The sequence below is a fragment of the Agrobacterium sp. 10MFCol1.1 genome, assembly GCF_000381165.1.
Classification (GTDB): Bacteria; Pseudomonadota; Alphaproteobacteria; order Rhizobiales; family Rhizobiaceae; genus Agrobacterium; species Agrobacterium tumefaciens.
In genome coordinates, this window is sequence record NZ_KB906073.1 from 459,634 (window position 1) to 690,319 (window position 230,686).

The 230,686-nt window shown below is 58.8% G+C and carries 215 protein-coding genes, 3 tRNA genes, 1 other RNA gene and 2 pseudogenes (2 of these 221 running past the window's edge); 79 read left to right on the forward strand and 142 right to left on the reverse strand.

Going from position 1 to position 230,686, the window contains the following annotated elements:
- Positions 1-382, reverse strand: partial view of a D-xylose ABC transporter substrate-binding protein gene (gene xylF, locus F617_RS0106835; protein ID WP_003511300.1) — the beginning only. The gene continues 659 nt to the left of window position 1, outside the view; only the first 382 of its 1,041 coding nucleotides appear in the window; the start codon lies at positions 380-382; the stop codon falls past the left edge of the window.
- A 242-nt stretch (positions 383-624) separates the two neighbouring features.
- Here xylF and F617_RS0106840 point away from each other — a divergent pair, with 242 nt between their 5' ends.
- The gene (locus tag F617_RS0106840; RefSeq protein WP_019564851.1) at positions 625-1,857 is read left to right on the forward strand and encodes an ROK family transcriptional regulator; all 1,233 of its coding nucleotides are present in this window, start codon (positions 625-627) and stop codon (positions 1,855-1,857) included.
- A gap of 19 nt (positions 1,858-1,876) precedes the next feature.
- Here the strand turns inward: F617_RS0106840 and F617_RS0106845 are convergent, their stop codons facing one another.
- The 7 genes from F617_RS0106845 to F617_RS0106875 form a co-directional block, all read right to left on the reverse strand.
- On the reverse strand, positions 1,877-3,421 hold the full coding sequence (locus F617_RS0106845; RefSeq protein ID WP_019564852.1) for a glycerol-3-phosphate dehydrogenase: 1,545 nt from the start codon (positions 3,419-3,421) through the stop codon (positions 1,877-1,879).
- A 189-nt stretch (positions 3,422-3,610) separates the two neighbouring features.
- The gene (gene mce / locus F617_RS0106850; protein WP_003511303.1) at positions 3,611-4,027 is read right to left on the reverse strand and encodes a methylmalonyl-CoA epimerase; all 417 of its coding nucleotides are present in this window, start codon (positions 4,025-4,027) and stop codon (positions 3,611-3,613) included.
- A 13-nt stretch (positions 4,028-4,040) separates the two neighbouring features.
- Positions 4,041-6,182, reverse strand: coding sequence for a methylmalonyl-CoA mutase (gene scpA / locus F617_RS0106855; RefSeq protein ID WP_019564853.1), 2,142 nt, complete (start codon positions 6,180-6,182; stop codon positions 4,041-4,043).
- Between the two features lie 118 nt (positions 6,183-6,300).
- On the reverse strand, positions 6,301-8,304 hold the full coding sequence (locus F617_RS0106860) for an acetyl/propionyl/methylcrotonyl-CoA carboxylase subunit alpha (RefSeq protein ID WP_019564854.1): 2,004 nt from the start codon (positions 8,302-8,304) through the stop codon (positions 6,301-6,303).
- A 48-nt stretch (positions 8,305-8,352) separates the two neighbouring features.
- Positions 8,353-8,730, reverse strand: coding sequence for a hypothetical protein (locus F617_RS0106865; protein WP_013761770.1), 378 nt, complete (start codon positions 8,728-8,730; stop codon positions 8,353-8,355).
- A 125-nt stretch (positions 8,731-8,855) separates the two neighbouring features.
- Positions 8,856-9,752: a glutathione-dependent disulfide-bond oxidoreductase gene (gene yghU, locus F617_RS0106870; protein ID WP_003511310.1), complete on the reverse strand. Its 897-nt coding sequence runs from the start codon at positions 9,750-9,752 to the stop codon at positions 8,856-8,858.
- A gap of 100 nt (positions 9,753-9,852) precedes the next feature.
- Complete coding sequence (locus F617_RS0106875) at positions 9,853-11,385, reverse strand: acyl-CoA carboxylase subunit beta (RefSeq protein ID WP_013761771.1); 1,533 nt, start codon at positions 11,383-11,385, stop codon at positions 9,853-9,855.
- 117 nt (positions 11,386-11,502) lie between these two features.
- Between F617_RS0106875 and F617_RS0106880 the strand changes: the two genes are divergently transcribed.
- Complete coding sequence (locus F617_RS0106880) at positions 11,503-12,921, forward strand: short-chain fatty acyl-CoA regulator family protein (protein ID WP_026330711.1); 1,419 nt, start codon at positions 11,503-11,505, stop codon at positions 12,919-12,921.
- Positions 12,922-12,936: 15 nt separating this feature from the next.
- On the opposite strand, the gene F617_RS0106885 is transcribed toward F617_RS0106880, so the two are convergent.
- Positions 12,937-13,584, reverse strand: coding sequence for a DNA-3-methyladenine glycosylase (locus tag F617_RS0106885; protein ID WP_013761773.1), 648 nt, complete (start codon positions 13,582-13,584; stop codon positions 12,937-12,939).
- Between the two features lie 72 nt (positions 13,585-13,656).
- Here F617_RS0106885 and gluQRS point away from each other — a divergent pair, with 72 nt between their 5' ends.
- Positions 13,657-14,541 carry a tRNA glutamyl-Q(34) synthetase GluQRS gene (gene gluQRS / locus F617_RS0106890; RefSeq protein WP_026330712.1) on the forward strand — a complete coding sequence of 295 codons (885 nt, stop codon included), beginning with the start codon at positions 13,657-13,659 and terminating at the stop codon, positions 14,539-14,541.
- Here gluQRS and F617_RS0106895 read toward each other — a convergent pair.
- Positions 14,509-15,426, reverse strand: a complete 918-nt coding sequence (locus F617_RS0106895; RefSeq protein ID WP_013761775.1) for a YihY/virulence factor BrkB family protein — start codon at positions 15,424-15,426, stop codon at positions 14,509-14,511. The genes gluQRS and F617_RS0106895 overlap by 33 nt on opposite strands.
- Positions 15,427-15,608: 182 nt before the next feature.
- Between F617_RS0106895 and F617_RS0106900 the strand changes: the two genes are divergently transcribed.
- The 7 genes from F617_RS0106900 (at position 15,609) to F617_RS0106935 (ending at position 20,942) form a co-directional block, all read left to right on the forward strand.
- Positions 15,609-16,442: an SDR family oxidoreductase gene (locus F617_RS0106900; RefSeq protein WP_019564858.1), complete on the forward strand. Its 834-nt coding sequence runs from the start codon at positions 15,609-15,611 to the stop codon at positions 16,440-16,442.
- A 17-nt stretch (positions 16,443-16,459) separates the two neighbouring features.
- On the forward strand, positions 16,460-16,657 hold the full coding sequence (locus F617_RS0106905; protein ID WP_003497428.1) for a twin transmembrane helix small protein: 198 nt from the start codon (positions 16,460-16,462) through the stop codon (positions 16,655-16,657).
- A 1-nt stretch (position 16,658) separates the two neighbouring features.
- Entirely contained in the window at positions 16,659-17,252 is a 594-nt protein-coding gene (locus F617_RS0106910; RefSeq protein WP_019564859.1) for a cob(I)yrinic acid a,c-diamide adenosyltransferase, read from the forward strand.
- 32 nt (positions 17,253-17,284) lie between these two features.
- Entirely contained in the window at positions 17,285-18,058 is a 774-nt protein-coding gene (locus F617_RS0106915; RefSeq protein ID WP_019564860.1) for a rhomboid family intramembrane serine protease, read from the forward strand.
- A gap of 183 nt (positions 18,059-18,241) precedes the next feature.
- The gene (locus F617_RS0106925) at positions 18,242-18,988 is read left to right on the forward strand and encodes an electron transfer flavoprotein subunit beta/FixA family protein (protein ID WP_013761780.1); all 747 of its coding nucleotides are present in this window, start codon (positions 18,242-18,244) and stop codon (positions 18,986-18,988) included.
- Positions 18,989-19,013: 25 nt separating this feature from the next.
- On the forward strand, positions 19,014-19,943 hold the full coding sequence (locus F617_RS0106930; RefSeq protein WP_003511321.1) for an electron transfer flavoprotein subunit alpha/FixB family protein: 930 nt from the start codon (positions 19,014-19,016) through the stop codon (positions 19,941-19,943).
- 117 nt (positions 19,944-20,060) lie between these two features.
- Positions 20,061-20,942: a 3-hydroxybutyryl-CoA dehydrogenase gene (locus F617_RS0106935; protein WP_019564861.1), complete on the forward strand. Its 882-nt coding sequence runs from the start codon at positions 20,061-20,063 to the stop codon at positions 20,940-20,942.
- Positions 20,943-21,009: 67 nt separating this feature from the next.
- On the opposite strand, the gene F617_RS0106940 is transcribed toward F617_RS0106935, so the two are convergent.
- On the reverse strand, positions 21,010-21,678 hold the full coding sequence (locus F617_RS0106940; protein WP_019564862.1) for a TlpA disulfide reductase family protein: 669 nt from the start codon (positions 21,676-21,678) through the stop codon (positions 21,010-21,012).
- 24 nt (positions 21,679-21,702) lie between these two features.
- Between F617_RS0106940 and argH the strand changes: the two genes are divergently transcribed.
- The 4 genes from argH to F617_RS0106965 all read left to right on the forward strand — a co-directional run bounded on the left by argH (position 21,703) and on the right by F617_RS0106965 (position 27,656).
- Positions 21,703-23,103: an argininosuccinate lyase gene (gene argH, locus F617_RS0106945; RefSeq protein WP_019564863.1), complete on the forward strand. Its 1,401-nt coding sequence runs from the start codon at positions 21,703-21,705 to the stop codon at positions 23,101-23,103.
- A gap of 195 nt (positions 23,104-23,298) precedes the next feature.
- Positions 23,299-23,502, forward strand: a complete 204-nt coding sequence (locus F617_RS28655) for a lipoprotein (protein WP_019564864.1) — start codon at positions 23,299-23,301, stop codon at positions 23,500-23,502.
- Positions 23,503-23,515: 13 nt separating this feature from the next.
- The gene (lysA, locus tag F617_RS0106960) at positions 23,516-24,784 is read left to right on the forward strand and encodes a diaminopimelate decarboxylase (protein WP_019564865.1); all 1,269 of its coding nucleotides are present in this window, start codon (positions 23,516-23,518) and stop codon (positions 24,782-24,784) included.
- Positions 24,785-24,962: 178 nt separating this feature from the next.
- Positions 24,963-27,656 carry a TIGR02302 family protein gene (locus F617_RS0106965; protein WP_019564866.1) on the forward strand — a complete coding sequence of 898 codons (2,694 nt, stop codon included), beginning with the start codon at positions 24,963-24,965 and terminating at the stop codon, positions 27,654-27,656.
- A 193-nt stretch (positions 27,657-27,849) separates the two neighbouring features.
- On the opposite strand, the gene F617_RS0106970 is transcribed toward F617_RS0106965, so the two are convergent.
- The 3 genes from F617_RS0106970 to F617_RS0106980 form a co-directional block, all read right to left on the reverse strand.
- Positions 27,850-28,209: a response regulator gene (locus F617_RS0106970; RefSeq protein ID WP_003511329.1), complete on the reverse strand. Its 360-nt coding sequence runs from the start codon at positions 28,207-28,209 to the stop codon at positions 27,850-27,852.
- Positions 28,210-28,351: 142 nt separating this feature from the next.
- A complete protein-coding gene (gene hpt / locus F617_RS0106975; RefSeq protein WP_003511330.1) occupies positions 28,352-28,894 on the reverse strand; it encodes a hypoxanthine phosphoribosyltransferase in 543 nt (180 codons plus the stop codon).
- Positions 28,895-28,964: 70 nt separating this feature from the next.
- Complete coding sequence (locus F617_RS0106980; RefSeq protein WP_019564867.1) at positions 28,965-29,633, reverse strand: hypothetical protein; 669 nt, start codon at positions 29,631-29,633, stop codon at positions 28,965-28,967.
- A gap of 200 nt (positions 29,634-29,833) precedes the next feature.
- On the opposite strand from F617_RS0106980, the gene ftsE reads away from it, so the two are divergent.
- From ftsE to F617_RS0107000, 4 genes are all read left to right on the forward strand, one after another.
- Positions 29,834-30,493: a cell division ATP-binding protein FtsE gene (gene ftsE / locus F617_RS0106985; RefSeq protein ID WP_003511334.1), complete on the forward strand. Its 660-nt coding sequence runs from the start codon at positions 29,834-29,836 to the stop codon at positions 30,491-30,493.
- Positions 30,486-31,493: an ABC transporter permease gene (locus F617_RS0106990; RefSeq protein ID WP_019564868.1), complete on the forward strand. Its 1,008-nt coding sequence runs from the start codon at positions 30,486-30,488 to the stop codon at positions 31,491-31,493. The genes ftsE and F617_RS0106990 overlap by 8 nt, the downstream gene beginning before the upstream one ends.
- 113 nt (positions 31,494-31,606) lie before the next feature.
- Entirely contained in the window at positions 31,607-32,344 is a 738-nt protein-coding gene (locus tag F617_RS0106995; RefSeq protein ID WP_019564869.1) for a YdcF family protein, read from the forward strand.
- Positions 32,345-32,467: 123 nt separating this feature from the next.
- The gene (locus F617_RS0107000) at positions 32,468-33,265 is read left to right on the forward strand and encodes a 1-acyl-sn-glycerol-3-phosphate acyltransferase (protein ID WP_019564870.1); all 798 of its coding nucleotides are present in this window, start codon (positions 32,468-32,470) and stop codon (positions 33,263-33,265) included.
- Here F617_RS0107000 and F617_RS0107005 read toward each other — a convergent pair.
- Complete coding sequence (locus F617_RS0107005) at positions 33,262-33,789, reverse strand: gamma-glutamylcyclotransferase (RefSeq protein WP_013761788.1); 528 nt, start codon at positions 33,787-33,789, stop codon at positions 33,262-33,264. The genes F617_RS0107000 and F617_RS0107005 overlap by 4 nt on opposite strands.
- 49 nt (positions 33,790-33,838) lie before the next feature.
- Here F617_RS0107005 and F617_RS0107010 point away from each other — a divergent pair, with 49 nt between their 5' ends.
- Entirely contained in the window at positions 33,839-34,840 is a 1,002-nt protein-coding gene (locus F617_RS0107010; RefSeq protein ID WP_019564872.1) for a DUF2125 domain-containing protein, read from the forward strand.
- Here F617_RS0107010 and F617_RS26910 read toward each other — a convergent pair.
- From F617_RS26910 to F617_RS0107030, 4 genes and pseudogenes are all read right to left on the reverse strand, one after another.
- Positions 34,837-35,255 (reverse strand): annotated as a pseudogene (locus F617_RS26910) (GNAT family N-acetyltransferase). The gene F617_RS0107010 and the pseudogene F617_RS26910 overlap by 4 nt on opposite strands.
- Before the next feature lie 9 nt (positions 35,256-35,264).
- A complete protein-coding gene (locus tag F617_RS0107020; protein ID WP_019564873.1) occupies positions 35,265-36,194 on the reverse strand; it encodes a prephenate/arogenate dehydrogenase family protein in 930 nt (309 codons plus the stop codon).
- On the reverse strand, positions 36,194-37,300 hold the full coding sequence (hisC, locus tag F617_RS0107025) for a histidinol-phosphate transaminase (protein ID WP_019564874.1): 1,107 nt from the start codon (positions 37,298-37,300) through the stop codon (positions 36,194-36,196). The genes F617_RS0107020 and hisC overlap by 1 nt, the downstream gene beginning before the upstream one ends.
- An 84-nt stretch (positions 37,301-37,384) precedes the next feature.
- Positions 37,385-38,146, reverse strand: coding sequence for a class I SAM-dependent methyltransferase (locus F617_RS0107030; RefSeq protein WP_003511344.1), 762 nt, complete (start codon positions 38,144-38,146; stop codon positions 37,385-37,387).
- Between the two features lie 107 nt (positions 38,147-38,253).
- On the opposite strand from F617_RS0107030, the gene gloB reads away from it, so the two are divergent.
- Positions 38,254-39,024 (forward strand): hydroxyacylglutathione hydrolase, encoded by a 771-nt coding sequence (gene gloB / locus F617_RS0107035; protein ID WP_019564875.1) that lies wholly within the window; start codon positions 38,254-38,256, stop codon positions 39,022-39,024.
- Positions 39,024-39,464, forward strand: coding sequence for a cupin domain-containing protein (locus tag F617_RS0107040; protein WP_013761794.1), 441 nt, complete (start codon positions 39,024-39,026; stop codon positions 39,462-39,464). The genes gloB and F617_RS0107040 overlap by 1 nt, the downstream gene beginning before the upstream one ends.
- 5 nt (positions 39,465-39,469) lie before the next feature.
- Here F617_RS0107040 and F617_RS0107045 read toward each other — a convergent pair whose 3' ends face one another.
- Complete coding sequence (locus F617_RS0107045) at positions 39,470-40,243, reverse strand: DUF3108 domain-containing protein (protein WP_013761795.1); 774 nt, start codon at positions 40,241-40,243, stop codon at positions 39,470-39,472.
- 251 nt (positions 40,244-40,494) lie between these two features.
- Between F617_RS0107045 and rpmB the strand changes: the two genes are divergently transcribed.
- The 3 genes from rpmB to F617_RS0107060 all read left to right on the forward strand — a co-directional run bounded on the left by rpmB (position 40,495) and on the right by F617_RS0107060 (position 41,983).
- On the forward strand, positions 40,495-40,785 hold the full coding sequence (rpmB, locus tag F617_RS0107050; RefSeq protein WP_003509888.1) for a 50S ribosomal protein L28: 291 nt from the start codon (positions 40,495-40,497) through the stop codon (positions 40,783-40,785).
- A gap of 111 nt (positions 40,786-40,896) precedes the next feature.
- The gene (locus F617_RS0107055) at positions 40,897-41,535 is read left to right on the forward strand and encodes a queuosine precursor transporter (protein ID WP_003511348.1); all 639 of its coding nucleotides are present in this window, start codon (positions 40,897-40,899) and stop codon (positions 41,533-41,535) included.
- A 115-nt stretch (positions 41,536-41,650) separates the two neighbouring features.
- Positions 41,651-41,983, forward strand: coding sequence for a pentapeptide repeat-containing protein (locus F617_RS0107060; protein ID WP_019564877.1), 333 nt, complete (start codon positions 41,651-41,653; stop codon positions 41,981-41,983).
- Between the two features lie 4 nt (positions 41,984-41,987).
- Here the strand turns inward: F617_RS0107060 and F617_RS0107065 are convergent, their stop codons facing one another.
- The 4 genes from F617_RS0107065 to F617_RS0107080 form a co-directional block, all read right to left on the reverse strand.
- Entirely contained in the window at positions 41,988-42,965 is a 978-nt protein-coding gene (locus F617_RS0107065) for an esterase-like activity of phytase family protein (protein WP_034501981.1), read from the reverse strand.
- Between the two features lie 37 nt (positions 42,966-43,002).
- Complete coding sequence (cobT, locus tag F617_RS0107070) at positions 43,003-44,904, reverse strand: cobaltochelatase subunit CobT (protein ID WP_013761798.1); 1,902 nt, start codon at positions 44,902-44,904, stop codon at positions 43,003-43,005.
- Between the two features lie 107 nt (positions 44,905-45,011).
- On the reverse strand, positions 45,012-46,001 hold the full coding sequence (cobS, locus tag F617_RS0107075) for a cobaltochelatase subunit CobS (RefSeq protein WP_003511352.1): 990 nt from the start codon (positions 45,999-46,001) through the stop codon (positions 45,012-45,014).
- 68 nt (positions 46,002-46,069) lie between these two features.
- Positions 46,070-46,708: a J domain-containing protein gene (locus tag F617_RS0107080; RefSeq protein WP_013761799.1), complete on the reverse strand. Its 639-nt coding sequence runs from the start codon at positions 46,706-46,708 to the stop codon at positions 46,070-46,072.
- A gap of 115 nt (positions 46,709-46,823) precedes the next feature.
- Between F617_RS0107080 and F617_RS0107085 the strand changes: the two genes are divergently transcribed.
- The gene (locus F617_RS0107085) at positions 46,824-47,105 is read left to right on the forward strand and encodes a BolA family transcriptional regulator (RefSeq protein WP_019564879.1); all 282 of its coding nucleotides are present in this window, start codon (positions 46,824-46,826) and stop codon (positions 47,103-47,105) included.
- Between the two features lie 19 nt (positions 47,106-47,124).
- Here F617_RS0107085 and aroB read toward each other — a convergent pair whose 3' ends face one another.
- Together aroB and F617_RS0107095 are read right to left on the reverse strand one after the other, a co-directional pair.
- Positions 47,125-48,258 (reverse strand): 3-dehydroquinate synthase, encoded by a 1,134-nt coding sequence (gene aroB / locus F617_RS0107090; protein ID WP_019564880.1) that lies wholly within the window; start codon positions 48,256-48,258, stop codon positions 47,125-47,127.
- A 5-nt stretch (positions 48,259-48,263) separates the two neighbouring features.
- Entirely contained in the window at positions 48,264-48,845 is a 582-nt protein-coding gene (locus F617_RS0107095; protein WP_003511357.1) for a shikimate kinase, read from the reverse strand.
- A 188-nt stretch (positions 48,846-49,033) separates the two neighbouring features.
- Between F617_RS0107095 and F617_RS0107100 the strand changes: the two genes are divergently transcribed.
- The 5 genes from F617_RS0107100 to F617_RS0107120 all read left to right on the forward strand — a co-directional run bounded on the left by F617_RS0107100 (position 49,034) and on the right by F617_RS0107120 (position 53,038).
- Positions 49,034-49,207, forward strand: coding sequence for a hypothetical protein (locus F617_RS0107100; protein ID WP_003511358.1), 174 nt, complete (start codon positions 49,034-49,036; stop codon positions 49,205-49,207).
- A gap of 11 nt (positions 49,208-49,218) precedes the next feature.
- Positions 49,219-50,199 carry a site-specific tyrosine recombinase XerD gene (xerD, locus tag F617_RS0107105; protein WP_019564881.1) on the forward strand — a complete coding sequence of 327 codons (981 nt, stop codon included), beginning with the start codon at positions 49,219-49,221 and terminating at the stop codon, positions 50,197-50,199.
- 63 nt (positions 50,200-50,262) lie between these two features.
- A complete protein-coding gene (locus F617_RS0107110; RefSeq protein ID WP_003511360.1) occupies positions 50,263-51,216 on the forward strand; it encodes an acetyl-CoA carboxylase carboxyltransferase subunit alpha in 954 nt (317 codons plus the stop codon).
- A gap of 290 nt (positions 51,217-51,506) precedes the next feature.
- Positions 51,507-52,805, forward strand: a complete 1,299-nt coding sequence (locus tag F617_RS0107115; RefSeq protein ID WP_019564882.1) for a murein L,D-transpeptidase family protein — start codon at positions 51,507-51,509, stop codon at positions 52,803-52,805.
- Positions 52,802-53,038 carry a sulfurtransferase TusA family protein gene (locus tag F617_RS0107120; RefSeq protein ID WP_019564883.1) on the forward strand — a complete coding sequence of 79 codons (237 nt, stop codon included), beginning with the start codon at positions 52,802-52,804 and terminating at the stop codon, positions 53,036-53,038. Before F617_RS0107115 ends, F617_RS0107120 begins: the two co-directional genes overlap by 4 nt.
- Before the next feature lie 107 nt (positions 53,039-53,145).
- Here F617_RS0107120 and F617_RS0107125 read toward each other — a convergent pair whose 3' ends face one another.
- Both F617_RS0107125 and F617_RS0107130 read right to left on the reverse strand, forming a co-directional pair.
- Positions 53,146-54,285: a GTP-binding protein gene (locus F617_RS0107125; protein ID WP_019564884.1), complete on the reverse strand. Its 1,140-nt coding sequence runs from the start codon at positions 54,283-54,285 to the stop codon at positions 53,146-53,148.
- Between the two features lie 208 nt (positions 54,286-54,493).
- Positions 54,494-55,552, reverse strand: a complete 1,059-nt coding sequence (locus F617_RS0107130) for a D-alanyl-D-alanine carboxypeptidase family protein (RefSeq protein ID WP_046205618.1) — start codon at positions 55,550-55,552, stop codon at positions 54,494-54,496.
- A 224-nt stretch (positions 55,553-55,776) separates the two neighbouring features.
- Between F617_RS0107130 and F617_RS0107135 the strand changes: the two genes are divergently transcribed.
- Complete coding sequence (locus tag F617_RS0107135) at positions 55,777-56,940, forward strand: M20 aminoacylase family protein (protein WP_019564885.1); 1,164 nt, start codon at positions 55,777-55,779, stop codon at positions 56,938-56,940.
- Positions 56,941-58,647: 1,707 nt separating this feature from the next.
- Here the strand turns inward: F617_RS0107135 and F617_RS26915 are convergent.
- On the reverse strand, positions 58,648-59,109 hold the full coding sequence (locus F617_RS26915) for a hypothetical protein (RefSeq protein WP_019564887.1): 462 nt from the start codon (positions 59,107-59,109) through the stop codon (positions 58,648-58,650).
- A gap of 541 nt (positions 59,110-59,650) precedes the next feature.
- On the opposite strand from F617_RS26915, the gene F617_RS0107150 reads away from it, so the two are divergent.
- Positions 59,651-59,959 (forward strand): hypothetical protein, encoded by a 309-nt coding sequence (locus F617_RS0107150; RefSeq protein WP_019564888.1) that lies wholly within the window; start codon positions 59,651-59,653, stop codon positions 59,957-59,959.
- A gap of 528 nt (positions 59,960-60,487) precedes the next feature.
- Entirely contained in the window at positions 60,488-60,907 is a 420-nt protein-coding gene (locus tag F617_RS27710; RefSeq protein WP_112402198.1) for an HlyD family secretion protein, read from the forward strand.
- A gap of 157 nt (positions 60,908-61,064) precedes the next feature.
- On the opposite strand, the gene pbpC is transcribed toward F617_RS27710, so the two are convergent.
- The 6 genes from pbpC to F617_RS0107185 all read right to left on the reverse strand — a co-directional run bounded on the left by pbpC (position 61,065) and on the right by F617_RS0107185 (position 71,178).
- Positions 61,065-63,143 (reverse strand): penicillin-binding protein 1C, encoded by a 2,079-nt coding sequence (gene pbpC / locus F617_RS0107160; RefSeq protein WP_019564890.1) that lies wholly within the window; start codon positions 63,141-63,143, stop codon positions 61,065-61,067.
- Positions 63,140-68,584: an alpha-2-macroglobulin family protein gene (locus F617_RS0107165; RefSeq protein WP_019564891.1), complete on the reverse strand. Its 5,445-nt coding sequence runs from the start codon at positions 68,582-68,584 to the stop codon at positions 63,140-63,142. The genes pbpC and F617_RS0107165 overlap by 4 nt, the downstream gene beginning before the upstream one ends.
- Positions 68,585-68,706: 122 nt before the next feature.
- The gene (locus F617_RS0107170) at positions 68,707-68,895 is read right to left on the reverse strand and encodes a Trm112 family protein (RefSeq protein WP_003511371.1); all 189 of its coding nucleotides are present in this window, start codon (positions 68,893-68,895) and stop codon (positions 68,707-68,709) included.
- Positions 68,896-68,905: 10 nt separating this feature from the next.
- Positions 68,906-69,577: an LON peptidase substrate-binding domain-containing protein gene (locus F617_RS0107175; RefSeq protein ID WP_003511372.1), complete on the reverse strand. Its 672-nt coding sequence runs from the start codon at positions 69,575-69,577 to the stop codon at positions 68,906-68,908.
- A 68-nt stretch (positions 69,578-69,645) separates the two neighbouring features.
- Complete coding sequence (gene trxA / locus F617_RS0107180) at positions 69,646-70,614, reverse strand: thioredoxin (RefSeq protein ID WP_019564893.1); 969 nt, start codon at positions 70,612-70,614, stop codon at positions 69,646-69,648.
- Between the two features lie 54 nt (positions 70,615-70,668).
- A complete protein-coding gene (locus F617_RS0107185) occupies positions 70,669-71,178 on the reverse strand; it encodes a prolyl-tRNA synthetase associated domain-containing protein (RefSeq protein WP_019564894.1) in 510 nt (169 codons plus the stop codon).
- Between the two features lie 256 nt (positions 71,179-71,434).
- Here F617_RS0107185 and F617_RS0107190 point away from each other — a divergent pair.
- Positions 71,435-71,509 (forward strand) — tRNA-Gly (locus tag F617_RS0107190).
- Positions 71,510-72,301: 792 nt separating this feature from the next.
- Here the strand turns inward: F617_RS0107190 and F617_RS0107195 are convergent.
- From F617_RS0107195 to ruvC, 24 genes are all read right to left on the reverse strand, one after another.
- Positions 72,302-72,378 (reverse strand) — tRNA-Met (locus F617_RS0107195).
- A gap of 135 nt (positions 72,379-72,513) precedes the next feature.
- Positions 72,514-73,710 (reverse strand): tRNA 2-thiouridine(34) synthase MnmA, encoded by a 1,197-nt coding sequence (mnmA, locus tag F617_RS0107200; RefSeq protein ID WP_019564895.1) that lies wholly within the window; start codon positions 73,708-73,710, stop codon positions 72,514-72,516.
- Positions 73,711-73,915: 205 nt separating this feature from the next.
- Positions 73,916-75,106: an OpgC family protein gene (locus F617_RS0107205; protein WP_019564896.1), complete on the reverse strand. Its 1,191-nt coding sequence runs from the start codon at positions 75,104-75,106 to the stop codon at positions 73,916-73,918.
- A gap of 489 nt (positions 75,107-75,595) precedes the next feature.
- Positions 75,596-76,678, reverse strand: a complete 1,083-nt coding sequence (locus F617_RS28300) for a Tim44 domain-containing protein (RefSeq protein WP_003511377.1) — start codon at positions 76,676-76,678, stop codon at positions 75,596-75,598.
- A 225-nt stretch (positions 76,679-76,903) separates the two neighbouring features.
- Entirely contained in the window at positions 76,904-78,499 is a 1,596-nt protein-coding gene (serA, locus tag F617_RS0107215; RefSeq protein WP_003511378.1) for a phosphoglycerate dehydrogenase, read from the reverse strand.
- Between the two features lie 83 nt (positions 78,500-78,582).
- A complete protein-coding gene (locus F617_RS0107220) occupies positions 78,583-79,761 on the reverse strand; it encodes a phosphoserine transaminase (protein ID WP_003511379.1) in 1,179 nt (392 codons plus the stop codon).
- A gap of 216 nt (positions 79,762-79,977) precedes the next feature.
- Positions 79,978-80,823 carry an outer membrane protein gene (locus F617_RS0107225; protein WP_003511380.1) on the reverse strand — a complete coding sequence of 282 codons (846 nt, stop codon included), beginning with the start codon at positions 80,821-80,823 and terminating at the stop codon, positions 79,978-79,980.
- Positions 80,824-81,011: 188 nt separating this feature from the next.
- On the reverse strand, positions 81,012-82,364 hold the full coding sequence (gene glmM, locus F617_RS0107230) for a phosphoglucosamine mutase (RefSeq protein WP_003511381.1): 1,353 nt from the start codon (positions 82,362-82,364) through the stop codon (positions 81,012-81,014).
- A gap of 188 nt (positions 82,365-82,552) precedes the next feature.
- The gene (gene ftsH / locus F617_RS0107235) at positions 82,553-84,517 is read right to left on the reverse strand and encodes an ATP-dependent zinc metalloprotease FtsH (RefSeq protein WP_013761814.1); all 1,965 of its coding nucleotides are present in this window, start codon (positions 84,515-84,517) and stop codon (positions 82,553-82,555) included.
- A 154-nt stretch (positions 84,518-84,671) separates the two neighbouring features.
- Positions 84,672-86,009, reverse strand: coding sequence for a tRNA lysidine(34) synthetase TilS (gene tilS / locus F617_RS0107240; RefSeq protein ID WP_019564897.1), 1,338 nt, complete (start codon positions 86,007-86,009; stop codon positions 84,672-84,674).
- 30 nt (positions 86,010-86,039) lie between these two features.
- Positions 86,040-87,032 (reverse strand): tol-pal system protein YbgF, encoded by a 993-nt coding sequence (gene ybgF, locus F617_RS0107245; RefSeq protein ID WP_019564898.1) that lies wholly within the window; start codon positions 87,030-87,032, stop codon positions 86,040-86,042.
- 158 nt (positions 87,033-87,190) lie between these two features.
- Positions 87,191-87,724, reverse strand: coding sequence for a peptidoglycan-associated lipoprotein Pal (gene pal, locus F617_RS0107250; protein WP_003511386.1), 534 nt, complete (start codon positions 87,722-87,724; stop codon positions 87,191-87,193).
- Positions 87,725-87,934: 210 nt separating this feature from the next.
- Entirely contained in the window at positions 87,935-89,242 is a 1,308-nt protein-coding gene (tolB, locus tag F617_RS0107255) for a Tol-Pal system beta propeller repeat protein TolB (protein WP_003511387.1), read from the reverse strand.
- 20 nt (positions 89,243-89,262) lie between these two features.
- Positions 89,263-90,432, reverse strand: a complete 1,170-nt coding sequence (locus F617_RS0107260) for a hypothetical protein (protein WP_013761817.1) — start codon at positions 90,430-90,432, stop codon at positions 89,263-89,265.
- Between the two features lie 8 nt (positions 90,433-90,440).
- Positions 90,441-90,899, reverse strand: a complete 459-nt coding sequence (gene tolR / locus F617_RS0107265; RefSeq protein WP_019564899.1) for a protein TolR — start codon at positions 90,897-90,899, stop codon at positions 90,441-90,443.
- Between the two features lie 46 nt (positions 90,900-90,945).
- The gene (gene tolQ, locus F617_RS0107270) at positions 90,946-91,665 is read right to left on the reverse strand and encodes a protein TolQ (protein ID WP_003511390.1); all 720 of its coding nucleotides are present in this window, start codon (positions 91,663-91,665) and stop codon (positions 90,946-90,948) included.
- A 261-nt stretch (positions 91,666-91,926) separates the two neighbouring features.
- Positions 91,927-92,367 carry a tol-pal system-associated acyl-CoA thioesterase gene (gene ybgC / locus F617_RS0107275; RefSeq protein ID WP_003511391.1) on the reverse strand — a complete coding sequence of 147 codons (441 nt, stop codon included), beginning with the start codon at positions 92,365-92,367 and terminating at the stop codon, positions 91,927-91,929.
- Positions 92,364-92,900 (reverse strand): NUDIX hydrolase, encoded by a 537-nt coding sequence (locus F617_RS0107280; RefSeq protein ID WP_019564900.1) that lies wholly within the window; start codon positions 92,898-92,900, stop codon positions 92,364-92,366. Before F617_RS0107280 ends, ybgC begins: the two co-directional genes overlap by 4 nt.
- Complete coding sequence (locus F617_RS0107285; RefSeq protein WP_019564901.1) at positions 92,897-93,424, reverse strand: NUDIX hydrolase; 528 nt, start codon at positions 93,422-93,424, stop codon at positions 92,897-92,899. The genes F617_RS0107280 and F617_RS0107285 overlap by 4 nt, the downstream gene beginning before the upstream one ends.
- Positions 93,424-94,002: a DinB family protein gene (locus tag F617_RS0107290; protein ID WP_019564902.1), complete on the reverse strand. Its 579-nt coding sequence runs from the start codon at positions 94,000-94,002 to the stop codon at positions 93,424-93,426. Before F617_RS0107290 ends, F617_RS0107285 begins: the two co-directional genes overlap by 1 nt.
- Positions 94,003-94,039: 37 nt before the next feature.
- Complete coding sequence (locus F617_RS0107295; RefSeq protein WP_075807662.1) at positions 94,040-94,258, reverse strand: DUF2945 domain-containing protein; 219 nt, start codon at positions 94,256-94,258, stop codon at positions 94,040-94,042.
- Between the two features lie 52 nt (positions 94,259-94,310).
- Positions 94,311-95,351, reverse strand: coding sequence for a Holliday junction branch migration DNA helicase RuvB (gene ruvB, locus F617_RS0107300; protein WP_003511396.1), 1,041 nt, complete (start codon positions 95,349-95,351; stop codon positions 94,311-94,313).
- Between the two features lie 126 nt (positions 95,352-95,477).
- Positions 95,478-96,095 (reverse strand): Holliday junction branch migration protein RuvA, encoded by a 618-nt coding sequence (gene ruvA / locus F617_RS0107305; RefSeq protein WP_003511397.1) that lies wholly within the window; start codon positions 96,093-96,095, stop codon positions 95,478-95,480.
- Positions 96,096-96,126: 31 nt separating this feature from the next.
- A complete protein-coding gene (gene ruvC / locus F617_RS0107310) occupies positions 96,127-96,639 on the reverse strand; it encodes a crossover junction endodeoxyribonuclease RuvC (RefSeq protein ID WP_003511398.1) in 513 nt (170 codons plus the stop codon).
- A gap of 248 nt (positions 96,640-96,887) precedes the next feature.
- Between ruvC and F617_RS0107315 the strand changes: the two genes are divergently transcribed.
- Positions 96,888-99,197: a methyl-accepting chemotaxis protein gene (locus tag F617_RS0107315; RefSeq protein ID WP_019564903.1), complete on the forward strand. Its 2,310-nt coding sequence runs from the start codon at positions 96,888-96,890 to the stop codon at positions 99,195-99,197.
- Positions 99,198-99,329: 132 nt separating this feature from the next.
- The gene (locus tag F617_RS0107320) at positions 99,330-100,331 is read left to right on the forward strand and encodes an LLM class flavin-dependent oxidoreductase (RefSeq protein ID WP_019564904.1); all 1,002 of its coding nucleotides are present in this window, start codon (positions 99,330-99,332) and stop codon (positions 100,329-100,331) included.
- Positions 100,332-100,383: 52 nt separating this feature from the next.
- Here the strand turns inward: F617_RS0107320 and F617_RS0107325 are convergent, their stop codons facing one another.
- Positions 100,384-101,130, reverse strand: coding sequence for a YebC/PmpR family DNA-binding transcriptional regulator (locus F617_RS0107325; protein ID WP_003497595.1), 747 nt, complete (start codon positions 101,128-101,130; stop codon positions 100,384-100,386).
- Positions 101,131-101,330: 200 nt separating this feature from the next.
- Between F617_RS0107325 and F617_RS0107330 the strand changes: the two genes are divergently transcribed.
- Entirely contained in the window at positions 101,331-101,834 is a 504-nt protein-coding gene (locus F617_RS0107330) for a pyridoxamine 5'-phosphate oxidase family protein (RefSeq protein ID WP_003511401.1), read from the forward strand.
- A gap of 38 nt (positions 101,835-101,872) precedes the next feature.
- Here the strand turns inward: F617_RS0107330 and F617_RS0107335 are convergent, their stop codons facing one another.
- The 7 genes from F617_RS0107335 to F617_RS0107360 form a co-directional block, all read right to left on the reverse strand.
- Positions 101,873-102,715: an MBL fold metallo-hydrolase gene (locus F617_RS0107335; RefSeq protein WP_013761825.1), complete on the reverse strand. Its 843-nt coding sequence runs from the start codon at positions 102,713-102,715 to the stop codon at positions 101,873-101,875.
- A gap of 127 nt (positions 102,716-102,842) precedes the next feature.
- Positions 102,843-103,667, reverse strand: a complete 825-nt coding sequence (locus tag F617_RS0107340; protein WP_003511403.1) for a TIGR00282 family metallophosphoesterase — start codon at positions 103,665-103,667, stop codon at positions 102,843-102,845.
- Between the two features lie 105 nt (positions 103,668-103,772).
- Complete coding sequence (locus F617_RS0107345) at positions 103,773-104,354, reverse strand: 5-formyltetrahydrofolate cyclo-ligase (RefSeq protein WP_003511404.1); 582 nt, start codon at positions 104,352-104,354, stop codon at positions 103,773-103,775.
- On the reverse strand, positions 104,354-105,616 hold the full coding sequence (locus F617_RS0107350) for a hemolysin family protein (RefSeq protein WP_003511405.1): 1,263 nt from the start codon (positions 105,614-105,616) through the stop codon (positions 104,354-104,356). Before F617_RS0107350 ends, F617_RS0107345 begins: the two co-directional genes overlap by 1 nt.
- A gap of 234 nt (positions 105,617-105,850) precedes the next feature.
- Positions 105,851-106,009: non-coding RNA, 6S RNA (gene ssrS / locus F617_RS27725), on the reverse strand.
- A gap of 78 nt (positions 106,010-106,087) precedes the next feature.
- Positions 106,088-106,465, reverse strand: a complete 378-nt coding sequence (locus F617_RS0107355; protein WP_003511406.1) for a cell division protein ZapA — start codon at positions 106,463-106,465, stop codon at positions 106,088-106,090.
- 11 nt (positions 106,466-106,476) lie between these two features.
- Positions 106,477-106,749: a DUF4164 domain-containing protein gene (locus tag F617_RS0107360; RefSeq protein ID WP_003511407.1), complete on the reverse strand. Its 273-nt coding sequence runs from the start codon at positions 106,747-106,749 to the stop codon at positions 106,477-106,479.
- A 324-nt stretch (positions 106,750-107,073) separates the two neighbouring features.
- On the opposite strand from F617_RS0107360, the gene tkt reads away from it, so the two are divergent.
- A complete protein-coding gene (gene tkt / locus F617_RS0107365; RefSeq protein WP_019564906.1) occupies positions 107,074-109,056 on the forward strand; it encodes a transketolase in 1,983 nt (660 codons plus the stop codon).
- Positions 109,057-109,118: 62 nt separating this feature from the next.
- Positions 109,119-110,129: a type I glyceraldehyde-3-phosphate dehydrogenase gene (gene gap, locus F617_RS0107370; RefSeq protein ID WP_013761830.1), complete on the forward strand. Its 1,011-nt coding sequence runs from the start codon at positions 109,119-109,121 to the stop codon at positions 110,127-110,129.
- Positions 110,130-110,326: 197 nt separating this feature from the next.
- Here gap and F617_RS0107375 read toward each other — a convergent pair whose 3' ends face one another.
- The gene (locus F617_RS0107375) at positions 110,327-110,593 is read right to left on the reverse strand and encodes a hypothetical protein (RefSeq protein WP_019564907.1); all 267 of its coding nucleotides are present in this window, start codon (positions 110,591-110,593) and stop codon (positions 110,327-110,329) included.
- Positions 110,594-110,979: 386 nt separating this feature from the next.
- Here F617_RS0107375 and F617_RS0107385 point away from each other — a divergent pair, with 386 nt between their 5' ends.
- From F617_RS0107385 to F617_RS0107395, 3 genes are all read left to right on the forward strand, one after another.
- Positions 110,980-112,845 (forward strand): potassium/proton antiporter, encoded by a 1,866-nt coding sequence (locus tag F617_RS0107385; RefSeq protein WP_026330715.1) that lies wholly within the window; start codon positions 110,980-110,982, stop codon positions 112,843-112,845.
- A 68-nt stretch (positions 112,846-112,913) separates the two neighbouring features.
- On the forward strand, positions 112,914-114,116 hold the full coding sequence (gene pgk / locus F617_RS0107390; protein WP_019564910.1) for a phosphoglycerate kinase: 1,203 nt from the start codon (positions 112,914-112,916) through the stop codon (positions 114,114-114,116).
- A 190-nt stretch (positions 114,117-114,306) separates the two neighbouring features.
- Positions 114,307-115,332, forward strand: a complete 1,026-nt coding sequence (locus tag F617_RS0107395) for a class I fructose-bisphosphate aldolase (RefSeq protein ID WP_003511414.1) — start codon at positions 114,307-114,309, stop codon at positions 115,330-115,332.
- Positions 115,333-115,390: 58 nt separating this feature from the next.
- Here F617_RS0107395 and F617_RS28660 read toward each other — a convergent pair whose 3' ends face one another.
- On the reverse strand, positions 115,391-115,546 hold the full coding sequence (locus tag F617_RS28660; protein WP_013761835.1) for a hypothetical protein: 156 nt from the start codon (positions 115,544-115,546) through the stop codon (positions 115,391-115,393).
- 136 nt (positions 115,547-115,682) lie between these two features.
- Between F617_RS28660 and F617_RS0107405 the strand changes: the two genes are divergently transcribed.
- The 3 genes from F617_RS0107405 to F617_RS0107415 all read left to right on the forward strand — a co-directional run bounded on the left by F617_RS0107405 (position 115,683) and on the right by F617_RS0107415 (position 118,081).
- The gene (locus tag F617_RS0107405) at positions 115,683-116,972 is read left to right on the forward strand and encodes an MFS transporter (RefSeq protein ID WP_003511417.1); all 1,290 of its coding nucleotides are present in this window, start codon (positions 115,683-115,685) and stop codon (positions 116,970-116,972) included.
- Positions 116,969-117,160: a DUF1192 domain-containing protein gene (locus tag F617_RS0107410; RefSeq protein WP_003511418.1), complete on the forward strand. Its 192-nt coding sequence runs from the start codon at positions 116,969-116,971 to the stop codon at positions 117,158-117,160. Before F617_RS0107405 ends, F617_RS0107410 begins: the two co-directional genes overlap by 4 nt.
- 405 nt (positions 117,161-117,565) lie before the next feature.
- On the forward strand, positions 117,566-118,081 hold the full coding sequence (locus tag F617_RS0107415; protein WP_003511419.1) for a DUF1465 family protein: 516 nt from the start codon (positions 117,566-117,568) through the stop codon (positions 118,079-118,081).
- Positions 118,082-118,233: 152 nt separating this feature from the next.
- Here F617_RS0107415 and rpmE read toward each other — a convergent pair whose 3' ends face one another.
- Positions 118,234-118,455, reverse strand: a complete 222-nt coding sequence (rpmE, locus tag F617_RS0107420) for a 50S ribosomal protein L31 (protein ID WP_003506183.1) — start codon at positions 118,453-118,455, stop codon at positions 118,234-118,236.
- A 261-nt stretch (positions 118,456-118,716) separates the two neighbouring features.
- On the opposite strand from rpmE, the gene F617_RS0107425 reads away from it, so the two are divergent.
- Entirely contained in the window at positions 118,717-120,516 is a 1,800-nt protein-coding gene (locus F617_RS0107425) for an ABC transporter transmembrane domain-containing protein (RefSeq protein ID WP_019564911.1), read from the forward strand.
- A gap of 11 nt (positions 120,517-120,527) precedes the next feature.
- Here F617_RS0107425 and F617_RS0107430 read toward each other — a convergent pair whose 3' ends face one another.
- From F617_RS0107430 to F617_RS0107455, 6 genes are all read right to left on the reverse strand, one after another.
- Entirely contained in the window at positions 120,528-122,174 is a 1,647-nt protein-coding gene (locus F617_RS0107430; protein ID WP_019564912.1) for an FAD-binding dehydrogenase, read from the reverse strand.
- A gap of 89 nt (positions 122,175-122,263) precedes the next feature.
- The gene (locus F617_RS0107435; protein WP_003511422.1) at positions 122,264-123,295 is read right to left on the reverse strand and encodes a peptidoglycan -binding protein; all 1,032 of its coding nucleotides are present in this window, start codon (positions 123,293-123,295) and stop codon (positions 122,264-122,266) included.
- A 2-nt stretch (positions 123,296-123,297) separates the two neighbouring features.
- Positions 123,298-124,317, reverse strand: a complete 1,020-nt coding sequence (locus F617_RS0107440; RefSeq protein ID WP_013761839.1) for a hypothetical protein — start codon at positions 124,315-124,317, stop codon at positions 123,298-123,300.
- 200 nt (positions 124,318-124,517) lie between these two features.
- The gene (locus F617_RS0107445; protein ID WP_003511424.1) at positions 124,518-125,318 is read right to left on the reverse strand and encodes an inositol monophosphatase family protein; all 801 of its coding nucleotides are present in this window, start codon (positions 125,316-125,318) and stop codon (positions 124,518-124,520) included.
- 164 nt (positions 125,319-125,482) lie between these two features.
- Positions 125,483-126,583: a tetratricopeptide repeat protein gene (locus tag F617_RS0107450; RefSeq protein ID WP_019564913.1), complete on the reverse strand. Its 1,101-nt coding sequence runs from the start codon at positions 126,581-126,583 to the stop codon at positions 125,483-125,485.
- Between the two features lie 8 nt (positions 126,584-126,591).
- A complete protein-coding gene (locus F617_RS0107455) occupies positions 126,592-127,245 on the reverse strand; it encodes a thiamine phosphate synthase (protein WP_003511427.1) in 654 nt (217 codons plus the stop codon).
- Between the two features lie 103 nt (positions 127,246-127,348).
- On the opposite strand from F617_RS0107455, the gene F617_RS0107465 reads away from it, so the two are divergent.
- The gene (locus tag F617_RS0107465; RefSeq protein WP_003511429.1) at positions 127,349-128,113 is read left to right on the forward strand and encodes a sulfite exporter TauE/SafE family protein; all 765 of its coding nucleotides are present in this window, start codon (positions 127,349-127,351) and stop codon (positions 128,111-128,113) included.
- Between the two features lie 100 nt (positions 128,114-128,213).
- Here the strand turns inward: F617_RS0107465 and F617_RS26920 are convergent, their stop codons facing one another.
- Entirely contained in the window at positions 128,214-128,390 is a 177-nt protein-coding gene (locus F617_RS26920) for a YdcH family protein (protein WP_003511430.1), read from the reverse strand.
- A gap of 236 nt (positions 128,391-128,626) precedes the next feature.
- On the opposite strand from F617_RS26920, the gene F617_RS0107475 reads away from it, so the two are divergent.
- The 5 genes from F617_RS0107475 to F617_RS0107495 all read left to right on the forward strand — a co-directional run bounded on the left by F617_RS0107475 (position 128,627) and on the right by F617_RS0107495 (position 131,538).
- Positions 128,627-128,830 (forward strand): YdcH family protein, encoded by a 204-nt coding sequence (locus F617_RS0107475; protein ID WP_003511431.1) that lies wholly within the window; start codon positions 128,627-128,629, stop codon positions 128,828-128,830.
- Positions 128,831-128,984: 154 nt separating this feature from the next.
- The gene (gene purE / locus F617_RS0107480) at positions 128,985-129,452 is read left to right on the forward strand and encodes a 5-(carboxyamino)imidazole ribonucleotide mutase (protein ID WP_034501985.1); all 468 of its coding nucleotides are present in this window, start codon (positions 128,985-128,987) and stop codon (positions 129,450-129,452) included.
- An 11-nt stretch (positions 129,453-129,463) separates the two neighbouring features.
- Complete coding sequence (locus tag F617_RS0107485) at positions 129,464-130,552, forward strand: 5-(carboxyamino)imidazole ribonucleotide synthase (RefSeq protein ID WP_019564914.1); 1,089 nt, start codon at positions 129,464-129,466, stop codon at positions 130,550-130,552.
- Positions 130,553-130,691: 139 nt separating this feature from the next.
- A complete protein-coding gene (gene ykgO / locus F617_RS0107490; RefSeq protein WP_003497670.1) occupies positions 130,692-130,817 on the forward strand; it encodes a type B 50S ribosomal protein L36 in 126 nt (41 codons plus the stop codon).
- Positions 130,818-130,917: 100 nt separating this feature from the next.
- On the forward strand, positions 130,918-131,538 hold the full coding sequence (locus tag F617_RS0107495; RefSeq protein ID WP_019564915.1) for a tetratricopeptide repeat protein: 621 nt from the start codon (positions 130,918-130,920) through the stop codon (positions 131,536-131,538).
- A gap of 69 nt (positions 131,539-131,607) precedes the next feature.
- Here F617_RS0107495 and F617_RS0107500 read toward each other — a convergent pair whose 3' ends face one another.
- The 3 genes from F617_RS0107500 to F617_RS0107510 all read right to left on the reverse strand — a co-directional run bounded on the left by F617_RS0107500 (position 131,608) and on the right by F617_RS0107510 (position 133,126).
- Positions 131,608-131,865: a DUF2312 domain-containing protein gene (locus F617_RS0107500; protein WP_006314683.1), complete on the reverse strand. Its 258-nt coding sequence runs from the start codon at positions 131,863-131,865 to the stop codon at positions 131,608-131,610.
- A 151-nt stretch (positions 131,866-132,016) separates the two neighbouring features.
- On the reverse strand, positions 132,017-132,322 hold the full coding sequence (locus F617_RS0107505) for a DUF1244 domain-containing protein (protein WP_019564916.1): 306 nt from the start codon (positions 132,320-132,322) through the stop codon (positions 132,017-132,019).
- Positions 132,323-132,337: 15 nt separating this feature from the next.
- Complete coding sequence (locus F617_RS0107510; protein ID WP_003511438.1) at positions 132,338-133,126, reverse strand: N-formylglutamate amidohydrolase; 789 nt, start codon at positions 133,124-133,126, stop codon at positions 132,338-132,340.
- A 273-nt stretch (positions 133,127-133,399) separates the two neighbouring features.
- Here F617_RS0107510 and F617_RS0107515 point away from each other — a divergent pair, with 273 nt between their 5' ends.
- On the forward strand, positions 133,400-133,804 hold the full coding sequence (locus F617_RS0107515; RefSeq protein WP_370647635.1) for a DUF1036 domain-containing protein: 405 nt from the start codon (positions 133,400-133,402) through the stop codon (positions 133,802-133,804).
- Complete coding sequence (gene pyk, locus F617_RS0107520) at positions 133,804-135,243, forward strand: pyruvate kinase (RefSeq protein WP_003511440.1); 1,440 nt, start codon at positions 133,804-133,806, stop codon at positions 135,241-135,243. The genes F617_RS0107515 and pyk overlap by 1 nt, the downstream gene beginning before the upstream one ends.
- An 85-nt stretch (positions 135,244-135,328) precedes the next feature.
- Here pyk and F617_RS0107525 read toward each other — a convergent pair whose 3' ends face one another.
- Together F617_RS0107525 and F617_RS0107530 are read right to left on the reverse strand one after the other, a co-directional pair.
- On the reverse strand, positions 135,329-137,236 hold the full coding sequence (locus tag F617_RS0107525) for a DUF882 domain-containing protein (RefSeq protein WP_019564917.1): 1,908 nt from the start codon (positions 137,234-137,236) through the stop codon (positions 135,329-135,331).
- A 176-nt stretch (positions 137,237-137,412) separates the two neighbouring features.
- On the reverse strand, positions 137,413-138,957 hold the full coding sequence (locus F617_RS0107530; protein ID WP_003511442.1) for a sigma-54 dependent transcriptional regulator: 1,545 nt from the start codon (positions 138,955-138,957) through the stop codon (positions 137,413-137,415).
- Between the two features lie 169 nt (positions 138,958-139,126).
- Here F617_RS0107530 and F617_RS0107535 point away from each other — a divergent pair, with 169 nt between their 5' ends.
- Positions 139,127-140,977 (forward strand): M3 family oligoendopeptidase, encoded by a 1,851-nt coding sequence (locus F617_RS0107535; protein ID WP_019564918.1) that lies wholly within the window; start codon positions 139,127-139,129, stop codon positions 140,975-140,977.
- Between the two features lie 42 nt (positions 140,978-141,019).
- A complete protein-coding gene (locus F617_RS0107540; RefSeq protein WP_019564919.1) occupies positions 141,020-141,655 on the forward strand; it encodes an aminotransferase class IV family protein in 636 nt (211 codons plus the stop codon).
- Here F617_RS0107540 and F617_RS0107545 read toward each other — a convergent pair.
- Positions 141,652-142,560: a GGDEF domain-containing protein gene (locus tag F617_RS0107545; RefSeq protein ID WP_003511446.1), complete on the reverse strand. Its 909-nt coding sequence runs from the start codon at positions 142,558-142,560 to the stop codon at positions 141,652-141,654. The genes F617_RS0107540 and F617_RS0107545 overlap by 4 nt on opposite strands.
- A gap of 323 nt (positions 142,561-142,883) precedes the next feature.
- Here F617_RS0107545 and F617_RS0107550 point away from each other — a divergent pair, with 323 nt between their 5' ends.
- From F617_RS0107550 to F617_RS0107575, 6 genes are all read left to right on the forward strand, one after another.
- Positions 142,884-144,329: a homospermidine synthase gene (locus F617_RS0107550; RefSeq protein WP_019564920.1), complete on the forward strand. Its 1,446-nt coding sequence runs from the start codon at positions 142,884-142,886 to the stop codon at positions 144,327-144,329.
- A gap of 148 nt (positions 144,330-144,477) precedes the next feature.
- On the forward strand, positions 144,478-144,852 hold the full coding sequence (omp10, locus tag F617_RS0107555; RefSeq protein WP_003511448.1) for an outer membrane lipoprotein Omp10: 375 nt from the start codon (positions 144,478-144,480) through the stop codon (positions 144,850-144,852).
- 217 nt (positions 144,853-145,069) lie between these two features.
- Entirely contained in the window at positions 145,070-147,001 is a 1,932-nt protein-coding gene (locus F617_RS0107560; RefSeq protein WP_019564921.1) for a 5'-nucleotidase C-terminal domain-containing protein, read from the forward strand.
- Between the two features lie 355 nt (positions 147,002-147,356).
- Entirely contained in the window at positions 147,357-148,391 is a 1,035-nt protein-coding gene (hemH, locus tag F617_RS0107565) for a ferrochelatase (protein ID WP_019564922.1), read from the forward strand.
- A gap of 60 nt (positions 148,392-148,451) precedes the next feature.
- Complete coding sequence (locus tag F617_RS0107570) at positions 148,452-149,501, forward strand: SPFH domain-containing protein (RefSeq protein ID WP_019564923.1); 1,050 nt, start codon at positions 148,452-148,454, stop codon at positions 149,499-149,501.
- A gap of 2 nt (positions 149,502-149,503) precedes the next feature.
- Complete coding sequence (locus F617_RS0107575) at positions 149,504-149,971, forward strand: NfeD family protein (protein ID WP_003511454.1); 468 nt, start codon at positions 149,504-149,506, stop codon at positions 149,969-149,971.
- Positions 149,972-149,974: 3 nt separating this feature from the next.
- Here the strand turns inward: F617_RS0107575 and F617_RS0107580 are convergent, their stop codons facing one another.
- On the reverse strand, positions 149,975-150,970 hold the full coding sequence (locus F617_RS0107580; RefSeq protein WP_013761856.1) for an SIS domain-containing protein: 996 nt from the start codon (positions 150,968-150,970) through the stop codon (positions 149,975-149,977).
- A gap of 60 nt (positions 150,971-151,030) precedes the next feature.
- Complete coding sequence (locus tag F617_RS0107585; RefSeq protein WP_019564924.1) at positions 151,031-151,396, reverse strand: PAS domain-containing protein; 366 nt, start codon at positions 151,394-151,396, stop codon at positions 151,031-151,033.
- A 404-nt stretch (positions 151,397-151,800) separates the two neighbouring features.
- Between F617_RS0107585 and uppP the strand changes: the two genes are divergently transcribed.
- Positions 151,801-153,279, forward strand: a complete 1,479-nt coding sequence (gene uppP / locus F617_RS0107590) for a polysaccharide biosynthesis protein UppP (RefSeq protein WP_019564925.1) — start codon at positions 151,801-151,803, stop codon at positions 153,277-153,279.
- Between the two features lie 59 nt (positions 153,280-153,338).
- Here the strand turns inward: uppP and galU are convergent, their stop codons facing one another.
- Positions 153,339-154,226, reverse strand: a complete 888-nt coding sequence (galU, locus tag F617_RS0107595; RefSeq protein WP_003511458.1) for a UTP--glucose-1-phosphate uridylyltransferase GalU — start codon at positions 154,224-154,226, stop codon at positions 153,339-153,341.
- Positions 154,227-154,421: 195 nt separating this feature from the next.
- Between galU and F617_RS0107600 the strand changes: the two genes are divergently transcribed.
- The 4 genes from F617_RS0107600 (at position 154,422) to F617_RS0107615 (ending at position 159,178) form a co-directional block, all read left to right on the forward strand.
- Positions 154,422-155,645, forward strand: a complete 1,224-nt coding sequence (locus F617_RS0107600) for a lytic murein transglycosylase (RefSeq protein WP_003511460.1) — start codon at positions 154,422-154,424, stop codon at positions 155,643-155,645.
- A 64-nt stretch (positions 155,646-155,709) separates the two neighbouring features.
- Entirely contained in the window at positions 155,710-156,945 is a 1,236-nt protein-coding gene (locus tag F617_RS0107605) for an SGNH family hydrolase (protein WP_026330718.1), read from the forward strand.
- A gap of 206 nt (positions 156,946-157,151) precedes the next feature.
- Positions 157,152-157,826: a response regulator transcription factor gene (locus F617_RS0107610; protein ID WP_019564927.1), complete on the forward strand. Its 675-nt coding sequence runs from the start codon at positions 157,152-157,154 to the stop codon at positions 157,824-157,826.
- Positions 157,823-159,178 (forward strand): HAMP domain-containing sensor histidine kinase, encoded by a 1,356-nt coding sequence (locus F617_RS0107615; protein WP_019564928.1) that lies wholly within the window; start codon positions 157,823-157,825, stop codon positions 159,176-159,178. Before F617_RS0107610 ends, F617_RS0107615 begins: the two co-directional genes overlap by 4 nt.
- Before the next feature lie 181 nt (positions 159,179-159,359).
- Here the strand turns inward: F617_RS0107615 and F617_RS0107620 are convergent, their stop codons facing one another.
- From F617_RS0107620 to gltB, 3 genes are read right to left on the reverse strand one after another with little or no spacing between them, the layout of a single operon-like run.
- Positions 159,360-160,814: a glutamate synthase subunit beta gene (locus F617_RS0107620; RefSeq protein WP_003511464.1), complete on the reverse strand. Its 1,455-nt coding sequence runs from the start codon at positions 160,812-160,814 to the stop codon at positions 159,360-159,362.
- 15 nt (positions 160,815-160,829) lie between these two features.
- On the reverse strand, positions 160,830-160,988 hold the full coding sequence (locus tag F617_RS28305) for a hypothetical protein (protein WP_155846257.1): 159 nt from the start codon (positions 160,986-160,988) through the stop codon (positions 160,830-160,832).
- Between the two features lie 8 nt (positions 160,989-160,996).
- Positions 160,997-165,742, reverse strand: a complete 4,746-nt coding sequence (gene gltB, locus F617_RS0107630) for a glutamate synthase large subunit (protein WP_003511466.1) — start codon at positions 165,740-165,742, stop codon at positions 160,997-160,999.
- 371 nt (positions 165,743-166,113) lie between these two features.
- Here gltB and F617_RS0107635 point away from each other — a divergent pair, with 371 nt between their 5' ends.
- Entirely contained in the window at positions 166,114-167,166 is a 1,053-nt protein-coding gene (locus tag F617_RS0107635) for a low specificity L-threonine aldolase (protein WP_019564929.1), read from the forward strand.
- 36 nt (positions 167,167-167,202) lie between these two features.
- Here F617_RS0107635 and F617_RS0107640 read toward each other — a convergent pair whose 3' ends face one another.
- The 10 genes from F617_RS0107640 to F617_RS0107680 form a co-directional block, all read right to left on the reverse strand.
- Entirely contained in the window at positions 167,203-167,892 is a 690-nt protein-coding gene (locus F617_RS0107640; RefSeq protein ID WP_003511468.1) for a response regulator transcription factor, read from the reverse strand.
- 18 nt (positions 167,893-167,910) lie between these two features.
- Positions 167,911-170,613: a sensor histidine kinase KdpD gene (locus F617_RS0107645; RefSeq protein ID WP_019564930.1), complete on the reverse strand. Its 2,703-nt coding sequence runs from the start codon at positions 170,611-170,613 to the stop codon at positions 167,911-167,913.
- A gap of 54 nt (positions 170,614-170,667) precedes the next feature.
- Positions 170,668-171,234: a potassium-transporting ATPase subunit KdpC gene (kdpC, locus tag F617_RS0107650; RefSeq protein ID WP_025595364.1), complete on the reverse strand. Its 567-nt coding sequence runs from the start codon at positions 171,232-171,234 to the stop codon at positions 170,668-170,670.
- A gap of 11 nt (positions 171,235-171,245) precedes the next feature.
- Entirely contained in the window at positions 171,246-173,330 is a 2,085-nt protein-coding gene (gene kdpB / locus F617_RS0107655; protein WP_019564932.1) for a potassium-transporting ATPase subunit KdpB, read from the reverse strand.
- A gap of 44 nt (positions 173,331-173,374) precedes the next feature.
- The gene (locus F617_RS28665) at positions 173,375-173,539 is read right to left on the reverse strand and encodes a hypothetical protein (RefSeq protein ID WP_162995269.1); all 165 of its coding nucleotides are present in this window, start codon (positions 173,537-173,539) and stop codon (positions 173,375-173,377) included.
- Positions 173,540-173,548: 9 nt separating this feature from the next.
- Positions 173,549-175,252: a potassium-transporting ATPase subunit KdpA gene (kdpA, locus tag F617_RS0107660; protein WP_003511472.1), complete on the reverse strand. Its 1,704-nt coding sequence runs from the start codon at positions 175,250-175,252 to the stop codon at positions 173,549-173,551.
- Positions 175,253-175,285: 33 nt separating this feature from the next.
- Positions 175,286-175,375: a K(+)-transporting ATPase subunit F gene (gene kdpF / locus F617_RS26925; protein WP_003511473.1), complete on the reverse strand. Its 90-nt coding sequence runs from the start codon at positions 175,373-175,375 to the stop codon at positions 175,286-175,288.
- 12 nt (positions 175,376-175,387) lie between these two features.
- Entirely contained in the window at positions 175,388-175,525 is a 138-nt protein-coding gene (locus tag F617_RS28310; RefSeq protein ID WP_003497749.1) for a hypothetical protein, read from the reverse strand.
- Positions 175,526-175,691: 166 nt separating this feature from the next.
- Positions 175,692-176,645 (reverse strand): asparaginase, encoded by a 954-nt coding sequence (locus F617_RS0107675; protein ID WP_019564933.1) that lies wholly within the window; start codon positions 176,643-176,645, stop codon positions 175,692-175,694.
- Positions 176,642-178,099 carry an amino acid permease gene (locus F617_RS0107680; RefSeq protein WP_019564934.1) on the reverse strand — a complete coding sequence of 486 codons (1,458 nt, stop codon included), beginning with the start codon at positions 178,097-178,099 and terminating at the stop codon, positions 176,642-176,644. The genes F617_RS0107675 and F617_RS0107680 overlap by 4 nt, the downstream gene beginning before the upstream one ends.
- A 289-nt stretch (positions 178,100-178,388) precedes the next feature.
- Here F617_RS0107680 and F617_RS0107685 point away from each other — a divergent pair, with 289 nt between their 5' ends.
- Positions 178,389-179,801, forward strand: a complete 1,413-nt coding sequence (locus F617_RS0107685; RefSeq protein WP_019564935.1) for an aspartate ammonia-lyase — start codon at positions 178,389-178,391, stop codon at positions 179,799-179,801.
- On the opposite strand, the gene F617_RS0107690 is transcribed toward F617_RS0107685, so the two are convergent.
- The 4 genes from F617_RS0107690 to F617_RS0107705 form a co-directional block, all read right to left on the reverse strand.
- Positions 179,770-180,486 (reverse strand): FadR/GntR family transcriptional regulator, encoded by a 717-nt coding sequence (locus F617_RS0107690; RefSeq protein WP_019564936.1) that lies wholly within the window; start codon positions 180,484-180,486, stop codon positions 179,770-179,772. The two genes, F617_RS0107685 and F617_RS0107690, sit on opposite strands and share 32 nt — an antisense overlap.
- Positions 180,487-180,703: 217 nt before the next feature.
- Positions 180,704-183,775 (reverse strand): efflux RND transporter permease subunit, encoded by a 3,072-nt coding sequence (locus tag F617_RS0107695; protein ID WP_019564937.1) that lies wholly within the window; start codon positions 183,773-183,775, stop codon positions 180,704-180,706.
- Positions 183,772-184,857: an efflux RND transporter periplasmic adaptor subunit gene (locus F617_RS0107700; RefSeq protein ID WP_019564938.1), complete on the reverse strand. Its 1,086-nt coding sequence runs from the start codon at positions 184,855-184,857 to the stop codon at positions 183,772-183,774. Before F617_RS0107700 ends, F617_RS0107695 begins: the two co-directional genes overlap by 4 nt.
- Positions 184,857-185,933, reverse strand: a complete 1,077-nt coding sequence (locus F617_RS0107705) for an efflux RND transporter periplasmic adaptor subunit (RefSeq protein ID WP_025595357.1) — start codon at positions 185,931-185,933, stop codon at positions 184,857-184,859. Before F617_RS0107705 ends, F617_RS0107700 begins: the two co-directional genes overlap by 1 nt.
- Before the next feature lie 306 nt (positions 185,934-186,239).
- Here F617_RS0107705 and F617_RS0107710 point away from each other — a divergent pair, with 306 nt between their 5' ends.
- Together F617_RS0107710 and F617_RS0107715 are read left to right on the forward strand one after the other, a co-directional pair.
- Entirely contained in the window at positions 186,240-186,854 is a 615-nt protein-coding gene (locus tag F617_RS0107710; protein WP_019564940.1) for a TetR/AcrR family transcriptional regulator, read from the forward strand.
- Positions 186,855-187,424: 570 nt separating this feature from the next.
- Positions 187,425-188,456, forward strand: coding sequence for a fatty acid desaturase (locus F617_RS0107715; RefSeq protein ID WP_026330720.1), 1,032 nt, complete (start codon positions 187,425-187,427; stop codon positions 188,454-188,456).
- A 47-nt stretch (positions 188,457-188,503) separates the two neighbouring features.
- On the opposite strand, the gene F617_RS0107720 is transcribed toward F617_RS0107715, so the two are convergent.
- From F617_RS0107720 to F617_RS0107730, 3 genes are read right to left on the reverse strand one after another with little or no spacing between them, the layout of a single operon-like run.
- A complete protein-coding gene (locus F617_RS0107720; protein ID WP_019564943.1) occupies positions 188,504-189,079 on the reverse strand; it encodes a DUF4865 family protein in 576 nt (191 codons plus the stop codon).
- Complete coding sequence (locus F617_RS0107725; RefSeq protein WP_019564944.1) at positions 189,076-189,510, reverse strand: cupin domain-containing protein; 435 nt, start codon at positions 189,508-189,510, stop codon at positions 189,076-189,078. The genes F617_RS0107720 and F617_RS0107725 overlap by 4 nt, the downstream gene beginning before the upstream one ends.
- The gene (locus F617_RS0107730; RefSeq protein WP_019564945.1) at positions 189,507-189,908 is read right to left on the reverse strand and encodes a tautomerase family protein; all 402 of its coding nucleotides are present in this window, start codon (positions 189,906-189,908) and stop codon (positions 189,507-189,509) included. Before F617_RS0107730 ends, F617_RS0107725 begins: the two co-directional genes overlap by 4 nt.
- A gap of 107 nt (positions 189,909-190,015) precedes the next feature.
- On the opposite strand from F617_RS0107730, the gene F617_RS0107735 reads away from it, so the two are divergent.
- The 3 genes from F617_RS0107735 to F617_RS0107745 all read left to right on the forward strand — a co-directional run bounded on the left by F617_RS0107735 (position 190,016) and on the right by F617_RS0107745 (position 192,150).
- A complete protein-coding gene (locus tag F617_RS0107735; RefSeq protein WP_019564946.1) occupies positions 190,016-190,918 on the forward strand; it encodes a LysR substrate-binding domain-containing protein in 903 nt (300 codons plus the stop codon).
- A gap of 147 nt (positions 190,919-191,065) precedes the next feature.
- Entirely contained in the window at positions 191,066-191,521 is a 456-nt protein-coding gene (locus F617_RS0107740) for an Lrp/AsnC family transcriptional regulator (protein WP_013761886.1), read from the forward strand.
- Positions 191,521-192,150, forward strand: a complete 630-nt coding sequence (locus tag F617_RS0107745; protein WP_003511488.1) for a LysE family translocator — start codon at positions 191,521-191,523, stop codon at positions 192,148-192,150. The genes F617_RS0107740 and F617_RS0107745 overlap by 1 nt, the downstream gene beginning before the upstream one ends.
- Before the next feature lie 38 nt (positions 192,151-192,188).
- Here F617_RS0107745 and F617_RS28815 read toward each other — a convergent pair.
- The 29 genes and pseudogenes from F617_RS28815 to F617_RS0107895 form a co-directional block, all read right to left on the reverse strand.
- Positions 192,189-192,323, reverse strand: a pseudogene (locus F617_RS28815) (aldehyde dehydrogenase family protein); the annotation flags it as partial.
- Positions 192,324-192,359: 36 nt separating this feature from the next.
- Positions 192,360-193,442 carry an ABC transporter ATP-binding protein gene (locus tag F617_RS0107755; RefSeq protein ID WP_019564948.1) on the reverse strand — a complete coding sequence of 361 codons (1,083 nt, stop codon included), beginning with the start codon at positions 193,440-193,442 and terminating at the stop codon, positions 192,360-192,362.
- Entirely contained in the window at positions 193,439-194,239 is an 801-nt protein-coding gene (locus tag F617_RS0107760; RefSeq protein ID WP_013761889.1) for an ABC transporter permease, read from the reverse strand. Before F617_RS0107760 ends, F617_RS0107755 begins: the two co-directional genes overlap by 4 nt.
- A 1-nt stretch (position 194,240) precedes the next feature.
- On the reverse strand, positions 194,241-195,068 hold the full coding sequence (locus tag F617_RS0107765; RefSeq protein WP_371179234.1) for an ABC transporter permease: 828 nt from the start codon (positions 195,066-195,068) through the stop codon (positions 194,241-194,243).
- 109 nt (positions 195,069-195,177) lie between these two features.
- A complete protein-coding gene (locus F617_RS0107770; RefSeq protein WP_026330721.1) occupies positions 195,178-196,188 on the reverse strand; it encodes an ABC transporter substrate-binding protein in 1,011 nt (336 codons plus the stop codon).
- Between the two features lie 56 nt (positions 196,189-196,244).
- Complete coding sequence (locus tag F617_RS0107775) at positions 196,245-196,559, reverse strand: NIPSNAP family protein (protein ID WP_019564951.1); 315 nt, start codon at positions 196,557-196,559, stop codon at positions 196,245-196,247.
- Between the two features lie 4 nt (positions 196,560-196,563).
- Entirely contained in the window at positions 196,564-198,030 is a 1,467-nt protein-coding gene (locus F617_RS0107780) for an aldehyde dehydrogenase (RefSeq protein WP_026330722.1), read from the reverse strand.
- A gap of 4 nt (positions 198,031-198,034) precedes the next feature.
- Positions 198,035-199,075, reverse strand: a complete 1,041-nt coding sequence (locus F617_RS0107785; RefSeq protein ID WP_019564953.1) for an LLM class flavin-dependent oxidoreductase — start codon at positions 199,073-199,075, stop codon at positions 198,035-198,037.
- Complete coding sequence (locus F617_RS0107790) at positions 199,072-200,010, reverse strand: flavin reductase family protein (RefSeq protein ID WP_019564954.1); 939 nt, start codon at positions 200,008-200,010, stop codon at positions 199,072-199,074. The genes F617_RS0107785 and F617_RS0107790 overlap by 4 nt, the downstream gene beginning before the upstream one ends.
- Positions 200,007-200,852: an alpha/beta fold hydrolase gene (locus F617_RS0107795; protein ID WP_019564955.1), complete on the reverse strand. Its 846-nt coding sequence runs from the start codon at positions 200,850-200,852 to the stop codon at positions 200,007-200,009. The genes F617_RS0107790 and F617_RS0107795 overlap by 4 nt, the downstream gene beginning before the upstream one ends.
- Before the next feature lie 11 nt (positions 200,853-200,863).
- Positions 200,864-201,466, reverse strand: coding sequence for an amino acid synthesis family protein (locus tag F617_RS0107800; protein WP_003511499.1), 603 nt, complete (start codon positions 201,464-201,466; stop codon positions 200,864-200,866).
- A 118-nt stretch (positions 201,467-201,584) separates the two neighbouring features.
- The gene (locus F617_RS0107805) at positions 201,585-202,763 is read right to left on the reverse strand and encodes an iron-containing alcohol dehydrogenase (protein ID WP_019564956.1); all 1,179 of its coding nucleotides are present in this window, start codon (positions 202,761-202,763) and stop codon (positions 201,585-201,587) included.
- A gap of 97 nt (positions 202,764-202,860) precedes the next feature.
- A complete protein-coding gene (locus F617_RS0107810) occupies positions 202,861-203,592 on the reverse strand; it encodes an amino acid ABC transporter ATP-binding protein (RefSeq protein ID WP_025595347.1) in 732 nt (243 codons plus the stop codon).
- Positions 203,593-203,621: 29 nt separating this feature from the next.
- Positions 203,622-204,311, reverse strand: a complete 690-nt coding sequence (locus F617_RS0107815) for an amino acid ABC transporter permease (RefSeq protein WP_003511502.1) — start codon at positions 204,309-204,311, stop codon at positions 203,622-203,624.
- Positions 204,312-204,387: 76 nt separating this feature from the next.
- Positions 204,388-205,248, reverse strand: coding sequence for a transporter substrate-binding domain-containing protein (locus tag F617_RS0107820; RefSeq protein ID WP_019564957.1), 861 nt, complete (start codon positions 205,246-205,248; stop codon positions 204,388-204,390).
- 183 nt (positions 205,249-205,431) lie between these two features.
- Complete coding sequence (locus F617_RS0107825; protein ID WP_003511504.1) at positions 205,432-206,127, reverse strand: GntR family transcriptional regulator; 696 nt, start codon at positions 206,125-206,127, stop codon at positions 205,432-205,434.
- A gap of 144 nt (positions 206,128-206,271) precedes the next feature.
- Positions 206,272-207,156 (reverse strand): formyltetrahydrofolate deformylase, encoded by an 885-nt coding sequence (gene purU / locus F617_RS0107830; RefSeq protein WP_003511505.1) that lies wholly within the window; start codon positions 207,154-207,156, stop codon positions 206,272-206,274.
- Positions 207,157-207,246: 90 nt separating this feature from the next.
- Entirely contained in the window at positions 207,247-208,554 is a 1,308-nt protein-coding gene (glnT, locus tag F617_RS0107835; protein WP_003511506.1) for a type III glutamate--ammonia ligase, read from the reverse strand.
- Between the two features lie 83 nt (positions 208,555-208,637).
- Entirely contained in the window at positions 208,638-209,966 is a 1,329-nt protein-coding gene (locus F617_RS0107840) for an FMN-binding glutamate synthase family protein (RefSeq protein ID WP_003511507.1), read from the reverse strand.
- Between the two features lie 16 nt (positions 209,967-209,982).
- Positions 209,983-210,669 (reverse strand): GXGXG domain-containing protein, encoded by a 687-nt coding sequence (locus tag F617_RS0107845; protein ID WP_003511508.1) that lies wholly within the window; start codon positions 210,667-210,669, stop codon positions 209,983-209,985.
- 35 nt (positions 210,670-210,704) lie between these two features.
- Positions 210,705-211,610 carry a glutamine amidotransferase family protein gene (locus F617_RS0107850; protein WP_019564960.1) on the reverse strand — a complete coding sequence of 302 codons (906 nt, stop codon included), beginning with the start codon at positions 211,608-211,610 and terminating at the stop codon, positions 210,705-210,707.
- Positions 211,611-211,706: 96 nt separating this feature from the next.
- Entirely contained in the window at positions 211,707-212,384 is a 678-nt protein-coding gene (locus F617_RS0107855) for a helix-turn-helix domain-containing protein (protein WP_019564961.1), read from the reverse strand.
- Between the two features lie 295 nt (positions 212,385-212,679).
- Positions 212,680-213,042, reverse strand: coding sequence for a hypothetical protein (locus tag F617_RS0107860; RefSeq protein WP_003511512.1), 363 nt, complete (start codon positions 213,040-213,042; stop codon positions 212,680-212,682).
- 318 nt (positions 213,043-213,360) lie between these two features.
- Positions 213,361-213,450 (reverse strand) — tRNA-Ser (locus tag F617_RS0107870).
- Between the two features lie 197 nt (positions 213,451-213,647).
- Positions 213,648-214,529 (reverse strand): dihydrodipicolinate synthase family protein, encoded by an 882-nt coding sequence (locus tag F617_RS0107875; RefSeq protein ID WP_019564962.1) that lies wholly within the window; start codon positions 214,527-214,529, stop codon positions 213,648-213,650.
- Entirely contained in the window at positions 214,526-216,166 is a 1,641-nt protein-coding gene (locus F617_RS0107880) for an ABC transporter ATP-binding protein (protein WP_013761903.1), read from the reverse strand. The genes F617_RS0107875 and F617_RS0107880 overlap by 4 nt, the downstream gene beginning before the upstream one ends.
- Positions 216,159-217,082: an ABC transporter permease gene (locus F617_RS0107885; protein WP_013761904.1), complete on the reverse strand. Its 924-nt coding sequence runs from the start codon at positions 217,080-217,082 to the stop codon at positions 216,159-216,161. Before F617_RS0107885 ends, F617_RS0107880 begins: the two co-directional genes overlap by 8 nt.
- 14 nt (positions 217,083-217,096) lie before the next feature.
- Positions 217,097-218,011: an ABC transporter permease gene (locus tag F617_RS0107890; protein WP_013761905.1), complete on the reverse strand. Its 915-nt coding sequence runs from the start codon at positions 218,009-218,011 to the stop codon at positions 217,097-217,099.
- 73 nt (positions 218,012-218,084) lie between these two features.
- Positions 218,085-219,593, reverse strand: coding sequence for an ABC transporter substrate-binding protein (locus F617_RS0107895; protein ID WP_026330723.1), 1,509 nt, complete (start codon positions 219,591-219,593; stop codon positions 218,085-218,087).
- A 320-nt stretch (positions 219,594-219,913) separates the two neighbouring features.
- Between F617_RS0107895 and F617_RS0107905 the strand changes: the two genes are divergently transcribed.
- The 3 genes from F617_RS0107905 to F617_RS0107915 are packed head-to-tail and all read left to right on the forward strand — an operon-like array spanning position 219,914 to position 223,187.
- A complete protein-coding gene (locus tag F617_RS0107905; protein ID WP_019564964.1) occupies positions 219,914-221,110 on the forward strand; it encodes an exo-alpha-sialidase in 1,197 nt (398 codons plus the stop codon).
- The gene (gene pdxA / locus F617_RS0107910; RefSeq protein WP_019564965.1) at positions 221,107-222,063 is read left to right on the forward strand and encodes a 4-hydroxythreonine-4-phosphate dehydrogenase PdxA; all 957 of its coding nucleotides are present in this window, start codon (positions 221,107-221,109) and stop codon (positions 222,061-222,063) included. Before F617_RS0107905 ends, pdxA begins: the two co-directional genes overlap by 4 nt.
- Complete coding sequence (locus F617_RS0107915) at positions 222,060-223,187, forward strand: iron-containing alcohol dehydrogenase (protein ID WP_019564966.1); 1,128 nt, start codon at positions 222,060-222,062, stop codon at positions 223,185-223,187. Before pdxA ends, F617_RS0107915 begins: the two co-directional genes overlap by 4 nt.
- 48 nt (positions 223,188-223,235) lie before the next feature.
- On the opposite strand, the gene F617_RS0107920 is transcribed toward F617_RS0107915, so the two are convergent.
- The 5 genes from F617_RS0107920 to F617_RS0107940 all read right to left on the reverse strand — a co-directional run bounded on the left by F617_RS0107920 (position 223,236) and on the right by F617_RS0107940 (position 227,946).
- Positions 223,236-223,943 carry a FadR/GntR family transcriptional regulator gene (locus tag F617_RS0107920; protein ID WP_003511522.1) on the reverse strand — a complete coding sequence of 236 codons (708 nt, stop codon included), beginning with the start codon at positions 223,941-223,943 and terminating at the stop codon, positions 223,236-223,238.
- A 4-nt stretch (positions 223,944-223,947) separates the two neighbouring features.
- The gene (locus F617_RS0107925; RefSeq protein WP_019564968.1) at positions 223,948-224,988 is read right to left on the reverse strand and encodes a four-carbon acid sugar kinase family protein; all 1,041 of its coding nucleotides are present in this window, start codon (positions 224,986-224,988) and stop codon (positions 223,948-223,950) included.
- Positions 224,989-225,148: 160 nt separating this feature from the next.
- Positions 225,149-226,198 (reverse strand): polysaccharide deacetylase family protein, encoded by a 1,050-nt coding sequence (locus F617_RS28820; protein WP_019564969.1) that lies wholly within the window; start codon positions 226,196-226,198, stop codon positions 225,149-225,151.
- A gap of 6 nt (positions 226,199-226,204) precedes the next feature.
- Positions 226,205-227,392 (reverse strand): ATP-grasp domain-containing protein, encoded by a 1,188-nt coding sequence (locus tag F617_RS28825; RefSeq protein WP_019564970.1) that lies wholly within the window; start codon positions 227,390-227,392, stop codon positions 226,205-226,207.
- Positions 227,393-227,556: 164 nt separating this feature from the next.
- Positions 227,557-227,946: an acyl-CoA thioesterase gene (locus F617_RS0107940; protein WP_019564971.1), complete on the reverse strand. Its 390-nt coding sequence runs from the start codon at positions 227,944-227,946 to the stop codon at positions 227,557-227,559.
- Positions 227,947-228,118: 172 nt separating this feature from the next.
- On the opposite strand from F617_RS0107940, the gene F617_RS0107945 reads away from it, so the two are divergent.
- The gene (locus tag F617_RS0107945) at positions 228,119-228,313 is read left to right on the forward strand and encodes a hypothetical protein (protein WP_013761913.1); all 195 of its coding nucleotides are present in this window, start codon (positions 228,119-228,121) and stop codon (positions 228,311-228,313) included.
- Positions 228,314-228,351: 38 nt separating this feature from the next.
- On the opposite strand, the gene F617_RS0107950 is transcribed toward F617_RS0107945, so the two are convergent.
- On the reverse strand, positions 228,352-230,160 hold the full coding sequence (locus tag F617_RS0107950; RefSeq protein WP_019564972.1) for an ABC transporter ATP-binding protein/permease: 1,809 nt from the start codon (positions 230,158-230,160) through the stop codon (positions 228,352-228,354).
- Entirely contained in the window at positions 230,145-230,381 is a 237-nt protein-coding gene (locus F617_RS28315) for a hypothetical protein (protein WP_003511532.1), read from the reverse strand. The genes F617_RS0107950 and F617_RS28315 overlap by 16 nt, the downstream gene beginning before the upstream one ends.
- 71 nt (positions 230,382-230,452) lie before the next feature.
- Between F617_RS28315 and F617_RS0107960 the strand changes: the two genes are divergently transcribed.
- Positions 230,453-230,686, forward strand: the 5' portion of a protein-coding gene (locus F617_RS0107960) for a DUF2126 domain-containing protein (protein ID WP_003511533.1). 3,096 nt of this gene lie beyond the right edge of the window; only the first 234 of its 3,330 coding nucleotides appear in the window; the start codon lies at positions 230,453-230,455; its stop codon lies beyond the right edge, outside the window.

The following is a 230,686-nucleotide window of genomic DNA, read 5'->3' on the forward strand; positions in this document are numbered from 1 at the left end:
TGTCGAAGGTGATGTAGAAGGCGTTCTTGTTTTCGATCAGGCGGTCGTAACCCACCACCGGAATACCTTCAGCGACGGCCTTTTCAACGGCCGGGCCAATCGCGTCGCTGTCCTGCGCAAGAATGATCAGCGCATTGGCGCCCTGGGAAATCAGCGATTCCACGTCGGTCAGCTGTTTTGCGGCGGACGACTGCGCATCGGCGGAAATATACTTCGCACCGGCCTTGTCGAGAGCTGCCTTGATTGCCGCCTCATCCGTCTTCCAGCGCTCTTCCTGGAAATTGGACCAGGAAACGCCAACGACGAGATCAGCAGCAATGGCTGCGGTGTGCAGGGAAACGAGTACAGCTGTACCCGCCAAAAGCTTGGCAAACGAATTCATGATGTCCTCCCGGTAAGGGCGAAGCCTGCACCTCCATGCAGGGAAAACGCCCGGAAAAAGCTGTCGGGCTCTGTGATTTCACAATTTTCTCGACAGTCGAGAAAATTAATGTCAGAGATTCCCCATGCTGTCAACAACGGCTGCGGGCAGCATCCGGGTGCCTTGATCTTGCTCGTGGCGTGCGCCATCAGAGGGGATAAGCACGACAGGAAAAAAGCCGTTCAGGGAGCATACCCCAGCCCATGTCCGCCATTGCAAGCACGGAACTGGTGCGCCAGAAAAACAGCCTGTCGGTGATGGCAGCGCTGCGCCTTCATGGCAGCCTCTCCCATACGGACATGTCCTCCTTCACCGGGCTTGCCTCCGCCACCGTTTCCGCAATCACCACGGAACTCGAGCGGGCCGGCCTCATCCTGCGCAAAGAGCAGCTAGCCGCCGCCGGGCGCGGGCGGCCGCGCATCCTCTTTGGGCCTGATGGTGCTTTCTGCCACGTCGCCATCGTCATCATTTCGTCCGACAGCGTGCAATATTCGTTGGTCGACTATGCCGGCAAGCTGGTGGACCGCTTCACCGAGCAGAGGATCACGGCTGAAAAAGGGTCATTCGGCGGCTCGATCCTCTCCGGCCTTGCACGGCTTGCGGACCGTTCGCGCATCGACCGGCACGACATTCTTCAAGTGTCGATCAGCAGCAAAGGGCTTGTGGACGCGGCAGCGGCGGTGCTCGTCTGGTCGCCGGTGCTCGGCACCGAAAAGATAGATTTCCAGCAGCTCATTTCTCAGGACGGCCGCATCCGCGTGACGCTGAACAACGAAACGCTGCTGGCCGCAAAAGCCATCTGGATGCAGGAGCAGGCAAAGGACGGCCCGAAACCGGAGGCACTTGTCACCCTATCGCTCGGCCACAGCATTGGCCTCGGCATTGCCCGCGCCGCGGGTGGCGGGATAGAGGTTAGCGCCCCCAATTTCGGACATATGCTGCATCTGGCCGATGGCGCCCTTTGCCGCTGCGGCACCAGAGGCTGTATCGAGGCCTATTCAGGGTTTTATGCAATCCTGCGTTCGGCATTCGAGGCCCCGCCGCAGGCGGAACCGGCAAAATTCGTGCCGATTGCCGAAGTGGACAAGATCGCCGCTTCCGCCCGCGCCGGCGGGCGCATGGCGCGGCTTGCCTTCCGCACAGCCGGGCTTGCACTCGGCAACGGCCTTTCACGTCTGTTCAGCCTCCACGGCCATATGCCGGTCTTCATCACTGGCCCCGGCACACGCTACTTCGATCTTCTGGAAAGCGGCCTTCACGATGGCCTTGCGCAATCGCAGTCGGTACGCTTCGGCGGAATGCCAAAAATCGGCATCGCGCCCAACGAACCGGAACTGGTGTTCGAAGGGCATATGGAACACGCTCTGTCCGCCGCCGACGACTATATATTGAGCGCCGATGGCCCTGAAAGAGCGGCAAGGAACTCGGGGAACTGACGGGACAACTCGTAAAAGCTCAGGCCTGCTCCGTCACGGCTTCGCCCTTTTCCTTGACACCAGTCAGCGTGGAAACGAATTCATCCAGAGCGGCAGCCTCGTCCCTGCTCAACCGCAGGCCCTGTTTAGTGCGCCGCCAGAGAATATCCTCGGCTGCAAAGGCCCATTCGTGTTCCACCAGCCAGCGCACTTCGCATTCGTAAAGTGTGCCGCCGAAATGCCGACCGAGGCCGGAAACATCGGTGGCGACACCGAGCAGTTCCGCAGCCTTCGTGCCGTAGTTTTTGATGAGCCGCTCGGCATGGCGTCCATCAAGGAATGGGTAACGGGAGACAAGCGCCCTCACCTGGGCGTCATATCTCTCCACCCCGAAGTCACCGCCCGGCAGATACGAGCCCGCCGTCCAGGGCTTGCCCTTTTCTCCGATGGCTGCGCCGATCTTTTCCAGAGCATGTTCCGCCAGCCGCCGGTAGGTGGTCAGCTTGCCGCCGAAGATATTGAGTAGCGGCGCTTCGCCCTCTGCCTCTTCAACTTTCAGCACATAGTCGCGTGTGGCTTCCTGCGCCTTTGAAGCGCCATCATCGAAAAGCGGGCGCACGCCGGAATAGGTCCAGACGATATCATCCGGCTTCACCGGCTCGCTGAAATATTCGCTGGCGGCATTGCAGAGATAGGAAATCTCTTCCTCAGAGATGCGCACCTTGGCCGGATCGCCCTTGTAGTCGCGGTCCGTGGTGCCGATCAGCGTAAAATCTTGCTCATAGGGAATGGCGAAGATGATGCGGTTGTCCGGGTTCTGGAAGAAATAGGCGCGCGGATCGGAAAACTTCCTGCGCACGATGATGTGGCTGCCCTGCACGAGACGAACATTGTGCACATCGTTGCGGCCGAACACGCCGGACAGCACGTTATCCACCCATGGGCCAGCGGCATTCACCAGCATGCGCGCTCTGTGCGTGGCTGAACGGCCGGTCTTTTCGTCCAGCGTCTCGATAAGCCACACGCCGCCTTCGCGCCGTGCGGATACGACCCGCGTGCGGTTCATGATCGTCGCACCGCGATCCGCCGCGTCACGCGCATTCAGAACCACGAAACGGGCATCGTCCACCCAGCCGTCGGAATATTCGAAAGCCTTGGCAAAGACCGGCTTCAGAGGTTTGCCTGCCGGGTCCTGCCGAAGATCGACCGTGCGCGTCGGCGGCAAAAGCTTGCGGCCGCCGAGGTTGTCATAAAGAAAGAGGCCAAGCCGGACCATCCATGCCGGACGCACGCCGCCTTTCTGGAGCGGCAGGACGAAGCGCATGGGCCAGATGACGTGCGGGGCCATGGCCCACAGAATTTCACGCTCCATCAAGGCTTCGCGCACCAGACGAAACTCATAATGTTCGAGATAACGCAGGCCGCCATGGATGAGCTTGGTGGCTGCCGAAGACGTACCGGAGGCAAAATCGCCCTTTTCCGCAAGCGCCACGGAATAGCCCCTACCCACGGCATCGCGGGCAATGCCGCAACCATTCACGCCACCGCCGATGACAAAAAGATCGAATATGTTTTCGCCGGACATAGGGCCTCCCAAGACAGCGCCGGGGACCATTTCCCCCTACGTTGAAAGATTATCGTCATAAAAACGAAAACAAAACGAATGTCAAAAGAAAACAAACGAAACCCATGTTTCTAGCACAAGCGAACGGCAACTGCCGCCGGTGAATCACTTCGCCAGCGTGTTTCGGGATGTCGGTACGGGGTCTGTGTTTCAGACGTGTGTCGGAGTGACCTGCTCAAGCTCGTAAAGCACGCCGCCCATATCCTTTGGATGCAGGAAGAGAACGGGATTGCCATGCGCGCCGATCTTCGGCTCGCCATCACCTAAAATGCGGATGCCTTTTTGGACGAGATCGTCTCGCACGGCCAGAATATCCGGCACCTCAAAGCACAGATGATGCGTGCCGCCACCCGGATTTCTTTCGAGGAAGGCGGTAATCGGGGAGTTCTCTCCAAGCGGATGAAGAAGTTCGATCTTGGTATTGTCAGCCTGAACGAAAACCACTGTCACGCCGTGTTCGGGCAGAGATTGCGGCTCGGAAACTTGAGCGCCAAGCGCCCTGTATCGCGAAACCGCGGCATTAAGATCGGGCACGGCAAGGGCGACGTGGTTCAATCTTCCGAACATGGCCGTATTCCTCTCACGCGTTGCGCCGGATGCCTTCGAGCAGATCGAGAACCTTGTTGGCCGCATCCATGACATTGGTGCCGGGTCCGAAAATCGCCGAAACGCCGTGGTCGAGCAGGAACTGATAATCCTGGCGCGGAATGACGCCGCCGACGACGACGATGATGTCCTGGGCACCCTTCTGCTTGAGCGCCTCCACAAGCTGCGGCGCGAGCGTCTTGTGGCCTGCGGCAAGCGACGACATGCCGACCACATGCACCTTGTTCTGAACCGCAAGATCGGCTGCCTCGGCAGGCGTCTGGAACAGCGGCCCGGCCAGCACATCGAAACCGATATCGCCAAAGGCCGATGCGATCACCTTCGCGCCGCGATCATGCCCGTCCTGCCCGAGCTTTGCGACCATGATGCGCGGTTTGACGCCGAGCCGTTCTGCCACGCCGGAAAGCCGCGTAGCGAGCGTGGCAAGCTCCGGCTCGTCCTTGTAGGCCTCGCCGTAAATATCCTCCACCACTTCCGGCACGGCAACGTAATCGCCGAAGACGGCACGCAGCGCATCGGAAATCTCGCCGACGGTGGCGCGGGCGCGGGCGGCGACGAGTGCCGCCTCGAGAATATTACCCTTGCCGCTACGGGCAATTTCAGACAATGCCGCCAGCGCCTTCGAGACGTCCCCGCCGTCGCGGCGACGTTTGGTGTCCTCAAGGCGGCGGATTTGCGCGGCGCGTACGGCGGCGTTGTCGATATCGAGAACGTCGATATCTTCCTCGGTTTCCAGACGGTAGCGGTTGACGCCGACGATGACTTCCTCGCCCTTGTCCACGGCCGCCTGCCGACGCGTGGCCGCCTCCTCGATCAATCTTTTGGGCAGGCCTTCGGCCACCGCTTTGGTCATGCCACCAAGCGCCTCCACCTCCTCAATCAGCGCCCAGGCTTTTTGCGCCAGTTCATCCGTCAGGCTTTCGACGTAGTAGGAACCGGCCAGCGGATCGACGACCTTGGTCACGCCGGTTTCATGCTGGAGAATAAGCTGGGTGTTGCGGGCGATACGGGCGGAAAATTCTGTCGGCAGGGCAATGGCTTCATCAAAGGAATTGGTGTGCAGCGATTGTGTGCCGCCCAGCACGGCGGACATGGCCTCGAAAGCGGTGCGGACAATGTTATTGTAAGGGTCCTGTTCCTGAAGAGACACACCGGATGTCTGGCAATGGGTGCGCAGCATGAGCGACGACGCCTTTTGCGGCTTGAACTCTTCCATGATGCGCGACCAGAGGAAGCGGGCGGCGCGCAGCTTTGCGGCCTCCATGAAGAAATTCATGCCGATGGCAAAAAAGAACGACAGGCGGCCGGCGAAATCATCGACATTCAGTCCCTTGGCAAGGGCGGCCCGCACATATTCGCGGCCATCCGCCAGCGTGAAGGCAAGCTCCTGTACCAGCGTGGCACCTGCCTCCTGCATGTGATAGCCGGATATCGAAATGGAGTTGAACTTCGGCATCTCCTTCGCCGTATATTCAATGATATCAGCAATGATACGCATCGAAGGCTCGGGCGGGTAGATATAGGTGTTGCGGACCATGAACTCCTTGAGAATGTCGTTCTGGATGGTGCCGGAAAGCGCGGCACGCGAGACACCCTGCTCTTCCCCCGCAACGATGAAATTGGCGAGCACCGGAATGACGGCCCCGTTCATGGTCATGGAGACGGAGACCTTTTCGAGCGGTATACCATCGAACAGGATTTTCATGTCCTCGACGCTGTCGATCGCTACGCCCGCCTTACCGACATCGCCTTCAACGCGCGAGTGGTCGCTGTCATATCCGCGATGAGTGGCAAGATCGAAGGCGACCGAAACACCCTGTTGGCCGGCGGCGAGCGCCTTGCGGTAAAAGGCGTTGGAAGCTTCGGCAGTCGAAAACCCGGCATATTGGCGGATCGTCCATGGCCGCCCGGCATACATGGTGGCGCGCGGGCCGCGCGTGAAGGGCGCAAAGCCCGGCAGGCCATCGAGATGTGAAGCCTTTTTCAGGTCATCGGCCGTGTAAAGCGGTTTGACGTCAATGCCTTCGGGCGTATGCCAGACGAGTGCATCCGGTGAACGCTTCAGCTCCTTTTCGGCAAGCTGCAGCCAATCCCGCACCGTTTTTTCACCCGACATGCATATCTCCCCTTCTGCATTTCATTTTCAGTACTGTGACTGGTGATCGTGACCGAAATCCAGCCTACCCCGTAACCCGCTCCGCCCCTCATCCGTTCCTCAAAAACGGTATCAAGCCCTATTCAAATTCGAGGATGACCTCATCCACGGCGAGGCTATCGCCCGGCTTTGCCGACACTTTGGCGACCCGGCCGCGTTTTTCCGCACGCAGGATGTTTTCCATCTTCATTGCCTCCACCGTCGCCAGCGCCTGACCGGCTTCCACCTCGTCCCCCTCGCCAACCGAGATCCCGGTGATGACGCCCGGCATCGGGCAGAGCAACAGTTTCGACGTATCGGGCGGCAGCTTTTCCGGCATCAGCAGCGCCAGTTCCGCCACGCGCGGGCTGCGCACATGGGCGAGAACATCCATGCCGCGCCAGCGCAGACGAACCGCCGCACCGGCAAGATCGACCTTAGCGGCGATCACCTCGCCCGCCACCGTGAACAGGCCAAGGCTGCGGCCGGGAAGCCAGCCGGTAGCGACCGTCAGCGCAGCACCATCCTCAAAACGGATTGCCATGCCTTCAGCACCGGTTTCCACGCTGACGCTTCGACGGGATTGACCAAGCGAAACCACCCAGTCCTGACCGACAATGCGACGATGATTGCCAATGGTACCGGAAATTTCGACCGCACGGTTTTGAAGCCGCTGGTGGATAACGGTGGCGATGGCTGCGAGCTTGCGCGCGGAAGCCTCATCGGGCTCCACCCCGGAAAAGCCCTCCGGAAATTCCTCGGCGATAAAACCCGTCGTCAGACGGCCGGCCCGAAAACGCTCGTGCTGCATGACAGCCGAGAGGAACGGTAGATTGTGGCCGATGCCCTCCACTTCGAAACGATCCAGCGCCTGCCCCATGGCATCGATGGCGGTTTCACGATCCTTTGCCCAGCTACAAAGCTTGGCGATCATCGGATCGTAATACATCGAGATTTCACCGCCTTCGAAGACGCCGGTATCGTTGCGGATCACGGTGCCGTTTTCCTGCTCGCCCTCTTGCGGCGGGCGATACCGTGTCAGCCGGCCGATGGAGGGCAAGAAATTACGATAGGGGTCTTCGGCATAAAGCCGGCTTTCGATTGCCCAGCCGTTCAACCTTATATCGGTCTGCCCGAAGGACAGCTTTTCGCCTGATGCCACGCGGATCATCTGCTCGACAAGATCAATGCCTGTGACGAGTTCCGTTACCGGATGTTCCACCTGCAGGCGCGTATTCATTTCCAAAAAGTAGAAATTGCGCTCGCCATCGACGATGAATTCCACCGTTCCGGCCGAATGGTAACCGACTGCTCTCGACAGAGCCACGGCCTGCTCGCCCATGGCCTTGCGCGTTGCCTCATCAAGAAAGGGCGATGGCGCTTCCTCGATGACCTTCTGGTTGCGGCGCTGGATCGAGCACTCTCGCTCGCCAAGGTAAAGAATATTGCCGTGTTGATCGCCCAGCACCTGAATTTCGATATGGCGCGGCTGGGTGACGAATTTCTCGATGAAGATGCGGTCGTCCCCAAAGGAAGATTTCGCCTCGTTTTTTGAAGACTGGAAACCCTCGCGCGCCTCCGCATCGTTGAAGGCGATGCGCATGCCCTTTCCGCCGCCGCCGGCCGAAGCCTTGATCATCACGGGATAACCGATCTCGGAGGCGATCCTCACCGCCTCATCTGCATCCCCAATCAGCCCCATATGGCCGGGCACGGTGGAAACACCGGCTTCCGCCGCGAGCTTCTTGGAGGTGATCTTGTCGCCCATGGCTTGGATAGCGCCGACCGGCGGGCCGATGAAGATGACACCCGCCTTCTCCAGCGCCTCGGCAAAGGCAGCGTTCTCCGACAGGAAGCCATAGCCGGGATGCACCGCGTCAGCCCCGGTCTTCTCGATCGCAGCAAGGATTTTATCGATGACGATATAGGACTGCGACGAGGGCGCCGGACCGATATGAACGGCCTCATCCGCCATCTTCACATGCAAAGCATTGGCATCAGCATCCGAATAGACGGCAACCGTCGCAATGCCCATCTTCTTCGCCGTCTTGATGACCCGGCAGGCGATCTCGCCGCGATTGGCGATGAGGATTTTCTTGATCACGCGGTTATTCTCCCCTCTTCCCCTCACGACAAATGCCGTATGCCGTCCTCAAATCTCGAAAAAGTTCTCGAAGGATTCCGGGAAATTCTGCCGGGCGACGCGCTCGTCGATGACAAGCATCGCCTGGTAGGAAAGCGGATCGAAATTCTTTTCCGCCGGCAAGACCTCGCGGCCGAACAGCAGGCTGAGGCGGGCCGCGTCGAGATTACCGCGCTCGAACGGCTCGGGACCAAAATGGTGCCAGAGCGAGTGCAGGAAGGCCGCATCGATGCGGTGTTCCTTGGAATCGTCCCGCGCCCTTCGAGGTATCATCTTGATGGGCGTTACCCCTTTTGGATTGGCGCGGCGGATGGTGAACTGGATGCCCGTGCTCGGCATGCCGGAGGGAAATCCCTTGTGTTTGGTCATTTCGGGCAGGTTCGCCATCTTTTGTCCTTCCAGAAGCATTTCCATTAAAAGCGGGTCCGCTTTTACGTCCGGATATGCGTAAATTCAAATAATTAGAGCGCTTTCATGGTCCTATTAAAACCAGAAGCGCTCCAGTCTTTTCGTTATGCCTTGCCGATTTTGTCCTGCGTCTTCTGCTCGAAGTCGGAGGCATCGTGGCGTTCATGCAATTGTTCGGACGGATCGCCCGAGGTTTTGTTGACGATCACGCCGCGCTTGACCGCAGGTCGTTCGCCGATTTCAAGCGTCCAGCGCATAAGGTTCTTATAACCGGCGGCTTCAAGGAAAGCACCGGCATCGCCATAAGCCTGGCCGAGCGCGATCTTGCCATACCAGGGCCAGACGGCCATGTCGGCAATCGTATATTCCGAGCCCGCCAGATAACGGTTGTCGGCCAGATGACGGTCAAGCACGTCAAGCTGGCGTTTAACTTCCATGGCGTAACGGTCGATAGCATATTTGATCTTGATCGGGGCGTAGGCGTAGAAATGGCCGAAACCGCCGCCGAGGAAGGGGGCGGAACCCATCTGCCAGAACAGCCAGTTCAGCGCCTGCGTGCGGGCATTGCCCTCTTTCGGCAGGAAAGCGCCGAATTTTTCCGCGAGATAGACGAGGATCGAGCCGCTCTCGAAAACCCGGGTCGGCTCGGGCGTCGAATGATCCATCAGCGCCGGGATCTTGGAGTTCGGATTGACGCCGACAAAACCGGAGCCAAACTGGTCGCCTTCGCCGATCTTGATCAGCCAGGCATCATATTCGGCGCCCTTGTGGCCAGCGGCCAGCAATTCTTCCAGCATGATCGAGACCTTCTGGCCATTCGGCGTTGCCAGCGAATAAAGCTGCAACGGATGTTTGCCGACCGGCAATTCCTTGTCGTGGGTGGGACCGGCGATCGGGCGATTGATATTGGCGAACTGGCCGCCATTACCCTTGTCCCAGGTCCAGACCTTGGGCACTTCATATCCGGCGGGAAAATTATCTGCGGAGGAGTTCTCGGCCATAAAAATCAGTCCTTGTGCGTTTCGGGATGGCACCGAAGGTCGGGCGCCTGAACATCATTATAGTAAGGTGGCCAAAGTATTTTTCCAGCCCCAGAGCAGGTCAGAGCGGAATGGTATCGTGCTTTTTCCAGCGGGTTTCGACGTTCTTGCCCCGCAGCGAAGCAAAGGCACGGGCGATGCGGCGGCGCGAGGAATGCGGCATGATAACCTCATCGATGAAACCACGCTCTGCCGCCACGAAGGGATTGGCGAAACGCTCCTCATATTCCCTTGTGCGCGCGGCGATCTTGTCCGGATCGGAAAGCTCCGAGCGATAGAGGATTTCCGCGGCCCCTTTTGCGCCCATGACAGCGATTTCCGCAGTCGGCCAGGCATAGTTCACATCAGCGCCGATATGTTTCGAGGCCATCACGTCATAAGCGCCACCATAGGCCTTGCGGGTAATCAGCGTCACCATCGGAACCGTCGCCTCGGAATAGGCAAACAGCAGTTTCGCGCCGTGCTTGATGACGCCGCCATATTCCTGCGCCGTTCCCGGCAGGAAACCGGGCACATCCACCAGTGTCAGCAGGGGAATGTTGAAGGCATCGCAGAAGCGCACGAAGCGGGCGGCCTTGCGTGAGCTGTCAATATCCAGACACCCGGCCAGCACCATCGGCTGGTTTGCGACGACGCCTACCGTCTGGCCTTCCAGACGCATGAAACCGGTGATGATGTTTCTGGCAAACGCCTCCTGCAACTCGAAGAAATCGCCCTCGTCGGCGAGCGCATGGATCAGTTCCTTCATATCGTATGGCTTGTTGGAACTGTCGGGGATCAGCGTATCGAGGCGCGCTTCCAACCGTGCGGGATCGTCATGAAAAGGCCGGACCGGCGGTTTTTCCTGATTATTCAGCGGCAGGAAATCGAAAAGCAGGCGCACATGCTCAAGTGTCTCGATGTCGTTTTCATAGGCGCCATCGGCAACGGAGGATTTTTTGGTGTGTGTGGAGGCGCCGCCCAGCTCTTCCGCCGTGACGATCTCGTTGGTCACGGTCTTCACCACATCCGGCCCGGTTACGAACATGTAGGAAGTATCGCGCACCATGAAGATGAAGTCGGTCATGGCAGGCGAATAAACGGCACCACCGGCACACGGCCCCATGATGACAGAGATTTGAGGCACGACACCGGAGGCGATGACGTTGCGCTTGAAAACGTCGGCATAACCGCCGAGCGAAGCAACACCTTCCTGAATGCGCGCGCCGCCACTGTCGTTGAGGCCAATCACGGGCGCGCCGTTGCGCACGGCCATATCCATGATCTTGCAGATTTTCTGGGCATGGGTTTCCGACAGCGAACCGCCGAGCACGGTAAAATCCTGGCTGAAAACATAGACCTGCCGGCCGTTGATGGTGCCCCAGCCGGTAACGACGCCATCGCCCGCCACCTTTTGTTCGGCCATGCCGAAATCCACCGCCCGGTGGGTAACGTACATGTCGTACTCTTCGAAGGAACCTTCATCCAGCAACACATCGATGCGCTCGCGCGCCGTCAGCTTGCCCTTGGCATGCTGCGCCTCAATGCGCTTGACGCCGCCGCCGAGCCGCGCTTCGTCGCGGCGCGTCTGCAATTGCTCCAGAATGCTGGGCATGTTTCCTCCATGCGTTTCCTCAAATCAATAGCTTAGAAAACATTCGCCTAGAAGCCTTGATCGTGCGCGTATGCGTGGCATAAATATTTGCAATATTTACTTTTGCAAAGTTGCAACATGGCTATGGAAAAGCTCTTCATCGGCCGCAAGGTCCGCGGCCTTCGCGAAAACGCCCGCGCCACGCAGGCACAGTTTGCCGAACGGCTCGGCATTTCGGCCAGTTATCTGAACCAGATCGAAAACAATCAGCGACCCGTTTCCGCCAGCGTTCTGGTGACGCTGGTGGAAAAATTCCAGCTCGACGTAACGGAGCTGGCAACCGGCGAAAACGACCGACTGGTTTCCGCTGTGCGCGAGGCCCTGAAAGACCCGCTGTTCCTGAATTACGAGCCCGGGCTGCAGGAACTGAAGCTGATTGCGCAGAACGCACCGGGTTTTGCCCATGCGCTTTTGCGCGCCCACCAGGCCTACCGGCAAAACAGCGAGCAGCTGGTGCAGCTGGATGACAGGCTGGGGCGGGGAACCGCGCAGGTGGAAAGAACACCTTACGAAGAGGTCCGCGATTTCTTCCACTTCGTCGACAATTACGTTGCCGAGATCGATCTTCTGGCGGAAGAACTTGCATACGAACTGGAGATAGAGGGCGGCGAGACCTACGGCATTCTCGCGGCCCATCTACGCAGCCGCTTCGGTGTCCATATCACCAGAACGGAGGCGGCGGGCGGATTGATCCGGCATTTCGATCCGGCCGGCAAAACGCTGGCGCTCAGTTCCTACATGGCAGCACCGACCCGCTGTTTTCAGCTTGCGCTTCAGATCGCCCAGCTTCATGCGGGAGCAACCGTGGACAGAGTGCTGGCCGGCGCCGGTTTCCGTAGCGCCGAAGCCGCGGAAATCTGTCGCATCGGCCTTCACAACTATTTCGCCGCCGCGCTGATCCTGCCATATGGACAATTTCACCGGGCTGCGCAGGAATTGCGCCACGATCTGGAACTTCTGGCCGTGCGCTTCGGCGCGAGCCTTGAACAGGTGGCCCACAGGCTCAGCACTTTGCAACGCCCTGGTCAGAAAGGCGTGCCGATCTTTTTCGCCAAGATCGACCGGGCTGGCAACATCACCAAACGCCACAGCGCCACAAGGCTGCAATTTGCCCGTTTCGGCGCGGCCTGTCCGCTCTGGAACATTCATCAGGCCTTCGAAAGCTCCGACAGGATAGTACGCCAGCTGGCGGAAACACCTGACGGCGTGCGCTATCTTTCCATCGCCACACAGATCGAAAAAGCCGGCGCCGGTTTCAACACGGACAGGCCACGTTATGCCATCGCACTCGGCTGCGAAATTTCCCATGCGCAGAATTTCGTCTATGCCGATACACTCGATCTCGCCAATACCGCCTCCTTCAAGCCCATCGGCGTTTCCTGCCGGGTCTGCGAAAGGGTCGATTGCGTGCAGCGCGCCGTACCGCCGCTAAAACGCAAACTACATGTCGATCATCTCTCACGTGGGGCCTTGCCCTACCGGATCGCAGACTTCTAGCGCCGCGCGGCCATATCAGGGTAGCGGCACCATCGCGCGCCGCATGATATTTGCATAGTAGCCCCAGAACAGCCGGGCGGCGACGGAGCGCCAGGGCGTCCAGAGTTCCGCCCGCGCCGCCAGCCATTTCGCATCCGGCCGTGCCTCGAGCGAAAGCGCGTGGCCCACCGCAGCCCGCAGCGCCACATCGCCAACCGGAAAAATATCGGGGTGGCCGCCGCAGAACATCAGATAGACTTCCGCCGTCCACGGACCAATGCCGCGAAGCGCCACCAGCTCCGAAAGGGCCACATCTGCTTCCTTGCGACTGACGGCATCAAGATCGATGCGGCCATCCGCAACCGCGTGCGCCAACCCTTCCAGCGTTGTTGCCTTGGCCCGGGAAAGGCCGAAAGTGGCGCGCAATTCTTCCGGCACCGCCAGATAGTTTTCCGCCGTCACCGCCCCGCCCGTGCCGGCAAGGATACGCACCCATATGGCGTTCGCGCTGGCGCGCGAGACCATCTGCGACACGACGATATGGGCAAGGCCCGCAAAGCCGGGCTCGTGAATACGCAACTCCAGCGGACCGGCTTTTTCGATAATAAGGCTAAGAGCCGGATCGAGGCGGGCAAGATGCGCCAGACCTTCGCTGATATCGTCGAGGCCCCTGATGATTTTCATGTCTGCACAGCCCATATTCACGTTGGCCCGGCACCGGGTGGCGAGGCGCTTCAAAACATGGCAGAAGAAACCATGCCTTCGCCCGTCCGTCAAAAACCGGTTTATCGTTTTGCGCCCAGCCCCAATGGCGCCCTGCATCTGGGCCATGCGCTTTCCGCTTTTCTGAACCACGACATGGTGCGGGAAAACAGTGGCCATTTTCTGCTGCGCATCGAAGATATCGACCAGACGCGCTGCACTCCGGAGCTGGAGCAGGCGATCTATGATGATCTTGGCTGGCTGGGACTGGAATGGGAAAAGCCGGTGCGGCGGCAATCGGAGCACTTCGATGAGTATCGCACAGCACTCGACAGGCTGGTCGAGGCCGACCTCGCTTATCCCGCCTTCTTAAGCCGGGGTGAGACGAAAGCCATTGTCAGGGCCTTTGAGGCAGAGGGAAGGCTCTGGCCGCGCGATCCCGACGGCGCGCCGCTTTACCCGGCAATAGATCGGCAAAGGCCGCAGGCGGAACGGGCCGAACTTCTGGCATCAGGCAGGCAACACGCCTGGCGGCTCGACATGGAAAAGGCGGTCCGCACCTTGCACAGCAAGCTGTTCTGGCGCGAGAGCGGCGACGGGCAGACCGGGGAAATCGAAGCTTTGCCGGCGCTGTGGGGCGATGTGGTGCTGTCGCGCTCCGACGCCCCCTCGAGCTATCATCTTTCCGTGGTGTTGGATGACGCGCTGCAAGGCATCACCCATGTGGTGCGCGGCATGGATCTGTTTAACGCAACCGCCATTCACCGGCTGCTGCAACAATTGCTGGACCTGCCGCCACCCGCCTATCACCACCACCGGCTGATTTTGGGTGCTGATGGGCGCAAGCTCTCGAAAAGCGAAGGCAGCACCGGCCTTTCAGCGCTTCGGGCGGAAGGAAAAACGCCGTCAGATATCCGCCGGCTTGTCGGGCTCCTCTAGCACCTGCTCGCGGCGCGCACTGTTGCCGGAGATATTGCGGCGGATGATCTGCCGGACTTTGTATTTCATCAGAGCGGCATTCACTTCCGCACCCAGCATGAAGATGACACCCACCATGTAAAGAAACACCAGAACCACCATCACTGAGGCCAGACCGGCGTAGGTGGCGGCATAATTGGCGAAGGTGGAGAGGTAATAGGCAAAGATCGCCGCGCCGATGACCCAGAAGATCATTGTCAGCAGAATGCCGGGCCAGACATCCCAGATGCGGCGTTTGCCGGCCGGAAGCCACAGATGCGCCGCCACCAGCCCGACCGTCAGCACGACGATGGTGCCGTAAAGTCCGAGGCTGGAAACCGTGTTCAGCGCATCCGTCAGCCAGGGAAACCGCTGCTCGGCAAAGGACGTTGCGACCGGCACCGCAACAAGCACGATGCTGATGCCGGTAAAGACCACCACTGCGATCAACACATACAGCAGACTGAGAAGACGGGTGATGTACCACCAGCGCGTTTCCGTGACGCGATAGGCGCGGTTGAGCGAGATTCGGAGCGCCTCGACACCGTTGGAGGCAAAATATGCGGCCGCCAGCACCGAAATCGTCAGCAGTCCGCCGCGCGGAATGGTCAGGACCTGCTGCACCTGCGCGGCAAGCGGACCTGCGATCGCTTCCGGCCAGGTATCAAAAATCAGATGCACCGCCGTCTCGGAAAACTGGTCAGCCCCCAGAAAACCGGCCAAAGCCGTGCCGAAAATCAGGAACGGGAACAGCGCCAGCAGGATGGAAAGCGCCATGTGGCTCGCCATCGCCCAGCCGTCATCCTCGGCAAAATGAGAATAGGCATCGAAGGCAACCTTGCCTGCCAGGCGCACTGCGGCAACCATGTCGCCTCCATTCATCGGCATTTCATTTGTAACTTCGCCCCGAATATGGGAAGTCAGCTCTACTTTGTACAGCGCACAAGCCCGCCTTTCGGTTCCCGCAGGCATACAGATTTTGCGCAATACAATTTTCACAGGCCGGACCATCGGGCCAGCGCAACATTCGGCTTTCCGGAGCGGCATAGATGCCTGAAAAACCCGTCATCATAATTACCGGATGTTCCTCGGGCATCGGAGCCCATTGTGCCGGCGCGCTTCACCGCGACGGCTGGCGGGTGTTTGCCACCGTGCGCCGCATCGTCGATATGGCCGCGCTCGAAAATCAGGGCATAGAAACCCTGATCATGGACTATACCAAGCCCGAAACCATCGCGGCTCTCGTGGATACGGTTGCGGCCAGAACCGGAGGCCGCATCGATGCGCTGTTCAACAATGGCGCCTATGGCCAGCCGGGTGCTGTGGAGGATCTGCCGGTGGAAGCACTGCGGCAGCAATTCGAAACCAACGTCTTCGGCTGGCACGATCTGACGCGGCGGGTCATTCCCTTCATGCGCCAGCGCGGTTCAGGGCGCATCGTGCATTGCTCCTCCATTCTCGGCCTCGTTCCCTATCGTTATCGTGGTGCCTATACCGCATCGAAATTCGCGATCGAGGGCCTTGGCGTCACGCTGCGCATGGAACTTCAGGACAGCGGCATCCATGTGAGCCTCATCGAACCAGGGCCGATCACGTCGAAATTCACCACGACGGCGCTTGCCCACGTCAGGGACAAGATCGATCTGGAAAACTCGGCCCATGCAGTGGAATACAAGCGTCAGCTGGCGCGGATGGATGGGTCCGGCCCGGTCAACCGCCACAAGCTTGGCCCCGATGCCGTTTATGCCGTTCTGAAACACGCCCTGACCGCCGCAAAGCCAAAACCGCATTATCCCGTCACCGTTCCCGCCAAACAGGGGCTGTTGCTGAAACGGCTCTTGCCTGCCGGACTGTTCTATCGTCTGCTGCGCAGATTCGATTGAGGAGGAGTACCCCCTAAATGTCCGGCTTCACCACTGTTCTGGCCCTTATCGTCATGGGCCTCGTTGTCATCGTGCTGATACGAGGCCTTTTCAACATGCTGAAGGGCCAAGACGCCAACCGTTCCAACAAGTTGATGCAGCTTCGCCTTCTGTTGCAGGCCATCGCCATCGTGCTCATCATGCTGACCCTTTGGCTCACCGGCGGCGGACGCTGACATGGTGAAACTGAACAAGATCTACACCCGCACCGGCGACAAGGGCACGACGGCGCTGGTGTCCGGTCCCCGCCGCCTGAAGCACGATCTTCGCGTCGAGGCCTATGGCACGGTGGACGAAACGAATTCGGCGATCGGCGTGGCGCGGCTGCATACCGCCAATACTGATATTGCCAGCATGGAAAAGCTGGATGCCATGCTGTTCCGCATCCAGAACGACATGTTCGACCTCGGCGCGGATCTCGCGACCCCGGAAACCGGCGAGCCGCCGGCCTACGAACCGCTGCGCATAGTCGCGAGCCAGGTCACGCGGCTGGAAAACGAAATCGACGACCTCAACTCCGCAATTGACCCCCTGACCTCCTTCGTGCTGCCGGGCGGCAATGCGGCGGCGGCCAATCTGCATCTGGCGCGCACGATCTGCCGACGGGCGGAACGGCTCATGGTGGAGCTCTCGGTTGCTGAAAACGAGATCGTCAGCCCGGAAGCGCTGAAATATGTCAACCGCCTGTCCGACTTCCTGTTCGTTGCCGCCCGGTTTGCCAATGATATGGGCAAGGCTGACATATTGTGGGTTCCCGGCAAGAACCGCTAAAGCCTATCTCTCGCACAAACGAAGGGCGTTCGATGTTCATACCGCTGCACGATGCGAATTCCCTCAAACATATCCGGCTGCAATATGTCACGATCGGCCTGATCGTGGTCAACGTGCTGGTATGGATATTTACCGGCGTGCTTGCCAGCGACGTCCAGGCCAATGCCGCAGCGCTCGGCCTCGGTTTCATCCCGGCTGTGGTGTTCGACTACGCCTACCTGGAGCCCGCCTTGCAGGTGGTGCCGGATGACCTGACCGTCGTCACCTATGCGTTCCTGCATCTGGATTTCTGGCACATGGCAGGCAACATGCTGTTTCTGTGGGTCTTCGGCGACAACGTCGAGGACGCGCTCGGCCACTTCCGTTTCCTTATCTTTTACATCGCCTGCGCCATAGCCGGCGCGCTGTTGCACGGCTTTGTCGCACCCATGTCGGAAGGGCCGCTTATCGGTGCATCAGGCGCTGTTTCTGGCGTCGTCGCGGCCTATTTTCTCCTGCATCCCAAGGTGCGCGTCTGGGTTCTGGTGTTCATGCGCATTCCGTTGCCCTTGCCTGCCTTCATTCCGCTGGCGTTATGGATCGGACAGCAATTTCTGATGCTGGCACTTGGCCTTGAGGAAAATGTTTCCTGGGGAGCACATGTGGGCGGCATATTGGCCGGGGCTGTGATGGTAATTTTCATGCGCCGGCCGGACGTTCCCCTGTTCGACCGCACGATTGTTCCGCCAAGGGCGGCGCAGTTCAAGAATCCGTCGCAAACGGCGGGGTTGTCGCAAATCGAACGGGGCTATGACGGGAGCAGATGAGCCGTTGACGAAGAGATAAATTATTTACGTTAACGTCAACGTAAGGTATGCCTTGCGTGCATGTGATAATGAACATTGCTCCGTTGTATTTGCGGGAAAAATGCTTATCCATGTCGCCAACCTGTTTTTGGAGGTCCGCGCGGTCTTGTCGCCTCGCGGACAGGAGTTTGAGGAAAACCGCCGATGAAGATCCTTGTCCCTGTCAAACGAGTTGTTGATTACAACGTCAAGATCCGCGTGAAGTCGGATGGTTCGGGCGTTGAACTCGCGAATGTGAAGATGTCGATGAACCCGTTCGACGAAATCTCGGTGGAAGAGGCTCTGCGGCTGAAAGAAGCCGGCAAGGCCGAAGAAGTCGTGGTCGTGTCGATCGGCCCTGCCAAGGCGGAAGAGACGCTGCGCACGGCGCTCGCCATGGGTGCCGACCGCGCCATCCTGATCGAGACCGACGAGACGGTCGAACCGCTGGCCGTCGCCAAGCTTTTGAAGGGCGTGGCGGAAGCCGAGCAGCCCGGCCTCGTCATCGTCGGCAAGCAGGCGATCGACGACGACAGCAACCAGACCGGTCAGATGCTGGCCGCCCTTCTCGGCTGGGGCCAGGGCACCTTCGCCTCCAAGGTCGTACCGTCTGATGGCAAGGTCGCTGTGACGCGTGAAGTCGATGGCGGCCTGCAGACGGTCGAACTGAAACTTCCCGCTGTCGTCACCACCGATCTTCGTCTGAACGAGCCGCGTTACGCCTCGCTGCCGAACATCATGAAGGCAAAGAAGAAGCCACTCGACAAGAAGACCCCGGCCGATTTCGGCGTCGATGTAACGCCGCGTCTGAAGGTGTTGAAGACCGAGGAGCCCGCAGGCCGCAAGGCCGGCATCAGGGTCGGCTCGGTGGCTGAGCTGGTTGAAAAGCTCAAAGCCGACGGCGTCCTCTAAGGTTTCGGAAAAGGGAGATTACAACATGGCCATTCTTCTTCTGGCAGAACACGACAACGCAACCCTTTCCGACCTGACGGCGAAGACGCTGACGGCGGCAACGCAGATTGGCGGCGACGTCCACGTGCTCGTTGCCGGCTCCGGTGCGAAGGGTGCCGCCGACGCGGCGGCGAAACTGTCCGGCGTTGCCAAGGTACTGCTTGCCGACGACGCATCCTATGCCAACGCGCTCGCCGAGCCGCTGGCGGCGCTGATCGTCTCGCTCAGCCCTTCCTATGACGTCATCATCGCACCGGCGACCGCTTCGGCCAAGAATGTCGCCCCGCGCGTCGCAGCCCTTCTCGATGTGGCCCAGGTCTCGGAAATCATCGAGGTCGTCAGCCCGGATACTTTCAAACGTCCGATCTATGCCGGCAACGCCATCCAGACGGTGCAGGCAAGCGACGCCAAGAAGGTCATCACCGTGCGCCCCACCGCGTTTGCGGCAGCCGCTGAAGGCGGTTCGGCACCGGTGGAAACCATCGGTGCTGCCGAGAACCCCGGCGTTTCTGTCTTTGTGTCCGACGCGCTCGCCTCTTCCGATCGTCCGGAACTGACCTCTGCGAAGATCATCATCTCGGGCGGTCGCGCACTCGGCTCTTCGGAAAAGTTCCGCGAAGTGATCCTGCCGGTTGCCGACAAGCTCGGTGCAGCCGTCGGCGCATCGCGCGCAGCCGTCGATGCGGGTTATGCACCGAACGACTGGCAGGTCGGTCAGACCGGCAAGGTCGTGGCACCGCAGCTTTACATCGCTGCCGGCATTTCGGGCGCCATCCAGCATCTGGCCGGCATGAAGGACTCGAAGGTCATCGTAGCCATCAACAAGGACGAGGAAGCGCCGATCTTCCAGGTTGCCGATTACGGCCTCGTCGCAGACCTGTTCGAAGCTCTGCCGGAACTCCAGAAGGCTCTGTGATTTTAAGCCTTTAGCCAAAGGCGGCGCGTTTTTTGAACGCGCCGCCTTCTCTTTTTCGGCGATATGCGTAACATCGCCGCAAATGACGCAGATGAAATCCCATGAGGAGACCAGCATATGACCGCCCCCTTTAAAAACATCGGTATCATCGGAGCCGGTCAAATGGGTTGCGGCATCGCGCATGTTTCCGCCTTGGCCGGTTACAAGGTGCACATTTACGATCTTTCCAAGGACGGCATCGAAGCCGGCCTTGCCACGATCAACGGCAATCTTGCCCGTCAGGTCACCAACGGCAAGCTCTCCGACAACGCCCGCAAAGATGCGCTGGCGCTCATCAGCGGTTCGACTGACGTCAACGATCTGGCGCCCATGGATCTGGTCATTGAGGCTGCTACCGAAAACGAGGAAATCAAACGCAAGATCTATGCGCAGATCTGCCCGGTACTGAAGCCCGAAGCGCTTTTGGCCACTAACACTTCTTCGCTCTCCATCACTCGCCTTGCGTCCGCGACCGATCGTCCCGAACAGTTCATGGGCATCCACTTCATGAACCCGGTGCCTGTGATGAAGCTGGTGGAGCTGGTGCGCGGTATCGCCACCAACGAAAAGACCTTCGATGCGGCGAAGGACTATGTGCGGACGCTGGAAAAGGCGATCACCGTCGCCGAGGATTTCCCCGCCTTCATCGTCAACCGCATCCTGCTGCCGATGATCAACGAAGCGATCTACACGCTCTATGAGGGCGTCGGTTCGGTGGAAGCAATCGACACCGCCATGCGGCTCGGCGCCAACCATCCGATGGGACCGTTGCAGCTTGCCGACTTCATCGGTCTCGACACCTGTTTGTCGATCATGCAGGTGCTGCATGACGGGCTGGCCGACAGCAAATACCGCCCCTGCCCGCTGCTGGTGAAATATGTCGAGGCCGGCTGGCTCGGCCGCAAATCTGGTCGCGGTTTTTACGATTACCGTGGCGAGACACCTGTTCCGACGCGCTGAGGCGCAAGGGATATTCCTCTGATATCATTCGAGATGACGGGAGGAAAATCCCTCCCGCACTGGACAATTATTTAGCCTTCACTGCCGATACCAACGCTTTGGCATCTTCGCTGTCCCAGGCTGCCGGACCGTTCATGGCGGCAATCAGGCAGCCTTTTTCGTCCAGCAGAAGAGTTGCGGGAAGGCCGAAAGCCAGCCCTTCCTTTTTCAGAACATTGAAGACGCCCATGGAGCTGTCGCGATAAAGTTTCAGCGCATCGATCTTGTATTCGTCAATGAAGGCTTTCGTTTTCTCGTCCGCGCCGGTGTCGATATTGACCGCAACAACCTCAAAGCCATCGCTGCCCTTTTCCTTCTCGAGTGCGTTCAGCGCAGGCATTTCCTCCCGGCATGGCACGCACCAGGTGGCCCACAGATTGAGGAGAACCGCCTTGCCCTTGAGATCGGCAAGCGACATGTCCGACCCTTGCGGACCCTTGAAGGACAGCGGGATGACGCGCGGCGTATCCGTGGCCGACATGGCCGCCACCTGACCCTTCAGGAGGGGTTTCAGCGAGGCGATGCGGTTTGCCGCACCTTCACATAAACCGGCCTCGGCAACCGCTTCCCCTTGAACCGGGCTCTCAGACCCAATATGCCTGAACCAGACCGCACCCGCGCCGAACACGACACCGGCAACGGCAGCAATTGCAACCAATCTGGCGGAAGGAAGCCTGAACGGCCTTTTTTCTGTCATCGAATACTCCAGGGCACGCAGAACATGGCTGACGGCACAGATCAGAAATCCTCCAACCAGATGTGGGGCGGACGTTTCGCTTCCGGGCCATCAGCCATCATGGAAGAGATAAATGCCTCCATCGGCTTCGACAAGAAGCTTTATGCCCAGGACATCCGCGGCTCTATAGCGCATGCCACCATGCTGGCGGAAAAAGGCATTATTTCGCAGGAAGATAAAGACAAGATCGTTCACGGCCTGAACACGATCCTGTCAGAAATCGAGGCTGGCAGCTTCGAATTCTCGCGCAAGCTCGAAGACATTCACATGAACATCGAGGCGCGACTTGCCACCCTCATCGGCACGGCGGCAGGGCGTCTGCACACCGCCCGCTCGCGCAACGACCAGGTGGCGCTCGATTTCCGCCTCTGGGTCAAGGAAGAGCTGCAGAAGACGGAAGGCATGCTGACCGCGCTCATCGCCGCCTTCCTCGACCGCGCCGAGGAAAATGCCGATACGGTCATGCCCGGCTTCACCCATCTGCAGACGGCCCAGCCCGTCACCTTCGGCCATCATTGCATGGCCTATGTGGAAATGTTCGGCCGTGACCGCGCCCGCGTGCGTCACGCGATCGAACATCTGGATGAAAGCCCGATCGGTGCAGCAGCGCTGGCCGGCACCGGTTATCCTATCGACCGCCACATGACGGCAAAGGCGCTCGGCTTCCGCGAGCCGACCCGCAACTCCATCGACACCGTTTCTGACCGTGATTTCGCGCTGGAGTTCCTGTCGATCGCCTCGATCTGCGCCACGCATCTGTCGCGCCTCGCCGAAGAAATCGTCATCTGGTCGACGCCGCAATTCGGCTTCATCCGCCTGTCCGATGCCTTTTCCACCGGCTCGTCGATCATGCCGCAGAAGAAGAACCCCGACGCCGCCGAACTGGTGCGCGCCAAGACCGGCCGCATCAACGGCTCGCTGGTGGCGCTTCTGACTGTGATGAAGGGCCTGCCACTCGCCTATTCCAAGGACATGCAGGAAGACAAGGAACAGGTTTTCGATGCCGCCGAAAGCCTGGAACTGGCCATCGCCGCCATGACCGGCATGATCCGCGACCTTGAGGTGCGCAAGGACCGCATGCGTGCGGCCGCCGGTTCGGGCTATTCCACCGCCACCGATCTTGCTGACTGGCTGGTGCGCGAGGCAGGCCTGCCCTTCCGCGACGCCCACCATGTGACCGGAAATGCGGTGGCACTGGCGGAAAAGAATGGCTGCGATCTGGCCGATCTTTCGCTGGAAGACCTGCAGGCGATCCATCCGGCCATTACAAGCGGCGTTTTCGACGTTCTTTCAGTCGAGGCATCGGTTGCCAGCCGCACCAGCTTCGGCGGCACGGCTCCTTCCGAGGTCAAGAAGCAGATCGCCTGGTGGCGTGGACGCAACTAACGCATCGGACCGAAAAGTGTGAAGCGGTTTTCGGAAAATCCGATGCGCAGACAAATTAAAATGAGCGGCGGAAACGATTCCATTTTTCTCCGCCGCCCTCATAAATCTGCGTTACGCTGCGATCACAAGAAACAGGGTGCACAAGCGCCCTGTTTTTCGTTATCAGAGAAGCACATATTTCCTTTGGACAGGCTCATGCTTTCAAAAACCGCGCGCAATCTCATCGTTCCCATCAGCATGACGCTCGCCGTCAGTCTTGCACTCAGTGCCTGCGGGCGAAAAGGCGATATCGATCCGCCGAGCACGCCGGTCGAAATGCGCAACAAGCGCAATGCCGACGGAACCGAGACGAAGCCGGCAACGGCGGAGCGGCCGTTCATCCTCGACAAGCTTCTCTGACGGGAAAAAGCCTGTGAACCATTTTGGCTATATCGACGGCGTGCTTCACGCCGAAAACGTGCCCGTGCCTGAGATCGCCAAGGCGGTCGGCACGCCGTTCTATGTCTATTCGACCGCGACGCTGGAGCGCCACTACAAGGTGTTCTCAGGCGCTTTCGCCGATGTGGACGCCATGGTCTGTTACGCCATGAAGGCCAATTCCAACCAGGCCGTTCTGAAGACGCTGGCAAAGCTTGGCGCGGGTATCGACGTGGTATCCGGCGGCGAATTGCGCCGCGCGCTTGGCGCCGGTGTACCGGCAAACCGCATCATGTTCTCCGGCGTCGGCAAGACGGTGGCGGAAATGGATTACGCGCTGGAAGCCGGCATCTACTGCTTCAACATCGAATCCGAGCCGGAGCTTGAGGTCCTCAACCTGCGCGCCGTCAAGGCCGGAAAAAGGGCGCATGTGTCCTTCCGCATCAATCCGGATGTGGATGCGCGCACCCATGCCAAGATTTCCACCGGCAAAAAAGAGAACAAGTTCGGCATTTCCTATGAGCGGGCGCGTGCGGTCTATGCCCATGCCGCCACGCTGCCCGGCATCGAAGTCACCGGCATCGACATGCATATCGGCAGCCAGATCACCGAATTGCAGCCCTTCGAGGATGCGTTCCGTTTGCTGCGCGAACTGGTGGAATCCCTGCGCACGGACGGGCACACGATCAGCCACGTCGATATCGGCGGCGGTCTCGGCATTCCCTACCGCGAGGACAATAATCCGCCGCCGCTGCCGGATGCCTATGCGCATATCGTCAAGAACGAGCTGAAGAGCCTCAACTGCAAGATCATCACCGAACCGGGACGCCTGATCGTCGGCAATGCCGGCATTCTGGTGACGGAAGTGATCTATGTGAAGGATGGCGGCGAAAAGAACTTCGTGATTGTCGATGGCGCGATGAACGACCTCATCCGCCCGACGCTTTACGAGGCCTATCACGGCATCCGCCCGGTCGTGCAGCCCGCGGTAGACGCCCCTCGCATCAAGGCCGATATCGTTGGCCCCGTCTGCGAAACGGGTGACTATCTGGCGCTGGACCGCGAGATGGCCGCACCGCAGCCGGGTGATCTGATTGCCGTCAGCTCCGCCGGTGCTTACGGCGCCGTGCAGGCAGGCACCTATAATTCGCGCCTGCTGGTGCCGGAAGTGCTGGTAAAGGGTGACAAGTTCCACGTCATCCGCCCGCGCGGAACCTATGAGGAGCTGATCGCTCTCGATTCAGTACCCGCCTGGCTCGATTGATCCGCCATATATCCGGCTTGGTCGATCACAATTGAGCGAAGCTGCCTAAAAAATGGGGGTGAGCATCCGCTTGCCCTCGTCTTCGCCACAAAGAATGTTATCCTTGCTTCTCATAATACAAGCAGCTCGCCGTTCCGGGAATGGCGTTTGACGTGGCCAGAACCGGGAGAACGGATTGATGACCACAGCCGGAGAGGACAGGACAGGCAGGAAGCGCCCAACCGGCGCATTCGCGCAGCGGCCGGATCTTGCCCGCCGGGTTGCGGCTAAACGCTTCTTCGCAAAAATCGTGTTGTTTTCGGAAAGAGTAGCACCGAAGACGCTGTGGCCGCTTTCCATCGCCGCCGCGTTTCTGGCGCTCGCATGGTTCGGACTTTACCGTCAGATGCCTGATTTCGTGCGGCTGGGCATCGTTTTCCTGCTGGTTTTCGGTTTCATCAGCACCATCCTGCCAATCGTCCGGCTGAAATGGCCGACAGACAACGACGCGTCCCGCCTTCTGGAAGAACGCAATGGTCTCGCTCACCAGCCAGTCGGCGTGCAGGAAGACGAACCGGCGTTGGACACCCCCATTTCCCGCGCCTTGTGGAAAGAACACCAGATCCGTATGGCGGAACGCATCGCCGCGCTGAATGCCGGCCTGCCGAAACCCGATATCGCCCGTTACGACCGCTCGGCACTACGCGCCATTCCCGCCCTTTTTCTGGTTGTCGCCTTCGGTTTTTCCTATTCCAATGGTGCAGGCACGATTGCAGATGCCTTCCGTAGCCGACCGGCAGCCGGTCCGCTCAATCCCGATATCCGTCTCGACGCCTGGGTCACGCCGCCCGCCTATACCGGCCGCGCCCCGATTTTTCTGACAGGGCGCGATGCGACAGGCCACGACGCGGTGTCCGTGCCACAATCCTCCAAACTGACGATCCGTATGACCGGTGGCGATGGCGGCGAGGAAGTGACCTTCGAGCCTGAGACCGCCGGCGCCCTGCAGAAGCTTGCCCCCGAAGCGGCACGCGCCGACAGCGCAAGTGGCGATGTGGCGGCACAGACAGAAAAACGCGCGCCGGATCAACCTGTTACGCCGCGCACCTTTGCGATGGATGTGACCGAAAGCGGCATGATCACCGCCAATGGCGAACAATGGGTGTTCAACGTCATTCCTGACCAGCCACCGACCATCGGCTTCGACAACATGCCGCGCCGCGCCGTCAATGGTGCGCTGGAGGTGGGTTTCACCGCCAAGGACGACTATGGCATCAAGGAAGCCCACGCCATCATCGAGCCGCTTGGCGTTGCGGAGGGTGCAACAGCACTTTACCCGCCGCCGGAATTCAAGCTCGACCTGCCGCGGCAGAACAACCGCGAGATCAAGGGGCTGACCAGCCGCAACCTGACCGAACATCCCATGGCAGGTAAGCGCGTGCGCATCACGCTGGTGGCAACAGACGGTGCCGGCCAGACCGGCCGCAGCCCCGCGCATGAAATGGTGCTGCCGGGCCGCAATTTCTCTGAACCGCTGGCGGCTTCGGTTGCGGAACAGCGGCAGATATTCTCGCTCGACACGCGCCAGATGCCAAAGGCGATCGCCTATAACGAGGCGGTTGGTCTGCGTCCGGAAGAAACCATTCCCAACACCACGCACTATCTCCTGCTGCAATCGGCGCAGACCCGCATGCGGCTCGCCTATAATGAGGAGATGCTGAAGAACACCGCCGATTATCTCTGGGAGATCGCGCTCGGCATCGAGGATGGTGATCTTTCGCAGGCGGAAAAACGCCTGCGTGATGCGCAGACAGCGCTTTCCGAGGCGCTTCAGCGCAATGCCTCCGATGAGGAAATCGCCAAGCTGATGCAGGAACTGCGTGAGGCGATGCAGCAGTTCATGAGCGAGCTTGCACAGCGCATGCAGAATGCGCCGCAAGCCAACATGAACCAGCAGGCACAAAACGTGTTGCGGCAGCGCGATCTGGAAAACATGATGAACCAGATCGAAAACCTCGCGCGCTCCGGCAACCGTGACGCAGCACAGGAAATGCTCTCGCAGCTGCAACGCATGATGAACAACCTGCAGGCGGGACGGCCGCAACGTCAGGGCCAGCAGGGGCAGCAGCAAAGCAGCAAGATGCGCCAGCAGATCGACAAGCTGGGTGAAATTCTGCAACAGCAGCAGAAGCTGATGGACGAGACCTTCAAGCTCGATCAGGCGCTGCGTGACCGCATGCAGCGCGGCGACCCGCAGGATGGCGGCGAAGGTCAGGACCCGCAGACGGGTGAAAACGGTGAATCACCGCAACAGGGCCAGCAGGGCCAGCAGGGCGAAAACGGCCAGCAAGGCGGACAGCCGAGCGAGCAGATGACAGCCGAACAATTGCGCGAGGCGCTGAAAAATCTGAGGGCGCAGCAGGACGCGCTGGGCAAGCAGCTGGGCGAGTTGCAGCAGGGCCTTCGTGATCTCGGCATGGAGCCGGGCGAAAACTTCGGCAAGGCGCAGCAGGAAATGGAAGGCGCCGGCGAAGCACTCGGCAAAAGCCAGGGCGAACAGGCGGTCGAAGGTCAGGGCAATGCGCTGAACGCGCTGCGACAGGGCGCGCAGGATATGATGGGCCAGATCATGCAGGCCATGCGCCAGCAGGGACAGCAGCCCGGACAGGGGCAGGAAGGCATGGCTGGCCAAGGCGGACAGAACGGCCGCGATCCACTCGGCCGTCCGCGCAGCACAACAGGCCCCGATTTCGGCGACCAGGTGAAGGTGCCTGATGAGATCGACGTGCAGCGCGCCCGCGAAATTCTCGAGGCTATTCGCGAAAAGCTCGGCAACAACCCGCCGGGTGAAATCGAGCGGCGTTATCTGGAGCGGTTGCTGGATATACGGTGAGGATGGAGGCCGCCATTCCTAACGATCGGGCGTGTTTAACCTCGCGCATTTTTTAGGAAAGGCCAGCTTATCAAACACTCAACGTCATCCTCGGCCTTGTCCCGAGCATGACGGCGGAGAGAGTTGACAACTCCACAACAAAAAAAGGCGGCCCAAAGGGCCGCCCTTTCTCAAATCTCTGTAGCCTTATCGCTCAGGCCGCGAGCGCCCGCGCAACAGCTTTGCGGATATCCGGAAGCGCAAAAGGTTTTGAAACCACGTCCACGATCTTTTCTGCCAGATCATCAGCACGTTCGCGCTGTTCGGCATAACCCGTCATCAACAGGATGCGCATGGCCGGGAAGCGTTCGGCGGCGCGGTGCGCCAGCTCGATGCCATCCATGACCGGCATGCGGATATCCGAAAGAAGGAGATCGAAATTGGTTTCCTGAAGCTTCTCCAGCCCCTGCTCGCCGTCTGCCGCCTCATGGGTCTCGTGACCGTCGAGACGCAGCGCACGGGCAACGAAAGCCCGCAATGCATCCTCATCTTCGGTAATCAGAATCTTCGCCATTAATCATTGCTCCTGGGCATCATTTCCAGCCGTGAGCAACATCGCAGGCTCCTCTTTTCAAGAGGTAAACACCCAGGGTTTCGCTGGGTGAATGGTTAATGAGGCGTCTCCGGCATGTCCCATCCCGGCACGGCAGAAATCGTCAGGCGTCGCCCGTGACGACGCCTACGAAGGGCAGTTCGCGGAAGGCGTAAGCCACATCCATGCCGTAACCCACGACGAAATAATCGGGACATTCGAAACCGACATAGTCGGCCTCCAGATCTTCCTTGCGCTTGACCTTCTTGTCGAGCAGCACGGCGATGGTGACGTGACGGGCGCCGCGTTCGTAAAGCAGTTCCTTGGCGAAACGCAGCGTGCGGCCGGATTCGAGAATATCGTCGATCAGAAGAACATCGCGGTCCTTCACGTCGCTGTCGATATCCTTGACGATCTTCACCCCTTGCGAAACGGTGCCGGCACCGTAGCTCGAAAGCGTGATGAATTCGACTTCGGGCGCAAGGCCGCTGTCATGCAGCGCGCGGATGAGATCGGCCGCGAAAATGAACGATCCCTTGAGCACGGCGATGACCAGCAAATCCTTGGTCGGGCCGCTCGCTATATGCTTGGCCATGTCGCGATTGCGCTCGGCAATCTGCTCGGCGGTGTAAAGCGGCTCAATGTTTTTTCCACGGACGACGGGCATTCTTTCTCCTGTGCTGCGCCTTGCCGATTTTACCTTTCAGTAAAAATACGAAGACCACGCGTTAGCACAGTCAACGTTCGGAAGCACCCGCTTCGACGAAGGAAAGCTTGATGTCAGGCGTTTTTCCACCGGGATGGCGCAACTTTGCCGAAAATCCGTGGCTGAAACCGGGCTGCATCTGCCTGACCGGCGGTTCGATGACCATGCTGGCGACCAGTTGCCCCTTGGCAACGAAGAGGTCGGCGCGAAGTGCCGGCACCTCTTCCAGAGCGGTACCGTTGTTCTCCACAATACCGTTGATGAGCAGGACATCCATGCCGCCAGCCTCCTGCGGCGTGATGGTGACATGGGAAATGGCAAGCGGGTTTGCGGCCGCAACGACCGGCTTTTCCGGCACGACCACCGAAAGGCCGCCTGAGCAGATGAAAACAAAAATGACGAGCGCCGCAACCAGCGCCGAATAGGCATCCACAGACAGGCGCGACAATTTGCGGTCCACCCAGCCGATGAACGCGTAACCAAGAGCACTGGCGGTGACGGGCGGTTTTTCCATCTGCCGGCGCATCGCGCCGCGATTATCGTTTCCGGGCTGACGGACACGGTTTTCCTTGATGGTGACAAATTCCGCGTCTACCACATCGGGGCCGGTGTGGGTTGCCCGCGCCGTACGGCGCACTGGCGCTTCCGGCATCAGGAGGTCGAAATCGAATGCCGCTTGCCGGCGAGATGAACGGAACATAGCCATAGAATTCCTTGGGTGAGGTTTTCCGGCCCGCAAAACTGGGCATTGCAACGAATCCTGCCAAGTTTTAAATTTAATTGGTTAATGCTTCGCAAAAACGGCTCGCATAGGCCACCGGAACCGGGTTAAACGGCGCATCCGGGCCTCACGCGCCAGCGGTTTGCGAACCACCACGAAACGAAGAGACTGGAAGTCCGTTGATCCATTTCGAAAATGTCGGGTTGCGTTACGGCATGGGCCCCGAAATCCTGAGGGACATGACCTTCGACATTCCCAAGGGTTCGTTCCAGTTTCTGACCGGCCCTTCCGGTGCCGGCAAAACCACGTTCCTGCGCCTGCTGCTGATGTCGCTGCAGCCCACACGCGGCAATATCCGCATGTTCAACCGCGATGTGTCGCGCATTCCGCGCAGCGAGTTACCCATGCTGCGCCGCCGCGTCGGGATCGTCTTTCAGGATTTCCGACTGCTCGATCATCTGACAACCTATGAGAATGTCGCCCTGCCGCTGCGTGTGCGCGGCAAGGAAGAAAGCGCCTACCGCAACGACGTCATCGAGCTTCTGAAATGGGTCGGGCTTGGCGAGCGCATCAATGTGCTTCCGGCCATCCTCTCCGGTGGGGAAAAGCAACGCGCCGCCATTGCCCGTGCATTGATGGACCAGCCGGAAATCTTGCTGGCCGACGAGCCGACCGGCAACGTCGACCCGCCGATGGCCAAGCGCCTTCTCAACCTCTTTCTGGAGCTCAACCGGCTGGGTACCGCTGTGGTCATCGCCACCCATGATTTCGGCCTGATGGACCAGATCGACGCACGCCGGATGATCCTCACCGAAGGGCGGCTCGACATCTATGAATGAGATCAACCGCAAACAGTTAAGACCAGAGGCGACCGCACCGAAGCGGCCGCCGATGCGTATCCGCCCGATGGCACCCATTCTGCCGCCCTCTAACATTCAGGGCAATGCGCTGATGGTGGTGATCGCCATCATGGCCTTTCTCGCCTGCCTGACGCTTGGTGCCGTTTCCATGGTGCGTGCCACCGCCGCCACCTGGCAGAGCCAGATTTCCCGCGAAATCACCATTCAGATCAAACCCGAGGACGGGCTGGACATGAATGCAGCGCTCACCAAGGCACGTTCTCTGGCGCTCACCTTCGTCGGCACGCGGGATGGCACGATCCTCGATGATGCCGCCACCGCGCGTCTTCTGGAGCCGTGGCTCGGCAGTGGCCTCGATCTTTCCGAACTGCCGGTGCCGCGCCTCGTCGTGATTACCATCGATGAAAACCACCCGCCCGATTTTCAGGCCATGCGCGATATGCTGAAAGCTGAAATTCCACAGGCGTTTCTGGATGACCACCGTACATGGGTCGACAGGCTCGTCTCCATGGCCATGACCACTGTCATGATCGGCGTCGGGGTCCTGATCCTCGTCTTCACCGCCATGGTGCTGACGGTGGTGTTTGCAACGCGCGGCGCGCTTTCCGGCAACCGGCACATCGTCGAGGTGCTGCATTTCGTAGGCGCCGAAAGCAGCTTCGTGGCGCGGGAATTCCAAAAGCACTTCCTGAAGATCAGCCTGAAAGGTGCGGCAGCGGGCAGCGCCCTTGCCGCGGCGGTTTTCCTTGCCGCCGGTTTCTGGCAATCGAGCACGGTTGCTACGCCGCAAAGCGATCAGGCAAGTGCGCTTTTCGGCTCCTTTTCCGTTGGCCTCAGTGGTTATATCGGCATCGCCACGACGATGATCATCATCGCGCTGCTCACCACGATCACCGCGCGTGTGACCGTCATCCGCACGATCGACGATATCGACCGCGTCCGCTCCGATCCGTCTAAAAGCGACGGTGTCGCATCGTGACGCCGTCTCTCGAATCTCGCGAGGAAACTGCACCCTTCACACGCCGGATGTAACTTGCGGACGGTGGACAAAAATGCCTGTTCCTTGCCTTAATCGGCGAGTATTCAGGAGGAATGTTTGTGAGTCGGACGGACCATGATCAGGAACAGTCGACCACGCGACAGGCAAAAAAAGGCCTGTTGTCGCGGCGAAGTCGCCTGCGTCGTTTTATTCGCGGTCTCATCCTGCTTTGCGTCATTACTCTCGGGGCTTTTTCCGGCGGTTTTTTGTGGTTCGCAGATTCGGTCGCCTCCATGCGCCCGCCCGAAGGCGCCAAGGGCGACGCGATCATCGTTCTGACCGGTGGTTATCAGCGCATCGAACAGGCGGTCGGCCTGCTGCGGGACGGCGTTGGCAAGCGCCTTCTGATTTCCGGCGTCAATCCGGCCACCACCCGCACGCAAATCCGCAAGATGACGCAAGGCTCTTCGGACATGTTTTCCTGCTGCGTGGACATGGGCTACAAGGCCATAGACACCATCGGCAATGCCAACGAGGCGGCGAGCTGGATACGCGACCACGGTTATTCCTCCATCGTCGTCGTTACGAACAATTACCATATGCATCGCAGCCTGCATGAACTGCACAATGCCAGCCCGCAGACCCAATTCATCGCCTATCCCGTTATCAGCGCCGACCTTGCCCGCACCAACTGGTTCGCGGAGCCAGATGTGGTCCGGACCATGCTCTACGAATACATGAAATTCGTGATTGCAGCAGGACGCGACCTGACCGGGCTCGGCAAGGGCGACGGGTTGCGCAAGGCGGGCACCGATCACCCCACGATCAAGGCGGCAACCTCTTCCCCGTGAATGGAAAGAACGGAGAGAACACGCTTGCTGCGGAGCCTTGTTTTCGTGTAGGCGTCTGGCATCGGCATCCGGCATCGAGGCGCGCCTGAGCTTCGGAACGGCTGCAACCCGGGAAGTCTGTCGATGCTCAAGCTGCGCTCTTTTCTTTTCAATACGCTGTTTTATCTCAATCTGATTGTCCGCATGATCGTGCTCACGCCGATCTATTTCATCCTGCCGCGCAGAGTAGCCTATGAAATCCCCAAGAACTGGGCGCGATCCAACCATTGGCTGATGAAGACCATTGTCGGCACCACCTTCGAGATCGAGGGGCTGGAAAACATTCCCGAAACCGGCTGTATCTTCGCCCCCAAACACCAGTCCTTCTGGGACACCTATGCGCTGCTGCCCAACCTTCCCGATCCGGTCTATATTCTGAAGCGCGAGCTTTTGTGGATCCCGCTGTTCGGCTGGTATGCGATGAAGCAGCGCATGATCCCGGTCAACCGCGCCGCGCGCGGCAAGGTGATGCTGAAGGTCATGGAGCGGGCGAGAGAGGAGATGGCGGCTGGCCGCGAACTCATAATCTATCCCGAAGGCACACGCCGGCCACCGGGCGCTGAGCCCGAATATCGTTATGGCATCGCACGTCTTTACCGCGACCTCAAAGTCCCCGTCATTCCGGTCGCCATGCATCCCGGCCTCTTCTGGCCACGCCGCTCGACAATGCGTTATCCCGGCCATTTCAAGGTGCGGATCTTGCCGGCCATCGAGCCGGGGCTGGACCCGGACGTGTTTTTCAAGACATTGATCGAGGTGACGGAAAAGGCGAGCGACGAGTTGCTGCTGGAGACCGCGCGCAACAATCCGCACCTGCCGCTGCCACCGACCGCCGTGAAGCGTATCGCAGAACTTCAGGGGCAAGACACTCCCGCCGGCTAAACCGCGATCGTGCCGACACTGGCGGCAATGCTTTCCAGCAGCGTGTCGCGAATACCCATATCCTGCAGATGCTGCACGGTATTGAAGACGTAATCGGTATTCGGGCCGGACCGGCCCGATGCGGCAGCCACGATCGTGGCCGCTTCCGCGACACCCAGACCACCAATATACTGCTCGTGGGCGGGATCGGCCACATAGGTCACGGCACTGCCGCGCGTGCCATCGGCGAGCGCAATGGCAACGACGCGTTCCTTGTAGACATTCGTTACCAGCTCGCGCTCGCGCAGATAGGCCATGACCGGACCATGGTCCGCTCCGCGCACGCGAAAGGCAACGCCGAGGCAGGAGCCGCCGCGCTCCAGACCGAGAACAAGGCCGGGCTTCTCCTCAGTGCCGCGGTACACATTTGAACTGATGCAGAGGGAGCGTCGATAACCGTGCAGCCGCGCCTGCTGCCTTTCCTCAAAGGCAAAGCCCGGGTTCCACATCAACGAACCGTAGCCAAAGACCCAAAAATCGTCCATATCCCAAGCCAAATCGAATTTATCTGAAGTCTGTTCATCGGAGATCAATATGGCATCGTCAAGCCAATCCGGCACGGTCAAAAAATTCCTCTGGCTTGGTATCGCCGTCGTGCTGGTTATCGGACTTTACACGGCCGGGTGGTTTTATGCCGCCGACAAGCTGAAGCAGACGGTTCTGAACGTCATCTCGCCTTCGCAGGCCAGAAACGTCAGCGGCGAATGCGGCGACATTGCCTTCAAGGGTTATCCGTTCCGCATCGGCCTTTTCTGCTCCAAGGTAACGGTGGACGACAAGCAGAATGGCGTTTCAGCCTCGTTCGGAGAATTGCGTTCCGCAGCGCAGGTCTACAATCCCGGCCACATTGTCTGGGAACTGGATGCACCGGCTGAAATCCGCACCGCGCATGGCCTCACGGTTTCGGCCGTCTGGCAGAACATGCAGTCGAGCATCGTCACCAAGCTTAGGGGTATCGACCGTACCTCGCTTGTAATCGACGGCCTGAAGGCTCAGGCGGTTTCCACCGTTACCGGCCAGACGATCGATTTCGATGCCGCCAAGACGGAAATGCATCTGCGCCAGAACGGCGCCGATCTAGACGGCGCGATAACGTTGACCGACTCGTCAACCGTCATCAAGGATTGGCCGCAACTTCTGCCGCGCCTCAACGCCATCGCCGATGTCACCCTTGCCGGCAAGGCGGGTATGGTAGACGGCAGCGATACGGCCGGGCTTTACGGTGCGAGCGGCGAGCTTCGCCGGCTGGTCGCTGATATCGGCGAAGGCCGCACCATGCGTATCAGCGGCCCCTTCTCCTTCGATAATGAGGGCTATCTCTCCGGCCAGTTCAAGCTGGAGATCGAAAAGCTTGACGCCTGGTCGGACAATGCCAAGCAGGCGTTTCCGCAGCTGCAATCCACCATCGATACCGCCCGCAAAATGCTCCGCGCACTCGCCGGCGGCGGCGACAGGGCGTCCGTCGACCTCTTGGTGGATCGCGGCCGCGCCACCGTCAGCGGTTTCATTCCGCTGGGGAAGATCCCGCCGATTTAACAGAGAGCTTTTGTAAAAAACACCTCAGCGGCATCCTGAATTTTTGAAAGATGCAGGATGCCGGCTTCTTTGTATCCATTGCGACGATGCCACATCTGCGGTTCCCGCTCGTCCTGCTGGCTGGACGTCATCACCAGTGAGGCACCCTGCTCACGCATCAGAGTTTCCCAAAAAACTGTAGCGTTGCGCCGACGCCATGTCCCCGAAACTCGGGAACGACGCGGATCATGTCCATGTAGGGTATCTTGCCCCAGAACATCGAGAACCGCAGAAAACCGACTAGAATCGTATCTTCTTTCGCGACGAGATATTCGCGGCGTCCGACGCAACGCCGCAACCAATCCTCATCGATCCATTTGTCTTCCCGCAGCAGCCATTCGATATCGTCATCCGTCGCCGCAGATATCAATATCACTTCAGCGCCCTACTTCTTCTGATCCAGCGCGTGACGCCCAAAGTCAGGCGTATCGACGTCCTGACCAGCCTCGATGATGGAGCGGCGGATGGAGCGTGTGCGAGAAAACAGTTCGAACAACTTGTCGCCCTCCCCCCAGCGGATCGCCCTTTGCAGCGAAGCAAGGTCTTCCGAGAACCGTGCCAGCATTTCGAGGATGGCATCCTTGTTGTGCAGGCAGACATCGCGCCACATGGTGGGGTCCGAGGCGGCGAGACGCGTGAAATCTCGGAAGCCGGAAGCGGAATATTTGATGACTTCCGACTCGGTTACCGTCTCCAGATCGTCCGCCGTGCCGACGATGTTATAGGCGATGATGTGCGGCAGATGCGATACGATCGCCAGAACCTTGTCGTGGTGTTCGGCATCCATTTCATCCACTCGCGAGCCGAGCGCCCGCCAGAAATCCTTGAGCCTTTCCAGCGCCTCCGCATCCGTGCCCGGCAGCGGCGTGAAGATGCACCAGCGCTCGCGGAAAAGACCGGAAAAACCGGCATCCGGGCCGGATTTTTCCGTACCCGCCAGCGGATGTCCAGGAATGAAATGCACATTGTCAGGCATATGGGGCGCCATCTGCGCGATGACCGAAGCCTTGGTAGAGCCGACATCGGTGACGATGGCGCCGGGCTTCAGATGCGGCGCCATCTGCTCGGCAACCGCCCCGGATGAACCGACCGGCACTGAAACGATGACAAGATCAGCATCCCTGACGGCCTGCGCGGCGGATGTCGTATACTCGCTTCCAAGCGCCAGTTCCTCTGCCCGCTTCAGCGTTTCCGCGCTGCGGGTGGAAATCGTGACATGCCGGGCAAGACCCAGTTCCTTGATGTCGCGCGCAATAGACGAGCCGATCAGGCCGATGCCAACAAGCGCGATGCGCTCAAACATGATCTCGCCCATTACGCCTGCCCCATGAACTCGGTGAGCGCGGCGATGACGCCAAGATTGGCTTCTTCCGAACCAACCGTCATACGCAAGGCATTGGGGAAACCGTAGCCGCGCACGGCACGCAGGATATAACCGCGGCGGCTCAGGAACTCGTCCGCATCTGGTGCACGCTTGCCATCCTGGTCCGGGAAATGGATCAGGACAAAGTTGGTGACTGATGGCGTGACCTTGAGGCCGAGACTGGTGAAGACCGTCGTGAGTTTTTCCAGCCAGAGCGTGTTGTGAGAGATCGCCTTTTCCAGGAATGCCTGATCGCGGATGGCCGCGGCACCCGCTGCGATCGCCGGCGCGCTCATGTTGAACGGACCACGCACCCGGTTCAGCGCATCGATGATGGCGGCCGGACCATACATCCAGCCGACGCGCAGTGCGGCCAGACCGTAAACCTTGGAGAAGGTGCGCGTCATCACCACGTTGCGGTTCCCAGACACCAGCTCGAGACCGGCCTCGTAGTCGTTCTTGCGTACATATTCGGCATAAGCCGCATCAAGCACGAGCACGACATGTTTCGGCAGACCAGCCTGAAGGCGGCGGATTTCCGCGACCGGAACATAGGTGCCGGTGGGATTGCCGGGATTGGCGATGAAAACCATCTTCGTCCTTGGCGTGACGGCGGCAAGAATCGCGTCCACATCGACGGCGCAATCCTTTTCCTTCACCGTCACCGGCGTTGCGCCCGCACCCATGATCTGGATCTTGTAGACGAGGAAACCGTGTTCGGTGATAATCGCCTCATCGCCCGTACCCAGATAGACGTGGCAGAGCAGGCCAAGAAGCTCATCCGAGCCGTTACCGCACATGATATTCGCTATGTTGAGGCCATGCACGTCTGCAATCGCCTGACGCAGCGCAATCGCCTGTCCGTCGGGATAGATTTCCAGATGGCTGGCGGTGGCGGCGAATGCCTCGATCGCCTTCGGGCTTGGCCCGAGCGGCGTTTCGTTGGAGGAGAGCTTATAAACCTTCGCGACGCCATCCACGTGTTCCTTGCCGGGAACATAAGCGGCGATATCCAGAATACCCGGACGCGGAAGAGGTTGGCTAAGCTCTGCACTCATTTGATCGACCTTCGGAAATGCGCCGGGGAGCCCGGCAAAAGCAATGCCGGAGGCATTAGACCGGAATGGCCCCTTTGTCGAGGGTCAGCGCGGCTTTCCGTGCTTTGCGGCGGTGCGGGTGGTGGGCACACCCTGAGGCGCCAGGACCGGCACGAAAACCCGGCGTGAGGCGCGCTGGGTAACGGGCAATCCCTGATAGAGACGTTTCTGTGCCTCAACCACGATAACGCCGGAAAACAGCGGCCAGAGCCTGCGGCCGGTAAGCTCAAGGTATCGGCGGAATTTCAGTACCGGGCGGCTGGTGGTGGGCGGAAAGAAAAGCGCTTCGGCGCTTGCCCCCGGCGTAAAATTGGTCTCGCGCAGAAGCGCCGTCAACTGCCCGCGCGAATAGGGCCGGCCCGAGCCGAAAGGTGTGTGTTCCATGCGTGCCCAGACCCCACGCCTGTTCGGCACCACGATCACCAGACGCCCGCCGGGCGCCAGCACCCGCCAGAGTTCTTTCAGGGTTTCGCGCGGATTTTCGGCAAATTCCAGAGCATGCACCATCAACACCCGGTCTATCGACGAATCGGGTAGCGGCAGTTCCTCGTCAAACACCAGCGCCGTGGAGGAAAGCTCGCCTGCCGGCCAGTTCACCGCTCCCTGCCCCGCCGGCATGAAGGCAAAGGTGCGCTCCGTGTCATGACGGAACCGCTCCAGAAACGGCACGGCGTAACCGAGGCCGACCAGCCTTTCCTCCGGCAAAGGCGGCCAGAGCGATGAAAGCGCCATGGTGATCGCCTGCTCGGCCGAGCGGCCAAGCGGGGAATGATAGAATTCGCGCAGATCGACGATATCGGTGTTCATGGGCGAGAATGTAGCATCAGGCGGTTGGACTTCAAGGCGTCTGCGCCTACATTGAAATTCAGGCGGACAAATGCGCCGGCCAAGGCCGGCAAATGGAGAGGACCACGATGAAACCTTTGGAAATAGACGTCTTTCTTTGCCGCAGTGATAATTTTGGCGTTCTGCTGCACGATCCAGAAAGCGGGGCGACCGCCGCGATCGATGCGCCGGAGGAAGGCCCCATCCTGCAGGCTCTTCATGGGCATGGCTGGAAGCTCACGCATATCTTCACCACCCATCACCATCAGGACCATGTGGAAGCCAATCTGGCGCTGAAGGACAAATTCCAGTGCGAAATACATGGCCCACATGATGAGGCGATTGCGATCCCCGGTCTCGACCGTTCCCAGGCCGATGGCGACGAGTTCGAATTTGCCGGACGGCGCGTTCAGGTCATTGCCACACCCGGTCATACGGCGGGGCATATCTGCTACTACCTTCCCGATGACGGCCTGCTGTTTGCCGCCGATACGCTTTTCGCCATGGGTTGCGGTCGGCTGTTCGAACGTACGGCAACAGATATGTGGCACTCTTTCCAGAAGTTAATGGCGCTGCCGGATGACACGAAAGTCTATTTCGGCCACGAATATACACTTTCGAATGCCCGTTTCGCGCTCACCGTCGATCCTGATAACGCGGCTCTAATCGAGCGCGCCGAAAGCGTCGAAAAGGCGCGGCAGGCGAATGAATTCACCATTCCCACCACCATCGGGCTGGAAAAACAGACCAACCCTTATATGAGGGTGGCCGATGCCGGCATCCGCAGTCATCTTGGCCTTAAAGGCGCAACCGATGCCGAAGTCTTTGCCGAAATCCGCACACGCAAGGACAATTTCTGATGGGCGCCGATCTGTCTTCGGCAGCGATCATTCGCGAACTGGAACTGGAGCCGCACCCCGAGGGCGGCTTTTACCACCAGACATTTCGCGACAAGGCAGGTGGTGAGCGCGGCCATTCGACGGCGATCTATTATCTTCTGGAAAAGGGGACGCGCTCGCACTGGCATCGCGTCACCGATGCGGTGGAGGTCTGGCACTATTATGCTGGCGCTCCGATCACCCTGCATCTTTCCGAAGATGGCAGGGAGGTACAGACCTTTACCCTCGGCCCCGACATTCTGGAAGGCGAGCGCCCGCAGGTGATCGTACCTGCCAATTGCTGGCAATCGGCAGAAAGCCTCGGCGACTTCACCCTCGTCGGCTGCACCGTCTCGCCGGGTTTCGCCTTTTCAAGCTTCGTGATGGCCGAACCCGGCTGGTCGCCGGGCGATACGCCGTAACTGCATCAACCGCCGTATTTGGTGGCGGTGATGTAGACTTGGCCTACCCGCGTCGGAATGACGGCGTAGACCGGGGCATAGACATCCATATTGTCCGATTTGGCAAACCAGATCTCCATGGAAATGGATTTCAGGTATTCGATATCCTTGCGCCCCTGGCGATAACCCGACTTCGGCACGTAACGCGCCTTGCAGACCACGGCATCGCCGCTGAAGCCATTCGTCTTGAAGGGCTTGGTGCCGCTGGGGCTCAACACCAGATCCAGCCGCGATTCGCCGTCGTAGATCGGCAGGCGCGACGGGCAGATGCGGCCGCCGGCGGGAATGATGAGGCCGGAGATTGGATCGAGGACGGAGCGCAGGTCTCCGTCCTTCACATTCACCCAATTGTCCGGCCGCGCCTTCGGCTCCGGTTTCACCGTCGTCGATGTGACGTTGCCGTTACGATAGACCACATCATAGGTCCGCACCCGCTTGCCGTCCTTGTAAACAAGCGAATATGTATTCGCCTGCAGCCGATGGCCACGTTTGGCACCCGAAATCGTCGTCTTGCCGGAAATATCCGCCAGAACGCTTGCAAGCCCTGCTGAGCTGAAGGAACCGGAAATCGAATAGTTCGGGCCGTTCATGCGAGTCGAAAAACTCGCCTTGGCAATTGGTAGAATACCGAGATTGATGCTGTATTCGCTTGTATGGCGGGCTTCGGCGGCGAGCGAGGGAGATACGCCTGCAAACGCCATTGTCACAGCCATGAAAATGCTTTTTCCTCTGGCAATCATTTGGATATCACCTTAAAAGAGGCGCGGAAGCGGCCTTATGGGGCGATCATATACGCCGACTTGTGGCAATAAAAAAGCGGATGCCGGTTGAAAACGCCGGAATTTCCTTTCATTTGCTCGCGAGCGGCTTGACTGTTAAGTCCCGTCTGACTATAGAACCGCAACTTTCCAATCATGGCCAGTTGGATTGCCACCACGGTTTTGCCGGTGGCGAGCCAGTGGTGAAACAGACAAACGAAATAGGTGTACCCATGTCCCGTGTATGCGAATTGACCGGCAAGGGCGTCCAGACGGGCAACAACGTCAGCCACGCCAACAACAAGACCAAGCGCCGGTTCCTTCCGAACCTCTGCCAGGTTACGTTGATCTCCGATGCTCTCGGCCAGCGTTTCCGCCTGCGTGTTTCCGCAGCAGCTCTGCGCTCCGTTGAACATCGTGGCGGCCTCGATGCCTTCCTTCTGAAGTCCGGCGAAAACGAACTGAGCATGCGCGCTCGCCTCCTGCGCCGCCAGATCGCCAAGAAGACGGCCGAAGCTGCTTAATTAGCGGTTTCGACATCACTGATATTCAGAAGGCTTGAATGGCTTTTGCCGCTCAAGCCTTTTGCTTGTTCTAATTCGGCTCCAACTGGTGGCATCACCCAGGATAAAAAAATGCCCTACCTGCGCTACACGCTCATTTACGTTCTGTTGATGACACTGGTGGTCGTCGCGTCCAACATTCTGGTGCAATACCCGCTTTCCGGATCGCTGTTCGGCGTCAATCTCGGCGATCTTTTGACCTGGGGTGCCTTTACCTATCCGGTCGCCTTCCTCGTCACAGACCTTACAAACCGCCAGTTCGGGCCGTCAGTCGCGCGCCGCGTCGTACTTGCCGGTTTTATTGTTGGTGTCACACTGTCCTTCTGGACCTCGATTCCGCGTATCGCCGTTGCCTCCGGCACCGCCTATCTGATTGGCCAGCTGCTCGATATTTCCGTCTTCAACCGCCTGCGCCGCCAGCGCTGGTGGCACGCACCGCTTGCCGGCTCCATGCTGGGTTCGGTGCTGGATACCGCGCTGTTCTTCTCCATCGCCTTTGCTGCGAGTTTCTCCTTCGTCGGTCCCAACGATGCCTTCGCCATTGAAAATGCCCCCGTGCTCGGCATCTTCGCTCTGGAGGCACCGCGCTGGATTTCCTGGGCGCTCGGCGACCTCTCGGTGAAGATCCTCGTCGGCCTCGTGATGCTCCTGCCCTACGGCGCACTGATGAACACGCTGAAGCCGATGCCAAAGGTCGCCAAATCGGGCTGACACCATTGCCATCCAGGTTTAAGGCTGGGGTGGGAGCGTGGATCGAATCGCGCTTGCAAACCAGCCGACTGCGTTGCAGTCTGCGGTCCGTGGCACAGCGCAGAGGCAGGCAGATATGCAGATCAATGACGTTATCGATATTGTGGAGGCCGCCAGCGCCACGCTTTCAGGCTCCACCTTCAACGACGTCAATCTGTCGGGTACGATGTTCAACGACGTCAATCTCGCCGGAACCAGCTTCAACCAGATCAACTTTTCCGGCGCGTCATTTACCGACAGCAACATGTCCGGCTGGTCGATCGACGATGTTAATCTTTCCGGTCTGAAACTGAGCAACGCCAACCTGTCCGGCGCGCAGATAACAGGATGCCGAATGACCGGGATGAAGATCGACGGCATTCCCGTCGAGGATCTGGTGGCTGCCTACAAGGCGGCGCAGCAGGTGTGAACCTTCACTCCACCAGCTTGAATTCCAACATCAGATTGCGCTGGAGAAATGAGTGATTGTCATCGGAAACGATGATGAGGCGTGTGGAACCATCAGGCCCCTTCACCACACCCATGCCTTCCATATTATCGATCTGGTAGACCATGCCCGCTTCCAGCAGGATTTCGCCATCCACCACCGCGCCCGGCCTGATATCTGCAGCCTTGATGCGGCGGATGCGCGTCCCCACCCCTTCAGCGAAATTGAAGCGGCGCTCTAGAAGCAGCAGGTCGCCATCGGGCAGGAAAGCGCCGTCCGTCACGTCGAATGAGGGGTGATGGGTGACCGCGAATGTGCCCTTCAACGGGCCTTCCAGTATGGCGGCGAGAAGATTGCCGTCGGCATCGATGCTTTTCTCAGCCACCACGACAAGGGCACCGCCAAGCGGCGAATCGGCCGGCGAGACCGCAAGGGCCTCCATGCCGCCATTGTGGCGCAGTTCGCTGTTGGGAATGAGATGAGGCAGGCGGCTGAGCGGCTTTGAGGTCTCGAACCCAGGATCGGGATAGGCATCGATCCTGTGACGCTGCTCGTAGCTGACGAATACCTTGCCATCCCGCAGCGCCAGACCTTCCGCATCCATTTCCATCTTGCGGGAAGGTTCACGGCCGCTGGCATCCAGCATGGCAGTGATACGCACGTCAGCCAACCCGGACAGCGCGCCCGACGGGCCGCGTGCGATCTTGCCCGTGAGCCAGTGGCCGGTATCCAGCACGGCAACGAATTCCTGCCCGTTTGGGCGAAAGCGGATGGAGGATATGGCACCGAATAGTTTTTCCGGCGTGCTCATCACCATGCCGCCGATAAATTCCAGCTTGCCGAAACGCCTGGCGCTGGTGCCGACCTCGAAGCCTGACAACAGACGAACGCTGACCGGAACATCGATGGTCGACGCGCCGATGGGAACCGGAACAAGCGCTCCGACCGCAAGAACTGCAGCCATCGCCAGCGATTTACAGGAAAGAAAAGCCCGGCCCCGCTTATCCCGCACGGCGAACCTTGCGGGACGAGCTGGCGGTATTGGTATCCTCGAAGAGAGCAGCAAGCTGTTCGGTCATCGCGCCAGCCAGTTCGTCCGCATCCACGATCGTCACGGCGCGACGGTAATAACGCGTCACATCATGGCCGATACCGATCGCCAGAAGCTCCACCGGCGAACGTGTCTCGATCTGTTCGATAACGGCGCGCAGGTGCCGCTCCAGATAGTTACCCGCATTGACCGACAGCGTCGAATCGTCCACCGGCGCACCGTCCGAAATCATCATCATGATCTTACGCTGCTCGGGGCGGCCGATGAGGCGGTTATGCGCCCACATCAGCGCTTCGCCGTCAATGTTTTCTTTCAGCAGGCCTTCACGCATCATCAGGCCAAGATTGCGCCGTGCACGCCGCCAGGGTGCATCCGCCGACTTGTAGATGATATGGCGCAAATCATTGAGCCGACCCGGCGAGCCGGGTTTGCCGCTGGCCAGCCATTGCTCGCGCGACTGACCGCCCTTCCACGCCTTGGTGGTGAAGCCGAGAATCTCCACCTTCACACCCGACCGTTCCAGCGTACGCGCAAGAATATCGGCGCAGGTGGCCGCAACCGTGATCGGGCGGCCACGCATCGAACCCGAATTGTCGATGACGAGCGAAACCACCGTGTCGCGGAACTTGGTATCGCGCTCCTTCTTGAAGGAGAGCGGCTGCATGGGATCGATGATAAGCCGCACGAGGCGAGCCGGATCGAGATAACCCTCTTCCAGATCGAAATCCCACGAACGGTTCTGCTGCGCCATCAGGCGGCGTTGCAGCCGGTTCGCCAGACGTCCGACGGCGCCCTGAAGATGGGCGAGCTGTTTGTCGAGAAACGCGCGCAGGCGGTCAAGCTCCGCCTCGTCGCACAGTTCCTCGGCGTGGATTTCCTCGTCGAATTCCTGGGTGAAGATGCGGTAGTCGACCTTCTCGTTGAAATCGTCGAAGGGGCTGTTGGGGCGGCGGGTCTCGCCGGGCGTCTCGGAATCCTCATCGAGATCGTCGGACATTTCCTCGTCCGACATCTCGGCGCCGTCCATCTCGCCTTCTTCCATCTCCTCCTGCGAGGCCTCGCTTTCATCAGCGGGCGTCGCATCGGAACCGGCTTCTTCCTCGACCTGTTCTTCTTCGGTCTCGTTAGTGCGCGGCTGCTCCTCGTCGGATTCTGCCTCCTGGCTTTCCGGCTCGTTATCGTCGTCGCCGAATTCCTCCGCCATCTGCATGGAGGTCAGCATCTTGCGCACCAGCCGCGAAAAAGCCTTCTGGTCGCCAATCACCTTGGAAAGGTCGCTCAGGTCGCCGGCGGCCTTGTCCTCGATGAAGTCGCGCCACAGGTCGAGAACCTTGCCGGCACTGGCCGGTGGCTTTTCGCCGGTCAGCTTCTCGCGCACCAAAAGGGCGACGGCTTCGGCAAGCGGTGCATCGTCCTTCGTGTTGATGCCCGAAAAATTCGCCTTGGCATATTTTTCCGTGTTCATGGCCTGAATGTTGGAGGCCATGCCCGGCATGCGCAGTGCACCGATGGATTCCACCCGCGCCTGCTCAACAGCGTCAAAGATCAACCGCGCCTCGGCACCCTGCGGCGACATCACCGCATGGGTGTCAGCGTCATGGCAGGCAAGGCGAAGCGCCATGGAATCGCCAAGGCCACGGGTGACGGCGATTTCCTGCGCGGTGGGTTTCTTGGAAATTTCCGGCAGGCGCATGCGCTCTCCGGCAAGGCCAGGCCGCTCATTGGCGAAAACGACCTCAACCTCTGCATCGCCGGCAACCGATCGCACACATCCGGCAATCGCCTGACGCAACGGTTCGGTATCGACCGCCGTACCCGGTTTTGCTCTGGAATTGTCGCCGCGCGCTGCCATTGTCTTTCCTGTCAGTTGTCGACGCTTCGGAGCCGCCCATCCAAGGATGCGCGGCCCGCCGGCGTCTTCAAGTCATCGGTGATGTTCTCCGGACAAGCCGGGGAAGATCAGGCGCTGAGAACGATGTTCGCAGCACTTTCCTTCAGCTCGACGCCGAAAGCCCGCTGATATTGTTCGGCAACCAGCGTGCGCTCCAGTTCGTCGCACTTGTTGAGGAAGGTCACGCGGAACGCAAAGGCGAGATCGCCAAAGATTTCCGCATTTTCCGCCCAGGTAATGACGGTACGCGGGCTCATGACCGTGGAAAGGTCGCCGTTGACGAAGGCCGAACGGGTAAGATCGGCCACACGCACCATCTTGGAGACGGTTTCGCGACCCTTCGGATTGTTGAGGCTCTTTACCTTTGCGGCAATGATGTTCACTTCCTGCTCATGCGGCAGGTAGTTCAGCGTGGTGACGATGGACCAGCGGTCCATCTGCGCCTGGTTGATCTGCTGCGTGCCGTGGTAAAGTCCCGTCGTGTCGCCGAGGCCGACCGTGTTGGCGGTCGCAAAAATGCGGAAGGCGGGGTGAGGACGGATAACGCGGCTCTGGTCGAGCAGCGTCAGGCGGCCCGAGGATTCCAGCACGCGCTGGATGACGAACATCACGTCCGGGCGACCGGCATCGTATTCGTCGAAGACCAGCGCGACATTGTGCTGGTAAGCCCAGGGCAAAATGCCGTCCTTGAATTCGGTGACCTGCTTGCCGTCTTTAAGGACGATGGCGTCCTTGCCGACGAGGTCGATACGGCTGACGTGGCTGTCAAGATTGACGCGCACGCAGGGCCAGTTCAGGCGGGCAGCTACCTGCTCAATATGGGTGGACTTGCCCGTGCCGTGAAAGCCGGAAACCATGACGCGTCGGTTGTGAGCAAAACCGGCAAGAATAGCGAGCGTCGTATCGCGGTCGAAAAGATAGTCGGGATCAAGGTCGGGCACATAGGCGTCGCCCTGCGAATAGGCGGGAACCCGCAGATCCGTATCAATGCCGAAAACCTCCCGCACGGACACCGTCGTGTCGGGCAGGTTGGAAATATCAAGGTCGATTTTGCTCATCACGTCTCCAAGGCGGGCGGCGGCCACCCGGCCACATCATCAATCAGGCGGTAAACACGAACGTTGGCTTAGCAGAAACCTGACTGCTTTAACAATTGATATGCTTGAACAACAGCCCGAAAACGTTCTTCCGAGCCGCGATCGCCACCATTAGCATCAGGATGGTGCTTTTTGACAAGCTCCTTATAGCGCCTTTTTATCTCTTCCTGCTTTGCACCCGCAGAAAGGCCGAGCGTATCGAAGGCTTTCGCCTCCAGCGTCTTCAACTTGCGGTCCTGCTGCAGGCGCTGGCCGCCGGCCTTTGCCCCGTTTGCAAAACCATTCGTGAAGCCAAAAGGATCGCGGATGCGGGCATTGGCCGCGCCCGCCGCGCCGGAACGCAGCGTGGAGTGCAGCGGGCTGTCGCGCGCAGTCTTGTTCACGCCAACCGTCCAGGTGGGACGATGGCCGGTGATCGCTTCCTTCTGGTAACGGGCGATCTCGGTGTCAGACAGGCCAGAGAAATAATTATAGCCCTTATTGTATTCCTTCACATGCTCGAAACAGAACAGGAAGAATTGCCCCTCGGCATTGCGGCCGACAGGTGCACGGTGAGCGCCCGGCTTGTCGCATCCGTCCCACTGGCAGGTCGGGGCCTGAACCTCAGGTTCCCTGTCCCTTTTTCTGCGTGTACGGATGCGGTCGAAATATTTCGAATCCAGTTTCATGATGCCCTGATTATGGGGTGCGAAAAGGCGCACAACAAGAATTGACAAAGCGGAATGTTGCAGGCTTTTAGGTAGCCCCTTTTAAAGACCAGCCAACAGGATTGGAGCCCATCGCATGTCCCTGCGAGAACGCATAGAAACAAAGCTTCGGCAGAGCTTTTCGCCGGAACGCCTGGTGGTGATCGATGAAAGCCAGATGCATGCCGGCCATCAGCCGGACATAACCGGCACCGGCGAGACGCATATGCGTGTTCAGATAGTGTCTGAAAGCTTCGCAGGCAAGTCACGCATTGAGCGCCACCGGGCGATCAATGCACTTTTGAAACCGGAACTCGACGCCGGGCTGCATGCCCTCGCCATCGAGGCGGCGGCGCCGGGGGAGCCGACGCGGTTCTAGATAACGCGCGCCTTAAGCCTCAGCCGGGATGCTTTTCCGACAGGAAAGACTGCACCTCGGACGTCGCGACATCGTCGGCCACGAAGGACTGGCCGATGCCGTGAGTGAGGATGAAGGTGAGCTTGCCGCCCTTGACCTTCTTGTCCTGCGCAATTGCCGCCATCAGCATCTCGACCGGCGGCAGTTCACCTGGAATATCCTTCATTGACACTGGCAGACCAACCGCCTTGAGATGCGCTTCAACGCGCGCGGCATCATCAGGGCTTGCAAGGTTGAGGCGGGCGGAAAACTGGTGCGCCAGCACCATGCCGATGGCGACACCTTCGCCGTGCACCAGCCGCTTGCTGTCATAATTCGTTGCTGCCTCAAGCGCGTGGCCGAATGTGTGACCGAGGTTCAGAAGGGCGCGTACGCCGTTTTCCTTCTCGTCGGCCACCACCACATCGGCCTTCGCCTGGCAGCTTGTGGCAATCGCCTGGATGCGGGCGGGACCGCCGGTGCGGATTTCATCCCAGTTCTTTTCCAGCCAGAAGAAAAAGTCCGGCTTGTCAATCAAGCCGTATTTCACCACCTCGGCGTAACCGGCGCGGAATTCGCGCTCGCTCAGCGTATCGAGCACCGCGGTATCGGCCAGCACCAGATCGGGCTGATGGAAAACGCCGACAAGGTTCTTGCCTTGCCGGGTATTGATGCCGGTCTTGCCGCCGACGGAGGAATCCACCTGCGACAGAAGCGAGGTCGGTATCTGCACGAAACGCACGCCGCGACGCACGATGCCCGCCGCAAAACCGGCGAGATCGCCGATAACACCGCCGCCAAGTGCAATCACCGCATCGTTGCGCTCCACCCGTGCGGAGAGGACGGCATCGCAAACAGTGACCAGATGTTCGAAGCTCTTGGTCTTCTCGCCCGCGGGCAAGGTCAGCGAAACGGCTTCGATGCCGTCCGTCTGCAGGCCGTCCATCAGGCCTTCGAGGTAAAGCGGTGCAACATGCTCGTCAGTGATGATAGCGGCACGCCTGCCCTTCAGCCGCGACGAAATCTCGCCGCCCGCCCTGCCGATCAGGCCAGGCCCGATCAGAATGTCGTAAGCGCGATCACCGAGCGGCACATGGACAAGACGTTCGTCGGTGTGGATTTCGGAAGGCGTCATGATGCTCAGTCTTTCTGTTCAAGGCCGGCGATGGCGGCCAGCACTTCGGTCACGATGATCTCCTTGCGGACATCGCGGGATTCGATGGTCAGATCCGCTTCCGCATAGATCGGATAACGTTTCTCCATCAGGGCCGCCAGCGTGGCCTTGGGGTTTTCGGTCTTGAGAAGCGGGCGATGATCGCGCTTGTTGACCCTTTCCCACAAAACCTCGATATCGGCCTTCAGCCACAGCGACACACTGCCGCGCGTGATGTGCCGGCGGGTATTGTCGTTGATGAAGGCGCCGCCGCCGGTAGAAATGACCTTGGGGCCACCGCGCAGCAGCCGCTTGACGACCCGCGTTTCCAGCGCCCGGAACTCCTCCTCGCCATAGGTGGCGAAAAGTTCGGCTATCGTCATGCGGGAAACACGCTCGATTTCGACATCCGTGTCGATGAAGGAGACCTTGAGCTGCTGGGCGACCATGCGACCGATCGCGGACTTTCCAGCCCCCATCAGTCCGACAAAGACGACGTTGCGCCCGGCGAGCTTGGCCCGCGCTTGCTCCCCGAGTGTGACCGGGACAGATAAATTCTTTTCATTCATAAAATTGAAAGCCCGTTTGGCATGGATATCTGCAAATGTTTACGAAGCGTCAAGCCAAATTGCTGACTGAATTGCGTTGAATCACATTCATCGCCGCATGCGGCAGCGGCGGACTACCGCTTTTTGATCTTGTCGCCGCTTTCGCTGCACCGCATATACATTCAGACTGCCACCCTCACGGAGCCGCCATGCCAACCCTCTTCCGCTTCACGATGATACTGGCAACCATCGCGGGGCTGATCTATGGCGGCATGGTGCTGCTGGTCATGTTCGTCAAGCCCAATGATCGCGAGGTGACGGTGCGCATTCCTTCCGAGCGGCTGAACCCGCCGTCGGCGGAGCCGGCAAGGCGCACCCCATGAGTAGCAAAGAGATGAGCGGGCGGGACGGCGCGCGGCTCGAAAGTTTTCTGGAAATGATGAGCGCCGAACGGGGTGCCGCCGCCAATACGCTCTCTTCTTACGAACGCGACCTTTCCGATCTGCGTGAATTTCTCCGTGGCCGAGGCCAGTCCTTGATGGAAGCCGCCACGGCCGACTTGTCCGCCTATCTTACCCATCTTTCCACTCAGGGCTTTGCAGCCACGTCACAGGCAAGACGCCTGTCTTCCATGCGGCAATTCTACCGGTTCCTCTATTCTGAAGGACTTCGCGGCGACGACCCGACCGGTACCATCGATGCGCCCAAGAAGGGCCTCACCCTGCCCAAGACGATGAGCGTCGCGGACGTGACAAAACTTCTTGGCATCGCTGCTGAAGAGGCCGCCTTAACCGGCCCCGGCCAGCTTGCACGCATCCGCATGCATCTCCTGCTCGAACTTCTCTACGCGACCGGCATGCGCGTCAGCGAACTCGTTTCGCTGCCGGTCAAGGTTTTGCGCCAGGAGGGACGCTTCCTGATGATCCGCGGCAAGGGCAACAAGGACCGCATGGTGCTGCTGTCTCGCGCGGCCATCGAGGCGATGGAAAAATACGACGCGGCCAGAAAGTCGCTCGTACCTGAGAAAAGCAGCACGCCCGCGTCCCCCAAAAAGGCTGACAGTCCGGAAAGTCCGTGGCTGTTTCCTTCAAACAGCAAGGAAGGGCATCTGCCGCGACAGGTTTTCGCCCGCGACCTGAAGGACATTGCCATTCGAGCGGGCCTCAATCCCTCGGCGGTGTCACCGCATGTCCTGCGCCACGCCTTTGCCAGCCACCTTCTGCAGAACGGCGCCGACCTGCGCGCCGTGCAGGAACTGCTCGGCCATTCCGACATTTCCACGACACAAATCTATACACATGTGCTGGAAGAACGCCTGCAAGAGCTGGTACAAACACATCACCCCCTTGCCAAACAGGGCAAAAACCTTGATTAGAGCGACCGGAACCGCCGGATAATCCGGCTCAAACCTTGCGCAAAACGATCGGAAACGGATCTCATGCACAATTATCTCGACTTCGAAAAACCTATCTCGGACCTTGAAGGCAAGATCATCGAGCTGAAGAAGCTTGCCGATGAAGACGAGAGCATAGACACCTCGGAGGAGATCAATCGCCTGGAATCACGCGTCAATGACGCGATGCAGGATATCTATTCCAAGCTGAACGCCTGGCAGAAAACGCAGGTCGCGCGCCATCCGCAGCGCCCGCATTTCGTCGATTACGCCAAGGCGCTGTTCACGGATTTCACGCCGCTTGCAGGCGATCGCAAATTTTCCGAAGACGCTGCCATTCAGGCAGGCCTTGCCCGCTTTAATGGCCAGCCCGTCGCCATTATCGGCCAGGAAAAGGGCAATGACACCAAAAGCCGCCTGAAGCACAATTTCGGCAGCCCGCGTCCGGAAGGTTACCGCAAGGCGATCCGCGTGCTGGAACTGGCTGACCGCTTCTCGCTGCCGGTCGTGACCCTCATCGATACCGCTGGTGCCTATCCCGGTGTCGGCGCAGAGGAGCGCGGTCAGGCAGAAGCCATCGCCCGCTCGACGGAAATGTGCCTCAACGTCAAGGTGCCTATCGTCTCCGTCGTCATCGGCGAAGGCGGCTCGGGCGGCGCAATCGCGATCGCCACGGGCAACCGCGTCTACATGCTCGAACATGCGATCTATTCGGTGATTTCGCCGGAAGGTGCCGCTTCAATTCTCTGGCGCGATTCGACCCGTGCCAAGGAAGCCGCGACCAACATGAAAATCACCTCGGAAGATCTGAAGTCGCTTGGCGTCATCGACGGCATCATTCCCGAGCCGATGGGCGGCGCGCATCGTGATCCGGCGGCCGTGATTGGTGCCACCGGCGACGTTATCGCCAAGGCGCTCGCCGATCTTTCGCAGCGCTCGGGCACGCAGCTGCGCGCCGAACGCCGCCAGAAATTCCTGGATATCGGCAGAAACCTTTAGAGCGTTTCCAGTAAAAGTGCGCAGCGGTTTACGTCCGGAAATGCGCAAAAAGAGGGAGTTAGATTTTTTGGTGGATCGAAAAGAAGCCAAAACAATCTAGCTCCAGCCTTATTTTCCTTGAATCTCGCCCCAACTCGGCCATAGTCCGGTCACATCAACAGATGTATCGGCGGTCGCAGGGGCGGGTCCGATTTGAGTTAAGAAGATGTAAACGGTTAATACCGTATTTAAAATACACGCGGGACGGTGTAGAACTCCGTCGCCCGTGCCATCGTCTTTCGGATCAGATCATGCGTTTGACACATTTTGCACTTCTTGCCTGCACCGCGCTCATTCTCAGCGGCTGCAACGATACGCTCGAAACCGTCGAACGCGACGTCTCCCACGTTAAAAACAAGGTTGATTACCCGCTTTCTCCGTCCATTCTTGCCGAGATCGACAAGAAGAACATGGATCGCACCTCGCCAATCATGATCCGCATCTTCAAGGAAGAAGGCGCGTTGGAAATCTGGAAGGCCAAGCGCGACAACCGCTTCGACAAGATTGCCGAATACCAGATTTGCGCCTGGTCCGGCAAACTCGGCCCCAAGGTGAAAGAGGGCGACCGGCAGGCGCCGGAAGGTTTCTACAACCTGACGCCCGCGCACCTCAATCCCAACTCTAAATATTACCTCGCCATCAACACCGGCTTTCCGAACCGCTACGATGCCGCCAACGGCCGCAACGGCACCAACCTGATGATCCATGGCGCCTGCTCGTCCTCCGGCTGCTATTCGATGACGGACGCGCAGATCCTTGAAATCTACGGTTTCGCCCGCGACGCCTTCAAGGGTGGCCAGAAGACCGTTCAGCTGCAGGCCTTTCCCTTCCGCATGACCGCGGAAAACATGGCCCGCCACCGCCAGAGCGAACATCTCGATTTCTGGAAGATGCTGAAGGTCGGTTACGACAATTTCGAAGTCACGAAACGCCCGCCGGAAGTGAATGTCTGCGAGAAGAAATATGTCTTCAACCAGCAGACCGAAGGCGGCACGTTCAACGCATCTGCGCAATGCCCGGCCATGAGCACGCCGCCGGCACTGGTGAGCGCGCTTTCGAGCTACGAAAAGACCTATGATCTCGCCTATGAAAAGGCGATGAAGAAATATGACGGCATGGCCTGGTACGACCCGAGCGAGGCGGAGCGCAAGGCGCTGGTTGCCGAAAAGCGCAAGGGCCGCGAACCCGCTTATGCTCCGACCGGCTCGGCGCTGAAGGCCGGCAAGCTGATGAAGGAAACGGAATATGCCGCGCTGATGGAGAAGAAGGCGCAGCAGGTGACCTCGTCTTCGCCGGCGACCACCGCAACCGCGTCTTCTCTGCGGACCCCGCATCCTTCGGCAACCCAGCCCGCAGCTCCGCAATCGAACCCTGCCCCGGCGGCCCCGACAATGGTTGCCACTGCTACGCCTGCGGCTTCGGGGCCTGGTCAGAACGGAACTGCCGCCCAGGTCCCTGTGCCGGCCATGAACCCGCTCGCTTTTTCCGCAGCACCGCCAGCGGAAGCACCGGAAAAGAAGCCGTTCTGGAAGTTCTGGGCCAAGGAATGACCGACACGGCTGACATAATTTTCGACTTGAGGGGGCTTAAATGCCCCCTTCCGGTTTTAAGAAGCCGTAAAAAACTCGCTGGCCTGCAGGCGGGCGATGTTCTTGTTGTAGAGACGACCGACCCGCTGGCGGTTATCGATATTGCCCATATGTGCAACCAGGATGGGCATAGCCTGGTTGAAACTACGACGTTGACCAAAGGACACCGATTCAGGATCGTGAAGGGAGCGTAATTACCCTCGCTGCCGATAATACTCCACTCGATCTCCCCCTTGAGGGTGAGATACTCGACAAGGTAAAGGGGTGCCCCGCCCGCGGGTTTCAACCACCGTTTTGCGACCTAAAACCTCAACCCCGAAACCGCCAGCGGATTGTCCGTCATCGCCTGCCTGTCCGGACGGTCGATGCCCGGCGTGCCGGTGAACGCAGCAAACAGGTCCTGCACGAACGCCTCTGGCAAATCCTTGGTAATCAGCACCATGCGCGTGCGCTGGTCAGACGGGTCCGGCCATGCCGCGAGGCGCTCGGGTGTGTGGAAAATGTTCTGTACACCGTGCAGCACAAGGGGTCGGTCCGGATTGTCCGACAGCTTGACGACGGCCTTCATCCGCAACAACTTTTCCCCATGCGCCGAACGCAGCAAGTCCACGAACATGTCGATTGCCATCGGGGCTATCGGCTGGTCGTGAATGATCGAGAAGGAACGGATCGACGCGTCGTGCCGGTTCACATCGTGGTGGTGATGGTGGCCATCGTGGTCGCCATGATGGTGGTGGTCATGATCGTGGTCGTGGTCGTGATGATCGTGTTCCGCCTCTTCCCCCAGCCAGCGGCCGACATCGGCATTTTTACTGCCGGGATCGTAAAGACCGTTATCCAGCAGTGCGGCAGCACTCCAATCCGCCCGATCACCATCCTCGATCGTCGCGCGCGGGTTGAGCGCCTGAAGGCGAGCCGTCAGCGTGGAAATTGTGGAAGCATCGGCAAGCGCGCGCTTCGTCATCACCAGCCGATCGGCCACCGCCGCCTGCTTCACCGCTTCCTCGTGATTATCGAGTGTGGACAGGCCGTTCACGGCATCCACAACCGTAATGATGCCGTTCAGAACGAAATTCTGCGCAATCACCGGGTTGCCCATGACAGACTGCATGACGGGAGCGGGATCAGCAAGACCAGTGGTTTCGATCACGACACGCTTCACCGGCTTCAGCTTGCCGGTCTGGATGCCGTCAATCAGTTCCGCCAGAGTATCCACCAGCTCGCCGCGAACGGTGCAGCAAAGGCAGCCTTCCGCCAGTTCGATGATGCCCTCGCCTGCACTTTCAACCAGCATATGGTCGATGCTGACATCGCCGAATTCATTGATGATGATCGCGGCGTCGCTCATATCGGGGTCTTTGAGAAGCCGGTTGAGCAGCGTCGATTTTCCGGCGCCGAGAAATCCGGTGATGATGGAAACCGGTATGCGATCGCGAGACATGTCTTGCCTGTATGTTGATGGCCGCTCCGGCAGATCGTTGGACGAGATTAGATCCGGAACCGCGCAATAATCACAAAAAATCGCCCGGGGCCTGAAGGCCACGAGCGACACTGTAATATCATAACAAACCGAAGCTGCGAATACAGATTCCGCGCAGCGTTCAGGCTTCGCGCGCGCCCTCATCCATAAAGAGTGCGGTTAGGCGAAATCAGAATGTCGGACGCGGGATGGGAATCGGCACGTTGGCCACTTGTCCCTTGGCGCTTGCACCCTTGGCGGTGTTGACCGCCACCGTCTCACTGCCGGGAATGAGGCCCGCGAAAGAATATTCCGGCGGACGGGTCATTTCCGTAACGTAGGGCGAATGGATGACCATGCGGCCGGTCTCGTCGCGGCTTTCGCTGCGCACCTTGGCTGCCTTCGGATTGCAGATTTCGGCACTGACGTCGTTTACCTCGGCGGTATCGCCATAGGGTGCCAGCGAGGCGAGTGAAACGCCTTGGCCCGAGGGCGCCGTCAGTCCCATCTGCAGCAGATCAGCGGACTGGTCGGTTCGCCCGGCAAGGCTATCTGCCCCCAGCACCACAGTTATGACCGAACGGCCGTTGCGCACGGCGGAGGACACCTGGTTGAAACCGGATGCACAGATGAAGCCGGTCTTCATGCCATCTGCGCCGTCAAAGCGGCCAACAAGCATATTGAAGTTGGCGTAGTCCTTCTTGCCGGTGGTGACACCTTCCAGCGAGAAATAATGGGCATATTCCGGGAATTCCCGCTTGATGATCAACGCCAGAAGCGCAAGGTCACGCGCCGTCGTATATTGGCCCTTGCCGGGCAGGCCGTTGGCGTTGATGTAACGGGTGGAGCTCATGCCCAGCCGCTGCGCCTGCGCATTCATCTGCGCCACGAAATTATCGCTGGTGCCGCCGATGGTTTCGGCAATCGCCACGGCGATATCATTGGCGGATTTGATGAGCAGCAGCTTCAGCGCGCTGTCCATCGTCAGCTTCTGGCCGGGCTTGAAATACATTTTCGAGGCCGGCTGGTCGGCCGCCTTCTTGCTCATCACCACTTCCGTCTGCGGGCTGAGCTTGCCGGCCTTCATCTGCGAAAAGGCGATATAGGCGGTCATCAGCTTGGTCAGCGAGGCCGGATACCACTTGCGGAACGCTTCCTGGTGGGAAATCACCTTGCCGGTTTTGACATCGACCACCATTTTCGGATTGGCATTCGCCACGGGTGCAGCGGCAACAAGGCCGGCGGTCATGATGGCAATGGCTGCGGAGAGCCGCCGGGCGGCGTTTGGCGATTTAAGATTCTGTGGCAAGGCTTATCCTCGAATTCCCGTCTTCAGTCAGGGAATGGCAATATTCACCATATATGTCCTAGCAATGGCAAAGTACATTGATTACGTCAATTATGCGGCGCACTATCCACCGCGGAGGATAGGCTTTTACGCCATGCCGCACCGATGAACCCAGGAATGAACGAATGCCGATTTTGAACAGAGCCGCCGAACTTCAGCAGGAAGTCAGCGAATGGCGGCGTCACCTGCATGAAAATCCCGAGATTTTGTATGATGTCGACAACACCGCAGCTTTCGTTGCAGACAAGCTGAAATCTTTCGGCGTTGACGAAATCGTGACCGGTCTTGGCCGCACGGGCGTGGTCGGCATCATCAGAGGCAATATTCCAGGCAATCGCACCATCGGCTTTCGGGCGGATATGGATGCTCTTCCCATCCTTGAGGAAACCGGCAAACCCTGGGCTTCCAAAACCGCAGGCGCCATGCATGCCTGCGGCCACGACGGCCACACCGCCATGCTACTTGGCGCCGCCAAATATCTCGCGGAAACCCGCAATTTCACCGGGTCCATCGCGGTCATCTTCCAGCCCGCCGAAGAAGGCGGCGCGGGTGCGCTCGCCATGGTCGAGGACGGCCTGATGGAGCGGTTCGGCATCGATGAGGTCTACGGCATGCACAATATGCCGGGTATTCCGCTCGGCTCGTTCGCCATCCGCAAGGGCGGTATCATGGCGGCACCGGACAAGTTCTCGATCACTGTCAAAGGTCGTGGTGGCCATGCGGCCCAGCCGCACCGCACGATCGACCCGATCACCATCGGCGCACAGATCGTCGGCAATCTGCAGATGATCGCCTCGCGCAATGCCGATCCGATCCGATCCGTGGTCGTGTCCGTCACCCGCTTTCACGCCGGCTCCAGCCACAACATCATTCCCAACGATGCGTTGATTGCCGGCACGGTTCGTAGTCTGGACGAGACGGTGCGTGATCTCGCGCAGGATCGCATCAAGCAGATGGCGGAAGGCATAGCGCTTGCAAATGGAGCGGAAGCCGAGGTCGTCTATGAGCGTTATTGCCCGGTGACCTTCAACCATGCGGACGAGACCGACCACGCCATCCGCGTCGCCCGCGATGTAGCTGGTGAAAAGAACGTCGACCCCGATGTCGACCCTTCCATGGCGGGCGAGGATTTTTCCTTCATGTTGAAGGAAAGGCCGGGTGCCTTCATCTTCATCGGCAACGGCGATTCGGCCGGCCTTCACAACCCTGGATACGATTTCAACGACGACGCCATCGCCTACGGCATTTCCTATTGGGTGAAACTTGCCGAGCAACGCCTGACGAACTGACTGCCGGGACGCAAAGAAAGCAGAGGAACAGATCGACCGCGATAAAGAACGCGGTTGATCCGCCGGCTACGGCAGGTTAAAGAGCAATTCAGTGTCCACGTAGCTCAGCAGGATAGAGCACAGGATTCCTAAGACAAATTGGGGGTTGCGCCCGGAAACGACGCAATCGATCTGCTCAAAGTCGGGGAAAGCTTCGCTGGTCTTCCAGCATGCCAATCCCGAGCCAAGCTCCGGAGAAATCCGGTGAAGGTGTAGAGACTGGATGGGCAGCACCTAAAAGCCGAAAGGCTCATGGTGAAGGGACAGTCCAGACCACGAACGTCCTATCCAATGGAGATGGGCGGCGGCTAAAGCCGAAGTGGTATGAATCCTGGGGTCGGAGGTTCGAATCCTCTCGTGGACACCAAAATCTTGCAGATTTTAGATCAGAACATATTGAAAATAAAAACAAATAAGGGTCCGGGCCGACAGTTGTGCGCCCTCACCTAACGTCCTGCGAGGGCCGTTGATTTCATTACGCAACCCGACACGGATCCCTCACCTTTTTATACATACCAATCGGCGGCAAGAGGAAAACAGATTGCATTTAAAATGATCAATCTGGCAACGAAGGAACCACTTTGCACTGCAAATAGAGCCCAGATCCTTTCCGCTGCATACCTGCTCAAGTTAGATATCTCGTTCGTGGAGGCTTTAAGGAGCTTTATTAGCGTCTCGAGCCACCTCGAGGCGAAAAGTTGTACGTGGAATTATCATCTTATTAAGTGCAAAAACATGAAAAAGTAGCGAGTAGATATCTAAAGGTAATGACAACAAGGCGTTCACATGCGTCCAGCGCGGCGGTCTCCCCCATCAGAAGGGGATTTTATCACACGCAGCGCGCCACCAAGTTAAAGTCTGCTCCACCAGCTGGAGGCTGGCGACTGCGGCAGCTGGAGACAGACCAATGAGCGGACCAGCACAGTAAGGCCGGCGACGGCGTTCATGAAAATCACTGGTGCGAGCATTCGGGTTGCCGTAAATGGGGTGGCTTTAGTTACAACCGGAGCAAAGCTGAGAAGTCATCCTGGCACTGCTGGAAGCATTACCCTCACAAGGAGCCGCCCAGATGATAACTCGCGTCACTCGACAGAAGCGCGAGGCCGAGGCATTGGCCGTTATAGCGAATCCCCGTTACCAAATATTGCCACCATCGCTACCGAGGCAACTCATCCTACAATCGTCGTGCGCACTAGAAATGTCCTCGACCGTCGCAAGCCACAATTGAGCATTCACCCCTGGTTAAGATCGCAAGCGTCATTGTCCATGGAACTGCGACGCTTTGTCGACGTTAAATCACTCATCGGGAGTCGAAATCATGAGACTATTAAGCGTAGCAATTGGTATGTTGTCCGTCGGTATCCTCTCTGGATGCGTGGATGACAGCGGATATCGATCGGGCGGTTACTACGCGTCGAGCGTTCAGTATCGTTCCAATGAGCGTGAACGATACTACCGCGACTATGACCGGCGCAATTACAATCGTCGCGACTATGTGCGTCGTGACCGTGACCGCCATGATTATGTTCGACCAGAGAGGGAACCGCAAAGAGATCCTTCCGGAAACAGCAGGGAATGGATCGATCAAGGCGGTGGGAGAGGGTACGAGCGAGCCGTCGTCAACGGGCAGGTCATTTACAGGACGGGGAAAGACGTCCAGTAGGGCAACTAAAAGCACGCCGCCAGGTGCTGCAGATCGAAGGGCGAACCGTCGACTTGGCGCTGTCTGGGGGCACTACCCTCACAAGCAAATAAAACCCGCCCACCTATCGGCAGGCGGGTTAACTCAAGAGCCCCGCGTCGCGCGCGGCTTTGATTGTTTTCAACGATGCGATCCACGCGCAATGTCATCTTGTCGACGGTATCCTTCACGGCGCCGATAGCGCCCATAATCTGCTCAGTCTGTTCGCGAAGGCCGGACTTTCGGACGCAGGTTTCCGCCACATGCAGGCGGTGAGCCGCGAGCTCTTCCCTCGCAAGGGACGCCATTGCCGGAGCCGCAGATGCGGCGCCAGACGCCTCCATCTTTGCGGCGCTGATCTTCGCGTCGACGTACTGCCAGAGGCCGAAGAGGCAACCGAACAGCAGCACGAAGAACCCGCCGACAGCCATTATCTCGGGGCCGGTCATGGCTTCACCCCACACAGCTTCATCATCCTCTCATTCTCGGTGAGGATTTGCCGCTTCGTTTCTTGCGCTGTCCTATTGTCCCAGGCATTCTTCAGTTCTGATATAAATAAACTTGGGGCATGGGATGGATTGGTTTCGGGGCTTTACTTATCTTTGTTGTGCTATTTCTCATACTTGGCGCTATCGACGCGGGGAAATCTTCGGAAGCAGTAAAGAAAACCCCTTTGAAGCCATGTTTTAGGTGTACTCCGGGCAACGTTCGCCTACACCGAAAAACACAAGACGACTGGTTTCCAATGTTTCGAATGTAATTCAGCGGCGACACCGACGATTTTTGCCCATCAGGCAATCATGCAGTAGAACGAAGTAAGTAGAGCGCTTAGAATCTCCGCCGTACCCACCGAAGGGAATATACAAAGCTGAGAAGGATTTTCACTTGGGCTTAACAAGCGGCTCACGTTTTCGCGATGGGATTAAATACATCTCGCGCTTGTCGAAAAGGGTTCCTATCTAAGGTCCCCACGCACAGGAAGGAAATTTAATGATAGACGAATATGGCCCGTACGTACAGATGACTACGCTCGGAGAGCAGATGGCCACTCGTTATCAAATGGACGCCAACCTCGAGCTGAAACCTTACCTCTCGCACTACATGGACGAAGTTGAGGTGAACATTGCTGCTGACAGCTTCGATCACGTAGGGTTTATGAACAGGATTCGCGGCCGATTGAAGATGACGTTGGGTGCGACTGCCAATCCTCGACGCCGAGAATTCCTGCAAGCTGTTGTGCTCTCACTTCAGGAGCGTATCGATAGTGATTCACGCGACGTTGCTGTGGACGGCATTTAAGCTCGTAAACGGAAAGGCGCCGACTGAAATTATATTAACTAGACATCCTGTAGGCTTCGCAATTGCCGAGAGGGCAGGAGAAAAGGCCCACTCTATAAAAGTCGGCCAACAATCCGCTATAATCCATGCGTGGTGCCGGCAACATATAACCTAGCGCGACTTATTTTACGTATTCCCAATAGGAGCCCCTAACGTCACAGATCAGAGGCTCATTTTTTGTTATAAGTAATAGCTATTTCCAATGAGCAGGCCCACCCCAAATCTGTTCCTCATCTCCCATGTCGCCCGCCATGAAGGGAACCGATGTATTCGGCAACAGATGAGAACAGAAGCAGATCCAGTGTTTCAGCGGAACCTAGCAAAAAAAGCTCAGCCGATGGGGCGGGCGGTTCTATCAATGCCCCAAAACGGTGAGAAACAAAAGATGCGGCAGCCCGCGGCTCTGGTCGCAGTGGCTGTTATCGGAACCGCGGTTGCCGTCTAGACTTGATCACTTGAATTGGGCGCTTCATCGTAGAACTATCGATAATGTTTGTATCAGGACTTCCGAGGTATAACGCCACCCACAACTTGGCCTTCGCCGTTGGCTTACGATGTAACTCAAAGGTTCGCGAAGGTCAGGAAGTGCGGGTCAAGTTGGAGGCTTTCCCTTTTACAGACTACGGCCTGGTGCCTGGCGTTGTCGAAAGCATCAGTCGGGACGCAATTGATCTGTCGGAATACCGTGAACCTGAACTTAGCGACACAGCGCGTCCGGCCCAACCAGGTCTTGTCTACGCCGCACGGATTCGCTTGCTTTCGACAACGATTAAAGTGCAAAACAAGGAACACAAGTTAGGGCCTGGATTGTCTGTGCAAGCAGAAATCAAGACTGGTCAACGAAAAATCATCCAATATTTGCTTTCACCCATTGCTCAATCGCTTGATGAAGCCGGTCGTGAACGATAATCGCAATGAAATGATGACGTTAAGGTGAACCATTTGAAACACGTGGTCGTATGGAGCGGGCTTCCGCGCCGATCAGACGGACGATCATATCAGCTTCACCACCCCTACTGATGGGGAGGTAACGTCGATAACGGCCTCGGCGAAGACCTCAAAAAATTCACTCGATGAAAACGCGCACGCTCGAAGCGCGGCCATCGGCGTCGATCACGGTCAGCGTTGAAAACCCCTGCCCTTCCGGTCGCCATTCGCTGTTGCGGCGGAGCGAAGCATCCGGGAGAGGCCTGCCGTTGGCGAGCCAGCGGAAGGGCGCGCGGCCGCCTTGCAGCTTCAGCACTAGCGGCGAAATGCCTGACTGGCTGGAGAGCTCCACCCTAGCCCCTTCCGGTGGATAGACGATGCGCGGCGCGCTTTCGCGCCTTGAGGCCGAAAGCAGGCCGCTTGCGGTCAATGTGAAACGCTGCTGGTTGGCGGGAAGGTCGCTCACGGCCACCCGCGCGACACCAGAAGGTGCAGCAGGCATTGGCGTGATCGCTACGCCGGATTTCTCGAAAGCCTCGAAGAGGATCGGGGCTGCCGTCGCATAACCGGCAATGCCCGGGACGGCGCCGTTATCGGCACGACCGACCCAGACGCCGATGACATGCCGCCCGTCATAACCTACTGACCAGGCATCACGGTAACCGTAGCTGGTGCCGGTCTTGTAGGCGATGCCGCGCTGCTTCATGCCGAGTGGCGGCAGCACACCGGACAGGATGTCGGAGACGTTCCAGATCGCAGCGTCGGCAAACAGCCGATCTCCGGCAAGCCGTTGCGGCGCGGAGCGCACACCGTCCCCCAGCCGCACAGGGTCGCCGCCGCCGGCAAGGCCCGCATAAAGCTGCACCAGATCAACCAGCGAAATACCAGCACCTCCTAGCGCAATGGCAAGCCCCGGCGCCTCGGTGGTGGGAAGCACGAGCTTCACGCCCGCGCGGCGGAAACGCACCATCAGCGCAGACGGGCTGACAGCATCCAGAAGCTTTACGGCGGGCACATTGAGCGACAGTTGCAGTGCCTGCCTGATGCTGACATCACCCTGATAGTGCATGTCGAAATTACGCGGGCGGTAACCGGAAAAATCCGCCGGGCGATCCTCGATGATAGTTTCCTGCCCGATGAGACCATTTTCAAAGGCAAGGCCATAGATGAACGGCTTGAGGGTGGAGCCCGGCGAGCGCACGGCGCGGCTCATCTCCACGAAACCGCGCCTTGCAGTATCGAGATAATCAGCGGAACCAACTTCAGCCACAATATCACCGGTCTGCGCGTCGGCCATGACGATGGCGACGGAGACCTTTTCTGTCAGCTTTTCCGCTGCATGGCGGGCAACGGCTTCCAGTTCCCGCTGGATCGGCAATCTGAGCGTCGAGTGCGCCTCGGTGGCATTGGGAAACTTCACGCGTGCGGCAGCCGCCATATGCGGTGCATAGGCCGGCAGATCACGCCGGTTGGCGGGAACGGCTGCAAGGGTCGCCCGCTCTGCTTCGCCTTCACCCACCACGCGTTCCACGGCAAGGCGCTGCAAAACCCTCTCCCGCGCCTGCCTTGCCGCATCCGGAAAGCGATCCGGTCGGCGTTTCTCCGGCAATTGCGGCAGCGCAACCAGAAGAGCCGCCTCTGCCGTGTCGAGCCGGGCGGGCTCCTTGCCAAACCAGGCGAGGCTTGCGGCACGAACACCCTCAAGATTGCCGCCATAAGGCGCGATATTCAGATAAAGATCGAGGATTTCCGCCTTGTCGAGCCGTCTTTCGATCTGGAGCGCGCGCAATCCCTGCAGAAACTTCGCCGAAAACGACCGGTCGGTGCGCGGTTCGATCAGCCGCGCCACCTGCATGGAAAGCGTCGAGGCGCCGGAGACGATCCGGCCGTTGCTTGCTAATTGCCAGGCGGAGCGCAGCAGCGCCCACGGGTCAATGCCGTGATGGTCGTAAAAACGCTGGTCCTCATAAGCGATCAGCATGCGCAGGAACTGCGGATCGACTTCTGCAGCGCTGGTTTTCAGCCGCCAGCGACCATCAGGTGTCGCAAATGCGCGCAGCAACCGCCCGTCTCTATCCAGCACCTCGAAGGACCGCTGCTGCGCAGCCTCCAGCGGTGGCGGATAGGCGTTGTCCAGCGCATCGAGACCGAAGGCCGCACCGCCTACAAGCAGAGCGGCCGACACGATGCCGACGATGATCGCCTTTTTTCGCCTCATGGGGTTGCCGAACGCACCTCCATGCGGCCCGTTGCCGTGCGGGCGGAAAATTGCGGCCGGTACATATCCTCGACCGAGGCCGCCGGATGATCATAAGTGCCCGGGGTGACGGCCCGGACCACATAGGCCAGCGTGATTTCCGAACTGTCGCCAGCCGTGCGGTCGAAGGCCGCAACGAACCGGTCGTAGCGGAATTCGGTATGCGCAGCTTCGGTTTCCGGCAACCAGTCGAAATTCGAAAGGGCGGCAGAATTGACGAGGCTCGGATTGTCGATCTCGAAACCGGAAGGCAGAAGGTCAGTCACGAGAATGCGTGCTTGCCAGTCATTTTTAGGAGTGACATTCAGCACCGCCACGTAACGCTCGTTCTGCACCACCTCGCTCGCGTTCACCTCCTCGCCATCCATGGAATAATAGGTACGGGTAATGGTGAAGCCCTCGCCACCGGCGGCAAGCGGTTGTGCCGGGGGCGCGACCGTGGTGACCACCGCCGTGACCGGATCAGCCGACGCGTTGGCGATCTTCAAGGGTGCCGCCAGCAATTCGTCGCCGGTCATCCGCTTGCCGAAACCACCGGTCTGCAAATCGCCGTTCACATCAAGACGGATATCCTTGTCCTCACCTTTGACGGCGCGGGCGGCAAGCAGCATCCATGCCTGTTCTTGGGTGCTGGTATAGGGTTTCTTTTCCCATTCCTTCGCCACGGCACCTGCAAGTTGCGGCACGACGGCAGGAACCGGACGGCTTTCCGCCGCAAGCGCCAGCGTCGCTGCGCCATCACGCAGGGCGGAACCGTAATCCGCCCTTGCGAAGCTAACCTTGGTGGCACGGCTCGCCATATCGAGCGAGGCACCGAACACAGTCTTCGCGCGTGCCTGATCTCCATAAAGCGAAAGGGCTGCGGCAACCTGCGCCTTGGCAAGCGGTGTGGGGAAATCGGCAAGCGCCGTATCCGCATAATATCTGAGATCGTTGATCGCCGCCTTGCGGTTGCGCGCCAGAACGTAAAGCGAATAGGCGATCTCGTTGCCGCGATCCTTGACGTTGCTATCGTAGGAAAGACCGTTTTGCAGGTTGCTCAAAGCCTGCACCATCGCCTGTTCGGGAACATCGTAACCCTGCTCGCGCGCACGGGTCAGGAAGTCGCTGATATAGGCATCCAGCCACAGATCTCCGTAACCGGGAGACCAGAGGCCGAAACTGCCGGAACTCGACTGGAAGGACAGCACCCGGTAGATCGCCTCCTGCACGCGGCGGCGGGTATCCGGGTCCTCGGCAATGCCGCTATCCTTGGTCATTTCCGAGAGATAAAGCAGCGGCAAAGCGCGGCTCGTCGTCTGCTCGGCGCAGCCGTAAGGATATTTGTCGAGCATCATCACCAGCGCCGGAATATCGAAGGCTGGCGAGCGTGTGACGTTGACGGCGACGGACGAACCGAGAAGCATGCTATCGGCCAGAAGGTCGCCATTGATCGTCAGGCTGCTATTGGGCGCGATCTTGATTTCACGCCGCGTCGTGACCGGCAGAACGGCTGGACGCACGGGAACATTCAATACCTGCTCCAGCGAAAGACCGGCAGCATTGGAGACCTTGATGGTGATTGCGCCATTGCCCGGCTGTTCGCCTGTCAACGGCACGGTCAGCGACGACTTGCCGCCCTTTTGCAGTGCCAGGGTCTGCGACATCTCACCCTGATCGACCGTAAGTGCCGTGTTGCTGGTCACATCCAGCCGGTAGTCGCCGGCCTCACCATCGGTATTGGCGATATCGAGCCGCAATTGCGAGACATCGCCGGGCGCGAGGAATTTCGGTGCACTGGCAGTCACCACCACGGGGTCTCGAATGACGGCGTCGGAGACCGCATGTCCCACGCCCGTCTTCGTCCAGGCGACAGCCATGATGCGGGCCGTGCCGTTGAACTGAGGAATATCGAAGCTCACCGTCGCCTTGCCGTCTGCGTCAAGTTCGACAGGTCCCGAGAAGAAGGCCACGAGCTTTTCGGTGGGCGGGCTGCCCTGCAGTGCTGCGCCCCCGCCATCACCGCCCGTTCTAAGGCGGCCGGTGGCGCCAAGCGAACCGTCGATCAGGCGGCCATAGAGGTCGCGGATTTCCAGCCCCAGCCGTCGCTGACCGAAATACCATTCATCCGGCTTCGGCGGTTCATAGCGGGTGAGGTTCAATATGCCGACATCCACAGCCGCGACGATGACATAGGCCTTTTCGCCCACGCCCGCGCCGGCGACACTGATCGGAATTTCAAGCGGCTGACGCGGCAGCGTCTTCTGCGGCGCGCCTAGCGTTACCGCAAGCTTGCGCTCGGCGGGATCGACGGCAAGCCACTTGATGCCTATGGCGCGCATCGGCATGCGGCTTTCCCGCGCATCGCCCGGACGGAACAGCGTGGCCGTCACATACGCCCCCGCGCCCCATTCCTCGGTAACGGGAATGTCGATCTCGCCGCCATCCTCACCGATCTCAGCATTCTGCACGGAAATCAGCTTTTCCGAACCTGACGTGACCATCAGCTGACCGGCAAAACGCGACGATACCTTGAGTTTTGCGGTATCGCCGATCTTGTAGTTTTGTTTGTCCAGCGCGATTTCCAGCGCATCCGGCGTCTCTGTCGAGCTTGCCTCGACGTAGAAACCAGCATCAAATTCGACGCTCGAAACCGGTGCGCCATTGCCGGCACCTTCCACTTCCAGCCTGTAGCGGCCCCAGGTGACAGGCACGGAAATCTCACCGCCATTGGCATCGACGGAAACCGTGCCGGTTTCGGTCTGTTTGGTATATTCCACCGGTTCGTACCGCCAGGAGTTACCCTGACGATACCATTGATAGTTTCGCTCTACCTTGATGAGCTTCCAGCTGAGGCCACTCATCGCCTGTTTCGCGCCATCAGCTGTCACGCCGATAATGTGGAAACGGCCAACGGAATTCTGGGCGAGATCACCCGAAAACTGCGGTTTGATGCCGATGACAGGTGCTTGCGCCTTCACCGGCAGCGTCAGAGATCGTTCGACGGCGCGGCCACCGGCCTCGCGCATCCGAACGGTGATGTTGGCGGAAAGCAGCTGCGTGGTGGAAGGCAAATCCGTCAGATCGACATTGAAGCTTGCCTTGCCTTCTTCGTCCAGCGCCGGCAGATCGGCAAGCGCGGTGCGATTTTCCTCTTCGCTTTCCTCATCGGCCAGACCGAAGAAATAACCCTCGAAGTCGGTACTCGTGCGGGTCGGCTTCACGGCGACCTCACCTTCCAGCGTCAGGCCGGCTGCGGGCGCGCCGTAGAGATAACGGCCATCGACGTCGATTGGCGTTTCCGCGCCCGGCTCGATCTGTTTCACCTTGCTGGAAAGATCAAATTCGGTGCGATCAGGCACGAAATCATCGACCAGAAAGCTCTTTTCGCTGATCGCAGCCGTTTTCGGATCGGTATGAATGCGCAGCGTCCAGGTGCCGCGCATGGCATTCGCCTGCAAGGGCAGATCGACCGCATGGCCGCCGAGCGCCTTGCCGTCACTCACGAAACGCCGGTCCTCGACGCCATCAGGGCGCGAGAAGATGAAGGTTAGCGGCAGATCCTCGATCGCCTTGCCGTCAACATCACGGGCCAGCGCTGCCGCGTGCACGATCTCGCCGGCGCGGTAGATGCCGCGCTCTGTCCAGCTGAACACGTCGATAGCGCCGGGGGCCGCGCGCCCAGTCACGCCACGGTCGGAAAGATCGAAACCGGCGCGCGTCATGTCCAGAAAGACGTAGTCCTTGTCGCCGTTGCGCGCTGTGAGGATGGCTGGCGCCTGCGCCGCTGTGCCACGCATCAGGCCTGCCGAAAATACTGCCCTGCCGTCTGCATCCGTCTTTGCAGTGCCGAGCACTTCGTTGTTTTTGGCGAGCAATTGCAAGTCCACCCCGCCAAGCGGTGCGGCGCTGCCGAGCGAGCGCACGAATACGTTCAGGCCATCGGTGCCGGCATAGGTGGTGATGCCCGTATCGGAAACGAGGAACCACTGCGTGGCGCGCGAATCCCATGTCTCCGGTGCGGTGCCGGGCGGTACGGCGGTCAGCACATAGATGCCGGGCTTCCGCTCCGGCAAGGCTTCGTCCACCGGAAAGCTCGTCACTACGTCCTTGTTGAGGTCCGGCTGAATGTCTATCGAACCTTGCCAGACCAGCTCGCCGAGCTCGTTTTCAATACGGTCGGCGTTGTAACCGTCCATCTGCGTCAAAAACTGCGAGTTTGCCAAGACCGACGTGATGTTACGGTCGCCAATACGGTAAAGCTTCAGATCGGCCTTTTCGGCATTGACCGAAACGATGGGAATGCCGCGCCGCGCCGTGCCCGGCAGCACGAAGTTCTCGCCGGTGAAGCGGACACTCGCTGCACGGTCACGCACGTAGATATCGAGATCGACCTGCTTTTCCAGCGGTTCTTCCACCGAGGACGGCAGGCCGGCGCGGAACGCAATCTTGTAACGCTGACCATGGGTCAGCCCCTCGACGCAAATCTCACTGCCCTTCGACTCAATCGCCTTGGGTGCAGCACCATCCAATGTGACGAAAGAGGAATAATCGACACCGTTCTTCACCAGCGGTTCGGAAAACTGCACGCATGCGCGCGGGCTGACACTATCCGTATCAATCGTATTGTTGATGACGCGGAATCCCTGGCGCGTGCGCAGATCGGCATAGGCCGCCTTCGTCTGCGCATTATCGGAAAGTGTGAGGCTCTCCTTATAGGCATTGAGCGCCGCGCGATAATTCTGGGTCTTTTCGAAAGCCTGGGCCAGCCGGTTCAACGCCTCGGTGCGGGCACTGACTGTGCGGCTCAACTGATAGGCATTGATGGCAGCGGAAGCGGCCTGGCCCGCAATCGCGTAATTGTCGGTAACCTGCGCCGCCCTTTGCGAAAATTCGGCCCAGAGAGCACCGTCATCGGGTGAAATCGCAAGAGCCGCCTTGTAGGTTTCGATCGCGTCGGCTGCCGCCTGCTGCCTTGCCGTTTGCAGCAGGCTCTCCAGTCCCTGGCTCTGCTGCTCCGCGCTTGCCGCAAGGCCCGATTTCAGCCGGCGCGCTTCCTGCTGCAGGCTATCAGTCACGAAAGAAAGACGCTGCGGTGCACCGATATCGGCTTCAGCGACAACCTGCACGATCTTGCCGGCGACGGCACCGGGGAAGGCATTGAGCTGATTGAAATCCGATTTAAGGAAACACCATTGCACCTTTGGATTGTAGGTGAACGCCTTGCAGGCGGTATCGCCGACGCAAATCTCGCCGCACTGCTCAAGCGAGACATTCTGCTCGGTTCTGAGATCGAACCCGAAATAATCGCCATTTTTGGTGGTAACTACCTTGCGGGAAGGTTCCGCCGCCACAGCTGGAATAAAAGTAATGGCGGTTGAGACCGCAATCAACGAGATCCGGACGAGCGCGCGCAACGACATCAGTTTTCTCCCCGCAACAGACATGTCGGGCGGGACTCTGGTCAAATCCACGCACGGTTGTCAACGCATCATCGTCAATTTGCGACATGACACTGTGGAGAGAGCGGCAGGCAGGGCTAACGCTAGTCTTCTAATTTGCGCGCTTCGGAAATCAGCATGATCGGCACCCCGTCGCGGATCGGGTAGGCGAGCCCTGCGCTTTCGGACACCAGCTCGTTGCGGGCGCGATCGTAGGAAAGACGTCCCTTCGTCAAGGGGCAAACCAGCAGCTCAAGCAGCTTGGGATCGGCATTGCTCATCCTGTCGTCCATGGCGGCGATCCTACTGCAGCACAGTACCGGCCTCGCCCGAGCCCTGGGCAAGAACGATCTCGGTGATGGCGATCAATGTTTCGGCCCGCGTCCTCAGGTCAGGCGCTTCCAGCAGCGCCTGCTTTTCGGCGGGACCAAAGGGAGACATCATGGAAAGCGAATTGACGAGGACACGATTGCCTGCGCGCTCCACGCTTTCCCAATCGGCTTCCAGCTGGTTCGCATCCAGAAACGCGCGGAACACCCGCAGCAGATTTTCGCGGTCCACAGCGTCCTCATCATACTCGCCGGAAAGATCGGCGATGAAGGGCGCGTGCCGGAAACTGCGATAGGGCTTGCCCACATCCACCTCTTCCAGCAGGCGGAAGCGGCAGATGCCAGTGAGCGAAATGACATAACGCCCATCCCCGGTTTCCGAAAAGGAAGTGATGCGACCAAGACATCCGACAGCGCTCAAAGGACCACCGTCATGCCCCCCCTCAATGACGTGAAGGGCCGGCTGCACCATCCCGATGACCCGGTGGCCGGCCAGTGCCATATCGATCATGGCGAGGTATCTAGGCTCGAAGACATTGAGCGGCAGGTGGCCTTCCGGCAAAAGCAACGCGCCCGACAATGGAAATACCGGCACAGTTTCCGGCAAATCGTTGTTCTTCACATATCTCGCATTTCCGACATGCATGGGATCAAGCCCCCTGTTCACCGCTGCCCGGCCGGCGGATCAACTGCCATGGCCGGGATATGCCCGCATTACGAAAACAAGATCGCCGAAAGCTTCCGGCGCCCGGCCACACTTGCCGGATCCTTGAAGCCCCAGGCCTCGAAAAACTCCAGAAGCTGGCGGCGCGCGCCGTCATCATCAAAGGTTCTGTCCTTGCGCATGACATAGAGCAGATGATCCGCTGCCTCATCCCGCCGCCCTTGAGCATTGAGGACCTTGGCAAGCTTCACACGAGCCTCGTAATTATCGGGATCGAGCGCGAGATCACGTTCCAGCGCCACCGGGTCGCCAATCTTGCGGGCTTCTTCATATTGCGCGATCTTTTTCGAGACGAGCTGAATGCCAGCATCTGCAGCCACTTCCGCCGGCAGGGACGAGAGGAGTTCGCTTGCCCGTTCATATTGTCCAACGGCAATCATGCATTCGGCAATACCAGCGATTGCGGCGGCGTTTTCGGGATCGGCCTGCATAACCGCGCCGAACAATTGTGCCGCGCCATCATGATCGCCATCCGCCAGAAGCTGCTTTGCCTCTGCCAGAACCGCTTCGATCTCAGCTTTCGGATCACCCGCATCAGGTCCGGCGATCTTGTCGATGAACTGCTTGATCTGGCTTTCCGGTACCGCGCCCATGAAGCCATCCACCGGCCTGCCATCCAGGAAAGCGACGATGGCGGGAATGGACTGGATGCCGAGTTGTCCTGGAATAGACGGGTGATCGTCGATATTCAGTTTCACAAGCTTCACGCGGCCATTCGCCTCGTTTACTGCCTTTTCGAGAACCGGCGTCAGCTGCTTGCACGGGCCGCACCATGGTGCCCAGAAATCCACCAGAACCGGCTGGTGGCGCGATTCCTCGAGAACATCCTTGGAGAAGGCCGCCGTTGTGGTGTCCTTGATGTGACCGGAAGACGCGCCGTTCAGCTCCCCGCCATATTGCGCGTTGCCGGACATCTGCCCGCCATAGGAACTGCCGTAAGGATTGTTCGTGCCGCTCATGCCGGTCTCCCGTAATCTCTGTCGTATTGTCTTGGTTGAAGCAAAGATCGTATCTCACTCGCTGACTTTCAAGACAAGCGGCGTGTGGCCGGTCGCCTCCAGGAAGCGAATGAGGTCTTTGTTTCCTATCGTCGTCGTCTGGTCGTTGGAAAGCGGGTGACCGTTGATCAGCTCGTTTTCCAGAAGATCGCTGTCGAGTACGAAGGTGATCTGCCCACCCGTGTCGTTGATGGCGCCGAAAACCGTGACAGATCCCGGCACGACACCCAGATATTCAAGCATTTTTTCCGGCCTGCCGAAGGATACGCGGCTTGCCGCGCCAATCGTCTTGTGAACGCTTTTCAGATCGACGACCGCGTTCTCCTCAACGGTCAGAACGAAATATTGATCCTTCTTGTCCTTCACAAAAAGGTTCTTCGTGTGGCCGCCCGGGATTAGATCACGCAACGACTGGGATTCGGCAACGGTGTAGACCGGCTCATGCTGTTTTGTCTTATGCTCGATGCCGAGCCCGTCCAGAAACGCGAACAAGTCCGCTGCCGTCTTCGGAGAATTTTCCGCCATATCCTGCCGCCTGCCTTTGCCGATTCCGATATCCTATCCGTCATGATTAAGGGGGCAACCGCGGCTTGGCAACGCGTGAAAAAGCGACGGCGCGAAAATTCCCAATCATTTCCGCCGCTTGTCGCATTTCTCAAAGAAATTTTCGCGTTTTTGTCATTTCCCTGTTGCATTCCAAAATCGATTGAGCGATATAGCGCCCGTCGCCGCATTGCGGTGGCCCACGGTTCAGCGTACTACCCCGGACCGATGGATTTGAGCGGGTGTAGCTCAGGGGTAGAGCACAACCTTGCCAAGGTTGGGGTCGAGGGTTCAAATCCCTTCGCCCGCTCCAAAATTTCCCAGTACACAGTTATTTGCGTTATTTCGATTGCTTGTGAAGACACCGCTCCTGCTCTGTCGGCTTAGCGTGCACGATTTTTGTCGGGCGACATGTAACCAGGCGGAACTTATGGCGAGGATATCCGTTCTTGACGCGAGGCTCCTAACCTCAGTTCCCCTCTGAATTGCCCGCCGCGAGCGGGCATTTTTTGTCACCCCGTGAAAATACCATTTGGCACAGGGAACAGCTTCCGGGCGCATCGCGTTTTCCTGCGTTGTTCAACGCGAGGGGATAGCTCATGTCCATAAATCTCAGACGAACTTGTGTGGTTGCCGTATTTGCCGTCCTGTCCATCCCGGCTGCTTCTTTCGCTGCCGACATGATCACTTACGGAAGGGGAACGGCCCCGAAATACAAAGTGGACCATCATCCACGTGCCGTTGCAAATGTCTATGCTGCCGGCGCGCCCTTACGCTGCAACGAGAATATCGTGTCTTACCGCTCCCCCTACGAGCGGCATACGGAAGTGGTTACTCTCTGCCATCCGCCGCTAAACTGGCAAACAGAGTCTTCTACCGCAACAATATGGTCGCCTTGATCTTGTCATAATTCATTTGATGTGCTTTTGTTCGCTCGCCCTTGTGGGAGGGGGTAAAGGTTGAGACCCGCTGGCTGTTTCGATACGGCAAGCGGGTTTCCCTTTTTTTGGCGTCCGGCCAGCCACGCGCAGTGCGAGGAATGTCGCAAATTCTCAACGCACGTCCAGAAGAAGACGCAAACTTTGCTTTTCTCATTGAAGATGAATGGTAGCGGGAGAGGGACTTGAACCCCCGACACGCGGATTATGATTCCGCTGCTCTAACCACCTGAGCTACCCCGCCACAGGGAAAACGTGACAGCCATGTGACCGTCCGCTCCATCAGGATGAGCGGCTTATAAGGTGCCGCTCCCCAAAGTGTCAAGCGCATGACGCGCAAAAAATTCGCTTTCCACACGGCGGTGAAAACCGAATTGTTTCAGGCAGCAACCGGCTTTTCCAAAAGCGCCTTCAGCGAAGCCTCGGCGTCCACCGAGCGTTCCGAACGTTCGATGAAACCACCACCGTAAACGCGGGCATCCGCGCCCGGTGCAGAATAGAGCACGCAGGCCTGACCGGGAGCGACACCCGCCTCGCCGGTCATCAAATCCACGTAGATGCCGTTTTCATCGGCATGCAACATCGCTTCGGTTGGCGGGCGGGTGGAGCGCACCTTGGCGAAGCAGGTAAAGCCCTGCCCGGCCTCGTCCGCGAGCGCGCCATCGCCAAGCCAGTTCATGTCTCGCAGATAGACACGGCGGGTCTCCAGCGCCTCCCGCGGACCGACGATGACCCTGCGGCCACGCGCATCGAGATGCACGACGTACAGCGGCTCTCCAGTCGCGACACCAATACCCCGGCGCTGCCCGATGGTATAATGCACGATACCGTCATGGCGGCCGAGTACGCGCCCGTCCAGATGGACGATATCGCCCGCCAACGCCGCATTTGGCTTCAGCTTGTTGATGATATCGGTATATTTGCCCTGAGGTACGAAACAGATGTCCTGACTGTCGGCCTTCTTGGCGACGACGAGACCCATGTCTTCCGCCAGCGCGCGTGTTTCGGCCTTGGAGAGACCGCCGAGCGGAAACCGCAGATAGTCGATCTGCTCCTGCGTCGTTGCAAACAGGAACCAGCTCTGGTCACGATCGCTATCGATTGGGCGATAGAGCGCGCGGCGCCCTGGTTGGCCGGCAACGGGATTGGGACGCGAGCGGATGTAGTGGCCGGTCGCCAGCGCATCTGCGCCGAGCTCCTGAGCAGTGGCGAGCAGATCGGCGAATTTTACCGTCTGGTTGCAGGCAACGCAGGGGATCGGCGTTTCACCCATCGCATAGGCTTCGGCAAAGGGATTGATGACGGTTTCGCGGAACCGCGCTTCATAATCCAGCACATAGTGGGGAATGCCGAGCGTTTCGCAGACCCTGCGCGCATCGTCAATGTCCTGTCCCGCACAGCAGGAGCCGGCGCGGTGCACAGCCGCACCGTGGTCGTAAAGCTGGAGAGTTATGCCGAGGACGTCATAGCCCTCGCGCTTGAGGATACCGGCCACAACCGAAGAATCGACGCCACCGGACATGGCGACAACGATCCGGGTGTCTTCCGGCCTCTTGTCAAAATCGAGCGTATTCACGTTTTTTCCCATCGTCAGTCATAACGGGGGTAAAGGCCCCGCCGCCTGTCGGTCATCCGCTGCGGGAAGCCTTAGTCGAAAAAGACTGTCCTGCCTCGCCATCATGCGGATTTAAGGGCTGCATATAGAAAGGAATGGCCGCGCACGCAAGTACGGGGCGGAAAACCGCCCCGTAAAGCCATCAGAGTGAGGTGGTGACCGGTTGTTAAGCGCCCGCCGTCTTCTGGCCGCTGCTGCCAATCCACTTGTCGCGCTCCCTCCACAGGGCCGGCAAAGCCAGCAAGCCTATTGCGGTAAGGGCGATCAGCGTCTTGCTGACCTGCGACAGTTCGGCCATACGGCCATCCAGATAATAGACGCCATAGACGATAGCCACGTGCCAGACATAGACCTGAAGCGAATGGCGGCCGAGCAGCTGCAGGAATTTCAGCGAGAGCACCCAGATCACGCCCTGCGCAATCGAGCGGACGATCGGGCGGTGATGCTTCGGACCGGCGATCACCAGCCAAGTGAGACCCACACCAACAGCAAGGAAATTGATGAGGTAGACCGGGCCGAAATCGGCACGGATCTCCATCGTGGAGAACTTGCCCATCACGAATTCCGGCATCAGGCCCCAGGCGGTTGCAATACGAAGCGGCATGAAAAACAGGCAGATGAGAAGTGCCGCCTTCGGAAGCCATGTCTGTTGCGGTGAGAAGATCGCCTTCCACGGAATGCGGTTCTGCGCCGTCATCGCGCCCAGCACCAGCGCCGAGTAGAACACAAGCTGCCAACCGAGAAGGTTGAAGCTGACACGGATACCCTGCTCGTCGGCACCCTTGACGAGTTCATTGAGCGGCGTCGTCACGATCTGCTGAAGACCGAGCTGGCCGGCCATCCAGACCAGCAGCGAGCCTGCCATGACATAAGCCCATTTGCCGTCGAGGCAGAGTTTAACGAGGACGGGTGCGAACAGCATGTAAACAATGTACTGCGGCAGAATATCCATGAATGTCGGCTGGAAGAGGAATGTGGCAATCGCCGCCAGACGCAGCGGATCGTCGAACGACGTCATGCCCAGCCAGTTGTACCAGATGTACGGCGCATGCGGGATGACCATGCGGAAGAACAGCACGGCGATGACGAGACCCATCGCATAGCGATAGAGCTCCATCGCTCGGTTCCAGATCATCTGTTTGCCGGCATCATAGCCATATTTCATCATCTTGCGGGCATAGACCATGCCGATCAGCAGACCGGACAGAAAGACGAAGCCCTGCGCGTCTTCCACGAAGGCAAACTGGCGGTGATTGATTTCCACCAGCCAGAAACCGCCTGCAAACACCAGATGGTTGATCAGCATGAAGACGAGGAAGTAACCACGCATCCCGTCGATCAGGTCAAAGCGTTTCATCTCGATAGCTCTCCGTTCTCGCGGGCCGTGCATTGCCCGGCCACCCAGCCCGGCTTGCGGGAGGCGGGCCGGGAATTGGATTGTCAACGCTGTTTTGCGCCTGTGGTTCCCTTCCCAAAGCGGTTTAGAACCGGCGCGAAAAGTAACATTGACGTGTACGCATGCTGGTTAGGATGCGCGGACTGAACACCGGATGAATGAAAAACGGCAATTCCGTGGAGCAAAAGAGCTATGCGTCAGCGCCACACCTCGACGAAGAGGGCGCAAACCCCTGCATGGCAGGGAAAACGCGGACAGCCACTCGCGGGACGATACAGATATCACCCGTTAGATTTATCAGACATTTTTTTGGAGAGTTGTGATCTGCCACCGCGATCACTGAATTATCGACGAAAGACAATGTCGCGGCATCACGCATCGCGGCACGCGGAAGCCCGGAGGTTGGTAAAACCTCCGGGCTGTTTCATTCAGACAAGACTACGCGTCGTCTCAGGCAGCGGCCTGAATGGCGGCGACCTGCCAGTTGTCGTTACCGCCACGGCGCACGAAGGTCCACATTTCCACCGCTTCGGACGGATGCTGCTCGTCCCCTTCGATCACCTTGCCGGAGGTGCGGTCGCGCATAATGTCGATGGCAGAGTAGCGCATGGCTACCGTTGCATAGTCCTGGCCCTCTTCGTGCCAGGCTTCGGCAACGTCGCCCTGCAGCAGCGTTACGTCGCGCACGTCGTTTTTCACGCCGCTCGTCGCGTTGTCGCTCAGTTCCTCAGCAAGATAGGACATGGCTTCCGGCGTCGTCAGCTTGCGCAACGTACCGTAATCTTCTGCCCCATAGGCAGCCTGAACATCCTGCAGCATTTTCTGGAAGACTTCGAGATCGCTCTGGGTAATGCCAATTTCGTCACCTTCGGACATTGCATTGGCATGTGCCACCGGCTTTGCGGTTGCGGCAGTGGCCGCGGCTGCGCCGCCCGCAGCACCGGCAAGCGCACCGATCTTCGGAATCTTGAATGACGATGCGGAAGGACCTGCCTGCGGGCCGCCATTAAAGGAGGAGCCGGAATGATCCGTGCGCTGCGATCCGCCTGCGCCACCAAAAGCCGGCTGGCCCTGACGGCGCGATGCGAAGAAGCGCATGGCGAACATGACCAGAAGGCCAATCAGCGCCACCTGCAGCAACATACCGAAGAAACCGGCCATGCCGCCGAAACCGCCGCCCATGAGCATGCCGAACAGGCCACCCATCAGCAGTCCGCCCATCAAGCCACCCATCATGCCGCCAAACAGGCCACGGCTCTGCTGCGGTGCCTGCGCACCGGGACGCGCCGGCTGTGCAGCACCGGGCGTCGCCTGGTTTTGCTGGGTGTTAGGAGTCATGCTGCGGTTGATAGGCGCGGTCTGGCCGGGGGCGGTGCTGGTCGACGGCGGCGCGGAAAACGTCCTTGTGCCGCGGCTACCGAAACCGCCGCTCGCACGGCGTGCTTCCGCCATATCGACGGCTACGAAAGATACCGCGATACCAAGCGCGGCGACTGCGAACAAACCTTTGAAGCGCCGAAAGGCAGCAAACATCACTATCTCCTGTTGGCCACCCTCCCATGAGCGGCATATCAGCACGCGATATAGCAACTCATGATCATCATTTTTAGTATGCCCGCCTTAAATTTTTCGTGATATGCAACCAAAGAGAGAAACACGCACACGTTTCGGTGAAACCGGCGGTTCAGAAACAAAAAAACCGGCACAGGGTTTCCCCTGCACCGGCCCTTATTGTCCCCTTGGGAGGAACGATAGGTATCAGTCGATGTTGAATGTCAGCGGCCTGACCTGGCGGATTGCCGGGTTGGCGCGCAGCTTGTCCAGCACGTCTTCGGAAACCGGACCATCGACATAAAGAAGCGCGATGGCGTCGCCGCCTTCCTTTTCACGACCGAGCTGGAAGTTGGCAATGTTGACGCCAGCCTCACCAAGCGTGGTGCCCATGAAGCCGATCATGCCGGGAACGTCGGTGTTGGTGATGTAGATCATGTGCGATCCAACATCCGCATCCATGTTGATGTTCTTGATCTGGATGAAGCGCGGCTTGCCATCCGAGAACACCGTACCAGCAACCGAGCGAACTTGGTTTTCAGTCTTGACCGTCAACTTGATGTAACCGTCGTAAACGCCGGTCTTGTCACGCTTGACCTCGGACAGGATAACGCCCTTTTCCTTGATCATAACAGGCGCGGAAACCATGTTCACATCCGCAACCTGGCTGCGGATAAGGCCCGCCAGCAACGCGCTGGTCAGCGCCTTGGTGTTCATGTTGGCGGTTGCGCCATCATAAAGGATTTCGATTTCCTTGGTGGCGCTTTCCTGCACCTGACCGACGAAGGAGCCGAGAACATCCGCCAGACGGATGAAGGGCTTCAGGCGCGGTGCTTCTTCCGCCGTGATCGATGGCATGTTGATGGCGTTGGAGACGGCACCCTTGACCAGATAATCGGACATCTGCTCGGCAACCTGAAGTGCAACGTTTTCCTGTGCTTCCGTGGTCGAAGCGCCGAGATGCGGCGTGCAGACGACATTGGGAAGACCAAAAAGCGGGCTTTCGGTGGCGGGCTCGACTTCGAAAACGTCAAAGCCTGCACCGGCGACATGGCCGGACTTGATGGCGTCGGCAAGAGCCGCCTCATCCACCAGACCGCCACGGGCGCAATTGACGATACGTACGCCCTTCTTGGTTTTGGCAAGGTTTTCGGCATTGAGGATGCCGCGTGTCTTGTCGGTCATCGGCACATGCAGGGTGATGAAATCGGCCTGCGCCAACAGCTCGTCCAGCTCAACCTTCGTCACGCCCATTTCCTGCGCGCGCTCCGGCGACAGGAAGGGATCGTAGGCCAGAACGTGCATCTTCAGGCCAAGTGCGCGCGAGCAGACGATGGAGCCGATGTTGCCGGCACCGATGACGCCGAGCGTCTTGCCGGTGATTTCGACACCCATGAATTTCGACTTTTCCCACTTACCCGCCTGCGTGGAGCTATCGGCAGCCGGAAGCTGACGCGCGACCGCGAACATCAGCGCAATCGCATGTTCGGCAGTGGTGATAGAGTTGCCGAACGGCGTGTTCATGACGATGATACCGCGGCGCGAAGCGGCCGGGATATCGACGTTATCGACGCCGATACCGGCGCGGCCGATGACCTTGAGATTGGTCGCCGCTTCGATCAGCTTTTCGGTCGCCTTCGTGGCGGAACGAATGGCAAGACCATCGTAATTGCCGATGATTTCAGCCAGCTTGTCCTTGTCCTTGCCGAGTTTCGGCTGGAAATCGACTTCGACGCCACGATCACGGAAAATCTGGACGGCGGTTTCCGACAGTTCGTCGGATACGAGTACGCGAGGTGCCATGGTTCAGGGGCTCCTTGAAAAACGGTGCAGTTTTAAAAGCGGGAAATCGGCGGCCCTGCATCAACGCAGGGCCGGTATCAAAATCAGGCGGCAGCCTTGGAAAGTGTTGCCTTCTGCGTCTGGTAGGCCCAGGCGAGCCAGGGCATGACGGCTTCCATATCGGCCGTCTCGATGGTTGCGCCGGCCCAGATGCGCAGACCGGACGGTGCGTCACGGTAAGCGCCGATATCGAGGGCGACATTTTCCTTTTCAAGCAGGGCAACGATGCCCTTGGCGAAATCCGCCTGCGCAGCAGCATCCAGCGCCTGTACGTCGGGATCGACGATCTTCAGGCAGACGGAGGTGTTGGAGCGGGTTTCCGGCTTGACGGCCAGGTTGGCGATCCAGTCGTTCTTCTCGATAAAGTCGTAGATGACCTTGGCATTGGCATCAGCACGGCCAATCAGCGCCTTCAGGCCACCAAGGTTCTTCGCCCACAGCAGCGCGTCGATATAATCCTCAACGCAGAGCATGGACGGGGTGTTGATGGTTTCGCCAGTGAAGATGCCTTCGATGAGCTTGCCGCCGGAGACCATGCGGAAGATTTTCGGCAGCGGCCATGCCGGCGCGTAGCTCAGCAGACGCTCGACAGCGCGCGGCGAAAGGATGATGACGCCGTGGCCACCCTCGCCGCCCAGAACCTTCTGCCAGGAGAAGGTGACGACGTCGAGCTTTGCAAAGTCCATATCCTGCGCGAAGGCTGCCGAGGTGGCATCGCAGATCGTCAGACCCTTGCGGTCAGCAGGAATGAAATCGGCATTGGGAACGCGGACACCGGAGGTGGTGCCGTTCCAGGTGAAAACCACATCGCGGTCGAAATCGACTTCTGCCAGGTTCGGCAGCAGGCCGTAATCGGCCTCCAACTTCCGTACGTCCTTCAGCTTCAGCTGCTTGACGACATCGGTAACCCAGCCGGCACCGAAGCTTTCCCAGGCAAGCATATCGACGCCGCGTTCACCGAGCAGCGACCAAAGGGCCATTTCAACGGCGCCGGTGTCGGACGCGGGAACGATACCGATGCGATAATCGGCGGGGACATTGAGAATTTCACGGGTGAGATCGATGGCCTGCTTCAGCTTGGCTTTGCCAACCTTGGCGCGATGCGAGCGACCGAGCGGCGCATCGGAGAGAGCATCTAGCGACCAACCGGGGCGCTTCGAGCAGGGACCAGAAGAAAAATGCGTATTGCCCGGACGGAGGTCCGGCTTCACTATATCTGTCATTTGACTACCCTTTCAGATAGGCGCCTCTCGTTAGGGAGAGGTGTCCTGACGCCGTTGCTATTCCTCTCACCGGCCTCCGTCAAGCGGAATATGTCGCTACGCATGAGAATTTTAGTCCATATGCGTCATGCGACGAATTGGATACCGCTGAAAACAAAAGCCGCCCGCACCGGAGGAGGATGCGAACGGCTTGAAGCTAACAGTCGGGCGTGACGTTTATTTATAAACGGCAGGCTGCAGCGGAATATCGGCAGGCGGCATGTATTGCGCGGTATCGCAGCCGTTAAAGACATAACGGCCACCGACGCGAACCTCATGCGAATACAGACCCTTGTCGCGGCCAGGACCGCCACCATTCGCAAAATCGAACATGTCGCCCTTGTTGATCTGGCGGAAGCGGTAACCGACATCTGCCTTCAGATTACAGGTAACATCGATCGATGCACCGGCCATCAGGGCATAGGCGAAGCGCCACTTGCCTCTGCCACCGTGTTCGGTGGTCGGGTCGCAGCCAAGGCCATTGGTGCTGCACGAGGTATTGCGCAGCTTATCCCATTTGACGTAGGAGCCGCCGATACCGCCACCAACATAGGGCGTGATGCGGCCATAGGTACCAAGATCGACATAGGCGTTTGCCATCAGCGTGTATGCTCTAAGCGAGCTGAGATCCGCTGAAACGCAGGGACCCGGCACGGAACCACAGCCGCCGATGGTAGACCCGCGGAAATCCGATTTACCCATGTAATCGAAGGTTACGTCACTGCGGAAATAGTTGTTGAACTGATAACCGACACCGGCGCCGACGATGTAGCTATCCTTGACATTAGCCGTATCGAAATCGGCGAGATAACCACCCGGTCCACCCTGATAATAGTTGGCGCCGCGAAGCTTGTTGAAGGAATAACCGACGTCGCCGCGCAGATACCAACCACTTGCCTGCGTGATCTGCACTTCGGGTGCCTCTACATAGGCAGGTGCAGGTTCAGCTTGATAAAGATCGGCAGCGAAGGCGCTCGTGCCGGTCATCAGAACGGCCAGAATGCCGGCCAAAGCGTTTTTCATGACTTCCACTCCAGAAGAGGCACCTGCCGTTGCGGCAGCAAATGCCAGTGAACTGTTCAGTCACGGAGATTGGCGTAAAATGGTTAAGTCCCGATTAACCACGATCATTCACTATATTTATTAGGCAATACTCAAAGAAAAAGCCGACTCGAAAGCCGGCTTTTTCTTTTCACATTTGGCGGCGCAATTTATGCAGCCGAGCGGGCATTGGTGATAACGCCGACGAGATCGTTGACGATCTGCTCCACCTTCGCACTATCGTCGCCCTCCGCCATGACGCGGATCAAAGGCTCCGTACCGGAGGGGCGGATAACGAGGCGGCCATTATTAGCCAATGCGCTTTCCGCATCGGCGATCGCCTGCTGCACGATCGGGTTTTCCAATGGCTTGCCGCCGGAAATACGGACGTTCTTCAAAAGCTGCGGCACAGGCTCGAACTTGCGGCAAACCTCGCTGACGGTAAGGCCCGAACGTTTGACCTTGGCGAGAACCTGCAAAGCTGCCACCAGCCCATCGCCGGTCGTGCCGTAATCCGACAAGACGATGTGGCCGGACTGCTCACCGCCGACGTTGAAATTGTGGTTGCGCATATGTTCGACAACATAACGGTCGCCCACCTTGGTGCGGGCAAGGGTGAGACCCTTGTCGCCAAGGAAACGCTCAAGACCGAGATTGGACATCACGGTTGCGACGATGCCGCCACCACGCAGGGTATTGTCGGAAGCCCAGCTGTCGGCAATCACCGCCATGAGCTGGTCGCCATCGACGATCTCGCCGCGTTCGTCGACGATGATGACACGGTCCGCATCGCCATCGAGCGCGATACCGATATCGGCCCGCACCTCATGCACCTTTTTCTGCAGGGCTTCCGGGTGGGTGGAGCCGCATTCGAGATTGATATTGATGCCGTTCGGCTCGTTGCCGATGGTAACGACTTCGGCGCCCAGTTCCCAGAGTGCTGCGGGAGCCACCTTGTAGGCAGCGCCATTGGCACAGTCGATGGCGATCCTGAGCCCGCTCAGCGTCACATCACGCGGCAGGGTACGTTTGACGAATTCGATATAGCGGTAGATATCGCCATCCACGCGCTTGGCGCGTCCGATCTCGCTCGGCTTGGCGAGCTGGGCATAGAGATCCTTGTCGAGAAGATCTTCGATTTCCAGCTCAAGCTCGTCGGAAAGCTTGTATCCGTCGGGTCCGAAAAGCTTGATTCCATTATCGGAAAACGGGTTGTGCGACGCCGAGATCATTACGCCGATATCGGCACGCAACGAGCGGGTCAGCATGGCAACAGCGGGGGTTGGAATGGGCCCGAGCAGGAAGACATCAAGGCCGGCCGCGGTGAAACCTGCGACCAGCGCGTTTTCCAGCATGTAGCCCGAAAGCCGGGTATCCTTGCCGATCACGACACGATGGCGATGATGGCCCCGGCGGAAGATCGTTCCGACCGCAATGCCCACACGCATCGCCAGATCCGGCGTCATGGGAAAGACGTTCGATTGTCCGCGGATACCATCGGTTCCGAAATAACGGCGTGCCATTTGAACTCCAAATCTTTCGGGCATTCCGGCATAGCATAAAACTACCGGAAGCGTTTTTGGCTAAATGCCACAAACCACGATAAACAGCACGTAAATTACCGCAAAAATGGCTTATATCTTGTTACCAAACTGAAAAGGCCACCCGGAAAACCGGATGGCCTTTTTCAATAGTCGTCTTGGCCACGCAATCAGTGCGGCTGTGGCTCCATGCCGCCTTCAGCCTCGCCGTCGCCCTTGGCTTCGCCGTCACCCTTGACTTCGCTTGGGCCGTCCTTCTTGGTGCCTGCTTTCGGAACAGCCGAGCCGCGGCTGCCAGGAGAATCGTCACCCAGATCGCGTGCCGGCTTCTCGCCCCTCAGCAAAGCCTTGATCTCGTCGCCAGTGAGGGTTTCGTATTCCAGAAGACCCTCGGCAATAGCAACGAACCCGTCGTGATTGTCCGTCAGGATACGACGTGCCTCTGTATAGGCCTCGTCGATCAGGCGGCGGACTTCGGTGTCGATCGTCTGAGCCGTTGCCTCGGAGACATTCTTGGACTGCGAGACGGAATGGCCAAGGAAGACTTCCTGCTGGTTTTCACCATAGGCGACCTGGCCGAGAGCGTCGGAAAAGCCCCATTGCGTTACCATGGCGCGGGCAAGCTTGGTGGCCTGCTCGATGTCCGAAGATGCGCCGGAGGTGATGTTTTCCTTGCCGAAGGTCAACTCCTCGGCAACGCGGCCACCCATCATGATCACCAGACGCGACACCATCCATTTGTAACTCATGGAGTAGCGGTCACCTTCAGGCAACTGCATGACCATGCCGAGTGCACGGCCACGCGGAATAATTGTCGCCTTGTGCAGCGGATCAGCCAAAGCAACCTTGAGCGCGGTAATCGCATGCCCCGCCTCGTGGTAAGCGGTCAGTTTCTTTTCCGCTTCGGTCATGGCGGAGGAGCGGCGTTCCGCACCCATCATGATCTTGTCCTTGGCGTCCTCGAACTCCTGCATGGTAACCACGCGCTTGTTACGGCGAGCAGCCATCAGGGCGGCTTCGTTGACGAGGTTCATCAAGTCAGCGCCCGAGAAACCGGGGGTGCCACGGGCCAGAACCTTGAGATCGACATTCGGAGCCAGCGGCACGTTGCGAACGTGAACCTTGAGAATGCGCTCACGGCCGACGATATCCGGGTTCGGCACGACGACCTGACGGTCGAAACGGCCGGGACGCAGAAGCGCGGGATCGAGAACGTCCGGACGGTTGGTGGCGGCGATGAGGATAATGCCTTCATTCGCCTCGAAGCCGTCCATCTCGACCAGCAGCTGGTTGAGCGTCTGTTCGCGTTCGTCATTGCCACCGCCGAGACCGGCGCCGCGATGACGACCGACAGCGTCGATTTCGTCGATGAAGATGATGCACGGCGCATTCTTCTTGGCCTGCTCGAACATGTCACGCACACGGCTTGCGCCGACGCCGACGAACATTTCCACGAAGTCAGAACCGGAAATGGTGAAGAACGGCACATTAGCTTCACCCGCGACGGAGCGCGCCAGTAGCGTCTTACCAGTACCTGGAGGGCCGACCAGCAGCACGCCGCGCGGGATCTTGCCGCCGAGGCGCTGGAACTTCTGCGGATCGCGCAGGAATTCCACGATTTCCTCAAGGTCCTGCTTGGCTTCGTCCACACCTGCGACGTCGTCAAACGTCACGCGGCCGTGCGCTTCCGTCAAAAGCTTGGCCTTTGACTTGCCAAAGCCCATCGCGCCGCGCGAACCACCCTGCATCTGCCGCATGAAGAACAGCCAGACGCCGAGGATGAGGAACATCGGCAAAAGCGTGCCGAGATAGCTCAAAAAACCGGAAGAACCGTCGCTCTCGGGACGCGCGACGATGGTGACGTTCTTGCTCTGCAAGCGCTCCATCAAGCTGTCGTCGATTACTGGGGAATAGGTCTGAAAGGCCGTGCCGTTCTCGGTATAGGTTCCGAGAACCCGGTTACCGGTGACGGTCACGTCGCGAACTCGCCCGGAATCCACATCGCGGAGAAACTGGGAATACGGAATTTCCCGCGAACCCGTTTGCGTCGGCGAAGTCTGGAACATGCTGAACAAAGCGATCAGCAAGAGGGCAATCACGGCCCACAAGGCGAAATTTCTGAAATTTGGGTTCATCGAACTCCCCGAACTCACACGGACATGTTTGCTGCCCGCTATTACTCGACCCTAACATAAGGACGACATCTGCCGTTGCCAAGGCAAAGGGCGTTATCTGATGCGTTTTGGTGTAAAAACTATTCCAAGGCAATTCACGAAAAAGAGGCCGGATTTAAACCGGCGGCTGTGGATAGGCCGCACGGCCGAATAAAACCGCGATGGCATTCGCCAACTCAAGGTCGAAGCGCGGCAGAAAAAGATCGAAGGGGGCAAGCCTCGGCACGATACTCATGGCGCCTTCCGGAGAGGCTCGAGGGGGAACCAACGTGGCAATTTGCGGCAGGATCGCCATCGCCTGTTTTGCAATCCCTGGCGGCACCGCTGGAAAAAGCGCTGCCGCATCCGCAATGCCACCCGTCCTGCCCGCCGCAATATTGACCGGAAAAGCCGATGTGTTTTTCACAAGGAAACGATCGTCCCAGAGGCCCTGCCCACCAGCCTCGACTTGCAGTTCCGGCATATTCCGGTGCTCGCGGAAAAGATAAAGCCCGTCCTTTCGGCGATCGAGAAGAACGCGGCCAACCGTTATCCGCCCGTTCTCACCGGTTTTTAGAAACTGCAACACCCGATCCATGCTGCTGGCCGCCGGGAAATAGGCCCTTCCACCGAGATTTGCGATGAGCACCGCTAGCCCGTGCCGAAATTCGGGAAGATCGGGCATCAGGCCTTCAACTGACAATCTGGCGAGCGTGGCGTGAAAGACTTCTACGTTTTGTTGGAGAAAAAAGGCGGTTTTCTCGGAATATGCCTGTCGTTTGACGGCGGCCTGCGCATCAAACGGCGGCTGAGAGTCGGAAAGCGACTGCCGCACACGAACCCGCTCGTAGCGCGCGTTGTCATTACTCGGGTCGTCAAACCAGCCACGCGAGCGAGATAATACGAAATCGCGGATCTCCTGTCTTTCACAGGTCAGAAACGGCCGCATGATCCAGTGGCGTCCACCGTATAATACAGCATCCGCCATGCCGGCGAGGCCGAGATTTTCGCTGCTCCCGCTTCTGGCGGCACGCATCGCCACGGTTTCCCGCTGGTCGCCAAGAGTATGCCCCGTCACGATGAGATCAGCGCCAATGTCGCTCGCAACGTCGGCGATCAGACTATATCGGGCAAGACGAGAGGCTTCGGAAATGCCGGAAGCGGGTTTGGGGTCATCCCATCGGCGCACGGTATGCGGGATACCGAGTTCCGCGCAGAGCAGGGAGACCTTGTGAGCCTCATCAGCGGATTCCGCCCTTAGGGCATGGTCAACCGTGACGGCGGAAAGCCGCAACCGGTCGGGGTCTGCCTCCGCCCTCGCCTCATGCAGTGCCAGCAACAGACCGGTGGAATCGCTACCGCCGGAGATTGCGATGAGAATATGGACGGGTTTGCGAAGATTTTCGACGAAGGACCTAGCCGCAGCGAGCGGCGCAACCGTCTTTTCGTTCAAAATGCGGACATCAACCGGCATGGAAAGACCGCCGCCATGGCAGGAGCAAGATCAGCAGCTCAGCCGCTTCTGTTCGCTGGCAACCTTGTTCAGCACAGTCTTTGAAGCACTGGGATAACGCTTCGGCACTTCGCGCAGCGTGGCGCAGGCGGTCTCGGTGTTGTCCAGAGCTGCAAGCGACATGCCGAGCTTCATCAGCATTTCCGGTGCTTTCGGAGACTTGCCATAGGTCTGATGGCCGTTCAGGAAAGTCTTTGCGGCCTCGTTGAACTTGCCCTGCGAATATTGTGCCTCGCCCAGCCAGAAGCTGGCATCGGCGGCCTTGGTGCCCTTCGGGTAACCCTGGAGATATTGCTGGAACCCCTGCTCCGCCAGCTTGTAATCGCCGGAAAGAACATGGCCGTAAGCAGCCTGATAAATATCGCCCTCGCTGGTGAGTGCTGCGGTGTTGACCGGATCGGTCTTGCGCGAACCGTTGCCGGTGGTAACGCCCGGAAGACTACCGGAAGAATTATTGGCACCCTGGTTCAATGAGCCACCGATCGGCATGCCCTTGGAATCAAGCTCGATGGAGCCAAGCGTCGTCTCTCCCGGTGCACTCGTCGGCGCGTTCGCGGAAGCGGACGGCGAAACGGAAGCGCCACCCTGAGGTGGCGTTTCGATGATCGTTGCAACGTCGTCGCTCGGCGGAGCGGCCGGAGTGGCCTCCGCCTTCTTTTTCGGCGCGGTGGTACTCGCGCCTTTGCCGCCTTCCAGTTCCTGGAAACGGAATTCATTGTCTTCCTGCGCCTTGCGGATCGTTTCCTGCATCTGCAAAAGCTGGAAGCTCATTTCTTCGATACGGCCGTTGAGCTGCCGGATCTGTTCTTCAAGCTGCTGAACCTTATAGGCTTCATTGGCCTGAACCCGCACAATTGGGACCTGCTGAGAGTTGATCGTGCCGAAGCTACCCCCCGCACCGAACAGCGGACCCGAAACGGCTGTGCCGCTCAAGCCGGTGCAGGCTGCAAGCCCCAGCATTCCCGCCACGACAAGTTTCTTCATCTCATTTGCCCTGCCTTAAATGATTTGCACCGGAATGGCGCAAGCCGGATTTTTTCCATATCAACCGAAAAAGCAACTTAACTTCGGCCAAACTATGAAAAAAACGAAAGGCGGCCCATAGACCGCCTTCCATTCGAGATCACAAAAGCGTCAGGCGATTACATGCCTGCGCCACCGAGAACCGTCACAGCGCGGCGGTTCTGCGACCAGCAGGAAATGTCATCGCAAACGGCGACCGGCTTTTCCTTGCCGTAGGAGATCGTCTTCATGCGGCTTGCCGGAACGCCCTGGGACGCCAGGAAGTCACGGGTTGCAGCGGCACGACGGGCGCCGAGCGCCAGGTTGTATTCACGCGTACCGCGCTCGTCGGCATGGCCTTCGACGGTGATGGCGTATTTCGGGTAACGGGCAAGCCACTGTGCCTGGCGCTGAAGCGTCTGCTGCGCGTCTGCACGGATGGACGTCGAGTCCGTATCAAAGAAGATGCGGTCGCCAACATTAACCGTGAAGTCCTGCTGGGAGCCGGGCGTCGCAGAACCCGCACCGCCGAGACCGAGCTCACCGGCGCTATTCGGCATGTTCTTCTTGTTCGCGCAGCCTGCGAGAGCAAGAGCGAGCGTCATGGCGATAACAGCCGGATTACGGGCCAGTTTCTGCATCGGGCTGAGTGCCGAAGTGTGTGTACGGCTCATCGCCGGTCTCTCCTTGGGATTGCAATAACGTTGCCAGACACTAACGGATCGAGGTTAATAGCCGACAAACGCTTATGGTTAACAGAAAGGAAACGTCCCACTTTTTTGCTCCCTCACAACACTTTGCGGCAAGAAAGAGGCAGTTTCCCGTACGGCATATGTAAAAACATGACGGCGCCGGTTGGGCCGGCGCCGTCATGGCAGGCAATATCAGTCCAGAAGCGGCGACCAGGCCGGGTCTGAAGCGAAGGTGGGAGTCTTGATCAGCTGTTCGTTGTAGCCGGTCAAGTCGATCGAATAGAGCTGCGGACCGCCAGCACCAGCGTTCTGGCGGAAGAACATCAGCACACGGCCGTTCGGCGCCCATGTTGGGCCTTCATTATGAAAGCCGCTGGTCAGAATGCGCTCACCCGAACCGTCGGTTTTCATCACGCCAATCGAGAACTTGCCGCCCGATTGTTTTGTGAAGGCGATCAGATCGCCGCGTGGCGACCAGACCGGCGTGGAATACGACCCGTCGCCGAACGAAATACGCTGCTGTCCTGAACCATCGGCATTCATTACGTAAATTTGCTGACGGCCGCCACGGTCGCTTTCAAAGGCAACACGTTGCCCATCCGGGGAGAATGACGGTGCAGTATCGATCGCGGACGTGTTCGTCAGGCGCGTCGTGGTTCGTGAGCGCAGGTCCATGGTGTAGATATTGGCGTTACCATCCTGCTGAAGGCTCATGATGACCTTCTGGCCATCCGGCGAGAAGCGCGGCGAGAATGTCATGCCGGGGAAATTACCGACCACTTCGCGCTGTCCGGTTTCCAGCTGCAGCAGGTAAACGCGCGGCTGCTGGCCTTCAAACGACATGTAGGTGACTTCCTGACGGTTCGGCGAAAAACGCGGCGTCAGAACGATGTCGTTCGAATTGGTGAGGTTACGGACGTTGAAGCCGTCCTGGTCCATGATCGACAGCTGACGCTTGCGGGCTGTCTTCGGGCCGCTTTCGGAGACGAAAACGACGCGGGTATCGAAGTAACCCTTTTCACCGGTTACGCGCTCATAAATGGCGTCCGCGATGATGTGGGCGACACGGCGCCAGTTTTCCGGCTGCGTGAAGAACTGCTGCCCGGTCATCTGCTGGCCTGCGAAAGTATCCCAAAGGCGAAACTCCGCACGCAGACGGCCATCGCTTTCACGCGTCACGCGACCCGTTACGAGTGCCTGCGCGTTGATAACCTTCCAGTCCTCAAAACGCGGCTGCTGATCCGGGTTGGCGATTTTTTCGATGAAGGCACTCTTGTTGACTGGCGCAAACAGGCCGGAACGCTGCAGATCGGCAGCAATTACGGCCGATACCTGCGCGCCGATGCCGTCACCCGAGATGAAGTCGGTGATGGCGATGGGCAAGGGTTCGACGTTGCCCTTGTTGATGTTGATTTCCACCCGCGCAAAAGCCGGTGCGGAGAAAACCGACATAAGGGCCGCGACAGCGAGCACCAGCCGGATCGGCGAAAATATCTTCATGTTGCCAGGCCTTTCAGCATTCATAGCAATTCACTGGGATCGAAATTCACTACGACTTCGTTCCATGCATCATATTTGTCGGCAGGAAGGTTCGTGAACGGAGCAGAACGCATGATGGCGCGATAGGCACCACCGGAAAGGGCGCGACGCGTTCCCTCGGAACCACCCGTTGCTTCGATCTCGGGCCGGCCGATGATGGATCCATCACGGTCAAGCTTCATGGTGACCCGAACGCGAACGTCCGAAGCATCCGCCATGCCGGGAATGATCTGCCAGTTTTTCTGGATTGCGCCACGCAGCGCATCCATTTCCGTCTGGCTGAGCGTCGAACCGCCCGTGGTCTTTTTGCCGCCAAGCGATGCCTGCTGGGTGGAGCGCTTTGCACCACCGCCGGAGGGCGCCTGCTTGTTCAAAAGCGCGGCAACATCGTCAGCGTTAAAATCGCTTTCCTTCGACGAAGCGGATTTCGCCGTTTCCTGCTTTTTCTCACCCGGCTTCTTGTCGGAAGGCTTGTCCGTGGACTTTGCCTGGTCGGGCTTGGTCTCTGCAGGCTTCTCAGCGGGCTTCTGCTCGGCAGGTTTGGTCTCAGCCTGTTTCGGCACTTCCGGCTTCGGCGGCTCCGGGCGGGAATTCGGGCGCGGCACATTCGGCGGCACGGGAATTTCGGCCGGTTCCTGTTGCACCGGGGGCGGCTCTTCCGCTTTCGTTTCCTGCGGCGGCGGCTCCGTCTTCGGTTGCGGCGCGATCTCGGGCTTGGTCTGCGGCAAGGCGGCCATTTCCTGCGGCTTCGGAGCCGAGGTCTCTTCCTTGACGATTTCCTTCACCTCGTTCGCCTTGGTGTCGACAACCGGCTGCGGCTTTTCCTGCTTTGGCGGAGCGGCCGCACTGATATTGTCGTTCGGCTTTGTAGTAGGCGTCGGCGGCGCTTCTATATCGGCCACGTTGTTGCCGACATTCTGAGCGTTCGGAACGATATCCGGACGTGTAGTCGGAACCGGGGCCGACTTTTCCGCCTTCGGCGCGTTCTTGTCGCCTTGCTGGATCTGGCTCAATTCCTCGATTGGCACAAGCTCCACAGGCAGGGCCTCAGCCTGCGACACGTCAAGAGGCTCCGGCGAGCCCAGGGAAACGAGGGCGAAAGCCAGAAGCGATGCGTGCACGATCGCGGATGTGGTAAGGCTGCCCTTCATCGCTGACGTCAATTATCCTGTCTCTGCTGGGTCACAAGGCCGATATTCTTGAAGCCCGCTGCCTGGATACGCGCCATCACGTCGGCGACGACGCCGTAGGCGGCAACGGAATCCGCGCGCACGAAGATGCGTTCGTTATAACCTGTCGTGGCGATTGCCTGCAGCTTGTCGGCCACCTCGGCCGCCTGGATTTCCGTTTCCTGCAAATGGATCTGGCCATTGGCATTGACGGAAATCGTGATCGGCTGCGTATCCGAATTCAGCGCGTTGGCAGATGTCTGCGGCAGGTCGATCGGAACGCCGACCGTCATCATCGGTGCGGCCACCATGAAAATGATGAGCAGCACGAGCATGACGTCAACCAGTGGCGTCACGTTGATTTCGCTGATCGCGCCGCCCCTGCGACGTCCGCCGCGCCCACGGCGTCCACCGGAACCGCCGCTGCTGCCACCTGCTGACATACCCATAACATCTACTCCATTTTGCCTTGCGGCAAATTACTGCGCGGCGCGCTTATTGGGCTGCCTGCCGCGTCTGAAGTTTTTCATCGATCTGGCGCGACAAGATCGCGGAGAACTCGTCGGCGAAACCTTCCATACGAGCGGAAAGCTTGTGCGCGTCAGCCGTGAACTTGTTGTAGGCGATAACCGCCGGAATAGCCGCGACAAGACCGATGGCCGTTGCCAGAAGCGCTTCGGCGATACCCGGCGCCACGACCGCAAGGTTGGTGGACTTCGAACCGGCAATCGCCTGGAACGAGGTCATGATACCAACGACCGTACCGAAGAGGCCGATGAACGGACCGGCAGAACCGATCGTCGCCAACGAACCGAGGCGAGCCTCGTATTGTTCGCCTTCACGAGCAATCGTCACGTCCATTGCCCGGTCGATACGCATTTGCAGACCGATGGGTGAACGGGCGCCGCGTTCAAATGATTTCTTCCACTCCCGCATGGCGGAAACGAAAATTGCCGCGAGACCAACATTCTGGCGTTCTGCCAGAGTGCGGTAAAGCTCTTCGAGCGACTGGCCAGACCAGAAGACCTGTTCGAACTGGTCGAACTGGCGCTTTGCCTTGCCGAAGCTTACGTATTTGTCGAAGACGATCGCCCACGTCCAGACCGAGGCGGCGATAAGTCCAATCATCACGAACTTCACGATGAGGCCCGCCTGCATAAACAGCGCCCAGAGACTTACATCGTGCGTCGCCGCTGCCAAACCTGCCTGTTCCATAAATATCCAATCCCCGAATCCAAACGCCCGGTACGGGACCGGGCGATTCAAACGCGTGTTAACGCTCGAAGCTATGCAGCAACAGCCGCAAACCCCTTTGCCATACCCCGATACTTGCCAGTAAGCCTTACTTGCCAATAAATTTGGTGAAAGGAAGGCGTGCGCCGCACAAATGCCAGTTGCTAAAGTAAGACACCATTATGGTTAAAGGAGTGTTACAACCGCGCCACGTCTGATGGATTTACTGGACCAGCCCCGAACTTACTTCAGGAATTTTTCGGCCACCGTCTCCGGAAGGCGCCTTGGCCGGCCATTGGCATTGATGACGGCGATGATGACCTTGGCGGCAACAAGCAGCGTTTCGCCGCGCCGGATTTCCTGATTGAGCACCATTTTTGCGCCCCCGGCCTTTTCGGTAAGGGTGGTGATCGTCAACACATCATCCATCCGGGCCGGGCTCTTGAAATCGATCTCCATACGATGGACGACGAAAACGAGACCCTCCTCGTCGGCGGTCAGGAGTGCGCTTTGCTCGCAGCCGAGGCAACGCAGGTAGTCGGTTCGACCGCGCTCGAGAAAATGCAGATAGCGCGCGTGATAAACGAGGCCGGAAAAATCCGTGTCCTCATAATAGACCCGCTGCGTCAGGCGGTGCCCATGTTCGATGAGTTCGCCGGAAAGCGAAACCACAAGCTCGCTCATGATATCTCCTTGGAAAGTTCGGCCGCACCTGAACGACCTTCGCGGACGATAAGATGCTCGTGGCGCTGAGGCAGCATCTCGATGCGCTCAGCAATGAAACGGGGTCTGAGATCGTGTTCAAGCAGCGCGGAAGGCTGCGCGGGCAGCCAGCGGAACTCCACCTCGACGCCATCCAGCACGCGATGCACTATATCGCTTTCATGGAACGGCAAAGGCTGGCGCAGCGAAACCAGATAATAAAATGCCAGTTCATGCGCGGCATAATAATCATAGGCGAAAAAATTCTCCGCCGACCAGAGAAGACGCTCGACGGCGCAATCCCGGTCAAGCTCCTCGCCGATCTCGCGGATGATGGTCTGCTCGGAGCTTTCACCGATTTCCGCCCGACCGCCCGGCAGGGCCCAATAGCTATCCTTGGCGCCACGCTGGACGAGAAGATAGTTGTCGTGGAAAATCAACGCCGCCACACGCATGCTGAACAGCTGCGGCTTGCGGTCCAGCCGGATCATATGGCGCTCAGCGGCAGAAGTCATTTGGCGTCCAGGTCGCCGTCATACCAGACAAGGTGTCTTGTGGTCTCAGGCAGGTGTTCTATCTCATCCGCGATGAAATAGGGCGGAATATCGAGTTCGGTCAATGCATCACGGGTGGCAGCGACCCAGCGAAACTCAAGCTCGTTATCGCCATCCTGAACGCGGTGAATGATATCCGTCGGGTGAAAGGCAAGGGTCTCCGGCAAATCCATCAGGTAATAGAAACCGAGTTCGTGCCAGTCCTTACCCTCATAATGGAAAAAATTCTCGACCGCCCATAAAAGCCGCCCGACCTTCGCTTCGACGCCAAGTTCCTCGACCATTTCGCGCGCCAGCGTTTCTTCGGAACGCTCGCCCATTTCGGCGCGGCCACCTGGAAAGGTCCAGAATTTCTCATGGGACGCGCGGTGCACCAACACGTGGCCATCCCGAAACGCCAGCCCCGCAACGCGCATCTGGAAAATGCGTTTCGGCTTGAATTTCATGCGGATACGGGTGTCCTGCACCGTGGTGTCTTGCGTCATTAACTGAACCTGCTGGCTGGAAACATCAAATCGGTTTCCGTCCACCCTAACGCATCCATCTCGGCTTTTCTCGCCTTTGCGTCGTCTCCCACAATGAATTCATCCAGTTGTGGCGGCTTGATCATAGTGCCGGACAACATGGCATGCACCTGCCCGCGATGATGCGTCTGATGCTGGAAGAGATGGGACAACACATCATCGCAGCGATCCTGCTGGATGCGTGTTCCACGATGAATATTGACGATGGCAGCGAGGCCGTCCTCATCCAGCATGTCGACAAAATCGATCAGTTCTTCGTCCAGTTTCGCTTGGGCAGCATGCAGCTCCGCCATGGTGGCGAAAGGCTCTTCCTCTTCAAAAGCGGCAAGGCCGAGCGCCCCGCCCTTAATCGCGTCGATATAAAAAAGGTCAACGGTGTAGATGTGGTTCAGGGTCGCCCGAAGGGTTGGAAAGAAGCTGACGCGAGCGGCCACGAATTCCTCCTGCAACAGCTGAAGACAAGCCTGATGCAGCCTTAAATTAGCCAGCCGGTTGTTGCGCGCGAGTTTGCGGAAAACCCGCATCGGATCGTAGGCCATCGACGTCCCTTCTCATGGCGCCTGATAACGGCGCTTTTCAATCGACGTGTTCAAGCTCGGACTTGCTCTTCAGAACCTTCGCCCCATCTTCCTGCTCGATAAGATAAGCGGGTTCGTCCTTGCTGGCCTTGCGCTTTATCGTGGAACCGGAAATCGTTTTTTCGACATCATCAGTAAACGTCTCGACGATTTTTCCTTCGCCGGTTCCGTTGCCCCATTTCCAGCGAACCTTCGTACCCTTGCGATATCCAGACATCATCATTTCCTGACCAAAGAAAATCAAATGCGAAAGCGCCGGGCTTGTTCCCTCAATCCTCTTCCAGCGTCAGCCGGAATTGCGCCGCCTCGAGATCTTTAGGCGGCTGCATGCCCAGATGTTTCCAGGCAGTGCCGGTCAGAACGCGGCCGCGCGGCGTGCGCTGGATGAAACCCTGCTGGATCATGTAGGGTTCTATGATGTCTTCGATCGCATCACGCGGCTCCGACAAGCCAGCGGCGATGGTCTCGATACCAACAGGGCCGCCGCCGAAATTGACCGCGATCATGGTCAGATAGCGCATGTCCAGCTGATCGAGACCCATTTTGTCGACAAGCAACCGCGTCAGCGCTTCGTCGGCAATCTCACGGGTGACGGCTTCCGCCCGTGCCACCTCAGCGAAATCGCGAACCCGGCGCAAGAGCCGTCCGGCGATGCGCGGCGTGCCGCGTGCACGCCTTGCTATCTCGCGTGCGCCATCGTCGGTCATGTTCAGACCCATCAGCCGCGCGCCGCGCCGAACGATCAGCTCCAGCTCATCGACAGTGTAGAAGGCCAGACGGACAGGAATGCCGAAGCGGTCGCGCAGCGGCGTTGTCAACAAACCAAGACGCGTGGTCGCGGCAACGAGGGTGAACTTGGAAAGATCGATCTTCACCGAGCGGGCCGCAGGCCCCTCACCGATGATGAGGTCGAGCTGGAAATCCTCCATTGCCGGATAGAGAATTTCCTCGACTGCCGGGTTGAGACGATGGATTTCATCGATGAAGAGCACATCGCGCTCCTCGAGATTGGTCAAAAGTGCGGCAAGGTCGCCAGCCTTGGCGATCACTGGTCCGGAGGTGGACTTGAAGTTGACGCCAAGCTCCTTTGCCATGATCTGCGCCAGCGTGGTTTTGCCGAGACCGGGAGGCCCGACGAACAACACATGGTCCAGCGCCTCGCCACGGTTCTTTGCCGCCTCGATAAACACCTTGAGATTGGCGCGAGCCTCGGCCTGGCCGGTAAAATCGTCCAGCGACTGCGGGCGCATTGTGGTGTCGATATCTTCACCGCGCTTGTCCGCCGAAATCAGTCTGTCCGCATCGCTCATAGAGGGCATTCCATTGTTCTAAACCAATTCAAGAGATGGTCTTCGCCGCTATATCACGACTGTCGCACGAAGGCGCTTCACGAAATTCAGCATCGCACCCGGCTTCGTTCGCTTGCTGCGCGCAGCTTAGCGTGAAAGTTCGCGCAGGCCGAGCCGGATGAGTTTGGCACTGTCGCCGCCCTCCCCGCCGTTCTTCAGCGCGGCCGCAACGGCATTTGCGGCCTGATCGCGTGAATAGCCGAGATTGGTGAGCGCCGACACGGCATCCGCCACCGGCGCGGAGGCCACACCCTCGCCAAGTTCCTGCTTGAGTCCGATGGAAGCCGAAGCTTCTCCTGCAAAGGCAGGCGCCTTGTTGCGAAGCTCGGTAACGAGGCGCACCGCCACCTTCGGCCCTACGCCCGGCGCACGTGAAATCATCACCTTGTCCTGCAGCGCTATCGCATTGGCGAGTTCAGAAGGCGACAGGGTAGACAAGACGGCCAGCGCCACTTTCGAACCGACCCCCTGCACGCTCTGCAGCAGATTGAACCATTCCCGCTCAAGTGCCGACAAAAAGCCGAACAGCCTCAACTGGTCTTCGCGCACATAGGTTTCGATGAAGAGGACGACCGCTTCACCAGCGGAACCTATTTTTGAGAGTGTGCGCGCCGAGCAATAGGCGACGTAACAAACGCCGTGCACATCCACCAGCACGTAATCCGTGCCGATTTCCTCGATGGTGCCTTTAAGTTTTCCGATCATGATGCCGCCCGCTGCAATGAGACTTCAATATTCAACCGGCTGCCAATAGCCGCGCCATCCTGTCGCCGCCGCGATTATGGGCGTGGCAGATTGCGATCGCCAAGGCGTCCGCCGCATCGTTACCCTTGAATTCTGCTTTCGGCATCAGGATTTTCAGCATCATGTGGATTTGCTGCTTTTCGCCGTGCCCAACACCTATGACGGCTTTTTTGACCGCGTTCGGCGCATACTCGAAAACAGGCAACCCTGCCCGCGCCGGAACCAGCATGGCAATGCCGCGCGCCTGACCGAGCTTCAGCGTGGCGACAGCATCCTTGTTTACGAACGTCTGCTCCACCGCCGCCTCATCGGGTTGATAGCTGTGAACAGTATCCGCCAGCCCATCATGCAGCTGGCACAGGCGGGAGGCGAGATCCATATCACCATCCGATGTCACCGTGCCGGAAGCGACAAACCGAAGGCTGTTGCCGAAGGTTTCGATGACACCCCATCCGGTGCGCCGCAACCCGGGGTCGATACCGATGATTCGAATCGTCTTTTGCATAAGCCACCCTATCTTTTCGGCTGCGACCCTGCCAGCGATAAGTGAACAAAACGACAACATTGATCAAATTTGCAGTGCAGCATTTACCTCTGCTTAAACCGCGTACCGCATTGTTCCCGCACAAAATCAAAAAAGGGGAGCTGCGGACATGATGATCCGCAGCGCAATATTTTCGCCATATCAGCCATCCGGTGGCGCCATCAATGCATGGTGCGGGAAGTGATACGGCATTGAGGGCTGCATCGGCCATGCTGAACCGTTTTCATTCCATATCCACCAAAGTGCTCGTGATTTTCCTTGCGCTGATGACGATCTCGACCGGGGCTCTCACGCTTCTCGGCTATCAAAGCAGCAGCGGCGTTCTCGAGGAACAGGCGTCGAAATCCATGGAGAGCATTCTCGTCTTCAGGGGCGATATGCTGCAGGAACGCCTTGAGCAGCTTGAAACGCAGGCGGATTCCATCGCCAAGATCGAATCCCTGCAAATGGCGGTAGTTTCCATGCGCAGCGGCTGGGGCACCGTGCAGAAGAGTTCCGGCGACGCAAAGGCGGAACTGCAACGCGTCTTCGTCAAGGAGAACCCCTACGGAGAGAAAGAAAAGCTCATCAAGCCCGAAAATCCGAGCGGCTTTTATTATTCCACCCATGAAAAAACCCAGACGGATATCGGCGGCTACCTCAAGGGAACCCCATTCAGCGATGTTCTATTCATCGATCCGGCCGGCACGGTTTATTACTCCTATCTGAAAGGACCGGCTTTCGGGGAAACCGTCACGGGTGGCGCCTGGGCGGATAGCGGCCTTGGGGCTGCTTTTGCGCGCGGAGCCACCAACGCAGGAAAAGCCGTGAACGACGTGGCGCAGACGAGTTTCTCCGGTCTGCGCATCGACGCCGCGACTAAAGAGGCCGGCATCTATTTCGGTATTCCGGTAGTCAAATTCGGTGCGTTCAAGGGCATCGTTCTCTTCCGCGTCAAACAAGAGGTCTTCAGCCAGATCCTCGCGAAAGGCATCTCCGCCGGCAGCTCCGAACAATCCGCGATCGTTTCCGCCGATGGCAAGGTTCTGGGCGTGGATGGCAACGGTCTCGTCAGCCTTAATCCGGCAATCTATGCCTTCCATGCACAAGCACTTAATACGTCCGGCATGACGATTGCCAAGATCAACCGTCCGGACGGCGAAGCCAATGCCTATGCCCGCGCCTTCTCGTTTGCCGGTGAAAAATACCTCGCGGTGGAAAGCATGTTGCGCAGCGAGTTGAACGCCGGTTCCATTTCGATTGCCGGCACGTTAGCCGTCATCGGCCTTTGCGTTCTGGCAGCCATGTGCGCGGCAACCGCCTTTTTTGCACGGCGCCTGTTCGCACCGCTGGAGAAGCTGGCCGGGCTGACTGGCGAAGTGGCGGCAGGCCGTCTCGATGCCGAGATCGGCAATCAGGACCGCAAGGACGAGATCGGCCGCATGGCGCGCGCGCTTGGCAGTTTCCGTGAAAAACTCATTTTGCAGCGGGAAATGGAAGCGACCACGTCCCGCACGCGCGAGGAAGCCGAAACGGCACGCCGCGCACATCTTGCGGAACGAGAGGCCGAGGCCGGCACGCTGCAAATGGTCGTGCGTTCTCTTGACGAAGGGCTGGATCGACTGGCAAGCGGCAATCTCGCCTATCGCATTGAGACTGTCTTCCCAGACGATCTTGAAAGTCTGCGCCACAACTTCAATACGGCGCTTGCAAGGCTCAGCGAGACCATGCAGGCCATCGGCGGCAATTCCGCCGCCGTTCGCGGCGGCTCGGAGGAAATGCGGGTAGGTGCAGACCAGCTCGCTGAGCGCACTGAACGGCAGGCCGCCTCCATTACCGAGACGGCAAGCGCCATCAAGGCAATCACCGAAGCCGTCCGCGACCAGATCGAACGTGCCGAACAGGCAACACGGATCGCCCGCGACGCCAGTACGCAGGCCACTGCGTCCAGCCACGTCATGGAGCAGACCATCGCCGCCATGGAAGCGATCCAGACCTCGTCGCGCCAGATCAACCAGATCATCGGCGTTATCGATGAAATCGCCTTCCAGACCAACCTTCTCGCCCTGAACGCAGGTGTGGAAGCCGCGCGTGCGGGCGAGGCCGGCAAGGGTTTTGCCGTTGTGGCGCAGGAGGTGCGCGAGCTGGCACAACGCTCGGCCGCCGCCGCAAAAGAAATCACCAGCCTGCTGAAGCGCTCCACCGACGAGGTTTCCACCGGCGTGGCACTGGTCGAAAAGGCGGGGGCCTCGCTAACCGGCATCGGCAAGCACGTGCAGACCATCAGTTCCCGCATCGAAGAGATCATGGAATCCACCCGCGAGGAGGCGCATACGCTTGCTGAAATCAACAGCACCGTCACCAGTCTCGACACCATGACCCAGCAAAACGCCGCCATGGTGGAGGAGACGACGGCGGCCATTCACAATCTCGCTTCCGAGGCGGGAGAGATGGACGGCAGGCTCGGACAATTCGTGCTCGCTTCCGACCGGCAACCTCCAGACCATCGCGAAACCCGGCAATTCCGTCGAGCGGGCTAAAAAAATGAAAAGGGGCCTCTTTCGAGGCCCCAATTTTTTTGAACCATCCTTCAATTCTGCGCGACTTCTATGGTAAATCGGGACACGCGCCTTACATCCGCATCAAAGACAGAATTTGTGTAGGAGCGTTGGATGATCCCCTTTTCCATTCTCGACCTTTCGCCAATCGGCGAAGGCGAGAGCGTCAGCCAGGCGCTTGAAAATTCTCGCCGCATGGCGATCAAGGCTGAAGACCACGGTTACAACCGCATCTGGCTTGCGGAGCACCATGGCATGCCTGGTATTGCGAGCGCAGCCACATCGCTCGTGATCGCCCATGTTGGTGCCGCCACGAAACATATTCGCGTCGGTTCAGGCGGCATCATGCTGCCTAACCACTCCCCGCTCGTCATTGCCGAACAATTCGGCACGCTGGCGGCACTGTTGCCTGGCCGGGTCGATCTCGGACTTGGCCGCGCGCCGGGAACCGATATGCGGACGGCAAGGGCGCTGCGCCGCAATCTTGATGCCGGTGCGGAGAACTTCCCGCACGACATCATCGAGCTCCAGCAGTACCTTGGCCAGCCCCAGCAGGATCAGGCGATCCTTGCCGTGCCCGGCATGAATTCGCACGTGCCGCTCTGGTTGCTTGGCTCAAGCACCTATAGCGCGCATCTGGCAGCGGCACTCGGCCTGCCCTATTCCTTTGCGTCGCATTTTGCGCCTGACATGCTGATGGAGGCGATCCATATCTATCGCGAGCGCTTCCAGCCCTCTGCGACGCTGGACAAGCCCTATGTGATGGTTGGAGTGATGGGAGTCGGCGCCGATACCGACGAGGAAGCGCAATATCTCTTCACCTCGTCACAGCAGCAATTCGTCAACCTGCGCCGCAATGTACGCGTCCCGTTCCCCAAGCCGGTTCACAGCATGGACGACCACTGGAACGAGATGGAGCGTTTTTCGGTGGAACATACCTTGCGTTTCGCCGCCGTCGGCTCGCCTGAAACAATCGGACGCCACCTCGACGGCTTCCTCGCCGAAACGCAGGCCGACGAACTGATCGTCTCGATGCCGATCCACAATATCGAAAAACGGCTGCGATCCGTGGAGATCTTCGCCGATGTGCGGACCTCCATCAGGAAGGCCGCCTAAACAAAAAGCCCCGGAGCGATGACGCTGCCGGGGCTTTTTTTAGTCTGAACCGTCAGGCGGAAAGCTTGGCGAGAATTTCTTCCGAAACTTCGAAGTTGGAATAGACGCTCTGCACGTCGTCATCGTCTTCGAGATTGTCGATGAGCTTCATCAGCGACTGCGCCTTTTCCTCATCCACCGGCACCGTGTTCTGCGGCTTCCAGATGGCCTTGACGCTTTCAGCTTCGCCGAGCACGCCTTCCAGCGCCTTGGAAACCTCGTTCATCGCCTCGAAACCGCAGATGATGGTGTGACCGTCCTCAGAAGATTCGACATCGTCGGCACCAGCTTCGATAGCCGCTTCCATGACCTTGTCGGCATCGCCGACTTCGGCCTTGTAAGTGATCTCACCGACGCGGTCGAAGGAGAAGGAAACCGATCCGGTTTCGCCGAGTGCGCCACCAGCCTTGGTGAAGATGGAGCGGACGTTGGAGGCGGTGCGGTTGCGGTTGTCGGTCAAGGCCTCGACGACGACCGCGACGCCACCCGGGCCGTAACCCTCGTAACGGACCTCATCGTAGTTTTCGCTGTCTGCACCGGAAGCTTTCTTGATCGCGCGCTCGATATTGTCCTTCGGCATGGACTGGGCCTTGGCGTTCTGAATTGCCAGGCGCAGGCGCGCGTTCATGTTCGGGTCGGGCATGCCCGCCTTTGCCGCAACGGTGATTTCACGCGCAAGCTTGGAAAACATTTTGGACCGAACGGAGTCCTGCTTGCCCTTGCGGTGCATGATGTTCTTGAACTGTGAATGACCAGCCATGGAAAACCTGATTGTCTTAATTTGGAGATTGCGGGCCTTATAAGTGCGATATGCCCGCCGTTCAAGCCCGCAAGCGCTTTCTCTTGGCCGCAAGAATATAAGGAACTGATTTATCCGCTTTTCGTTTTGACAATGAAAGCGGAAGAGCGGGACATTTTTCACCCTCCCGGTCGCCGCAGCAAACCCAACGGAGGAAACACATGGTCAGCCTGACTGAAGCAAGAGAAAACCCTGCCCGCCAGCTCTGGGATGAGGTCAATTCGGTCCATGCCGGCATGCTTGGCCTCGAGGGCCTGCACAATCATATGCAGCCGATGGCGCCGCACGCCGACCCCAAGACCAACACGATCTGGTTTTTCTCCAAGAAAGACACCGATCTCGTCAAAACGCTGAAGCCGGGTTCGCGGGCTCATTTTTGTGTCGTCGGCAAGGACCATGATTATCACGCCTGCCTCTCGGGTGTGCTCGAGGCGCGCGACGACAGGACAAAGATCGAAGAATACTGGAACTCCGTCACCGCAGCCTGGTACGAGCACGGTAAGAGCGATCCGCAACTGACGATGCTGGCGCTGCATGTTGACGACGCGGAAATCTGGGCCTCGACTGACAGCACGCTAAAATTCGGCTGGGAAATCGCCAAGGCCAATATGTCCGACGATAAAATGCCTGATGTCGGCGTTCGCCAGCACCTCGCCTTCGCCTGAGATACCGACTCCCCCGACTTTCCTCGCCGGTCGCTTTACTACATGCCTTTTGGCACCAGTATCTGCGGCTGGCGGGGAAGGTTCCTCATTGAGACCCGGATGATCGCATCTTTTGCGTAGGCGATCTGGAAGCTTTCCCCAAACATCGTCAAAAACTGCTCCAACGGCGGCCCGGTGCGGTGCATGGGCAAGATCAATGCGGAGCGCAGGCGCTTGACCACGCGGCTCATGCTGTCGGCCCCCATCGTCAAACCACCATCCACTGGAACCATCAGCACATCCAGACGACCAATTTCGGCATAATGCTTGTCCGTCAGTTCGTGATGCAGATGGCCGAGATGGCCGATACACAGCCCCGCGACCTCGAAGATGAAAATGGAATTGCCGTTTTCCTGAAAGGATTCGTAATCGCCCCAGCGGTTGCGAATGTCAGTCGCGACGTTGCGGATATAGACATCACCAACCAGAAGCTTGTGCTCGGCCTTTTCTCCGGGCGTATCGCTCCAACCGTGCAGCACATGCTGAATGGCCGGATCCGGACTGAGAGTGAAATGCGTCATATGCGCCCGGTTCATCGTCACCACTGTCGGCGTGACCGGTGGGCGATAGACACCATTATAATCTGTGGCGATCGTCACGCCGCCAGGACTTTCGATGAGATAGGTGGAATGGCCGATGAAGCTGATCTTCACCTCTTCCTTAGCCGTGGCCTGCGCCAGCTGGGCACCTGCCGGTTTGAAGCTGGCGAACATGACGCCGGGAATGTTGCGGGCGATTGCCTGGCACTGGCTAACGGGAGGGCGGCTTCCAGCCTGGGAAAAGGCCGCTCCCGCGCACGCAACCAGTCCGGCCATTGCAAGCATTAGCACGCGCAGCATCATGCCACTCCCTCGAACTTGCGAAGAAAGGAAGATGAGGCAGGTTTTGCAGGGCGTCCAGCGCCAACAGCGGCGGAACGCTCACGATCTCGTCATTGTGAACGGATGATGAGCGCTAGAAGCCGGAAGCTCACGCCCAGAAGGACGGGAGGGTTTCGGAGAGCCTCGGGCCAATTCGCAGCGGTGCGATCTTTTCCGCAAGGCCGGTCCGGTCGGAAATCTCGACGCCGACGCCGCAGATCGTCGCAGGTCCACTGGCGGCTTCGAAACGGCCCTTCGGCATTTTGGAAATGAAGCGGTTGATCGGCTCTTCCTTTTCCATGCCAAGCGAGCTGTCGTAGTCACCGCACATGCCGGCATCCGACATATAGGCCGTGCCACCGTTCAAGATCTGGGCGTCAGCAGTCGGAACATGGGTGTGGGTGCCGACGACGAAGCTTGCGCGTCCATCAACGAAATGACCGAAACACTGTTTTTCGCTCGTCGCTTCCGCGTGGAAATCGAAGATGATGGCGTCGGCCTGCTCCTTCAGCGGGCAGGCAGCGAGAATGTTCTCCGCCGATTTGAAGGGATCGTCCAGTTCCGGATGCATGAAGACCCGGCCCATGATGTTGGCGACAAGCACACGCGCGCCGTTGCGGGCGTAAAAGATGCCCGAGCCCTTGCCCGGCGTACCATCGGGATAATTGGCTGGCCGCAGGAACTGGTCATGGCGCTCGCAGAAGGAAACCGCCTCCTTCTGGTCCCAGACATGGTTGCCGGTCGTCACCACATCCGCACCGGCATTGATGGTTTCGAGATAGATATCCTCGGTGATGCCGAAACCACCGGCGGCGTTTTCGCCATTAACGATGACGAAATCGAGCTTCAGATCGGAAATAAGCCCGGGCAACCTGTCCCAGACAGCCGTGCGTCCGGTCTTGCCAACCATATCTCCGAGAAAAAGAAGCCTCATTCACCCGCCCCGATCTTGCGCATGTTCCTAAATTCCGTCCCCTCTAACGGGTAATCCATCTTTTAAAAAGTGCTAAAGCGCCTTTTTCCCATCGGTCATCAACGGCTAAGCCGAAAACCAGCGCAGGCCACTCTCCGTCAGAACCGCCTGAAGCGGCACGTCATGCGGCTCCGCCGGCACGGATGGCACTTCCTGACAATCAAATGCGACGCCGATGAGAACGGGCGCTCGGCCTTTGCCGTGCAATCTCGCAATCGCGCGATCATAATGACCCGCGCCATAACCGATACGCTGACCCTGCCCGTCAAAGACGGAAAGCGGGACGAGCAGAATATCCGGATCGAGAACTTCTGCGTCCTCTGCCGGACCGGTCGTGCCGAAGCCCGTCTTCACCAGCGGTGCATCCGCATCAAAGGCGCGGAAAACGATGGTCTCCCGGTTCAGCACAACGGGAAGGGCGAGGCGCCCGCCTCTTGTCCGCAGTGCCTCCATCAGCGGCCGAATATCGGCCTCTGAACGGATGGGCATGAAACCGGAAATAACGGCACCTGGCGAGAACGGAATGGCAGATGCACCATATGCCGTCATCGCCTCGCTTTTTTGCTGACGCTCGGCTTGTGGCAACGCATCACGCGCGGCAAGCCTTTCGCCGCGCAGCCTTGCTTTTTCGGCGATATCGCCGGACATCAGGCAGCCCGGCTCACGAGCACCTTGTCGATACGGTGTCCATCAAGGTCTATAACCTCAAAACGCCAGCCGTTGCGGGTGATGTGTTCGCCCAGTTCCGGCAGGCGACGGAACTCGTCAAGCACCAGACCGGCAACGGTCTCGAACTCGGCGTCTTCGTCGATCTGGAAGCCCATGCGGTAAGCGAACTCGTCGGCGGGCATCCAGCCGGCAACGAGGAACGAACCGTCCTCGCGCTCGACGATCGCCGGCTCCTCGTCATTGTCTTCCTGGAAGGCACCTGTGATTGCTTCCAAGACGTCGCCAGAGCTGACGATACCTTCGAAATGGCCGTATTCGTCATAGACCAGCACCATATGTACGGTGGAACGGCGCAATGACTGGATGACATCGACAGCGCTCGTCAGATCCGAGACGACGGGAACTTCGCGCAGAAGCTCGCGCACGTTCAGCTCCTTGCCGGATGCCAGCGCATCGAAAGCGTCCTTGGCGAAAAGCACGCCCAGAATTTCATCGGAGGCGCCGTTGCGCACGGGCAGGCGGGAACGCTGCGTTTCCCGAAGCTGAACGCGGATTTCTTCCGCACTGTCTTCAATATCGACGACTTCCACGTCGCGGCGCGGCGTCATCAGGCCACGTGCATTACGGTCGGCAAGGCGCATGACGCTGGTGATCATCGCCGATTCCTCGGTTTCGATGACGCCGGCGCTATGAGCTTCCGCCAGAACCGTGCGGATTTCGTCATCCGTGACCGATGCATTAGACGTGCCGCTATGGCCGAGAAGCGCAAGGATGGCCTTGCCAGATTTGTCGAGAAACCAGACCAGCGGCGCGCCGACCTTGGAGAGCATCACCATGGTGGGTGCAACACGGGCAGCGATCTTTTCCGGATCGCGCAGCGCAATCTGCTTCGGCACCAGTTCGCCGACGATCAGCGACAGATACGTGATGGCGACGACCACGGAGCCCACGCCCAACGCATCGGCAACCCGATCGGGGACGCCCTGCACCGACAGCCATGCCGTGAACCGGGCGCCGAGGGTGGCACCGGAAAACGCACCGGAGAGAACGCCGACCAGCGTGATGCCGATCTGCACCGTGGAAAGAAAGCGTCCGGGATTTTCGGAAAGACCGAGCGCCATCGTGGCGCCCTTGCTGCCGTGCGCGGCAAGCACCTTGAGCCTCGCCGGTCTGGAGGAGACGACGGCAAGCTCGGACATGGCAAGCACACCGTTCAATACGGTGAGCAGGACCACGATCATAATTTCAGTAAACAAGTTTAGCTCTTTGGGCTGTTGAACGGCACGTCGCGGTTTTGGCCGCAGCGCCCTCTTTCAAAAAAAAGGGCATGACAGACATACCAATTGAGATAATAGGGAATTGTTCCGCCATTGCAATGACAGCAGCATAAAAAAGCCGTCTCCGGCAGCAATGAAAAATAACTGTCGACACTATATGAGTCAGAAGAAGAATCGGGGAGTGACCCGAAGCTTCAAGTGCGATCCACGGCGACCGATGGAGATTTACGATCCTGGGTGCCTACAAATGTAGGTGGGCGCCATGTGTCCAGCCCCACGGGACTGGCCAGGGACAGCTCCCTTTGGATCGAGTATGGCCCCAGGGATTGTGGTTCCTGTCGGGAAGCGCAGAACGCCTCTTACATATAGGACGTATCCAACCAAACCACCAGAGGGCCACGAACGAATTTTGTTGCTGGAAAGCTTTGCCGGCGATCAATGCGCCGCAGGCTTTGGCCGCGCCAGGAGTTTTTCGGTAATACCGTTCAGACGGTCGGCCAGATCGCTGATGGCAACGGCAACCATCTCGTCCGATCTTGCCTTGTGTTCGGCCATACCGTCGCGGTTGCGAGAAAGGGACGCTATTTCCCCCTCCAGCTTTTCGATCTTGCGGTTGAGCTCGGAAAGTTCGTCCATCACCATGATGCCCGACATGACGGTCAAGCGCAGATCACCGATTTCGCCGAACTGGCTCTTTAGATGCCCCACATAACGGTCAAAACGGGTAGCGAGATCGGTCAGGTGCTCTTCCTGCCCTGCCTCGCAAGCCATGCGGTAGGCCTTGCCGTCGATCATAACAGTAACTTGCGCCATGAAACCGCTCCCTATCGATCCAGCACCGCGCGAATCGTCTCCATCGCCGTCACCAGACGGCGGGAAACCTCGCGGTTGACTTCTTCGAGACGATTGGCGCGAAACTCGGCCTGGTCCAGCTCGTGCGCGAGCCTTGCGCGATCGACATGGACCCGCTTGACCTCGTTATCGATTTCGCCCGTCTCCCTTTGCCGTTCGATACGCATATCGATGGCATTTTCGAGATTTGTGATGGCAGCGCTCAGCTCCGTCACCGCAGATTGTACGGTCTTCTCAGCCGACATCGTTTTTTCCAACTCGCAAGTAACCGGCCGAATCGTCCGGTTTCAGGCCTTTTCAACATCCAAGAGGTTATTACCCGATTTATCATCACGTCAATCAAACCAGTGCATTGAGGCGTTTTGCTCTGTGGATGAACGAGGAAACGGCGACACATATCGCACGATTTTTCTCGAGACACCCGTTTTGCTAAACGATTTTTATCCTTGAGAGAACCGCAATTGCCCGTGGATTTATTGACTTGCCTGCCTCACCTGCTATGGATCAACCCGCTTTTTGGATAGTTGCGTAAAACTATCTCCCTTCACCCGGAAACAGACGGAAAAGCCATGATTTCTCGCGACAAACACGACCGGATGGCCAATGCAATCCGCTTTCTTGCCATGGATGCAGTAGAGAAGGCCAACTCCGGCCATCCCGGCCTGCCGATGGGCGCAGCTGATGTCGCCACTGTTCTTTTCACCCGCTTTTTGAAGTTCGATCCCAAGAGCTCGCTGTGGCCGGATCGTGACCGCTTCGTGCTGTCTGCGGGCCATGGTTCGATGTTGCTTTACTCGCTGCTTTATTTGACGGGCTACGAGGACATGACGATCGACGAGATCAAGCGTTTCCGTCAGTTCGGCTCCAAGACTGCCGGCCATCCCGAATATGGCCACGCGACCGGCATCGAAACGACGACCGGCCCGCTCGGCCAGGGCATCGCCAACGCCGTTGGCATGGCAATCGCCGAACGCAAGCTGGAAGAAGAATTCGGCTCCGATCTGCAGAACCACTTCACCTATGTGCTGTGTGGCGACGGCTGCCTCATGGAAGGCATCAGCCATGAAGCCATCGCGCTTGCCGGCCATCTGAAACTCAACAAGCTCGTTCTTTTCTGGGATGACAACAACATCACCATCGACGGTGAAGTTGGCCTTTCCGACAGCACCGACCAGATCGCCCGCTTCCAGGCTGTTCACTGGAACACCATACGCGTCGACGGCCATGATCCGGATGCGATTGCCGCCGCGATCGAAGCTGCACATAAATCCGACCGCCCGACCTTCATCGCCTGCAAGACCGTGATCGGTTTCGGCGCACCCAACAAGCAGGGCACCCACAAGGTTCACGGCAACCCGCTGGGCGCCGAAGAAATCGCCGCCGCCCGCAAGAGCCTCAACTGGGAAGCCGAAGCTTTCGTCATTCCGGAAGACGTACTGGATGCATGGCGTCTCGCCGGCCTGCGCTCGACCAAGACCCGTCAGGACTGGGAAGCCCGTCTCGAAGCCACCGAAGCCGGCAAGAAGGCCGAATTCAAGCGCCGCTTCGCCGGCGATCTGCCCGGCAACTTCGACAGCGCGATCGATGCCTTCAAGAAGAAGATCATCGAGAACAACCCGACCGTTGCGACCCGCAAGGCCTCGGAAGACTCGCTTGAAGTCATCAACGGCATTCTGCCGGAAATGATCGGCGGCTCTGCCGACCTGACGCCGTCCAACAACACCAAGACCAGCCAGATGAAGTCCATCACCCCGACGGATTTCTCCGGCCGTTACCTGCATTACGGCATCCGCGAACACGGCATGGCTGCAGCGATGAACGGTATCGCACTGCATGGCGGCCTGATCCCCTACGCCGGCGGCTTCCTGATCTTCTCGGACTACTGCCGTCCATCGATCCGTCTGGCTGCCCTGATGGGCATCCGCGTCGTCCACGTTCTGACGCATGATTCCATCGGCGTCGGCGAAGACGGCCCGACCCACCAGCCGGTGGAGCAGATCGCCGCGCTGCGCGCAATCCCGAACCTGCTCGTCTTCCGCCCGGCGGATGAAACCGAGACGGCGGAATGCTGGCAGCTGGCGCTTGAGCAGAAGCATCGTCCTTCGGCGCTAGCGCTAACCCGCCAGAACCTTGCGCCTTCGCGCAAGGAATACGAAGAAAAGAACCTTTCCGCTTACGGCGCCTACGAACTCGTATCCGCAAGCGATGCCAAGGTTTCGATCTTTGCATCCGGCTCGGAAGTGGAAGTAGCGCTCAAGGCCGCAGCGACGCTGAAGGACAAGGGCGTTTCCGCCCGCGTCGTTTCCGTTCCCTGCTTCGAGCTCTTCAAGGAGCAGCCGGAAACCTACCGCAACGCCATCATCGGCAAGGCTCCGGTCAAAATTGCGGTGGAAGCCGCCATTCGCCAGGGCTGGGATTACTTCATCGGCTCCGACGGCGCTTTCGTCGGCATGCATTCCTTTGGTGCGTCCGCGCCGGCGAAGGATCTCTTCAAGCACTTCGGCATCACGGCGGAAGCTGTCGTCGCCGCAGTCGAGGCAAAACTTGCATGAGGGCTTCCCAAGCCCTCACATTCCGCAAAGACCAAGCACATATCTTGTTCGGGAGACTATAAATGACTGTAAAAGTTGCCATTAACGGCTTTGGCCGCATCGGCCGCAATGTTCTGCGTGCCATCGTCGAATCCGGCCGCACCGATATCGAAGTCGTTGCCATCAACGACCTCGGCCCGGTTGAAACCAACGCCCACCTGCTGCGCTACGATTCGATCCACGGCAAGTTCCCGGCAGATGTGAAGGTCGAAGGCGACACGATCATCGTTGGCGGCGGCAAGCCGATCAAGGTTACGGCCGTTCGCGATCCAGCAACGCTGCCGCACAAGGAACTGGGTGTCGACATCGCGCTCGAGTGCACCGGCATCTTCACCGCCCGCGACAAGGCCGCTGCACACCTGACGGCAGGCGCCAAGCGCGTCATCGTTTCCGCTCCTGCTGACGGCGCTGACCTCACGGTTGTCTTCGGCGTCAACGACGATCAGCTGACGAAAGACCATCTGGTCATTTCCAACGCGTCCTGCACCACCAACTGCCTCGTGCCAGTTGTGAAGGTTCTCGATGACGTCGTTGGCATCGATCACGGCTTCATGACGACGATCCACTCCTACACCGGCGACCAGCCGACGCTGGACACCATGCACAAGGATCTGTACCGCGCCCGCGCCGCAGCCCTTTCCATGATCCCGACCTCGACGGGTGCAGCCAAGGCCGTTGGCCTCGTTCTGCCACACCTCAAGGGCAAGCTGGACGGTACGTCGATCCGCGTTCCGACCCCGAACGTTTCGGTCGTCGATTTCAAGTTCATCGCCAAGCGCGACACGACGGTTGAGGAAGTCAACGACGCAATCAAGTCCGCTTCCAACGGCAAGCTGAAGGGCATTCTCGGCTACACCGAGGAGCCTTTGGTCTCCCGCGACTTCAACCACGACAGCCACTCCTCGATCTTCGCGATCGATCAGACCAAGGTCATGGAAGGCAAGTTCGTGCGCGTTCTTTCCTGGTACGACAACGAGTGGGGCTTCTCCAACCGCATGTCGGATACGGCCGTCGCATTTGCGAAGACCATCTGAACAGGCACCAAGTTCGCGAATTACGAAAAACCGGCAGGCGCAATCCTGCCGGTTTTTCTTTGCCAAAAAATTGCCGGCGGACGAGGGACCCGCCGGCATCGCTCCTGAAGCAAGGCGGGCGCTTCGGATCGAAAACCATCGCCCGGCAAGAGGCACATGAGACCAAGCCGACCAAGTCTGATGAGCTGCACAGCCCGTTATTTCCTGTTGTTGATGATAATCTGATCCGAACTGCTACCGCTCCAGATCGTATCGAAAGTCTGTTGCCTCAAATCGCTTTGCTGCATGGAAAGCTTCATCATGCAGTCAGCGAAATCACGCGAACCTTCAGGGTAACCAAACACCCGGCAACGCTCGCGTTGGGCGGCCATGTTTTCAGCCGTCTGTTCCGTGCTAGAACAGCCCGAAACAATTGGGCCGACCGCCAGCAAGGCAATAAATATAGTAATGGATTTCCGTTTCATCCGATCGCTCCGGTCATGGTGAAAGCAACTCGGACGCGACAACTAACGTAGCTGCATTGTCTCTATGTTACGTCGAAACGCCGGCACGCGAATTGTTTGCGCGAAACATCCACAGCGCTGCCCGCCATGAACGTTTCGCCCGGGCGCCGAAAAAAATCCCATTTCCTGCCTTCGTCTGGTCCACTTTGAAACGGACAAGAAGAACAGGGACAACGGTCGTGCGCAATGCACTTCGGCCCTGCCGTATCATTCGATACACCCCGCCTTGCGTCGCCTTTCATCGCCACCCACAACAGCGCTGACAGACCGCAACCCGTGGCGCATTGACTGCAAACGTGCAGGGCATTGATTGCGACGGCCAGCGCGGTTTGAAAGAGGCGGTGGACGTGGAATCATTTTATCTTCTGTTGCTGGTGGCAACTGTTCTGGTTCTCGTCGCAGCGTTCTCAAGCCTCATCGCCTTCCGGTTCGGCGCACCGCTCCTGCTGCTCTTCCTGATGATTGGCCTTGCGGCAGGCGTGGATGGCCTCGGTATCCAGTTCACCAACAATCCGCTCGCCTATATGCTCGGCTCGCTCGTTCTCGCCGTCATCCTTTTCGATTCCGGTTTCGGTACGTCGATACAATCCTTCCGGCTTTCGGCAGCGCCCGCCGTCGCCCTCGCCACCGTCGGCGTCATCCTCACATCCGTGTTTTTCGCAGGCGCTGCCGCCCTGCTGCTCGGACTGTCGTGGCTGGAAGGCCTGCTGCTCGGCGCCATCGTCGCCTCTACGGATGCGGCAGCCGTATTCTTTCTCTTGCGCATCGGCGGCATTCATATCCGCGATCAGGTCCGCTCAACGCTTGAGGTCGAATCCGGCACTAATGATCCCATGGCGATTTTCCTCACCGTCGCGCTGGTCGAGATCATCGCCAAGGGACAGGGACTGGCCGGCATCGACACCGGCTTCCTGCTGCTGTTCGTCGAGGAAATGGGTCTCGGTGTTATCTTCGGCCTGCTCGGCGGCGTCATGATCGCAACAGTCGTCAACCGTTTCGCTGCCGACCGCGGGCTGGCGCCGATCTTCGTGCTGGCTCTTGCCCTGCTGGTCTTCTCCTTCACCGGCGCTATTGGCGGCAGTGGATTTCTTGCGGTCTATGTGGCGGGCATCGTTGCCGGCAACCGCCGGATTTTTGCCAAGGAGACCATCCGTCGTTTCCATGAAGGGCTGACCTGGCTTGCCCAGATCATCATGTTCCTAATGCTCGGCCTTCTGGCAACGCCATCGCAATTTCCAGCGATTGCCATTCCGGCCGTGCTGCTTGCGCTTTTCCTGATCTTTGTTGCCCGCCCGCTTGCGGTGTGGCTCAGCCTCATGCCCTTCAACTATACCCAGCAGGAAACCTCATTCGTGGCATGGGTGGGCCTTCGTGGAGCGGTTTCCATCCTGCTTGCCATCATGCCCATTCTTGGCGGGCTGGACGATGCGCAAATCTATTTCAATGCCGCCTTCATCATCGTGCTCGTGTCGCTCTTGCTGCAAGGCTGGACCATCAAACCGGTGGCAACACGGCTCGGGCTGATCGTGCCGCCGCGCATGGGTGATGTCGACAAACTGGAAGTGGACCTTCCCGGCACTGCCAATCACGAACTGATTTCCTACCGCGTGGCCAAAGGCAGCGCCATCATGCAGGGCGAGCGAATTCCCCGCTGGGCGATGCCTTCGCTCGTCGTGCGTGATGGCAAATCCATCCGCTACCAATATGCCGGGCGCCTGCGCGAAAATGATCTCGTCTATCTTTTTATCGCGCCCGGTTATACGCGGCTGATCGACCGGCTGTTTGCAAGCGCCCTGCCGGTTGCGGATGACGACGCCGATTTCTTCGGGATCTTTGCAATCTCTCCCGCGCGTCCGGCCACGGAGCTTGACGCCGCCTACGGCCCCGGCCTTATTTCGGCCAACGAGCATGCCATGAGCATCGCGGAACTGATCGAGGCGCGCCTTTCTGGCAAGGCAGATTATGCCGACCGGGTGCGCCTCGGTTCTATTGTTCTCATCGTTCGGGCGCTGGACGAACATGAGGCGATTACCGGGATCGGAATTTCGCTTGAGCCGGTCGAACCGGCTATCGGCCTGCCGATCTTTATCAGCTTTTCGGAAATTCTCCGCCGCGTGCGCGCTTATCTGGCGCAGCGGCGCCAGTCGGGCTCCACCGCTGCCGGCAAGGGCATTTCCGCGCCTTCAGACGAGGCAAGAGAAAATGAGGCCTGACCGGCTTGCGTCGGCAATCAGGCATAGTATGGTCCGTCCCGAACTCGCAACGAAATCAGGATCGACCTATGCCCGCCTTCAAGACCATCGATGACCTTAACGATATTGCCGGAAAGCGCGTCCTTGTCCGTGTTGATCTCAACGTGCCGGTTGCGGATGGCAAAGTGACGGACAGCACCCGTATCGAGCGGGTTGCACCGACCATTCTGGAGCTTTCCGAAAAAGGCGCAAAAGTCATTCTGCTCGCCCATTTCGGTCGCCCCAAGGGTGAACCGGTCGCCGACATGTCGCTCTCCCAGATCGTGCCTGCGGTCGAGGAAGTGCTGGATCACGCCGTTTTCTTCGCATCCGATTGCATCGGTGCGCCGGCAGCCGACGCAGTCGCGAAAATGAATGATGGCGATATCCTGCTTCTGGAAAACACCCGCTTTCACAAGGGCGAAGAGAAGAATGACACCGCCTTCGTCGAGGCTCTGGCAGCCAATGGCGATATCTATGTGAACGACGCCTTCTCTGCGGCGCACCGTGCGCACGCCTCGACCGAGGGCTTGGCGCGTCATCTGCCCGCCTATGCCGGTCGCACCATGCAGGCCGAGCTTGAGGCGCTGGAAAAAGGCCTTGGCCAGCCTGTTCGCCCGGTCGTCGCCATCGTCGGCGGCGCCAAGGTTTCAAGCAAGATCGATCTCCTGATGAACCTCGTCAAGAAGGTCGATGCCCTCGTCATCGGCGGCGGCATGGCCAATACCTTCCTTGCCGCGCGTGGCGCACAAGTCGGTAAGTCCCTGTGCGAGCACGACCTTGCCGAAACCGCAAAACAGATCATGATCGAGGCGGCGACATCCGGCTGTGCGATCGTACTGCCGGAAGACGGTGTGGTTGCCCGCGAATTCAAGGCCGGTGCGGCAAATGAAATCGTCGATATCAACGCCATTCCCGCTGACGCCATGGTTCTCGATGTCGGCCCAAAATCGGTCGAAAGCATCAAAGCCTGGATTTCGCGCGCGGAAACGCTGGTCTGGAACGGCCCGCTTGGCGCCTTCGAAATCGAGCCCTTCGATGCGGCAACCGTTGCTGCCGCAAAACATGCCGCCGAATGCACGAAGGCCGGCAAGCTCGTCTCCGTCGCCGGTGGCGGCGATACGGTCGCGGCACTCAACCATGCCGAAGTCTCGGACGATTTCACCTATATCTCGACGGCAGGCGGCGCCTTCCTAGAATGGATGGAAGGCAAGGAATTGCCGGGCGTTGCCATCCTGACCGCCGCCAAGTAGACTTCCCACACTTGCCTGACACGAGGCCGGACAAGCGATGCTTGGCCGGCCTTGTTTTTTGGTAAGTGCGCATGGGAGGAAAGTTTCAAACGATTGAAATGATTTCAATCGTTTCAATGAGTTAGCATGCCATTTCCCTGCCCTGGAACTTCTGTTATCGGGAATTTATTGTGCCTTGGGAGAATAGCAAATGACCGAACGTCTCGAAGACATCGCAATCAAAATGGTTGCAGACGGCAAGGGCCTGCTCGCCGCCGACGAATCCACAGGAACGATCAAGAAGCGTTTCGACAGCATCAACCTGGAATCAACCGAGACCGCCCGCCGCGATTATCGCGAAATGCTGTTCCGCTCCGACGACGCCATGAAGAAGTGCATCTCCGGCGTCATCCTTTACGAAGAAACCTTGTTCCAGAAGGCCGCCGACGGTACGCCATTCGTGGACATCATCAAGGCCGCCGGCAGCCTGCCGGGCATCAAGGTGGATATCGGCGCCAAGCCGATGGCTTTCCACCCGGGTGAATTCATCACCGAAGGCCTTGACGGCCTGTATGAGCGCCTGCGCAAGTACCATGAAGCCGGCGCGCGTTTCGCCAAGTGGCGCGGCGTCATCACCATCGGTGATCAGCGTCCGAGCTGGGGTTCGATCAAGGCAAACTCCCAGTCGCTCGCCCGTTACGCCGCCCTCTGCCAGCAGGCGGACATCGTGCCGATCGTGGAACCGGAAGTGCTGATGGACGGCGAACCAGGTACGCACGATATCGATCGCTGTGCGGAAGTCACGCAATGGGTTCTCCAGACCGTGTTCGCGGATCTGTTCGACGCCCGCGTCAACCTTGAAGGCATGATCCTCAAGCCGAACATGATCATCGACGGCAAGAATGCCCGCAAGGCTTCCGTTGATGAAGTGGCGGAAAAGACCGTGAAGGTTCTGAAGGCGACCGTGCCTTCTGCCGTTCCCGGCATCGCTTTCCTTTCCGGCGGCCAGTCCTCCGAAGAGGCGACGGCACATCTCTCCGCCATGAATGCCGGTTACGACCTGCCCTGGTCGCTGACCTATTCGTACGGCCGCGCCCTTCAGGACACCGCACTCAAGGCGTGGGGCGGCAAGCAGGAAAATGTCGCGGCCGGCCAGCGTGCTTTCACACACCGCGCGATGATGAACACCCTGGCTGCCAAGGGCAACTGGAAGCAGGAACTCGAAAAGGCTGCCTGAGGCATAGCCCCAGGCATTTATAAAAAATTGAAGCCGCCCCCATTGGGCGGCTTTTTCTTTATGGGCGCAAAAGCAGCGTCGCCGACCAGATGACGAAGGCGGCAACCGCTATCTTCCAGCAATCGCCTCTTTTCTTGAGGCCGGGCAGGCCCAAGGGGCGGATGATCTGCACAATCATCGCCAGCAGTAAAAAAAGGCCGATCGCCTTTGTCATTTATTGAGCCTTTTCTTTATTTCTGCATCGTCACAGGCTGGACATTTTTACCGTTCACCAGAAGAGTGCAACTCATTCGGGTAACCCCCGTCTTATGGCCTGCCGACCATACGTTCGAACGCATGAGAGTGTCTTCATGAGCAGAAATCTTCTACCCGTATTCGCTCTTTTATCCAGCACTCTGTTTCTTTTTCTCGGTAACGGCCTTCAGGGTCTCGTGCTACCCATGCGCGGTTCGGCGGAAGGCTATTCCAATGAAATTCTGGGCTTTCTCGGCACCTCCTGGGCGGCAGGCTTCGTCATTGGCTGTTTTGTGGCGCCCGCCATCGTGCGCCGTGCGGGGCATGTGCGGGCATTTGCCTCCTTCGTGGCGCTTGTCTGCCTGACCGTGCTGATGACCGGCCTCGTTATCGATGATGTCTGGTGGATTACGCTCCGCGCGCTTACAGGCTTCTGCACCGCCGGCACTTCCATGATCATCGAGAGCTGGCTGAACGAGCGCGCGACCAATGAGAGCCGCGGCATGATCTTTTCGCTCTATATCGCCATAACGCTGCTTGGCGTCGTGGCTGGGCAGATGATCGTGCCGATGGGCGATATCAGCAATAGCTCGCTGTTCATGATCTGCGGCATCATCTATTGCATCGCCATTCTGCCGGCCACGCTTTCTAAGGCTGCCAGTCCCCAGCCCTTGCAAAAGGTGAAGCTGGACTTACCCGCCCTCTATCGGAATTCGCCGGTCTCCTTCGTCGGTATCCTGATGATCGGCATCGCCAATGGTGCTTACGGTACGCTTGGCGCCGTTTTCGGCGCGCGGGCAGGCCTTGATCCGACCATGATCGCCATCATGGTTTCCGTCACGATTTTCGTCGGCGCACTCGCCCAATTTCCAGCAGGCCGCCTTTCGGACCGGATTGACCGCCGTTATGTGCTTGCCGGACTGGCGGGGCTTGGCGCGGTTGCGGGCCTGGCCGTGGCGGCCGTGCAGCCGCATGATGTCTATGTGCTCATTCCGATGATCGCCATTTACGGCGCCGCCGCCAACGCGCTTTATCCCATCGCCGTGGCGCATGCCAACGACTTTGCGGCATCGGAAGACTTCGTCAAGGTTTCCGGTGGACTGCTACTGCTTTATGGCATCGGCACCATCATCGGCCCGACGCTCGGCGGCGCGGTCATGACCTATTCCGGCCCCTATGCGCTGTTCCTGGTGACAGCCGTCGCCCATGTGCTGATCACGGCCTATGCCATCATCAGAAGCCGTCAGCGCGCCACGCTTTCGAACGCCGAAAAGGACAATTTCTCGACGATGATGCCGACAACGCCCTCACCGCTCGTGACACCGGAAAGCATTGCGCTTGACCCGCGGGCGCCGCAATATCCCGAGGACGATGGCGACCATGTTGAAAAAGGAGCAGGCATATGAGCCTCTTGGACGATGACCGTCCGCAAAAACCGGTAGCGCATGAGATCGGCAGCGATCTCAGCCTTCTTTCGGTGGACGAGCTGAGCAACCGCATCGACATTCTTCAAACCGAAATCACCCGACTTGAAGAGGAGAGGAAAAGGAAGTCTGCCGGCCGGCTTGCGGCGGAGAACCTCTTCCGGTCCTGACAGGTGGCCTTCAGCAAAACCTCCGGCCAAGTCTTAACTCGATAAGCTGCTGCCACAAAGGCAGACGAGATTAACGATTCTGATGCAGTCTTTCGTTTACCATTAACCAAAAATTAAGCTTTCTGAGAGATTACTATACATGTCCAGTTCTTCTGGGCCTCAGGCATCTTCTCCATACGGCGAATTGGTCTGATTTTTCTCCCTGTTTTACCTTGAGAGCCGCTTTCGCGGCTCTTTTTTTACCGATCACCGGATTTCGTAAAACTGTGGGTATTAACCCTTCTTTAATAATTGCCTTGCGCATTTCAGGTAAAGATACCATCCTGAAAACACTAAAGGCCGGAACAAAATATTACCGGTCGTCGTTGCCTGACAGTGTGGTGCGTGAGCAGGGATTTAAAGAAAATGTCGGAACAGGTTTTAAATACCATTAGCTTTGCGGGTCGCGCGGCTGCTTCCAACCAGTTCAAGACCCTCTATACCGAAGGCATGACCTTGGTTGAGGAAACGGCGAGCTATCTTGATGGAGCCGGTCGTACCGCTTCAAAGGTTCTGCCGCGCATGGCGTCTGTCCTTTACGCGGCAGAATCGATGCGCCTCACCACCCGCCTGATGCAGATGGCATCCTGGCTGCTTCTGCAGCGCGCCGTCAACAATGGCGAGATGACACGCGATCAGGTTCTCAGCGAAAAAAGCAAGGTGCGGCTCGACAGCTTCAACGTCGATCGCAACGCTCCAGGCTGGAACGACCTGCCTGAGTCCTTCCGTGACCTTATCGAGCGGTCGCTCCGCCTTCAGAACCGCGTTGCCCTTCTCGACCGCGAAATCTACCGTCCGTCCGAAGCCACCAAGGTACCTGACAACGAAAACAGCGTGCAGGCGCAGCTTAACCTTCTGCGCACGGCTTTCTCGATCAACTGAGAAAAGACGACCTTATCCGGACAATTCGAAAAGCAGGCTCATGGGCCTGCTTTTTTGTTTTGGCCTACAATAGGCTCGTTTCACCGGATCGACAGACAATAAAAAAGCCCGGTAAAACCGGGCTTTTTTTAAATGATCCGTCCACAAGTGGATTAGAGGCCGAGGCCGCCGAAACGCTTGTTGAACTTGGAAACGCGACCGCCGCGGTCCATAAGCTGCTGGTTGCCGCCCGTCCATGCCGGATGGGACTTGGGGTCGATTTCAAGGTTCATGACTGCGCCTTCCGAACCCCAGGTCGAGCGGGTTTCGTATTCGGTGCCATCGGTCATGACGACCTTGATCGTGTGATAAGCGGGATGGATATCAGCCTTCATGACAATCTTCCTGGTTAAGTGACGTGCGGTCCATTTGCCGCAATTGCGTCAACTGAGCCATTTCAATAAATGAAGCCATAGTCCTGATGGGCTATGGCTTCCCAATTCGATGCGGAGCCTATACATGAAGGTCGCCCAGATAACAAGAGCCTGCTATCCCCTTGTGAAAGGAGATAGCCGCAGGGACTAGAATTTTACCGCGCGCCGGAAATTCACCCGCAAAGGGCCGAAAAACGGCACGGAACGAGGAGTGTAGCGGACGTGGCAGACATTGAAGAGCAGAAAGCGGCTAAACAGAGAAACCTGAAGCCGCTGCTTGGCCTGTTTCCCTATCTCAGGCGGTATCGCGGCCTGATGGCGGCGGCCCTGTTTGCGCTTGTGCTTTCTTCCGCCACGACACTTGCCTTGCCGCTTGCCGTTCGCCGTATCATCGATCACGGTTTCCAGACGTCGGACGGTGGCATGATCAACAGCTACTTCGCCGTGCTTCTGGCGATTGCCGTCCTTCTCGCTCTCGCCAGCGCCATGCGCTATTATTATGTCATGACCATCGGCGAAAGGGTCGTTGCCGATCTGCGCCGTGATGTCTTTGCTCATCTCACCACGCTGTCGCAGCAGTTTTTCGATGCCAACCGCTCGGGAGAGCTGACCTCGCGGTTGACCGCGGATACCGTACAGATTCGCTCGGCCTTCGGCTCCTCAGCTTCCGTTGCGCTGCGTAACATCATCATGTGCTGCGGCGCGGTGGCGATGATGATCTATACCAGCCCCGGCCTTTCCGGCCTTGCGCTCCTGGCCATCCCGTTCATCGTTTTTCCTTTGATTGCGTTCGGGCGCTCGGTTCGTGCCCGCTCCCGCAATACGCAGGACACATTGGCCAATTCCGCCGCCTATGCCTCGGAAACGATCGGGGCGAGCCGCACCGTGCAGTCCTTTAACGCCGAGGCGCTTGCGAATGCCCGCTACGGCGCCTCCGTAGAAGCAGCCTATCAGGGTGCGCGCGCAGCGATAGGCGCCCGCTCCATCCTCACCGCCGTCGCCATCGCGCTCGTTTTCGGCAGCGTCGTCGGCATTCTCTGGTATGGCGCGCAAAGCGTTTTGTCCGGCGGCATGACGGCGGGTACGCTTGGCCAGTTCGTGCTTTATTCGGTCATCGCGGCAAGCGGCCTAGGCCAGCTCTCAGAAGTCTGGGGTGAACTGGCGCAGGCGGGCGGCGCGGCTGAACGGCTTTCCGAACTGCTGAACGAGCGCTCGCCCGTTGCCGAGCCGTCAGCACCCGTTTCGATGGTTCAGCCGCCGCGCGGCGAAGCGGCATTCGAGAATGTCAGTTTCATTTATCCACTCGCAACCGGTGGCCCGATCATCTCCGGCCTCTCCTTCAAGGTCAATGCCGGCGAAACCGTCGCCATCGTCGGCCCTTCCGGGGCGGGAAAAAGCACGGTCTTTTCGCTGCTGATGCGGTTCTACGATCCGCAGGAGGGCCGCATCACCATCGATGGCGTCGATATCCGCGATGTCCGCCTTGCCGATCTGCGCGCGCGACTGTCCATTGTTCCACAGGATGTGGCGATCTTTGCCTCCTCTATCCACGATAACATCGCATTCGGTCGGCCGGCTGCGACACGCGAAGAAGTGCGCACGGCCGCTATCGCCGCTCAGGCAGACAGCTTCATTGCCCGGCTGAACGATGGTTATGACACGCAGGTGGGCGAGCGCGGCGTAACGCTTTCCGGCGGTCAACGCCAGCGCATCGCCATTGCCCGCGCCATCCTGCGTAACGCCCCTATCCTGCTTCTTGACGAAGCGACCTCTGCACTGGATGCCGAAAGCGAAACGCTGGTGCAAAAGGCGCTCGATGAGCTGATGAAAACCCGCACCACCATCGTCATTGCCCATCGCCTTGCCACCGTGTTGAAGGCCGACCGCATTCTCGTGATGGATGAGGGCCGTATCATCGAGGAAGGCACGCACCAGAGTCTTATCCGCCAGAACGGCCTTTATGCGAGACTTGCCCGGCTGCAATTCCAGACAGGGCCGGACGAACTGCGCGCTCAAGCGTGAGCCGTGTGGGCTTAAGCTAGCACGCTACCCCCCGCAACACGGCCCGAAAACAGGCAACCGCCGAGGAATGTGCCCTCCAGCGCATTATATCCGTGCATGCCGCCGCCGCCGAAGCCTGCCACCTCTCCGGCAGCATAAAGGCCCGGAACAGGGTTGCCGGCCGCGTCCAGCACCCTCGCCTCTAGGTCCGTATGCAAACCGCCAAGCGTCTTGCGCGTCAACACATGCAGGCGCACCGCAATCAGCGGCCCTTTTGTCGGGTCTAGCAACCGATGTGGTTTTGCAGTGCGCATCAACCGATCACCAAGATAACGCCGCGCTCCGTGGATCGCCGTAACCTGCGCATCCTTGCTGAAACCGTTTTCGATCTCCCGGTCTCTTGCCTCTATCTGATAGCGGATGTGGTCAATATTCAGCCGATTGTCGCCGTTGATGATATTCATCGCCGCCACGAGTTCTTCCAGCGTATCACGGACGGCGAAATCCTCGCCGCGTTCCATGAAAGCCCGCACCGGCCCCGGTGGCTCCTTGCCCAACCGTTTGAGCAGTAGCCGCACATCCTTACCCGTCAGATCTGGATTTTGCTCCGAACCAGAAAGCGCAAATTCCTTCTTGATGATTGCCTTGGTCAGAATGAACCAGCTGTGACCGCTGCCGCGTTCGCCCAGCATCTTAAGCGTGCCGAGCGTATCGAAGCCCGGCATCGCGGGTGCTGCGAGCCGGTTTCCATCCGCATCGCACCAGAAAGACGAGGGGCCGGGCAAAATACGAATGCCATGGTCCGGCCAGATCGGATCGTGATTTTTCACGCCCTCGGTATAATGCCACATACGGTCGCGATTGATGACCGTTCCGCCCGCTGTTTCCGTAATGGCGATCATACGGCCATCCACATGCGCAGGCACGCCACAGACCATGGTCGCGGGGGGCTTGCCCAGCCGCTCCAACGGCCAGTTGCGCCGCACCAGTTCCTGATTGCCGCCGATGCCACCGGAACTGACGATGACCGCCGAGGCCGAAAGGACAAAATCACCCTGCTCTTCCCGGCTGCTTGGTTGCCCGCGCAACACCGGATCCCTGGCAAGAACAACACCGGAAATGCCCGTCACCCTGCCGTCGGTGATATCCAGATGATCGACGCGGTGGCGGAACCGAAAGGTGAGCCGACCGCTTGCCGTCATGGTCTTTGCCTTTTCAACGAAAGGCGCCAGCACACCGGGGCCAGTGCCCCAGGTGACATGGAAACGCGGAACGGAATTGCCGTGGCCATGAGCAAGGGCACCGCCACGCTCGGCCCAGCCGACCACGGGAAACCAGCGCATGCCCAGCCGATGCAGCCATTGACGTTTCTCCCCCGCGGCGAAATTGAGATAAGCCTCCGCCCAGCGGCGCGGCCAATGATCTTCTGGGCGGTCAAAACCGGCGGAGCCGAACCAGTCCTGCCTTGCAAGATCGAGATTGTCGCGCACCCGCATTCGGCGCTGTTCGGGACTATCAACAAAAAACAGACCACCCAGCGACCAGAAGGCCTGCCCGCCCAGGTTCTGCTCCCCCTCCTGATCCACAAGGCAAACACTGAAACCGCGCTCAACAGCCTCTGTCGCTGCGACCAGACCGGCAAGCCCCGCGCCGACAACGATCACATCATATCGCTCCATCAGCTCCTCCCAGATGCGACAGAATTACGTTTACGCGAACGTAAATTCACTTGCAGCTCAAGGCAACCGCTATGATACGGCTTAAGGTGTCAGCGCTCGGTGAGCTTCAGTTCGATACGGCGGTTCTGCTGGCGTGCTTCCGGCGTGTCGCCTTCGGCGATCGGCTGATATTCACCGAAACCGGCAGCGACCAGCCGGTTGGCCGGAACACCCTTGGAGATCAGGAACTTCACCACGGAGGTTGCGCGTGCCGAGGAAAGTTCCCAATTGTCACGGAAGCGACCGGACCCGGAAAGCTGGACATTGTCCGTGTGGCCATCCACGCGCAGAACCCAGTTGATCTCGGTGGGGATTTCCTTGGCAAGATCGATCAGCGCGGCCGCCAGCTTCTCCATCTCCGCCTGCCCTTGCGGATTGAGGTCGTTGCCACCGGATGGAAAGAGCACTTCGGACTGGAAGACAAAGCGGTCGCCGACGATGCGAATGTTTTCGCGATCCGAGAGGATTTCACGCAGACGCCCAAAAAAATCAGAACGATAGCGGTTGAGTTCCTGAACCCGCTGCGCCAGCGCAACATTGAGACGGCGGCCGAGATCGGCGATCTTGACTTGTGATGAGGTATCCTTGGCTTCCGACGCCTGCAGGGCGGCTTCCACCGATGCGATCTGCGCCCTGAGCGCCGCAATCTGCTGGTTGAGCAATTCGATCTGTGCGGAGGCGCGGGAATTGGCCTGTCTTTGGTCATCCAGCTCGCCGGTCAGGCTGCCAATCCGGGCATTGGCGCTTGCATTGTTGCCCGATCCCGCATCGAGAAGCGACTGCAGGCGTGAGCGCTCGCTTTCAGATGCGGCAAGGGTTGATTGTAGGCTCGCCAGCGCGTCCTCGATATCCTGCTTGCTGCCCTTTTCCATGGCCAGAAGTTCAGTCAATTCGGCAATCTGGCTGTTGAGGCGAGTCAACACCTCGTCCTTGCCACTAATTTCCCGCGACAGAACAAATTGCGCCAGCACGAAGACCGTCAGCAGGAACATGATGGCCATGAGCAGCGTCGACAGCGCATCGACGAAACCCGGCCAATAATCCACACCCCTGTCGCGGCGGCGGTTGCGCGCAAGCGCCATGGCTACTCGCTCCCGTTATCGTGCCGGGTGCGTCCGGAGGATTTTGTCTCGCCGTCGATACGTGTCGACAACCGGTCGAGCGTGCGGCGAAGTGATTTCGATTCCTCCTGCTGCGCCTCGATCCAGTCACGCAACATCTGCTGCTCGCTGCGCATGTTCTTGACCAGACCTTGAATGCCTTCAGCAAGACTCGTCATGGCGGCGAGCGAGCGCTCAGTGCTGACCATTGCGCCGGGTTCAGCGTTGAATTCCCTTGGCCCATCCGCCGACGTATCCGTCACCGACGACAGCCAGTTTTCGAGCTGGGTGTAAAAACGGTTTTGGGCACGGCCGGCCTGAAGATCGAGGAAACCGAGGATCAGGGAGCCTGAAAGGCCGAGGAGCGACGAGGAAAACGCCGTTCCCATGCCGGAAAGCGGCGCAGTGAGACCGGTCTTGAGCGAGCTTAGAATATCGTTGCTGGTGCCGGCGCTGGGATCAAGCGACTGAATGACATTGCTGATGGCGCCGATGGTGCCGATCAGACCCCAGAAGGTGCCGAGCAGGCCGAGAAATACCAGAAGGCCGACAAGATAACGTGAAGTATCGCGCGATTCATCAAGGCGTGTCGCGATGGAATCGAGAATTGTCCGCTGCGTAACTGCAGAAAGCCGGACTTCGCCACGCTTGCCGATTAACGTGCTCATGGGGGCCAGCAGCTTTGGAGCGCGGCCGACTTTCTCGGCGCTGCCGGCGGCCCGGAATGCGTTAAACCAGCGGACTTCCGAACGCAGGCTCATGGTCTGCGTGAATACCAGAATGATGCCGATGACGAGAACGCCGAGAATGAAGCCGTTCAAGCCCGGATTCGTCATGAAGGCCGTGTGCGCCTGCCGGTAAAGAATGGCCGCCAGAAAGCCGACGAGGATCAGAAACAGAACCATCGTCCACAGAAACGGTGTGGGGCTGGACAGCTTGTGGCTGTATTGCCGTGTGGTCACCGGCTTCTCCACGCCGAGATCGAGCAACTCCGAATCCGCCATAACGTTCGCATTCCCTTCGGTCACGTATCAACCGGACGCTATTTGAAAATTGCGACGATTTGAAGCGAAAAGCCTGTCTTTCGTCACAGGCATTTCACGAAAGCCGGCTTGACCGAAGACCGAAAAAACAAAAACGCTCGGCGATAGTTCGCCGGGCGCCTAAAACCTGGATTAAACGGCAGGTTTTCTGCCGAAATCGATCAACGACCCGGAATCGGACGGTTGGCAACTTCCACAAGTGCCTTGTGGATATATTCGTTTCCGGCAGCAACACTGCCGCTGCCGAAGATATCCGCGCCGCCCTTGGCGTCGGAGGTGAACCCGCCAGCTTCGCGAATCAGCACCAGACCGGCCGCCATATCCCACGGCGAAAGCTCTGCTTCCCAGAAACCGTCGAGGCGACCTGCTGCAACATAGGCAAGGTCGAGTGCTGCAGCACCCATGCGGCGGATGCCGGCTGCTTCACCCATGACATGGCGAAGTTCGACAAGGAATTTGCCGTGATTGCCGCGACCGAGATGCGGCACACCGCAGCCGATGACGCAATCCGTCAAGGCCTTGCGCGCGGCAACGCGGATACGACGATCGTTAAGGAACGCGCCGCCGCCACGCTCGGCGGTGTAGAGTTCGTCGGTCGCGGGATTGAAAATCACGCCGGCTACGACTTCTCCGTTACGCTCGAGCGCGATGGAAACGGCGAAATGCGGAATGCCGTGCAGGAAGTTGGTCGTGCCATCCAGCGGGTCGACGATCCAGCGATGCGCACCATCACTGCCCTTTTCCTCGCCGCCTTCCTCACCCAGAAAATCGTAGGTGGGGCGGGCTTTCATCAGCTCGTCGCGCACGATCTTTTCAGCCTTGAGGTCCGCCTGCGATACGAAATCGCTCGGTCCCTTGACCGAAACCTGAAGGTTCTGCACTTCACCGAAGTCACGCGACAAAGACTTACCCGCCTTGAGGGCGGCCTGAACCATCACATTGAGAAGGGCTGAACGTGCCATCGAATTTGTTTCCTGGAAAGCTTGCGAACCACCCGCAAGCTAGCCGGGCAGGAACGTCATTATTTTCTTGAATTGAAAGTTTGCGGTTCAAGACCACAAAACGCGCGGAAATTCAAGGCAAAAAGCCTGCACATGCACGCTGGCGCCGAACAACCGGCCTTGCATCACATCGGACGGAAACGATTTGCCGCCTCGATAGCCTTTTTCTGCTGCTCGTCGGTGATCCCGAGATAAAAATCCTCGAGAGACGGATCCTTCAGCCCGGCGCGGCGGGAAAGCACGTACCATTTGGCCGCCTCCACCGGATCGGGCCGTGTGCCGAGCGCCTGAATGTAAAGATGCGCCACCTTGTTCTGCGCCACGACATTGCCGCGCTGCGCAGCACCGTAAAGCCAGCGGAAGCCTTCATCCAGATTTCGCTCGCCGCCAAAACCGTTGACCAGCCAGATGCCGAGATCGACCTGCGCGGTATCGTAGCCTGCCTTTGCGGCCCGCGTCAGCCAATCGCGCGCCTTGGCCTTCTTTTCGGCCGGCACATCCTTGACCGAGTGGTAGATCTGCGACACCGCATATTGCGCGTCGGCAATGCCCTGCTCGGCGGACTTTTCATAATACGGCATGGCCATCAGCAATCCCTTTACGCCGGGATTTTCCGAAACCAGTATCTGCCCCCAGTTGAACTGAGCCGAAGCATTGCCGGCTTCCGCCGCACGGTGCATGTAATCGTCGGCCTTCGCCTTGTCGCGGGTAACGAACTTGCCCTCCATCAAAATGAGGGCGAATTTGAACATGGCGACGGGATCGCCACCCTGTGCCGCCTGCTGGTACCAGAAGGCCGCGGTCTTTTCGTCGCGGGCGATGCCGAGACCACGCGACATCATTTCCGCCACCAGCGTCTGGGCGGCCGCATCGCCGTTCTGCGCACGGTTGAGCGCCTTGTCGAGCGCCTGGACATATTCGCCGCGCTGGAAATGCCCATAGGCCTCATCCACCCGGCCCTTGAACTCCTTTTCAGGCGGCAAGGCCGGCAGGTCCGCGCCCATGCGCTGATAGACGTTGACGCCCTGCGACGGTTGCAAGTCCTTCTGCTCTTCGGACTGCACCCTGCCCTGACGGGAAGGCTGCGCCTCATCCTCCAACTGGCGGGAAAGCGCGTTGCTTTCGCTTTGCGGTCCGGATTGGGCAAAAGCAACGCCCGCCGGCGCGCCTAAAGACAGCGCCAGCAGCGAAATAGAAAGGCAGACGTGAACCGAGCGCATCAACATCGCCTGTATCAACCGTCAAACCGTGGCGCTTTTTCGTCAAGCAACGCGTTGATTTCAGAAACGGCCTGGGCAGCACCCGAGGCATTGTCAAAAACGCCGCTGCGCATCGCCACGAATTCCACGCCGGCTTCGGCCACGGCAACCACCGACGAGATATCGGTGCCGCCCATGACGATGGATGGAATCTCGATCATCGATGCCCACCATTCGCCGAGTGCCAGATTTTTGGGATGCGCTTCCGGCTTGATGTCGCCTTCGAGCTTTCCAAAAAACACGTAGTCCGGATTGGACTCACCCATCTCCAGAGCCTTATGCCGATCATCGGCATTGCCGCCGCCAACGATCAGCTTCGGCGCGAAATTTTCCACGGCCTCCGCAAGCGCCTCGGCATTGCCCGCCACATGCAGGCCGTCCGCCTTCACCCGGCTCGCAACGCGGCTGTCGCCCGCGATAAGGGCAGCGGCACCAGCCTCCTGCACCATCGGCACGATCAATTCGGCGCGTTTCTGGAAAGTGGCGTCATCCAGATCATATTGCGGAATGATGACCGAAGCCACATCGCCGCCTCGCAGTGCTTCTTGCAATTCTGTCGCCTGCTTTTGCGCGTCGTCCAATTGCGGGACGATCAGAACAAGGCGGCAACGGTTATCAACTTTGGTCATCGGTTCGTCCATTTCAGGCAGAAGACACTTTCGGCGTTATCTGCACTCGTTTTGATATGATAAATCCGATAGACCGGACCGGCGAAAGGATCAACCTTCATCCATGCTGACCGATTTTCATTTTTTCCTCGTCGCCATCCCCGCAGTCGTGCTTGTCGGCCTTTCCAAGGGCGGGTTGGGCGGTGCGCTGGCACTGATGGGCGTGCCGCTGATGGCGCTTGCCATCCCGCCCGTGCAGGCGGCGGCAATCTTCCTGCCGATCCTGATCGTGATGGATCTTGTGGCGCTATGGGCCTGGCGGCACCACAACCACCGGCAAACGCTCCTTATCATGCTTCCGGGCGCGATCGCCGGCATTACTCTCGGCTGGGCGACCTCAAGCCTCATCTCGGCAGACGCCATGCGCCTCGTCGTCGCCTCAGTGACGATCCTGTTCGTGCTGCGTTATTTCCAGGAGAGCTTCAAAAGCCGCAAAGGGCAGGAGATTCCGGCCAGACCGCAGCGTCCGGTGGCTGCAACACTCTGGTCCAGCCTGTCCGGTTATGCGAGTTTCGTGGCCCATGCGGGTGGCCCACCCTTCCAGATCTATGTTCTGCCGCTGAAGCTCGATCCCAAGACCTATACCGGCATGAGCGTGCGTTTCTTCGCGATCATGAATGCAATCAAGCTCATTCCCTATTTCGCGCTGGGAGCGCTTGATGCAACCAACCTCAAGACATCGGCGAGCCTGTTGCCGGTGGCAATGCTGGCGACGCTTGCCGGCGCAAGGGTGGTGAAATATCTGAAACCATCAGTGTTCTACCCGCTGATGTATACCATGGCGCTGATCGCGGCGCTGAAACTGCTGTGGGACGGGCTGCCTTTCTAGACCCAAGGCGGCCACTAAAAAGCCCTGGCAGCACGCACGTACCGCCAGGGCCGAAAAAGAATCCGTCAGTCCTTCATCGAAGGCTGGGGAATGGCATCAATCAATGCCTTGTGGAGGCGCGAAGCCTCTGTAGTTCATCCTTCAGGCGCAGTTTACGGCGTTTGAGATCGGCGATCTCTCTATCGTCAGAGGACGGGGAAGCAAGAATACTTTCGAGCTCCTCCTCCAGAGCACCGTGTTTCTTTTCGAGCGATGCAATATGAGCCTGAATGGTCATGCGGCACGTCCTTCCATTTTTAAGCCTACCTCCAGCTCTCCATCGCTGGAGTTTCAGGTTTGCGACGACAATGTGACATGGATCGTTGGTCTTGTCGAAGGCGAAATGAAGGCAATAAGTGGGCAATTTGGTCGCAAGGGATAACTTCCCGTTACCGCGATTTGATGATAGAGGCTCGAGAACCGATGACATACGCGCCGGAGGCTCTCCGGCTGGCATAAAATGGGGATGACAAGATGCCCGATCAGGACCAGGCGGACATCAGGCTTACGCTGGCGCGGCTGCGCCAGGAGCATGAGGATTATGACGCTGCGATCAACGCGATGATCCAGACCAACTGCGATGCGCTGAGAATACAACGCATGAAAAAGAAAAAGCTGGCCGTCAAGGACAAGATGACCCAGATCGAAGATCAGGTCATTCCCGATATCATTGCCTAGAGTGCTTTTCGTGCTTCCTGCCGGATGCACGAGAGACGCTCTAATCTATTGAATTTACGCATCGTGCCTTGCAGAAATCAAAATCGATTTTTGCGCCTATGCTGTAAGCCGGAGAAGCGAAGTGACAGCAGAGACACCCCCCGTCGCCATCATCATGGGCAGCCAGTCCGACTGGGAGACCATGAAGAATGCCGCCGATACGCTGGATGCGCTGGACGTGGAATACGAAGCCCGCATCATTTCCGCCCACCGCACGCCTGATCGCCTTTACGATTTTGCCAATGGCGCGAAAGACGAAGGCTTCAAGGTCATCATCGCGGGTGCCGGCGGCGCCGCCCATCTGCCGGGCATGACCGCCGCCATGACCCCGCTGCCGGTTTTCGGCGTCCCGGTACAATCCAAGACGATGTCCGGGCAGGACAGCCTCTATTCCATCGTCCAGATGCCCGCTGGCATTCCCGTCGGAACGCTTGCCATCGGCAAGGCCGGCGCTATCAATGCCGCACTTCTGGCAGCTGCGGTTCTGGCGCTGGGTGACGAGGACCTGGCAGACCGGCTCGATGCATGGCGCGCGCGCCAGTCAGCGGCCGTTGCCGAATATCCCATGGACAGCGCCCAGTGACAGCCTCTGACATGACGATGAATACGAACAATCTCACCATCGGCATCATCGGCGGCGGGCAGCTTGGCCGCATGCTGGCAATGGCCGCCGCGCGCCTCAACCACCGCACCATCGTTCTCGAACCGCACGCCGATTGTCCAGCGGCGCAGGTCTGCAACAGCCAGATCGTCGCGGAATACGGTGACGAGACGGCGCTTGCGGAACTCGCTCGCCTTTGCGATGTCGTGACCTACGAATTCGAGAACGTACCCGTCACCGCAGCCGAGACGCTGAGCGCTTCCGTTCCCGTTTATCCCCCGCCGCAGGCTCTCAGCGCCTCGCAGGATAGGCTGACGGAGAAACGCTTCCTCAACGGTTGCGGCATTCCGACCGCCGATTTCCGCGCCGTGGATAATCAGGAAGAACTGGAAGCGGCATTGGCCGCTTTTGGTGGCAAGGGTGTGCTGAAAACCCGCCGCATGGGCTATGACGGCAAGGGCCAGAGGCTTTTCAAGGGTGGTGAGGACATCGCAGGCGCCTTCGCAGCACTCGGTGGTGTGCCGCTCATCCTCGAAAGCTTCGTCGCTTTCGAGCGTGAAATCTCGATCATTGCCGCCCGTTTCAGGGATGGCACCGTTACCTGCTACGATCCGGCCGAAAACATTCATCTGAACGGCATTCTGCATACATCCACGGTGCCGGCAGCACTCTCCGATGCGGCGAAGGCGGTTGCCGTGCGATCGGCGGAAAAGCTTCTGGCCGCGCTCGACTATGTCGGCGTGATCGGCATCGAGTTTTTCGTCCTGACCGATGGTTCGCTCGTTGCCAATGAAATGGCGCCGCGCGTGCACAATACCGGCCACTGGACGGAAGCGGCCTGCGTGGTCTCGCAATTCGAACAGCATATACGAGCCGTCTCCGGTCTTGCCCCCGGCAGTACGGCCCGCCATTCGGATTGCGTCATGACGAACCTCATCGGCGATGACATCAACGATGTGCCAGCATGGCTTTCGAAAAAAGACTGTCTCGTGCATCTTTACGGCAAGACGCAAGCACGGCCTGGCCGCAAGATGGGCCATGTGACCGAGCTTTTGCACACAGGAAAAGCCTCAGTCTTTTAAGGCAAAGACGTCTGGAAGTGTTGACAGGCAGGGGTCAAACGGGTATTTGCCTGCCAACCGAAAAGAGCGCGCCCCGTTGCGCGCTTTTGATTGTTTGAATAAGCACGGTAAAAGCCGTGCAAAACTGCGGACCAGTAAAATGAAAATCAAGAATTCGCTTAAAGCGCTTAAGGCCCGTCATCGCGATAACCGCCTGGTTCGCCGCAAGGGCCGCGTCTACATCATCAACAAGCAGAACCCGCGCTTCAAGGCTCGTCAGGGCTGATTGAGTGCCACTGCGGTTCGCGATCACATCGCGGATCACTTTGTTGACAGTGCAGAACTTTGCATTTGATATTGGGCGCAGTCGGGTTAAGCTTTAACCCATGCGCCCAAATCGTTTTTGCACGGCTTTCATCGTCGCTCAGGGTTTCCTGCTTTCGGGCCTCCTGCTTTCAGGAATGGCATCCCTTGGTCATGCGGCAGATGGTCAGCCTCCCGCAGCCCTGGAGGCTGCGCCTTCACCTGCAAAGACAGTTGACAGTCTTTTCGCATCGCTGAAAAAAGAGCGGAATGCGGTCAAGGCGCGCAGCATTGCCAACCAGATCGCTTCCGAATGGAACGATTCCGGCAGCGCGACAATCAATCTCCTGATGCAGTGGGCAGGCGAAGCCGCAGACGAGAAGCGCAACGCCGCCGCTTACGATTTTCTCGACCAGGCTATTTTACTCGATCCGGACTACGTGCAGGCGCCCTATCGCCGCGCCATGGTGCATTTTGCGGATGGCGACACCCGAAAGGCGATGGCGGATATCAATCTGACGCTGGAGAAGGAGCCGCGCTATTTCCCGGCATTGGCAAGCCTTGCAAACATCCTTGAAGCCTCAGGCCGTGACGATCTGGCGTTGAAAGCCTGGGAACGCTATCTCGCGCTCTATCCCGCGGATAAGGACGCCCGCAAAGAGGCCGCTGACCTTTCTGAAAAGCTGGCTGGCACTCGCAGCTGAATATCGCAGACGATCCAAACAAAAATCGCCGCAAAAGCGGCGATTTTTCATTGTGGGACCGTCAACCGATCATTCCATGCCAAGCGCAGCCATATAGGTCTGAAGAATGGTTTCTTCCTCGATACGCTCGTTGGCGTCCTTCTTGCGCAGGCGGATGATGGTGCGGATCGCCTTGGTATCGTAACCACGACCCTTCGCCTCGCCCATGACATCCTTGATGTCTCCCTGAATGGCGGCCTTTTCCTCTTCGAGACGCTCGACGCGCTCGATGAATTGACGCAGTTCGGCGGCGGCGACGGTTTCGGTGGTGCTCGTTTCGTCCATCATATCATCCTTCATTGGTAGCAGCTCGGGTGAGCCTTGTTCATTAAATCCAGGCGAAGCCTTCGCCGGTCGCCGCCAGCCGGGCAGCAAAAATTCCGGCCTGTGACCTGCCCACTGACGGGCCTCACGTCAAGTCGTTTCCGTCGCTCGGGGGTTATTCCGTTGGCTTGTTCTGCTCAAAGGCGGCTTTCTGGGCGTCGCCCGCCTCCGCCTGATATTTTTCCTTCCACTCCTCATAGGGCATTCCGTAGACGATTTCCCGGGATTGCTCCTTGGTGAGTGCAACGCCGGCCTCGTTAGCGGCTTCCCCATACCAGTTGGAAAGGCAATTCCGGCAAAAGCCCGCGAGATTCATCAGGTCGATGTTCTGCACATCGTGACGCTCGCGAAGATGCTCGACGAGACGGCGAAATGCGGCGGCCTCGAATTCAATCTGCTGTTTGTCATTCGGTGTTGTCATGGGGCAGCTCCAGGCTCAGTAGGGGCCGGTGCGAGAGGTGAACAGCTCATATTCATGCAAAATGGGATCGTCGTTCATTGCGGCGAAAATGGGAGCGAGCCGGTCCGACCATTCGGCAATCCCTTCCTCATCCGCGATCAAATCCTGCCGAACTTCAAGAAGCGCATGCGGTATGCCCTTCATCATGCAATGGCGATACATGGTATCGCCCTTCAGCGCCCCGTCATAGGGTTCGTTGTCACCAACGAGAATGTCGCCGGTCGCGCGCAGATGCGCCAGAAGCGGATCGACCGCACGATTATCCGTGTCCCACAGAACCGCCGCATGCCAGGGCCGCGGTGTTTCTTTCCAGAACGGCGTGTACGAATGCAGCGACAGAACAAGCGGCGCTTCCCCCGACGACTGCGCTACACCGGTGAGCACGCGATCCACGGCATTGTGATAGGGCCGATGAAAAATCTCGATCCGTCTTTGCCATTCATCATCCGAAATCGGGTGGTTGCCGGGGATGATCGCCCCGTCCGAAATCTTCATGATAAGGGTCGGATCGTCCTCGCCGCGATTGGGGTCGATCAGGAGGCGCGAAAATCGTCCAAGCACGGCCGGCACGCCGAGGCGGGCCGCAAGAGAACGCGTCAGCCCTTCAATGCCAATATCAAATGCGATGTGACGATGAAAAGCGGTTTGCGGAAGGCCAAGTTTGCCGTAGTGTGCCGGCAGGAGGTTCATGGCATGGTCCGCCAGAAGAACCATGCCTTTGTCATAATCGCCTTCTATGATTTCATAGGGTATGAAGTCGTTCATCGATAATTTTCTGGGGCAGGATTGAGGAGAAAAGCTTGATGGCATGGCTTGAGGCCGGGCGCAAGTTTCGGCGACAGAACAGCCATCTACCTTATCGCACTCACGATCCCACGAACAATATAATCGATTAAACTCGCGTTGACTTTCTTTGGCGGCCACGCCAAGAAGTGTGTTCATTATAACCATGGAATCCGGATGGAAGCCGTGACTCAGTCATCTCTCGCTCTTCCTCGCCACTTTCGGCATCTTGCCCGTCTTTTCTCCGCAGCGGCATTGTTTCTGACCCCGTTTGTCTTCGTGGAGGCCGCGCATGCGGATTTCCGCGTCTGCAACAGCACGCAAAACCTCGTGGGGGTCGCAATCGGCTACCGGGCGCAGGACGGCTGGGTCAGTGAAGGTTGGTGGCAGGTCCCCTCCTCCACCTGCGCAACGCTGATAGAGGGTGAGTTGCAGTCGCGTTATTATTATCTTTATGCCGAGGACGCCGCTCACGGCGGCCGCTGGACCGGTGACGTCAACATGTGCGTGGCGGAAAACGAGTTCAAAATCGCCGGCGTAGACGATTGTTATGCCCGCAGCTTCCAGAGAATGGGTTTCAAGGAATATGACACGGGCAGACAGGGCAGCTGGATGGTCCAGCTTTCCGATACGCCAGGCACACAGGGAAATCAAAACTGATGAAGCGTAACCGCAAAGTCAAAATTCTTGCAACTCTCGGCCCCGCCTCTTCCGACGAGGCAATGATCGAAAAGCTGCATCTGGCCGGCGCCGATCTCTTCCGCATCAACATGAGCCATGCGAGCCACGACGTGATGCGGACGCTGATTGAGCGTATTCGCTCCGTCGAAAGCCGTAACGGCCGTCCCATCGGCATTCTGGCCGACTTGCAGGGTCCCAAGCTGCGCGTCGGTAAATTTGCCGAAACCAAGGTTGATCTCGTTCCCGGCCAGACGTTTACGCTGGACAATAACGATACGCCCGGCGACAACACCCGCGTTTTCCTGCCGCATCCTGAAATTCTCGAAGCGGTCAAGCCTGGCCACCGCCTGCTGATCGATGACGGCAAGCTGCATCTGCGCGCTGAGAAGAGCGACGGCAAGAGCATCGTCACCACTGTTGTTTCGGGCACCCGGATTTCCGACCGCAAGGGCATTAGCCTGCCCGACACCTTGCTCGGCGTCGGCGTTCTGACCGACAAGGACCGCGTCGACCTCGACGCCGTTCTCGCAACCAACGAAGTGGACTGGGTTGCCCTTTCCTTCGTTCAGCGCCCGGAAGACCTGGCCGAAGTGCGCAAGATTTCGCGCGGTCGCGTTGGCCTGATGTCCAAGATCGAGAAGCCGCAGGCTATTGAGCGCATCGAAGAAATCATCGAGCTTTCCGACGCATTGATGGTCGCACGCGGCGATCTCGGCGTGGAAATGCCGCTGGAAGCAGTTCCGGGCATCCAGAAACAGCTGACCCGCGCCTGCCGTCGTGCCGGCAAGCCGGTTGTCGTTGCCACACAGATGCTGGAATCGATGATCACAGCTCCGGTTCCGACCCGTGCGGAAGTTTCGGACGTTGCGACTGCCGTATTCGAAGGCGCCGACGCCATCATGCTCTCGGCCGAGTCCGCTTCCGGCGATTATCCGATCGAAGCCGTATCGACCATGGCATCCATCGCCAGCACGGTGGAACAGGACCCCTATTATTCCAACATCATCTACGCGCAGCGCCCACAGCCGGAAGCGACGGGTGCAGACGCCATTTCGCTTGCTGCCCGCCAGATTGCCGAAACGCTGAAGCTCGCCGCGATCGTCACCTACACCTCGTCCGGCACAACGGGTCTGCGCGCCGCGCGCGAGCGGCCACAGGTTCCGATCATTGCGCTTTCGCCGATCATCCAGACCGCACGCCGTCTGTCGGTCGTCTGGGGCCTGCATTGCGTGGTCACCGGTGACGCCAGCGATCTGGACGATATGGTGAACCGCGCTTGTCGCATCGTCGTGTCCGAAGGTTTCGGCAAGCCGGGCGACCGCATCATCATCTCCGCCGGCGTGCCGCTCGGCACCCCGGGCGCGACCAACATGGTGCGCATCGCCTATATCGGTTCGGACGGCCAGAGCGGCGTCTGATATCGCGATATCAAGCATAATAAAAAACCCGCCGTCACCGGCGGGTTTTTTGTTGGCCTTTCGGCCGCATTGCAGAAAGCGGGGCTCAGTGCATCTTCACCGGCGTGCTGAAACGGCTGGACTCGATCGCCGCTGCACCGGGCTTGAAGCTTGCCGATGTGGCCGAAGCCGACATGTCGTGGCTGAGCATACGGTTGGCGACGACGCGCGGCGCCTTCACCGAACGGCCGGTCGAGCCCTTGTTCTGGTTGAGCGCCCAGTCAGAGATCAGATCCTGCGTCAGACGACCACCGCCGACCATGGCCTGATGGGAAACGGCGGCATCCTGTCTGCTCGGGCGTGAGCCCTTGGTCGGCAAGCCGGCCGTCAGCCCACCATTGATGGAGGGTTTCAGATCAAAGGCGTCACCGAAACCTGCCTCTGGCTCAGCCTTCGCCGTTTCGGCGGGCGCGACTGTAACCTTGTGGTTGACGGCAGCCGGGAACGGCGCGGCTGTCGGCACGGTAGCGGAATTGATCTGCGAACGGGCAGCCTGACCGCTCTGTTCCAGAGCAGCAACCACAGTCGGCGAAAGCGTATCTTTCCGCTCTTCGGCGAGATCTTCGTCGCCTTCCGGATCAGCATTGGCCTGTGCCAGCAGGGCTTCCGCCACAGCCGGACGATTGGCCGGCACCGGAATAGACGCAAGTTCGCCACTCGCTGCGGGTGTCGCACCATCTGCGGATGCGGTCAGGATCGATCCTTCAGCGTCGCCACGCATGCCACGCGGCCCAAGAAGCGTCGGCACAGGCACGGATACCTCAGCCAGATCGGCAAACTGCTGACGCTCGGCCGGAGCAGAGGTCGGCGTCGGTGTTGTCGCAGCCTGGAGGGCATCCTGCGCCGCATTACGGGCCGGAGAATAAAGCGCGGTGGCAAGGCCCGTATTGGCCGGAGGCTGGTTGCCGAAGGCTGGACGTGCAATGGGCAGCGGCGCAGTGCTCACACCGGGAAGCGGTTGGGCGGAAGCAACGGCGATCGTCGGTTCTGGCTCAGGTGCAGCAGGCGGTGGCGTTGCAGGGCGAGCGACAGCCGGACGTTCTGCGGGCTGCGGCGTAGCGATGCTATCGGGATCTTCATCCTCGTCGCCTCCGCCAAAGAGCGCCTGCAACAGTGTCTTGCGCTTGCCGCCACCACCGGAGGACGCAGGGCCGGCACCGGCGCTGGAAGCAACCTGAATGGAAGAAGAATTGACGCGCTTCTTGTAGTCAGCCAAGGCCTGTTCATAACCGGGAAGCGGATTGCCATCGGAAGGAACGTGCAGCGTATTGCCCTTGGGGAAGATACGCACGAGTTCCTGACGGCTCATGCGCGGCCAGGCACGAACGCCGCCGACATCCATGTGCACGAAGGGAGAACCCGAGGTCGGGTAGAAACCCACGCCGCCAATCTGCATCTGCATGCCGATTTCGCGCAGTGTGGAAAGCTTCACGCCCGGAATGTAAAAATCCATGGCCTTGCCGAGCATATGCTGGCTTTTTTCCGCCACGCCCTTGGTGCGCGTGCGCAGGAGGCCGTTAGTCTCAGGCGAACGGAAGGCCGAAACAACGTTGATGTAGTCGGTCGCGCCACTGCGGCGGTAGACTTCCCACACAAGATCGAAAAGACGCGGGTCCATCCGCGTCGGCTGGTTACGACGCCAGTCACGCAAAAAGCGGTTCAGCTCCTGCAGACCCTTCTGGTCGTATTTTCCGTTGCGCTTGAAGGTTATGACCGCCTTCTCGCGTGTATGGATATAATACAGTTTGAGACTGCGCGTTTCGGCGAAAGCTTCCGTCGCCGAGACACCTGCGAATGGCATTGCGGCGAGCATCAAGCAGGCAAAGGTGACAGCGCGTGCCGACAGCTTCGTGCATATATCCTTGATCAAGCCGCGCGCGATCTTGGTCGACAGCGCGATATTTCGATGCAGATATGGCAATTCGATCCCCGCCTGGAAGACAATTTCTGTCACATTGCCTCAAATGAACGTCAAATACGGTGACACGATGGCAAAATTGCCACACAGATGCAACCTTCCTCTATATAGTGAATCAGCCACTAACAAGAGGTTTATAGACGGTAAGCGGATATCCTTGCTCAGAAGTTAACGAATCTTGCTATCTGCCGTCGAATAGGCGGTTTGTGCAATCAGGCCGCATCCCGCAACGGATCGTCCGGATCAATGCCATAATCCTTCAGCTTGCGATAAAGCGTCGAGCGGCCGATACCAAGTTTCCTTGCGACCTGACTCATCTGCCCGCGATAAAAACGAAGGGCAAAACGGATAAGCTCCTCTTCGATCTCGGCCAGCTTCCTGATATTGCCTGAATCGTCCATGCTGGAGATCAGGTTTCCTCCCCGATATATCGTGGTGGAAATATCTGACGCCTCATCCAGAATGGCGTGACTTTCGGCGGCCGGCGGCGGCGGAGAATAGGCGGCGAGTTTCAGCGACGATCCAGACGGCGACCGGATCGACTCACCCGCATCGTCCCCACCTGCGAATTCCGGCAATTGCAGCGCGATTTGCGGAAAATCGGAATCAGCCAGTTCCTCGCCCTGCGACAGCACGACGGCGCGGAAGACCGCATTTTCAAGCTGGCGGATATTGCCCGGCCAGTCATAGGCCGTTAGCAGTGCCAGCGCGCTGGCATCGAGGCCGACGGGATTTGGCAATTTCTGTTCCACCGAAAAACGCTCCGCGAACACCCGTGCTAGATGGGGAATATCCTCCTTGCGCCGGCGCAACGCCGGAATGGTGATAGGAAAGACGTTGAGGCGATAATACAGGTCCTCGCGGAAGCGGCCTTCCTTCACCTCTTCGATGAGATTCTTGTTGGTGGCGGAAATCAGGCGGACATTCACCTTCTGCACACGCGCGGAACCGACAGTTTCGATTTCGCCCTGCTGAACTGCCCGCAGTAGCTTTACCTGCACGTCGAGCGGCAGATCACCGATTTCATCGAGGAACAGCGTTCCGCCATCCGCTTCCATGAACTTGCCAACGTGTTTTTCCGTGGCACCGGTAAAAGCGCCCTTCTCGTGACCGAAAAGAATACTCTCCACCAGATTGTGCGGGATAGCGCCGCAATTGACGGTGATGAATGGTTTGTTCGCCCTGTCGCCAGCCGACTGGATTGCACGGGCGACCATTTCCTTGCCGACGCCGGATTCGCCTTCCAGTACCACGGGAATGCTGGACTGGGCGGCGCGCTGCGCCAGTTCTATCACCCTCAGCATGGCCGGGCTTGCGGAAACGATATCAGTAAAATTCACGGCATTGCTCCGTCCGCGCCTGCCCGTGCGGGCCTTTGCCTCTCTCCTGTCGAGCTTGAGGGCATTGGAGATGGCGGCGCCGATCCGTTCCGGCGAGACCGGCTTGACGACGAAATCGAAGGCGCCGGCGCGCATGGCCTGCACGACGGTATCGATGCCGCCCTGCCCCGTCTGGACGATGACCGGGACGTCGGTGCCGAGTTCGCCAACGGCTTTCAGGAAGGCGAGGCCATCCATTTCCGGCATCATCAGGTCGAGGACGACAACATTGATCTCGCCGCTATATTGCTTGAGCAGCTCCAGCCCCGCCCTGCCGTTTTCTGCAAGCAAGGCCAGATGCCCATAACGTTCCACCGCATTTTTGAGCAGGCGGCGCTGGACGGGATCATCGTCTATCACGAGAACATGCGCGGTCATTTTTGGCTCCGGTTTCCGGTTTATGGACCTGCGTCATGCGGTCCCTTGTGGCGCACTCTGGCACGGGAGATTTGAACATCCAGTTTTGAGATTTGCTTGCATTTTATCCATTGCTGCGGGAAACAAAGGCCCCATATGCTGCGCAGGCATAACGACAAGGACGCGTTCGATGACCCTCAATCGCCCAACACCGCACCCCGTATTTTCGCTTGCCGAAACCTCCGGCCCTGCCCTTGGCGACCTGCCCGGCTGGAAACTCTCGGATCTCTATCCCTCGGGCGATTCGCCGGAATACAAGGGCGACATTGAGAAGGCGGCGGCGCTGGCGGCGGCTTTCGAGGATAAATGGAAGGGCAAGCTTGAAGACGCTGCAAAGGCGACGGGCGCCAACGGCATCGGCGCTGCTCTCAAGGAATATGAAGCGTTGGACGATCTTATCGGCCGCATCGGTTCCTTTGCGGGGCTGACGTATTTTTCAGATACCTCCAACCCGGCAAACGGCAAGCTTTACGGCGACGCCCAGGCGAAACTGACGGATGTTTCCGCCCATCTGCTGTTCTTTACGCTTGAACTGAACCGCATCGACGACGCCGTAATGGATGCCTGCATGGCAAACGATGCCTTAGCTGGGCACTACAGGCCGTGGCTGGTGGATTTGCGTAAGGACAAGCCGCACCAGCTCGATGACCAGCTCGAACAGCTATTCCTCGAAAAATCGATGACGAGTGCCAGCGCCTTCAACCGCCTGTTCGACGAGACGATGGCCGACCTGCGCTTCGATATAGACGGCGCAAGCCTTTCGCTGGAAGTAACGCTCAATATGCTTCAGGAGCCGGAGCCGGAAACTCGCAAGAAGGCAGCACAGGCGCTCAGCACCACCTTCACCAATAATCTGCGGGTCTTCACCCTCATCACCAACACACTGGCCAAGGACAAGGATATTTCCGACCGCTGGCGCAAGTTCGAAGACATCGCCGACAGCCGCCATCTGGCAAACCGTGTGGAGCGCGAGGTCGTAGACGCTCTGGCTGCCGCCGTGAAAAACGCCTATCCGCGCCTTTCGCATCGTTATTACGCCATGAAGGCGAAATGGCTCGGCATGGAACAGATGAACTACTGGGACCGCAACGCGCCGCTTCCCGATACATCGAATACGATCATTCCCTGGGATGAGGCGAAGGACACCGTGCTGTCCGCCTATGGCGATTTTGCGCCGGAGATGGCCGATATCGCCCGCCGTTTCTTCGATGAGCAATGGATCGACGCCCCCGCCCGGCCCGGCAAGGCGCCGGGCGCCTTCGCGCATCCGACCGTGCCTTCGGCCCATCCTTATGTCCTCGTCAACTATCTCGGCAAACCGCGCGACGTGATGACGCTTGCCCATGAGCTTGGCCACGGCGTGCACCAGGTGCTGGCCGGCGACCAAGGCGCGCTGATGTGCGCGACGCCGCTGACGCTTGCCGAAACTGCCTCCGTTTTCGGAGAAATGCTGACCTTCCGCAAATTGCTTGACGACACGAAGGACGTCAGGGAACGCAAGGCCATGCTCGCCCGCAAGGTCGAGGACATGATCAACACGGTCGTGCGACAGATCGCGTTTTATGAATTCGAACGCAAGCTGCACACCGCCCGCAAGCAGGGTGAGTTGACCTCCGAACAGATCGGTGAATTGTGGCTTTCCATTCAGGCCGAGAGCCTCGGCCCGGCGATCAAGATTTCCGAAGGGTATGAGACCTGGTGGACCTACATCCCCCATTTCATCCACTCTCCCTTCTATGTTTATGCCTATGCCTTCGGTGATTGCCTGGTGAACTCGCTGTATGCCGTTTACCAGAAGGCCGAGACCGGCTTTCAGGAGAAATATTTCGAGCTTTTGAAAGCAGGCGGCACCAAGCACCATTCGGAACTTCTGAAACCATTCGGCCTCGATGCGACAGACCCTTCCTTCTGGGACAAGGGTCTTGCCATGATCGAAGGGCTGATCGACGAACTGGAAGCGCTTGACAGCAAACAGGCCTGATTGCCTCCGAAAAATACCGATGACAGGCGACGAGCAAAGGCAATGAAACGCAAACCCGCCGATCTGACCTTGAGAGAAACGCTGCGCTGGGAGCCGCAATCGGGTTTTCAGCGCATTGACCAGCATATGCGCCGGTTATTGCGCTCAGCCGATGCGCTCGGTTTCCGAGCACCGGTCAACGCGGTTCAGGTACTGGAGAAGAAGGTGGGCGGCGAAAGTCCGCTCTGCGTGAAGCTGGTCATGAACTACAAGGGTGAGCTCGATATCGAAACGGCCGAGTTTCGGCCGTTGCAGGAGGGAACCGTCTGGCGGATCCGCATCGCGACGCAAACCAGGCTTGATTCCACCGACACCTTCTATCGCCACAAATCATCGCGCCGGGAACCCTATGATGCCGCCCGCGCCGAATTTTCAGCCGGGGATGCAGACGAGGTTCTGCTGCTCAACGAGCGCGGCGAGTTGTGCGAGGGATCATCGACCAGCATCTTCGTCGAAATGCCGGACGGGCAATTGCTGACGCCGCCGCTCGACAGCGGTATTCTGCCGGGCGCTCTGCGTGCCGATCTCATCCGCCAGCGCAAGGCACGCGGGCAGGCATTGAAGCCGGAGGATATTGCCGGTCGACGGCTGTTCGTGGGAAATTCGCTGCATGGGCTGATTGCGGCGGAGCTGGTCTAAACCGTCACCGCCAAAAGCCGGTCGCGGCCCTTTTCCTTGGCAGCGTAAAGCGCCTGATCGGCGCGCATGAAAACATCGTCGGCACTTTCTGCCATCCGATAGGTCGTCATTCCAGCGGAACAGCTATAGGAAAAATCCGGAAACTCGGCCAGAGGTCTGGAAAGACGCACCTTTTGCAGTAGCCGCTCGACGATCTCCCGGCTCTCAACAACCGAACTGCGCGGCAGGATGAGCATGAATTCCTCACCGCCGATCCTGCCAAAACAATCCACCCGCCGGACGACGGAATGGGCGATCCCGACAAAATCGCGCAGCACCGCATCGCCGCATTTGTGGCCGAAACGATCATTGATGTGCTTGAAAAAGTCGATGTCGAGCGTGCAAAGGCAAAAGGGTGCTTCAAGCCCCTTGCCGACCCGCTCCACCTGTAGCGCGAGTTTGGCGAAAACAAAACGCCGGTTCGCCGTTCCCGTCAATTCGTCGGTCTGCGAGGCGCGCACCGCCAGATCCCGGTCCTGCCGCAGGGTTCTGTAGCCCTGGCGCAATTCGGTGACATCGCTTGCGACACACAGCATCCAGCCATCCTGCTGCACCGTCTCCGTCATCCAGAACCAGCGGCCGTCATACATGTCCATCTCGAAGGCACGATACGGCAGCTTGCCGCGCCGGGACTGCGCCGACAAAAGCCAGCCCTCGAAATCGCTGTTTCTGACGACCACGCCGGTTCGCAGACGGTGGTTCAAGCGCATGATTTCCGCCCAGGTCGAAAAATCATCGTCGGCAAGCTGAAAGCTCTGCCGAAACGACGGGTTGGCATGCCGCAACCGGTCTTCGGAATCGTAAAGTGCAATAAGAACGGGGGTGGCGCTCTGAAGCGCTGCGACACGCTCGATAAGACTATTCAACAGGCAACACTCCTGTGATGACGAAAAGCCCCCTTTTCGTCATCTTGCAAAAGCCCCCAAGCCCTAGGGCATATACACGAAAAGAAGAACTTGATTATAAACGTAGTCTCTAAAATGCGAAGGGGAAGAATGCGGTCGGAAGGTCTCGACTTCAATCTCGCCGGATCGCAACCGCGCAGAACGGGATCACCACACACCAACCCGTCACAACTTTCGCATCCCGGGCTTGCGCCACCGTCATATGTCCGTCATGCACCTGCCCTTTATTGTGGCACGCTTTTATGATCTAGCTTACTTATTGGCTTAAAAAGGAAAAATGACGAATGACGGACGCAAACCATCCGATTTACGGCGATATTGACGGCCCCATCATCATGATCGGCTTCGGCTCCATCGGGCGCGGCACTCTTCCGTTGATCGAACGTCATTTCAACTTCGACAAGACCAGGCTCGTCGTCATCGACCCGCGCGAGGATATCGCAGCGTATCTGGCCGAGAGAAACATTCGCCATATCCGTACGCATCTGACCAAAGAAAACTACAAGGAGGTGCTCAAGCCACTCCTTAAAGGGGTTCAGGGTCAGGGCTTCTGCGTCAATCTTTCGGTCGATGCCGCATCCGTCGATCTGATGAGGCTCTGCCGCAAACATGGCATGCTCTACATCGACACCGTAGTGGAGCCGTGGCCCGGCTTTTACTTCGATGCAGACGCCGACAATGCCTCCCGTACCAATTATTCGCTGCGCGAGACCATGCTGAAAGAAAAGGCTCGGAAACCGGGCGGCACAACGGCCGTTTCCACCTGCGGCGCAAATCCCGGCATGGTGTCCTGGTTCGTAAAACAGGCGCTGGTCAATCTCGCCAAGGATAGCGGTCTCGACATCGAAGAGCCGCGACCGCATGACCAGCAGGCATGGGCAAAGCTCATGCAGCAGCTCGGCGTCAAGGGCGTGCATGTGGCAGAGCGCGATACGCAGCGGGCAAAAAATCCCAAGCCATTCGGCGCATTCTGGAACACCTGGTCCGTCGAGGGTTTTATCGCCGAAGGTTTTCAGCCCGCCGAACTCGGCTGGGGAACGCATGAAAACTGGATGCCAAAAAACGCGAAAAAACAAAAAAAGGGCAGCAAGGCAGCGATCTATCTCGATCAGCCCGGCGCCAATACGCGGGTACGGACATGGTGTCCCGGACAAGGGCCGCAATATGGATTTCTGGTCACCCACAACGAGGCGATCTCGATTTCCGACTATTTCACCGTCCGCAATGACGATGGCGATCTGATCTACCGGCCCACCTGTCACTATGCCTACCACCCCTGCAACGACGCCGTCCTTTCCCTGCACGAACTTTTCGGTAATGGCGGCACGCCGCAGCCGATCCAGCATGTGCTTGGCGAAGACGAGCTTGTCGATGGTGCCGACGAGCTGGGTGTTCTTCTCTACGGCCATGACAAAAATGCCTATTGGTATGGCTCGCGGCTAACCTTGCAGGAGGCACGGGCGCTCGCCCCCAGCCAGAACGCGACCGGATTGCAGGTCAGCTCCGCGGTACTGGCCGGAATGGTCTGGGCGCTGGAAAATCCGCAAGCCGGCATCGTCGAGGCGGATGAAATGGATTATCGCCGTTGCCTTGAGGTGCAGCGTCCCTATCTTGGACCGGTCGAAGGACATTACACGGACTGGACGCCGCTCGACGGTCGCCCGGGACTGTTTCCAGACAATATCGACACCTCGGATCCCTGGCAGTTCCGCAACATCCTCGTGCGCTGAGGGCATGGCGTCTCATATTTGTCACGCAGGTGTTTTCATGACGGATGTCAGGAACCCGGGAGAGCAAACAACGTTGCCTTGAAATAAATAACGCTTCACGGCATGGTCGAAACATCAGGGTTTCATCGAATCGCAGGAGAACAGGCTCATGAACTTCAAGACAAGCGCTGCTTTGCTTTGTGCCGCAATCGCGGTGTCTTCATGCGTTGCGCCGGGTCCCTCCCAGCAGACGTCGATGGCACCCTCGCTTGCCCGCGGCCCGGCCGTGGATGGCCGCTGGATCGACCGCAACGGCATCGTATCGACATTCCAGAACGGTGCTTTCTCCACCCGTTCGACCGATACCAACACGCTTCTCGCATCCGGCACCTATGTTACGATTTCGCCGACGCTCTATGAAATCAACATGACGTCGTTGGTGCGCAACACGCAATCGCGCGTCAACTGCGCGCTCGTCTCCCCGTCACAACTGAATTGCACGACAGACAGCAACAGCCAGTTCTCGCTGACTCGTCAGGGCTGATAACACAGACTTTTCAATGGTATGAGCTTTTAAAACGCACGCCTCAAGCGTGCGTTTTGCTTTATTGCGCCACTGTCACAATTTCCGCTTGCGGCAGCTGCCGCTAAATGGAAACATCGCGCTTTGAAAGACTGACATACTTTCAGACTAGAGAATGAGCACGGCCTGATGATGATCGACCGGCCAAGGCTTCCGCTTTGAACAGGAGAGAGGGACCATGAAGAAAATTTTGAGACTGAGTATGCTGAGCGTTTCCGCGATAACGCTTTCAGCCGGAGCGGCTCTGGCCGACTACGAACTCAACATTCTTCACATTAACGATTTTCACTCCCGTATCGAATCGATCAATAAATTCGACTCGACCTGCTCAGCGGAAGAGGAAGGCAAAAACGAATGCTTTGGCGGCGCCGCGCGCCTCTTGACCGCAATCAACCAGACAAGGGACGCGCTCAAGGCTCAAGGCAAGAACGTTCTCCTGCTCAATGCCGGCGACAATTTTCAAGGCTCGCTGTTCTACACCACCTACAAGGGTACCGTTGAAGCCGAAGTGCTGAACGCCATGAAGTTCGACGCCATGACCGTCGGCAACCATGAATTCGACGATAGCGAAGACGGGCTTGCGGGCTTCCTCGACAAGGTTCAGTTTCCGGTCGTGACCGCCAATGTGGTTGCCAGCGCCGCCTCGAAAATCGGCGATCGCGTCAAGCCGTCCATCGTCCTTGAAGTCGGCGGCCAGAAAATCGGTATTGTCGGCGCTGTCGCCAACGACACGGCGGAACTTGCGACCCCCGGCCCCAACATCACCATTGCGGAAGATGTCGCGAAAATCAGCGAACAGGTGCAGAAGCTGAAAGGCGAGGGTGTCAACAAGATCATTGCCCTGACCCATGTCGGATATCCGCGCGACCTCGAATTCATCGCGAAAATCCCGGATGTGGACGTCGTTGTCGGCGGCCACTCGCATACGTTGCTCTCCAACACCGATCAGAAGGCCGAAGGACCTTATCCGACAGTCGTCGACAATCCCGGCGGCTACAAGGTTCCGGTCGTTCAGGCAGGGCAATACAGCAAATATCTGGGTGACCTGCGCGTCGTCTTCGATGACAGCGGCGTGGTCAAGGAAAGCAAGGGCGATCCGATCCTGATCGATTCATCCTTCAAACCCGACGAAGCAACGCTCAAGCGTATCGATGAACTGAAAGCACCGATCGAGGCGCTGAAATCGAAGGTCGTCGGCACTTCGGAAGGCCCGATCGAAGGTGACCGCAAGGTTTGCCGCGTCAAAGAATGCTCCATGGGTAATCTGGTAGCGGATGCGACCCTTGCCCGCGTCAAGGATCAGGGCGTCACCATCGCTTTCGCAAATAGCGGTGGCCTGCGCTCCTCCATCGATAGCGGCGATGTCTCGATGGGCGAAGTCCTGACGGTTCTGCCGTTCCAGAACACGGTCGCAACTTTCCAGCTGAAGGGCGAGGATATTCGCGCTGCCCTCGAAAACGGCGTCAGCCAGATCGACGATGGCGCAGGTCGTTTCATGCAGGTTTCAGGCATGAAATATTCCTTCGACCGCTCCAAGCCGGCCGGCAGCCGTGTTACTGCGGTCGAGGTCAAGGAGGGCGACGCTTTCGTGCCTCTCGACCCGGCAAAGACCTACACTGTTGCGGCGAATAATTACGTTCGCACCGGCGGCGATGGCTTCAAGGTATTCGCGACCAAGGCGATCAACGCCTATGACTTCGGCCCCAACCTCGAAGAGGCTGTAGCTGCATATATTACGGCCAACAGCCCCTATAAGCCCTTCACGGACGGCCGCATCACCGAAGTGACGCCTGCCGGTTATGTGGCTCCGGCAAAGCCCGCTGCACCAGCGCCTGCCGCAACAGCACCGGCGGCAACTGCAACCGCTCCGGCCGCCACACCAGCCCCGGCTCCCGCAGCACCTGCTGCGACTGCACCTGCCACCACCACGCCGGCAGCGGCCGCGGCTGCCGCCAGCAAATATGTCGTCGCAAAGGGCGATTCGCTCTGGAAGATCGCGGCGGAGAAGTATGGCGACGGTGCCCTTTGGACCAGGATTGCCAAGGCAAACACGCTGAAGCATCCGAACCATATCGAGATCGGCGAGGAACTGGAGGTTCCGGCTCAATAAGCCGCGAACACACAGACAGGGCAATTTGCCGCAGACGGGAAGCCGGCCTCGCACCATGAGGCCGGCTTCTTATTTTCCCTTTAAAAACAGATCATTACAGGCTGCGTTTTATCAAAAGACAATGCGTCCGTTACCGCACCTCGGAAATCACCTCCGCAGGTGGTTCAATCCTTACAAATTTCGTCTAGAACACGTGAACAAATTGACGGCACGAGCATATAGCTTGAGCATTTCCGGCAAAACCGCGTCACGGTTTGCGTCCGGCCATGTATAAAAACAAAAAATGGAGCGTTTCCGCCCTTTATCCCAAACGGAAACGTTCTCACGCAACCAGTACGAGTTCAGGGTGTCATTCATGACGACAGAATTATCCGCACTTCCCGTAGATCATCCCCGCGTAAGATTTGGCAAGGTCGGCGTTCTGCTTGTCAATCTTGGCACGCCGGATGGTACGGACTATTGGCCGATGCGCCGTTATCTGGCTGAATTTCTGAGCGACAAACGCGTGATCGAATGGTCGCGCCTCTACTGGTATCCGATCCTGTACGGCATCGTCCTCAACAAGCGCCCGCAGAAGGTCGGCAAGGCCTATGAGGCAATCTGGAACCGCGATCGCAACGAAAGCTATCTGCGCACCTATACCCGCAGCCAAGGCGAACTGATGGCACAGGCGCTGAAGGATTTGCCGAATGTCGTCGTTGACTGGGCCATGCGCTACGGCCAGCCTTCCATCGCCTCGAAAATCGACGCGCTGAAGGAGCAGGGATGCGAGAAAATCCTGCTATTCCCGCTCTATCCGCAATATGCCGCATCGACCACGGCAACGGTGAATGACAAGGCTTTCGAACATCTGATGAAGCTGCGCTGGCAGCCCGCCATCCGGACCGTTCCGCCCTATCATGACGATCCTGCCTATATCGAGGGGCTTGCCGCCTCCGTCAAAAACCATCTGGCAACGCTGGACTGGGAACCGGAGATGCTGATCACCTCCTTCCACGGCATTCCGCAATCCTACTTCAGGAAGGGCGATCCCTATTATTGCCACTGCCAGAAGACCGCCCGTCTGCTGAAGGAAGCGCTGGGACGGACCGAGAAGAACTTCATGATCACCTTCCAGTCGCGTTTCGGGCCGGAAGAATGGCTGCAGCCCTATACCGACAAGACCATGGAAAAGCTGGCATCCGAGGGCATCAAAGGCATCGCCGTCATGAACCCCGGTTTCGTATCGGATTGTCTTGAAACGCTGGAGGAAATTGCAGGTGAGGCCGGAGAAATCTTCCTGCATCATGGCGGCGAGAAATTCACCCACATCCCGTGTCTCAACGACAGCGTCGAGGGTATGACAGTTCTCGAAAAGGTTGTACGACAAGAGTTGCAAGGTTGGGTGTAATCTTGCCATAACGATGCGGGTGTAAGATCCCAAAAGGTTGTGGTGCTGGAGGAGGAAGTGATGATTGCATTGGGCGGTTTCGATATCGTCGTCATAGCGGCGGTTGTTTTGGTCATTCTGGTGCTCTTTGCCGGCATCAAGACCGTACCGCAGGGACATCGCTACACGGTTGAACGGTTCGGGCGCTACACCCGCACACTCGAGCCGGGCCTCAACCTCATCGTGCCGTTCTTCGAAAGCATCGGTTCGAAGATGAATGTGATGGAGCAGGTTCTGCATATACCGACACAGGAAGTTATCACCCGCGATAATGCCAGTGTCTCGGCTGATGCCGTCACTTTCTATCAGGTCCTCAATGCCGCACAGGCCGCTTACCAGATCACCAATCTGGAAATGGCTATTGAAAACCTCACCATGACCAACATCCGCTCGGTAATGGGCTCGATGGATCTCGATGAGTTATTGTCGAACCGTGATGCCATCAACGATCGCCTGCTGCGCGTGGTGGACGAGGCGGTGGGACCGTGGGGTATCAAGGTCACGCGCATCGAGATCAAAGATATCGCGCCGCCGAAAGATCTCGTCGATTCCATGGCAAGGCAGATGAAGGCGGAGCGTGAAAAACGCGCGCAGGTGCTGGAGGCCGAGGGCGCCCGCAATGCTCAGATTCTGCGCGCAGAGGGCGCAAAACAATCTGCCATTCTCGAGGCGGAAGGCCAGCGCGAAGCGGCGTTTCGCGATGCCGAGGCCCGCGAGCGTCTGGCCGAGGCCGAAGCCAACGCCACCCGCATGGTGTCGGAAGCCATCGCTGCCGGCAATGTCCACGCGATCAATTACTTCGTTGCCCAGAAATATACCGAAGCGCTCTCCAATATCGGCACCGCCAAAAACTCGAAAATCGTGTTGATGCCGATGGAGGCTTCTGCGTTGATCGGCTCGCTCGGCGGCATAGGGGCAATCGCCCGTGACGTTTTCGGCGACAAGGGCGATGCACCAACGGCGCCCGCCGTCCCCGCATCTTCCCGCTCGGTGCCGCCGTCGCGGCCTTCGGCCCAGGCCATCAACGTGACAATTCCCGGTAATCCCTTCGGCTCTTCATCGGAGAAGTGACGATGCTGCAACGGCTTGCCACGGAACTGGGACCATGGAGCTGGTGGATTGCCGGCTTCATTCTGCTGGCTGCAGAGTTGGTCGCTCCGGGCGTGTTTCTGATCTGGATTGGCATTGCCGCGCTGGTGATCGGCGCGCTCTCCCTGCTGCTCTGGGATGCTGCATTCTGGGCGTGGCAATTGCAACTGGTGCTGTTTGCCGCCCTCTCCATCGCCTTCGCCCTGCTTGGCAGGAAATATTTCGGCAAAAACCGTGAGGCAAGCGACGAACCCTTCCTCAATCAACGGGAAGCAAGCCTTGTTGGACGCACAGCGACCCTGCAGGAGCCGGTTGTCGAAGGACGCGGCCGCATAAGGCTGGACGATACCTGGTGGTCCGTTAACGGTGAGGACATGCCAGCCGGAACACGTGTCAGGATCGCAGCTGCGCGTGGCCGCACCCTGACGATAGAGCCGCTCGACCGCCCATAGCGATCAGGCTACACCGATTCTCAACAGATCGTGGAAATGCACCAGCCCTATTGGTCGGTTATCGTCATCAACGACGATCAGCGCACCGATATGGAATTTTTCCAGCGTCGCGAGAGCGCTGGTCGCCAGCACCGATTTTTTGACCGTTTTCGGAGTACGGGTCATAATGTCGTCCACCGTCAATTCCGCGAGGTTGCGCGACAGGTTGCGCGCCATATCGCCCTCGGTGACGATGCCACACAGACGGCCATCCTCGTCCAGAATACCGACGCAGCCGAAATGCTTGCGGGAAAGAACACTGACTGCTTCCGGCATGGAAGTTCCCTTGCCGACTAGCGGCACCCGGTCGCCGGTATGCATGATATCGCTGACCAGCGTAAGGCCCGCGCCCAGTTTGCCGCCGGGGTGAAACACCTTGAAATCACCGGCAGTGAAATTGCGTGCTTCCAGAAGCGCAACGGCAAGGGCATCGCCAAGTGCCAGCTGCATCAATGTGGAGGTGGTAGGCGCAAGACCGAGCGGGCAGGCTTCCTGTTCATTGGGAACCAGAAGCACGATATCGGCTGCCTTCGCCAGCGATGCACTCTCCGAACATGTAAGTGCAATCAGCGGGATGGAGAAACGGCGCGAATAGTTGATGATGCTACGCAGCTCTGAACTTTCACCGCCTTTGGAGATCGCCAGCACTACGTCATCACCGCCGATCATGCCCAGATCGCCGTGGTTGGCCTCTGCCGCATGCACGAAAAACGCAGGCGTTCCCGTGGAGGCGAAGGTGGCCGCGAGCTTGGCGCCTATGTGGCCGCTTTTACCGACACCGGTGATGATGAGGCGGCCATTAGACTGGCCGATCGTCTCGATCGCCTTGCAGAAAGGTTCGGAAAGCCCGTTCCTGAGGGCCTCTTCAAGAGCGGCAAGGCCAGCCCTCTCCATCGAAATCGTCCGCACGGCGGATTCAATCGCATTGTCTTCAACCAGTTTGACGGCTCTCGTAATCATGGCCGACTGTTACTATTTCAACCGGAATAAGTCCACTCTACAGCCGAAAATCGCCGCTCTTTAGTGGCGCAGGTTCGGCGGAGAAATCTCCTCCATCGTTCCCATCCGCTTGAAAGGGATGTTCTCTTCATCGACCAGGTATCGCCCGACTGTCCTTATCCACGAGATAGAGCCGTCATCACGGCGCACGGCATATTCCTGATGGTAAAAGCTGGCGGCCTTGAGCGTCGTGAGCGCAGTTTCGATCACATGATTGCGATGGCCGATATCCACTTTTTCGAGCATCTGAAAAATGCTGATGCCCTGCATCGCCTGCCGCAAAGGAATGCCCAAGAGTTCAGCGCAGACTTCGTCTAGATAGAATCGGTCACTGGTAATATCCCAGCAATAAAAACCGACCTGCTTGACGTTCAAAACGGGATTCATGAAACGACGCTGTGACACAAAATAAAAATCAATTGGATTGCTAAAATAAAACGGATGAGTTCCACCCAATCATAGGGCGATTCCGTATCAAAATGAAACGTTTAAATCTGATCATATTCGAAATATTGGGCATCTCGGCAAATTTTCTTCAGTCGCGGTGCCGAAGCGGCCAGATCGAACGAGGAAGCCCCCCAGCTTTGCCGCAGCCACAGATGTGGTGAAATCGGGGAGGTCTTTATCAACTGTTAACCATAAAAATCCTATTGTTAAAGCGATATTAAAACTTGCGTCGCGTGTCTGGTCTCTTGGTCGTCCACTTCATCTGTCTGCCGCTCATTCGGCTTCAGGAAATGCTGAGACGAACTTTCGATCCGACATGGGCCAAATGCGCCGGGTGAAGAGGAATGATTGTGAAGGGCACCGCCACACGTCTGCCGACGTCGCGGAAAGCAGCAACCCTGCTGCTGCTTGCCTGTACGCTTCTCTACACCCCGGGAACTGTTTTCGCGCAAACAGCGGCCACGCGGCTGCCGGTCGCAGTTCCATCCGGCGATGCAACGCCGGCCGAGAACCCGACAACGACAGCTGAAAACGACACAAGCACGGTGCGAACAGCACCGCCGCAGCAACTATGGCGCCCCTCGAATAATCCGGGCGACCCGATTTCCGAACAGCAGGAAGAAGCGGGCCAGCCTTATGCCGACGCGGAAAACCCATATGAGCCAACGGTAGACGGCGGTGAAAACCCGCAAAGAGCCACCGAACCCGGACAAACCCCCGGCATCCGGCTCGGTACATTCCTGCTGCGGCCCTCGATCAGCCAGACGATCAATACGGAAAAGCAGACGAACACCGGCGGCCCTTCCAGACGTAACTACCTGACGACGGGTATTCGCGGCACGCTAACCAGCGACTGGTCCCGCCATGCGCTGACTGTAACAGGCGATGGCGCCTGGGAGAAAAATTTTGGCAGCAAGAATGGTGAAGAGCCGAGGGCGCGGATAGAAGCCGATCTGCGCCTCGATCTCGGCGAAGAAACGACGGCTAATCTCAAGGCGGGTTACGAATTCAGTCGTGAAGGCACCACGGACCCCAACGCTTTGACCGGCGCTGCCGTGCAGGGCGGAGAACACCGTTTCACGACCGGCGCATCGATCCAACGGGATTTCGGCAAACTGCGCGGGTTGGCGGCGCTCGATCTGTCGCGTACGGTCTACACGGACGCAAAGGGCATAAACGGCCAGCCGATTAGTCTTAGCGATCGCGACCAGAACGGCGCGAACCTGCGCGGCCGCATCGGCTACGAATTGTCACCGGCCCTGATCCCGTTCCTCGAATTGAACGCGGGAACGACCAAATATGACAGGCGCCTGGACAATACCGGTTACGCACGATCCTCGAATTCCTACGGCGCCAAAATTGGAGCCGAGGTCGATCTTGGCGAGAAGACCCGCGGCGAGGCCGCCATCGGCTATCTACGCAAACAATATGACGACGACCGCATCGCTTCCATCGGCGCGCTGACACTGGACGGCGAACTGAACTGGTCGCCGCAGCGCGGCACCAACGTCAATCTTGGCCTGCGCACGACGATAGAGGATTTCGCCGGCGGACCACAGGGCGGGTGGATTTCCTATCGGCTGGATGCCGGGCTGACCCATGAATTGCGCAGCAATCTGGTCGCGCGGCTGACCGGGCAGATCGTGCACCGGACATTTCCCTCCTCCGATATCGAGGATGCCGTGGAATACACCGCAGGCGCTGGCTTGACCTGGGGGCTGAACCGCTATCTCGATCTGACGGCGGACGTTAGTTATCAGTGGACGCCAATTTATGACAGCAACGAACTGCGCGTCGGCGCGGGGCTTGTCCTGAAACGATAGCGTCGCCCCAAACAGAAATCCCGGCGCGAAGGCCGGGATCCCGTTGTCCAGTTGGTAAATTACTTCAGTCCGTCGATAAGAGCCTTGATCGGCTCCTCGATTGCGGGGCGGATGTCAGCGCGTTCGAGCGCGAAAGCAACGTTGGCAAGAATGAAACCATCCTTGGCGCCGCAATCGAACGTCTGCCCGCGGAAATGATAGCCAGCGAATTCCTGGGACTTGGCAAGCGTCAACATGCCGTCCGTCAGCTGGATTTCGTTGCCGGCGCCCCGTTCCTGATTTTCCAGAATGTCGAAAATCTCAGGCTGAAGGATGTAGCGACCGTTGATGTAGAAATTCGAAGGTGCCGTACCCTTGGCAGGCTTCTCGACCATTTCAGTGATCTTGAAACCCTCGCCCACGGCGTTACCCACGCCGACGATGCCGTATTTATGCGTCTGATCGGGAGCGCATTCCTGCACCGCGATGACGTTGCCGGCGGTCTGGTCATAAAGTTCGACCATGCCCTTGAGGCAGCTTTTCTGTGAATGCATGATCATATCAGGCAGCAGCACGGCGAAAGGCTCGTCGCCGACGATATCACGCGCACACCAGACCGCATGGCCAAGACCAAGCGGCACCTGCTGACGCGTGAAGCTTGCCGTGCCCGCCTTGGGCAGAAGGCCGGCCAGCAATGTAAGCTCGGCATTCTTGTTGCGCTCGCGCAGCATTTGTTCGAGTTCAAATTGAATATCAAAATAATCTTCAATCACCGCCTTGCCACGGCCGGTGACAAATACAAAATGCTCGATTCCCGCTTCCGCCGCCTCGTCGACGACGTATTGAATGACCGGCTTGTCAACGACAGTGAGCATTTCTTTCGGAACCGCCTTGGTTGCGGGCAGGAAACGCGTACCCAGACCTGCGACCGGAAATACGGCCTTCCGAATTTTCTTATGTTCTACCACATATCCCTCCTGAGAGATAAAACTTGATCACAATCCCCGCACAGTGTTGTTATTTCAAAAATAACAACGTTTTGTAAAGGGTGACGCTACCATCTATTAATGGTAAAGAATTTGTTGACATTCTTTTGTTATGCATGACGACGCCCGATGCGTTTTCGCAATCGAAATGATATTCGAGAGAACGAAAGACTGACGATGACAAAGATGATCCTTTCAAATGTCCGCAAATTCGGCTGCATGATGGTTGCAGGTCTGGCGATCTCGCTGGCCCCCGTCTCGGCCCGGGCCGATGCTGGGTTCAAGCAGTGGATCAACCAGTTCTACGCAACAGCCGCGAAAGAAGGCATTAGCAAGGCGACCTACCAGAAAGCCTTTGCTGGTGTCAGCGAGCCGGATCCGGATGCGCTGCGCAAGGCGACCTTCCAGCCGGAATTCACCACCCAGATCTGGGATTATCTCGATTCCCGCGTCAACCCCTATACGGTGCGCATCGGCCGCGAGATGAAGATGAAGCACGCGACGACGCTCAACTGGATCGAGCGTAACTTCAACGTCGACAAACATATTATTCTCGCCATCTGGTCGATGGAATCGAATTACGGCGCGGTTCTCGAAAAGCCGGAGCGCCTGCACAATATTCCGCAGGCACTGGCCACGCTCGCTTATTCCGACCCCAAACGCGCCAAATTCGCGCGCACGCAATTGATCGCCGCACTCAAAATCCTGCAGGCAGGCGATGTCACGCCCAAGCAGCTTACGGGTTCCTGGGCGGGGGCGATGGGCCATACCCAATTCATTCCGACCAGCTACCTGCTCTATGCTGTCGATGCGGACGGCAACGGTAAGCGCGACATCTGGCACTCGGTTCCGGACGCGCTGGCGACGGCCGCCAATCTACTCGCCAAGAACGGCTGGGAACCCGGCCGGACCTGGGGTTACGAAACAGCCGTGCCGCGTGGCGGCGCCCGTTATGAGGGGCAGACGAAGTCTATTGCGGAATGGACCAAGCTTGGCTTTGCCCGCCCGAACGGCAAGAATTTCACCCGCGGCTCCGATCGCGCCATGCTGAAACTGCAGGGTGGGGCAAATGGTCCAGGTTTCCTGATGATGAAAAACTTCTTCACCATCAAGAAATACAACGCATCCGACAGCTATGCGCTGGCCGTTGGCCTGCTTGCTGACGAGATCGCCGGTTATGGCGGCATGCAGCAGAAATGGCCGCGTCCGGACGGCACGCTGGATATTCGTGAAAAATTCGAACTCCAGACCCGCATGAAAGAACTTGGCTATTACGATGGCGAAGTCGATGGCAATTTCGGCTCCGGCTCGAAGGCGGCGATCAGCGCCATCCAGTCGCGCATGGGTCTGGAAACCGACGGTCAGCCGTCGCAGCGATTGCTGAGAGCACTGCGGAATTGATAATATGCCGGTGAATTCGGCGGCGGTCTTCAACGCCGCCGAAGTATCCGGAAGGATCGATGTCATGAGTAGGAAACCTGCGGCGAAAAGCACAAGTACGGGCTGGCGCATCTGCGCCACCATTCTTTGTGCTGTCTTGTGCACGCCGCTTGTCCCTTCGCAAACCTTCGCCCAGGAACGGCGACGCACCCTGTTCGAAATGCTGTTTGGCCGGCCCGTGGGCCGGGAGGACACGCCAGGCCGCGAATACCAGCCCCGCAGTCGCCGGGATTTCCCGGCTGCCCCGCGTGAAAAATCAGTCACCCGCCCGCAACCCGCAAGAAAAGCGCCTTCGGTGGTTCAGATGCGAACCATAAAACCGGAGCCGACCGCCAAGCTTGAAAATGCCAGGCGTGTTCTGGTCGTCGGTGATTTTCTGGCCGGTGGCATGGGGGAAGAATTGGTCAATGCCTTCGCCAGCTCTCCGGGAATTTCGGTCGATGTGCGCGCGAATGGTTCTTCGGGCCTCGTACGCACGGACTATTACGACTGGTTCGCCAATCTGCCGCAGTTCATAACCGAAACAAATCCCGCCACGATCGTCATCATGATGGGATCGAACGATCGCCAGCAGATGCAGATCGGCGATACCAGGGAAAAATTTGGCACCGATGTCTGGTTCAAGGAATATGAGCGGCGGATCGATGAACTTCTGACCCTTGCCGGCCGCCCGGAGGTGCCGCTGCTGTGGGTTGGCCTGCCGGCCTTCCAGTCAACCTCACTCTCGGCCGATCTCGTCGGCTTCAACCGGCTTTATCGCAGCCATATCGAAAAATACGGCGGCGAATTCGTCGATGTCTGGGACGGCTTTGTCGACGAGGCCGGTAAATTTGTCATCACCGGCTACGACATGAACGGGCAGCAGGCCCGTCTGCGTGAGGCAGATGGCGTCGGCATGACGCAGGCCGGCAAACGCAAGCTTGCTTTTTACGTCGAGAAATTCGTGCGCAGGCACCTCGACAGCGCCGGACCGGACCTCGTGAAACTGGACGGCAGCAATTTGCCTGCACTCACCTCCCTGCCCGCGCTTGGCATCGACGCGGGACAGGTGCGCACCCAGCCGATCAGCCTGACCGATCCGAACCTCGATGGCGGTGACAAGCTGCTTGGCGATGTCCCTTCGACGGCCGTATCGACACGTGTCTCGGTGGTGGAATCGCCACGCGAACGGCTGACCAAGCGAGGTGAGATGGCCGATGCACCGGCGGGTCGTATCGATGACTACCGGATTGTCCCGGATACTGCTCAGGCCAGACAGTAGCCACTTCTCCGCCGTCGCTACGGCTCGAACCGGCGTAATGTTGAGGCAACCCGGCAATGGCAGGATAAATTCAGCTTTGCAGCAAATGCGGGGTCGGCCAATTGCCCTCCCCTGCCCGCGTCTTACTGCACGGTGATATTTATCCGATGCCCCCGCGCCCCTTCCTCTCCGGGAAGGCGCACGCCAGACACTGCCGAGAACAATTCATGCGCCTGCTGCTTGTTGAAGACGAACGCGAAATGGCAGCAGCCCTTTCCGCCGCCCTGCACCGGTTCGATATCATCGTGGACAATGTCGGCACGCTCGATCTTGCCCGGCATGCGATCATGGACGGTGTTCACGATCTTGTCGTACTCGACCGGCAATTGCCCGATGGCGATGGCATCCAGCTTATAGAAGATCTGCGTCTGCTGCCCGTCACACCGCCCGTCATCGTGCTGACCGCGCAAGGCACGCTTGCGGATCGGGTGAACGGCCTGAACCTTGGTGCGGACGATTATCTGGCCAAGCCCTTCGCTGTCGAGGAACTCCTTGCTCGCATCCGCGCCCTGATGCGCCGGCCGGCCGGCAGCGTGACGATGACGACGAAACTGGGCAAGCTGGAATTTTGCTTCGAAACCCGTGAAGTCCGCATCAAGGGAGAGTTTATTGCCCTGACCAGACGCGAATTGCTGATCCTTGAGGCCCTGTTGCGTCGGCAGGGCAGAACGGTGCTGCGATCGGTACTGGAAGAGGCGGTTTATAATTTCGACGATGAAATCCAGTCGAATGCGCTTGATTCCCATATCTCCCGTCTGCGCCGCAAATTGCAGGCAGCGGATGCGGGTCTGGAGGTTCACGGTATTCGCGGCGTCGGTTATCTGCTGAGGGCGGCCTCATGAAATCGGCCGGAAGGAAATCGCTCAAGCGACGCCTGACCATTCAATTGCTGCTTTTCCAGATCGGCAGCCTTTTCATCGTCACTGCCGCCTTCGTCGCTTACCTGTCCAGCGGCGCCTCGGGCAGCGCCCTTCTCAGCCCGGCAGCGGCCCAGATTACAGCCAATGCCATCATGCGTGACAAGGATGGCCGGCTGATGCTTGACGAAACAAATGAATTTGTCGAGCTGCGCGACAGCATGCCCGGTTTCTGGTTCGTTGCGGTCAGCGAGAAAGGTGAGATCGTGCAGGGTGGGCCGGTGCCTGAGGCCTTTAGCAACATGGATCAACAGCTTAGCGACGTCAAAGTGTCGGACGTACGCGATGCGGCATTGTCCTACTCCTATCTTGCTGTCTTGCGAATCGCCGTCGTGCGTCGTGCATCGGGACCGGCGGGCGAATTCGTTATGGTCGGCAAGGGCGGAGCCTTCAGTATGGCATTCCCCGTCCTGCTGTTCTCCAACATACTGATCATGCCGATCCTCCTTATCATGTCCATTGTGACAATCGTGACCATTCCATGGATCATCCGTCGGGAATTTTTCGCACTTTCCGCTATTGCGCGAACGGCGGAAAGCATCGACATCGACAAGCGCGGATATCGATTGCCGGATGGCGATATTCCATGGGAGGTGCAGCCGCTCGTGCATGCCGTCAACGGCGCGCTGAAACGGCTGGACGATGGTTACGAGCGGCACAAGCGCTTCATTCTCGACGCCGCCCATGAATTGCGGACCCCTGTCGCCATTCTCCAGACCCGTGTCGAAACGTTGCTGGACGGACCGGACCGGAGCCGGATATTAGCCGATGCCAGCCGCATCGCCGTGCTTGCCGAACAGTTGCTCGATCTGCAACGACTTGGCGGGCAAAAGGCGCCGCTTATTCCACTAGATCTTGTTGGCCTCTGCCGGTCTGTCGTCGCTGATATGGCTCCGCTTGCAATCTCTCAAGGCTACGAACTTTCGTTCGAGCCGGACGAAGAGCCGATCCTCGCCCTTGCCGATGACGCCTCGCTGCAACGCGCCCTGATGAACGTCGTGCAAAACGCCATAGAACATGGCGGCAATCGCGGAACGATCACCATAAAAGTGGGGGCCAACCGCGTGATCGACATATCCGACGAAGGCAACGGAATTCCCGAAGAGGACCGGGAAGCCGTGTTTGACGCATTTCACCGGTTGATACCGAAGGATCGCGGTACCGGGCTCGGTCTCAATCTCGTGCAGGAAATCGTCCGCTACCATGGAGGCGAGATCAGCATCAGTGATTCCCCATCTGGCGGCGCCTCCTTCCGCATCAGCCTTCCCTATTGCTGAAACGAATCCTGTCTTCGGAAGCACGTAATGTCATTGCAATTCTCAGGCGCGATATGTTGCCCATCCCCCTGAATGCGAAACCTCCATCGCGTTTCGGTTCTCCAGTCAAACGAAAGGCCTGTTGTAAAATACAACAGGCCTTTTTGTTTTCGTTACGACGGCTTGCGCCGCATCAACTCGCTCAGCGCGGAAGGACGGTTGCGCCCATCAGCTCTTCGTCAATCGCACGTGCGGCCTGACGGCCTTCGCGGATTGCCCAGACCACCAGCGACTGGCCACGGCGAACGTCGCCTGCCGCCCATAGCTTGTCGACCGAGGTCTTATAGTCCGTTTCGTTGGCGATCACGTTGGTGGAACCGCGACGATCGGTGTTGAGCGACAGCTTGCCATCCATTTCCTTCAGCACGCTATCGGTGAAAGGACCGGAGAAACCGATGGCGATGAAGGCAAGATCAGCCTTGATGATGAATTCCGTACCGGCAATGGGCTTGCGCCGGTCGTCCACCTGACAGCACTTCACACCCGTCAAAACGCCGTCTTCACCGACGAATTCAAGCGTGGCAACCTGGAACTCGCGAACGGCACCTTCTGCCTGCGAAGAAGAGGTGCGCATTTTCGTTGCCCAGAATGGCCATACGGCGAGCTTGTCTTCCTTTTCCGGCGGCATCGGGCGGATATCGAGCTGGGTGACTTTAACCGCACCCTGACGGAAGGCCGTGCCGACGCAGTCAGACGCCGTATCGCCACCGCCGACGACGACGACATGCTTGCCGCCGGCGAGGATCGGATCGGCCGGCCAGCCGATGCTGTCGATGTTTTCGCGGCCAACGCGGCGGTTCTGCTGCACGAGATAGGGCATGGCGTCGTAAACGCCATTGAAATCGGCGCCACCGATGCCGGCCGGGCGCGGAGTTTCCGAACCGCCGCAATAAAGAACCGCATCGTGATCAGCCAGAAGCGCTTCGACCGTTACATCCACGCCGACGTTGACGCCGCAATGGAAGGTAACACCTTCACCCTTGATCTGCTCGACACGGCGGTCGATGAAGTTCTTCTCCATCTTGAAATCCGGAATACCGTAACGCAGCAAACCGCCGGGCTTCGATTCACGCTCGTAAACGTGGACCTCATGACCGGCGCGGCCAAGCTGCTGCGCTGCCGCCATGCCGGAAGGACCGGAACCGATGATGGCGACCTTCTTGCCGGTGTGGATCGTCGCCGGCTTCGGCACGATAAAGCCCAGCTCGTAGGCCTTGTCGGCAATCGCCTGCTCGACGGTCTTGATGGCGACCGGTGCATCCTCGAGGTTCAGCGTGCAGGCTTCCTCGCAGGGTGCCGGACAGACGCGGCCGGTGAATTCCGGGAAGTTGTTGGTAGAATGGAGGTTGCGGATCGCCTCTTCCCAATTGTTGTTATAAACCAGATCGTTCCAGTCGGGGATCTGGTTGTGCACGGGACAGCCCGTCGGGCCGTGACAGTAGGGAATGCCGCAATCCATGCAGCGCGCCGCCTGCTTCTGCACCTCGGCATCCGACATCGGAATGGTGAATTCGCGGAAATGGCGGATACGGTCCGATGCGGGCTGATACTTGCCCACCTGCCGGTCGATCTCAAGAAAACCTGTAACCTTGCCCACGTTTATGTCCTCACATCAAAGCGGAGCGCCTGTCGGGCCCCAGTACCAGTAAGCGAAACCGAAAGCCGCCCCCAATACGATGAATTCAAATCCGGTCTCGCCGCTTGTCCAATAGATCACCATGGGAACGGCGACCGCGATCATCAGCGAGACCAGTTGGTGTAGTATCCTCACGCGGCGGATTATTCCGCCGCGACGCCCATGCGCATGCGCTCCATTTCCTCAAGCGCACGACGGTATTCGACCGGCATGACCTTTCGGAATTTCGGACGGAACTCGCTCCAGCGGTCGAGTATATCCTTGGCGCGTGCAGAGTTGGTGTAGTGGAAGTGATTGGAAATCAGCTGGTAGAGCCGCTCCTCGTCGTGACGTGTCATGTCCTCGGAGACGTCAACGCGTCCCTTGTGCATGAGGTCGCCACCGTGATGGTGCAGCTTCTCGAGCATGTCGTCCTCTTCCGGAACCGGCTCCAGCTCGACCATGGCCATGTTGCAGCGGGTGGCGAAATCGCCCTTCTCGTCGAGAACGTAAGCCACGCCACCGGACATGCCGGCTGCGAAGTTGCGGCCCGTCTCGCCGAGCACCACGACAATACCGCCCGTCATATATTCGCAACCGTGGTCGCCGACACCTTCGACAACCGCGACCGCGCCGGAGTTGCGCACTGCAAAGCGCTCACCCGCAACACCACGGAAATAGCACTCGCCGGTGATGGCGCCGTAAAGAACGGTGTTGCCGACAATGATCGAGTTTTCCGCGACGATACGGGTGTTTTCCGGCGGGCGCACGATGATGCGGCCACCCGAAAGACCCTTGCCGACATAGTCGTTGCCGTCACCCACCAGATCGAAGGTGATGCCGCGAGCGAGAAACGCCCCGAAGGACTGACCGGCCGTGCCGCGCAGCGTCACGTGGATCGTATCGTCCTTCAGACCCTTATGGCCCCAGCGCTTGGCAAGCGCGCCTGACAGCATGGCACCGGCGGAACGGTCGACGTTCTTGATCGGCACTTCGAAAACGACAGGCTCGCGGTTTTCCAGCGACGGTAGCGACTTCTCGATCAGCTTGCGATCGAGAATATCGTCGATCGGGTGCTTCTGACGCTCGGTCCAGAAGGTTGCCTCTTTGGGAGCCTCTACCTTGTGGAAGATGCGGCTGAAATCCAGACCTTTGGCCTTCCAGTGCGCCAGCATCTCATCCTTTTCGAGAAGTTCGGAAGCGCCGATGATCTCGTCCAGCTTGGTAACGCCAAGCGAGGCGAGGATTTCGCGCACTTCTTCAGCCACGAAGAAGAAGTAGTTGATGACGTGTTCCGGCGTGCCCTTGAAGCGCTTGCGCAGAACCGGGTCCTGCGTTGCGACGCCAACGGGGCAGGTGTTCAGATGGCACTTGCGCATCATGATGCAGCCCGCAGCAATCAGCGGCGCGGTGGCAAAGCCGAATTCATCCGCACCAAGCAGCGCGCCGATGATGACGTCGCGGCCGGTCTTCAGACCACCATCCACCTGCAGCGCTATGCGCGAACGAAGGCCGTTCAGCACCAGCGTCTGCTGGGTTTCGGCAAGGCCGATTTCCCAGGGCGAACCGGCATGCTTCAGCGACGTCAGCGGCGAAGCACCGGTGCCGCCATCGAAACCGGCGATGGTGATATGGTCGGCGCGCGCCTTGGCGACACCCGCCGCAACCGTGCCAACGCCCACTTCCGACACCAGCTTCACAGAAACATCTGCTTCCGGGTTGACGTTCTTCAGGTCGTAGATCAGTTGCGCCAGATCTTCGATGGAGTAGATATCGTGGTGTGGCGGCGGCGAAATGAGGCCGACGCCCGGCGTGGAGTGACGGGTCTTTGCAACCGTGGCATCCACCTTGTGGCCGGGCAGCTGGCCGCCTTCGCCGGGCTTGGCACCCTGCGCGACCTTGATCTGCAACATGTCGGCATTGACGAGATATTCCGTCGTCACACCAAAGCGGCCGGATGCGATCTGCTTGATGGCGGAACGCTCGGGGTTCGGCTTGCCGTTCAGAAGCGGCATGTAACGGTCGGATTCTTCGCCGCCTTCGCCGGTGTTGGACTTGCCACCGATGCGGTTCATCGCAATCGCAAGCGTCGTATGCGCCTCGCGGCTGATCGAGCCGAAGGACATGGCGCCCGTCGAGAACCGCTTGACGATATCGACCGCCGGTTCGACGTCGTCGATGGAAACCGGCTTGCGGCCGAGCGCTTCCGCCGATTTGACCTTGAACAGGCCGCGAATGGTGTTCATGCGCAGCGCCGTCTCATTCACCATGTCGGCAAATTCACGGTAGCGCTCCTGGCTGTTGCCGCGCACGGCGTGTTGCAGCGAGGCGACGGCATCCGGCGTCCAGGCGTGGCTTTCGCCGCGCATGCGATAGGCATATTCGCCGCCGATATCGAGCGTGTTGGCAAGGATCGGATCCTTGCCGAAAGCCGCTGTGTGGCGCGTTACGGTTTCTTCGGCGATCTCGGTCAGACCCACGCCCTCGATGGAGGTGGCGGTGCCGAAGAAATACTTCTCGACGAATTCCGACGACAGGCCGATGGCGTCGAAAATCTGCGCGCCGCAATAGGACTGGTAGGTGGAAATGCCCATCTTGGACATGACCTTGAGGATGCCCTTACCCACCGCCTTGATGTAGCGATAGACGACTTCGTCGTCCGACACTTCCTTCGGGAAGGCGCCGTGCTTGTGCATGTCGAGCAGCGTGTCGAAGGCGAGGTAGGGGTTGATCGCCTCCGCGCCATAGCCAGCGAGCAGACAGAAATGATGGATTTCGCGCGGTTCGCCGGTTTCAACGACGAGGCCGACCGAGGTGCGCAGACCCTTGCGGATCAGGTGGTGATGCACAGCAGCCGTCGCCAGCAGCGCGGGGATCGCAATCCGGTCCGGGCCGAGCTGGCGGTCGGACAGAACGATGATGTTGTAACCACCGCGAACAGCGGATTCAGCCCGCTCGCACAGGCGGTCGAGCATGTCAGGCATGCCTTCGGCGCCGCGCTCCACATCATAGGTGAAGTCGAGCGTCTTGGTATCGAAACGGTCTTCGGTGTGGCCGATGGAGCGGATCTTTTCCAGATCGCCATTGGTGAGGATCGGCTGGCGCACTTCCAGACGCTTGGCACGGGCCGCACCCTCGTGATCGAGAAGGTTCGGGCGTGGGCCAATGAACGAAACGAGGCTCATCACCAGTTCTTCGCGGATCGGATCGATCGGCGGGTTGGTCACCTGCGCGAAGTTCTGCTTGAAATAGGTGTAAAGCAGCTTGGACTTGTCCGACATGGCCGAAATCGGCGTATCGGTACCCATCGAGCCGATGGCTTCCTGGCCCGTTGTTGCCATCGGCGACATCAGGAGCTTGGTATCTTCGCTGGTGTAACCGAAGGCCTGCTGGCGATCGAGCAACGACACGTCACGCCGCAGCGCCCGTGGCTCCACCGGCTTCAGATCCTCAAGAATGAGCTGGGTGCGGTCTAGCCAGGTGCGATAGGGGTGCTTGGCAGCAAGCTCGTGCTTCACGTCCTCGTCGGAAATGATCGAGCCCTTTTCCATGTCGATCAGCAGCATCTTGCCGGGCTGCAAACGCCACTTCTTGATGATGCGTTCTTCCGGAACCGGCAGCGTGCCGGCTTCCGACGCCATGATGACGCGGTCGTCGTCGGTGACGAGATAGCGCGCCGGGCGCAAACCGTTACGGTCGAGGGTTGCGCCGATCTGCTTGCCATCGGTGAAGGCAACGGCGGCCGGGCCGTCCCACGGCTCCATAAGCGCGGCATGATATTCGTAGAAAGCCTTGCGTTCAGCCGACATGGACAAGTTGCCCGACCAGGCTTCCGGGATCAGCATCATCACGGCATGGGCCATGGAGTAACCGCCGCGCACGAGGAATTCGAGCGCGTTGTCGAAGCAGGCGGTGTCCGACTGGCCTTCATAGGAAATCGGCCAGAGCTTGGAGATATCGTCACCGAACAGCGCCGACGAAACAGACGCCTGACGCGCCGCCATCCAGTTCACGTTGCCGCGCAGCGTGTTGATCTCGCCGTTATGGGCGACCATGCGATAGGGATGCGCGAGCTTCCAGGACGGGAAGGTGTTGGTGGAGAAACGCTGGTGCACCAGCGCAACCGCGGATTCGAAACGCGGGTCCGCCAGATCCTTGTAATAGGCCCCAACCTGATAGGCGAGGAACATGCCCTTGTAGACGATGGTGGAGGAGGACAGCGAGACGGGATAGAAATCCTGCGTTTCCTTGCCGCCGCCCTCGTCGTAGATGCGGTTGGAGAGAACCTTGCGGATCAGGAACAGCTTGCGCTCGAAGTCATGATTGGTCGCCGCATCGCGGCCGGCGCCGATGAAAACCTGAACATGGTGCGGTTCGGTGCCAGCGATATCGGGTGCCTTGGAAAGGGAAGAATTGTCGACTGGCACGTCGCGGAAGCCGAGGAACTGCTGTCCCTCCTCGCCGATCACGTCGACAATGACCTTCTTGTAGTGATCGATACGGGACGGATCGCGCGGCATGAAGATGTGGCCAACGGCATATTCGCCAGCTTTCGGCAGCGTCACACCCTGGCTCGCCATTTCCTCGCGGAAAAAGCGGTCGGGGATCTGCACGAGAATGCCCGCACCATCGCCCATCAGCGGATCAGCGCCGACAGCACCGCGATGCGTCAGGTTTTCAAGAATGAACAGGCCGTCCTTGACGATCTGGTGCGACTTCTGACCCTTCATATGGGCAACAAAGCCGACGCCGCAGGCATCGTGCTCATTGCGCGGATCGTAAAGACCCTGCTTTTCCGGCAGGCCGCCCGCGAAACGCCCCTTCGCAGAAACGGGTGCGGCCGCAGCCGCGGTGGGACAGTCTGTGGTCAGGGTTGCGGCGACGTTGTCTGCCTGCAGCTTGTTTGTCATTTTCGTCCCTCCTGCAAAATTACTTGCATGGTTTCATGCGAAGATCCGGCTCGACACGAATTTCGCTTTCCGAAAAATCCGCATTCAATCCGGCTCGACCAAATTTAGGACAGCAAAGCTGTCTCAATTCGAGAGAATTTTGGCAGAAACCCGCGGGTTTAGCAAGGGTGCGAATCCAATTAGTCGCAGTGCCGATTTGCAGCGAAGTTTCGATACTGACCCATTGCGCGAAACTTTCTTGTCACAAAACGCTTCGGGCCGTTGCTTTCATTGCCGGATTTGCCAACCGCGAGGTTAGGTCCTAGAACTTTGCGGATCATCGTCAACGCATTCCCAACACCAGCACAACAGCCATCGGAAAGCTTTCAGAGATGTTTTTTGCCTCAGACAACTGGGCCGGCGCCCACCCTGCCATCAACGAGCGCCTTTCGCGGGAATCCACCCGATTTGCGGCTGCCTATGGCACCAGCGCCCTCGACCTTTCCATAGAAAAGCGCTTCAATGAAATATTCGAACGCGAAGTGGCGGTGTTTTTCGTCGCCACAGGTACGGCGGCCAATTCTCTTTCGCTGGCAAGCATTGCCCGCCCCGGCGGCCTGACCTTCTGTCATTCCGAAGCCCATGTGATCGAGGATGAATGTGGAGCGCCGGATTTCTTCTCCGGCATGCGCATGGTTGCCGTCGAGGGACCGAACGGCAAAATGCTGCCGGAAAATCTGATCGAGCGCATTTCGCGCTATCCGCAGGACGCCGTTCATCACGGACGCGCCGCAGCGGTTACGATGACACAGGCAACCGAGGCCGGTACTGTCTATACGCTCGATGAAATCGACGCGATTGCCAAAATCGCCAAGGAGAACGGCCTGCCGCTGCATATGGACGGCGCGCGCTTTGCCAATGCGCTTGCCGCACTCGGCACCACGCCCGCCGAAATGACCTGGAAACGCGGCGTTGATGTGCTCTCTTTCGGTGGCACGAAAAACGGCTGCTGGTGCGCGGAAGCGATCGTGTTTTTCGACCCCGCGCTCGCCAAAGACTTCGCCTTCCTGCGCAAGCGCACCGCCCAGCTTTTTTCGAAGTCGCGCTTCATCGCCGCACAATTCGAAGCCTATCTGCAGGACGATCTCTGGTTGGGTCTCGCAAGCCACGCCAATGCCATGGCCAATCGGCTGCGGGCCGGCTTCGCCTCGCTTAACAGTGCCCGTCTGGCATGGCCAACCACTGCAAACGAGGTTTTCGCCATTCTGCCGAAAGCCGCCGCTGAAGCGGCAACGGAGAAAGGCGCGAAGTTCTACGACTGGCTGGTGCCCCGCGATATGCCGGAAAAGGTCGGAAAGGACGAGGTGCTGATCCGCATGGTCACCAGCTTCGCAACGACCGAGGCTGATGTCGACGAATTCCTGTCGATCTGCGCCGCCGTCTGACAAAACATTCGGGGGCGCCGTTTCTTAACGGCGCCCTCAAACCTCCTGCAGCCGGTAGCCGACACCAGTTTCCGTAAGGATATAGCGCGGCTGATCCGGAATTTTTTCGATCTTCTGGCGAAGCTGGCGTACGTAAACGCGCAAATATTGCACGTCGGTCAACTCGTCCCACACATGCTCCAGCAGGAAACGGTGCGTCAGCACCTTGCCCGCATGCTGGACCAGGACCCGCAGAATATCATATTCCTTGGGCGAGAGTTTCACCTCCCGGTCCTCCACCTTGACGATGCGTCTGACGAGATCGACCGAAAGATCGCCGGTATGAAACACCGGTCTCTCACCCTGGCTCTGAAGGCGATGGCGCAGGGCGACACGAATGCGGGCAACAAGCTCGTTCATGCCGAAAGGCTTGGTGATGTAATCGTCGGCACCCAGCTCCAGTGCCTTGACGATACCCGCCTCGTCAGTGCGGCTGGAAAGAATGATGACGGGTAGGGAAAGTCCCTCGCCCCGCCATTTCTCCAGAAGCTCGTGTCCCGACATATCCGGAAGACCGAGATCAAGGACCACGAGATCGGGCTTGTCCTCGTTCATCAACTCCATCGCGACGCGGGCATTCATCGCCTCGCTGACCGCATAGTCCTGCGTCGAGAGACCGACCCGCAAAAGTTTGCGGATCGGCGGTTCATCGTCGACGATCAGAATGCGAACGGCGGAATTGGTCATTGCCGATCTCCTTCAGCCCTAGTCATGATTCAGCACCGGCACTTCGGCGGGAACGGGCAGGCTTATGGTAAATTGCGCGCCCGTGCGACCTGATCTGTTTTCAGCGCGGATAGATCCACCCATGGCCTCGATAAACCCCTTGCAGATGGAGAGCCCGAGGCCGGTCCCGGCCTGCACATGGTCCGCCTTGCGCACACGGTAGAAACTGTCGAACACCCGCTCGGTATCATCAGGGGGAATACCCGGCCCCTCGTCGGCAACGGACAGGAAGACATGTCTGCCCTGCCGCCACCCGCGAATCTGGATTAGGGTTTGTTCGGGCGCGTATTTGGCGGCATTGTCGATCAGATTGAACAGAACCTGCTCAAAAAGCACCGGATCGACCTTCAGCATCGGCAGATCGGAGGGAATGTCCAGAACGATCTCGTGCCTGACAATTATTTTCGCCGCGCGTGAAAGCGCTGTTCCGACCATATCGCCAACAAAGTGCAATCCGTAATTCGGCTCCATCGCGCCCGAACCGATCCTCGTCATATCGAGCAGGTTGGAAATGAAGCGGTTCAGCCGTTCGGATTCCTCGACGATGGTTAGAAGCAGTTCGGTGCGCGCCTCGAGCGGAATGTCGTCGGCGAAATCCTTCAGCGTTCCGGCGGAACCCAGAATGGCGGCGAGCGGCGTTTTCAGGTCGTGGGAGATGGAGGTCAAAAGCGCGGTGCGCAGCCGGTCGGTTTCCGCCGCAAGCCTTGCCCGATCGACATCCGAAACCAGCTGGATGCGCTCGATGGCAAGTGCCGCCTGATCCGCCAGCGCATCGAAAAGCCGCTGCTGCTCAGGTGTGAAAAGCGGGCCAAGCCGGTCGTCGTCCAGCCCCACCACCCCGACGGCGCCGCTGCCGGTGCGCAGCGGCAGATAAAGGCGTTTGGCACCCGGGAGCGTATCGGCGCCCCGGCCTGCAGCCTTGTTATGTTCCCAGGCCCAGTGAGCGGCCGCAATGTCCGCATCCACGAGCGTGTCATCGGGCGGATAGCCCGCCTTGACGGTGATCGAATTGTTTTCGGGCAGAAGCAGGACGACCCTGACTTTCAGCATCGACGCCATCTGGAACGCGGTTGCCCACAATACGTCATCCAGCGTGCCGGTAACCGCGAGTTTTTTGGAAAAAAGGTACAAATCTTCCGTGGTTCGCGCACGCATCCGTGCAGCTGCGGCCTGCCGCTGCACCGCCGCAGTCAGATTTGAGGCGACAAGCGCCACACCGAGATAGAACAGCAGCGCCACAACGCTTTCGGGATCGCGGACAGTCAGGGTATAACGCGGTTCAAGAAAGAAAAAATTGAACGCAAAGGCACCAAGCAGGGAAGCATAAAGGCCAGGCCCCAGCCCTCCGCGCACGGCCGCCGCAAAAACCGCCATCAGGAACACCAGCGCCAGATTTTGAACATCAAGGGCTTGGTCAAGTACGATGCCGGCTACGATTGCCAGTCCGACAAACAGGGTGCTGTTGAGATAGGGCAGTATCGAAAACCGCGATTGAGCCGTTGCCGGCTTCACGGTCTGGACCGGCTTCTCCGCGTTTTTGTCGCCGGAAATGACATGCACGCTGATATCGCCGGCATGGTCTATCAAATCATGCGTCAGCGAACGCTGCAGAATTCTCTGCCACCACGACCTTCTGGGACGGCCGATGATGATGTGGGTGAAGTTATTGGCGTTGGCATAGGATATGATTTCGTGCGTCAGGTCGAGCGCCGGCAGTGTTACTGTCTCGCCGCCCAACTGCTGCGCGAGCCGCATGGTGCCGGCCAGCCGATCCTTCTCCGCCTCCGACAATTGCTGAGAGCGAGGCGTGTCCAGATGCAGTGCCGTCCACGGCGCGCGCAGGCGATCGGCCTGCCTACGGGCATAACGCACCAGACCGGGGCCGTTGCCGCCGTGGTCCAGACAGACCAGAACACGGTCTCCCGCAGCCCACGGCCCGGAGATGGCGTGCGACTGCATGTGGTTGAGCAATTGCTCGTCCACCCGTTGCGCTGTGCGCCGTAGCGCAAGCTCGCGCAGGGCCGTCAGATTGCCGCGCGAAAAATAGTTCTCGATGGCGCGCCGCGCGGTGCGGGGCATATAGACCTTGCCGTCCTGCAGGCGCTTGATCAGATCGTCGGGGGTGATATCGATGATCTCAACATCGTCAGCCCGGTCAATGATGCTGTCCGGCACCGTTTCGCGCACGCGGATACGGGTGATCTGCGCCACCACATCGTTCAGGCTTTCCACATGCTGAATGTTCAATGTCGTATAGACATCGATGCCCTGCGCGAGAATTTCCTGAACATCCATATAGCGCTTGGGATGCCGGCTGCCGGCCGCATTGGTGTGGGCCAGCTCATCGACCAGAACCAGCGCCGGTCGACGGGCGAGAATGGCGTCGAGATCCATCTCGTTCAGCGACTGGCCGCGATAATCAATGTTCCGGCGCGCAATGATCTCGAAACCCTGCACAAGTGTTTCGGTTTCCTTGCGGCCATGCGTTTCCACGACACCGATAATGGTATCGACACCATCTGCGAGTTTTGCCCGGCCAGACATCAGCATTTCATAGGTCTTGCCGACACCGGGAGCTGCGCCCAGAAAAATCTTCAGCCGCCCTCGCGCCTCGCGCCGGGCGTTTTCAAGCAGCGCATCCGGCGATGGTCTGCTCGGCATATCACGATTATCGTCAGGCATTTAACTCACCAGTGGACAAGCTATGGCTTCCAAAGAAGCCATAGCCATTTCAGTTCATGAGCCGGCTGCGTCAAGAGCCATGTTGAGAGCCAGCACATTTACAACGGGCTCGCCCATGAAGCCCAATTCAGGCGCCTCCACATGGGCGTCGACGACGGCGCGCAGTGACGCTTCGTTCATGCCCCTTGCCTTGGCGACACGCGAGACCTGAAAATAGGCGGCCTCAGGCGACACATGCGGGTCAAGACCGCTGCCCGATGCCGTCACCAGATCAATGGGAACCTCGGCTGCCGAATTTTCGGCTTTAGCAGCCTCGTAGTCCTGCTTCACCCGGTCGATAAGCTTTGCGCTCGTCGGTCCCAGGTTGGAGCCGGAAGACGACGCGGCATTGTAGCCGTCGCCGGCAGCTGACGGCCTGCCGTGGAAATATTTCTCGCCGGTGAAGGCCTGCCCTATCAATTGCGACCCGACAACAGTCCCATTCTTCTCGATCAGACTGCCATTTGCCTGGAAGGGAAAGATAGCCTGTGCAAGGCCCGTCATTCCAAGAGGATAGGCAAGGCCGGTGATTGCGGTGGTGGCAAGGATCAGCACCAGTGCGGGACGTAGCTGTTTCAACATTTCCATACTCCTCAGGCGAGACCAAGCGCCGTAATGGCGAGGTCAATGGCCTTGATGCCGATGAAGGGCACGATAATGCCGCCCAGACCATAGATGACCAGATTGCGCGACAGCAGCGCCCCGGCCCCGATCGGGCGGTATTTGACGCCCTTCAGCGAGAGCGGGATGAGCGCGATGATGATGAGCGCGTTGAAGATGATGGCAGACAGGATCGCACTTTGCGGTGTCGAAAGACCCATGACATTCAGCACGCCAAGCTGCGGATAGAAGGCCAGGAACATTGCCGGGATGATGGCGAAATATTTGGCGATGTCGTTGGCGATGGAGAATGTGGTTAGCGCGCCGCGCGTCATCAGCAATTGCTTGCCGATTTCGACGATTTCGATGAGCTTGGTCGGATCGCTGTCGAGATCGACCATGTTGCCAGCCTCGCGCGCTGCGACCGTGCCGGTGTTCATGGCGACACCCACATCGGCCTGCGCCAGTGCGGGCGCATCGTTCGTGCCGTCACCGCACATGGCGACGAGCTTGCCCTTGGCCTGTTCCTCGCGGATAAGCTCCAGCTTGTTTTCCGGGGTCGCCTGGGCGAGGAAATCGTCCACCCCTGCTTCCGCCGCGATGGCAGCGGCCGTCATGGGATTGTCGCCGGTGATCATCACCGTGCGGATGCCCATGCGGCGAAGTTCGGCGAAACGCTCGCGAATGCCGCCCTTGACGATATCCTTCAGCTGCACGACGCCGAGCAGCTTACCGTCGCGCACGACGGCAAGCGGTGTGCCGCCTGTCTTGGCTATCTCTTCCGCGATCGTGCGGATGTCGCGCGTTACATCCGTTTCGGTTTTAACGGCAAGCGCCGTATTGCCTTGCTGCGTAACACCGCCATCGACATAGGAAAGAACGGCATCGACAGCCCCCTTGCGAATGGAAGAGCCTTCGAAATCCACACCGCTCATGCGGGTCTGGGCGGTGAAGGGCACGAAAGTGGCGTGCAGTTTCTGCATGTCGCGGGCACGGATGCCGTATTTTTCCTTGGCGAGAACGACGATGGAACGGCCTTCCGGCGTTTCGTCGGCAAGCGATGCAAGCTGCGCCGCATCGGCCAGTTCCTGTTCGGAAACACCGGTGACGGGGCGGAATTCGGTTGCCTGGCGGTTGCCGAGCGTTATCGTGCCGGTCTTGTCGAGCAGCAGCGTGTCGACGTCGCCGGCGGCTTCCACCGCGCGGCCGGACATGGCAAGCACGTTGAAACGCACCAGCCTGTCCATGCCGGCAATGCCGATCGCCGACAAGAGAGCGCCGATGGTCGTCGGGATGAGCGTCACGAACAGCGCCACCAGCACGATGATCGGGATGGAGCCACCGGCATAGGCCGCAAAGCTCGGAATGGTCGCGGTGGCCAGAACGAAGATGAGCGTCATGCCCGCAAGCAGAATGTTGAGCGCGATTTCGTTCGGCGTCTTCTGGCGCTCGGCGCCTTCAACGAGCGAAATCATCCGGTCGAGGAAGGTGGAGCCGGCAGCAGCGGTGATGCGAACCCTTATCCAGTCCGACAGCACCTGCGTACCACCGGTGACGGCCGAGCGATCGCCGCCGGATTCGCGGATAACAGGGGCGGATTCGCCCGTTATTGCCGCTTCATTGACTGAGGCAACACCTTCGATGACTTCACCGTCGGACGGAATGATGTCGCCAGCCTCGACGAGAACGACATCGTTCACCTTGAGGCCAGCGCCAGCTACCATCGTGTATTGGCTACGATCATCACCTGTCAGAAGTTTCGCCTGGGTTTCCGTGCGGGTTTTCCGCAGCGAATCCGCCTGCGCCTTGCCGCGCCCTTCGGCTACGGCCTCGGCAAAATTGGCGAAGAGAACGGTGAACCAAAGCCACAGATTGATCTGGAAGGAAAAGCCGAGATTTGCATTGCCGATGATGAGATCGCGAACGAACAGCACGGTTGTCAGCACCGATACCGTTGCCACGACGAACATGACCGGATTGCGCGCAAGCGTGCGCGGATTGAGCTTTTTGAATGCGTCGGCAATTGCCAGAACGAGAATGCGAGAATCAAGGATGCTCGCTTGTTTGGACTGGCTCATGAAGAGACTCCAGCGTTTGAAACAGGGCGACCGATGAGGGTCGATCAGCCCGTGAGAACTTCGAGAGCGCAGACGGCGGCGAACAGAGCCGCCATCATTGCAAGAATGAGATTGGATGCGCACCAGCCGCCCGGGCCGGCGCTCCCGTGAACAGGAGCGCCAGTGCGGACAGGAAGGGTGCGGTTACGTCGGGGAGTATCCTTCGTCATGGCACCACCTCAAAATACCTGGCCGGCGGCCATGACCAGATGTTCCACGACCGGACCAAGCGCCAGGGCCGGCAGGAAGGTGAGGCCACCGACGACCACGATCGTGCCGACGAGCAGACCGACGAAGAGCGGGCCGTCCGTGGGGAAGGTGCCGGCTGATGCCGGAACGGTCTTTTTGGTAACCAGCGAGCCGGCAATCGCCAACGCCGGGATGATCACCAGAAAACGTCCCATCAACATGCCAAAACCAAGCGTGATGTTGTACCAGGTCGTGTTGCCCGTGAGGCCGCCGAAGGCAGAGCCGTTGTTGGCAGCAGCCGAGGTATAGGCATAAAGAATCTCGGAGAACCCGTGCGGTCCGGCTGTGCCGACCGACGCGACCGCCGAGGGCAGAATTGTGGCGGTGGCTGTGAAAACCAGCATGGCGAGCGGCAGGCAGAGAATGGCCAGAACCGCCATCTTCATCTCCTTGGCCTCTATCTTCTTGCCGAGATACTCCGGCGTGCGCCCGACCATCAGCCCCGCCACGAAAATGGCGATGATGATGAAGAGAAGAATGCCATAGAAACCCGCGCCAACGCCGCCGACGATTACCTCACCCAGTTGCATGTTGATGAGCGGAATGAGACCACCGAGCGCCGTGAAGCTACCATGCATGGCGTTGACCGCACCGCAGGAGGCAGCGGTGGTGATGACCGCAAAGAGCGACGAGAGTGCCACGCCGAAGCGAGCTTCCTTGCCTTCCATGTTGCTTCCGGCAAGGCCGAAGCTGTGCATCAGCGGATTTCCGGCTGCTTCCGCCCAATAGGTCACTGCAACACCGGCGATGAACAGAACACCCATGGCAGCAAGGATTGCCCAGCCTTGACGGGTGTTGCCGACCATACGGCCGAAGACGTTGGTGAAGGCAGCACCGATCGCGAAGATCGACACCATCTGGATCATGTTGGAGATGGCATCAGGGTTTTCGAACGGATGCGCGGAATTGGCATTGAAGAAACCGCCGCCATTGGTGCCGAGCATCTTGATCGCCAGCTGCGACGCTACCGGGCCGACTGCGATCGTCTGCCGCGCGCCTTCAAGCGTCTGGGCGCCGACATAAGCGCCAAGCGTCTGCGGCACGCCGAGCCATACGTAAACCAGGGTAAGCACGATACAGGCAGGCAGCAGGATGTAGAGCGTCGAGCGCACCATATCCACCCAGAAATTGCCGATGGCCTTGCCGGAAGCGCGCGCGAAGGCGCGGATTAGCCCGATTGCAATCGCCATGCCCGTCGCGGCAGAAACAAAGTTCTGCACGGTGAAACCAGCCATCTGGGTCAGATAGGACATGGTGCTTTCGCCACCATAGTTCTGCCAGTTGGTGTTGGTGACGAAGCTGACTGCCGTGTTGAAAGACAGTTCCGGCCCGACTGCTGCCATTCCTTCCGGATTATATGGCAACATACCCTGAAAGCGCATCAGGGCGTAAAGCAGGGCAAAACCGAAGAGGTTGAAGAGGAGCATGGAAAACGCATAGGTCGTCCAGTGCTGTTCTTCGCGCTCGCTTGTCCCGGCAAGGGCATACAGGCCGCGCTCGACGGGTGCGAGAACCGGCGAAAGCAGGGTGCGTTCGCCATTGAAGACTCGCGCCATATAGAAGCCGAGAGGCTTCACCAGCGCGACAACGATCCCGCAGAAAAGCAGGATCTGAAACCATCCATTGAGGGTCATGGTATTGAACTTTCAATAGCCGCCGCTTCCCGATCAGAAGCGTTCGGGGCGAATGAGAGCATAGGTGAGGTAGGCGGCGATAAAGACGGTGACGGCACCGCTCAAAACATAGTCGAATAACATCTCGACCTCCGCCTAAAGCCGGTCGCAGGCGCGCGTATAGGCAAAGCAAAGCGCGAAAAACACCGTGGCTGCACCGATCAGAATAACGTCCATCATCGATGGGACTCCTTTTTTAACCGAGGAGCCGGACAGGAAGAAAAGCGCCGTCATGTGGGACGTCGCTTTTCATTCTTTCTGGCTGGGAAGAAACACCATCCCTTCCCGCACAGAAGAATGCACCCGAACCGCATAAAGGTTCGAGACGGCCGCAGATGGAATAAAATAGGAATCCCATAGGAATTTCGATGCTCGCCAATGCGGGCATTGCAGCCGCTGCTTAAGAGAGCGAGCCGTCTTTGAACGCGGAAACGATCTTTTCCGCCGGGCTGTTGGCGGCAATCAGCGCCGCAAGCAGTATACGCGCCTGTCCGGGGCGCAGCGTTGACGAATGGATGGCACCGGCCGCGACCAGATCGTGACCACCGCCGCCACCGCCGTAACTCGCCACCAGCAGTCCTTCCGGGACCCGGCTGGAGACGACGACAGGAACGCCTCGCTCGGCACAGCGCTTCACGGCCACAGCGATGCCCGGATTGGCGTTGCCGGAGCCAAGTGCGGCAAGCACGATCCCATCCGCACCGGCCTGCAGGCTCGCCTCGATATGGGCGGCATCACAACCGGGATAAATGGCAACGATATCAACCCGCAGATCGGCGAGGGGCACAGCAAGCTCCAGCGCTGCGGCATGGGCCGCCGGCCGCGCAGAGCGGAACGCATCCGCCGCATCCGCGCTCAGCTTGTACAGCCCCCATGCCGGCAGACATCTGCCGCCGAAGGATAAAAGCACGCCGCGTTCGGCATTCGTCTGATCAAGCGCCGTTTCTATGGCCGCGGCCAGATTGGACGGCCCGTCCGCATTCGGATGGTCGGCTGTAAACTGTGCGCCGGTGAAGACAACCGGCTTGGTGGTGGCATGCTGCAAATGCACGAGCAGCGATGATTCTTCCATCGCATCGGTTCCATGCAGAACGACGACACCGGTGACAGCGGGATCATTGAGCTCCACGCCTACCGCATCGCTGATGCGCTGCATGTCGGCCAATGTCAGGCTGGAGGAATCCTTCGCCATCAGATCGACCGGCTTCAGCCTCGCGTTGATTTGCGGAACCAGTGCAAGCAAGTCTTCACCCGAAAGGCTTGGTGTGCTGGCGCCATCGGCGCCGCGCCTGCTGGCGATGGTACCACCGGTGGCGATGACCGCCACCAGTGGAGCTTCACCATGCCCGCTCAATGCGATGCTCCCGCGCCTGCACGTTCGCCGGCCAGACGGTGGATACGGTCGCGCAGCATATACCAGCCGATGACCAGCGCCGGGATGATGACCAGCAGCGAAGCGATGGTCCACGAGCCGACAGGGTAATCAAAAGCCATCAGCACCAGCACGCCGAACAGGAAGACGAGTGTGAGAATGCCAGTGTAAGGCGCACCGAACATGCGGAAATCCGGGCGAGCCAGTTCGCCGCGCCTGGAAAGCTGCCACAGTTTGAGCTGGCAGAGCACGATGACGGCCCATGCGCAGATGATGCCGAGCGCCGACAGGTTGAGTGCAATTTCGAAGGCCGCAGCTGGCACGACGGCGTTCAGCGCCACACCGAGAACGGTGACGGCGGCGGTCACCGCAATACCGCCATAGGGCACGCCAGCCTTGTTCATCTTTGCCAGCGCTGCCGGCGCCGATCCGGAGACCGCCATCGAATGAAGAATACGGCCGGTAGAATAAAGCCCGGCATTGAGCGAAGACAACACGGCGGTTAGCACCACAAGGTTCATGATCACATCCGCACCCTGAACACCGATGGAACCGAAGAAGGTAACGAAGGGGCTCTCGCCAGCCTTATAGGCGGTATAAGGCAGAAGCAGCGTGAACAGCAATACCGAGCCGACATAAAACACCACGAGGCGCAGCACCACGGCGCGGATGGCGCGGGGCATGACTTTGCGCGGGTCTTCGGTTTCCCCTGCCGCCGTGCCGATCAGTTCGATCGAGGCGTAAGCGAACACTACCCCCTGAATGATGACGAAGGCGGGAAGAATGCCGTTCGGGAAGAAGCCGCCATTGTCGGTGATAATGCTGAAGCCTGTCACATGCCCTTCAATGGGCGTGCCAAAGATGACGAAATAGACGCCAACGACGAGGAAGATCGCAAGCGCCAGCACCTTGATCAGGCTGAACCAGAACTCAAGCTCGCCAAAAACCTTCACCGACAGCATGTTCATCGCCAGCACGACCAGAAGTGCCGTAAGTGCAAACACCCATTGGTCGATGCCCGCCAGCCAGGGGACGTAGTGCTTGAAGAAGTTCATATAGAGCGCAACGGCGGTCACATCGGCCACCGAGGTCATTGCCCAGTTCAACCAATACATCCAGCCGGCAAAGAAAGCCATCTTCTCGCCATAGAACTCGCGGGCATAGGACACGAACGAGCCGGAACTCGGGCGATGCATGATAAGTTCGCCAAGTGCACGCAGCACCAGAAACGCAAAGAAGCCGCAAAGCGCATAAACGAACACCAGCGCCGGACCGGCCTGCGCCAGCCGTCCACCGGCGCCCAGGAACAGCCCGGTGCCAATTGCGCCACCAATCGCGATCATCTGGATCTGACGCGGTTTGAGTGCCTTGTGGTATCCGAGGTCTTCTTCCGTGAAGACCTCGCGTTCGGCAGGTGCCGTTTTTACAGATTTCATTGATATTTCTCCTCCCAATGAATTTGCTTTGCAGTCGGCGATACGCCGGAAATCAAAATTGGAACTGGCACGCTCGGCGCTGGATAGAGCGCCAGCAAGCTCATGCATCGCTGTAAAGCTGCATGACAGATTTTTGCCCTCATAATTGCAGAGAATGCCGTTCGTCAAGGGGATCGAAGCATTATTGACCTTCCTACGGCGAAGGATTAAGGTCGAAAAATCTGTAAGACAGCTTTACAGATTTATGTAACGCTTTGAGCTATTGGAGGAAAAAGTGGGCGTGACGCGCATGGAGCATGATTTGCTCGGAACGAAGGAAATTCCGGCAGATGTTTATTGGGGCGTGCACACGGCGCGCGCGGTGGAGAACTTTCAGATCACCGGCGTAACGATCGGCCACAACCCCTATCTCGTCAGGGGACTGGCCTATGTGAAGGAGGCCGCCGCCCTCGCCAATCACGAGCTTGGCTTGCTTGACCGGGAGCGGATGGAAGCAATCGTCAAGGCCTGCCGCGAAATTCGTGAGGGTGCGCTTCACGAGCAGTTCGTTGTGGATGAAATTCAGGGCGGTGCTGGCACTTCCACCAACATGAACGCCAACGAGGTCATCGCCAACCGGGCACTTGAACTGCTCGGCCACGCGAAAGGCGATTATGCCCACCTTCACCCCAACGACCACGTCAATCTCAGCCAGTCAACCAACGACGCTTATCCGACGGCGGTCAATGTAGGAATGATCGAAGCGATCGACGATCTCGCGGCTTCGATGGGTGTGCTGAAAGACGCGTTCGATCGCAAGGCACAGGAGTTTTCCGGCTTCATCAAGCTGGGACGGACGCAATTGCAGGATGCCGTGCCGATGACGCTCGGTCAGGAGTTCCGCACTTTCGTGGTGATGCTGGGCGAGGATCAGGCCCGCCTCATCGAATCCGCAGCCCTGCTGCACGAGATCAATCTCGGCGCCACCGCCATCGGCACCGGGCTCAATGCACCGCGCGGTTATGCGGCGCTTGCCTGCCAGCATCTGGCGCGGTTGACCGGACGCCCGCTGGTGACGGCCGCCGACCTGATCGAAGCGACGCAGGACCCCGGCGCATTTGTGCATCTGTCTGGCGTGTTGAAACGTGTCGCCGTCAAACTGTCAAAAACCTGCAACGACCTTCGCCTGCTCTCTTCCGGCCCACGCGCCGGCATCGGCGAAATCACCCTGCCCTCCGTTCAGGCAGGGTCGAGCATCATGCCGGGCAAGATCAATCCGGTCATTCCCGAAATGGTCAATCAGGTGGCTTATGCGGTAATCGGCAACGACATCACCATCACAATGGCCGCCGAAGCCGGGCAGCTTCAGCTGAACGCCTTCGAGCCGATCATGGTGCGTGCCCTTTCCCAGAGCATCAGCCAACTGAGCGCCGCTTGCCGGACTTTGGCGGCACGTTGTGTCGATGGCATCGTCGCCAATCCCGCCATCATGGCACAGCGTGTGGAGGAATCGATCGGTCTCGCAACCGCGCTTAACCCGCTGATCGGATACTATGCAGCAACTGACGTCGCAAAGGAGGCGCTGGCCAGCGGCCGCACCGTGCCGCAGGTGGTGCTGGAGCGCGGCTATCTGACGGAGGAGCAACTTCATCAGGCACTGAGCCCCCGCCACCTCGCCAACCTACCCGCGCTTACGGGTGTCGAGCCCGATCTTCTCCAATAATGGTCGTTACCACCTGCTTCACCTGACCCAGGTGAAGCTCCATCGCTTCGCGCGCATCGGGGGATGAACCCCGCCGGATCGCCTCGACGATCCGGCGGTGCTCCAAATTCGATGCAACGCGCCGGCCAGCCATCAGGTTGACCATCTCTGACTGTTGGGAAAGAGCCTCGCGCGCATCGGCCACAACCTTGGCAAACAGTGCATTGGACGAGGCTTCCGCAATGGCGCAATGAAACTGCCCGTCCAGCAGCACCCACGGATGCGGCCTTTCCTCAGCCTCCATCCTGTCGCAGAGTTCGAGCAGGGTCTCTAGTTGGGCATCCGTGCGCCGCAGCGCCGCCCAACCGGCCGCCGGCACCTCGATGAAGGGGCGTGCCTCGATCAGATCACGGGCGGAATATGCTCCGTAACTCAATTCAGCAGGCGGTGTGGCGGTCATTACATAGGTGCCGCTACCCGTGCGCGTCTGCGTCAACCCCAGAGTCTGGAGAGATCGCAACGCCTCGCGCACGATCGGCCGGCTGACACCATATCTTTCCGCCAGATGGGCTTCGGAGGGCAGCCGGGTTCCGACCACGAGCTGACCAGAGGTGATGGCCGAACGGATATCTTCGAACACCACTTCTGCGGCATTCTTGCGATTGATCGGCTTTGCGTCCGCAAGCCAATCCGACAACCCGCCCATCCTTGAACCCTCCGGCACCCTTGGTCTGTCAACGACGCAGAAGCAAACGCTTATCTATTGAAGGACAGCGCCGCTCCCGCAGCTAAGCCGATCTTCCTAACACTATCTGCGCCGAAGGAACAACGATGGCGGGCACATTTGCAGAATTTAAGCGGGACAGTGGCTTTGCTGGCGCCACACCCTCGCGATCACGAGGGTGTGGCTGTCTCACAGGAAATTACGTCTTGATTTCCTGTGCTTCCTGCTTGTCATCTTCGCGCGGAATGCGGAACCACGCGACATAGAGTGCCGGAAGGAACAGCAGCGTGAGCGCCGTGCCAACCACGATGCCGCCCATCATGGCATAGGCCATCGGACCCCAGAATATCTCCCGAGATATGGGGATGAGGGCAAGTGTTGCCGCCGCAGCCGTCAGCATGATCGGTCGCATGCGATGCTCGGTCGCCTCGATGACGGCGCGCCAGGCCGAGACCCCCTCGCTTCTGAGATGTTCGATCTGAACGACGAGAATGACCGAGTTTCGGATCAGAATACCGATCAGTGCCAATATGCCGAGAATGGCGACGAAACCCATCGGCGCGTTGGAGAGCAGCAGCGCTGCCACCACGCCGATCAGCGCCGTCGGGGCAACGGCAAAGACAAGAAATAGCCGGCTGAAGCTCTGCAACTGAACCATAAGGATCGTTGCCATCGCAAACAGCATCAGAGGCACCACGGCTACGATTGGCGCCTGCGAATCCGCGCTGGATTCCACCGAGCCACCTATTTCCACCTTGTACCCAACGGGGAGCGACTTTTCGAAAGCCTCGAGTTTCGGCTTCAACTGCTCCACGATCGTCGCCGGCTGCGTCGGGCCGATGATGGCAGCCTTGACGGTGACTGTCGGAATTCTGTCGCGACGCCAGATGGTCGGCTGTTCCAGCTCGTAGCGGAAATTGGCGATTGCCGATAGCGGCACGGCCTTGCCGTTCGTGGCTGGCAATTGCAGGTTCTGCAATGTTTCGATGGAGCCGCGCTCCGCCAGCTGCGCACGCGCCACCACATTGACGAGGTAGATATCATCCCTGACCTGCGTCACTGTGGAACCCTCGACAATGCTGTTCATGGCATTGGCGATGTCTTCCGAAGACACGCCCAGTTGGCGGGCCTTGTCCTGCAAAACGTCGACCTTGACCACCCGCGTCGGCTCATTCCAGTCCATGACCATGTTGGACAGCAGCCGATGTTCGCCGACGATGCCCGCCAGCTGCTGGCCGAGTTCGCGGACATGCTGGATATCCGGACCGCTCAAGCGATATTGCACCGGCTTTCCGACCGGAGGGCCGATGTCGAGCAATTTCACGAAGGCGTCGGTGCCGGTAAACGTCCGGTTCAGATAGTCCTGCAACTCAGCGCGCACCTTGTCGCGCACATCAAGCCCCTTGGTGACGATGATCGTCTGGCCGAAGGTGACATCAGGCGTCTGCACGTCAAAGGAGAGGATGAAACGTGGTGCGCCTTCACCGACATAGGTCGTCCAGTGGTCGATGTCAGGGTTTTTCGCCAGCGCTTCCTGCTCGAACTGTGCCATCTGCCGGTTGGTTTCGGCAATCGAGCTGTTCTGTGGCAGGTTCCAGTCCACGATCAGTTCCACACGGTCGGAGGCCGGGAAGAACTGCTGCTGCACGAGGCTCATTCCGCCAACGGAAAGGGCAAACAACGCAACCGTGAGGATGATCGTTACCCAGCGAAAGCGCAGCGCCCGGGCTAGAAGCCAGGAAAAGCCAGAGGCAAAACGGCCCTTCTTCTCATGGTGCGATTTCATCGTCTTGGGCAGCATCGCCACGCCAAGCAGTGGCGTGAACACAACCGCGACAATCCACGACACGATCAGCGAAACGGCGATCACCACGAACAGGGTGAACGTGAACTCACCCGCCGCGCTGTTGTTGAGGCCGACGGGAATGAAGCCGGCAACGGTGACCAGCGTACCGGTCAGCATCGGGAATGCGGTCGAAGTATAAACATAGGTCGCCGCTTTTCTGAGATCGTCGCCGACCTCGAGGCGTGCGACCATCATCTCGACAGCAATCATAGCATCGTCGACGAGAAGCCCGAGCGCGATGATAAGCGCGCCGAGAGAGATGCGTTGCAGCGAAATGCCGGTATATTCCATGTAGACGAAGGTGATCGCCAGCACGAGCGGAATGGAGACCGCAACCACCATGCCCGCCCGCAATCCGAGGCTGATGAAGCTGATGACGAGAACGATTGCAATTGCCTCGAACAGCGCCGAAGTGAAGCCGGAGACGGCCTCATCGACCACGGCCGGCTGATCGGACACGCGGTGCACATCGACGCCAACAGGCAGGTCCGCCACGATACGCTTCATCTGTGCATCCAGCTCCTCGCCGAAATGCACGAGGTTCGCACCGGTTTTCATGCCTATGGCAAGACCGATGGCCGGTTGCCCGTTAAAGCGGAACAGCGAAGACGGCGGATCGACATAACCGCGCCGGATCGTCGCCACTTCCGTCAGCGGGAAGAACCGGTTGTTGACGCGCAGATTGATGGCGCGAAGGCTGTCTTCCGAGGTGAACTGGCCGCTGACACGCAGCGCAACACGTTCCGGCCCGGCATTGACGAAGCCGGACTGGGTGACAGCATTCTGGGCTTGCAGCGTCTTGATGATCGATTGCTGATCGATGCCCAGCGCTGCGATCTGCCGCGTGGAAAACTCCAGATAGATCGCCTCGTCCTGCGCGCCGATGACATCAACCTTGCCGATATTATCGACAGTCAGAACCTTGGCACGCGCGTCTTCCACCAGATCGCGCAATTGCCGCTGGCTGAGACCGTCGCTGGTGAAGGCGTAGATATTGCCATAAACATCGCCGAAACGGTCGTTGAAGAACGGGCCGACAACGCCCGACGGGAAGTCGCCCTTGATGTCGCCGATCATGTTACGCACGCGCACCCAGGTGGGTTCGACATTCTTGGCTTTGGTTTCCGGCACGAGTTCCACGAAAATCGTCGTCTTGCCAGCCACTGTCTGGCTGCGCAGATAGTCGAGATTGTCGAGTTCCTCGAGCTTCTTCTCGATCCTGTCGGTCACCTGTCTGGCCACTTCCTCCGCCGAAGCGCCGGGCCATTGCGCGCTGATCACCATTGTCTTGATGGTGAAATTCGGATCTTCCTCACGTCCGAGGTTGAGATACGAGAAAACACCGGCAAGAACGAAGACCAGCATGAAGTACCAGACGAGCGAACGGTGCTCGAGCGCCCAGTCGGAAAGATTGAATTTCTTCACTGATGGACCTCCTGATCGATCCTGATGGCTTGACCATCCTTAAGCTTGTGAACGCCGGCACTGGCGACACGTTCGCCGGGCTTGACGCCGCCGGTGATGCGCACACTGCCGCCTTCAGCGGGCTCTCCCTCTATTTTGACCGGGCGCGACGTGACCGTGGCCGTATCGGTATTGACGATCCAGACACTCCAACCGTCTTCGGTTTTCAGCAGGGCCGACGAGGGGAGCATGATCTGCGATTCGGAGGCGGCAATTGCCGAGGCCGTGACGACCGAGCCGAGCCGGAATGTCGGCGGCGCATCCTGAAGACTGATTTTCGTGCGGCGCGTGCGTGTTGCGGTTTCGGCTTCTGGGGCAATCTCACGCACCACGCCGGTGGTGCGTATCTTTGGGTCCAGTTGCAGGGCGATGTCGAAGGTCGATCCGATATCAAGTCGCTGCGCCGCAAATTGCGGAACATCGACCACAACATCCCGCACTTCCGGGCGGGCAATGGTCACGACCGTCTGTCCGGCAGAGACGACCTGGCCAATTTCACCGGATGTCGCAGTCACCACGCCGTCAAATTCCGCGTGCAGCTGCGTATAGCCCAGTTGCTCCTCGGCCTTATCAAGATTTGCACGGGCTTTGGCGACGGCGGCATTGGCCGTTCGCGTGGCCTGCTCGGCCTCTTCAAGTGCTGCTTCCGTGCCGCTGCGGGCCTCGGCCAGCACGCGCTGACGCTGCTCGGTCGTCACCGCATTGGCCAGTTGCGCTTCGGCGTTGGATAGATCGGATTGGGCGCTCTTTACCGAAAGTTCCAGCGCGAGCGGATCGATCGAGGCCACCACATCGCCTTTCTTGACCAGATCGGCCACATCGACATTGCGGGCAATGATCCGGCCGAGAACACGAAAGCCGAGATCGGTCTGAATTCTCGATTCCACCGTGCCGGTCAGCCGCAGCGCATCGGCGCGCGTCTCCCCTACGACAACGGAGAGCACCGGGCGCGGCGCCTCAGCGGGCGCTTCCTGCTTTTCCTGGCAGGACGAGACCGCAATCGCCGGAAGCAGCAAAAACAAGCTTCTGTTTATCCTGAACATTATTGTGCCTGCCCCTTTTCATAGGCGACCTTTTCACCGGTGCGGAGAAATTTGGTCCCGCTGGTCACGACGAGATCGCCGGGAAGAAGTCCTTCCGCCACGACGAATTGACCCGTCTCATAGTCGGAGACCTCAACCCGGCGCATGGCGATTTCCGAGGACTGCGCATCGACCACCCAGACGGCGGGAAGGCCGTTCTGCGATGCCATTGCCGACCAGGGAAGCTCAATCGCCTCCACCTGCTTGAAGCGGAAATGACCCGATACCGGTGCTCCGAGCGGCATGGTCATATCGCCGTTCAGGCCAACCTTGACCCGGATCGTCCCATTGTCGGGATCGATCGTCGGGGAAATCTCCCGCACTGGTCCCTCGACAGCGCGGGCGGGATCCGACAGGAGGCTGACATTGACGAGATTGTCGATATCGCGCTCGAGGAACAGGGATTCGTAGACATCAAATACCGCATCGCGCGGCCCGTCATGCGCCAGCGTGAAAACGAGCTGAGCGGCCTGCGCCACCTGGCCGACTTCGACATTGCGCGCGGTGATCACACCATCCGCATCGGCCCTGAGTTCGGTGTAGGAAAGCGCATCGCGCGCCGTATCCAGCTGGGCCTGCGCCGATCTGACGGCGCCTTGTGTGGTGAGCAGGGTTTCCTGCGCCTTGTCGACCGCGGAGCGCGAAGTCACCTGCGTCTTGAAAAGACTTTGCTGGCGATCGAATGCCAGCTGCGCCTGCGTCATCTGCGCTTCGGCAGATTGCAGGTTGGCCACCGCAACGTCGATATCCGCCTTTTGCTCTTCCGGGTCGATGCGAGCAAGCAATTGCCCGGCCTTTACCGGGGTACCCACATCCACCAGCCGCTCGGTGATCTTGCCGCTCACCCGAAAGGAAAGGTCCGTCTGGACCCGTGCCCTTACTTCGCCGGTGATGACGCTGCCGCGGCCGACGGGCTTTTTCGCTGCCGCAACCACATCGACGACACGCAACGGCTTTTCAGCAGGCGGCTCTTCGTTGCTGCAGGACGACAGGGCGAAAATGCCGCCGACCGCCATTGCTAAAAGAATGCTTTTCATGGTGACCTCTTGATCTTCGCCTCACCCTATAATATTTGACTGACTGAATAGTCAATGAAATTCTTGTGTCGCCGATCGGGAACCGTCCGGACATCAAACCTGGCTCCCCGAATGATCATTCCGAATTGCCCGGCGCGTCCTCTCGGACGCATCGGGGGATGTGCTGACATATTGAACCACGCACCACGTCTTGTAAAAATCGATTCCGGTTTTTACGCCGGTGCTATAGGCAAACCACCTGTCATTTCCGCCGATTGCGACGGGTAAAAAGGCAAGTGCCGAAAGAATACGTAGGGATCCGGGGTTATGGCAAAAGCAAAACTGACACGCGCAGAACAGAAGATACAACGTCCGTTGGAAATTCTCGACGCCGCATTCGAGGAATTCACCAAGAGAGGATTTACGGCCACGCGGGTGGAGGACATTGCCGAGCGGGTGGGAGTGACGAAAGGCACGGTCTACGTCTATTTCGAAACCAAGGAGGCTCTTTTCGAGGCGATGATCAGGCATGCCTCGGCACCTTTTCAGGAGGCATTCAAGGCCTATGCACGCACGTCCGATGATCCCGTCGAGGAGCTTCGGATGCTTCTTGAATTCCTGTTCGACGCCCTTGTCGACAATAGAAAGATGCGGGAACTGTTTCGCTTCATCGTTGCGGAAGGAGCAAAATTCCCCGATCTCATCGACCAGCACCATGACGTCGTGATGGCGCCGGTATTCGAGCGGATCAATACGATCCTCGAAGAGGGCGTGGCGAAAAAAAGGTTTAGAGCCAACCCCACCGAACTGGCCAAGGTCGTCATGTCACCCATAGTCGGAACATTGGTTTTCCGGTTGATTTTCGACGATCGGCGCAGTCTGGACAAGCAGGTCGTTCTGAAGATTCATCTCGAACTGATCATGCGCGGGCTGCTGGCATAAGGGGCACTCTCCTGCCAGTCGACGACCCCTGATGCTGCGATCTGATACATCGCAAGAAACCTTACATGTCGGGCGCGATACAGCCACAATGCTGCGGTAAGGGTCTGTTGCCTCGAGCATATTGCTCGTATTTGAACGAGTAATTGCCATCCTGTTGCCGAGACCCGCTCACCACTCCAACTTTTCAGCGATTTTAGTTGCCGAGTCGAGCTGTGCTCCTGCGAGAGAATGCCAGTGCCGATTAAATTCTAGTACCCTTCAGTCAATTTGAGGTCACCCTGCCCCTCTGTGCAAACAGCGCCGGTACAGTTAGACAGAACAGGTTCCAGCCGCGCAGAGTTGTGCGAGATCCTCGCCGAGCAGATCGACTTAATTAACCGTTTCAGATTTCAGGAGCGAGCTTACAGCTCGAACATTTATGAACAAAACAGTGAATGCCCGCGCCGAGCAGAGCACGGAACCGCCGCGGCGACGCGTGTTGGCTCGAGATCGGGCTATTCCAGAAAATGACCGCCAGCGCGGTGGACACTTTTTTCGAAATGCAGGCGACCAGAAGGATTGCTATCAACCATGACCGCGACGTTAACAGCCCAATTACCTGGCGGCGCGAGTGAAAAGGCCCTGCTTAAAATACTTTCGAATTATCGCAAACCCCGGACGGGCCGCAGCCTGTACGAACTTGCCGTGACGCTTGTTCCCTTTGTATTCCTTTGGGCAGCAGCGTCGGTATCGATTCATTTTGGTTACTGGCTTGGCCTGCTTCTGGTGATCCCCGCAGCCGGATTCCTGTTGAGGCTCTTCATACTGCAACACGATTGCGGACACGGCTCTTTTTTCGGGCGCCGTCGATGGGATGACTGGACGGGTCGCGCAATCGGTATCCTGACGCTGACGCCCTACGACTATTGGCGCCGCGCGCATGCGGAACACCATGCGTCAGCCGGCAATCTCGATGAGCGAGGGGTTGGCGACATTACAACTCTGACCGTGACCGAATATCGTGCACTCTCCCCACGCGGAAAACTCGGTTATCGCTTGTACAGGCATCCGCTGGTGATGTTCGGCATCGGTCCTGCTTTCCTGTTTCTGTTCAAACAAAGGCTACCGTTTGGCATGATGCGGTCTGGAGCGTTGCCCTGGATTTCGACAATGGCAACAAATGCCGGTGTGGCCGTATTGGCCATTCTCCTTATCTGGGCGATAGGGCTCGTGCCTTTTCTGTTGGTTCATCTGCCAATAGTGCTGCTTGCCGGGTCAGCAGGTGTCTGGCTGTTTTATGTCCAGCACCAGTTTGAAGAAACCCACTGGTCCAAGCCTCCGGAATGGGCTTTTCCCCATGCGGCGATGCATGGCGCCTCGTATTACGATCTTCCGGGTCCGCTGCGTTGGATCACCGGCAATATCGGCATGCACCATGTCCACCATTTGTCGAGCAGGGTGCCTTTTTACAGGTTGCCAGAGATTCTGCACGACTACCCGGAGCTTGCGAAACTTGGTCGCATCAGCCTTCGCGACAGCCTGGGCTGCGTAAAGCTCATTCTGTGGGACGAATCCACAAAACGGCTGATTTCGCTACGTGAGGCAGAAAGGCAACCGCGATAGACGAGAGCTGGAACGACGCAATACCCCTTGAGCCGGTGCGTGAGGTATCATTCCGCTAAATGCAGAACCGACCCCAATGAGACGTGGCCAACAGTGTAGGTTTGCATTGTTTCAGTAACGGCCGGCACTGTCGGCCAGAGGTTGAACTGTAGCAGCAGCCATTTTGTTGGATCGAATGCGGCTATGGCCGCGAGCGCGCCGGCCCTGATTGATGAACGCGCGTCCGCGGTCGCCGTATCGCGCAGCTTGGCCAGATCAGAATGGGGCGCTATGGACCGGACCTCCCGTGTGGCATATCGCGAGGCTGTAAGATCAGGTACGTGGTCGGCGTGCCAGACCAGCCACGTCTGCACCGACGGCCAGCCGAAGTCCCGTGTCAGAACCGCAAAACCTGGACCGGACAGGAAGCTGTCTATCCCTTCTGGCTCGTCCCAAAGATAGAACGGCGCGTAGAGGTTTTCAGCACTGGTGAAGCCGGCATCCTGCTTTCTCGCCGAAAGATAGGCCTTGAAACGCAGGCGTGGAAAGCCATCGAGCAGCGGCCCCTTCTCCCTTATGCGCCGGTCTATGATCGCCATGTCGTAGCCGGCAGGCAGCGTGAAGCTGTATTGCATGGCGATCATGATGTGCTCTCCTCTTTTTTGACAGGTTCCATCCAGTGGACGGCAGTTCCACTCCTGACCGGCTGGACGCTGAGATAGCTGAAGGGACAGGACGGCGCGGCGCCATGCCAATGGGCTTCGCCGGGCGCAAACCACACCGCATCTCCGGCACGGACTTCACGCGGATCGTCACCGTTGCGTTGGACGAGACCGATGCCATCCAGCACGAAGAGAAGCTGGCCGCGCGGATGACTGTGCCAATGGGTCACGACCCCCGGCGGCACAAAAGCGCGCATTGCCGTCATCTCGCCATCGATCCGGCTCGATAACAGCATCTGGACGAGGAAGGCCCCGCTGGAGATACCCTCAGGTGCCGCAACTATTCCGTCACCGGCTCGACGCACGCTCATGGTGGATGGACAGGCCGGTTGCATCTCGAAAAAATCGGTCATCGGCCACTCCCATCCGCTGGTGTGCCTGCTGAAACGCCTGATGCAAAGGACCAGTCATCAAACGTCGAGTTGACGATGGCGACCATCACATCCTCCGGCCTCACACCGGGCGACACCGCCAGATTTTCGACGAGCCTCGCATAGAAGCGCGCCTTGGTTTCCGGCGATCGCGTCTTACCCGTGGTGATATGAAAGAAAATGAAATCATCCGACCGAGGGCCGCCGCGATATGTTCGGTCGAAGATCAGTTCGCCCGGTTGGTGCTGGTGGATTGCAGCGAAGCGGTCGTTTTCCGGAACGTCAAAGCAGTCGACAAGCGCGCGGTCGAGACTGTCGGAAACCGCCTTGAGATAGTCGGTGGATTTGCCCGCAAGCAAAGATATTCGGGTGAAAGGCATGGATGCGCTCCGTTCAAGAGGATTGACAGCCACACTATGAAACGACATCATCATCCTGAAAATCAAATTATTCAGGACATTACGTCCTGATTTTAGGGACATTTAATTTGCGCCTTACCCATTTGGATCTGGACGCGCTCCGCAGTTTCGTGATTGGCATCGAGAGCGGGTCGTTCGCGCAGGCCGCAGACAGACTGGGGCGTTCGACCTCTGCGGTCAGCGCACAACTCAAGAAGCTGGAGGACCAGACCGAAACCGCTCTGGTGCGCAAATCCGGCCGGGGGCTGGCGCTGACCGAGAGCGGCGAAGTGCTGCTGTCCTATGCCCGCCGCATATTGAGCCTGAATGACGAGGCGATCAGCGCCGTTCGCGGGCCGGAACTCGCAGGCTGGATCCGCCTCGGGATTCAGGAGGATTTCGGAGAAACCGTGTTGCCGCAGGTGCTGGGCCGTTTCGCACGCGCCCATCCGCGGGTTCGGATCGAAGGGCGCATCGCTCGCAATAGCGAATTGCGGGAGAAGGTCGAGTCCGGCCATCTTGATCTCGCCTTGGCTTGGAATGACGACACGGCTTCGCCAGCTGAAACGGTTGCATCCATGCCACTGTGCTGGCTGGGCGCGGCGGAAACAGAAACTGTCTGGCAGACCGGCGAAAAAGAGCCGCTGCCACTTGCAGTTTTGGAAGCGCCGTGCGTTTTACGTAGCATTGCCTGCAACCACCTTGATCAACAGCGTATCGCCTGGCGCATTGCATTCGTCAGCCCGAGCCTCGGCGGGTTGTGGGCTGCGACAGCCGCAGGCCTTGGCATCGCACTTCGCACACCGTTCGGCCGGCCGCCTTCCGTACGGGTTCTCGATCCACTCACCAACGGTTTGCCGCAACTCCCGTCGCTGGGGCTCAGCCTTCTTCGCTCCGGAAAAGACGAAAATCCAATCAGCGCCCATCTCGCCACGATCATCCGCCAAGCCTTGCAGGAAACGCTGCCGGAAGCATGGATAGTGCGACCGTAATCGCTGAAACAGCATAAGCTTCCGCCAAGATTATAGGTACGGCGAAGCTGCGGGGGAATCTTGGCCCCGGCTCAAGGCTTGCGCTCGATTCACTAAAATTCCGCATAATATCTTTCATTATCATAATAAACATGATTATCTGCGGAAATGGATTCAACAGACCGCAAAATCATTAGTCTCCTTGCAGAAGACGCCCGCCGCTCTCTGGCCGATATCGGAAATGTCGTGGAGCTTTCCGCTTCGGCCGTGAACGAGCGCATCCGACGCCTGACGGCCAGCGGGGCGATCCGTCGCATCACCGTTGATGCCGATCCATCCGCATTCGATTTGCCCGTGATCGCCTTCGTGTGGATCGCGTTGGCACCGGATGCGGACGAGGCCGCGTTTCGTGTCTATGCGGCGTCGCAGTCCGCTATTGCGGAATGTCACCATGTGACCGGGCAGTGGTCCTACCTCGTCAAAGTTCACGTCGGGTCGCTGGCGGAGATCGAAACCTTTCTGGCGACAATGAAACAGAACGGGTTCCTTGCCCGTACCGAAACGATCATCGCCCTGTCTTCTGTCGTGCCGGGACCATTTATGCCGAAGGAAAGCGTGGACTGATGGAACTGATGCTCGTTTTGAAAAGCATTGTGCTGGGCCTTGCGGTCGCAGCCCCGCTCGGCCCCATTGGCGCCCTCTGCATCAACCGGACCCTTGAGCGCGGGTTCTGGGCGGGAGTGGCAGGTGGCCTTGGGACTGCTCTGGCGGATGCCGTGTATGCCAGCCTCGCAGCACTCGGCTTTTCCGCTTTTGCGGCGACCCTCGCGACAATCGATACGCCGCTCAAAATCGTCGGCGGCCTTTTCATGCTGTGGCTCGGCTGGAAAAGCCTGAGGCCCAAACCTCTGGCAGAAGCGGCCAAGGTTGGAGCGCGCGATCTGCTCGGCACCATCACCGCGACCTTTTTCCTGACGATCACCAACCCCATGACGATACTGTCCTTTGCAGCAATTTTCGCGGGTCTCGGCCTTGCTGACGCATCGGGAGCGACGAGCGCGTTTTTTGTGGTCGCGGGCGTTTTTCTAGGGTCTTTATTGTGGTGGTTCATGTTGAGCGGCGGCGTTGCATTTGCCCGGCAGCGCCTTCCCACCACCTTTGCCCGCTGGGTTTCCCGCCTGTCCGGAGTGATCCTTGTCTTATTCGGGCTTTTTGCCCTAGGTTCACTTGCCTGGGGCATGATGGCTCATTGAAATGCAACGGTTTTGTCTGCGGCTCCAACTTCTGGGAAAATCGGCGCTCCCTCCACGACCGCATCGAGATCGGCGTCGTCGACGATGAAGGGCGCATTGCCGCCAAGTTCCAGTCCCAGTTTCTTGATGGTCGGCGCGCATTGCCGGTAGAGATGTTCTCCCGTGCTCGCCGACGAGCATGGGATCATTAAGATGCATATTTCCGGCCCTCAACAGAAAACCTGCGCCGACGCGGGATCGAAGGCCAGATGCACGAGATCACCACGGTTGAGGCCCGAAATCGCCTCATGGCCAAATGGCAGGCGCACGGCAAAGGGCTCTCCCGAACCTGTATGGGCGACGACATGGACGTTGTTGCCAAGGAAGGTGATATCGCTGACGGTGGCCTGAAAACCGGCGTAAGAGCCGGGCCTGTTGCGGCTGAGCTGTAAACGCTCCGGACGCAGCATCAGCGCCGCCTTTTTTCCCGGCGCAGCTTCGCCATGAACCGGAATTTGGTCAAAGACGATATTCTGCCCGAGCGAAACCGTCGCCTTGCCGCCCGAGGCGGCGAGGAGATCGCAGGCGATGAAGTCGCTGTCACCGATGAATTCGGCCACGAAGCGGGTGGTGGGGTGAGCGTAAAGCTCCGGCCCCGTACCGATCTGGTCAATCACGCCTTTTGAAAACACCGCGATCCGGTCGGAGAGACGCAAGGCCTCCTCCTGATCGTGGGTGACGTAAAGGATCGTTACTTCCGTCTGCTGGTGGATGCGACGGATTTCGAACTGGATCTCTTCCCTGAGCTTCTTGTCGAGCGCCGAGAGCGGCTCGTCCATCAGAAGAACAGGCGGATCATAAGCGAGCGCCCTTGCCAAGGCCACGCGCTGCTGCTGGCCGCCCGACATCTGCGCGGGCTTTCGGTCCTCGAAACCTTCGAGACGAACGAGCCTCAGCATCTCCTTTACCTTCGCATCGATTTCCGCCTTGCTCTTTCGGCGCACTTTCAGCGGAAAGGCGATATTTTCGCCAACAGACAGATGCGGAAACAGCGTGTAACGCTGGAAGACCATGCCGATATTGCGCTTGTGCGACGGCGTGGAGAGCAGGCTTTCGCCGTTCAGCAGGATGTCGCCCGCCGTCGGCTGTTCGAAACCGGCCAGAATGTAGAGCGTCGTGCTCTTGCCCGAACCGGATGGTCCGAGAAACGTCATGAACTCGCCCGGCTGCACCTCGAGATTGACGTCCTGAACGGCGACGACCGGTCCGTATTGCTTGGCGATGCCGCGAATTTGCAGGAGCGGTTTGGTCATGTTTTCAATCCTTTTCGCACAGCCGCGACAAGCAGCATGAGAATGATGGTCACCGCGATGAGAAGCGTCGATGCAGCGGCGATCACCGGCGTCAGATCCTGCCGCAGCGTCGCCCAGATTTTCACCGGCAACGTCTGCAACGTTGGACTTGCCATGAAGATCGCCAGCACCACCTCATCCCAGGAAGTGAGGAAAGAAAAGATCGCGGCTGAGAACAGGCCATGGCTGATGGCCGGCAAGGTGATGCGGATTTTGGCCTGCAGCGGGCTCGCGCCGCATAGCACTGCAGCGTCTTCGATCGATTTATCGAAACCCTCGAGCGCGCTGGTCAACGCCAGAATGGAGAAAGGCAGCGCCACGACAAGATGGGCAATGACAAAGCCCGTGGTGGTGCCCGCAAGGCCGAGCTTCAGGAAAAAAGCATAAAGCGCCACCGCCAGCACCACGACAGGCAGGATCATCGGCGTCATGAACAAAGCCCGCAGACCCTCGCGCCCGATGAAACGCCCCCGCACCAGGCCGAAGGAGGCCACGAGGCCGATCAACACCGACAGGACTGTGACCATCACGGCGATACGCAGGCTTGTCCAGGCAGCATCCAGCCACCTCGGATCGGCAAAGAAATCCGCATACCATTTCAGCGTCCAGCCGGGCGGCGGAAAGATCAACCATTGCGACGAGCCGAAGGACAAAGCGGCGATGAAGACAATCGGCAGGATAAGGAATGCCGCTGTCAGCACGGTGATGAAAAGGAGCAGCCACTTCCATGCGCCAAGGCTGTTGTAGTTCAAAAGCATGTCAGCGCCCCCCTTCCCCGGCCGCGCCGAAGAATTTCAGCTGGATTGCGTAAAGCGTCAGCGTCACCACCAGAAGCACCAGCGCCGCTGCCCCGCCCATGCCCCAGTTGACGAGAGACTGCACGAATTGCGCGATAAGCTCGGCCAGCATCATGTTTGCCGTGCCGCCCAGCAGCGCCGGGGTGACGAAATAGCCAAGCGACATGACGAACACCATCAGCGCGCCGGAGATCATACCCGGAGCGGCAAGTGGAATGAGAACGCGGGTCAGCGCCTGAAAGCGGGTTGCCCCGCACAGCGCCGCCGCCTGGAGAATGGCCGGATCGATCTTGCGGATGACGCCATAGAGCGGAATGATGATAAATGGCAGCATGATATAGGTCATGCCGATCGTGACGCCGGTCAGGTTGTTGACCAGTGCAAGCGGCTTGTCGATGATGCCAAGGCCCATCAGCGTCTTGTTGACGACACCCGTCCGCTGCAACAGCACCATCCAGGCATAGGTGCGTGCCAGAAGGTTGGTCCACATGGACAGAAGCAAAATTGCGAAAACGACGGAGGCAAGCCGCGACGGCATGATGGCAAGCGCCCACGCGACAGGAAAACCGATGACCAGCGTTACGAGCGTGACCAGCGCCGAGACCGCGAATGTATTGAAGAAAATCTTCAGGTAGGTGGAGCTGCCCAGCAATGCGGCGTAATTGCCAAAGCCCGGCACTGGCTCGGTAACGCTGCGCGACAGCAGGATGATAACCGGCACGACGAAGAACAGGGCAAGCAGAACGAATGCCGGCAGGGTGGCGGCAAAATTGCCGGGCCGGAAGGGCATCCGCACCTTCGTCTTCGGGCTTTCTGTTTCATCGGTAAGCGAGACCATGCCCAAACCTCCCCGGAGGTGAAAATTTGCGCGGGCGCTTTTGGCTGCCCGCGCCGTTGCCTTACTTGGCCTGCCAGGCGTACCAGCGCTCACCGATCTCGTCGCGATGTTGCGCCCAGTAGTTCATGTCGGCATTGACCTGGCTCGCTGTCTGCTGGTCGGGCAGGGTCTTTGCCGTTTCCGGATCCATCAGCTTTGCGGATTCGACATTGACCGGGGCATAACCCGTGGCAGACGCCATATCCGCCTGCGCCTGCGCGGAGGTCGCAAGAGCGATGAACTTCATCGCCGCGTCCTTGTTCTTCGTTCCCTTGGGAACCACGAGGGAATCCGCTGCCGTGATGTTCTGCTCCCAGGAGGTCTCCACCTTCACACCGCTTTTCTCAAGCGCTGTCATGCGGCCGTTCCAGACACTGCCGAAGGGCGCCTCCGCAGAAGCGATCAACTGCTGCGATTGCGCGCCGCCAGACCACCAGATGATATCGGATTTGATCGTGTCCAGCTTCTTGAAGGCGCGATCGAGATCAAGCGGGTATAGCTTGTCGGCAGCAACCCCATCGGCCAGCAGGGCTGCTTCGATCACACCCGGTGCGGACCACTTGTAAAAGGTGCGCTTGCCGGGGAACTTTGCCGTATCGAAAAGGTCGGCCCAGCTCTTGGGGCAGGCGGCTACAGCATCGACATTGCAGCCGATGACGAAGGAATAATAGAAGCTTCCGACGGAGTAATCAGTGACGAAACGAGGGTCGAGCTTCGTTTTGTCGATGACGGCGAAATCAAGCTTCTCCAGCAGGCCCTTCGGCCCGGCCTGCGCGGCGTAGTCGCCCTCCACGTCGACCACATCCCATGTCACGCCGTTCGCCTCGACCATGGCTTTCAGCTTGCCATAGTCCGTCGGGCCATCCTGAAGCACGTTGATGCCGGTCGCCACCATGAATTTTTCGGCCCAGGCCGCCTTCTGGGCGTCCTGCGTGGTTCCTCCCCAGCTGGAAAAAACCAGATCATTCGCCTGTGCGGATGCGCCCAGGGCGAAAATTGCTGCGCATGTCATCAATACCAGTTTCGATCTCATGTTCCCTTACTCCGTTTTAGAGCTTGTTGTTGGCATGCACTTCGCGGCCGGCAGATTCACTTCAGCGGTGAAAAAGGCGCCGGCTTCATGATCTTGTTTTCGGCGACTTCAATGAGGTCGCGGATCTTAGGCAGGAAAGACAACCAGCGTGGATCGGCCAGGAGCCGCGCGCGCCGTTCTTCGCGGTCATCCAGGCTGGAAAAGGCCCAGATGTGGACAATTTCATTGATCGGCCCGATCTCGGAAAAGAAGTAACCCACCAGCTCGCCCAGATGGCTTTTCTGGATTTCGATGCCTTCCTCCTCGACAACCCGAAGGTAGGCCGGAATGGCGCCGTTCTTCAGCCGGTAGGTGCGGATTTCGTAAAACATCGCGTCACCGCATCACGAATGGATCGGGGATCGGGTCATCGGAGGTTCTAAGCCATATGGTCTTCGTGCGCGTGTAATCGAGCGCTGCCGCAAGCCCGCCTTCGCGACCATCACCGGAAAGACCGAAACCGCCGAAAGGCGCAATCGGTGAGACGGCGCGATAGGTGTTCACCCAAACCACACCGGCACGGATCGCCTTCATCAGCCGATGGGCGCGCGTCAGGTTCTGCGTGAAGACGCCCGAGGCGAGGCCATAGACCGTGTCATTGGCCAAAGCGATCGCTTCCGCCTCGGTTTCGAAGGAAACAACCGAAAGAACCGGGCCGAAGAACTCCCTTTCCATGGACGGCGAACGAATGCCGTCACAATCGAGAATGGTCGGAGGGTAGAAATAACCAGCGCCATCCACCGCCACACCGCCCGTCACCACCTTCGCACCGGCTTTTTCGGAAGCAGAGACCAGAGAGACAATATGCTTGCGCTGCCGCTCGGTCGCGAGCGGCCCCACTTCCGTTGCCATGTCCAGCGGCGAGCCGACGCGGATCGCCTCAGCCTTCGCCTTCAAAATCCCGAGGAAGCGATCCTTCACGCTTCTCTCGACAATCAGCCGTGATCCGGCAACACAGCTCTGACCGGTCGCCGCGAAAATTCCCGCGACCTGCGCATTGGCGGCGCTTTCGAGATCGGCGTCGGCAAAGACGAGGATTGGCGATTTGCCGCCGAGTTCGAGCGACGTGGAGGCAAGATTTTCGGCCGAGTTGCGAACGATGTGACGCGCCGTTTCCGGCCCGCCGGTAAAGGCGATATGGGCCACCTTCGGGTGCGTGGTGAGTGCCGTGCCGCAGGACGCACCGAAACCAGTGACTATATTGACGACGCCGGCAGGAAAACCAGCCTCCTGCACCAGCCGGGCGAACTCCAGAAGCGGCGCTGGTCCGTCTTCCGAGGCCTTGATGACGATTGTGCAGCCGGCAGCGAGCGCCGGGCCGATTTTAACGGCTGCCAGAAAAAGCTGGCTGTTCCACGGGACGATCGCGGCCACCACACCCACGGGTTCGCGCCGCAGCCAGACATCCATGTCCGGCTTGTCGATCGGCAGGTAAGCGCCCTCGATCTTGTCAGCCAAGCCCGCATAATAGCGATAATAGTCCGCGACATAGGCAATCTGCGCCGAGGTCTCGCGGATGATCTTGCCGGTGTCACGGGTTTCGAGCTCGGCAAGCGTCTTTGCATTTTCCGCAACCAGATCGGCAAGCCGATAGAGCAGCTTGCCGCGTTGCGTCGCCGTCAGTTTCGACCAGGCGGCATCGTCATAAAGCGCCCGATGCGCAGCCTCTACGGCGCGGCTAATATCCGCTTCGCGGCTTTCCGGCATTTCTGCCCAAGGTTCACCGGTTGCCGGGTCGAGGCTCGAAAAGCTCGCCTCACCATCCTCGAAGCGCCCGTCGATGTAACATTGGAAACGGCGCATCATCTTACTCCTTGAAAGCCGGCATGACATCGGAAAGGAAGCGTTCCAGCGAGGCCTTCTTGCGCTCGAAGCTCATGCCGGTATCGATCCAGAAGGAATATTCGTCATAGCCCATGGCCTCGTAGGCCTTAAGCCGGGTAATGACTTCATCGGCATCGCCGACAACGTTGTTCTTGCGCATGACATCACCGGAAAGCATGGCGTTTGCGGCAATCTCCTCCGGCGCAATACGCTCGATCAGCCCCTGATGAACGGGCTTTTCGTTTTTGAACCATGCAAAGAAGTAGTTGTAATAGACGCTCATCTCATGGGCCGCCTGGGCAATATCGGCTTCATCGGAACCGACATAGGTGTGGCGCAGCAGCATGATTTTCGGCCGCTGTTTATCCGGATTTTTCGCACAGGCATCGTTGAAGCGGCCCATCAGGGTTTCCACCTCGTCATCGCCTTGCCAGAGCGGCGTCACCTGAACATTGCAATCATTGGCGACAGCGAATTCATGCGAATTCGGATCACGCGCCGCCACCCAGATGGGCGGAAAAGGCTGCTGCAGCGGTTTGGGAGCCGATGTGGTGGCCGGGAACTTGAAGAATTCGCCGTCGTGGGTGTAGTCACCCGCCCAAACCCCTTTGACAGCCGGAATAAGCTCGCGCATCCGCTGGCCGGCGCCCCAGGCATCGAGGCCTGGAAGCAGCCGCTCATATTCGAACGAATAGGCGCCACGCGCGATGCCGATATCAAGACGGCCGTCACAGATCAGATCCGCCATCGCCGCTTCTCCGGCAAGCTTAATCGGGTGCCAGAAAGGCGCGATCACCGTTCCCGTACCCAGGCGTGCCGTCTTCGTACGCCGCGCCAGATCGGCGATCGTTACAAAGGGGTTGGGCGCTATGGTGAAATCCATGCCGTGATGTTCGCCGGTCCAGATGGCATGCATGCCACAACGATCGGCGATTTCGCAAAGCGTTACGAACTCCTCGTAGAGTGTCTTGTGGTCCTGGGAGGCGTCCAGCCGCTCCATGTGAACGAAGAGGGAGAATTTCATGGGTTTGGCCCCTTCATGGAGATGGGATGAACCTTGCCGGCAGTCTCGTTACCGACATAGACGCCGAAGTTGCCGATCGAGCTTTCCAGCACGAAACGATTGACGATATCCGCCGTAGCGCCGGAGTCGAATTTTGCCGAAGCCAGCGCGCCGGGCAACAGAAATCGGCCCTCGCGCGGCGCTTGATCGCCATCGGCAAGCGCGTGATAGACGACGTGTTGGCGCCCATCCGTCTTGTTCTCATAAACCGAGTAGAGAAATCCCGTTTTGACGGAGAGACCCGTCAGGTCTTCGAGACGTGATGTCAGCGCCGCGACCGGATCGCCGCTTGCCACGACACAGCCGGGAAGCGACAGCACGTCGTTGCCAACGAGGTAAATCTCGCCGCGCCGTTCCAGAACGGCGCCCACGACGATATCGCCCTCCGCCGCTGCCGATACCGCCTTTGCAGCCAGCATCGGCGTGAAATAGCCGCCGCGCGCATAACCGAGACCGTTCAGGCCGCTATTGTCGAAAGCCTCGATACGGCCGAGCAGAATGACATGATCGCCGGCCTCGATAACCTCCTGCATCGAACATTCGAACCAGGCCGCGACGTCTGCAAAGACCGGGGAGCCCTTCGGCGCATCCAACCAGCTGGCGGTGGCGAAACGGTCTTCGACCGGCCGGGCGAAGGTGTTGGAGAGGTCCTTCTGGCTTTCCGACAGAATATTGACCGCGAAGTTTTTGGTGCCCGTCATCGTCGCGAAATTGCGCGAGCTACGGGCAAGGCAGATCAGCAGCAACGGCGGATCGAGCGAAACCGAGGTGAAGGAGTTGGCGGTAAAACCGATGGGCTTTCCTGCATCGTCCCGGGTGGTCACGATCGTTACTCCCGTAACGAAAGCGCCGAATGCATCGCGCAAAGCGCGCGGATCAAGAGTTGCAACAGTCATTGCGGCTCCTCCTCTAAAGCCAGCCATTCGGCCATCATTGCATTGACAGTTTCAGGTGCGGTCAGATTGACCATATGCCGGTGCGCCTCAACGACGCGGGCGTAACCGCGCGGTGTGATCGCCGCCATCTGCTCGGCCATCAAAGGCGTCGAATTGGGATCGTCCGAACCCGTCAGGAAAAGAGCCGGGCAGATGACCGAGGGCCACCGATCCGCATAGGTCTCGTCGCCGCCCGCAAATGCGGTATAGGCAACCGCGTAACCTTCGGGATCGACCATTTCCAGCCAGCCCCGCGTCAACTCCCGCGCCTGCTGGCTCTTTGGATCGTCGCCGAACCAACGTAACAAAGGGCCTTCCTTGTCCACGCCGGTGGTCCGGATGGCAGCCGCGCGTGCAAGAACCGCAGCCTTCGCGGCCGGATCACGGCGGTAGACGCCGTTCAGATAACCGACGCGCGCAATTCGATCTCCAAAGGTTGCAGCGGCACCGCCGGAAATCAGCGCACCCATGGAATGCCCGGCCACATTGGCACGCGCGATCCGCATATCGTCAAGAAAGCGGCCGAACCAGCCGACAAAATCCTTGAGCGAGCTGCCCGCTGGCAGGCGTTCACTGCCGCCATGCCCCGGCATATCTACCGCGATGACACGGTGCGTCTTTGAAAAGATTTCGATCTGCGGCTTCCAGGCTTCCAGCCGCATTCCCACGCCGTGGATGAGGATCAGGTCTTCACCGGCGCCTGCCTCGAAATAGGCCGCCCCGCCCTCGGTCACCTTGCGAGGGAGCGCGGCAGCACCTGCCTTTGCAGCATTGACCCGTGACGTGGTGGCGGCCTCCTGCATTTGCATCACCCTCAAACGCCCGCCGGGTTGGCAACATCCTGACCGAGATCCTTCAGATCCTGATAGCGGTCGCCGATGCGGTGATGAGGCCTACCGCCGACTGAAGCACCGAGCGCCACGACGATCTCGTCGGCAGCCGGAGCATCGGGAACGGAGGTCTGGATAGTCAGGTAGTGCGAACGGCGGCCTTCATCGTTCTTGTCCATTAACGGGATCATGATCGGCGCATTGCCGGGACCACGCGTATTGCAGAAGGCCAGATAGGACTTGGCACCCACAGCCTGACGATAGTGATTGCCGAAACGCAGCGTGTGAATGAGCGCGGAGGCATGTTCGATCTCACCATCCAGCCCGACGACGGCCGCCTTGCCATAGGCCTCCACCGCTTCGCCGGAACCCACGGCATCAAGGATCATCTTCGTCAGCAGTTCGCCCAGCACCGGCGCCCCGGCGTGGATTTCCGGTTTGAGATCATCCACGAAGCCTTTTCCAGCCCAGGGATTTTTCACGACCGCGATGGCGGTGAACAGCTTCAAAGGTGTCGCTGCGGCCTTGCCTCCTTCAATCAACGTTGTTTCGACCTGCAACAGGGTCTTACGGATCTGGATGGGCATTGGCGTTCTCTCCGATAAATATGATGTCTTATGGTATGCCATAATATGTAAGTGTCAAGTGGCGGAAATCTGTCGCTTGAAGTTGTGAAAAACAACAATTCTTACAGGAGGTTATGGCTCACGGCCCTTCCATGCGGCCGTCAAAGGCAAGTTCGTAAAGGCGCGTCATTTCCGCTGCCGTCGGAACCCGTGGGTTATTTGCCGGTGTGCCGGAGGCGAGGCCTTGCCGCACCATTTCCGGCAAAAGATCGAGATAGCGGGTTTTGTCGATACCGAATTCCTGCGGGGTCGGCACCTTCAACCGCCTGTTCAGGCCGATGAAAGCCTCCACCATCTTTGCGCCTGCTATCTGGTCACTGTCCGTCGAACTCGCGCAACCAAGTGCGCGGGCGGCGGCGGCATATTGCGGTAGAGCGGAATTCAACGAAAATTGTGTGACCAACGGCAGCACCATCGCATTCGACATGCCGTGCGGAACATGGAAAAAGGCACCGACCGGCCGGCTGAGGCCGTGGATCAACGCTGTGGATGTGTTGGAAACGGCAAGACCCGCATGCGTCGCCCCGAGCATCATCGCTTCGCGTGCTTCCCAGTTTTGCGGGTCGTTCGCGACTTTTTCGAGATTTGCCCCGATCAGTTTCAGCGCGGACAGCGCCAACGCCTCGGAATGGGCATTACCGTTGCGGTTGACCAGCGCTTCCAGCGCATGGGTCAGCGCATCTATGCCGGTATCGACCGTGACGCGGTAAGGGCAGGTCAGCGTCAGCTCGTAATCGATGATGGCCGCAACGGGCAAAGCGGCAGTGCCGAGGATGAGCATTTTTTCGCTGGCAGCCGTATCCGTCACGACGGCGGCGCGTGTTACTTCCGATCCGGTTCCTGCGGTTGTGGGTATGGTAATTACCGGCATGACGGCAAAATCCACGATCCTTGGAACTTTCAGCGCCCGCAGCTCTTCGCCACTAGTTGCAACGATGGCACCTGCTTTCGCCGTATCCATGGCGCTACCGCCGCCGAGTGCGACGAGACCATCATGACCGCCCCCGGAAACGCGTTTCACCAGTGTGGCGATGGATATATCCGTTGGATCTTCCACGACATCCGCAAAAATGGCGGCATCGATACCCTCGCCGCCAAGCGCCTGCAAAAGCGCATCCGCATGGCCGAGTTTCTGCATGACTGGATCGCAGACGAGCAGAGGGCGCTTCACCCCCAGAGATTTCAGCAGTGACGGCAATCGGAAACGGCTGCCCCCGCCGATGAGCATTTCGCGAGGCATCAGGACACGGTTTATCATTGTGGTTCTCCGCCACTATCATTCTGCGTTGTTCGGAACGGCCTAAGGCACACGATCTGAAGCGGGATTTCGCCATCCCGCTCCGGTCACCGTGGCGTCAATGCGCCAGGATTTTCGACAGGAACGAGCGTGCGCGATCCGTCTTCGGATTGGTGAAGAAGCTGTCACCCTCGCCGATCTCGACGATCTCGCCGCCATCCATGAAGACGATGCGGTCCGCCACCTTGCGGGCAAACCCCATTTCATGCGTCACCACCATCATCGTCATGCCTTCCTGCGCAAGCGAGACCATGACGTCGAGCACCTCGTTGATCATTTCCGGATCAAGCGCCGATGTAGGCTCGTCAAAAAGCATGGCGACCGGATCCATCGCCAGCGCGCGGGCGATTGCGACGCGCTGCTGCTGACCGCCGGAAAGTTGACCGGGATATTTCTTCGCATGCGCGGTAAGCCCCACCCGCTCCAGAAGGGCGTTGGCTTTGACCAGCGCCTCCGCAGGGGAGCGGCCGAGAACCTTCTCCTGCCCGATGCACAGATTTTCGAGGATCGTCATATGCGGGAAGAGTTCGAAATGCTGGAACACCATGCCTACTTTGGAGCGCAGCTTAGGCATATCGGTCTTTGGGTTGGTCACCTCAACCCCGTTGACGGTGATGATGCCGTTGCCGATCGTCTCCAGCGCATTGACGCATTTGATCAGCGTCGACTTGCCCGAACCGGACGGCCCGCAGATCACGACGACTTCGCCCTTGGCTACATTCAGGCTGCAATTGGTCAGAACCTGAAAGGTCGGACCGTACCATTTGTTGACGGATTGAAGTTCGATCATGCTGGTTGCTTGAGACATCGGACTTCTCCCTAGTGTACATCAGCCGACATTGGGCCGTAGGCCTTGCCGAATCGTTTCTCGATACGGCGCTGGATGAGTTCCCAGGCGGTCGTCATGGCGAGGTAATAAAGGGCCGCAACCATGAAGAGCTCCAGAACGAGGAACTTTTCCTGGATAAGAACCTGCGTGCGGCGCAACAGCTCCTCCATGGAAATGATGGAGGCGATCGACGTTGTCTTCAGCACGCCATTGACGGAATTGCCAAGCGGCGGAATGATGATGCGGAAGGCCTGCGGCGCAACTATGTAGCGCATCACCTGCGCCTCGGTCATGCCGATGGCGCGCGCCGCATTGATCTGGCCTTTGGGAACCGCGGCAATACCTGCCCGGACGATTTCCGACAGATAAGCGGCCTCGCAGAGCGACAGGCCGATCAGGGTGGACTGCAGAACCGTCAGCTTGATGCCGAGTTGCGGCAGGCCGGTATAGATGATGATGAGCTGCACCAGCAGCGGCGTGCCACGAAATATCCAGGTGTAGAAATAGGCCGGTCCGGAGAGGAACCGGTATTTCGACATGCGCATCACCGCAATGACGAAGCCCAGCGCAAGACCCGCCGTCATGGCAAAAACCGTGAGGCCGAGCGTCACCATCGCCCCCTCGAAAAGATAATAATTCGTCAGATATTCGAAGAAACCTTCCCAGTTCCAACCCTTCACGTCTTTCTCCAATTCATGCGGGAATGGTCGCGGCGAGAACTCTCCCGCCGCGCTGACAGTTCAGATGGAGGAGATTTCAGCCTTCCGGACCAAGAACGGCGAGATCGCCGGGCGCGATGCTCACGCCATAACCACCCATCAGCTTTTCAAGCGAACCATCGGCCCTCATTTCCTTGAGAGCAGCAGAGACGGCACTGGCGACGTCCTTGCTTCCAAAGGAAAGCGAACCGGGCGTGGGGTACATGCCGGAAAGTGCATGCGTGAACTCGCCGCGATCCTGGTATTGCTTGGCGACAGGATCGATGGAGACAGCGGCCTGAACCTGACCTGCCCGCAGCGCCTGATAGACGGTCGCGTAATTGTCGAACAGGTTTATGGTCATCGGCGCAAGACCGCGTTTCTTGAAGTCCTCGTTCAATTCCTTGATCTTGCGCTCGGCATAGCCACCGATATCGGTGCTGACAGCCTTGCCGGCCAGATCGTCCACCTTGGTGATGGGCTCGGATGCACCGACGGCCGTTGAAATGCTGATGGCGAGACTCTCATAGGGGATCATGAACAGGATCTTGCGCCGCTCCGCCGTCACGAACAGACCGGCATTGATCATATCCCAGCGACCGCCCTGCAGGCCCGGCACCATGGTGGCATATTCCGTGCTGATATATTCGGGCTTCAGGCAGAGGCGCTTGGCGATTTCATAACCCAACTCGATACGAAGGCCTTTGAGCACGCCCTGTTGGTCGGCATAGGCCATGGGCGGCAATGTCGGGCTGGTCGCCATCACGAGATGGCCGGGCTTGATGAGGTGATCGTTGGATATTTTCGGCGTGCAGTCCTGTGCAACGGCCGCACCGGCAAGAAGACTGATGACAAAGCCCGCCAGAGAGGTTTTGGCGCGCACGGCTATGCATTTCCGGGAAATCGGATTCCAGTTCATATTAAGCTCCGCTCTTTATATTATTTATTATGGCATACCATCACACCAAACGGATTGCCCTGTCAATAAGCGGTCATTTGTTTTTCTAAATTATTGTAAAACAACCATAAAATCAAAAAACCAAGAGCTTGCGGCCGCCAGCTGGGCAACCGCAAGACAAGCAGAACGGAGCGCCAAAAACCGTCAGTCAGCCGTTTTTTGCGCGGTGAGAACGGCTTCGGCGATAGCGCATGCGCTGGTGACGTGATCGAGAGCGGCTTTGTAAGCGGCGTCCCCGTCACCTTTCCGGATCGCATCGACGATCTTTTTCATCTGCGCCGGACCTTCGGTATCGCGGCTTTTCGTCTTGATCGTCATGGAGCGAAGATGGTTGATCCGCACCGTCAGCAAATTGACGACGCCCCAGGCGACATGCCGGTCGATCTTGCTGAACAGCGTATGATAAAAAGACGAGGTATGCGCGAGAACACCGGGCATATCCTTGGCAACGTAACTTTCGCGAATATGCTCGAGTGAAGCCTCAAGCGCCTCGACAATGGCAGGATCGCGACGCTCCGCACAAAGGCGAGCCGCCATTCCCTCCAGCGCACCGCGGATTTCGTAAATCTGCTTGGCCTCGGCGAGATCGAGCAGCGCAACCATCGGCCCCTTGTTCGGCAAATTCGCCACCAGCCCCTCGGACTCCAGATGCCGCAGAACTTCGCGCACGATGGTGCGGGAAACGCCCAGCTGGGCGCAGAGATCGCGCTCTACAAGGCGGTCTCCCGGACGGAAGTAACCGTTCACGATGGCGTCGCGCACCTTGTCGAGCGCAAGCTCCCTCAGCGTCTTGGTCGGACGCTCAACGCGAATGGCAGTTCCCTGCAAAGCACCGGTCATGGTATCACCTCGTTTGGCACATCCCGCTTCCGCCCACCGGGCGTGAAAACAGGTTCTGGCTCTTTATATTATGGCGTACCAACTTATTTAGCCGCGCAGCATGTTTATGGCAACAGCGCGCGACCAGCTTGTCGCAATGCCGCGTCACCCCATCCGTTCCGATGCATAGCTGCCCGGGCTTGGCGGGAAGACCACGGTGCGGTTACCGTTGATGAAAGTACGGTGGTGGATATGGGCGTGGATGGCGCGTGCCAGAACCTGCGCCTCGACATCCCGGCCGAGCGAAACATAATCCTCCGCGCTCTGGGCATGGGTAATACGCACAATATCCTGCTCGATAATCGGACCTTCGTCGAGATCGGCGGTGACATAGTGGGCCGTCGCACCGATCAGCTTCACGCCGCGCTGATAGGCCTGCTTGTAAGGGTTGGCGCCCTTGAAGGACGGCAGGAAAGAATGATGGATGTTGATGATCTTCCCCGACATCGTCTCGCACATCCGGTCGGAAAGCACCTGCATATAACGCGCAAGCACGATCAGTTCGGTTCCGGTGCTTTCGGCAATATCCATGATCCGGGCTTCAGCCTGTGGCTTGTTTTCCTTCGTCACCGGAATGTGGTGGAAGGGAATATCGTGATTGACCACCACTTTCTGGTAATCGAAATGGTTGGAGACGACGCCGACAATATCGATCGGCAAGGCACCGATGCGCCAACGGTAAAGCAGATCGTTCAGACAATGGCCGAAGCGCGAGACCATCAGCAGGACCTTCATCCGCTCGGACTGGTCATGAAGCGCCACTTCCATGCCGAATTTCTGCGAGATCGGCATCAGTCCAGCCATCAAGTCGTCACGCTTTGCTCCCTCTTCGGAAATGAAGCCCACGCGCATGAAGAAACGGCCAGTGCCGAGATCATCAAACTGCGAACTATCGACGATGTTGCAGCCTTTTTCAGCGAGAAAGCCTGAAAGGGCAGCGACGATGCCTCGGGTGGACTTGCAGGTTACGGTCAGGACGAAGTTCGTCATCCGGCACTCTCTCTGTCATCAATATTGGAAAAACCCCGCGCTGTCTGATGAGCGCGGGGAAAGCCGCGAGGGCGGCGGGGAAACCCGAACTCAAACGTCGAGCGTTGTCTGGTGCTCCCAGGCAGTGAATTGCGCGCAATAAGCGTTCCACTCGCCCTGCTTGAGCTTGAGATAGGCCTTTGAGAACTCCATGCCCAATGCCTGCTGCAGTTCCTCGTCCTTCTCGTATTCGCGCAGCGCATCGAGAAGATTGAGCGGCAGTTTAGGCGCATTCGTCACGGTATGACCTTCGCGATACATGTCTATATCGTGATGCGGACCGGGATCGGCCTGTGAGCGGACACCCGAGAGACCGGCCGCAATGATGATGGCCTGGAGCAGATAGGGGTTCACGGCTCCATCCGGCAGACGCAGTTCGAAACGCCCCGGCCCTGGCACGCGAACCATGTGGGTGCGGTTGTTCCCGGTCCAGGTCACCGTGTTCGGCGCCCAGGTCGCGCCCGAGATGGTCCGCGGCGCGTTGATGCGCTTGTAGGAATTAACCGTCGGATTGGTGACGGCCGCAAGAGCGGAGGCATGTTTCATGATGCCGCCCAGAAACGTCTTGCCCTTTGCGGAGAGCCCGAAAGGCATTGCCTTGTCGGCAAAAGCGTTGACCTTGCCGTCCAGATCCCAGACCGAAATATGAGCGTGGCAGCCGTTGCCGGTCAGCCCCTTAAAAGGCTTCGGCATGAATGTCGCGCGCAGCCCGTGCTTTTCGGCAACCGACTTGACCATGAACTTGAAGAAGGAATGTTTATCCGCCGTCTGGAGCGCATCGTCATATTCCCAGTTCATCTCGAACTGGCCGTTCGCGTCCTCATGGTCGTTCTGGTAGGGTTTCCAGCCCAACTCCAACATGTAGTCGCATATTTCCGCGATCACATCGTAACGACGCATCACTGCCTGCTGGTCGTAGCAGGGCTTTTCCGCCGTGTCGTACTCATCGGAGATTTTCGCGCCGTCCGGCGAAATGAGGAAAAATTCCGGTTCCACGCCGGTTTTGACCCGCAGCCCTTGCCCGGCCGCTTCCGCGATGAGCTTTTTCAAAACGACGCGCGGCGCCTGTTCCACAGGCTGGTCTTCCATGACGCAATCGGCAGCAACCCATGCCACATCCTTTTTCCAGGGAAGCTGGATGACCGAGGAGGCGTCCGGCACTGCGAAGAGATCGGGATGGGCGGGCGTCAGATCGAACCATGTGGCGAAACCGGCAAATCCGGCGCCGCCCTTCTGCATATCGGCAATCGCTTCTGCAGGAACCAGCTTGGCGCGCTGGCCACCGAAGAGATCGGTATAACTAATCATGAAATATTTGATGCCTTTTTCGGCAGCAAACTTGGAGAGGTCCAGTGTCACGTCATTCCCCTTTTTTTGAATATCAGACACTTCATCGAAAAAGACGGCCACATCCTCCCAAATGCGCCCGTCCATTGTGTTTTTTAAAAGCTGCCTTTACCCGGGAACCAGTTTGTTCCCGCCAGCGGAACCTGCGCCATTGCCGCAGCCTCCATGGTCAGAGCCACCAGATCTTCCGGCTCCAGATTGTGGAGATGGTTTTTGCCGCAGGCGCGTGCGATGGTCTGGGCTTCGAGCGTCATGACCTTTAGATAGTTGGCGAGGCGGCGACCGGCGGCGATTGGATCAAGACGTGCGGCAAGTTCCGGGTCCTGCGTGGTGATGCCTGCGGGGTCTTTGCCCTCGTGCCAGTCATCATAAGCGCCGGCCGTGGTGCCTAGCTTCTGGTATTCGTCTTCCCATTTCGGGTCGTTATCGCCCAGCGCCACCAGCGCCGCCGTTCCGATGGCAACCGCATCGGCACCAAGCGCCAGAGCCTTGGCGACATCCGCACCCGAGCGAATGCCACCGGACACGACCAATTGCACCTTGCGATGCATGCCGAGATCCTGAAGCGCCTGTACTGCGGGGCGAATACAGGCAAGCGTGGGCATGCCGACATTTTCGATGAAGACGTCCTGCGTGGCCGCCGTGCCGCCCTGCATGCCATCAAGCACCACCACATCGGCACCGGCCTTCACTGCAAGTGCGGTGTCGTAATAGGGGCGCGCACCACCAACCTTGATGTAGATCGGTTTTTCCCAATCGGTGATTTCGCGCAGTTCAAGGATCTTGATTTCCAGATCGTCCGGGCCGGTCCAGTCAGGATGACGGCAGGCGGAACGTTGGTCGATGCCCTTCGGCAAATTGCGCATATTGGCGACGCGATCGGAAATCTTCTGGCCAAGCAGCATGCCGCCGCCGCCCGGTTTCGCGCCTTGGCCGACGACCACCTCGATGGCGTCCGCACGGCGCAAATCCTTGGGGTTCATGCCATAACGCGACGGCAGATACTGATAGACCAGCGTCTGGCTGTGGCCGCGTTCCTCATCCGTCATGCCGCCATCGCCCGTCGTGGTGGACGTGCCGGCAATGGTCGCGCCACGGCCGAGCGCTTCCTTGGCGTTGCCGGAAAGCGCGCCGAAGCTCATGCCGGCAATGGTGATCGGCGTTTTCAGCGTGATCGGCTTCTTGGCAAAGCGCGTGCCGAGGGTGACGGTCGTATCGCACTTCTCGCGATAACCTTCGAGCGGATAACGCGAGATGGACGCGCCGAGAAACAGCAGGTCGTCGAAATGCGGCACCTTCCGCTTCGTGCCTGCGCCGCGAATATCATAGATGCCGGTCGCAGCCGCGCGGCGGATTTCAGCCAGCGTGTGATCATCGAAAGTCGCGGACTTGCGCGGTGGGGTGAAGGGGTTGTGATAGCTCATCGGAAAATCCCTCGCCTCAATACGCGTCGGCGTTGTCGATGTTGAAATTGTAGAGCGTGCGGGCCGAACCGTAGCGTTTGAACTCGCTTGGGCTGACATCGGAGACGCCGGCTTTTTCAAGAAGTTCGGCAAGCTTTTCCAGATGTTCGGGCCGCATTTCTTTCTCGATGCAGTCGGCACCCAGGCTCTTGACCGAGCCGCGCACGAAAAGCTTCGCTTCATAAAGGGAGTCACCCAGCGCATCGCCCGCATCGCCGCAGACAACGAGGTGGCCGGACTGACCCATGAAAGCAGACATGTGGCCGATATTGCCCTTCACGACGATATCGATGCCCTTCATGGAAATGCCGCAGCGGGAAGCGGCATTGCCCTTGATGACCAGCAGCCCGCCGCGACCGGTGGCACCTGCGTATTGCGAAGCGTCGCCCTCGATGACGACGGTGCCCGACATCATGTTTTCGGCAACGCCCGGCCCGGCCGAGCCGTAAACGGTGACGGTGCCGCCATCATTCATGCCGGCGCAATAATAACCGACCGAGCCGCGAACATCGACGATGACGGGGCTGTCTATGCCAACAGCGACGGCATGGTGGCCGCGCGGATTGACAACTTCGAATTCGGTGTCGTTTGCGCCCGAGGAAAGCCCATGGAGCGCGCTGTTGAGTTCACGCAAAGGCGTGTGGGAGAGATCGAAAACTGGCATGGATATGACTTTCGCAATATGCGCCGACGACGGTTTCACGCGGCCTTTTCATGGTCCCAGAAATAGACGGTCGCCGGCTCCGGCTCCCAGACGCGGGCATTTTCGATGCCGGGCAGATTGACCAGCGCGCGGTATTCAGAGCCGAAAGCGACATATTGATCGGTCTCGGCCATCACCGCCGGCTTGCAGGCGATGGGATCGCGCACCACGCCGAAACCGGATTTGGTGCCGACGACGAAGGTAAAGAACCCATCGAGATCATCGAGCGCGCCGGTCAGCGCTTCTCCCAGATCCTTGCCCTTGGCCATTTCAGCCGTGAGATAGGCGGCGGCCACTTCCGAGTCGTTCTGGGTTTCGAAGGTCATGCCCTCGCGTACCAGTTCCCGACGCAGATTATTGTGGTTGGAGAGCGAACCGTTATGCACCAGGCACTGGTCGGCACCGGTGGAGAAGGGGTGTGCGCCAAGCGTCGTCACAGCCGATTCCGTTGCCATGCGGGTGTGGCCGATGCCATGGCTGCCCGCCATGGAGCGCACGCCAAAACGGGCGACGACATCTTTCGGCAGGCCGGTTTCCTTGTAGATTTCCACGCTGTCGCCGGAGCCCATCACCCGCACATTCGGGCGGATGGCAGCCAGGACCGAGCGAATTTCCGTGAGCTTCGCCGATGGAATATCCAGGACCGCGTGGGTGCTTTTCACCGCAACCGAAGCTTCAACGCCATTTTCCTTCAGCGCTTCGGCAAGGCCCGAAAAATCGGCGACGGGATCGGCTGACTGGATGGTCACTTTTGCCCTGCCATCGGCAGCGCTTCCATAGATCGCGATGCCGGCGGAATCCGGTCCACGATCCGTCATGGTCACGAGCATGTCCGAAAGCAGCTCACCCAGCTGCGGTTCAAGACTTTTGTCTTTCAGGAATAGTCCAACAATGCCGCACATCGACAGGCACCTCCATTCGTTTCTGAATGAAGAGCTAGCATATGGAATTCCATCTCGTCAACTATCAGGAATATTTTTTTCTTCTAAGGCAAATTTTCAATCATTTGTCAGCCGCCTTTGCGGATAGGAAATGATCGACAGATAGCGAGCGGGAAGCTTCACCAGCTCCTCCGGGCCGTGCGGCGCATCAGCATCAAAAAACAGGCTGTCACCCGCCTGCATGGTGAAAAGCTGCTCGCCGTGGCGATAAACCACCTCTCCCTCCAGCATGTAGAGGAACTCCATGCCCTCATGCTGGAAGGTAGGAAATACATCCGAGTCCGTCGTTAGCGTGATGAGATAGGGCTCGACGGTGACGCCGCTGGTATTGTTGTCGATATGGCCAAGCAGGCTGTACTGATGGCCGGCGCGGGTGCCTCTACGCTCGATGTTCACCCCTTGGCCCGCCTTGACGAAGGTGGCGCTGCGCGGCTCCTCGAAGCCACGGAAGAACGCCGTGATCGGCACGCCGAGCGCCTTTGAAAGCGTCTGCAGCGTGGTGAGGGACGGCGAAATATTACCGTTTTCGATCTTTGAGAGCATTCCCACCGATACACCGGTGGCCGATGCGAGATCGGTGACCGTGATGCCCAGCTTCTTGCGATAGGCACGCACCTCATGGCCGATCGCCATTTCGAGATTATTGACCCTCGGCTCGCGAACCGCATGCGGGTCCTGCGACAAAAGCGCAGGCTCGGTCTTTGTGCTGTCCTTTGCCATGTGATCCTCCGGCATAACGTGTTTTCCTTCTTTAAAGGAAAACTATTTTAATTCGGAGGAAATTTTTACATCGCAGCAGCGGTAAAGCCTGCGGAAGGTCAGTACGTCACCCTGCCATCGGAGAGGTCAAAGACGGCACCAGTATAGAGGCATTTCAGTGGACTACGGACACGCGCTGTCCATCGTAGTCTTACGCAGATATTGAAGCTCACCTCTAACACGCCGCCAAGCGGTGCTAAGAATTACCCGGCACCGCTGGATTTCGAAAGGCCCTTCGACCAGTCAATGGCAAGAACCGTTCCTGCGGAGTTCAGGCTTCGACCAGCTCGCGAACATCATCAACGAGAAAATGCACGATCACATAGCGCGTCGTGTATTTCTGACCGCTATCGGACACGCTCTCGACGCTGCCGCCGTCGGAGGGATGCCATTTCTGATAGTGAGGATTGTTGGCGATCAGCGTAATCGCCTTGCCCGAAAACCTGCCGGTCAGCCGATAGCGAGCCTCTGCAAGATGCCAAATCTTTTCAAAATCCTGCTGGCTGATGCGGGCTTTCAAAGCCTTCTTGGATATCGTTTCTTCGGGCGAACTGTCGTCGTGTGCCCCCGATGGAATATGCAGGTCAACCTCTTCCGCGCCGTCCAGCAGAAAGGCAAATTCGTCTGGCCACATCCGTCTCACGTATCGCTCCTCCCAAAGCTTATCGTCCTACAACACAATTATGATAGCGCCTCTGCCGTAAGAGGCAATGGCGGATATGAGCGAGCACTTGCCGGCACTCCAATTTTTCGGGATCGTCACCATGTGGGCTTCCAACAGGTGCTGAAGATCGCGGGTGGGACGCAACGAAATGGAAGCCAACGGCTATCTCAACCAGTCTGCCTCCGCTGGCGCAAAGCGGCACCGGCTTCGCTAGCGGACTGCAGCATCAAAGCGACCAACGAATGAATCAGGCTATCTCGGAAAAATCTTACGGCTCAGCGTAAATTATGGCGGAGAGGGTGGGATTCGAACCCACGATACCCTTGCAGGTATGCCGCATTTCGAGTGCGGTGCATTCGACCACTCTGCCACCTCTCCGCATGCGCGAACGCTTGCGTTGCGCGCTCCTCATAAACATCAATGGCGGGACTGACAAGGGAAATTTCGTGTTTGTGTCACAAATTATTCGTCACGGACAAGGCTGTATAAATGCTTCGGCTTCTGGCCGTTTTGTGGATATTTTTCACGTGGCGCCATACCGCGTCACTCCTGCACGTCACATTCGGGCGGTGGCGTTACAGCTGTTGATAACGACGTAATATTTCCACGATCCGATCGTCCTGTTCCTGATCCGGCAGAAGGGCGGGTTGCCGGCTGGCGCCGACGGATGGGTCCTGAAGGTAAAGCGAGCGCTTGACCATGGCGGGCGCAAAACCGAGCGCATAGAGATCGGTGCGAAAATCCGTATAGATCGCCTGCTGGCGTTCGGCCTCGGCGATATCGCTGGCGTTGAAAGCATTGAGAATGCCGGCAAGTACATGCGGGAGCGCGTTGCCGAGGCCGGAGATGCAGCCGGCGGCACCGTTCTGCAACGACCAGAGAACGAGATGATCCGGGCCGGAATAGACTTCGAAACCGGGCATCTCCTTTGCTACCTGTAGATAGGCTTCCAGCGTCTGCTGCGCACCGCCCGAATCCTTGATGCCGGCAATGTTGCCATGGGCGGCAAGTTTGCGGGCGGTTTCCGGCTCTATGTGGTTCTGGGTTCGGGCGGGAATATCGTAAAGATAGACCGGTGTTTCGACGGCGTCGGCCACAGTCGAGAAATGGCGGATCAGCCCATCCTGGGTGCAGGCGATGAAGAAGGGTGTGATGACGGCAATACCGTCTACGCCGATGCGGTCGAAGGCTTTGGCGAGTTGCAGCGTTTCGAAAGTGGCGGGCATGCCGGCGTTGACGATGACCTTCGCACGGCCCGCAACTTCGTCCACCACCTCTTCCGTCAGCCGGATTTTTTCTTCATGCGTCAGTGCGGTGAAATCGCCGTTCGTTCCGGCGCACATGATGTTGTTGCCGGCCGCCACCTGACGGCGCACCTGCGCACGGGTCGCTTCGTAATTGATGGTTTCGTCCTGGTTGAAACAGGTCACGAGCGCGACGAAGGCTTGTTTGGTCATGAAAGAACTCCGCTTGGATTTCCAATAGTGTGATCGGCATCGATCGGACGCACAGACTGCATATCGGGGTCGGGATCGAGGCTGGCGGAAAGAAGTGCGCGCGTATAGGCCTCGCGCGGCGCTTCGAAAACCTGCCGGACAGTCCCGAATTCCACAACCTCTCCCCGCTGCATGACCATGACGTGATCGGCAAAATCGCGGACCACCGGCAGGTCATGCGCGATGAAGATGAAGGAGAGGCCCATTTCACGGCGCAGCTTGTCAAGAAGTGCAACAACCTGCGCCTGGACAGACACGTCGAGCGCCGAGACCGCTTCATCGCAGATGATGAGCTTCGGCTCCAGCGCCAGCGCGCGGGCAATCGCGATCCTCTGCCGCTGCCCACCGGAAAACTGATGCGGATAACGGCGCATATGTTCCGGCGAGAGGCCGACCTGATGCAGCAATTCCGCGACCCGTTCGCGCCATTTCGCTTTGGGTAGTATGTCCGGATGGATCACCCAGGCTTCGGAAACCAGCTGGAACACAGTCATGCGGGGGTTCAGCGACTGGGTTGGATCCTGAAACACCATCTGTAAATCACGCCTGAGGGCAAAGAGTTCGGCAGGCGAAAGCTTGAAGAGATCACGCCCCTTCCACTCGGCGCTGCCGGCATCCGGCTCGTCGAGCCGGAGCAGAATGCGCGCGAGTGTCGATTTGCCGGAACCGCTTTCGCCAACGACAGCTATGGTTTCCCCCGCCATAAGGTCGAAGGAAACGCCCTTCAGTGCCTCGAAAGCCCCATAACGTTTGCGCACATCGCGCACACGGAGCAGCGGTTCGCCGGTCGCATTCGGCTCGTGCATTTCGCCCCTGCCGGGGGCGGCGCTGATGAGCTTGCGGGTATAGGGATGCTTTGGGTTGCGATAGACCTCGCGAACCGTGCCTGCCTCCACCAGCACGCCCTTTTCCATCACGACCACGCGGTCGGCGATTTCGGCAACGACGCCAAGATCATGGGTGATGATGAGAACGGCCATACCGGTTTCCCGCTGCAATTCCTTGAGCAGGGCAAGAACTTCAGCCTGAACCGTCACATCGAGTGCCGTGGTCGGCTCGTCGGCGATCAGGAGATCGGGCCGGAGCGCAAGCGCCATGGCGATCATCACACGCTGGCGCTGGCCGCCAGAAAATTCATGCGGATATTTCTTCAAGGCTCCGTCCGGATCAGGAATTCCAACGCGCGCGACAAGCCGCCTCGCCTCCGCTTCGGCTTTCACCCTGTCCATTCCATGGGTGGTCATCGCCTCGCGGATCTGCCAGCCGACGGTATAGACCGGATTGAGATGGCTGAGCGGGTCCTGAAAGATCATGGCGATGCGCCGGCCATTGATCTCGCGGCGGGCCTCAGCCGGCATTGTCAGAAGGTCTTTGCCATCAAGAAATATCTGGCCGCCGCTGATACGTCCGGGCGGCATGTCGATGAGGTTCATGATGGCCGAGGACGATACCGATTTGCCCGAGCCGCTTTCACCCAGGATCGCAAGCGTTTCACCACGGTCGATATGATAGGAAACATCCTTCACCGCATGCACGACACCGCCTGCGGTGTGAAACTCCACGGAAAGGTTGCGCACATCGAGAAGATGGTCAGCCATGTTTGCGGCCTTTCATTTCCAGCCGCCAGCGCTGCACAGGGTCGAGCGCAATGCGCAGCCAGTTGGACAGCAGGTTGAGCGACAGGGTGGTGAGTATGATGGCAAGGCCCGGCCAGAAGGACAGCCACCAGGCGTTGGTGAGGTACTGCCGCCCCTGCGAGATCATCAGGCCCCAGGTGATTTCCGGCGGCTGAATGCCGATACCAAGGAAAGACAGCGCGCTTTCCGCCAGCATCACATAGGCGAAATCGAGCGTCGCAAGCGTTGTCAGCGTCGGCAGGACGACGGGTAGAATATGGCGGAACAGGATACGTTTGCCCGAAGCGCCCATCACGCGCGCCGCCTGTACGAACATGCGTTCACGCACCTCCAGCACTTCGGCCCTTGTGGTGCGGATGTAAACGGGGATGCGGGTTATCGCCAGAACCAGCATCAGGTTGAGGATGGAGGAGCCGAGCAGATAAAGCACGATGACCGCGATCAACAGTGACGGAAACGACATGATCACGTCCGCGAGCCTCATGATGATCTGGCCAACACGGTTGGAGGAAAAACCGGCGATCAGGCCAAGCACGGTGCCGGTGACGGCGGAAAGGAAAACGGCACCGGCGGCGATCATCAGCGTATTTTGCGTGGCGGCAACGATGCGCGCCAGCAGCGGGCGACCGAGCGCATCCGCCCCCAGCCAGAAATACCATTCGCGTTGCCATTCGAACGGGGCAAGGTTGCGTCCACGCAGGTTCTGCTTCGTCGCCAGCTCGCCAAGCCACGCCGGGCCGACAAAGGCGAGAATGATGACGACGACGAGGAAGATCGCGGCGCAGAGGGCGAATTTATCCGCCCACAACATGCGCAGCATGCGCATTGCAAAGGATGGCTCATCAATGATTTCTGTATCGGCGTTCGAAAGGCTCATGGCTGAACGTCTCCTCAGTGCCGGATACGTGGATCGAGCAACGCATAGGCGATATCGATCAGAAGATTCATCAGGAATATCGCAAGCGCGGTCACGAGAATTGCTGCCAGCACGACGTTGAAATCGCGCTGAAGAATGGAATCGATCATCAGCTTGCCAACCCCGGGGAAACCAAAGATGGTTTCGACGATGACCGCGCCGTTGAGAAGGCTTGCCGCCTGATCGCCGATGACGGTGATGACCGGGAGCATGGCGTTTCGCAAGGCGTGGATGAAGATGATCGGACCCGATTTCACACCCTTGGCGCGCGCCGTTTTGACATAGGCAGAGGACAACGCACCGATCATCGAGCCGCGCACCACCTGAACGATGATGCCGAAGGGGCGCACGAACAGAACCGAGATCGGCAGTATCCAGTGCAGCACCGAGCCGGTGCCGGAGGTGGGCAGCCAGGCGAGATTGACGGAAAACACCACGATCGCCACGATCGCGAGCCAGAAATCCGGCACGGAAGCGCCGATGAGCGAAATGGTGGAGGCCATGCGATCGAAGAAGCCACCGGAGCGGAAAGCGGCAAGCGAACCGACGACGATTGCTGCTGTGGTGACGAGCGACATGGTGATGACCGCAAGCCACAGCGTCCAGATGAAAGCCTCCAGCACCACATCCAGCGCAGGGCGGGCTTTCCTGAGCGATTCACCCAGATCCCCCGTCATCACGTCGCCCGCGTAGCGCAGGAACTGCACCATCAACGGATCGTTCAGCCCATGCAGCGCACGAAACTGCTGCTTCAATTCCTCCGAAGCCTCCACCGGCAAAAACAGTGCGGCCGGGTCGCCCGTCAGGCGGGAGAGGAAGAAAACCATTACGATGAGGCCGATCAGGGAGATCAGGCTCGCAACGGAACGTTTTCGGATGAAGCTCAGCATGGTTACCTCCGGTGTTCAGCACGACGGCGAAGCTAAAGCTCCGCCGCCGCTCTTTGGCAGATGAAATACCGGCTTACTTGATGCCGATTTCCGAAAGCTGCAGCATCGAATTGGTGGCGATGGTGGGCTTGAAGTCCAGCCGTTCGGAGACGCGTGAGAAGCCAACCATGTGGAACAGCAGCACATCCGCCACGACATCGTCATGCAGGTAGGCGATGAGCTCGGACCAGAGCTTGGCGCGTTCATCGCCGACGGCTGCAGATGCTCGTTCGATCAAGTCATCCACCTTGGGGTCCGAGAAGCCGGATTGCGTGCCCTTGGTGGCATATTTGAAGAACATGGTGAAGGACGGATCACCCTTGGAATTGTCGTGCATGGCAGCGACGATCTGCGGTCCCCGGCCTTCCTTGAAGGGCTTGGAATAATAGCTTTCGTGCTCGGCCACTTCCACGAATTTGAGGTCGATCTTGAAGCCGACTTCCTGCAATTGCTGCTGGATCGCCTCCATGATCTCGGTGACATTAGGGAAGTTCGCGGTGCGCGCGATGATGGTGATCGGCGTATCCACCTTCACACCAGCAGCTTTTGCCTCCTCCAGCAACTTCTTCGCGCCATCAGGGTCGTAGGGGAAAACCTTGACATCAGGGTTCCAGCCGAGGGTGGTCGGCGGAACGAGTGCGGTGGCCAGCACTGCACCTTCGGGAACCAGCGTGCCGAGGAAAGCCTGCCGGTCGATGGCGAGGTTGAGTGCACGGCGCACCCGCACGTCATTCAGCGGCGCGATGTTGTGGTCGAGGCGCATGTAGACCGTCTCGCTGTCGAGATAGGAAAAGTCGGTCTTCGGGTTTGTCGCGTCGAGCTGCGAAATGGAGGGTGAAAGATCGGCTTCGCCGGTCTGCACCATGGCGGCGCGAACCGAGGGATCAGCGCGGAAAAGATAGGTCGCCTCCGTCACCTGCGGCTTGGCGCCCCAATAGTCGTCACGTGCAGTCAAAACAATCTGCTGGCCCGGTGTCCAGTTGGTCAGCTTGTAAGGTCCGGTGCCAACAGGCTCGCGGATAAATTCCATCTTGGTTTCTTCGGGCACGATGGTGACGAGCGACATCAGGAGCGGCAGAATGGGCTGGGCTGGCTCTGTCTTGAAGTCGATCGTATGGTCATCGACAATCGTGGGGGTGACGGTCATGCCGCCGAAGTAACGACGGGATTCGCAGGCATTCTTGTCGCTCATGATGCGCTCGAAGCTATGCTTGACATCCTTGGCATCGAAACCCGTGCCGTCGGAAAACTTCACGCCTTCACGCAGGTGGAAACGCCAGCTGCCATCCGCGTTTTGCTCCCATTTTTCAGCGAGGCGCGGCTGCACGCCGTTCTTGCCGCGCACATCAAGCTCGGTCAGCGTCTCGCTGACATTTTCCATGATGATACGACCAATATTGGAGCGGGTCGCCATGCAAGGCTCCAGCAGGTCAGCCTCTTCCGCCAGTACGATCTTGATCGGCCCCGACGCCGCAAGCGCCGGCGAAACCGCGGCGCTAAGGCAACCCATAACAAGGGCGCCCGCAATCAATGACTTCTTCATTCCGTTCTCCTCCCAGATCAGAAATTCAGCAACATGGCGGCGTGCCGCAAGAGGCATTCAAAAGCCCCGTCTCCTGCATTGAGGAGCATGGCGTGCGGATGATCGTCTCCTCCACCCGTTATCAAAGCATCGACGCTATCACATTTTTTGTCAAATTATTTTTCAGAAGGATTTTTTATTGAGACCTAATACAGAAGTTTTATCGTTATAAAACATATATTTATTTTAAGTCATCAAAAATTTTAGGACCTCATTTTGTCTTAAATAAACTTGACAACTTTTTGAATATGTCATTTTCATCAGACCAAGAGGAGACCACGATGACCCCTGATGACATTGCTCACGCCATGACCGGAGCCATCCATGCCGTTTCGGAAAACCGGCACGAAGCGTTCCTGCCATCGCCGATGATCCAGAACCATGCGAGCTTTCTGCACCTTCTGCAGGACGGCACCCTGCTGTGCGCCTGGTTTGGCGGAACGCTGGAGGGAAAATCGGATATTTCGATCTTCGCGTCCGCGCTCACACCCGGCGCGAGCCGGTGGGGAGCGCCGCAGCGCCTGAGCAACGATCCCGCCCATTCCGAACAGAACCCGGTTATTTTCACCGCACCTGATGGCACTCTCTGGCTGTTTCACACCGCCCAGCCATCCGGCAATCAGGACGAATGCCGCATCCGCATGGCGCGGGTCGTCCACGACCCGGCAACGCCGGAAAAGCTGTCCGCCGAAGATGGCCGTTTTCTCGATCTTCCGAAAGGCTGCTTCATCCGTGCGCCGCTTCGCATCCGCGATGACGGCGCCTGGCTTCTGCCGATCTTCTGCTGCGTCCAACGCCCCGGCCAGAAATGGAACGGCAGCCACGATACCGCAGCACTCGGCATATCGAAAGACAACGGCCTCACATGGCAATTGCAGGAGCTAGCGGGCTCGACCGGCTGCGTTCATATGAGCCCGGTTGGGGGCACGAATGGGCGCTACTCCGCTTTTTTTCGCCGCCGTCAGGCCGATTTCGTTTACCGCACGGAAAGCACAGATGGCGGTCGCTCATGGACAGAACCGCTGCCGACCGACGTACCGAACAATAATTCCTCCATCGCCGCGATCAGGCTCGCAGACGGCAGGCTGGCGATGATCTGCAACCCCGTCAACGCCGCGCAATCCAGCGATCGCCGCGCCTCGCTTTATGACGAACTGGGCGAGGAAGACGACAGACCGGATGCCGATCCGAGCGGTGGATGTGTGCCCATATGGGGCGTGCCACGCGCGCCGGTTTCCATCTGCCTGTCCGATGACGACGGCCGCAGCTTTCCTACCCGGATTTTGATCGAGGACGGGCCGGGCACCTGCCTGTCCAACGATTCGACCAACGGCCGCAATCTGGAAATGTCCTATCCATGGCTTCTGGAGGCAGCGGACGGTACCCTGCACGCAAGCTACACCTATCATCGCCGCGCAATCAAATATGTCCGGCTGGCGCCCGGCTGGGCAGACGCCAAGGACGGGAGAATCGGATGAGCAACATCATTGGTATCACCATGGGTGACCCCTGCGGCGTCGGCCCGGAAATCACCGTCCGCGCGCTTGCGGAAATGTCCGCCCCGCATAGAGAAGCAACGCGGATTTATGGCAACCTTGCCACGCTGAAAGCGGCGCGGGGTGCGCTTGGCATCGACATCGATCTTACTCGGAATGTGGTCGATCTGCCGGTGGAGGGTGCGCCGCTGCCATGGGGCACGCTGTCGCCGGTTGCCGGAGACGCCGCTTTCCGTTTCATTGAAAAAGCGGTGCGGGATGCCGAAGCGGGCGCAATCGGCTGCATCGTCACTGCTCCGATTAACAAGGAGGCCCTCAATCTTGCGGGCCACCATTATGACGGCCACACCGGCATGCTGCGCAGCCTAACCGGTTCTTCAGCCGCCTACATGTTGCTTGCCTCCGAGCGGCTGAAGGTCATTCACGTCTCGACCCACGTGTCCCTGCAGGAAGCCATTCGACGGGCAACGACGGAGCGGGTGCTGGCGACCATCCGCGCTGGCAATGCTCATTTAAAGCGCATCGGTTACGAGCGGCCGCGCATCGCGGTTGCCGGTATCAACCCGCATTGCGGCGAAAACGGTCTGTTCGGCACCGAGGATGATGACCAGATTGCGCCAGCGGTTGCCGCCGCGCGCGCTGAAGGCATCGAGGTACACGGGCCGATCTCCGCCGATACCGTGTTTCACCGCGCCTATTCGGGCACTTTCGATCTGGTTGTCGCGCAATATCACGATCAGGGCCATATCCCGATCAAGCTCGTCGCCTTTGATACCGCCGTCAATGTCTCGGTCGATCTGCCGATTGATCGCACTTCGGTCGATCATGGAACGGCCTTCGACATCGCCGGCAAAGGCATCGCCAATCACGGCAACATGAATGAGGCCATAGCCTATGCGCGCAAGCTCGTGGCGGGCAAGGGCGCAAGAGGATGAACACCATGTCCACAGCCGCCATTCTCATCCATCAGCCGCGCAGGCTTGCCGTTGGCGCCGGCACCATTTCTCAGGTCGGCGCCTGGGCCGTCAAAACCGCTTCGACCCTGGTGATCGCCACGCCGCTGACCGCGAAATTTGCCGACCGGCTGCAATTGCAGGGTCCTTTCACTGTCTTCGACGCCATTCCCGGCGAACCGGACACAGGGACGCTCGATGCAGCACTGGCCGCAGCGCGCGCCGCCAAACCCGATCTCGTCATCGGCCTCGGCGGTGGCTCGGTGATGGATGTGGCGAAGCTCGTCGCCGCACTCTGGAATTCCAGCCAAACGCTTGAGGATGTGGCAGGACCGAACAGGGTCGCAGGGCGCGACACCAGGCTCGTCCAGATCGCCACCACCGCCGGAACCGGCTCGGAAGCCGGGATTCGCTCGCTCATCACCGATCCCGTCAAGGGCAGCAAGGTCGCGGTCGAAAGCCCTCATCTGATTGCCGATTTCGCGGTGCTCGATCCGGAACTCACCTATTCCGTGCCATCAGCCGTGACAGCGGCGACGGGGGTGGATGCCATGGCGCATTGCGTGGAGGCTTTCACCAATCGCAAGGCCCATCCGATGATCGACGGTTTTGCCCGCATGGGCTTTTCGCTGGTGGGCAAATATCTGGCGCGCGCCGTTCGCGACGGCGCTGATACCGAAGCCCGCGAAGGAATGATGCTCGCCTCCTACTATGGCGGCATCTGCCTTGGCCCGGTCAATACGGCGGCGGGTCACGCCATCGCCTATCCGCTCGGCACGCTTCTCAACCTGCCGCACGGGTTGGCAAACGCTATCGTCTTCCCGCATGTTCTGGCTTTCAACCAGCACGCGGTTTCGGCAAAGACGGCGGAGGTGGCCGGAGCGCTTGGGCTTCGCGAGCATCTTTCATCCGATGATCTTCGCAAGGCAGCGACAGATTTCTGCGCCGGCCTCGGCATTGAAATGTCCCTTGCGCGGCACGGGGCAAGCGAAACCGACCTTCCCCGTTATGCGCAAGACGCTCACGCAATCCGCCGGCTGATGGACAACAATCCCGTCGATATGAGCCTTGATGACGTGCTCGGCATTTACCGCCGCGCTTTCTAATCGAAAGTCCGGTGCGCTATCGCGCGCACCGGCTCGCCGTCACTTCCCTCAATCCGTATGCGAAGACTCGAAGAGGCGGTCACGTGATCCCGTCAGATGGTCGTGCATCAGCCGCCGCGCGGCCTCGGCATCTCCTTCGGCAATCGCCACCGCAATCGCCTCGTGCTCGGCAAACACGCGGGTAAGGCCGGATGCCTCACGCTTCACCGACATGCCGTGAAACTTCATTCCCACCGCAATGTGGTCCTTGAGAGCCTCCATCGCAGTCGAGAAATAGCTATTCCGTGCCGCCCGTGCGATGGCAAGGTGGAACTGATAATCGGCATCCTCACGGTGGGACTGGCGATTGGTCGCGTCCCGCATCAGCTCGAGCGCCTTTTTGATTGCGACGAGCCTCTCGCCATCATGCCGCAAGGCCGCCGCCGCAGCAGCTGCCGGCTCCAGAGTCAGCCTGAATTCATAACAGTTCAGCAGGTCAGCGACATTTTCGAGCTGGCCGAAGCCCAGCGGCTCGCGCAGGCCGAATGCCCGCACATAGCTGCCGGAACCCCTTCGCGAATAGATGAACCCCTGTTCGCGCAGCCGCCGAAGCGCCTCGCGGACCACCGGTCGCGACACTTCGAATTCCATGGCGAGTTCATGTTCGGTCGGAAGCCGTTCATCCGGCTTGTAGGCGCCGGATTTGATCGCCCGGTGCATTCTCTCGAAAATAATGTCCGGAAGTGCCTTGCGCGCCGTTTCTTTCATCAGCCCCATCTGGTCAGCTTTCTCCAGCGTCATTTTCGCCAAGCATCATTTTCGCAATCCGTTTCAACGTGTCAGCTTGCCCAAAACCACCTGACTTCGCAATGATACATTGGTCGCCGGACCAGCCGACACCAAGACCGGGCAGGCACTCGCCGGCAAGGCGCAGACGCGATACCCCCATGGCAAGCAGCACCGCTTCGGCCGTGGCGCCGCCGGACAAAAGCAACGTGTCGGTCCCGGTGGTGAAAAGCGGCACGACGCCATACGCCAGCCGGTCTGAAACCTCGAGCGGGGAAAGATCTTCCGCCCCTTGCGTCGCGTAAACAAGCGTCAGCCTGGAACGAGCATGCGCGTGAAACGGCACGACGCCATTGGGTGCATCGGTGACCGATACCAACCCCGTTCCTTTAAGGATTTCAATTTGTTCAACGGTGATCGGGTCGCGCGAACCTATGACGAAAAGCCCCTTACCCGCGGGAATAGATGCCGCTTCGGGCACTGCCTGCGCTGTCATCATTTCGGCCAGCGCCTCGGCCAGCCCTCGCGCGCCCACCAGAAGATCAACCCCGTTTGCGCGCCCGGCAAGCAAAGCCTCCCTGATGTCCGCATGCGATCGGGTGTCTGGGATTGCGCAGCGGCTGGCGTGACCGCCCAGTCTTTCATGAACCGAAATCGTGCCGTCAACGCCAAAGCCGGACACGGAACCGTCTACGACGATGCGTCCAAAATCCGGAATGGCTGGCGCTACAAGCGCATGCCGATAGGAAACAGCATCCATTTCCGCGGCGATATGTCCTTTCAGGCGGGAATCGATCTTCTTGAACAGAATTGTATCGGCCGGAACCAGTGCCATCAGTTCCTGCGTGCGGCGGCGGGCTTCATCCGCCTTGCCATCCCGACACCCCAGATTGACGCTGAGGACGGCCGGCGCATCGGCCACCGCTGCAGGGACGCCCTCAAGACCGATCGCAACTTCAGTCGAAAGCCCACGCCCGGCGAAGGGGGCGGCCGCATCAAGCGCACCGGTCAGGTCATCGGAAAATATCAACAGCACGGGCGAAACCTTAAGAAAAGTTGTAATGTTTTCCTTCGATAAATTTATTTATAATCAATAGATAAATGGATGTGAATAACAAAAACAACACGACAGATCGATTAGCCGCACCGACACACGTCGTCGTCATCGGCGAAAGATGGCATGGAGAGGTTGATCCCTAAACGAACCGGAAAGGCAGGCCTGAGATGAGCGCTTTGACAAAGCGCTTTTTCTGAAAGCGACCGTTCAGCGAAACGCGCGGCAACAGCATCGGCTTTTCAAGGCTATGGGCCCCAAGAACACCGGCCTGCGTGGTAACCGCTACGGGAAATCCCGCATCAAACACCGCTTTCGCCTCGCGTTCTCCCACGGCCTTTATCCAGCCATAGGGATAGGAAAAGGACCTCGGCCGATGGCCGACATAGGTCTCCACCCGCCTTGTCGATTCCTCGATTTCGTAGGCCAGACGCGCCGCATCGATCTTGCGCATGTTCACATGCATCATGGTATGCGCGCCGAGATGGACCAGGGGATCGCTTGACAGCGCCTTGAGTTCGGCCGCATCCATGACGAGTTTTTCCACGATCGCGATCGGATCGATACCATGTTGCCCCGCGACACGGTCAATCCTCTCCACCGCCTCGTCCTCCGCGAATATCTGGACGAAGTTTTCCAGACGCGCAAAGGCTTCCGCTTTTTGTGGAAGGCTGCCGGATTTAATCTCCTCCGGCCCTGACCCGAAATCGAATTCAAAGGACGTGGCTTTCTGCGTCAGCGCGGCAGTGGTTTCCCACCACACGCTACGCGTCCGCTCCACAAAACCCGGCGTGATGAAAATCGTATAAGGAACGGCATATTTTCGGAAAATCGGTGCAGCATATTCGGCATTGTTGCGATAGCCGTCATCAAGCGTGAAAGCACAGAACGACCGTTTCTCGGAATTATCGGCGAGCAGGCCCGGCAGATCGTGTAGATGAACGGGAACGAGACCACATTCGAGCGCCGCCTCTATCGCCTCTTCCAGAAATTGTGGCGTGATCGACAAGTGTGCATTCGGCGCAAAAGCTGACGCTTCCTCGTCCGGACGAACATGGTGCAGCGTGAAGATCACGCCACGCCCGGCGAGAGCCGGAAAAGCCGCACGAACTGCCGGCAGGGAAGCTATCTCCAGCCCCGCCCTTATGACCCCATATTTCAGAGAGCGTTTTACCGACCGCAAAAACACCATTACCGATTACCGCAACTTCAAACCGGGCAGAACCCGTTTTTTGATGACTCTCCAGACCGTGAGCGGCAGGTCGATAAGGCCCGGCAAAGGATCGTTCGCCGCAAAAGCCGCCCAGCTGCGGATTGTGCGCAGAGAGGCGACATAGTCCCCAATTCCCGCCTGTCCCCGTCGATTCAACGTCAATGCGGCAATGGCATCACGGACAAGATAGGACCATGACACACCTTGCCGCGCATCTAGCATCTGGCCGCGCGGCATGTCGTTGGCAACCTGCCACAGCAGCGCGCCGAGATCGATGCCGGCCGCTGAACACAGGCCAAACCACGACCATGGGCGCGGATTGACATCGAGAAGTTTCAGCGATCCATCCCTGCCATCCCGCTTGAACTCCACCTCGACCAACCCGCTGTGACCGGCCGATTTCAATATTTTCCGTGCCGCATCGATCGCTTGAGGGTTGTCGACAACCTCGACATAGGTGCTGGTGTAACCAAAATCGACGGGATACTGACGCAGGCGTCGGGCGGTGAATTCTGCAACAGGCTCGCCATCGCGCCAGAGCGCCGCATAGGAAAACTGGCTTTCTCCCCCGCCGGGAATGAGCTCCTGCACGACGACATTGCCCGCGCCGATCTCGCCGCTCGCAGCGGCAAAAGCGGCTTTCAGGGCCTGCCTGTCATCGGCGCGGATAACCTTCGCCCGGGAAATCGCGGTATCGCCGCCGCCCATATTCGGCTTCAGGATAACGGGAAACGTCACGTCCAGCGCATCGGCGTCATCGGACGAGGTCATGGCATAGGTCCGGGGGAAGCTGACACCGAGTTCCGCCGCGCGTTTGTAGAGCAGCGGTTTCTCGCACAACCATTGAAGGGAGGACCAATCAGGCAGGACGATTTTGTAAAGGGCGGAAAGCTCGTCGCGATGTTGTGAAACGAGCTGAACCTCGCCATCCCCTGATGGCACCAGAAGACAACCTTTCAGATGATGCTTCTCTGCCATATCGCGTAAAAACGCCATCGCCCCTGCATCAAGAGGACCGGACCAGCGGATCGTGTTCTTCACGAAACGCGACCAGCCCGGCAGCGGTGAATCATGGGTGATATAGTGCACAGGCACATCAAGGGCGCCAAGGCTGCGGGCAAGGGCAAGCGTGCCGTGAGCGCCACCAACAATAACAACACCTGGAATGGTCACAGCCTGATCCCCGCCTATTCCATACCTTGATCGCAAAAATTGATAAATAAATTGGATATTTCTAAAGTATTGCGCGTTCGGAGATCGAATTGGCGGAGCCGAAGAGCCTCATGCTCTTTCGGCTGCCTGCGAACGGTCGGAAGTTTCCTTCGAAGGAAAGCGCCTTACACCTCTTTACGCACAGGGCGCGGCTCGCCTTTGTCATCCACCGCTACCATGATGAAGACGGCCTCCGTAACCTTTTCCCGGGAATCCTGATAGTGCCTGCGGGTCCAGGCCTCGATCTTGAGCGTGACGGAGGTGCGCCCAACCTTTTCGATCCTGGTATAGACACACAATGTATCGCCGATCTTGACCGGTTTCTTGAAGACGATTTCATGAACCGCCACTGTGACGGTACGCCCGCCTGCCACATCATTGGCGCGGACGAAGGCGGCAAGGTCCATCTGCGACATCACCCAACCGCCGAAAATGTCGCCGGCCGGATTGGCGTCAGCCGGCATGGCAAGCGTTCTGAGCGTGAGTTCCATATCGGCGGGCGGTTGCTGTTCCATATCAAATTCCTTTCAAGAACCTCCCGCCGCCGGATTTAAACAACCGCGCCCGCTCAGCCAATAGCCGATTTTTCGCGGCAGCCCTTCCAAAACAGCAAGGAATCACGAAGCCATCGTAAGCTTCGGTTAACCATGATGCGGCACGATTCCAAAAAACCGCGAGGGCGTGCGAATGGCCTATGACTGGAGTGGAAACAATAAGATACAGCAGCGCTACGACCGTATCATTCTCGCGGTTGCCAGCGTCATTGCCATCAGCCTGGCGACCGGCACCTTTGTTCTGCGCTCGCAGATGGAGCCGGACGGCACAATAAGCCTTGCCAAACAGCAACGGCTGGACCTCGAAAAATGGCATTTGCGGCTTTGATCCGCACGATAATGTCAACAGCAGCATAACCCGGCGGCTTATTTTGGAGCGATATCCGGCTTTACGATATTTTCCTTCATGGAGGCATGGTCCAGATGGGCCAAAGCCGGGGTAAGAACCGACAGAAATGTCTCTGATCTGCCGATATAGATAATCGCTACGCCGTCGATCCCATTCAGAACCTCCGCCAGCGTATCCTGTGTCTGTTTTTCCAGCCCTTCCAGCAAATCGTCGATGACGATGAATTTCGGCTTCAACAACAGGGCATTGGCGATCCTGATGCTGGCCTGTTCATCCGAATCCAGCTTCTTGTCCCAGCGAATGTGTTCATCAAGCCGTGGCGCCATTTCACCGAGACCGCACGCGGTCAGCGCCGCGACATAGTCTGCCTCCGCAAACCGCTGGGGCGCGCGTGGATAGGCCAGAATTTCGCGCAGCGTACCTGTTGGCAAATAGCCGTGCTGGGCAATGAAAAGCGTGTCGGACTGTTCGGGCATTTCGATCCTGCCCTGCCCCCATGGCCACAGGCCGGCCATGGCGGCAAACAGCAGCCGCCGGTTCACGCCCTGTTCGCCATTGATCATCAGACGATCACCCCGCCCGATTTCAACCTCGGCCTCACGCAGCCGGAAACCCCGCTCCAGATCCTGCCCGCCCGCATCACGGCAGATAGTCACCGACCGAAGGCGGATTTTTTCGTTGTCGGCACTCCGTTGAAGATCGATTGCGAGGCCGTGCTGTTCAACGCTATCCATCTGGATCAGAGCGTTGCGGAACACCGAAACACGCTGCAACGTCGCCTTCCAGCTGGCAATCGGCCCGAAATTGTCGATATACCAGCGAAGTGCGGTATTGACCTGGTTGAAGGCGCCGACGGCCATCATCAGCCCGCCGAAGGTGAGGTTGCCGGAAAAATAGACCGGCGCTGCGATAAGAATGGGCGCCACAACCGCCAACCAGCCGTAGCCCGACGACACCCAGGTCAGATGCGTCATTGCTAAAGCGAGCCCGCGGATTACGCCGAGCACGGCATCGATATCGACGCCGATCCGCCGCCGCTCGTTTTTTTCACCACGCGCAAGCGCAATCGCCGCCAGATTTTCGCTGGCCCGCATCAGGGAAAAGCGTAGTTCGGCCTCTTTTGAATAACGTTCAGCATTCAGGCCGACCAGACGATAGCCGACAAGGTTGCTGAGCAGGGACGCCGAGCCCGCATAAAGGATCGCCGCCCAGACCATGTATCCGGGAATCGCGACCGGATCGCCGTTGATCGTGATGGAAAAGCCTGCCGACAATGTCCACAGAACGCCGATGAAGCTGATGAGCAGGATCGTCGCATTCACAAGGCCGATGGAAAGCGCCGTGCTGCTTTCCGCAAGGTTGCGGACATCGTCGTGCAAACGCTGGTCCGGATTGATCGCAATCGTGCCGAAACCGGCAAGGCGGGCGGCGCGCCCCGGTTTCAGCCACTGGTCCACCATATCCTTGGCAAGACCCTCGCGCATGTTCAGCGCCGTCATCTGGTTAAGCCAGGTCTGAATGACATTGAGAAGCAACAACAGCCCGGCAATGATCGCGAAGACTTCGAGCTGGTGGAGGAAGGCGTCAAGATCGCGCCGCTCCAGCGCATTGTAAAAAGGCGCGTTCCACTCATTGAGCCTGATCTGCCCGTAAGCGGTGAGCAATATCACCGTGAGCAGGGCAATCGACAGCAATATCAGCCGGTTGCGAACCGGCGACGTCCAGAAGGCATTGCCCATCATGCGCAGTTGCGAACGAAAATCGAGATCGAAGCCCGATAGGTTCGCCGCACTCTTGCGCTGATCGTCGGTCACCGTTGTTGCCATTCATTCCATTCCGAAACGTCAGTCGGCAAGGAAAGCGGTTTGCGATCCTGCACCTTGCGATGCCCAGCAATAACACGCCGTTCAACCTTGTCCACAACCGCGGAGAAATCCCCAGGGAGACAATTAAAAAGCCGCGGCAATTCTTCGCGCCGGCAAACATCGGCGCCTCGGCCAACAATGCGGTTGCCTCCGGAAATGATCCTTGCTTTCTTTTCCTGCATTGCACAAAATCCAAATAATTTCAGAGGGGCGGACAAACCGCATAAACCGGAAAACCGGGCAAGGCAGATTAATGGCGATCAAAGCGAGCATCTATCATCTGACGCATTATAAATACGACAATCCGGTTCGCCTTGGACCGCAAATCATAAGATTGAAGCCCGCCTCGCACTCCAGAACCCATGTTATCAGCCATTCTCTCAAGGTTTCACCGTCCAATCATTTCGTGAACCTTCAACAGGACCCATACGGCAATTATCTCGCCCGTTTCGTTTTTCCCGAGCCGGCGACGGAATTTAAGATCGAG

Coding starts and splice junctions, on each gene's coding strand:
- F617_RS0107395 (WP_003511414.1), top strand. CDS start 114,307: ATGACCGAACGTCTCGAAGACATCGCAATCAAAATGGTTGCAGACGGC.
- F617_RS0107890 (WP_013761905.1), bottom strand. CDS start 218,011: ATGCTGAGCTTCATCCGAAAACGTTCCGTTGCGAGCCTGATCTCCCTG.
- F617_RS0107810 (WP_025595347.1), bottom strand. CDS start 203,592: ATGATCGAACTTCAATCCGTCAACAAATGGTACGGTCCGACCTTTCAG.
- F617_RS0106995 (WP_019564869.1), top strand. CDS start 31,607: ATGTTTGTGAGTCGGACGGACCATGATCAGGAACAGTCGACCACGCGA.
- F617_RS0107845 (WP_003511508.1), bottom strand. CDS start 210,669: ATGCCAGTTTTCGATCTCTCCCACACGCCTTTGCGTGAACTCAACAGC.
- F617_RS0107945 (WP_013761913.1), top strand. CDS start 228,119: ATGGCCTATGACTGGAGTGGAAACAATAAGATACAGCAGCGCTACGAC.
- xerD (WP_019564881.1), top strand. CDS start 49,219: ATGAGCGGGCGGGACGGCGCGCGGCTCGAAAGTTTTCTGGAAATGATG.
- F617_RS0107785 (WP_019564953.1), bottom strand. CDS start 199,075: ATGAAATTCTCCCTCTTCGTTCACATGGAGCGGCTGGACGCCTCCCAG.
- F617_RS0107585 (WP_019564924.1), bottom strand. CDS start 151,396: ATGAATCCCGTTTTGAACGTCAAGCAGGTCGGTTTTTATTGCTGGGAT.
- F617_RS0107505 (WP_019564916.1), bottom strand. CDS start 132,322: ATGACAACACCGAATGACAAACAGCAGATTGAATTCGAGGCCGCCGCA.
- tolQ (WP_003511390.1), bottom strand. CDS start 91,665: ATGGAACAGGCAGGTTTGGCAGCGGCGACGCACGATGTAAGTCTCTGG.
- F617_RS0106900 (WP_019564858.1), top strand. CDS start 15,609: ATGCCTGAAAAACCCGTCATCATAATTACCGGATGTTCCTCGGGCATC.
- F617_RS0107410 (WP_003511418.1), top strand. CDS start 116,969: ATGAGCCTCTTGGACGATGACCGTCCGCAAAAACCGGTAGCGCATGAG.
- kdpC (WP_025595364.1), bottom strand. CDS start 171,234: ATGTTGAAACAGCTACGTCCCGCACTGGTGCTGATCCTTGCCACCACC.
- F617_RS0107780 (WP_026330722.1), bottom strand. CDS start 198,030: ATGCGCCGTTTCCAATGTTACATCGACGGGCGCTTCGAGGATGGTGAG.
- kdpF (WP_003511473.1), bottom strand. CDS start 175,375: ATGTTATTCGACTATGTTTTGAGCGGTGCCGTCACCGTCTTTATCGCC.
- ybgF (WP_019564898.1), bottom strand. CDS start 87,032: ATGAAGAAACTTGTCGTGGCGGGAATGCTGGGGCTTGCAGCCTGCACC.
- gloB (WP_019564875.1), top strand. CDS start 38,254: ATGAAACCTTTGGAAATAGACGTCTTTCTTTGCCGCAGTGATAATTTT.
- F617_RS0107855 (WP_019564961.1), bottom strand. CDS start 212,384: ATGCCGGAGGATCACATGGCAAAGGACAGCACAAAGACCGAGCCTGCG.
- uppP (WP_019564925.1), top strand. CDS start 151,801: ATGATTGTGAAGGGCACCGCCACACGTCTGCCGACGTCGCGGAAAGCA.
- F617_RS28655 (WP_019564864.1), top strand. CDS start 23,299: ATGCTTTCAAAAACCGCGCGCAATCTCATCGTTCCCATCAGCATGACG.
- ruvC (WP_003511398.1), bottom strand. CDS start 96,639: ATGCAAAAGACGATTCGAATCATCGGTATCGACCCCGGGTTGCGGCGC.
- scpA (WP_019564853.1), bottom strand. CDS start 6,182: ATGTCGGGTGAAAAAACGGTGCGGGATTGGCTGCAGCTTGCCGAAAAG.
- F617_RS28315 (WP_003511532.1), bottom strand. CDS start 230,381: ATGCAGGAAAAGAAAGCAAGGATCATTTCCGGAGGCAACCGCATTGTT.
- F617_RS0107170 (WP_003511371.1), bottom strand. CDS start 68,895: ATGGACGACAGGATGAGCAATGCCGATCCCAAGCTGCTTGAGCTGCTG.
- purE (WP_034501985.1), top strand. CDS start 128,985: ATGGGCAGCCAGTCCGACTGGGAGACCATGAAGAATGCCGCCGATACG.
- hemH (WP_019564922.1), top strand. CDS start 147,357: ATGACGACAGAATTATCCGCACTTCCCGTAGATCATCCCCGCGTAAGA.
- ybgC (WP_003511391.1), bottom strand. CDS start 92,367: ATGAGCGAGCTTGTGGTTTCGCTTTCCGGCGAACTCATCGAACATGGG.
- F617_RS0107060 (WP_019564877.1), top strand. CDS start 41,651: ATGCAGATCAATGACGTTATCGATATTGTGGAGGCCGCCAGCGCCACG.
- F617_RS0107530 (WP_003511442.1), bottom strand. CDS start 138,957: ATGACCGCGCATGTTCTCGTGATAGACGATGATCCCGTCCAGCGCCGC.
- pdxA (WP_019564965.1), top strand. CDS start 221,107: ATGAGCAACATCATTGGTATCACCATGGGTGACCCCTGCGGCGTCGGC.
- F617_RS0107635 (WP_019564929.1), top strand. CDS start 166,114: ATGTTTTTTGCCTCAGACAACTGGGCCGGCGCCCACCCTGCCATCAAC.
- F617_RS0107500 (WP_006314683.1), bottom strand. CDS start 131,865: ATGATGGACGAAACGAGCACCACCGAAACCGTCGCCGCCGCCGAACTG.
- rpmB (WP_003509888.1), top strand. CDS start 40,495: ATGTCCCGTGTATGCGAATTGACCGGCAAGGGCGTCCAGACGGGCAAC.
- F617_RS0107295 (WP_075807662.1), bottom strand. CDS start 94,258: ATGTCTGGATATCGCAAGGGTACGAAGGTTCGCTGGAAATGGGGCAAC.
- F617_RS0107125 (WP_019564884.1), bottom strand. CDS start 54,285: ATGTCTCGCGATCGCATACCGGTTTCCATCATCACCGGATTTCTCGGC.
- F617_RS0107950 (WP_019564972.1), bottom strand. CDS start 230,160: ATGGCAACAACGGTGACCGACGATCAGCGCAAGAGTGCGGCGAACCTA.
- F617_RS0107465 (WP_003511429.1), top strand. CDS start 127,349: ATGCTGACCGATTTTCATTTTTTCCTCGTCGCCATCCCCGCAGTCGTG.
- F617_RS0107760 (WP_013761889.1), bottom strand. CDS start 194,239: ATGCTTTTGAACTACAACAGCCTTGGCGCATGGAAGTGGCTGCTCCTT.
- F617_RS0107770 (WP_026330721.1), bottom strand. CDS start 196,188: ATGAGATCGAAACTGGTATTGATGACATGCGCAGCAATTTTCGCCCTG.
- F617_RS0107800 (WP_003511499.1), bottom strand. CDS start 201,466: ATGCCCATCCAGATCCGTAAGACCCTGTTGCAGGTCGAAACAACGTTG.
- F617_RS0107765 (WP_371179234.1), bottom strand. CDS start 195,068: ATGCCCTTCCGGCCCGGCAATTTTGCCGCCACCCTGCCGGCATTCGTT.
- F617_RS28665 (WP_162995269.1), bottom strand. CDS start 173,539: ATGACGAAGGATACTCCCCGACGTAACCGCACCCTTCCTGTCCGCACT.
- F617_RS0106905 (WP_003497428.1), top strand. CDS start 16,460: ATGTCCGGCTTCACCACTGTTCTGGCCCTTATCGTCATGGGCCTCGTT.
- F617_RS0107710 (WP_019564940.1), top strand. CDS start 186,240: ATGGCAAAAGCAAAACTGACACGCGCAGAACAGAAGATACAACGTCCG.
- F617_RS28310 (WP_003497749.1), bottom strand. CDS start 175,525: ATGACGGCGCTTTTCTTCCTGTCCGGCTCCTCGGTTAAAAAAGGAGTC.
- F617_RS0106875 (WP_013761771.1), bottom strand. CDS start 11,385: ATGCCCAGCATTCTGGAGCAATTGCAGACGCGCCGCGACGAAGCGCGG.
- F617_RS0107290 (WP_019564902.1), bottom strand. CDS start 94,002: ATGGCCTACGATCCGATGCGGGTTTTCCGCAAACTCGCGCGCAACAAC.
- F617_RS0107345 (WP_003511404.1), bottom strand. CDS start 104,354: ATGTCCGGCGATATCGCCGAAAAAGCAAGGCTGCGCGGCGAAAGGCTT.
- F617_RS0107880 (WP_013761903.1), bottom strand. CDS start 216,166: ATGGCTGACCATCTTCTCGATGTGCGCAACCTTTCCGTGGAGTTTCAC.
- kdpA (WP_003511472.1), bottom strand. CDS start 175,252: ATGACCCTCAATGGATGGTTTCAGATCCTGCTTTTCTGCGGGATCGTT.
- F617_RS0107450 (WP_019564913.1), bottom strand. CDS start 126,583: ATGTTGATGCGCTCGGTTCACGTCTGCCTTTCTATTTCGCTGCTGGCG.
- purU (WP_003511505.1), bottom strand. CDS start 207,156: ATGACGAACTTCGTCCTGACCGTAACCTGCAAGTCCACCCGAGGCATC.
- F617_RS28820 (WP_019564969.1), bottom strand. CDS start 226,198: ATGGTGTTTTTGCGGTCGGTAAAACGCTCTCTGAAATATGGGGTCATA.
- F617_RS0107605 (WP_026330718.1), top strand. CDS start 155,710: ATGAGTAGGAAACCTGCGGCGAAAAGCACAAGTACGGGCTGGCGCATC.
- omp10 (WP_003511448.1), top strand. CDS start 144,478: ATGAACTTCAAGACAAGCGCTGCTTTGCTTTGTGCCGCAATCGCGGTG.
- F617_RS0107065 (WP_034501981.1), bottom strand. CDS start 42,965: ATGGCTGCAGTTCTTGCGGTCGGAGCGCTTGTTCCGGTTCCCATCGGC.
- F617_RS0107435 (WP_003511422.1), bottom strand. CDS start 123,295: ATGGCGCTTGCGCGCAACCGCCGCCGCGACAGGGGTGTGGATTATTGG.
- F617_RS0107915 (WP_019564966.1), top strand. CDS start 222,060: ATGAACACCATGTCCACAGCCGCCATTCTCATCCATCAGCCGCGCAGG.
- F617_RS0106885 (WP_013761773.1), bottom strand. CDS start 13,584: ATGAAAATCATCAGGGGCCTCGACGATATCAGCGAAGGTCTGGCGCAT.
- F617_RS0107020 (WP_019564873.1), bottom strand. CDS start 36,194: ATGGGCGAGATCATGTTTGAGCGCATCGCGCTTGTTGGCATCGGCCTG.
- ruvB (WP_003511396.1), bottom strand. CDS start 95,351: ATGAGCGATGCGGACAGACTGATTTCGGCGGACAAGCGCGGTGAAGAT.
- F617_RS0107745 (WP_003511488.1), top strand. CDS start 191,521: ATGGAACTGATGCTCGTTTTGAAAAGCATTGTGCTGGGCCTTGCGGTC.
- F617_RS0107135 (WP_019564885.1), top strand. CDS start 55,777: ATGCCGATTTTGAACAGAGCCGCCGAACTTCAGCAGGAAGTCAGCGAA.
- F617_RS0106910 (WP_019564859.1), top strand. CDS start 16,659: ATGGTGAAACTGAACAAGATCTACACCCGCACCGGCGACAAGGGCACG.
- F617_RS0107335 (WP_013761825.1), bottom strand. CDS start 102,715: ATGATGCTGCGCGTGCTAATGCTTGCAATGGCCGGACTGGTTGCGTGC.
- F617_RS0107115 (WP_019564882.1), top strand. CDS start 51,507: ATGCGTTTGACACATTTTGCACTTCTTGCCTGCACCGCGCTCATTCTC.
- F617_RS0106845 (WP_019564852.1), bottom strand. CDS start 3,421: ATGTCCGGCGAAAACATATTCGATCTTTTTGTCATCGGCGGTGGCGTG.
- F617_RS0107010 (WP_019564872.1), top strand. CDS start 33,839: ATGGCATCGTCAAGCCAATCCGGCACGGTCAAAAAATTCCTCTGGCTT.
- F617_RS28660 (WP_013761835.1), bottom strand. CDS start 115,546: ATGACAAAGGCGATCGGCCTTTTTTTACTGCTGGCGATGATTGTGCAG.
- F617_RS28300 (WP_003511377.1), bottom strand. CDS start 76,678: ATGTTTGCTGCCTTTCGGCGCTTCAAAGGTTTGTTCGCAGTCGCCGCG.
- serA (WP_003511378.1), bottom strand. CDS start 78,499: ATGGCACCTCGCGTACTCGTATCCGACGAACTGTCGGAAACCGCCGTC.
- F617_RS0107610 (WP_019564927.1), top strand. CDS start 157,152: ATGCGCCTGCTGCTTGTTGAAGACGAACGCGAAATGGCAGCAGCCCTT.
- ftsH (WP_013761814.1), bottom strand. CDS start 84,517: ATGAACCCAAATTTCAGAAATTTCGCCTTGTGGGCCGTGATTGCCCTC.
- F617_RS0107535 (WP_019564918.1), top strand. CDS start 139,127: ATGACCCTCAATCGCCCAACACCGCACCCCGTATTTTCGCTTGCCGAA.
- F617_RS0106840 (WP_019564851.1), top strand. CDS start 625: ATGTCCGCCATTGCAAGCACGGAACTGGTGCGCCAGAAAAACAGCCTG.
- F617_RS0107080 (WP_013761799.1), bottom strand. CDS start 46,708: ATGAAACTGGATTCGAAATATTTCGACCGCATCCGTACACGCAGAAAA.
- F617_RS0106990 (WP_019564868.1), top strand. CDS start 30,486: ATGAATGAGATCAACCGCAAACAGTTAAGACCAGAGGCGACCGCACCG.
- F617_RS0107110 (WP_003511360.1), top strand. CDS start 50,263: ATGCACAATTATCTCGACTTCGAAAAACCTATCTCGGACCTTGAAGGC.
- F617_RS0106965 (WP_019564866.1), top strand. CDS start 24,963: ATGACCACAGCCGGAGAGGACAGGACAGGCAGGAAGCGCCCAACCGGC.
- gap (WP_013761830.1), top strand. CDS start 109,119: ATGACTGTAAAAGTTGCCATTAACGGCTTTGGCCGCATCGGCCGCAAT.
- F617_RS0107740 (WP_013761886.1), top strand. CDS start 191,066: ATGGATTCAACAGACCGCAAAATCATTAGTCTCCTTGCAGAAGACGCC.
- trxA (WP_019564893.1), bottom strand. CDS start 70,614: ATGAGCGGCACGAACAATCCTTACGGCAGTTCCTATGGCGGGCAGATG.
- F617_RS0107000 (WP_019564870.1), top strand. CDS start 32,468: ATGCTCAAGCTGCGCTCTTTTCTTTTCAATACGCTGTTTTATCTCAAT.
- cobT (WP_013761798.1), bottom strand. CDS start 44,904: ATGGCAGCGCGCGGCGACAATTCCAGAGCAAAACCGGGTACGGCGGTC.
- pbpC (WP_019564890.1), bottom strand. CDS start 63,143: ATGAGGCGAAAAAAGGCGATCATCGTCGGCATCGTGTCGGCCGCTCTG.
- gltB (WP_003511466.1), bottom strand. CDS start 165,742: ATGACAAACAAGCTGCAGGCAGACAACGTCGCCGCAACCCTGACCACA.
- yghU (WP_003511310.1), bottom strand. CDS start 9,752: ATGGCCGAGAACTCCTCCGCAGATAATTTTCCCGCCGGATATGAAGTG.
- F617_RS0107330 (WP_003511401.1), top strand. CDS start 101,331: ATGGTCAGCCTGACTGAAGCAAGAGAAAACCCTGCCCGCCAGCTCTGG.
- pal (WP_003511386.1), bottom strand. CDS start 87,724: ATGAGCCGTACACACACTTCGGCACTCAGCCCGATGCAGAAACTGGCC.
- F617_RS0107860 (WP_003511512.1), bottom strand. CDS start 213,042: ATGTGGCCAGACGAATTTGCCTTTCTGCTGGACGGCGCGGAAGAGGTT.
- F617_RS0107325 (WP_003497595.1), bottom strand. CDS start 101,130: ATGGCTGGTCATTCACAGTTCAAGAACATCATGCACCGCAAGGGCAAG.
- F617_RS0107795 (WP_019564955.1), bottom strand. CDS start 200,852: ATGCAGGAGGCCGCCACCACGTCACGGGTCAATGCTGCAAAGGCAGGT.
- kdpB (WP_019564932.1), bottom strand. CDS start 173,330: ATGAGCCAGTCCAAACAAGCGAGCATCCTTGATTCTCGCATTCTCGTT.
- F617_RS0107570 (WP_019564923.1), top strand. CDS start 148,452: ATGATTGCATTGGGCGGTTTCGATATCGTCGTCATAGCGGCGGTTGTT.
- ykgO (WP_003497670.1), top strand. CDS start 130,692: ATGAAAATCAAGAATTCGCTTAAAGCGCTTAAGGCCCGTCATCGCGAT.
- F617_RS0107790 (WP_019564954.1), bottom strand. CDS start 200,010: ATGACTGTTGCAACTCTTGATCCGCGCGCTTTGCGCGATGCATTCGGC.
- F617_RS0107100 (WP_003511358.1), top strand. CDS start 49,034: ATGCCAACCCTCTTCCGCTTCACGATGATACTGGCAACCATCGCGGGG.
- F617_RS0107755 (WP_019564948.1), bottom strand. CDS start 193,442: ATGACCAAACCGCTCCTGCAAATTCGCGGCATCGCCAAGCAATACGGA.
- F617_RS0107375 (WP_019564907.1), bottom strand. CDS start 110,593: ATGAAACGGAAATCCATTACTATATTTATTGCCTTGCTGGCGGTCGGC.
- F617_RS0107805 (WP_019564956.1), bottom strand. CDS start 202,763: ATGATAAACCGTGTCCTGATGCCTCGCGAAATGCTCATCGGCGGGGGC.
- F617_RS0107030 (WP_003511344.1), bottom strand. CDS start 38,146: ATGAACACCGATATCGTCGATCTGCGCGAATTCTATCATTCCCCGCTT.
- F617_RS0106925 (WP_013761780.1), top strand. CDS start 18,242: ATGAAGATCCTTGTCCCTGTCAAACGAGTTGTTGATTACAACGTCAAG.
- F617_RS0107685 (WP_019564935.1), top strand. CDS start 178,389: ATGGAGCATGATTTGCTCGGAACGAAGGAAATTCCGGCAGATGTTTAT.
- mce (WP_003511303.1), bottom strand. CDS start 4,027: ATGTTCGGAAGATTGAACCACGTCGCCCTTGCCGTGCCCGATCTTAAT.
- pyk (WP_003511440.1), top strand. CDS start 133,804: ATGAAGCGTAACCGCAAAGTCAAAATTCTTGCAACTCTCGGCCCCGCC.
- F617_RS0107005 (WP_013761788.1), bottom strand. CDS start 33,789: ATGGACGATTTTTGGGTCTTTGGCTACGGTTCGTTGATGTGGAACCCG.
- tolB (WP_003511387.1), bottom strand. CDS start 89,242: ATGAAGATATTTTCGCCGATCCGGCTGGTGCTCGCTGTCGCGGCCCTT.
- F617_RS0107725 (WP_019564944.1), bottom strand. CDS start 189,510: ATGACCGATTTTTTCGAGATGCAACCGGCCTGTCCATCCACCATGAGC.
- F617_RS0107455 (WP_003511427.1), bottom strand. CDS start 127,245: ATGACCAAAGTTGATAACCGTTGCCGCCTTGTTCTGATCGTCCCGCAA.
- ruvA (WP_003511397.1), bottom strand. CDS start 96,095: ATGATCGGAAAACTTAAAGGCACCATCGAGGAAATCGGCACGGATTAC.
- hisC (WP_019564874.1), bottom strand. CDS start 37,300: ATGAGTGCAGAGCTTAGCCAACCTCTTCCGCGTCCGGGTATTCTGGAT.
- F617_RS0107225 (WP_003511380.1), bottom strand. CDS start 80,823: ATGAAAAACGCTTTGGCCGGCATTCTGGCCGTTCTGATGACCGGCACG.
- F617_RS0107640 (WP_003511468.1), bottom strand. CDS start 167,892: ATGACCAATTCCGCCGTTCGCATTCTGATCGTCGACGATGAACCGCCG.
- F617_RS0107540 (WP_019564919.1), top strand. CDS start 141,020: ATGAAACGCAAACCCGCCGATCTGACCTTGAGAGAAACGCTGCGCTGG.
- F617_RS0107430 (WP_019564912.1), bottom strand. CDS start 122,174: ATGGAGCGATATGATGTGATCGTTGTCGGCGCGGGGCTTGCCGGTCTG.
- tkt (WP_019564906.1), top strand. CDS start 107,074: ATGATTTCTCGCGACAAACACGACCGGATGGCCAATGCAATCCGCTTT.
- F617_RS0107040 (WP_013761794.1), top strand. CDS start 39,024: ATGGGCGCCGATCTGTCTTCGGCAGCGATCATTCGCGAACTGGAACTG.
- F617_RS0107690 (WP_019564936.1), bottom strand. CDS start 180,486: ATGGGCGGGTTGTCGGATTGGCTTGCGGACGCAAAGCCGATCAATCGC.
- cobS (WP_003511352.1), bottom strand. CDS start 46,001: ATGAGCAAAATCGACCTTGATATTTCCAACCTGCCCGACACGACGGTG.
- F617_RS0107940 (WP_019564971.1), bottom strand. CDS start 227,946: ATGGAACAGCAACCGCCCGCCGATATGGAACTCACGCTCAGAACGCTT.
- F617_RS0107260 (WP_013761817.1), bottom strand. CDS start 90,432: ATGAAGGGCAGCCTTACCACATCCGCGATCGTGCACGCATCGCTTCTG.
- F617_RS0107315 (WP_019564903.1), top strand. CDS start 96,888: ATGCTGAACCGTTTTCATTCCATATCCACCAAAGTGCTCGTGATTTTC.
- F617_RS0106980 (WP_019564867.1), bottom strand. CDS start 29,633: ATGTTCCGTTCATCTCGCCGGCAAGCGGCATTCGATTTCGACCTCCTG.
- F617_RS0107720 (WP_019564943.1), bottom strand. CDS start 189,079: ATGATCGCCATGCAATACAGCTTCACGCTGCCTGCCGGCTACGACATG.
- F617_RS0107355 (WP_003511406.1), bottom strand. CDS start 106,465: ATGGCGCAAGTTACTGTTATGATCGACGGCAAGGCCTACCGCATGGCT.
- F617_RS0107615 (WP_019564928.1), top strand. CDS start 157,823: ATGAAATCGGCCGGAAGGAAATCGCTCAAGCGACGCCTGACCATTCAA.
- F617_RS0107575 (WP_003511454.1), top strand. CDS start 149,504: ATGCTGCAACGGCTTGCCACGGAACTGGGACCATGGAGCTGGTGGATT.
- F617_RS0107730 (WP_019564945.1), bottom strand. CDS start 189,908: ATGCCTTTCACCCGAATATCTTTGCTTGCGGGCAAATCCACCGACTAT.
- F617_RS0107510 (WP_003511438.1), bottom strand. CDS start 133,126: ATGAACGACTTCATACCCTATGAAATCATAGAAGGCGATTATGACAAA.
- F617_RS0107705 (WP_025595357.1), bottom strand. CDS start 185,933: ATGAAAAGCATTCTTTTAGCAATGGCGGTCGGCGGCATTTTCGCCCTG.
- F617_RS0107445 (WP_003511424.1), bottom strand. CDS start 125,318: ATGGCACGTTCAGCCCTTCTCAATGTGATGGTTCAGGCCGCCCTCAAG.
- F617_RS0107850 (WP_019564960.1), bottom strand. CDS start 211,610: ATGTGCGGCATTGTTGGACTATTCCTGAAAGACAAAAGTCTTGAACCG.
- tolR (WP_019564899.1), bottom strand. CDS start 90,899: ATGGGTATGTCAGCAGGTGGCAGCAGCGGCGGTTCCGGTGGACGCCGT.
- F617_RS0107405 (WP_003511417.1), top strand. CDS start 115,683: ATGAGCAGAAATCTTCTACCCGTATTCGCTCTTTTATCCAGCACTCTG.
- F617_RS0107415 (WP_003511419.1), top strand. CDS start 117,566: ATGTCGGAACAGGTTTTAAATACCATTAGCTTTGCGGGTCGCGCGGCT.
- F617_RS0107700 (WP_019564938.1), bottom strand. CDS start 184,857: ATGTTCAGGATAAACAGAAGCTTGTTTTTGCTGCTTCCGGCGATTGCG.
- F617_RS0106935 (WP_019564861.1), top strand. CDS start 20,061: ATGACCGCCCCCTTTAAAAACATCGGTATCATCGGAGCCGGTCAAATG.
- rpmE (WP_003506183.1), bottom strand. CDS start 118,455: ATGAAGGCTGATATCCATCCCGCTTATCACACGATCAAGGTCGTCATG.
- F617_RS0107825 (WP_003511504.1), bottom strand. CDS start 206,127: ATGACCGGTGCTTTGCAGGGAACTGCCATTCGCGTTGAGCGTCCGACC.
- argH (WP_019564863.1), top strand. CDS start 21,703: ATGGCTGACGGCACAGATCAGAAATCCTCCAACCAGATGTGGGGCGGA.
- F617_RS0107775 (WP_019564951.1), bottom strand. CDS start 196,559: ATGTTTTACGAAATCCGCACCTACCGGCTGAAGAACGGCGCCATTCCG.
- aroB (WP_019564880.1), bottom strand. CDS start 48,258: ATGACGCCTTCCGAAATCCACACCGACGAACGTCTTGTCCATGTGCCG.
- F617_RS0107320 (WP_019564904.1), top strand. CDS start 99,330: ATGATCCCCTTTTCCATTCTCGACCTTTCGCCAATCGGCGAAGGCGAG.
- glmM (WP_003511381.1), bottom strand. CDS start 82,364: ATGGCACGCCGTTATTTCGGAACCGATGGTATCCGCGGACAATCGAAC.
- F617_RS0106930 (WP_003511321.1), top strand. CDS start 19,014: ATGGCCATTCTTCTTCTGGCAGAACACGACAACGCAACCCTTTCCGAC.
- F617_RS0107550 (WP_019564920.1), top strand. CDS start 142,884: ATGACGGACGCAAACCATCCGATTTACGGCGATATTGACGGCCCCATC.
- F617_RS0107205 (WP_019564896.1), bottom strand. CDS start 75,106: ATGAAACGCTTTGACCTGATCGACGGGATGCGTGGTTACTTCCTCGTC.
- F617_RS0107165 (WP_019564891.1), bottom strand. CDS start 68,584: ATGTCGTTGCGCGCGCTCGTCCGGATCTCGTTGATTGCGGTCTCAACC.
- F617_RS0106915 (WP_019564860.1), top strand. CDS start 17,285: ATGTTCATACCGCTGCACGATGCGAATTCCCTCAAACATATCCGGCTG.
- F617_RS0107440 (WP_013761839.1), bottom strand. CDS start 124,317: ATGGCGGATTCGGAGTTGCTCGATCTCGGCGTGGAGAAGCCGGTGACC.
- F617_RS0107905 (WP_019564964.1), top strand. CDS start 219,914: ATGACCCCTGATGACATTGCTCACGCCATGACCGGAGCCATCCATGCC.
- F617_RS0107715 (WP_026330720.1), top strand. CDS start 187,425: ATGACCGCGACGTTAACAGCCCAATTACCTGGCGGCGCGAGTGAAAAG.
- F617_RS0107475 (WP_003511431.1), top strand. CDS start 128,627: ATGCCCGATCAGGACCAGGCGGACATCAGGCTTACGCTGGCGCGGCTG.
- F617_RS0107645 (WP_019564930.1), bottom strand. CDS start 170,613: ATGCCTGACGATAATCGTGATATGCCGAGCAGACCATCGCCGGATGCG.
- F617_RS0107085 (WP_019564879.1), top strand. CDS start 46,824: ATGTCCCTGCGAGAACGCATAGAAACAAAGCTTCGGCAGAGCTTTTCG.
- F617_RS0107175 (WP_003511372.1), bottom strand. CDS start 69,577: ATGCATGTCGGAAATGCGAGATATGTGAAGAACAACGATTTGCCGGAA.
- F617_RS0107220 (WP_003511379.1), bottom strand. CDS start 79,761: ATGACAGATATAGTGAAGCCGGACCTCCGTCCGGGCAATACGCATTTT.
- F617_RS0107895 (WP_026330723.1), bottom strand. CDS start 219,593: ATGAAGAAGTCATTGATTGCGGGCGCCCTTGTTATGGGTTGCCTTAGC.
- F617_RS0107185 (WP_019564894.1), bottom strand. CDS start 71,178: ATGGCGGAAAATTCTCCGAAGACGGCAGCGGACTTGTTCGCGTTTCTG.
- F617_RS0107495 (WP_019564915.1), top strand. CDS start 130,918: ATGCGCCCAAATCGTTTTTGCACGGCTTTCATCGTCGCTCAGGGTTTC.
- F617_RS0107120 (WP_019564883.1), top strand. CDS start 52,802: ATGACCGACACGGCTGACATAATTTTCGACTTGAGGGGGCTTAAATGC.
- pgk (WP_019564910.1), top strand. CDS start 112,914: ATGCCCGCCTTCAAGACCATCGATGACCTTAACGATATTGCCGGAAAG.
- F617_RS0106895 (WP_013761775.1), bottom strand. CDS start 15,426: ATGGTTGCCGCAGTGCGCCTGGCAGGCAAGGTTGCCTTCGATGCCTAT.
- F617_RS0107600 (WP_003511460.1), top strand. CDS start 154,422: ATGACAAAGATGATCCTTTCAAATGTCCGCAAATTCGGCTGCATGATG.
- F617_RS0107360 (WP_003511407.1), bottom strand. CDS start 106,749: ATGTCGGCTGAGAAGACCGTACAATCTGCGGTGACGGAGCTGAGCGCT.
- F617_RS0107485 (WP_019564914.1), top strand. CDS start 129,464: ATGACGATGAATACGAACAATCTCACCATCGGCATCATCGGCGGCGGG.
- F617_RS27710 (WP_112402198.1), top strand. CDS start 60,488: ATGTTTGTATCAGGACTTCCGAGGTATAACGCCACCCACAACTTGGCC.
- F617_RS0107580 (WP_013761856.1), bottom strand. CDS start 150,970: ATGATTACGAGAGCCGTCAAACTGGTTGAAGACAATGCGATTGAATCC.
- F617_RS0107045 (WP_013761795.1), bottom strand. CDS start 40,243: ATGATTGCCAGAGGAAAAAGCATTTTCATGGCTGTGACAATGGCGTTT.
- F617_RS0107680 (WP_019564934.1), bottom strand. CDS start 178,099: ATGAAATCTGTAAAAACGGCACCTGCCGAACGCGAGGTCTTCACGGAA.
- F617_RS0107285 (WP_019564901.1), bottom strand. CDS start 93,424: ATGACGCAAGACACCACGGTGCAGGACACCCGTATCCGCATGAAATTC.
- F617_RS26920 (WP_003511430.1), bottom strand. CDS start 128,390: ATGACCATTCAGGCTCATATTGCATCGCTCGAAAAGAAACACGGTGCT.
- F617_RS0106970 (WP_003511329.1), bottom strand. CDS start 28,209: ATGGCGAAGATTCTGATTACCGAAGATGAGGATGCATTGCGGGCTTTC.
- F617_RS0107885 (WP_013761904.1), bottom strand. CDS start 217,082: ATGAGCCTTTCGAACGCCGATACAGAAATCATTGATGAGCCATCCTTT.
- F617_RS0107820 (WP_019564957.1), bottom strand. CDS start 205,248: ATGAACTGGAATCCGATTTCCCGGAAATGCATAGCCGTGCGCGCCAAA.
- F617_RS0107095 (WP_003511357.1), bottom strand. CDS start 48,845: ATGAATGAAAAGAATTTATCTGTCCCGGTCACACTCGGGGAGCAAGCG.
- F617_RS0107350 (WP_003511405.1), bottom strand. CDS start 105,616: ATGATCGTGGTCCTGCTCACCGTATTGAACGGTGTGCTTGCCATGTCC.
- F617_RS0107150 (WP_019564888.1), top strand. CDS start 59,651: ATGATAGACGAATATGGCCCGTACGTACAGATGACTACGCTCGGAGAG.
- F617_RS0107840 (WP_003511507.1), bottom strand. CDS start 209,966: ATGAGCTATCACAACCCCTTCACCCCACCGCGCAAGTCCGCGACTTTC.
- F617_RS0107280 (WP_019564900.1), bottom strand. CDS start 92,900: ATGACTTCTGCCGCTGAGCGCCATATGATCCGGCTGGACCGCAAGCCG.
- F617_RS0107875 (WP_019564962.1), bottom strand. CDS start 214,529: ATGACCAAACAAGCCTTCGTCGCGCTCGTGACCTGTTTCAACCAGGAC.
- F617_RS0107340 (WP_003511403.1), bottom strand. CDS start 103,667: ATGAGGCTTCTTTTTCTCGGAGATATGGTTGGCAAGACCGGACGCACG.
- F617_RS26915 (WP_019564887.1), bottom strand. CDS start 59,109: ATGACCGGCCCCGAGATAATGGCTGTCGGCGGGTTCTTCGTGCTGCTG.
- hpt (WP_003511330.1), bottom strand. CDS start 28,894: ATGCCCGTCGTCCGTGGAAAAAACATTGAGCCGCTTTACACCGCCGAG.
- tilS (WP_019564897.1), bottom strand. CDS start 86,009: ATGCCGGTTGATGTCCGCATTTTGAACGAAAAGACGGTTGCGCCGCTC.
- F617_RS0106940 (WP_019564862.1), bottom strand. CDS start 21,678: ATGACAGAAAAAAGGCCGTTCAGGCTTCCTTCCGCCAGATTGGTTGCA.
- F617_RS0106880 (WP_026330711.1), top strand. CDS start 11,503: ATGGCTATGGAAAAGCTCTTCATCGGCCGCAAGGTCCGCGGCCTTCGC.
- gluQRS (WP_026330712.1), top strand. CDS start 13,657: ATGCCTTCGCCCGTCCGTCAAAAACCGGTTTATCGTTTTGCGCCCAGC.
- F617_RS0106865 (WP_013761770.1), bottom strand. CDS start 8,730: ATGGCGAACCTGCCCGAAATGACCAAACACAAGGGATTTCCCTCCGGC.
- F617_RS0107560 (WP_019564921.1), top strand. CDS start 145,070: ATGAAGAAAATTTTGAGACTGAGTATGCTGAGCGTTTCCGCGATAACG.
- F617_RS0107130 (WP_046205618.1), bottom strand. CDS start 55,552: ATGACCGCCGGCCTTGTTGCCGCTGCACCCGTGGCGAATGCCAATCCG.
- F617_RS0107920 (WP_003511522.1), bottom strand. CDS start 223,943: ATGGGGCTGATGAAAGAAACGGCGCGCAAGGCACTTCCGGACATTATT.
- F617_RS0107055 (WP_003511348.1), top strand. CDS start 40,897: ATGCCCTACCTGCGCTACACGCTCATTTACGTTCTGTTGATGACACTG.